This window comes from Deltaproteobacteria bacterium HGW-Deltaproteobacteria-18, from assembly GCA_002841885.1.
Classification (GTDB): Bacteria; Desulfobacterota; Desulfovibrionia; order Desulfovibrionales; family Desulfomicrobiaceae; genus Desulfomicrobium.
Map to the genome: position 1 here is coordinate 1 of PHBE01000006.1, position 164,895 is coordinate 164,895.

General features: G+C 60.1%; 137 protein-coding genes, 6 tRNA genes and 1 pseudogene. 67 read left to right on the forward strand and 77 right to left on the reverse strand.

The features are described 5' to 3' along the window. Positions 1-108 precede the first annotated feature (108 nt). Complete coding sequence (locus CVU60_06265; GenBank protein ID PKN42299.1) at positions 109-774, reverse strand: threonylcarbamoyl-AMP synthase; 666 nt, start codon at positions 772-774, stop codon at positions 109-111. On the opposite strand from CVU60_06265, the gene CVU60_06270 reads away from it, so the two are divergent. Next, complete coding sequence (locus CVU60_06270) at positions 773-1,375, forward strand: hypothetical protein (protein PKN42300.1); 603 nt, start codon at positions 773-775, stop codon at positions 1,373-1,375. The two genes, CVU60_06265 and CVU60_06270, sit on opposite strands and share 2 nt — an antisense overlap. A gap of 66 nt (positions 1,376-1,441) precedes the next feature. Here CVU60_06270 and CVU60_06275 read toward each other — a convergent pair whose 3' ends face one another. Continuing rightward, positions 1,442-1,912 (reverse strand): damage-inducible protein CinA, encoded by a 471-nt coding sequence (locus CVU60_06275; GenBank protein PKN42421.1) that lies wholly within the window; start codon positions 1,910-1,912, stop codon positions 1,442-1,444. A 241-nt stretch (positions 1,913-2,153) separates the two neighbouring features. Between CVU60_06275 and CVU60_06280 the strand changes: the two genes are divergently transcribed. Then, complete coding sequence (locus tag CVU60_06280; protein ID PKN42301.1) at positions 2,154-2,396, forward strand: DUF1653 domain-containing protein; 243 nt, start codon at positions 2,154-2,156, stop codon at positions 2,394-2,396. Between the two features lie 359 nt (positions 2,397-2,755). Here CVU60_06280 and CVU60_06285 read toward each other — a convergent pair whose 3' ends face one another. The 4 genes from CVU60_06285 to CVU60_06300 all read right to left on the reverse strand — a co-directional run bounded on the left by CVU60_06285 (position 2,756) and on the right by CVU60_06300 (position 6,901). Next, positions 2,756-4,942, reverse strand: coding sequence for a DNA translocase FtsK (locus CVU60_06285; GenBank protein ID PKN42422.1), 2,187 nt, complete (start codon positions 4,940-4,942; stop codon positions 2,756-2,758). Between the two features lie 87 nt (positions 4,943-5,029). Continuing rightward, positions 5,030-5,587 carry an elongation factor P gene (gene efp / locus CVU60_06290; protein PKN42302.1) on the reverse strand — a complete coding sequence of 186 codons (558 nt, stop codon included), beginning with the start codon at positions 5,585-5,587 and terminating at the stop codon, positions 5,030-5,032. Between the two features lie 45 nt (positions 5,588-5,632). Continuing rightward, the gene (locus tag CVU60_06295; GenBank protein PKN42303.1) at positions 5,633-6,085 is read right to left on the reverse strand and encodes a 3-dehydroquinate dehydratase; all 453 of its coding nucleotides are present in this window, start codon (positions 6,083-6,085) and stop codon (positions 5,633-5,635) included. Positions 6,086-6,088: 3 nt separating this feature from the next. Continuing rightward, a complete protein-coding gene (locus tag CVU60_06300) occupies positions 6,089-6,901 on the reverse strand; it encodes a hypothetical protein (GenBank protein PKN42304.1) in 813 nt (270 codons plus the stop codon). Between the two features lie 104 nt (positions 6,902-7,005). On the opposite strand from CVU60_06300, the gene CVU60_06305 reads away from it, so the two are divergent. The 8 genes from CVU60_06305 (at position 7,006) to CVU60_06340 (ending at position 14,478) form a co-directional block, all read left to right on the forward strand. Further along, positions 7,006-7,602, forward strand: a complete 597-nt coding sequence (locus CVU60_06305; protein ID PKN42305.1) for a YihA family ribosome biogenesis GTP-binding protein — start codon at positions 7,006-7,008, stop codon at positions 7,600-7,602. 366 nt (positions 7,603-7,968) lie between these two features. Then, positions 7,969-10,764: a monovalent cation/H+ antiporter subunit A gene (locus CVU60_06310; GenBank protein PKN42306.1), complete on the forward strand. Its 2,796-nt coding sequence runs from the start codon at positions 7,969-7,971 to the stop codon at positions 10,762-10,764. After that, complete coding sequence (locus CVU60_06315; GenBank protein PKN42307.1) at positions 10,764-11,093, forward strand: Na+/H+ antiporter subunit C; 330 nt, start codon at positions 10,764-10,766, stop codon at positions 11,091-11,093. The genes CVU60_06310 and CVU60_06315 overlap by 1 nt, the downstream gene beginning before the upstream one ends. Beyond that, a complete protein-coding gene (locus tag CVU60_06320; protein ID PKN42308.1) occupies positions 11,090-12,586 on the forward strand; it encodes a monovalent cation/H+ antiporter subunit D in 1,497 nt (498 codons plus the stop codon). Before CVU60_06315 ends, CVU60_06320 begins: the two co-directional genes overlap by 4 nt. Next, positions 12,583-13,071 carry a Na+/H+ antiporter subunit E gene (locus tag CVU60_06325; GenBank protein ID PKN42309.1) on the forward strand — a complete coding sequence of 163 codons (489 nt, stop codon included), beginning with the start codon at positions 12,583-12,585 and terminating at the stop codon, positions 13,069-13,071. Before CVU60_06320 ends, CVU60_06325 begins: the two co-directional genes overlap by 4 nt. Beyond that, the gene (locus tag CVU60_06330; GenBank protein ID PKN42310.1) at positions 13,065-13,334 is read left to right on the forward strand and encodes a K+/H+ antiporter subunit F; all 270 of its coding nucleotides are present in this window, start codon (positions 13,065-13,067) and stop codon (positions 13,332-13,334) included. The genes CVU60_06325 and CVU60_06330 overlap by 7 nt, the downstream gene beginning before the upstream one ends. A 9-nt stretch (positions 13,335-13,343) precedes the next feature. Next, a complete protein-coding gene (locus tag CVU60_06335) occupies positions 13,344-13,655 on the forward strand; it encodes a Na+/H+ antiporter subunit G (protein ID PKN42311.1) in 312 nt (103 codons plus the stop codon). Positions 13,656-13,851: 196 nt separating this feature from the next. Next, positions 13,852-14,478 carry a uracil phosphoribosyltransferase gene (locus CVU60_06340; GenBank protein ID PKN42312.1) on the forward strand — a complete coding sequence of 209 codons (627 nt, stop codon included), beginning with the start codon at positions 13,852-13,854 and terminating at the stop codon, positions 14,476-14,478. A 92-nt stretch (positions 14,479-14,570) separates the two neighbouring features. On the opposite strand, the gene hisA is transcribed toward CVU60_06340, so the two are convergent. The 19 genes from hisA to CVU60_06435 all read right to left on the reverse strand — a co-directional run bounded on the left by hisA (position 14,571) and on the right by CVU60_06435 (position 31,298). After that, positions 14,571-15,302, reverse strand: coding sequence for a 1-(5-phosphoribosyl)-5-[(5-phosphoribosylamino)methylideneamino]imidazole-4-carboxamide isomerase (gene hisA, locus CVU60_06345; GenBank protein ID PKN42313.1), 732 nt, complete (start codon positions 15,300-15,302; stop codon positions 14,571-14,573). Further along, positions 15,299-15,922 (reverse strand): hypothetical protein, encoded by a 624-nt coding sequence (locus tag CVU60_06350; GenBank protein ID PKN42314.1) that lies wholly within the window; start codon positions 15,920-15,922, stop codon positions 15,299-15,301. The genes hisA and CVU60_06350 overlap by 4 nt, the downstream gene beginning before the upstream one ends. Then, positions 15,919-16,509 (reverse strand): imidazoleglycerol-phosphate dehydratase HisB, encoded by a 591-nt coding sequence (locus CVU60_06355; protein PKN42315.1) that lies wholly within the window; start codon positions 16,507-16,509, stop codon positions 15,919-15,921. The genes CVU60_06350 and CVU60_06355 overlap by 4 nt, the downstream gene beginning before the upstream one ends. A gap of 51 nt (positions 16,510-16,560) precedes the next feature. Next, positions 16,561-17,319, reverse strand: a complete 759-nt coding sequence (tatC, locus tag CVU60_06360) for a twin-arginine translocase subunit TatC (GenBank protein PKN42423.1) — start codon at positions 17,317-17,319, stop codon at positions 16,561-16,563. A gap of 362 nt (positions 17,320-17,681) precedes the next feature. Next, on the reverse strand, positions 17,682-18,026 hold the full coding sequence (tatB, locus tag CVU60_06365; GenBank protein PKN42316.1) for a twin-arginine translocase subunit TatB: 345 nt from the start codon (positions 18,024-18,026) through the stop codon (positions 17,682-17,684). A gap of 34 nt (positions 18,027-18,060) precedes the next feature. Then, a complete protein-coding gene (gene guaA / locus CVU60_06370) occupies positions 18,061-19,608 on the reverse strand; it encodes a GMP synthase (glutamine-hydrolyzing) (protein PKN42317.1) in 1,548 nt (515 codons plus the stop codon). A gap of 45 nt (positions 19,609-19,653) precedes the next feature. Then, positions 19,654-21,111 carry an IMP dehydrogenase gene (locus CVU60_06375; GenBank protein ID PKN42318.1) on the reverse strand — a complete coding sequence of 486 codons (1,458 nt, stop codon included), beginning with the start codon at positions 21,109-21,111 and terminating at the stop codon, positions 19,654-19,656. 49 nt (positions 21,112-21,160) lie between these two features. Next, positions 21,161-21,865: a branched-chain amino acid ABC transporter ATP-binding protein gene (gene livF / locus CVU60_06380; GenBank protein PKN42319.1), complete on the reverse strand. Its 705-nt coding sequence runs from the start codon at positions 21,863-21,865 to the stop codon at positions 21,161-21,163. Next, entirely contained in the window at positions 21,858-22,646 is a 789-nt protein-coding gene (locus CVU60_06385) for an ABC transporter ATP-binding protein (GenBank protein ID PKN42320.1), read from the reverse strand. Before CVU60_06385 ends, livF begins: the two co-directional genes overlap by 8 nt. Next, positions 22,647-23,870, reverse strand: a complete 1,224-nt coding sequence (locus CVU60_06390) for a branched-chain amino acid ABC transporter permease (GenBank protein PKN42321.1) — start codon at positions 23,868-23,870, stop codon at positions 22,647-22,649. A 37-nt stretch (positions 23,871-23,907) separates the two neighbouring features. Beyond that, positions 23,908-24,816 carry a branched-chain amino acid ABC transporter permease LivH gene (locus CVU60_06395; GenBank protein ID PKN42322.1) on the reverse strand — a complete coding sequence of 303 codons (909 nt, stop codon included), beginning with the start codon at positions 24,814-24,816 and terminating at the stop codon, positions 23,908-23,910. A gap of 110 nt (positions 24,817-24,926) precedes the next feature. Further along, complete coding sequence (locus CVU60_06400) at positions 24,927-26,039, reverse strand: branched chain amino acid ABC transporter substrate-binding protein (GenBank protein ID PKN42424.1); 1,113 nt, start codon at positions 26,037-26,039, stop codon at positions 24,927-24,929. A 125-nt stretch (positions 26,040-26,164) separates the two neighbouring features. Next, positions 26,165-26,752, reverse strand: coding sequence for a hypothetical protein (locus CVU60_06405; GenBank protein ID PKN42323.1), 588 nt, complete (start codon positions 26,750-26,752; stop codon positions 26,165-26,167). After that, positions 26,739-26,870, reverse strand: coding sequence for a CcmD family protein (locus CVU60_06410; GenBank protein PKN42324.1), 132 nt, complete (start codon positions 26,868-26,870; stop codon positions 26,739-26,741). Before CVU60_06410 ends, CVU60_06405 begins: the two co-directional genes overlap by 14 nt. 10 nt (positions 26,871-26,880) lie before the next feature. Next, entirely contained in the window at positions 26,881-27,576 is a 696-nt protein-coding gene (locus CVU60_06415) for a cytochrome C biogenesis protein CcmC (protein ID PKN42325.1), read from the reverse strand. 10 nt (positions 27,577-27,586) lie between these two features. After that, on the reverse strand, positions 27,587-28,261 hold the full coding sequence (locus CVU60_06420) for a heme ABC transporter permease CcmB (GenBank protein ID PKN42326.1): 675 nt from the start codon (positions 28,259-28,261) through the stop codon (positions 27,587-27,589). Next, the gene (locus tag CVU60_06425; protein ID PKN42327.1) at positions 28,258-28,914 is read right to left on the reverse strand and encodes an ABC transporter ATP-binding protein; all 657 of its coding nucleotides are present in this window, start codon (positions 28,912-28,914) and stop codon (positions 28,258-28,260) included. Before CVU60_06425 ends, CVU60_06420 begins: the two co-directional genes overlap by 4 nt. Beyond that, positions 28,911-30,797, reverse strand: coding sequence for a cytochrome C biogenesis protein CcmF (locus CVU60_06430; protein ID PKN42328.1), 1,887 nt, complete (start codon positions 30,795-30,797; stop codon positions 28,911-28,913). The genes CVU60_06425 and CVU60_06430 overlap by 4 nt, the downstream gene beginning before the upstream one ends. A gap of 57 nt (positions 30,798-30,854) precedes the next feature. Then, complete coding sequence (locus CVU60_06435; GenBank protein PKN42329.1) at positions 30,855-31,298, reverse strand: cytochrome c biogenesis protein CcmE; 444 nt, start codon at positions 31,296-31,298, stop codon at positions 30,855-30,857. A 237-nt stretch (positions 31,299-31,535) separates the two neighbouring features. Between CVU60_06435 and CVU60_06440 the strand changes: the two genes are divergently transcribed. The 10 genes from CVU60_06440 to cydB all read left to right on the forward strand — a co-directional run bounded on the left by CVU60_06440 (position 31,536) and on the right by cydB (position 39,835). Further along, entirely contained in the window at positions 31,536-32,150 is a 615-nt protein-coding gene (locus tag CVU60_06440; protein PKN42330.1) for an HAD family hydrolase, read from the forward strand. Beyond that, entirely contained in the window at positions 32,128-33,264 is a 1,137-nt protein-coding gene (locus CVU60_06445; protein PKN42331.1) for a glycosyltransferase family 1 protein, read from the forward strand. The genes CVU60_06440 and CVU60_06445 overlap by 23 nt, the downstream gene beginning before the upstream one ends. A 12-nt stretch (positions 33,265-33,276) precedes the next feature. Then, positions 33,277-34,284, forward strand: coding sequence for a glycosyltransferase family 9 protein (locus CVU60_06450; protein PKN42332.1), 1,008 nt, complete (start codon positions 33,277-33,279; stop codon positions 34,282-34,284). A 77-nt stretch (positions 34,285-34,361) separates the two neighbouring features. Continuing rightward, positions 34,362-34,775, forward strand: coding sequence for a transcriptional repressor (locus CVU60_06455; protein ID PKN42333.1), 414 nt, complete (start codon positions 34,362-34,364; stop codon positions 34,773-34,775). 103 nt (positions 34,776-34,878) lie between these two features. Beyond that, positions 34,879-35,259 (forward strand): desulfoferrodoxin, encoded by a 381-nt coding sequence (locus tag CVU60_06460; GenBank protein ID PKN42334.1) that lies wholly within the window; start codon positions 34,879-34,881, stop codon positions 35,257-35,259. A 15-nt stretch (positions 35,260-35,274) separates the two neighbouring features. Then, positions 35,275-35,436, forward strand: coding sequence for a rubredoxin (locus CVU60_06465; protein ID PKN42335.1), 162 nt, complete (start codon positions 35,275-35,277; stop codon positions 35,434-35,436). Between the two features lie 100 nt (positions 35,437-35,536). Beyond that, positions 35,537-36,745: an MBL fold metallo-hydrolase gene (locus CVU60_06470; GenBank protein ID PKN42336.1), complete on the forward strand. Its 1,209-nt coding sequence runs from the start codon at positions 35,537-35,539 to the stop codon at positions 36,743-36,745. Between the two features lie 10 nt (positions 36,746-36,755). Continuing rightward, entirely contained in the window at positions 36,756-37,463 is a 708-nt protein-coding gene (locus CVU60_06475; protein ID PKN42337.1) for a hypothetical protein, read from the forward strand. Positions 37,464-37,475: 12 nt separating this feature from the next. After that, positions 37,476-38,780, forward strand: a complete 1,305-nt coding sequence (locus CVU60_06480; GenBank protein ID PKN42338.1) for a cytochrome ubiquinol oxidase subunit I — start codon at positions 37,476-37,478, stop codon at positions 38,778-38,780. A 29-nt stretch (positions 38,781-38,809) separates the two neighbouring features. After that, entirely contained in the window at positions 38,810-39,835 is a 1,026-nt protein-coding gene (gene cydB, locus CVU60_06485) for a cytochrome d ubiquinol oxidase subunit II (GenBank protein ID PKN42339.1), read from the forward strand. Between the two features lie 171 nt (positions 39,836-40,006). Here cydB and CVU60_06490 read toward each other — a convergent pair whose 3' ends face one another. Then, the gene (locus tag CVU60_06490) at positions 40,007-41,179 is read right to left on the reverse strand and encodes a TraB family protein (protein PKN42340.1); all 1,173 of its coding nucleotides are present in this window, start codon (positions 41,177-41,179) and stop codon (positions 40,007-40,009) included. A gap of 169 nt (positions 41,180-41,348) precedes the next feature. Between CVU60_06490 and CVU60_06495 the strand changes: the two genes are divergently transcribed. From CVU60_06495 to CVU60_06505, 3 genes are all read left to right on the forward strand, one after another. Beyond that, positions 41,349-42,734 (forward strand): MATE family efflux transporter, encoded by a 1,386-nt coding sequence (locus tag CVU60_06495; GenBank protein ID PKN42341.1) that lies wholly within the window; start codon positions 41,349-41,351, stop codon positions 42,732-42,734. Next, positions 42,731-43,027, forward strand: coding sequence for a hypothetical protein (locus tag CVU60_06500; GenBank protein PKN42342.1), 297 nt, complete (start codon positions 42,731-42,733; stop codon positions 43,025-43,027). The genes CVU60_06495 and CVU60_06500 overlap by 4 nt, the downstream gene beginning before the upstream one ends. 235 nt (positions 43,028-43,262) lie before the next feature. Further along, positions 43,263-43,350: transfer RNA gene (locus CVU60_06505), tRNA-Leu, on the forward strand. A gap of 156 nt (positions 43,351-43,506) precedes the next feature. On the opposite strand, the gene CVU60_06510 is transcribed toward CVU60_06505, so the two are convergent. The 3 genes from CVU60_06510 to pal all read right to left on the reverse strand — a co-directional run bounded on the left by CVU60_06510 (position 43,507) and on the right by pal (position 46,494). Further along, complete coding sequence (locus CVU60_06510; GenBank protein ID PKN42343.1) at positions 43,507-44,052, reverse strand: twin-arginine translocation pathway signal protein; 546 nt, start codon at positions 44,050-44,052, stop codon at positions 43,507-43,509. Positions 44,053-44,062: 10 nt separating this feature from the next. Then, positions 44,063-45,697, reverse strand: a complete 1,635-nt coding sequence (locus CVU60_06515; protein PKN42425.1) for a murein L,D-transpeptidase — start codon at positions 45,695-45,697, stop codon at positions 44,063-44,065. 266 nt (positions 45,698-45,963) lie between these two features. Beyond that, a complete protein-coding gene (gene pal, locus CVU60_06520; protein ID PKN42344.1) occupies positions 45,964-46,494 on the reverse strand; it encodes a peptidoglycan-associated lipoprotein in 531 nt (176 codons plus the stop codon). 435 nt (positions 46,495-46,929) lie between these two features. Here pal and CVU60_06525 point away from each other — a divergent pair, with 435 nt between their 5' ends. The 4 genes from CVU60_06525 (at position 46,930) to CVU60_06540 (ending at position 49,940) form a co-directional block, all read left to right on the forward strand. Next, on the forward strand, positions 46,930-47,370 hold the full coding sequence (locus CVU60_06525; GenBank protein ID PKN42345.1) for a universal stress protein: 441 nt from the start codon (positions 46,930-46,932) through the stop codon (positions 47,368-47,370). Positions 47,371-47,410: 40 nt separating this feature from the next. Then, positions 47,411-48,226 carry a polar amino acid ABC transporter permease gene (locus tag CVU60_06530; GenBank protein ID PKN42346.1) on the forward strand — a complete coding sequence of 272 codons (816 nt, stop codon included), beginning with the start codon at positions 47,411-47,413 and terminating at the stop codon, positions 48,224-48,226. Further along, complete coding sequence (locus tag CVU60_06535) at positions 48,214-49,026, forward strand: amino acid ABC transporter substrate-binding protein (protein ID PKN42347.1); 813 nt, start codon at positions 48,214-48,216, stop codon at positions 49,024-49,026. Before CVU60_06530 ends, CVU60_06535 begins: the two co-directional genes overlap by 13 nt. A 164-nt stretch (positions 49,027-49,190) precedes the next feature. Continuing rightward, positions 49,191-49,940, forward strand: a complete 750-nt coding sequence (locus tag CVU60_06540) for an amino acid ABC transporter permease (protein ID PKN42426.1) — start codon at positions 49,191-49,193, stop codon at positions 49,938-49,940. Here CVU60_06540 and CVU60_06545 read toward each other — a convergent pair whose 3' ends face one another. Next, the gene (locus CVU60_06545) at positions 49,941-52,538 is read right to left on the reverse strand and encodes a hypothetical protein (GenBank protein ID PKN42348.1); all 2,598 of its coding nucleotides are present in this window, start codon (positions 52,536-52,538) and stop codon (positions 49,941-49,943) included. It abuts the gene before it with no gap. A gap of 79 nt (positions 52,539-52,617) precedes the next feature. Here CVU60_06545 and CVU60_06550 point away from each other — a divergent pair, with 79 nt between their 5' ends. Beyond that, positions 52,618-55,554 (forward strand): hypothetical protein, encoded by a 2,937-nt coding sequence (locus CVU60_06550; GenBank protein ID PKN42349.1) that lies wholly within the window; start codon positions 52,618-52,620, stop codon positions 55,552-55,554. On the opposite strand, the gene CVU60_06555 is transcribed toward CVU60_06550, so the two are convergent. The 15 genes from CVU60_06555 to mraZ all read right to left on the reverse strand — a co-directional run bounded on the left by CVU60_06555 (position 55,534) and on the right by mraZ (position 73,058). Next, positions 55,534-57,156: a radical SAM protein gene (locus tag CVU60_06555; GenBank protein PKN42427.1), complete on the reverse strand. Its 1,623-nt coding sequence runs from the start codon at positions 57,154-57,156 to the stop codon at positions 55,534-55,536. The genes CVU60_06550 and CVU60_06555 overlap by 21 nt on opposite strands. A gap of 81 nt (positions 57,157-57,237) precedes the next feature. Then, a complete protein-coding gene (locus CVU60_06560) occupies positions 57,238-58,488 on the reverse strand; it encodes a cell division protein FtsZ (protein ID PKN42350.1) in 1,251 nt (416 codons plus the stop codon). 58 nt (positions 58,489-58,546) lie between these two features. Next, positions 58,547-59,776, reverse strand: a complete 1,230-nt coding sequence (gene ftsA, locus CVU60_06565; protein ID PKN42351.1) for a cell division protein FtsA — start codon at positions 59,774-59,776, stop codon at positions 58,547-58,549. A 39-nt stretch (positions 59,777-59,815) separates the two neighbouring features. Beyond that, on the reverse strand, positions 59,816-60,706 hold the full coding sequence (locus tag CVU60_06570) for a hypothetical protein (GenBank protein PKN42352.1): 891 nt from the start codon (positions 60,704-60,706) through the stop codon (positions 59,816-59,818). Continuing rightward, positions 60,658-62,034 carry a UDP-N-acetylmuramate--L-alanine ligase gene (locus tag CVU60_06575; GenBank protein ID PKN42428.1) on the reverse strand — a complete coding sequence of 459 codons (1,377 nt, stop codon included), beginning with the start codon at positions 62,032-62,034 and terminating at the stop codon, positions 60,658-60,660. The genes CVU60_06570 and CVU60_06575 overlap by 49 nt, the downstream gene beginning before the upstream one ends. Before the next feature lie 2 nt (positions 62,035-62,036). Continuing rightward, positions 62,037-63,128, reverse strand: a complete 1,092-nt coding sequence (gene murG, locus CVU60_06580; GenBank protein PKN42353.1) for an undecaprenyldiphospho-muramoylpentapeptide beta-N-acetylglucosaminyltransferase — start codon at positions 63,126-63,128, stop codon at positions 62,037-62,039. Continuing rightward, a complete protein-coding gene (gene ftsW, locus CVU60_06585) occupies positions 63,125-64,246 on the reverse strand; it encodes a putative lipid II flippase FtsW (GenBank protein ID PKN42429.1) in 1,122 nt (373 codons plus the stop codon). The genes murG and ftsW overlap by 4 nt, the downstream gene beginning before the upstream one ends. Then, on the reverse strand, positions 64,243-65,535 hold the full coding sequence (locus CVU60_06590; protein ID PKN42354.1) for a UDP-N-acetylmuramoylalanine--D-glutamate ligase: 1,293 nt from the start codon (positions 65,533-65,535) through the stop codon (positions 64,243-64,245). The genes ftsW and CVU60_06590 overlap by 4 nt, the downstream gene beginning before the upstream one ends. 6 nt (positions 65,536-65,541) lie before the next feature. Next, positions 65,542-66,618 carry a phospho-N-acetylmuramoyl-pentapeptide-transferase gene (locus tag CVU60_06595; protein ID PKN42355.1) on the reverse strand — a complete coding sequence of 359 codons (1,077 nt, stop codon included), beginning with the start codon at positions 66,616-66,618 and terminating at the stop codon, positions 65,542-65,544. Beyond that, entirely contained in the window at positions 66,615-67,973 is a 1,359-nt protein-coding gene (locus CVU60_06600) for a hypothetical protein (GenBank protein ID PKN42356.1), read from the reverse strand. The genes CVU60_06595 and CVU60_06600 overlap by 4 nt, the downstream gene beginning before the upstream one ends. Beyond that, positions 67,970-69,400 (reverse strand): UDP-N-acetylmuramoyl-L-alanyl-D-glutamate--2,6-diaminopimelate ligase, encoded by a 1,431-nt coding sequence (locus tag CVU60_06605; protein PKN42357.1) that lies wholly within the window; start codon positions 69,398-69,400, stop codon positions 67,970-67,972. The genes CVU60_06600 and CVU60_06605 overlap by 4 nt, the downstream gene beginning before the upstream one ends. Positions 69,401-69,402: 2 nt before the next feature. Then, positions 69,403-71,337: a hypothetical protein gene (locus CVU60_06610; protein PKN42358.1), complete on the reverse strand. Its 1,935-nt coding sequence runs from the start codon at positions 71,335-71,337 to the stop codon at positions 69,403-69,405. A gap of 19 nt (positions 71,338-71,356) precedes the next feature. Further along, positions 71,357-71,602: a hypothetical protein gene (locus CVU60_06615; GenBank protein ID PKN42430.1), complete on the reverse strand. Its 246-nt coding sequence runs from the start codon at positions 71,600-71,602 to the stop codon at positions 71,357-71,359. 26 nt (positions 71,603-71,628) lie between these two features. Further along, complete coding sequence (locus tag CVU60_06620; GenBank protein PKN42359.1) at positions 71,629-72,591, reverse strand: 16S rRNA (cytosine(1402)-N(4))-methyltransferase; 963 nt, start codon at positions 72,589-72,591, stop codon at positions 71,629-71,631. A gap of 11 nt (positions 72,592-72,602) precedes the next feature. Beyond that, a complete protein-coding gene (gene mraZ / locus CVU60_06625; protein ID PKN42360.1) occupies positions 72,603-73,058 on the reverse strand; it encodes a division/cell wall cluster transcriptional repressor MraZ in 456 nt (151 codons plus the stop codon). A 772-nt stretch (positions 73,059-73,830) separates the two neighbouring features. On the opposite strand from mraZ, the gene CVU60_06630 reads away from it, so the two are divergent. Genes CVU60_06630 through CVU60_06665 form a run of 8 tightly spaced genes read left to right on the forward strand, consistent with a single transcriptional unit; the run spans position 73,831 to position 83,511 of the window. After that, complete coding sequence (locus CVU60_06630) at positions 73,831-75,564, forward strand: NADH-quinone oxidoreductase subunit H (GenBank protein ID PKN42431.1); 1,734 nt, start codon at positions 73,831-73,833, stop codon at positions 75,562-75,564. Positions 75,565-75,579: 15 nt separating this feature from the next. Further along, complete coding sequence (locus CVU60_06635; protein PKN42361.1) at positions 75,580-76,314, forward strand: PTS sugar transporter subunit IIA; 735 nt, start codon at positions 75,580-75,582, stop codon at positions 76,312-76,314. Next, on the forward strand, positions 76,311-78,251 hold the full coding sequence (locus CVU60_06640; GenBank protein PKN42362.1) for an NADH-quinone oxidoreductase subunit H: 1,941 nt from the start codon (positions 76,311-76,313) through the stop codon (positions 78,249-78,251). The genes CVU60_06635 and CVU60_06640 overlap by 4 nt, the downstream gene beginning before the upstream one ends. Further along, entirely contained in the window at positions 78,251-79,156 is a 906-nt protein-coding gene (locus CVU60_06645; protein ID PKN42363.1) for a formate hydrogenlyase subunit 4, read from the forward strand. Before CVU60_06640 ends, CVU60_06645 begins: the two co-directional genes overlap by 1 nt. After that, on the forward strand, positions 79,153-79,797 hold the full coding sequence (locus tag CVU60_06650; protein ID PKN42364.1) for a hydrogenase: 645 nt from the start codon (positions 79,153-79,155) through the stop codon (positions 79,795-79,797). The genes CVU60_06645 and CVU60_06650 overlap by 4 nt, the downstream gene beginning before the upstream one ends. Beyond that, positions 79,794-81,230: a Fe-S-binding domain-containing protein gene (locus CVU60_06655; GenBank protein PKN42365.1), complete on the forward strand. Its 1,437-nt coding sequence runs from the start codon at positions 79,794-79,796 to the stop codon at positions 81,228-81,230. Before CVU60_06650 ends, CVU60_06655 begins: the two co-directional genes overlap by 4 nt. Continuing rightward, positions 81,227-82,708 (forward strand): hydrogenase, encoded by a 1,482-nt coding sequence (locus CVU60_06660; protein PKN42366.1) that lies wholly within the window; start codon positions 81,227-81,229, stop codon positions 82,706-82,708. Before CVU60_06655 ends, CVU60_06660 begins: the two co-directional genes overlap by 4 nt. A gap of 11 nt (positions 82,709-82,719) precedes the next feature. Continuing rightward, the gene (locus CVU60_06665; GenBank protein ID PKN42367.1) at positions 82,720-83,511 is read left to right on the forward strand and encodes a hydrogenase; all 792 of its coding nucleotides are present in this window, start codon (positions 82,720-82,722) and stop codon (positions 83,509-83,511) included. A gap of 88 nt (positions 83,512-83,599) precedes the next feature. Here CVU60_06665 and groL read toward each other — a convergent pair whose 3' ends face one another. Together groL and CVU60_06675 are read right to left on the reverse strand one after the other, a co-directional pair. Next, positions 83,600-85,237 (reverse strand): chaperonin GroEL, encoded by a 1,638-nt coding sequence (gene groL / locus CVU60_06670; GenBank protein ID PKN42368.1) that lies wholly within the window; start codon positions 85,235-85,237, stop codon positions 83,600-83,602. Between the two features lie 28 nt (positions 85,238-85,265). After that, a complete protein-coding gene (locus CVU60_06675; GenBank protein PKN42369.1) occupies positions 85,266-85,556 on the reverse strand; it encodes a co-chaperone GroES in 291 nt (96 codons plus the stop codon). Between the two features lie 290 nt (positions 85,557-85,846). On the opposite strand from CVU60_06675, the gene CVU60_06680 reads away from it, so the two are divergent. From CVU60_06680 to CVU60_06705, 6 genes are all read left to right on the forward strand, one after another. Then, positions 85,847-87,130: a serine--tRNA ligase gene (locus tag CVU60_06680; GenBank protein ID PKN42370.1), complete on the forward strand. Its 1,284-nt coding sequence runs from the start codon at positions 85,847-85,849 to the stop codon at positions 87,128-87,130. A gap of 52 nt (positions 87,131-87,182) precedes the next feature. Next, a tRNA-Lys gene (locus CVU60_06685) sits at positions 87,183-87,258 on the forward strand. Between the two features lie 6 nt (positions 87,259-87,264). Next, positions 87,265-87,340, forward strand: a tRNA-Glu gene (locus tag CVU60_06690). 26 nt (positions 87,341-87,366) lie between these two features. Next, positions 87,367-87,444, forward strand: a tRNA-Glu gene (locus CVU60_06695). A gap of 34 nt (positions 87,445-87,478) precedes the next feature. Next, positions 87,479-87,552 (forward strand) — tRNA-Gln (locus CVU60_06700). A gap of 3 nt (positions 87,553-87,555) precedes the next feature. After that, a tRNA-Glu gene (locus tag CVU60_06705) sits at positions 87,556-87,633 on the forward strand. Between the two features lie 127 nt (positions 87,634-87,760). Here CVU60_06705 and CVU60_06710 read toward each other — a convergent pair. Continuing rightward, on the reverse strand, positions 87,761-90,994 hold the full coding sequence (locus CVU60_06710) for a histidine kinase (protein PKN42371.1): 3,234 nt from the start codon (positions 90,992-90,994) through the stop codon (positions 87,761-87,763). Positions 90,995-91,127: 133 nt separating this feature from the next. Here CVU60_06710 and CVU60_06715 point away from each other — a divergent pair, with 133 nt between their 5' ends. From CVU60_06715 to CVU60_06750, 8 genes are all read left to right on the forward strand, one after another. Next, positions 91,128-94,379, forward strand: a complete 3,252-nt coding sequence (locus CVU60_06715; GenBank protein ID PKN42372.1) for a hypothetical protein — start codon at positions 91,128-91,130, stop codon at positions 94,377-94,379. A 15-nt stretch (positions 94,380-94,394) separates the two neighbouring features. Beyond that, entirely contained in the window at positions 94,395-97,487 is a 3,093-nt protein-coding gene (locus CVU60_06720) for a bifunctional diguanylate cyclase/phosphodiesterase (protein PKN42373.1), read from the forward strand. A 146-nt stretch (positions 97,488-97,633) separates the two neighbouring features. Next, positions 97,634-98,701: a hypothetical protein gene (locus CVU60_06725; GenBank protein PKN42374.1), complete on the forward strand. Its 1,068-nt coding sequence runs from the start codon at positions 97,634-97,636 to the stop codon at positions 98,699-98,701. Next, on the forward strand, positions 98,698-101,343 hold the full coding sequence (locus CVU60_06730) for a cytochrome C (protein ID PKN42375.1): 2,646 nt from the start codon (positions 98,698-98,700) through the stop codon (positions 101,341-101,343). The genes CVU60_06725 and CVU60_06730 overlap by 4 nt, the downstream gene beginning before the upstream one ends. A gap of 256 nt (positions 101,344-101,599) precedes the next feature. Then, positions 101,600-101,851 carry a hypothetical protein gene (locus CVU60_06735; protein ID PKN42376.1) on the forward strand — a complete coding sequence of 84 codons (252 nt, stop codon included), beginning with the start codon at positions 101,600-101,602 and terminating at the stop codon, positions 101,849-101,851. Between the two features lie 102 nt (positions 101,852-101,953). Next, positions 101,954-103,573: a hypothetical protein gene (locus CVU60_06740; protein ID PKN42377.1), complete on the forward strand. Its 1,620-nt coding sequence runs from the start codon at positions 101,954-101,956 to the stop codon at positions 103,571-103,573. A 102-nt stretch (positions 103,574-103,675) separates the two neighbouring features. Further along, on the forward strand, positions 103,676-105,556 hold the full coding sequence (locus tag CVU60_06745; GenBank protein PKN42378.1) for a secretion system protein E: 1,881 nt from the start codon (positions 103,676-103,678) through the stop codon (positions 105,554-105,556). Positions 105,557-105,558: 2 nt separating this feature from the next. Continuing rightward, positions 105,559-106,410, forward strand: coding sequence for a metal-dependent phosphohydrolase (locus CVU60_06750; protein ID PKN42379.1), 852 nt, complete (start codon positions 105,559-105,561; stop codon positions 106,408-106,410). Between the two features lie 92 nt (positions 106,411-106,502). Here the strand turns inward: CVU60_06750 and CVU60_06755 are convergent, their stop codons facing one another. Then, positions 106,503-108,383 (reverse strand): DUF2207 domain-containing protein, encoded by a 1,881-nt coding sequence (locus CVU60_06755; protein PKN42380.1) that lies wholly within the window; start codon positions 108,381-108,383, stop codon positions 106,503-106,505. 1 nt (position 108,384) lies between these two features. Next, positions 108,385-108,939, reverse strand: a complete 555-nt coding sequence (locus CVU60_06760; protein PKN42381.1) for a hypothetical protein — start codon at positions 108,937-108,939, stop codon at positions 108,385-108,387. A 136-nt stretch (positions 108,940-109,075) separates the two neighbouring features. Here CVU60_06760 and CVU60_06765 point away from each other — a divergent pair, with 136 nt between their 5' ends. Genes CVU60_06765 through CVU60_06775 form a run of 3 tightly spaced genes read left to right on the forward strand, consistent with a single transcriptional unit; the run spans position 109,076 to position 118,436 of the window. Beyond that, positions 109,076-114,433, forward strand: a complete 5,358-nt coding sequence (locus CVU60_06765) for an alpha-2-macroglobulin (GenBank protein ID PKN42382.1) — start codon at positions 109,076-109,078, stop codon at positions 114,431-114,433. Beyond that, the gene (gene pbpC, locus CVU60_06770; protein ID PKN42383.1) at positions 114,430-116,811 is read left to right on the forward strand and encodes a penicillin-binding protein 1C; all 2,382 of its coding nucleotides are present in this window, start codon (positions 114,430-114,432) and stop codon (positions 116,809-116,811) included. The genes CVU60_06765 and pbpC overlap by 4 nt, the downstream gene beginning before the upstream one ends. 26 nt (positions 116,812-116,837) lie before the next feature. After that, complete coding sequence (locus CVU60_06775; GenBank protein PKN42384.1) at positions 116,838-118,436, forward strand: Fis family transcriptional regulator; 1,599 nt, start codon at positions 116,838-116,840, stop codon at positions 118,434-118,436. Positions 118,437-118,677: 241 nt separating this feature from the next. On the opposite strand, the gene CVU60_06780 is transcribed toward CVU60_06775, so the two are convergent. From CVU60_06780 to CVU60_06835, 12 genes are all read right to left on the reverse strand, one after another. Then, a complete protein-coding gene (locus tag CVU60_06780) occupies positions 118,678-120,120 on the reverse strand; it encodes a sigma-54-dependent Fis family transcriptional regulator (protein ID PKN42385.1) in 1,443 nt (480 codons plus the stop codon). 25 nt (positions 120,121-120,145) lie between these two features. Beyond that, complete coding sequence (locus tag CVU60_06785; GenBank protein PKN42386.1) at positions 120,146-122,563, reverse strand: histidine kinase; 2,418 nt, start codon at positions 122,561-122,563, stop codon at positions 120,146-120,148. 186 nt (positions 122,564-122,749) lie between these two features. Continuing rightward, on the reverse strand, positions 122,750-122,983 hold the full coding sequence (locus CVU60_06790; protein ID PKN42387.1) for a hypothetical protein: 234 nt from the start codon (positions 122,981-122,983) through the stop codon (positions 122,750-122,752). Between the two features lie 51 nt (positions 122,984-123,034). Continuing rightward, the gene (locus CVU60_06795) at positions 123,035-124,777 is read right to left on the reverse strand and encodes a putative sulfate exporter family transporter (protein ID PKN42388.1); all 1,743 of its coding nucleotides are present in this window, start codon (positions 124,775-124,777) and stop codon (positions 123,035-123,037) included. 423 nt (positions 124,778-125,200) lie between these two features. Continuing rightward, positions 125,201-125,434, reverse strand: coding sequence for a hypothetical protein (locus CVU60_06800; GenBank protein ID PKN42389.1), 234 nt, complete (start codon positions 125,432-125,434; stop codon positions 125,201-125,203). 51 nt (positions 125,435-125,485) lie between these two features. Next, a complete protein-coding gene (locus CVU60_06805; protein PKN42390.1) occupies positions 125,486-127,225 on the reverse strand; it encodes a putative sulfate exporter family transporter in 1,740 nt (579 codons plus the stop codon). 259 nt (positions 127,226-127,484) lie between these two features. After that, the gene (locus CVU60_06810) at positions 127,485-128,240 is read right to left on the reverse strand and encodes an ABC transporter (GenBank protein PKN42391.1); all 756 of its coding nucleotides are present in this window, start codon (positions 128,238-128,240) and stop codon (positions 127,485-127,487) included. A gap of 8 nt (positions 128,241-128,248) precedes the next feature. Next, positions 128,249-129,544: an alpha/beta hydrolase gene (locus CVU60_06815; GenBank protein ID PKN42392.1), complete on the reverse strand. Its 1,296-nt coding sequence runs from the start codon at positions 129,542-129,544 to the stop codon at positions 128,249-128,251. A 128-nt stretch (positions 129,545-129,672) separates the two neighbouring features. Continuing rightward, entirely contained in the window at positions 129,673-130,341 is a 669-nt protein-coding gene (gene phoU, locus CVU60_06820; GenBank protein ID PKN42393.1) for a phosphate transport system regulatory protein PhoU, read from the reverse strand. A 50-nt stretch (positions 130,342-130,391) separates the two neighbouring features. Continuing rightward, positions 130,392-131,153 (reverse strand): phosphate ABC transporter ATP-binding protein, encoded by a 762-nt coding sequence (locus CVU60_06825; protein ID PKN42394.1) that lies wholly within the window; start codon positions 131,151-131,153, stop codon positions 130,392-130,394. A gap of 2 nt (positions 131,154-131,155) precedes the next feature. Then, the gene (locus CVU60_06830; protein ID PKN42395.1) at positions 131,156-132,964 is read right to left on the reverse strand and encodes a hypothetical protein; all 1,809 of its coding nucleotides are present in this window, start codon (positions 132,962-132,964) and stop codon (positions 131,156-131,158) included. Between the two features lie 8 nt (positions 132,965-132,972). After that, complete coding sequence (locus CVU60_06835) at positions 132,973-133,668, reverse strand: DNA-binding response regulator (GenBank protein ID PKN42432.1); 696 nt, start codon at positions 133,666-133,668, stop codon at positions 132,973-132,975. Positions 133,669-133,927: 259 nt separating this feature from the next. Between CVU60_06835 and CVU60_06840 the strand changes: the two genes are divergently transcribed. Further along, the gene (locus tag CVU60_06840) at positions 133,928-136,189 is read left to right on the forward strand and encodes a GGDEF domain-containing protein (GenBank protein ID PKN42433.1); all 2,262 of its coding nucleotides are present in this window, start codon (positions 133,928-133,930) and stop codon (positions 136,187-136,189) included. Between the two features lie 19 nt (positions 136,190-136,208). Here the strand turns inward: CVU60_06840 and CVU60_06845 are convergent, their stop codons facing one another. The 5 genes and pseudogenes from CVU60_06845 to CVU60_06865 all read right to left on the reverse strand — a co-directional run bounded on the left by CVU60_06845 (position 136,209) and on the right by CVU60_06865 (position 143,794). Next, on the reverse strand, positions 136,209-137,591 hold the full coding sequence (locus CVU60_06845) for an MATE family efflux transporter (protein ID PKN42396.1): 1,383 nt from the start codon (positions 137,589-137,591) through the stop codon (positions 136,209-136,211). Between the two features lie 578 nt (positions 137,592-138,169). Next, a pseudogene (locus CVU60_06850) lies at positions 138,170-138,907 on the reverse strand (hypothetical protein). Positions 138,908-138,921: 14 nt separating this feature from the next. Further along, positions 138,922-140,301, reverse strand: a complete 1,380-nt coding sequence (locus CVU60_06855; protein PKN42434.1) for a Fis family transcriptional regulator — start codon at positions 140,299-140,301, stop codon at positions 138,922-138,924. 11 nt (positions 140,302-140,312) lie between these two features. Next, positions 140,313-141,779 carry a histidine kinase gene (locus tag CVU60_06860; GenBank protein ID PKN42397.1) on the reverse strand — a complete coding sequence of 489 codons (1,467 nt, stop codon included), beginning with the start codon at positions 141,777-141,779 and terminating at the stop codon, positions 140,313-140,315. Further along, positions 141,767-143,794, reverse strand: coding sequence for an ATP-dependent protease (locus tag CVU60_06865; GenBank protein ID PKN42398.1), 2,028 nt, complete (start codon positions 143,792-143,794; stop codon positions 141,767-141,769). The genes CVU60_06860 and CVU60_06865 overlap by 13 nt, the downstream gene beginning before the upstream one ends. A 495-nt stretch (positions 143,795-144,289) precedes the next feature. Here CVU60_06865 and CVU60_06870 point away from each other — a divergent pair, with 495 nt between their 5' ends. The 7 genes from CVU60_06870 to CVU60_06900 all read left to right on the forward strand — a co-directional run bounded on the left by CVU60_06870 (position 144,290) and on the right by CVU60_06900 (position 151,010). After that, entirely contained in the window at positions 144,290-144,790 is a 501-nt protein-coding gene (locus tag CVU60_06870; protein ID PKN42399.1) for a hypothetical protein, read from the forward strand. A gap of 80 nt (positions 144,791-144,870) precedes the next feature. Further along, the gene (locus tag CVU60_06875) at positions 144,871-145,167 is read left to right on the forward strand and encodes a hypothetical protein (protein ID PKN42400.1); all 297 of its coding nucleotides are present in this window, start codon (positions 144,871-144,873) and stop codon (positions 145,165-145,167) included. Between the two features lie 26 nt (positions 145,168-145,193). Next, the gene (locus tag CVU60_06880; protein ID PKN42401.1) at positions 145,194-146,243 is read left to right on the forward strand and encodes a sulfite exporter TauE/SafE family protein; all 1,050 of its coding nucleotides are present in this window, start codon (positions 145,194-145,196) and stop codon (positions 146,241-146,243) included. Positions 146,244-146,529: 286 nt separating this feature from the next. Further along, positions 146,530-147,546: a phosphate-binding protein gene (locus tag CVU60_06885; GenBank protein PKN42402.1), complete on the forward strand. Its 1,017-nt coding sequence runs from the start codon at positions 146,530-146,532 to the stop codon at positions 147,544-147,546. 82 nt (positions 147,547-147,628) lie between these two features. Continuing rightward, positions 147,629-148,858 (forward strand): phosphate ABC transporter permease subunit PstC, encoded by a 1,230-nt coding sequence (gene pstC, locus CVU60_06890; protein ID PKN42403.1) that lies wholly within the window; start codon positions 147,629-147,631, stop codon positions 148,856-148,858. 8 nt (positions 148,859-148,866) lie between these two features. Further along, positions 148,867-150,027: a phosphate ABC transporter, permease protein PstA gene (gene pstA / locus CVU60_06895; protein ID PKN42404.1), complete on the forward strand. Its 1,161-nt coding sequence runs from the start codon at positions 148,867-148,869 to the stop codon at positions 150,025-150,027. Positions 150,028-150,188: 161 nt separating this feature from the next. Continuing rightward, entirely contained in the window at positions 150,189-151,010 is an 822-nt protein-coding gene (locus CVU60_06900) for a hypothetical protein (GenBank protein PKN42405.1), read from the forward strand. A 60-nt stretch (positions 151,011-151,070) separates the two neighbouring features. On the opposite strand, the gene CVU60_06905 is transcribed toward CVU60_06900, so the two are convergent. The 5 genes from CVU60_06905 to CVU60_06925 all read right to left on the reverse strand — a co-directional run bounded on the left by CVU60_06905 (position 151,071) and on the right by CVU60_06925 (position 156,009). Further along, positions 151,071-151,508: a heat-shock protein gene (locus CVU60_06905; GenBank protein PKN42406.1), complete on the reverse strand. Its 438-nt coding sequence runs from the start codon at positions 151,506-151,508 to the stop codon at positions 151,071-151,073. 200 nt (positions 151,509-151,708) lie between these two features. Beyond that, positions 151,709-152,623 carry a phosphate butyryltransferase gene (locus CVU60_06910; protein ID PKN42407.1) on the reverse strand — a complete coding sequence of 305 codons (915 nt, stop codon included), beginning with the start codon at positions 152,621-152,623 and terminating at the stop codon, positions 151,709-151,711. Then, positions 152,623-153,102, reverse strand: a complete 480-nt coding sequence (locus CVU60_06915; GenBank protein PKN42408.1) for an acetolactate synthase small subunit — start codon at positions 153,100-153,102, stop codon at positions 152,623-152,625. The genes CVU60_06910 and CVU60_06915 overlap by 1 nt, the downstream gene beginning before the upstream one ends. A 413-nt stretch (positions 153,103-153,515) precedes the next feature. Next, complete coding sequence (locus CVU60_06920; protein PKN42435.1) at positions 153,516-154,544, reverse strand: L-threonine 3-dehydrogenase; 1,029 nt, start codon at positions 154,542-154,544, stop codon at positions 153,516-153,518. Between the two features lie 280 nt (positions 154,545-154,824). Further along, positions 154,825-156,009 carry a glycine C-acetyltransferase gene (locus CVU60_06925; protein ID PKN42409.1) on the reverse strand — a complete coding sequence of 395 codons (1,185 nt, stop codon included), beginning with the start codon at positions 156,007-156,009 and terminating at the stop codon, positions 154,825-154,827. A gap of 177 nt (positions 156,010-156,186) precedes the next feature. Between CVU60_06925 and CVU60_06930 the strand changes: the two genes are divergently transcribed. Both CVU60_06930 and CVU60_06935 read left to right on the forward strand, forming a co-directional pair. Beyond that, positions 156,187-156,660: an Lrp/AsnC family transcriptional regulator gene (locus CVU60_06930; protein ID PKN42410.1), complete on the forward strand. Its 474-nt coding sequence runs from the start codon at positions 156,187-156,189 to the stop codon at positions 156,658-156,660. Continuing rightward, a complete protein-coding gene (locus CVU60_06935; GenBank protein ID PKN42411.1) occupies positions 156,657-156,854 on the forward strand; it encodes a hypothetical protein in 198 nt (65 codons plus the stop codon). Before CVU60_06930 ends, CVU60_06935 begins: the two co-directional genes overlap by 4 nt. Positions 156,855-157,118: 264 nt before the next feature. Here the strand turns inward: CVU60_06935 and CVU60_06940 are convergent, their stop codons facing one another. The 3 genes from CVU60_06940 to CVU60_06950 all read right to left on the reverse strand — a co-directional run bounded on the left by CVU60_06940 (position 157,119) and on the right by CVU60_06950 (position 159,260). Continuing rightward, on the reverse strand, positions 157,119-158,306 hold the full coding sequence (locus CVU60_06940; protein PKN42412.1) for a phosphate starvation-inducible protein PhoH: 1,188 nt from the start codon (positions 158,304-158,306) through the stop codon (positions 157,119-157,121). 64 nt (positions 158,307-158,370) lie between these two features. Next, positions 158,371-158,784, reverse strand: a complete 414-nt coding sequence (locus CVU60_06945; GenBank protein PKN42413.1) for an RNA polymerase-binding protein DksA — start codon at positions 158,782-158,784, stop codon at positions 158,371-158,373. A gap of 116 nt (positions 158,785-158,900) precedes the next feature. Then, positions 158,901-159,260, reverse strand: coding sequence for a hypothetical protein (locus CVU60_06950; GenBank protein PKN42414.1), 360 nt, complete (start codon positions 159,258-159,260; stop codon positions 158,901-158,903). Between the two features lie 92 nt (positions 159,261-159,352). On the opposite strand from CVU60_06950, the gene CVU60_06955 reads away from it, so the two are divergent. The 4 genes from CVU60_06955 (at position 159,353) to CVU60_06970 (ending at position 163,406) form a co-directional block, all read left to right on the forward strand. Continuing rightward, positions 159,353-159,670 (forward strand): hypothetical protein, encoded by a 318-nt coding sequence (locus CVU60_06955; GenBank protein PKN42415.1) that lies wholly within the window; start codon positions 159,353-159,355, stop codon positions 159,668-159,670. A 126-nt stretch (positions 159,671-159,796) separates the two neighbouring features. Next, on the forward strand, positions 159,797-160,270 hold the full coding sequence (locus CVU60_06960; GenBank protein PKN42416.1) for a hypothetical protein: 474 nt from the start codon (positions 159,797-159,799) through the stop codon (positions 160,268-160,270). Positions 160,271-160,350: 80 nt separating this feature from the next. Further along, entirely contained in the window at positions 160,351-162,045 is a 1,695-nt protein-coding gene (locus CVU60_06965; protein PKN42417.1) for a hypothetical protein, read from the forward strand. After that, positions 162,042-163,406: a sigma-54-dependent Fis family transcriptional regulator gene (locus tag CVU60_06970; GenBank protein ID PKN42418.1), complete on the forward strand. Its 1,365-nt coding sequence runs from the start codon at positions 162,042-162,044 to the stop codon at positions 163,404-163,406. Before CVU60_06965 ends, CVU60_06970 begins: the two co-directional genes overlap by 4 nt. Before the next feature lie 57 nt (positions 163,407-163,463). Here the strand turns inward: CVU60_06970 and CVU60_06975 are convergent, their stop codons facing one another. Both CVU60_06975 and CVU60_06980 read right to left on the reverse strand, forming a co-directional pair. Beyond that, positions 163,464-163,928 (reverse strand): universal stress protein, encoded by a 465-nt coding sequence (locus CVU60_06975; protein ID PKN42419.1) that lies wholly within the window; start codon positions 163,926-163,928, stop codon positions 163,464-163,466. A gap of 42 nt (positions 163,929-163,970) precedes the next feature. Next, positions 163,971-164,895 (reverse strand): sodium:proton antiporter (locus CVU60_06980; protein ID PKN42420.1); only part of this gene is annotated, 925 nt, incomplete at its 5' end.

The following is a 164,895-nucleotide window of genomic DNA, read 5'->3' on the forward strand; positions in this document are numbered from 1 at the left end:
ATCTTTATTTCAATGCCACATCTCCCAAATCCGCTCAAAAAATTCAATTTTTTCAACCCTGATTTCTTCAAAGCCCGGTACAGCCCAACAGCTGAAAAAAAATTTGTACTAGGAGAGCACCTCGAAACCTGCGGCGGTTATCTCTTCGGCCGATATCGCTCCCGCACGCAGGATGCGCACGGAGTTTGCTCCCACTATGTCCACAAGGGTGGAGGGCAAGCCCCCGCCTGGCCACGGATTCGACGCAATGACCAGCGCCCCCGATTCCAGGACAAGTTCGGAGTCGAGTTCGTCGGGCCTGCACACGGGCGGCAGCCCGCTGCGATTGGCGCTGGAAGACACCAGCGGCGCACCTGCCTCCCGGGAGAGCCGTGCGGCGATGACGTGCGGAGACATGCGCACGGCCGAGCGGCCGGTGCGATCCCGTGCCAGCGGACTCACTTGCGGGTCGACATCGGTCACGATGGAAAGCGGCCCCGGCCAAAATTTCCGGGCCAGCTCTTCCTCGATGCCTGTCAGACGCAAAAAACGCTCCGACATCTCCCAGTCGGAGACAATGAGCGGCAGCGGCTTGTCCAAAGGCCGTCCCTTGACCGAAAAAATCCTCTCCACGGCCGGATGTATGGTGGCCAGGCAACCCAGTGCGTAAAACGTCTCCGTCGGGTAGATGATCAGTCCGCCGCGTACAAGTTCAGCCACTTCAGCTTCATGTTCCCAACTCATGCGTCCCACCCTCCGCAGCGCATTGACCGGGGTCCGGCGAGACTGGTACATGCATGGATCGGGCGCGAACAATGGCGCCCGGCAAACCTTTCCGGCCCTTGCAAATAAAAATCATGAATTTTCATATGTTGAAATCAAAGCCCGTCTTGGCAGGGACTTTGCTTGGTCTGATGAAAAAAGGAAGGAGATGGCCATGAAAATCACCCCGGATCAATTGGCTGCCCTGCAGCTCCAGCAAAAAAACACGGCCCGGAACACTCCAGGCGAAGGATTCGCAAAGGCCCTGGCCCAGGAACTGGAATCGGAATCCACCGCCCAGACCAGCAATGCCGCGCCTGCGACCGGTCCCATGGTTCGACTTGATCAGGCCTTGCAGGCCGCCATGCTGCAAAAACCAACAGAGCAGACGGTCATGGACAAGATGAATGCACTGCTTTCCAAGTGGGAAGATTATTCCCAAATCATCGGCTCGGAAAACGGCAATCTGCGAGAAGGCTACAATCTGCTCGCGGACATTCGCCAAAACATCCAGGAGGTCAAGGGCGATATGACCCAAACCTCCGGTCAGGGGCTCGCGGCCATGGTCGAAGAGCTGGATATCCTGACCACCACGGAAGAGTTCAAGTTCAACCGCGGCGACTATCTGAACTGACGCCCGGTTCCGGAGCCATTTCTCCCGTTTTTTTCGGCGCTTCACCTGAAGCGCCGTTTTTTATGATCAGAGCAGCCCTAGAACAGCCTCGCGCACGCTGGCCTGTTTGATCTCCCGGCGCGAACCCTGAAACCTGAATTCACGGCTCCAGATCCGCTGATTGATCCGCCACGCCATCCAGACCAATCCCACCGGTTTCTCCGGCGTCCCCCCGCCCGGCCCCGCGATGCCCGAGATAGCCAGGGCCACGGGAACCTTCATCAGTTCGCAAACGCCCTTGACCATGCTCTCAACACAGGCCTGACTGACTGCGCCATGGCGGATCAATATCTCTTCCGGCACGCCAAGCAGACGCATCTTGACGCAGTTGTCGTAGGCCACGACCCCGCCCTCGAACCACCGCGAGCTTCCCGCCACATCCGTCAGGGTGCTTGCGAGCAGGCCTCCGGTGCAGGACTCGGCCGTGGCCATATGGGCGCCCTGAAGAAGCAGGGATTCTCCCAGTCGGCCAACCATGACTTCCACATCAAGCTCCATCAAACCTCCAACGCAGAGGGGGGAATAATTTTCCATGCCGCAAACCCGCAGGCCGGTTTTCAACACCCATGGCCCGCGATAACGCCCGTTATTGCCCAGCATCATCCTGAAATTCAAGACATCTTCTAATCATGCACCTAGACCCAAGACAAGCCTTGAATTAGCCCGTCCGTGATGACAGTAAGTGTTTTCAATGAATGTCTGCATGAACTTTTCAACCCCGACACAAGAGAAAAAAACAATGTCCGTTTTAGAAGAAAAAAAGGAAATACCGCTGCCGCCCGGTCGTTACCGGCATTTCAAGGGCGGGGAATACGAGGTGCTTGGCGTGGCCCGGCACAGCGAAGGCCTTGAAGACATGGTGGTGTACCGCCCTCTTTACAACGAAACGGGCCTGTGGGTCCGTCCGCTGTCGATGTTTACGGAGCACGTCGAGCGGAACGGGAAAACACAGCCGCGCTTCACCTTCTTGGACGTAGCCTGACGGGCACAATACCTTTGTGCCGCATTTGAGAGACGCGTGTCAGTCCGGCTCGGGCAAGGCCTGCCGGAACTCCTTCGCCGGCCTCGTAATGCTTCCCAGCCTTGAGAGTTCCAGTCTTTCTTGCCCTGTGCGTGAGACGGCCGGGAAGCAAACGATGCCTGGCGCAGTCAGACAGCCGACAGTCCTTGCCCGAGCCGGACCGACACGCTTGAGCCGATGCGGGATGGCCGTCAAGAATCCGTGGCTGACTATTTTCAAACGGGAATAAGGGCGCTAACGGTATCGATTTTCCCTTACACCCATGAATGGGTTGCAGGGGACGCGTCCCCTGCCCGCCGGAGGCATCTTCTCTCTTCCCCCTAATCCTTCTTACCACGCACCAACCGGGGCTTGCTGCCGTCCTGGGGGCCGATGATGCCGTCCATTTCCATCTGCTCGATGAATCGGGCCGCGCGGTTAAAGCCGATGCGCAGTCGCCGCTGAATCATGGAGATGGAGGCGCGGCCCTGATCGGAAACGAAATCGATGGCCTCGGCATACTTGGGATCGTCGAGAACGTCGCTTGATCCGCCGTTGCCCTCGCCGCCGCTCTCGCCGGCAGTGTTCCAGTCGGCAAAATCCAGCTCGAAACGCTGGGGACGCTGTTTCTCCCAATACTTGACCACGCGCGCGATTTCGTCGTCGCCCACGAAAGCGCCGTGCACGCGCTGTATGTTGCCCCCGCTGAGCTTGAAGAGCATGTCGCCATGGCCGAGGAGGTATTCAGCGCCGATGCCGTCGAGGATAGTGCGCGAGTCGTGTTTGGAGCTGACCTGAAAGGCGATACGCGAGGGAAAGTTGGCCTTGATTATGCCGGTCACCACGTCCACGGAAGGCCGCTGGGTGGCCAGGATGAGATGAATGCCCGAGGCCCGCGCCAGCTGAGCCAGGCGCACGATGCTGCCTTCCACCTCCTTGGCCGCCGTCATCATCATGTCGGCCAGTTCGTCGACCACGATGACGAGATAGGGGAAGGGTTTGAGGTCACGCATGTCCTCGGGTCGGTCGTCACCCATCTCGGCGAGCTTCTGGTTGTAGGTGGTGATGTGCCGCACGCCGGTTCTGGCCATGGCCTCGTAACGCTGCTCCATTTCGTAGACCGCCCATTCCAGGGCGTTCTTGGCCAGATGCATGTCCGTGACCACGGGGTGGACTAGGTGCGGGAGAGTTCCGTAGACGGCCAGCTCGATACGCTTGGGATCGACCAGCAGCAGTTTCACGTGCTCGGGATCATGCTTGTAGACGATGCTCAGGAGCAGACAGTTGAGGCACACGGACTTGCCAGCACCCGTGGCGCCGGCCACCAGCATGTGCGGCATCTTGGCCAGATCGGCGATCTTGGGGACGCCCTGGATGTCCATGCCCAGGGCCAGGGGGAGCTGGGCCTTGGTGTCGGCAAAGGCCGGATCATCGAGGATTTCGCGCAAATAGACGATCTGGCGTTGTTCATTGGGAATTTCGATGCCAACAGTGTCGCGCCCGGGCAGCGGGGCCACGATTCGCACGGCCCGGGCTTTCAGGGCCAGGGCCAGGTCGTCGCTCATGTTGGCGATGCGGCTGACCTTGACTCCCGGCGCAGGCTTGAACTCGAACATGGTGATGACCGGACCGGGCTGCACGCCCTGCACCTCGCCCTGGATGCCGAAATCGGCGAAGCAGGAGGTCAGGGCCTGGGACTGCCGGTCCAGAACGGCTTTGGGGATCGCAATGCGCGAGGCAGGCACCTGGGCCAAGAGATCGATGGGCGGCAGGCTGCTGCCGGAAGTTGGCGGCTTGACGGGAGCCGCGGGCGTCACAGGTCGGGCCGGGGGCTTGGTGATGATCCGGGGTTCTTCCCTGCGGGCTTCCTCTGCGGGCTTGCGCGGTTTGGCGGGCGGCCTTTGAGTCTGAGGGGACGCGGGGGGGTGGGCAGTCGTGAAGCGCGCTTCACGCCAGTCCCGAAATTTTTGCAGCAGGCGGCGCACCGGAGCCACCCAGGCCGCGCATTTTTCCATCAGGGCATGGTACGACATGCCGAAAAGCAACCGCCCTGCGATGAGGGTCAGGCAGACGGCAACGAGCACGAAGCCATAATTGCCGAACACTCGCTGGAGCAAGGCATACAGGGTTCGACCGACAAAACCTCCGTTGACCATGCCTGATCCGGGCAAACCCAGGTGCAGGACCGCGAAATGCGTCCAGACCGGCAGCAGGATCGCCAGCATGATGCCGCCGATCCAGCGCAGCCAGTGTGGCCGAAAACCGGGAAAAAAAAGCATCGCCGCGGCCAGGGCAAAAATAACGGGCCACAGCCACGCCGCCACGCCGCACAGATCGACCAGCCCGCCGGCCACGTACGCGCCGAGCGTGCCGACAAGGTTCTGCGTCTTGTGGCCGGCCACGGCCTGGTGATTGAATCCGGGGTCGGCGGGAGAAAAGGAATAGAGAGCCAGGGTCACAAGTGCCAGTGAACAGGCGAAGACCAGCGCACAAATTTCCCGTACGAGCTTGTTGCCGTCTTTAGTCATGCGTTTTTTTCCATGCTGGGACAGTTGCAAAAACAAAAGGCCACAGAGCGCTCTCCATGGCCTTTTGGATGCTGTCGATCAACCAATCTATTCGCGGCCGAGATATTCGCCCGTTTCCGTATTGACCTTGATCTTGGTTCCGATCTCGACGAAAAGCGGGACGTTGACCACGATCCCGGTCTCCAGGGTCGCGGGTTTGGAGGCGCCGGTTACCGTGTCGCCCTTCATGCCGGGATCGGTCATGGTCACTTCCAGGACAACGGAGCCGGACATTTCCAGATCCAGGGGACGACCTTGGTACAGCATGACCTTGTAGGCCTGTGCCTCCTTGAGGTAACCGCCCTTTTCGCCGATGAGGTCGTGAGGGACGGAAATCTGCTCAAAGGTTGTCATATCCATGAAGGCATAGCTTTCGCCTTCATTGTAGAGGTACTGCATTTCCCGGACTTCCAGGTCCGGCTTGGGAAACTTGATCCCGGAACGGAAATTCTGCTCGACCACCGATCCGGTGAGCAGGTTGCGGTACTTGGTGCGCATGAACGCACCGCCCTTGCCCGGCTTGTAATGACTGCACTCCAGAATCTCGCACGGTGCGCCGTCAATCTCTATCTTCTTGCCTTTCTTGAAATCACTCGTAGCTAACATGCTTGCCTTGCTTCCTCCATAGATTTGTCCCTGCCGGCGACAGCCTCAGGGCTGGACGGCCAGACGCTGCCAAAGCGCCTGGACTGCGAGCGCATAGCTCATAATGCCGAAACCGGCAATAGCCCCTATGCAGTGCCGTGCGATGAGGCTGGTGTGCCGCATGGCGGACTGGCGGGCATGCACGTTGCTCAGATGGACCTCGACGCAAGGGAGTCCGGTCCAGGCCAGGCAATCGGCCAAGGCAAGGCTGGTGTGGGTGAAGGCTCCGGCGTTGAGGACGATGCCGTCGCTTTTGATCTTCCAGGCCTCTTCCAGACGGTCGATGAGAGCGCCCTCGGAATTGGACTGGAACAGCGTCAGGCGAATGCGGGCGGCGTCTTCTCCGAGCAGTCTTTCAACCAGCCCTGGAAGCGCATCCATGCCTTCGGATCCATATATTTCCGGCTGCCGCTGCCCCAGAAAGCCAAGGTTGGGACCGTTTATGACCACGAATTCCATGGACTATTTCTGCTCCGAAGGCTCGCTGACCGTATCGGAATGCGGCGGCAGAACCACAACCGTGTCGGGCTCGTCCTGGGCGATGACGGCGCCTGGATCCAGGGCTGCGACGTCGACGTTCATGAGAAAAATGCGATCTCCGGCCTCGACCTCACGGTCACTGACGATGATCTCCAGGTTGCACAGCACGCCAGTCGCACCGCCCTGCTCCTTGGGCAACGCAACGGTGTCCTGCATGAGCTGCTTGATTTCGGCCATGCCGATGACGCGGAAAAAACTGGTCCCAAGCTCTTTTACGGGCTCGGCGATGGCCACGAAAGACGGCAGGGATTCCGGCACCGCCTGATAGAGCATGGCATAGAGAACGTCATGCATGCCTGCGATAAAGCGATCCTCTTCCAGCGAGATGATCTGCCCCCCAAGCCCCAAGTCGCCGACAAAACTGGTCGAGACCATGAAATTCTGGACCAGGTCCCCGGTCTCCGGATCGCCCTGGGTATTGAGCAGACCGCTCTGGGTGAACGCGCCATCCATCCGTCCCAGCGGGGTCATCCCGGCCACGGGGACGATGACGATGTTCTTGTTCAGGATCTTGTTGAAGACCTTGATCAGACCTGCGTTCCTGGCTTCGGTCCATACCCCTGTGTCGGCATCCACGTATTTGGCCAGATCCATTTCACTCAGACGCAATTCGACAGTGGCTTGTTCCTCAACCCGGATGGGCTCCTGGGCAGTGTTGGCCGAAACCAACTTCACTTCCTTGGAACACCCCCCAAAGATAAAGACGGCGCTCAAGAGCACGAGCAACGCACGCATAGTATGCCTCCAATTAATTATTGATAACCAAGACAATTCTTTCTATCACTGCCTGATCAAAACGCATTTCGTCAAGAACCCTAGCCCCAGGAAATGGTAGTTTCATGCCCAGCACCGTAATTTTGGAAAAGACAATCTACACCATCGACCAACTGGGAGAAATGCCGCTTCCTCAACTGGCTCTCGCCGGACGATCCAATGTCGGAAAATCGTCCCTGCTGAACAAACTCACCGGCAGAAAAAATCTTGCGAAAATCAGTTCCACTCCCGGCAAAACCCGCAGCCTGAACTTTTACAGGGTCAGTCCGGAAGAATTCTATCTCGTTGATCTTCCGGGGTACGGATATGCCCGTTGCTCCAAGACGGAACGTGAAAAATGGGCCACTCTCATCAACAGATACTTGAAAAACAACCCACGCCTCTTTGGAGTGGTCGCCCTGCTTGACTCACGCCTTCCGCCCCAGGCCCTCGACATAGAACTGATCACCTACATCAGGGCTCAAGGGATGGATGTATTCCCCGTGATGACCAAGGCCGACAAATGCAAGCAACCTGTTCGAAGCGCTAATCAGGCCGCATGGCAACGGCTTCTGGGGACTGAAAAACCACCGCTGCTCATCTCCAGCCATTCCGGCATGAATATCGACAAACTTTGGCAATTCTTCCTTGAAAAATTTTCCGCAGTGCAGCCGCACAAATAAGATTTTGTGCATGATTCAATACGAAATTATTTCGTGATTGAACAGTTTTTTATCCCATCCGAGACAAAAAAACATTTCAGAGCGTCCTGCGCCCCATTTGGAAAAAACAATGACGCAAGCTGACATGTTTATTAAGACCTATCCGGTTGACGCAATCCGTTTTGAACATCTAAGCTCAAACATGGTTGAGTTTCGCCACCACCGCCCAAAAATGGATATTTTCCGCCAACCAGCGTCCCTTCGGGACAATGCGGCCCATCCCTGGGCGGGGTGCGACACCAACACGACATATTCGGACGCCAAAACGCACGACGGTCCGCAGCGACGTCGGCCCCGGCCCTTCCGGCTAGCCACTGCGAGCACGACATGAACGTTCTCATTATCGTCCTGCTCCCACTTCTGGGAGCCATGCTCCCACCCCTGACCATCCGCTTCGGGCGCAACGTCTGTACCTGGGCGGCCATGGCCGTGACTGCATGCACCTTCGTGTTGGCCTCAGCCCTGCTCATCCGGATTTTTGAAGGCGGTCCCGTTTCCATGCATCAGCCCTGGCTGCACGGTATCGGACTCGACCTGTCCCTGCGCATGGACGGCCTGGCCGCCCTGTTTGCACTCCTGGTGCCGGGCATCGGACTGCTGGTCATCATCTATGCCCGCTACTACCTTTCGGAAAAAGACCCCATGGGCCGCCTTTATGGGCTGCTGCTCGTTTTCATGAGTTCCATGCTCGGCGTGGCGCTGTCCGACAACCTGATCCTGCTGCTCGTCTTCTGGGAACTTACCTCCCTGTCCTCCTTCCTGCTCATCGGCTACTGGCAGCACCGCGCGGATGCCCGGCAGGGAGCGCGCATGGCCCTTGTCGTCACCGGCATGGGAGGCCTGGCCCTGCTGGCCGGATTCCTGCTGCTGGGACAGATGGCCGGAACATACCGCATCTCCGACATTCTGCCGCAGGGCGACCTTATCCGCGCCCATTCGCTCTACGTCCCGGCACTGCTGCTCATCCTGATCGGCGCTTTCACCAAATCGGCGCAGTTTCCCTTCCATTTCTGGCTGCCACGCGCCATGGCCGCGCCCACGCCCATAAGTGCCTACCTGCACTCGGCCACCATGGTCAAAGCGGGCGTCTTCCTGCTGGCCAGGCTTTACCCGATCCTGTCAGGCACGGATCTGTGGTTTTTCACCGTGAGCGGCTTCGGACTGACCACGCTGCTCATGGGTGCCTATGCCGCCATCTTCCAGCATGATCTGAAGGGCCTGCTGGCCTACTCGACCATCAGCCACCTTGGCCTCATCGTACTCCTCTTCGGGCTGGACACGCCTCTGGCTGCCGTGGCCGGAGTCTTTCACATCATCAACCACGCCACCTTCAAGGCCTCGCTGTTCATGGCCGCAGGAATCATCGACCACGAAACCGGAACCCGGGACATGCGCCGCCTGAACGGGCTGTGGAGGTACATGCCACACACCGCGGCCCTGGCCATGATCGCATCGGCGGCCATGGCCGGAGTGCCGCTTTTGAACGGCTTTCTGTCCAAGGAGATGTTTTTCGCCGAAACCCTGCACGTCGACCTGCTCGGCTCCGCGTGGTGGGTTCTCCCGGCGGCCGCGACCATGGCCGGAATTTTTGCCGTGGCCTATTCGGCCCGTTTCATCCACGATGTCTTCTTTAACGGCCAGCCGCTGAACCTGCCCAAATACCCGCCCCACGAACCGCCGCGCTTCATGAAGATGCCGGTGGAGATCCTGGCCGGGCTGTGCCTGCTGGTAGGCATCTTGCCGGGCCTGACTGTGGGGCCGCTCCTGAACCTGGCCGCCACCAGCGTGACCGGCGAAGCCTTGCCGAACTACAATCTGTCCATCTGGCACGGCTTCAACACGCCGCTCTTTATGAGCCTGGTTGCCCTTGGAGGCGGATTCGCCGTCTACGGGATGAGGCACAAGCTCTTTGCCCTGCACGAGCGCCTGCAATTCTCCCTCGATGCAGCCGCGCTCTTCCATACCGCGGAAGACGCCCTGATCCGTACCGCGCGCGCCCTCCTGCAAGGCATGGACAACGGTTCCCTGCAACGCTCGACGGCCCTGCTCCTGGGGGCTTCGGCCATGGCCATGATTCTGGCGCTCGCGGACCCCGGCATCACCGGCCCGATCCCCGTCACCCCCATCGACGGCCCGTCTCTCATGGGCGCGCTGCTGCTCATGGCCGCCGGTCTGCTGACCGTGCTCTGGCATGGACAGCGCCTGTCCGCGATCATTGCGCTGAGCGTGGTCGGTCTGCTCGTAGCCTTGGTCTTCGTGCGTTTTTCCGCGCCGGATCTAGCCCTGACCCAGCTCAGCGTCGAAGTGGTGACCATAATGCTTCTGCTGCTCGCTCTCTTTTTCATGCCCCAGCGCCACAAGCCGCAATCCCTGCCTTGCAGACGCTTCAGGGATGTTCTTCTGGCCGTCGGCACAGGGACCGGATGCGGCCTGCTGGCCTGGGGCATGCTGACTCGCCCCCTTGACTCCATCTCCTCCTTTTTCATGGAGCAGAGCATCCCCGGCGGTGGCGGGGCCAATGTCGTCAACGTCATCCTGGTGGATTTTCGCGGCTTCGACACCTTGGGAGAGGTCACGGTCCTGGCCGTGGCCGCCGTCGGCATCTTCGCCCTGCTCGACAACCTGCGCCTGCCGGTCCCGACGAACGACCTGGATGGCCGCCCCTGGGCCAGCGAACGTCACCCGCTGATCCTGTCGCAGATGACGCGCTTTCTGCTGCCCCTGGCCCTTCTGGTCTCGATGTTCCTGTTCCTGCGCGGACACAATGCGCCCGGAGGAGGGTTCATCGCAGGCTTGGTCACTGCAGTGGCGCTCATTCTGCAATACATGGCTAACGGCACCGCCTGGACCCAGCGGCAGTGGCGGCTGCCCTTCCATTCGCTCATCGCCGCCGGGGTGCTCGTGGCGACCGCCACCGGGACGGCCAGCCTGCTGGCGAACCATCCTTTCCTGACCTCCACCTTCGGCCATGTCCGCCTGCCCGTCGTTGGAGAATTTGAACTGGCCAGCGCCATGCTTTTCGACCTTGGCGTATTCCTGACCGTCGTCGGGGTGATCATGCTCATCCTGGCCAATCTGGGCAAACTGACGCGGCGCAAAGTGCGCCCCGGGAGGATACGCTGATGGAAGCCCTCGCCGCCCTGGTCATCGCCGTTCTCGTCGGCTGCGGGACATACCTGACGCTGCGCGCCCGGACCTTCTCCGTGGTCCTTGGGCTCTCGCTCCTGTCTTACGCGGCCAACATTTTCCTCTTCTTCAGCGGCCGCCTGATGACCGGAGCGCCGCCCCTGGCCACTAGCTCCGGAGCCACGGCCGACCCACTGCCCCAGGCGCTGGTCCTGACCGCCATCGTCATCGGTTTCGGCATGACCGCCTTCGTGGTCATCCTGGCCCTGCGCTCCCTCGGGGAACTTGGCACCGACCAGGTCGACGGCAAGGACGAAAAATCATGAACCATCTGATGATATTCCCCCTGCTCCTGCCGCTGGTCGCCGGGATGACAAACCTGCTGCTGGTCCGCAAAGGCGTCGGTGCGCAGCGCCTCGTTTCCATCCTGACGGCATGCGCCCTGCTCGCGGTGACCCTGCTATTACTGCACAGGGCCCAAGCCGGACACATCGACACGTACGAACTCGGCAACTGGCCGGCGCCCTTTGGCATCGTCCTGGTGCTGGACAGGCTGAGCGCCCTCATGCTCATGCTGACCGCATTGCTGACTTTGCCGGTCCTGCTCCATGCCTGTTGCGGCGACGACCAGCGCGGACGTGATTTTCACGTCATCTTCCCCCTGCAGATCTTGGGCATAAACGGTGCATTCCTGACCGGCGACATCTTCAATCTTTTCGTATTCTTCGAAATCCTGCTCATCGCGTCCTATTCTCTGGCGCTGCACGGCCTGGGCCCCGAACGCACGCGAAGCGCCCTGCGCTACGTGGTCCTGAACCTCATCGGCTCAAGCCTTTTCCTCATCGCCCTTGGCACTCTTTATGGCGTCTGCGGCACCCTCAACATGGCCGATCTGGCGCTCAAGGTGGCCGGCAGCACTCCTGGCCAGGCCCCGCTGCTCCGCGCGGCGGCCCTGCTACTCTTGACCGTGTTCGGACTTAAAGCAGCCGTTCTGCCCCTTTTTCTGTGGCTGCCAGGTCTCTACGCCGCAGTGCTGCCCACCGTGGCCGCCCTTTTTGCCATCATGACCAAGGTTGGCGTCTATGCCATCCTGCGCACCCAGACGCTCATCTTCACGAATCGCGGCCCCGTTCCCGAAGCGGCAGATTTGCTCTTTCCTCTGGCGCTTGCGACCCTGGGCGCAGGATCGCTGTGCGCCCTCGGCAGCAGACGCCTGCGGCTGCTCCTGGCTTGGCTGGTCATCGTCTCCGTCGGCACGCTGCTGGCGGGTATCGGTCTTTGGAACGAGGCCGCCATAAGCGCGAGCCTCTACTACCTGCCGCACTCGACCCTGGTCTCCGCCGGGCTTTTTTTGCTGGCCGACCACCTGGCGCGCCAGCGCGGACAGACGGCAGACGCGCTTGAGCCAGGCCCGCCCATGGCCCGCCCGACCCTGCTGGGAGGGCTTTTTCTCCTTGGAGCCATGGGCGTCGCCGGACTGCCTCCGCTGTCAGGATTCATAGGCAAACTTCTGCTTCTGCAAGCCGCGCCGGCATCACTTGTCGCCTGGGTCTGGCCATTTGTCCTGGGCGGCAGCCTCCTTGGCATCATCGCTCTTGGCCGATGCGGGAGCATGCTCTTCTGGAAAAACCAGGATGCTCCTCTCGCGGCTCCCACGGAGTCATGGCTGCGGCTTGCACCGGCCACTGCGCTGATCCTGGCCGCCGTGATCCTGTCCGTCATGGCCGGACCCGTCATCGCCTACACCGACGCCACGGCCAGGCAGCTCCTTGCTCCGGACAACTACATCAAGGCCGTTCTCAAAGGGGAAGCCCCATGAAACGATGGCTGCCGCAACCCATGTTCAGCCTTTTCCTGCTGCTGATCTGGCTTCTGCTCGTAAATTCAGCGGCCCCCGGACAGATTGTGCTCGGGGCGCTCTTCGCCGTGACCATACCCCTCTTCACGATAAGGTTCTGGCCGGATCAGCCGTGCATGCGCAGACCGCTGACCCTGATCGTCTATCTGGCCGTCTTCTTCTGGGACATCGTCGTCGCCAACCTGACCGTGGCCCGGCTCATCCTCGGACCGACAAGACTCCTGCGCCCGGCGTTCATCCGCCTGCCCCTGGACCTCAAAAACGATTTCGCCATCACTCTTCTGGCCCACACCATCTCCCTCACCCCCGGTACCGTTTCGGCGCAAGTGGCGGAAGATCGGCAAAGCCTGCTCATTCACGCCCTGGACCTGGACGACGAGGCCCTGCTCGTGGAGCGCATCAAACAGCGCTACGAAGCGCCCCTCAAGGAGATTTTCCCATGTTGACCACAGCCATCATGGTGGCCTTTTTCTGCATCGCCGTCGCTCTGGCACTCAATTTCTGGAGACTTTTCGCCGGGCCGACCCTTCCGGACCGCATCCTGGCCCTGGACACCATGGCCATCAACACCATCGCCCTTCTGATCCTGCTGGGCATCCATCAGAATCTGACCGAATTCTTCGAGGCAGCCCTGCTCATCGCCATGATGAGCTTCATCGGAACCGTGGCCCTGTGCAAGTACCTGTTGCGCGGAGATATCATCGAATAGGAGAGCCCCATGCTCAGTGAAATGCTCATATCCCTCTTTCTACTGATAGGCGGCGCCTTCGCGCTCATCGGGTCCATCGGCTTGGCCCGCCTGCCCGACCTGTTCACCCGCCTGCACGGACCGACCAAGGCCACGACCCTGGGTGTCGGCGGCATCCTCATCGCTTCGGTGCTGCACTTCAGCGGACAAGAGCATGCCCTGAGCCTGCACGAACTGCTCATCACCCTGTTTCTTTTCGCCACGGCCCCGGTCAGCGCCTATCTCATCGCCCGTTCGGCGTTGCACCTGCGCGGTCCTGGCGGCCCCAAAGACGAGCCCTGATATGGGACAGCAAGGCAAAATAGTCGCAAATTTCGCCCCATCGAGCAAAAGGAGACGTCGATTGGCGTATCAGACTGTTGAGTTGATGCCTTCAAACGGCGTCTTGACCGGGGCGGAGGGGAGGAATAGGTTGGGGCACATTTTTTAAGGCGGCCCAGCGCAGCAATCTTTTCGACCATGGCAAGGAGAGACTCACATGGCAGTATTCGTGGCGGACCATCCACTCATCAAGCACAAGCTCGGACTCATGCGCAAGCATGACATCAGCACCAAGAATTTCAGGGAACTCGCTTCCGAAGTCGCCAGACTACTGACCTACGAGGCCACCAAGGATCTGGAGACGGAAAAGAAGACCGTGCAGGGATGGGCCGGACCCGTCGATGTGGACGTCATCAAGGGCAAGAAGATCACTGTCGTTCCGATCCTGCGGGCCGGCCTCGGCATGCAGGACGGTGTGCTTGATCTGGTTCCCGGCGCCAAGGTCAGCGTCGTCGGCTTCTACCGCAACGAGGAGACCCTCCAGCCCGTGGAATATTACGTCAAGCTGGCCAAGAACATCGGCAAACGCATGGCCATTATCCTTGACCCCATGCTCGCAACGGGCGGCACCCTCGATGCCACCATCCGCTGCCTGAAAAATGCGGGCTGCACCAGCATCCGCGGCCTCTTCCTGGTTGCGGCACCCGAAGGGTTGAAGCGGATCAGCGAAGCGCACCCGGATGTGGACATCTATGTTGCGGCTGTTGACGAGCGCCTCAATGAAAACGGGTACATCCTGCCGGGCCTGGGTGACGCCGGAGACAAGATTTTCGGGACGAAATGATCCGTCCTCGTATTTTCCCGGTTTTGAAACGCAGAACGCCCGGTCAAAAAGACCGGGCGTTCTGCGTTTCAAAGACACTGAAAAAAAACAGTCTATTCCCTTGCTGCAAGCCAATCGAGTGCGGCTTTGAGATCAAGGCTTCCGGCATAGATCGCCTTGCCGGTGATGACCCCGGCCAGACCTTGCTCGCGCAGGGGGTGCACGGCCTGCACATCCTCAAGGGTGGAGATCCCACCTGCGATGAGCACGGGCAGGTCCGTCATGGCCAGCAGTGACTCAAGGGCCGGAATGTTGACCCCGGACTGCATGCCGTCGCGGCTGATGTCGGTATAGATGAAGAACGCCGCTCCGGCGGCTTCGAGTTCCGGCACCACGTCGGCTACGGTCTTGCCAGCGTCTTCGACCCAGCCCTTGGTCTTGAGCTGTCCGTCGCGGGCGTCCAGGGACACGCCGATGCGGCCCGGATAGGCCTGGCAGAGTTCGCGGAAAAGGGCCGGGTCTTCGAGAGCCACAGTGCCGATGATAAGGCGCGTCACTCCGGCTTCGAGATATTTGCCCGCGATCTCGACGCTACGAATCCCGCCGCCCAACTGCACCGGGATGGAGACCGCCGAACACAGCTCCCGAATGAGCTCCATATTGCGCGGAGTACCGCTGAACGCTCCATCAAGATCAATGACATGCAGCCACCTGGTGCCCGCATCGACCCACTGCCGGGCCATGGCCACCGGGTCGTCGGAGAAAACCGTGACCTGATCCTCGACGCCCTGACGCAAGCGCACGCACTTGCCATCCTTTATGTCAACTGCCGGAAATATATTCATAAACCAAGAACCCTCGTCCCTTCTTCCAAAGCTTCGGCCGCAATTTCAAGCGGCGTGATCCAGCGTCCCTTGCGTTTGAAGAAACGCCCTCCCTTGAGCAGGTTTTCAGCCAGTCCCTGCTGTTCCTCTTCAAAATGATAGCGACGCACTTCACTGGTGGCCATGTTGATCAGATAAAGATCCAGAGTCACGCTGGCCGGGCGGGTCACGCCCCATTCACCACCATCGCGTTCCTGCCAACGGGAAACAAAGGGCACAAGCAGAAAATCAGCCTTGATGCAGGTCCCCACGTTCTTCCAGTAGTCCAGAGGCTCAAAGCGCGGTCTCTCCTTCCCGGCCTGCACGATCTCCTCGCACTGCCTGACCGTGGCCGCGTGAATCACCGTGCGTGCCTCGCTTTTATCCAGAGTGGCGGCCAACTGATCGTCCAGAGCATCCAGCACTTCTTCGGAAATGACCGAAACCTCATCCGGCAGCACGCCTGCCATGAGTTCCCAATCATGCTGCGCGTGAACAAAATGCGCCACGGCAAGGGTGGCCTTCGGCTCGACGGCGGGCCAGTGCGCAGTAGTCGCGCAGGCCGAACAGATTAGCAATAAAACCGGAATGATGTATCTCATGCGTCGAGACCTCCTTTGGTGCTGAGCACGTCTTCTCGTTCCACGCGCACGGCCTGCCGCAGAGCCAGGCCGAGTCCCTTGAATACCGATTCCAGCAGATGGTGTCCGTTTTGTCCGTAAAGCATGCGCACATGAAGGTTCATGCCCGCCTTGGACGCCAGCGATTTCAGAAATTCACGCCACAGGTCCTTCTCTTCTCCGGCGATCACCGCTGGCAATACGTTTTCCTCGTACACCAGATATGACCGTCCGGAAAGATCGAGGCAGACCTCGGTCAGGGCCTCGTCCATGGGCACCTTCGCACACCCGACTCGAGCGATGCCACGACGCTCCCCAAGAGCCATGCTCAAGGCATTGCCAAGACACAGGCCGATATCCTCCAGGGAATGATGCGCATCTATATGCAGATCGCCTTTGCAGGAAATCTCAAGATCGAAACCGGCCCAATGTCCGAGAAGATCGAGCATGTGGTCGGCAAAGCCGAACCCCGTTTGCACCGAGCAGGCGCCTGTTCCATCGAGATTCACTGCCACCGAAATCCGGGTTTCCCGGGTCTCCCGTTCAATTCGGCCTGTACGAGGCTGCATAACGTCTCCTTGCGGTAAAAAAAGGCCGGGCTACAAAACCCGACCCTTTGGTTATCCCTTGGCTTCCGCTGCCGCGTCATCTTCCGCCGGGGGCTCTTTGGGCTTCTTATTCTTTTCGACAAGATAGGCCACCCAAATGCCAACCTCATACAGCAAACAAAGCGGCCCGGCCATCAGCGTTTGCGATACAACGTCCGGCGGGGTGAGCACGGCCGCCACGACAAAACTCCCCAAAATGGCGTATTTGCGGTACTTGCGCAGGGTATTGTGCTTCACGAGCCCAAGAGCCGAGAGGAAAAACATGAACAGCGGCAACTCGAAAATGAAACCAAACGCAAAAAGCATGCTGGTCGAAAAGCTGAAATACTCTTTGACCGAGGGCATGGGCTTTATGACATCCGTAGCATAGCCCAGAAAAAACTGAAAACCAAACGGGAAGACAACATAATATCCAAAAAGAGCCCCTGTCACAAAAAAAATGGCCGAACACAGGGCGATGGGGATCATGTATTTTCGCTCCCCTTCGTAAAGACCGGGAGCGATGAACATCCAGAGCTGATAGAAAATGTAGGGGCTGGCCACGAACAGACCCGCGATGGCCGCGACTTTGAGGTGGGTAAAGAAGGCTTCGGGCAGACCTGTGTAGATGAGCGAACCGCCGGAAGGTTCGAGCAACGTGACAAGCGGTTGCATGAGCATTGTGAAGAGCTGCTCGGCAAACGCATAACAAACCATAAGACCCACGAAAGCCGCGATGATGCAACGTACCAGACGCACCCGCAACTCATTGAGGTGCTCGGTGAACGTCATCTCATGCACGGGCTCCTCTTCTTTGGCCTTGGCTTCGGCCTCCGCAACGCCACCGTCGCCCTTGGCCTCGATGTCAGAGGAACTTTCGGGCGCATTGTCTGCGTCCGGCGTCACAGGCAAGACGGCCTCCGAACCGGCGGAATCCGCCGATGGCGAATCCTCCGTCGGTTCGGAATCGCCGCCATCCGCTTCGTCCGAAGACAGAGCGTCCTCCCGATCCGTACCGGGGGCTTCCGCTTCCATTGGAGAATCGGAAAGAACGGGGTCTTCGGCCTTGTCTTCGGTCTGGCTCAGAGAAGAAGTCTCTTCAGATTCAGCCCCGGCTTCGCCTTCGATCCTGTCCCGATCCGTGCGATCCTCGCTCATGCCTTGTCCTTTTCCTTCTCCGCGGACTGCACGGAGGGCTGCTCGGGCGCAGCAGCCTCTGTGGCCTCAGGCTCGGCAGGAACCGCTGTGGCTTCCGGCTCGGCAGGGGCTTTGGCAACGGTTTCAGGGTAGAGTTCCTTCTTGGCCTGTTCCGTCTTCACTTTCTGCTCGGATTGCTCGGCTTCCATTTCGATGGTCCGCTTCACATCGGTGCTGACACGCCGGAATTCGCCCAGGGCCTTGCCCAGGGATTTGGCCATTTCCGGCAGCTTGGCAGGGCCAATGACGATCAGGGCGACAATGAGAATAACTATAAGTTCCGTGGACCCAATTCCAAACATAGGTTCATCTCCGTGCGAGGTGTGTTTTGGACGGCTATTCCCACTCAATGGTGCTCGGCGGCTTGGACGAAATATCGTACACCACCCGATTCACCCCTTTGACCTCATTGATGATCCTGCTCGACATCCGACCGAGGATTTCAGTCGGAATTCTGGACCAGTCGGCAGTCATGGCGTCGATGGAATCGACAATGCGCAGGGCGATAACGTGCTCGTAAGTTCTTTCATCGCCCATGACGCCGACCGTCTTCAGCGGCAGCAAAACCGCAAAACCCTGCCAGACCTTGTAGTACCAGTTTGAGGCCATCAGCTCATGCTGGACGATCTTGTCGGCCTGGCGGAGGATTTCAAGACGCTCATCGGTGATCTCGCCAATGACTCGGATGGCAAGGCCGGGACCCGGGAAAGGATGACGCCAGACGATGAAGTCGGGCAGCCCGAGTTCCTGAGCGACTTTACGCACCTCGTCCTTGAAAAGTTCGCGCAGGGGTTCGACCAGGGCAAAATCCATCTTTTCAGGCAGTCCGCCGACGTTGTGATGGCTCTTGATCACCGCGGAAGGCCCCTTGAAGCTGATGGACTCGATGACGTCGGGATACAGCGTGCCCTGGGCCAGATATTTGACCCCCGGAATCTTCTTGGCCTCTTCCTCGAAAACCTCGATGAAAGTGTAGCCGATGATCTTGCGCTTCTGTTCGGGATCATCCAGCCCTTCAAGCCGCGACAGGAATTTGTCCTGCGCCTTGATGTAATGCAGGTTCAGGTCGAAATGCTGGCGCAGGTAGCCGATGACCTCGTCGCCCTCCCCCGCACGCAGGAGACCGTTGTCGACAAAGATGCAATGCAGGTTCTTGCCGATGGCCTTGTTGAGGAGCACGGCCACGACGGTTGAGTCGATGCCGCCCGAGAGGCCGCAAACCACCTTGTCGTCGCCGATCTGCTCCGGCAGGGCCTGCAGCATGGAATCCACAAACGAGGACATGGTCCAGACCGACTTGAGATCTGCCACTTGAAAAAGGAAATTGCGCAGAATCTCATCACCCTGCTCGGTGTGCGCGACCTCGGGGTGGAACTGCAGCGCATACATCTTGCGGCTGACATCGGCCATGGCCGCGATCTCGATGTTCTGGGTCTTGGCCATGACCGAAAAACCCGGAGGAACAGCCAGGACATGATCGCCATGCGACATCCAGACCGTCAGTTTTTCAGCCTCGGAAACCGTATTCCACAGGGGGCAATGCCCTTCAAAATGCAGGTCGCTGCGGCCATATTCACGATCCAGGGAGGGCGCGACCTTGCCACCAAGCATGTGCGCCATCAACTGCATGCCATAGCAGATGCCAAGGATTGGAAGCCCCCACTCGAAAATGCACGGATCGATGCCGGGAGAATCGGGACTGGAAACCGAGGCCGGACCACCGGAAAGAATGATGGCGCTGGGCTGCAGGGCTTTGAGCTCATTTATGCTGATCGTGCACGGATGAATCTCGGAATAGACGCCGGATTCACGTGTGCGCCGGGCAATGAGCTGGGTGTATTGGGATCCGAAATCCAGAATGATGACTTTTTCTTGTATATCCATTTTTACCTCCATCCGAGTTCACGGATGGTTATATTCTCGAAAGTTTCAGTACGCGTCCACCCTGTAATTGGGCGCTTCCTTGGTGATGATCACGTCGTGGACATGGCTCTCGCGAAGACCGGCCGCGGAGATTTCCACAAACTGGGCTTTCTGCTGCATTGTTTCGATGTCCTTGGCGCCCAGATAGCCCATCCCGGAACGTACGCCGCCGACAAGCTGGTCGATGGTCTCGAGCACCGAACCCTTGTAGGGAACGCGTCCGACAATGCCCTCGGGAACGAGCTTCTTGGATCCTTCCTGGAAGTAACGGTCGCTGCTGCCGTCCTTCATGGCATCGATGGAACCCATGCCGCGGTAGATCTTGTAGGTGCGGCCCTGATACAGAATTTTCTCGCCCGGGCTCTCCTCGGTTCCGGCAAACATGGAGCCCATCATGACCGTATCGGCCCCGGCGACCAGAGCCTTGACCACATCCCCGGAAAACTTGACCCCGCCATCGGCGATGCAGCAACGTCCCTCTTCGCGGCAGGCGCGTACGCAATCCATGATGGCCGTGATCTGCGGCACGCCGACACCGGCGACGATGCGCGTGGTACAGATGGAACCGGGCCCGATGCCGACCTTGACCGCATCGGCGCCCGCAGCGATGAGTGCCTTGGCTCCCTCGTAGGTGGCCACGTTGCCGGCGATGATCTCCACATCAGGCCACTCGGTCTTGGTCGCGCGGACAGCGTCCAGGATATTGCGGGAATGGCCATGGGCGGAATCCAGAACGATCACGTCCGCACCAGCCTTGACCAGAGCCTCGACGCGTTCGGCGCGCCCGGCGCCAACGCCGACGGCAGCACCGACACGCAGACGGCCCATGTCGTCCTTGCAGGCGTTGGGATACTTGCGAACCTTGTCGATGTCCTTGATGGTCAAAAGTCCTTTGAGCTTGTTGCTCTCGTCCACGACCAGAAGCTTCTCGATACGGTTGTCATGCAGATGCCGCTTGGCGTCTTCAAGAGAAATACCCACCGGCACGGTGATAAGCTTCTTGCTGGTCATGACTTCGCTGACCTTGGCGGACATGTCGGTCACGAACCGCACGTCGCGGTTGGTCACGATGCCCACAAGCCGGTCTCCAAGAACCACCGGCAGTCCCGAGATGCGGTAGTCACGCATCAACTCGAGCGCATGGCCGACGGTATCATCCGGGTCTACGGTTATCGGATCGACAATCATGCCCGACTCAGACTTCTTGACCTTGATGACCTCAAGAGCCTGCTGTTCGACGGTCATGTTCTTGTGCACGATGCCTATTCCCCCGGCCCGAGCCAGGGAGATGGCCATGCGCGACTCCGTGACCGTGTCCATGGCCGCGCTCAAGAAGGGAATATTGAGTTCGATGGCCGGAGTCAGCCTGGTGTTCAAAATGACCTGGTCCGGCGTCACTTCGGAGTATGCCGGAGCAAGCAGGACATCGTCGAAGGTCAATGCCTTGCCTAAAAATTTTTCCATATTTGTCTCTCCCGATGCTGGGGATTTGGTTACAATTCAAGATTCGGGGTTAGATCCCCAGATAAGCCTTTTTGACATCCTCGTTGGAAAGCAGGGCCGTGCCCGAGTCTTCAAGGGTTATGCGGCCATTTTCCATGACATAGGCCCGGTGAGCGATCTTGAGCGCCTGGTTGGCGTTCTGCTCGACCAGAAAGACCGTGGTCCCGGATTCGTTGACCTTGCGGATGATGTCGAAAATTTGAGCGATAATGATCGGCGCGAGGCCAAGAGATGGTTCATCCAGCAGCAGAAGCCTGGGCCGGGCCATGAGTGCACGTGAAATGGCCAGCATCTGCTGCTCTCCGCCGGAGAGGGTGCCGCCCAATTGCTTGCGGCGTTCCGCCAGAATGGGAAAAAGCGTGAAGACATATTCCAGATCCTGGGCGATGCCGACCTTGTCGTTGCGCAAAAAAGCCCCCAGATCCAGATTCTCCATGACCGTCATCTCAGGAAAAATGAGACGCCCTTCGGGAACCTGCGAAATGCCCATGCGCACGATCCGGTCCGCCTTGACCTGATGAATGGGCTGCCCCTCGAACAGGATCTCGCCGCTTCGGGGCGGAACGCCACCGCAGATGGACATGAGCGTGGTGCTCTTGCCCGCGCCGTTGGCGCCGATCAGGGAAACGATCTCCCCTTTGTCGATGTGCAGGGAAATCTCGTGCAGGGCCTGGATGTTGCCGTAGAATGTGGAGACGTTCTTGAGCTCAAGCATGCGCTTCCTCCCCGAGGTAGGCTTTTATGACCCGAGGATCGCTGCTGATCTCGGTCGGAGTTCCGCTGGCGATGAGGCAGCCGTACTCCATGACGTAAATCCGCTCCGAAATGCTCATGACCATGCTCATGTCGTGCTCGATGAGGAGGATGGCCATGTCCATCTCGTCCCGGATCTTGAACACCATATGCTTGAGGGCTTCGGTTTCCTGCGGGTTCATGCCTGCGGCTGGCTCGTCGAGCAGAAGCAGGGTCGGCTCTGTGGCCAGGGCGCGGGCTATTTCAAGTCTGCGCTGGGCTCCATACGGCAGATTGCAGGCCAGTTCCTTGTAGAATTTATGCAATCCCATGTATTTGAGCAGTTCGTAACTCCGGTCCACGATCTCCTTCTCCTCGCGCAGAACCCCGGGAGAACGCAGGAGCGCGCCCCAGATGCCAGCCTTGGTCCTGCAATGGCGGGCGATCATGACGTTTTCAAGCACACTCATGTTCTTGAAAAGACGGATGTTCTGGAATGTCCGGGCCATGCCAAGTTCGGTGACCAGATTCGGCTTGAGACCGTTGACCTTGGTCCGCGTCCCGTTTCTGGGCGTAAACCATACCTCGCCTTCTGTGGGCTCGTAGATGCTGGTGATGCAATTGAAGAACGTGGTCTTGCCCGCCCCGTTAGGGCCGATAAGAGCTACTATCTCACCCGACTGGACCTCCAGTCGAACTTCATTAAGAGCGCGCAGGCCGCCGAAATTCATGGACACAGCCGTGACGTCGAGTACCGGTTTCATCTAGATACGTCCTCCATTGGCCGTGTTCAGTTCAGGATCGTCCACGGTGTAGGTCCTCCCCTTGGCCGGGATGAGGCCCTGAGGCCGAAAAACCATCATCAGCACCATCGCTGTAGCGAAAAGGATCATGCGGTACTCGGAAAAGGCACGCAGATATTCCGGCAGGAGCACCAGAAAGGCGGAGCCAAGGATGACCCCGAGATTTGACCCCATCCCGCCCAGAACGACAATGGACAAAATAATGGCCGATTCGAAAAAGGTGAAGCTCGCCGGATTGATGAAGGTGGTCTTGGCCGCGAAAATGACTCCGGCGAACCCGGCCCAGGCAGTTCCAAGGCCAAAAGCCATGACCTTGACGCCGACACGGTCGATGCCCATCGCCTCGCAAGCGATCTCATCTTCGCGCAGGGCCTGCAGGGCGCGGCCGATGCGCGAATCCTTGAGGCGGGTCACGGCAACGATGGTAATGATGGCCAGCACCAGAACAATGTAATAGATATAGATATTTGCATCCGCGACCGAGAGTTTCGCATCAAAGAGACCCGGGCGCGGGATGTTTGAGATACCCGAAGGGCCTCCGGTCAGGTCGCTCCAATTCTCGAGCACCAGACGGACTATCTCTCCGAAACCGAGGGTGACGATGGCCAGATAGTCCCCGCGCAACCGTAGCACGGGAAAGGCCAGGGCAATGCCGGCCAGGGCCGCGATCACGCCGCCCAGAGGAAGCGCAATCCAGAAGCCAAGACCGAAATACTGGTTCAGGAGTGCGTAGGAATAGGCACCGATGGCGTAAAAGGCCGCATGGCCGAGAAAAAGCAGGCCGGCGACGCCGACGATGATGTTGAGCCCGAGCCCGAGCACGACGTAAAGCAAAAAGGAAATCAGGATATTGGTCTGATAGGTGGTCACCAGCCAGGGCGTGACCAGAAACACGACCAGGAAAAAGGCCCGGAAAGTATTGGTCAGTGCCGGATTGTTGGCCAGTTCCGACAATTTTCCGACCTTCTTCTCTCCGGATGCCGCTACCGCTTCACCGGCTTCCTTGCGACGTATGGCCCAGCGCCACAGAAAGGACAGAACAAAGCTGCCGATTCCGATCAAGGCCATGTTTTCCCAGCGCCAGATCACCGTCTTTTCGATGGTGTTTACGCGAATGACCATGATGGGAAAGGTCAGAAACATGAACCACAGGCTGACCATGATGGATTTTTTCAATTCGTTCATTATCGTGTCCGCCCTTCGATACGTTTGCGTCCGCTGATCATACTTTCTCCACCTTGGCCTTGCCCATGATTCCCGACGGGCGGAAGATCAGAAAGACCACCAGCAGGGTGAAGGCGAAGACGTCTTCATAGTCGCTTGAGATATATCCGGTGGCAAAACTTTCGGACAAGCCCAAAAAGAGTCCGCCCAGCATGGCTCCGGGGATGGATCCAATGCCGCCCAAGACAGCGGCCGTGAAGGCCTTGATGCCCGCGAGAAAACCAATGGCGAAATTGACCATGCCGACATGCGAGGCGATGAGCACGCCGCCAAGGGCCGCCAGGGACGAACCGAGTATGAAAGTGATGGAGATGACCCTGTCCGAATTGACCCCGAGCAGCATGGCCATCTTGCGGTTCTGGGCAGTGGCGCGCATGGCCTTGCCCATCTTGGTGTACTTGATGAACAGGGTCAGACCCGCCATGGAGAACGCACTCGTGACCACTATGACGAAATCCGAGGAACCGAAGACGTGGGCGATGGGTTCGATGAAATCAAAATCCGGGATCAGGCGCGGAAATGGAAGAAAGTCGGAAGTCTGGGCCAGGATGATGTAGTTCTGCAGAAACAGGGACATGCCGATGGCGGAAATGAGCGGAGAGAGACGGCCGGCCCCGCGCAGGGGCTTGTAGGCGACCTTCTCCATGGTATAGCCGTACCCCGCGCAGTAGATGATCGCCACCACTGCGGCGATGACCAGGATAGCCGGTGCGGGAAACCCCATGATGCCAAGCACGCTGGCTATGATCAGGCCCACGAAGGCACCGAGCATGTAAACTTCACCGTGTGCGAAGTTGATGAGCTCGATGATGCCGTAAACCATGGTGTAGCCGATGGCGATGAGAGCGTAGATGCTCCCCCTGGTCAATCCGCCCAAAAAAAGTTCCGTAAAATATTGCCAGTCCATAATTCCCCGTCTGCTCCGGTCCTGGACCAATCCTTGCCGGGCTGTTGAAAGAACCGAGGGACAGGCTTTATCGCCCGTCCCTCGGTTAAAGCTGCATTATTGGAGGGAGCCTACTTCAATTCCACGTAAGCGCCGCCCTGTACCTGGTACATGGAGAAACCTACGCCTTCGGCATCGCCGCGGGCGTCAAACTTGATCGTACCGACGGTGGTGTCCACGTTTTCGGTGCGAAGCATTTCCATGATCTTGTCGGCGTCAGTGGAGTCGGCCTTGTCGATGGCGTTGACCAGGGCCTGCATGGCCGCATAAGCGGCATCAAAGAACGCGCCGGGCTCGGAACCGAATTCCGCAACGTGGGCAGCCTTGGCGGCCTTGTTCATTTCCAGGCCACTGACGTCCTGGGGACCGGAAGCGTAAACGTCTTCAGCATCGGCACCTGCGACCTTGATGAAGGTGTCGTCCTTGACGCCGTCGTCGGAGATGAACTTCACGTCGACACGCTTCTTCTTGAGCTGGGAAACAATCTTGGAGGCTTCAGGATGATAGCCGCCGAACATGACGGTATCTGCGCCAGCCTGACGGACCTTCTGCACCACTGCGGAGTAATCCACCGCACCGGGAGTCACGCCTTCGAACAGGACGACTTCGGCCTTGCCGTTTTCCGTGATGAACTTCTGTGCGTACTCGGCATAACCCTTGCCGTAATCGCCCTTGTCATGCAGCACCGCGATCTTTTTGGCACCCAGCTTGTCGATAGCGAAGTTGACGCCAAGCAGCGCCTGGGCGTCATCGGAAGCGATGGTGCGGAAGAAGGTGGGATACTGGCCGCTCTGGGTCAGTTCCGGGTTGGTGGCCGAAGGGGACATGGTCACGATCTTGGCTTCGGTGTAAATTGGGAGAGCAGCCTTGGTGGCGCCGGAGCAGATGTGGCCGACAACCACGACTGCGCCGTCAGAAACGAGCTTGGTGGCCGCGTTGGTCGCCTTTTCAGGCTTGCACTCTTCGTCCTGGATCAGGAGTTCAATCTGCTTGCCGTCGATGCCGCCTTTGGCATTGACGTCCTTCGCCACGAGCTTGGCGGCATTGACCGTCGGCAGGCCGTAGGAGGCCAGATCGCCGGTGTGTGCTCCCGCCACGCCGATCTTAACGGTATCGGCACCAAATGCCGTACTGGTCAGCAAAGTCAGGCACGCCGCGATCACGAGACCAGAAAAACGTTTCATCAGTTCCTCCACAATGTTCAAGTTTGGGATATGATTCATGACCCGCCATGGCGGGCCACTAAAGCTTGCGGAATCGTGGGCTATTACCATTAGCCCCTTGGAGGTGTCAAACAGGAGCGAGGCAATTACTTTCCGCCAAGCTCCCTCCTTGCGTTTTCGATCAACCCGGGATCATCGGGCGCGGCGTCGATGACGGCCTGAAAATGTGCTGCAGCCTTGTCCGGTTGCGACAGATAATGTTTGTAAATGACCCCCAGATTGTAATGGGCATGAAAATTCTTCTGCTCAATGGTCAGCATGCGCTCGAAAAGTTCTGCGGCCTCGGCGTATTTCTCCATCTCGAACAGGCAGAAGCCCTTTTGGTTGAGGGCCATGACGTCGTTTGCATCCCGCTCAAGGAGCATGTCCCAGAAGGACATCGCCTTGTCCCAGGCCTGCATGTCCATGAACGACATGCCAAGGGAGCGCATGGCTTGAACATCTTCCGGGTTTTCCTGCAATTTTTTCATCATGGCCGACACTGCGGCCATGTCTCCGCCCATCTGCTCCATGCCGCCTCCACCGGGCATCTCCCGGGGCTGCTCATGCTGCACGATGGACGGGTTCTCAACCCTGAAACTCACCGCCGCAAAGAGCATGAGGCCGAGGCAGGCCAGCAGAAAATACATCGCCCAACGCCGGGCGCTCTGGGGAAAAGCGTTATTCGTCTCCATCAATGATCTCCAGTTGCCGTACGCGGCGCTCCAAAACACTGTGCTGGCGGGCCAGAAACAGGACGTAACCGCCCACTCCCAGCCAGACGCACACATTGGCGATAAAAAGGTAATTCATGCCTATCCCCTTATTGCAAGGTCTTTTCCTGGATTCCGATCAGAGCCGCCTCGACGCGACGCTTCAGACCGGCTCCGTGGTAGCGGGCCAGGACAAGAGTCCCAAACATCGCGCCCCAGGCCAGGACATTGATCCACACCGCCGTCCACATCTCCGGTTCAAGCCCTCCGCCCCTGGACGCCAGTACGGCCGGATGGATGGAACGCCAGAGCCTGGCGGACAGAAAAACCAGCGGAACATCCAAAAAGGCCACTATCCCCAGCACCGCCCGCACCTTCGCGCCCTTGGTACCACCCACATCGGCGGAACGCAGGACCAGATAGCCGGCATAGACGAACCACATCACAAGTGTCGTCGACAGGCGCGGATCCCAGGTCCACCAGGTATTCCAGGCTGCGCGTCCCCAGATAGAGCCGGTAATCAGGGCCAGACCGCTGAAAAGCACTCCGATTTCGGCCAGCACTCCGGCCAAAACGTCCCACCGCTCATGTCCGGTCCAAAGCACCATGACGCTTGCGGCGCACACCCCGAAAAAGGCCATAAAGGACCACCACGCAAGGGGCAGATGAAAATAGAAAACCTTCTGCACCAGCCCCATGGTCATTTCCTCGGGGGCGTGAAACCAGATGGCGTATTGGCCCACCGCCATCAGCGCGATGGTGGCGCAAGCAAGAATTGTGAGTACTTTTGGATAGATGCGAAACATGTTCGTCCTTTTATTCCCCTCTGAAGACATGCGGGAACAGAAAAAGTGCCGCACCCGCAAAAACTGCGTCGAACGCCAAGACAAGTCCGAACCAATCCGCGACCCCGGCCATCGACGCACCCTGCATCAGTCCGACCCCGATGCGAATTCCGCCGAGAAGAAGCGGTATCTGCAACGGAAACACGATGATGGTCAAAAGAGCGTCCTTGGCCCCCTGGCCCTGCCCCATGGCTCCGATGAGGCCGCCGAGCACGCACAGGCCGACATCCACCCCAAGCACCATGAGCATGAGCCCGGACAGGTTGCCGCCGGGGTCGAGGCCGAGAAAGACCAGGGCCGCCGGAAAAAAGAAAACCTGACACAGCAGAAGCAGCAAAAAGCCCGCCAGGGTCTTGCCCAGCCACAATCCCTGCACCGGCAGAGGGGAAAGGAGCAGGGCCGTGGCGGTGTCGTTCTCTTCCTCGAAACGAAAAAGCAGGGAAAAAATCAGGACCACCCCAAAAGAGCTGCACAGCCAGAAGATGGCCATGGCCTGCTGGGCGGAAAATCGCTCGCCCGGAGCGGCCGACAGACTGAAAATGAATACCAGCAGAAGCCCGAGCAACACGGCCTGAACCGGGCCCTGCCCACCCGCGAAGGCCAGACGCAGATCCTTGCGGGCGATGGCCAGTGAGGACGTGATCACAGTGCCTCCGGGGCAAACCCATGCGCCGGGCCGAAATAGTTCATGCCGCGTCCGCCAAGTCCCAGGACCATGTCGGCGCGGCCGAGGTCGCGGTCCAGGTCGTGGGAGATCCAGACGATTCCCGCGCCCCGGGTTCTGGCCTTCTCCAATTCGCCATGCAGCAAGGCCTGTGAAGCCGCATCAAGGCCGGTGGATGGCTCATCCAGAAAGAGGAGCTCAGGTTCGACCAGGAGGACCCTCGCCAGGGACAGCCGCTGGGCCATGCCACGGGAAAACGTGCCCGCCGCCTCCAGGGCAAATCCCTTGAGCCCGACCCGGTCCAGCAGTCCGAGCAGGGCTGCGTCGTCGAGGCCACGCCCGTAGACGCTGTTCCAGAACTCAAGGTTCCCCAGGGCCGAGAGCGCCGGATAGACAAAGGTCTGATGCCCCATGAAGGCCATGGCCCGATCCCGGACCCTGCGCTCCACCGTACCTGCCCGGGGCGGGGTCAGGCCGGCCATGATTTTCAGGAGCGTAGTCTTGCCCGCGCCGTTTGGCCCGGCCACGAGCAAGATGCTGCCCGGGCCCAGTTCGCAGGACACGCCCTTGAAAATCAGGCGGGAGCCAAAAAAATGGCTGACTCCGCGCAGGGTTAACAGGGAACCTGAACTCATCCTCGGCGCTCGATCTTTCTCCAGCACAAGAACGCGATCAGACATGACAGGGTGCCGCCGATCCAGATCCAGTTGACCAGAGGGTTGACGCTCACCTTCAGGCTGACCGTGCCCTGCTCGTCGAAGCCGAGCAGCGTGGCATATATTTCCTCGCCCAGGGACGGGATGACCGAAACCTCGGCAAAGGTCGACTGCTCGAAGTTGCGGTACAACCGCTTCTCCGGCGCCAGGCTGCCCACGGACTTGCCGCCCTGGGTCACTGTCAGCAGGGCTGCGTGGGTGTCCATGGCCGGATTGCCGTGATCGTGGGTCAGTTCGTTGAACATGATCTCATATGAGCCCACGGTCATGGACTGTCCTTTGCTCAGTACGGCCTCCGTCTCCATCTTGTAGGGCCCGGAAAAAGCCACGCCGACAACCATCAGCGCCACGCCCATGTGCACGCCGTAAGCGCCCCATGAAGGCAGGAAGGCCCGGGCGCCCTTGTTGCGCACGAAGAAAAGGGCAATGGAAACCATCATCATGAAGCCCGAGACCGCCGAGAAAAGAGCCAGCGGCTGCGAGTAACCCAGCACGAACATGATCACCGCCGCTCCTGCGCCAACGCCCAGAACCAGCCCCAGAGCCGCCTTGTCGTTGATTCCGCTTTTTTGCGAAAACCAGGGACAGATGGACATGATAAAGGCCAGCACGGCAAAAAGCGGCAGACAGACCCTGTTGTAGAAGCCGGCGTCAAGACCAACGGGATTGGCGCTCCACATGCTGCTCAGGACCGGCCAGAGCACGCCCAGGAAGACAATGCCGCCAAGGCACAGGAAGAGCCAGGAAGCCAGGAAGAGCATGCCCGGACGGCTGGCGAAGTCATCGATGTGCACGGAGTCGTCCTTGCGCTGGACCAGGCAAACGTAAACGGTCAGCAGCAACGTGGCGATCATGAAGACCAGGAGCGGGATACCCATGCGGCTGCCGCCGAAGGCGTGCAGGGAATCGATCATGCCGCTGCGGACCACGAAGGTGGCGAAAAAGCAGAGCAGGAAGGTCAGGGCGACCATGAACACGTTGGTGCGCAGCAGCGACTTGCGCGTGCGGCCGACGATGGCGGTATGGATGAAGGCGGTACCGGCCAGCCAGGGGATGAGCGAGGCGTTCTCGACCGGGTCCCAGGCCCAGTAACCGCCCCAGCCAAGTTCCATGTAGGACCACCAGGCCCCGAGGATGATGCCCGAGGTCAGGAATATCCAGGCCACGATGTTCCAGTTGCGGCACAGTTCAAGCCACTCGCGGCTGTTGCCCGAAAGGCGGGAAGCCAGGGCCAGGCAAAAGGGAATGGTGTATCCGGCGTAGCCCAGGAAAAGAAGCGGAGGATGAAATATCATGCCCGGATTCTGCAGCAGGGGGTTGAGTCCCCGGCCTTCCGCCGGTACGGGATCGAGCTTCATGAAGGGGTTGCTCGGACCGGTCAGGGCGTAAAGGAAAAAGATCTCGACCAGGAAAAAGAGAATCCAGAAAAAAACCTTGGTCCTGCCGTCCAGCCGGGAATATCCGGGGGTGTAGATCATGCAGCAGCCCATGAGGGCCACGCACAGATACCAGAACAGAAAGGAGCCGTTCTGCCCGGCCCAGAATGCCGTGACGGCATAAAACAGGGGCAGAAAGGTATCCGTGTAATCTCGGACATAGACGTAGGAGAAGTCACGGACCACCAGGGCCTGCACCAGAATGGCGGAGACCGCCAGGACCACGACGGTCAGCAGGATCTGGCCCTTTTCAAGCAGGGTGACGGTGTCGAAATCGTCTTTGAGGGCCTTCATCCCGGCCGTCGCGGTCAAGCCCACGGCGGCCAGCATGCTCAAGAGTAGTGCGGTGAAACTGATGGCGTGCATGAAACGGGGTATCCTCGTGGAGGTTCTGGTTGCAAAAAATAAGTGAAAGAACCGGGACTAGCTGGTGAATCCGGGGGGACGCATCTGGCCCTTTTCATTCTTTTCGTATTTGGAAGGGCACTTGGTCAGCAGCGTGGTGGCCTCGAACACCCGGGTGTCGGCCTTGAACGAGCCCTCAAGGATAACCTCGACGCCGGCCTTGAACGTGTCGGGCACGGCCCCCCGGTAGTGAACGCGGATGACCTGACTCGGATCGTCCTTGTCCAAGGCGAAAAAGGACACCCCCATGGCCGTGGGGTCGTGCTCCACACCCTTTTCTGCCACCATGCCGAAAAGCCTGGCCTGGGAAAGCTTTTCCGCCGGCATGGCCAGGGCTTCGGATACATTGAGAAAATACACGGAATTCTGGGACAGGCCACTGAAGAGAAGGTATCCTACGCCGGCGCCGACGAGCAGGACGGCGGCGAGGTACACCCATTTCTGATTTTTTGCAGTACTCATAAAGTCTCCGGTTTCATTGTGGCCCGGCTCCTAGCATGAACCGGCGCCACCTGTCACGACGCCTTGCGTGCCGTTTCGCACGCGCATATCCACAACCAGACCAGTTTCGTCAACATTTTCGTATGACAAATTTCAGACTTTTGACTCTCTCGGGCAGGATGGCCGGACCAGTCCATTTCCTTTCTTGACCTTGCTGCGCTTACCGATCAAAAAAGCCCATCTTCAGCAAGGACAAATATGACAGGCATAGACACCATACTGCTCGACCGCGACGGCACCCTGATTGAAGAGCGCCACTACCTGAGCGAGCCCGCTCTGGTCGCGCTCATTCCCGGCGTGGCCGTTCCCATGCGCAGGCTGGCCGGACTTGGCTGCAGCTTCTATCTGGCCAGCAATCAGAGCGGCATCGGGCGCGGCCTCTTCAGCGAAGACGACTACCGCAGGGTGCACGCGCGCCTGGTGGAGCTGCTCCTGGCCGAAGGCATCGTCCTCGGCGGCGCCGCCCATTGCCCCCACTCCCCTGAAGACAAATGCGAGTGCCGCAAGCCTCGCGTCGGGATCTGGCAAAAACTGGCGGCTACCTACGGCCTGTCACCGGAGAAAACGGTCATGATCGGAGACAAGGTCGCCGACATACGCTTCGGTCAGGCCATCGGCTGCGCCGAAACGGTGCTGGTCCTGACCGGACATGGCTCCGATGCCGCCCGGGGCCTTGGCCTCGAGACATCCGGGCTCACGATGCAGCGCTGCTCCCCCGGACCGGACCGCCCGACCTGGCTGGCACGCGACCTTGGCTGCTACCTGGAGCATCTTGTGCAAAAAAAGGAACATGTGCATGCACATCGGATTTGACGCCAAACGCTTTTTCAACAACCCGACAGGGCTGGGCAACTACGCCCGCAGCACCGTCTTCGGACTGGCGGAGCATTTTCCGGAGCACCGCTACACGTTATATGCTCAACGACTGTCCGGGCCATTTTGCACATTGCCCGCCTGCCACGGCCTGCATGTGCACGAAGCATGCCCGATTGGACGCATGTTTCCCGCCCTGTGGCGCAGCCTGGGCATTCCCCGCGAGGCGCGCACCCATGACCTGGACATTTATCATGGCCTCTCCCACGAACTCCCGCTGACCTCTTTCGGGCCGCGCACGCGCACCGTGGTCAGCATGCACGATCTGCTTTTCCTGACCCACCCTCATCTCTATCCCTGGATCGACAGGCAGCTCTACGCCTTCAAATACCGAAAAAGCTGCCTGCACGCGGACATGATTGTGGCCATCAGCCGCAAGACCGCCGACGACGTGCACGAAATTTTCAAGATCCCCAGGGAGCGCATCCGTGTCGCCTATCAGAGCTGTTCCCCGGCCTTCTCCGTTGTCAGGGGGCAAGATGAACTGGACAGGCTGCGCAGGGCCCACGACCTGCCCCAACGCTACGTACTGTTCGTCGGCTCCCTCATCCCCCGCAAGGGCGCCCAGACGCTCATCTCGGCCCTGGCGCTGCTGCCTTCGGCCGAGCGTCCGGATCTGGTCATCGTAGGCAAGGGCCCCCTTGAGTCGGCCCTGCGCGATCAGGCGCGGGCCGCAGGCCTTCTAGGCCGGGTCCATTTTCTCGGACAGGTCGCGGACGCGGACCTGCCCGGCCTGTACCAGCTGGCCGAGGCTTTTGCCTATCCTTCGGTGGGCGAAGGCTTCGGCATCCCGATCCTTGAGGCTCTGAGCAGCGGAATCCCGGTCATCACCTCCACCGGCTCCTGCTTTGCAGAACCCGGCGGCGACGCAGCCCTGTATACCACGCCGGGCGATGTGCCGGAACTGGCCCAGGCCCTGGCCAAGGTCCTGGGAGACAGCACCCTGCGTCAGGAAATGATCGCCCGGGGCGTGCTCCATGCCCAAAACTTTCACATCTCACGCACTTCGGCAGCCCTCATGCAGGTCTACGCCGATCTTTGCGCGCAAAGATAGGAGCCCTTGCCCATGTCCCTGCCTTTCAGCAACCAGGAATGCATGACCGTACGGCTGAGCGCCCTTGGCGACGCCATCCTGACCACAGGGGTGCTCGCATACTGGCATGAACAGGCCGGGTTAACCTTTCGGGTGCTGACCAGACCGGCCCTGGCTCCCGTCTTCGACAACCACCCGGCCGTGACCGGGATCATCGGAGTCCGCGATGAAGACCTGCGCGGCGCTAGCTGGATCAGGTTCTGCCGTGGGCTGGCCCGGGAATTTGGGCACCTGCCGCTGCTCGACCTGCACGTCAACCTGCGCACCATGCTGCTGCGCACGCTCTGGCCCGGGGCCACGCGCACCTACCGCAAATTCTCGCTGAGCAGACGGCTGTTTCTGGCCACCAGGCACCCGCTCTTCGCCGCCAGACTCCGCCGCCTCAACGTCCCCCAGCGCTACTGCATGGCTCTGGGTCCGGAACCGGTGGACGCCCTTGCCCTGAAGCCCCGCATCTTTCTTTCCGAAAAAGAAAAAGCCGCTGCCCGTGAAACACTTTCACGTCTGGGATTCATGCGCCCCGTCGCCATCCATCCCTACGCCACCCACCCGGCCAAAACCCCGCGCCCCGAAGTCTGGCGAAATCTGATCCTGAATCTCGAAGCCAATGGACAGCAGGTGCTCATCCTTGGCCGTCATGACCAGCCGCTCTATCCGCAGGCTCCGCACGACCTGACCAACGCCACCGACCTGCGCGCCACCTCCGCCCTGCTGTCCCTGTGCCGGGTCCTGGTCACCGGGGACTCCGGCCCCATGCACCTGGCCACGGCCGTGGACACGCCGGTTGTCGCCCTGTTCGGGCCGACGACAAGAGAATGGGGTTTTTACCCCTCGGGCCCGCATGACGTGGTCCACCAGAGCATCTGCCCCAAGGCTCCCTGCTCCCTGCACGGTCAGGACGCATGCGCTCTTGGCAACGCCTGCATGAAAGACATCTCGGAAAAACAGATCCTGGATCTGCTTTCATCCATCCCAGACTGACCCAACTCCGTCTTTTTGTTGACGCCGGTCCTTGTTTTTAATAGGAACAATTATCAAAGTTTGACAGAGGTACCGACATGAAAGAACTATTGGGCAAAGACATGCGACTGACCAATCAACGCAGGATCATCCTGGAAGAGCTCAAATCAGTGACCACCCACCCCACTGCCGACGAGATCTACGGAATGGTGCGACAGAAGATGCCCCGCATCAGCCTTGGCACCGTGTACCGCAATCTGGAGGTGCTCAGTTCGCTCGGCCTGGTTCGCAAACTCGAAAATGCGGCCGGCCAGAAGCGTTTTGACGGCGACGTGTCCCCCCATCATCATATCCGCTGCGAAGCATGCGGAAAGGTGGGAGACATCTTCGACGCTCCGGACATCTCGGGCATTGAGCAGGGGCTTGACACGGACTTCCTGATCACCGGCGTAAGCCTTGAATTCTCGGGGCTCTGCCCCCAGTGTCAGGCTGGAAAAAAGTTGACGCAGTAGTCCCATAGCGGCCAACATGTCCCAATTATCAAAATCACTGGAACACTCAGCCGTTCCATGGTAAGTGCTCGGGTAAATTCATACCACGAACATGGAGGAATAAATGGCTCAAAGACTCGAAGTGTACAAATGCGAACTATGTGGAAATATCGTTGAAGTGATGCATGGCGGCGCCGGAGCTCTGGTCTGTTGTGGTGAGGACATGAAGCTTCAGGTTGAAGGGACAGTGGACGCGGCCCGGGAAAAACATGTCCCCGTCATCCACAAGACCGCCAATGGCTACAAGGTCGTGGTCGGCGAAGTCGCCCATCCCATGCTCGACGCCCATTATGTTGAATGGATCGAGCTTGTGGCTGACGGCAAGGTCTATCGCCAGTATCTCAACCCCGGCCAGGCCCCTGAAGCCGAATTCTGTATCACTGCGGAAAAAGTCACGGCCCGCGAATACTGCAACCTGCACGGACACTGGAAAATCGAAAACTAAAAGGAGTTACTCAGCATGGATAAATACGTTTGCACCCTCTGCGGCTATGTTTACGACCCGGCCGTCGGCGACCCGGACAGCGGCGTCGCTCCCGGAACCAAGTTCGAGGACATTCCCGACGACTGGACCTGTCCCGTCTGCGGAGCCGGCAAGGAAGATTTCGCCAAGGAAAATTGATCGACCAAGGCCAGCCCGCACGATCCGGGCTGGCCTTGTTTTTTTCTACGCTCACCTCCCCGCCCAGGGCGGGGTCATCACGTTGTAAGGACAATTCCCAATGCCTGTTACCGAAATCAAGAAAGACATCTACTGGGTCGGCGTCGTGGACTGGAACATCCACGATTTCCACGGATACTCCAAATCTCCCCAGGGAACGACATATAACGCGTATCTGGTCATCGACGACAAGATCACCCTTTTCGACTCCGTTCCGGCCAAATTTCAGATGGACCTGTATCACCAGATCAGATCCATCATTCCGCTGGAAAAGATCGACTACATCGTCTGCAACCACATTGAACCCGACCACTCCGGGGCCATGCCCTTCCTGATGGAAAAGATTCAGCCCGAAAAGGTTTTCTGCTCCAAGATAGGGCATCGCATGCTTCTCGACCATTACCACCAGCCCGACTGGCCCTACCATCCGGTGCAGACCGGCGACTCCATCAGCCTCGGCAAACGCACGGTGCAGTTCATCGAGACACGCATGCTGCACTGGCCTGACTCCATGTTCTCCTTCATTCCCGAAGACAAGCTGCTCATCTCCAATGACGCTTTCGGGCAGAATATAGCCTCCAGCGAACGCTTCGACGACGAAATAGATCTGGCCATGCTCATGGCGGAGGCCTCCCACTACTATTTCAACATCGTCCTGCCTTTTTCCCCCCGGGTCATTGCGGTGCTCGACGATGTAGGCAAGCTGGGTCTTGACATCGACATGATCGCACCGGACCACGGCATCATCTGGCGCTCCAATGTGCCGCTGATCCTTCAGGCCTACCGCGACTACGCCGAGCAGAAGCCAAACAAGAAGGCCCTCATTGTCTATGACACCATGTGGCATTCCACGGAAAAGATGGCCAAGGCCATTGCCGAGGGACTCATGGAAGAAGGGGTCGCGGCCAGAATCATGCACCTCAAGCAGTACCACCATTCCGACGTCATGGGCGCACTGGCCGACGCCACCGGAATCATCTGCGGCTCCCCGACCCACAACAACGGCATCATGCCGCTGATGGCGGACTTTCTGACCTACATGAAGGGCCTCAAGCCCCAGGGACGCGTCGGCGCAGCCTTCGCATCCTTTGGCTGGAGCGGCGAATCCCTGGGCGTCCTGACCGAGTGGCTCAAGTCGGCCAAGGTCGAGGTCGTCGAACCCGGAGTGAAGTGCAAGAACGTGCCGGACCACGCCAAGCTGGCCGAGTGCAAGGAACTGGGTCGTCAGGTTGGCAAGGCCATCGTCGCCAAAGTGGAAGCCGAGGCTTAAGATACGCACCATGGCGCGCAGCAGGGAAATAAAACGTCAAGTCCTGGACCTCCTGGCCAGTGATGGCTGGGAGGCCGGACTTGGCAACCTCGCGGAGCTCGGGCAGCAGGCCGTGGCTCCGCTCTTCTCGGCGCTGTGCAACCCGGTGCCGCTGGTCCGCTGGCGTGCCGTCACGGCGTTTGGGATCGTCGTCGCGGCCCTGGCCGAAAAGTCTCCGGAAAAGGCGCGCGTGGTCATGCGTCGCTTCATCTGGAGTCTCAACGACGAATCCGGAGGCATCGGCTGGGGCGCACCGGAAGCCATGGCCGAGATCATGGCCGCAAGCCCCCTTGTCGCCGCCGAATACCACAACCACCTCCTGGCCTACATCCATGAGGACCATTGCCGTCCGGACTGCTATCTGGAGCACGCGCCCCTGCGCCGTGGGGCCGTATGGGGCGTGGGCCGACTGGCGCAGGTCCGGCCCGAGCTCGCGGCAAAGGCCGAAGCCGATCTGCTCTGCGCCCTTGAAGACTGCGACACGGTCATCCGGGGTCTGACGGCATGGGCCTGCGGCCTGCTGGGCCTGACTTCGGCGCTGCCGAAACTTGAAGCCATGAGCCTGGACCAATCTGTCCTGGAACTTTACCGCGACCGTGAACTTCAGGAAGTGACCCTGGCCATCCTGGCCGCGGAGGCCGTCTGCCGGATCACGGGCCACGCACCCGCACAAAACTAAAGGAGACTCACTATGGATGTGCTCATGTTATCCAGGCTTCAATTCGCCATGGCTACCATGTTTCATTTCATCTTCGTCCCGCTGACCCTCGGCTTGTCCATTCTGGTGGCCATCATGGAAACCAAATACGTACGTACCGGCGACGAGACGTACAAACGGATGACCAAATTCTGGGGAAAGCTCTTTGTCATCAATTTCGTGCTCGGCGTGGTCACGGGAATCACGCTTGAATTTCAGTTCGGCACCAACTGGTCCCGCTATTCCGAATACGTCGGAGACATCTTCGGGTCTCTTTTGGCCATCGAGGCCACCACATCCTTTTTCCTGGAATCAACCTTTCTCGGCGCCTGGATCTTTGGCTGGAACATCCTGTCCCCCAAGATGCACGCGGCCTGTATCTGGCTGGTGGCCATCGCCTCCAACCTCTCGGCGGCATGGATTCTCCTGGCCAACGCCTTCATGCAGAACCCGGTGGGCTATGTGCTCAGAAACGGCCGCGCAGAACTGGACAACTTCTTCCACGTGCTCCTGAACCCCTTTGGCTGGCAGCAGTACGTCCACACTCTGAGCGGCGCCTTCACCCTGGCCGGTTTTTTCATCATGGGCGTCTCCGCCTACCATCTGCTCAAGAAGCAGAACATCGACTTCTTTACCCGTTCCTTCAAGATGGGCATGGTCTTCGCCCTTGTCTTTTCGGTGCTGGTCGCGGTCCAGGGCCATCATCACGCCCAGGAAGTCGGCAGAATACAGCCCGCCAAGCTCGCGGCCATGGAATCCCTGTGGGAAACCCAGGAGAGCGCGCCCATGTATCTGCTGGTCGTGCCGGATGAGAAAAACGAGAAAAACGCCGTTGAACTCTTCGGCATCCCCGGCGCCCTGTCCTTCCTGGCCCACGGTTCCTTCAACACTCCTGTCCAGGGTCTGAAGGACTGGCCGAAAGACGAGCGACCGCCCGTCATGCTGACCTTTCTCTCCTTCAGGGCCATGGTCGGAATCGGCACGCTCCTGCCCATCCTGTGCATCTGGGCGTTCCTGCGCCGCAACAGGCTGACCGAAACGCCGCGCCTGCTCAAAGCCATGCTCTTCGCCATCCCGCTCCCCTACCTCGCCATCGAGGCCGGCTGGGTCGTGGCCGAGGTGGGACGTCAACCCTGGATCGTCTATGGGCTCATGAAAACCGCCGACGCGGTCTCGCCTATCGTGACGTCCCAGGTGGCCTTCTCCCTGGTGGCGCTGACCCTGCTGTACGCACTGCTGGGCGCAGTTGACATCTACCTGCTCTTCAAGTTCGCCAAGAAAGGCCCTGCCGAGGCGTAAACCGTTCAGATCACAAGGAGGATTGATACATGCTTGAAACCATATGGTTCCTACTCTGGGGTGTGCTCTGGGCCGTTTATTTCGTGCTGGACGGATACGATCTGGGCATCGGGACGCTCATCCCGTTCCTGGGCAAGTCCGACACGGACCGCAGGGTCATGCTCAACGCCATGGGTCCCTTCTGGGACGGCAACGAAGTCTGGCTGATCACCGCCGGCGGCGTGACTTTCGCCGCGTTTCCCAAGGCTTACGCGGTCATGTTCAGCGGCCTCTACACGCCGCTCATGCTGCTGCTCTTCGCGTTGATCGTCCGCGGCGTCTCCCTGGAGTTCCGTCACCAGGTCGACAGCCCGGCCTGGCGCAGGGTCTGGGACTGGGGCGCCACCATCGGCAGCTTTGTGCCCGCGCTGCTTCTGGGCGTGGCTTTCGCCAACATCTTCATGGGTCTGCCCCTGGATGAAAACGGTGTCTTCCAGGGCAACCTGCTGACTCTCCTGAATCCCTACGGCCTGGCCGGAGGAGTGCTCTTCGTGCTGCTCTTCGTCATGCACGGAGCCCTGTGGTTGACGGTCAAAAGCGACGGGGACCTGCAACAGCGCGCAGCCAATCTGACCCGCAAGCTCTGGCCCGTGCTGGTGGCGCTCATCGGTGCCTTCGTGGTCCTGACCGCCATTTACACCAACCTTCTGGCCAACTACCTGACCAACCCGCTGATGCTCGTCCTGCTGGTGATTCCGGTTCTGGCCCTCGTTCTGCTGCGCCAGCAGATCGGCAAGGAGCAGTGGTGGTTCGCATGGGGGCTGTCCGCCGCCATAATCGCCGGGCTGACGCTCTTCGGCGTGGTCGGATTGTACCCGGCACTGCTGCCCTCGAGCATCTCTCCGGACTATTCCATCACCATCTCCAACGCGGCTTCCAGCACCCTGACCCTGTCCATCATGCTGGGCGTGACACTGGTCTTCATCCCCATCGTGGCGGCCTACCAGTTCTGGCTCTACCGGACCTTCGCCCACAAGGTCACTGAAAAGGAACTGGCCCAGGACGGAGCGTACTAGCCGCTGAAGCTGTTCAAAAAGAAAACAAAAAGGGTGGCCGTGATGGCCACCCTTTTTTGTTTTGCAAAACAAGTTGTTCGATATGAAATCATGCAGGATGGATTCCCGCCTTCGCGGTGATAAGGCCGCATGTATATTTCGACACGGGGCCCCGGTCTGAGCCCTGCCGCCCTAGAACACCATGCTCGCGATCCAGCTTCCGGAGACGAACACGCCGATGGTCGCACCCAGGTTGGCGAAAATGACCACCAGCAGAATGCGGCTGACCGGATTGATCCAGAAGCCCTTTACCGTCATGACGCTCATGGGCAGCTCTTCGAGGTCCGAAACCGTGGGCTTCTTGACCCAGGCCTGGACAAGTCCGGCCACCCAGCCCGCCGCGATCAACGGATGCAGCGTGGTGATGGGCGCGGCCAGAAAACTCGAAAGCACGGTCAGCGGATGGCCAAAGGCTGCAAGAGAACCAAGGGCCGCTCCGATGCCGGTCACCAGCACCCAAACCGAGATTGCGTCCATGGAGGCGTCAGCGCCGCCACGGAAAAAACCGATGACCAGCAATGCGACGAAAAAACCGGGCAACCCCCACTTCCAGAAAACGCCCCATCTGGAGGGGGGAGGGAGCTCTTCAAGCGGAGTCAGATCGATCTCCCGGCCAAAATATTGCTGCATGCCCGGCACGTGACCTGCTCCGACCACGGCCACGATGTTCGTGCCCGGCGCCTTGCGGATCTTCTGCGCCAGATAGATGTCGCGCTCGTCGATGAGACGCTCCTTGATCTGTGGAAAATTTTCCGCAAATGAGCCCATGATGGCGGCCAGCTGGTCCTTTTTCTTCAGGTCCTCGATGAGGGCCTTGTCCACCTCGTCGTCGACGAAAATGCTGGCCAGAAGCTGGCTCAGGAGCTGAAATTTCTTCCAGAAGCCAAGATAGCCCCAGACGCGCTTCAAGGTGACCTGCACATCGCGATCGGCCAGGACCAGAGTGGCTCCGGTCTCTTGTGCCAGGCGTACCCCTTCCATCATCTCCGCGCCGGGTTGTACGCCCAGCTTGTCGCCGATCTTGCGGTAAAAGGCCTGCAGCACGAGCTGCACCATCAAAAAGACGGCCTTGCCCTCCTTGATGACCTTGTAGATGTCCATCCGTTTCCAGTCGTCACGCCGGGTCATGGCCTGGTGGCGCGCCGGGCAGAGTTCGACGCAGATGGAATCGGGATTCACGATCTCCACGGTCCGTCGCACATCCTCGACACTTTCCAGGGAAACGTGAGCGGTGCCGACGAGAAAAAATTTTTTCTCGCCCTCTTCGATCACGGTCACGCTTTCGGGCAAATTTTCAAAATCCACGCTATACCTCACGGGCCCAGGCCCTTTATGTTGACAAGATCCGTTTCGTTATCCGCAGCCTCCCGGGAAAGCAAGCCCAGGCGGTCCATGGCATCCGGCAGACACATTTTCGCTTGTCAAATCAAAGTCACTGAAGCATTCCGACCCTGACAACTCACCCGGAGCAGACATGTCTCAAAGCGATTTCAACCAGCAACTGCAACGCGCCCCTTACGCGACCATCTGGAACCTGGCCTGGCCTCAGGTGGTGATGATGTTCTTCCACTTCCTGATCGGCTTTGTCGACGTCTGGGTGGCCGGGCGGATCGGGCGAGAGACCCAGGCCTGCGTGGGCGTCATGAGCCAGGCCATGTTCTTTTTCATGGTCGTGGCCATTGCGCTGGCCAACGGCGGCGTGGCGGCCATAAGCCAGAGCTCTGGAGCGGGGCTTCCGCGCCGCGTCAAACGTTTTGTGGGGCTGGGAGTGGGGCTGGGGCTTGTCACAGGACTGATCATCCTGGCCTTCGGGCTGTGGTTCGACGAGCGCTTCCTGCTCCTTCTGCAGATCCCGGCCGAGGTCATGCCCATCGCCGAGTATCTGCTGCAGGTCAGCCTCTACATTCTGCCGGCCTACTACCTGTTCACCATCAGCAACGCCTTTTTCCGGGCCCAGAAAATCGTGACCCTGCCCCTTTATTCCATGATCCTGGTCACGGGAGTAAACACGCTGCTTGACCTGGGCCTTGGGCTCGGCATGTGGGGGCTGCCCGACCTCGGATACAAGGGCATCGCCTGGGCGACATTCGCCTCCATCCTCTGCGGGACCATCTACAACTTCGTCATGATGTTCCGCTGCGGGCTACTTTCCCGGCAAAGCCTGGCCCCGTGGTGCTGGGTCCGGTTGGCCCTGCCCTATCTGGTCAAGGTGGCCTGGCCGGCCGGGCTCATGCAACTGGTCTGGCACTCGGCCTACATGGTGCTCTATGCCATCACGGCCAGTCTCCCCTTTGACAACGTCATCGCCATGGCGGGGATGAGCGCCGGCATCCGCATCGAGGCCCTGCTCTTTCTGCCTGGCATTGCCTTCAATTTCACCGCCTCCATTCTGGTCGGCCACTACCTTGGCCAGGGTCAAAAAGAGGAAGCCAAACGCATCGGCTACAAGATCATGCTCGTGGGCGTGATCGCCATGAGCTTCATCACCGGCCTTCTGTGGCTGGTCATCGAACCGGTCATCGCCTTTGTCGCCCCGGACCTGCAAGTGCAGGAAGAAGCCATACGCTACCTGGCCTGGAACATGGCCGCCACGCCGCCACTGCTGGCCGCCATGATCCTTGGCGGAGCCTTCACCGGAGCAGGGGCGACCATATACCAGGCCATCATATTCGGCACTGCGGCGTGGCTGGTACGCCTGCCCCTGGCCTACCTGCTGGGACATGTGGTGTTTCAGTCCGCCAACGGCGTATGGATGGCCATGTTCGCATCCGTCCTGGTCCAGTGCTCCACCGCCCTTTATTTCTATCAGTACAAGGATTGGTACAAATTCACTCTGCGTAAAGACAGGAGAACCGCTTGAAATCCCTGCCCGGCCACTATCTCGGATCCGTCGCCAACTACGCGGCAGACACTCCCTGGGACCTGGAGTACTCTCTGGTGCTCGATGCCCTGGGGCACTACCAGTTCTTTTCACGCGACGGCGAAGGCCTGATCCGCCAGCGCCACGCCGGCACCTCGGGCCGGGCATTCGCCCAGTTCGCGGTGCAAAACGGTTTTGACGTGGAGGAACTATTGCGCGACCTGAGCTACATCGACAGCGGATTTGCCGCCGACTTCAAGAACTTCATCGCAAGCCGCAACGCAACAGACTGAAGGCCATGAACGAAAACGTAAACATCGCCCGCCCAGTGGAAACACTGGACAAGCCTGGCAATACCGTCTCGCCATCGGTCGCTCGCAAACCGTCCGAAACAAGGCAAACCACTCCGCCATCACCGTCAGAGCACCCACACAAGGGACGACTCCTGAGCGTCATCGCCTAGCCCCTGGCAGAGGCCAAGAAAGAATTGACGGTCATCACCGCCCTGTATATTTGAAAAACCTCCCTGCCCGGGTGGTGGAAGTGGTAGACGCCAGGGATTTAAAATCCCTTGACCTTTAAGGTCGTGCGGGTTCAAGTCCCGCCCTGGGCACCATAAAAAACATGGACTTGCAGCCAGATAGCCGCAAGTCCTTTTCTTTTGCCATTTTCAAAAAATCATTGGTATAAAAACAAGCAGATAAATGAGCATGGAATCCTGAGGGATTCTAACTGTGTAAAAACTGATGCGCGGGGAGTGGGAACGGCTTGTCTACCAGCTGCGAACCACGCCGGTATCGACATGCACAAACCCGTCCTTCGGGTAGAATCCAACGCCGCCCTTGCGGGAATCCTTTGCGGCATCGCGCAGGTCGGCGAGGGAGACGTCTGCCAGGCGCAGGTCGAGGGCCTTGCCTTCCATGTGCAGGCTGCGTTTGGCGACACCGCCGCCACCTTTTCTGCGCAATTTCGTATTGGTGGCCGGACAGCGGTAGCCGGAGACGATCTCGAAAGGCTCATTGCTCCCCAGTGTCAGCTTGAGCTTGTACAGAAGATCAAAGAGTTTCGGATCCATCCGCCCGATCTGTCCCGTGTAATGGTCACGCAGAAAACGATTGAGTGTTTTCAAGGCACCGGGAACATACTGGTTTCCGTTTGCATAGACGATGTGCAGTTTCTCGCCGGTGTGCGTATTCGCGAAGGTCAAACTGCGAGACCCGGGTTTGGCCGCGAAGGCCGAAGGGGCAAGGGACAGGGCGACACCGGCCACGGCCAGATTGGCCATGCTGCAGAGAAAGTGACGACGTGAATGTTTCATGTGTAGTTGATCATTGGCTGGTTTGAACGGACCTGCGCAAGGCCTGGTCGAGAAGTTTGTCCTGGCCGTATATGTCCTGAAAAAAATGGACACGGCCATCGTTTTTGATCTGCACCGTATTGTAGGCCAGCACGACCTGCAGCGGCTCACGCAAACTCAGCGTGGTGGAAACGCCTGCGCTCATCGCTTCGCGGATGCGCTCTTCGTTCCAGACCTTATCGTGTCGCAGGACAAATTTCGCCAGCCCTACCGGGTCTTCAACCCGAATGCAACCATGGCTCAAATCACGCCGCTGCTTCTCAAAAAGATGCGTGGTCGGCGTATGATGCAAGAAAATGCTGTCTTTGTTGGGAAATATGAATTTTATGTCGCCCAATGCATTCTTGGGGCCTGGCCGCTGGCGAATCCTCATCTTTCCTGTGCGCACCGCCTCCAGATCATCCAGGGACAGTGTCGTGATGATACGCCCGTCGGCGGACACGATTTCAAATCCCTGCCGTGTGAAATAACTCGGATCGCGCAAAATCTTGGGCACGACCTCGGACCTGGCGATGGACAGGGGAACATTCCAGTAGGGGCTGAACTCGATGGACCGCATCCGGCCGTCAAAGAGCGGCGTGCGCGTGTCCAGGGCGCTGCCGATGATGACCCGCATCGATGTCTGAATATCGACCGTGCCGTTTTCCACCTCATAAGCCTCAAGCATGTGCTCCGGAATATTCACGGCGATCATGCGCGGCGCATGCAGAAGCGGAGTCCAGCGCAGCCTCTCCATGGACAGCTCGATTTGCCGCACCCGGGCGGAAGGGGCCACGCCAAGCTGCGCAAATGTCTTGCGCCCGATGACCCCATCCGGCTCCATCCCGTGACGGACCTGAAAATCCATGATTCCCTTCACGATGTGGCCTTCATAGAATTCGGTCATGCCCGTCTCGCGAGGAAGGTCGCCAAGAGCGATGAGGCGCAGCGTGACCAGCGGCATCCCGGCATAGGATTCCCCGATTTCCAGCTTGCCGTTCGGCAGAGGGGGGAGCGGCGACTGCCACAATTTGCTGAAAACCGGATCATCCGCCAGCTCACTGTAACGGGCCCGGGCCTGGCGCAGACGGCCATAAAGCGGCACCTGCGGAGCGGCCTCGGCCACGGCCTCACGCATGCGACCGGTCTGCAACGCTCGCTGAAGGTGTGCGGCCGGATCAAATCTGTCAGGGGCATTGGGCGTGAAATTCTCCTGAATCTGACGCGGATCGATCTGTCCGAAATGCAGATCCCTGAAATAGCGGAGCATCGCATCAGCCAAATCCTGCTCAAGGCGCATGATGACGCCTGGCGCCATCACTTCGGCACCTTGCGTCGCCTCCAGCGCCTGACCGAGGGCGGCCGCGCCGTATTTTCGCGGCGAGAGGCCCTCCTCGGCAGCATCGGACAGAATGGCGACAGCTTCAAGCGCCTCGCCGACTGGCCGACCGTCCTTGAACCAGAGCTGGCTGCCGTCGGCAAAAGCCGCTGCTCCCTGAAAATTCACCCATGAAAAAAATCCCATCAACAGGATAAACATCGCACGTCGGCTCATTTTTGCTCCGGCCTGGAGTCGCGTGGGACAAGAACGGTTGCAACAGCTCAAATCGAATTGCTCCATGCACAGTTGTAAAAAATTCAATCCCGGAAAAGAGAATCCTTCCGGGCCACGATCAGAAATTCATCGCGAATTTCGCAGGAACACGAAACAATCCAAAAAAGACGAATTTGAACGCTTGAAAACGTTATCGTGAGTCAAAACATTGCCCCAAAAACACATTCCGTCCGCGAGTGAGCAATCAAAAACGCCGCTCTCGTCCCGTTTTGCACGGGAACATGAGCGGCGTTATAGTGTCCAGCGTTCAGTAGTTCAAGATTAAAGAAGCCCGTACCCTAGTTTACCGAAGCCTTGAACTCGTCGCGCCTGTTCTTGGCCCAGGCTTCTTCACTTGAACCTGGTACTGCCGGATATTCTTCGCCGTAACTTATGATAGTCAACCGCCCGGCCTCGATCCCCATGAGGACCAGATATTCATAGGCGGCCCTGGCCCGACGTTCGCCAAGAGCCATGTTGTACTCATTGGTGCCGCGCTCGTCGCAATGCCCTTCGATCAGTAGATTCAAGGATGGATGCGTCTTCATGAGTTCGGCCTTTTCCGCCAGAATCTGACGGGACAGGTCCGTAAGCTCGCTTCTGTCGAAGGCAAAATAGATCCGGTCGGCACCGATCTTGTCGATAGCCTGCCGCCTCAGTTCGGCCAGGCGCTGCGCTTCAAGCTGCTCGGCGCTCAAGCCGCCTGTATCCGCGCTCGAACCGGCGGCCGAGGTTCCGACGGGAGTGGAGCTCACTTTCTTGGAACAGCCACCGGCCATGGCAAGGCTGAAAGCCAGAACGATCAGCACGATCACGCTTGATTTTCTCATGAAACCCTCCTGTGGTGAAGACGTTGAAGAATATCCGCATCCGTTTTTTCACGGATTGTTAACGCATTTTAAAAACAAAGTGTAGCGCAATTCTTACAACTGACGTGATGACTTTAAAAAAACACAGACAATCCCATGCACGGGCACGAATAATCCGCCCCACGGAACGCGAAATCGCAAAAAATCCATCAATTTGGCAACAACCCGTTGACCTTTGCCTCTCGAAGGTTAAAAAGAATATCCAAATGTTTCGACAAGATCGCTTGAAAAAACACCTTTTGCACAACTTTCCTGCCCCTCCCGGGATGCCTCCGCGAAGAGGCTGAATTCCGAGTCTCAATGACTCGCGGCCTTGCAATGTTTCCCAGCTGTGCTAAATTTAGACCATGAAATCGATCTGATAGGTTAAGCAACCATCTGCCAGGAGGTAGAGAAATGAGCATGTTTTCCAAAATCCTCTGTCCCGTGGATTTTTCCGAATCCAGCACGGCCATTGCCAAGACGGCGCGGGAATTCGCCCTCAAATTCGATGCCGACATCCTTGTGGTGTATGTCGCGCCGTCGATGATTCAGTATGAGATCTTCGATCTGCCTGCCGCATCCCTGCCGCAGCTTGTCGGAGACATCGTCACGGGAGCGGAAAAAACCATGACCGAATTCGTGGACAAGCACTTTTCCGATGTTCGGGCAACGGGCAAGGTGGTCAGCGGCGATGCGGCCGAAGCCATCGTAAATCTGGCCCAGGCGGAAAAAGCGGACATCATCATCATGTCCACGCATGGCCGTCAGGGCCTGAACCGTCTTCTTTTCGGCTCCGTGGCCGAAAAAGTCGTCAAGACATCGGCCGTGCCCGTCATGACCATCCGCCCTCAATAAAATACCTTTCCGCAGCCCGTTCCGGGCTGCGGGATCCGCCATGATAGCCCGATTCAATTCCTTGAGGTGCCGTTGCGGAACGGCGTGTTCCATCGTTGCCTACGCCCTGACCATGCTCTGCGTGGCCTGGGTCGTGTTGCGCGGCGCGGAGAGCATGGGCTACAACTGGCAGTGGTACAGGGTTCCGCGCTTCATCCTGCTTCCGGACGGCAGTCCCGGTCCCCTGCTGCAGGGCGCGGGCATAACCCTGCTTGTTTCCGGGCTTGGCCTTGCCGGCGCGGCCGTCCTCGCGTTGGGCACCGCCCTGCTCCGGCTGTCAGGCTCCGTGGTCGGCCAGGCCATGGCCAGAGGATATCTGGAACTTATCCGCAACACGCCGCTTCTGGTCCAGATATTCTTCATCTATTTCGTCCTGGCCCCGGCCGTGGACCTTGGCAGACTGTCCTCGGCAGTGCTGGCCCTGTCCCTGTTCGAGGGGGCCTATGCCTCGGAAATCATCAGGGCGGGCATCCTGGCCATCCCGCGCGGTCAATGGGAAGGGGCGCTCAGCCTGGGCATGAAGAAGCCGAGCATCTACATGCAGGTCATCCTGCCCCAGGCCCTGCGCAATGTCCTTCCACCGCTGACCAGCCAGGGTGTCTCTCTCATCAAGGACTCGGCCCTGGTCTCGACTATCGCCATCTACGACCTGACCATGTACGGCCAGGCCATCATCGCGGAGACCTTCCTGAGCTTTGAAATCTGGTCTGTCGTGGCGCTCATTTACCTTGTCTTCACGGTCACCCTGTCGTCACTGGCCAGATTGCTGGAAAAACATTCATCTTCACCACATCTGGAGGATTCATGTACAGAATAACCGCAATTTTAATCCTGTGTCTCAGCCTCTGCGCAGGCCTCATGCCTGTGGAAAGCTCGGCGGCCGAAAAAAGCGTGCTTGATCAGGTCATGGAGAGAGGCGTGCTGCGTGTGGGCTTCGACACGTTCGTGCCCTGGGCCATGAAGGACAAGAACGGCGAATACATCGGCTTCGAGATCGACGTGGCCCGGCGCGTGGCCGCGGACATGGGCGTGGAGATCGAGTTCGTACCCACCAAATGGTCGGGCATCATACCGGCCCTCTTGACCGGCAAATTCGACGTCATCATCGGCGGCATGGGCATCCAGCCCGCCCGCAATCTCAAGGTCAACTTCAGCAACCCCTACGAATTCTCCGGCATGTCCCTGGTCGCGAGCATTGCGGCGGCACCGAACCTGTCCTCCCTGGACGACTTCAACAAGCCCGAGATCATCCTGTCCGCGAAAACCGGCGCAACTTCCGTAGCTGCGGCAAAAAAACACATGCCCAAGGCCACGGTGCGAATGTTCGACGACGAAGCCCAGGCGCTGCAGGAGGTCCTGAACGGCAGAGCGCACGCCATGGTCGCCTCGGCCCCTTTTCCGGAGCAGCAGGCCATCCGCAACAAGGACAAGCTCTACCTGCCGCTGCAGGGCGAAACCTTTACCCAGGAACCCATCGGCTTTGCAGTGCGCAAGGGTGACCACGACTTCCTGAACTTCCTGAACAACTGGGTGCTGGTGGCCGGAGCCGAAGGCTGGCTGGCCGAGAGATATGCCTACTGGTTCAAGACCATGGACTGGGAGGCTCAGATCAAGTGAGCCCCGCAACGCGCCAGACCCCGGGGGGCATCCCCCGGGCGAGGCGAGGCCCAAGACCGCCCCTCACGAAACTCGACGCAGTCCTGCTCATTTTCCTTGCAGGCTGCGTCTGGCATGTTGTCTGGCGCATAAACGCCCAGAACGGAAACCCCTGGGAATGGAACGTGCTCGGCCAATACCTGCTGCGCGAGGACGGGCGTCCCGGCCTGCTGCTGCAGGGCCTCTTCACTACCATCCGCCTGACCTGCTGGTCCGCGCTCATCGCCCTTTTCCTGGGCGTGTGGGCAGGGCTGGCCCGAACAAGCCCCAGCCTGTACCTGCGGCTCATGGGCAGCACCTATGTCGAACTGTGCCGCAACCTGCCGCCCCTGGTTCTCATTTTTCTGTGTTATTTTTTCCTGGCCGACCAGATCGCCCCGGCCCTCGGGCTTCAGGACGCACTGCGCACGGCCCCGGACGGAGTCAAGGCCGTGGCCGGAGTGTTGATCGGACGCCTGGACCAGGTTGACGCCTTTGTCACGGCGGCCTTCACTCTTGGGCTCTACGAAGGGGCATATGTCGCTGAAATCGTCCGCGGGGGAATTCGGTCGGTGGATGCCGGGCAGTGGGAAGCGGGACGCGCGCAGGGGTTCCCGCGCTTTGGGCTCATGGTCTTCATCATCATGCCCCAGGCCGTGCGCAACATGATCCCTCCGCTGGCCGGGCAGATCATCTCCACGATCAAGGATTCAGCCATCGTGTCGGTCATCTCAATCCAGGAACTGACCTTCCAGGGCATGCAACTCATGGCCACGACCTATCTGACCATGGAGGTCTGGACCTGCGTGGCGCTCCTGTACTTCTTATTGACCTTCTCCTGCTCCATGGGCGCTGCCCGCCTGGAATTTCGCCTGCGCCGCAGGTACACGGTCTGATCAGAATTCGCAGCGAACTCCCGCGTAGTAGCCGCGCCCATATTCACTACGCGGAAGTTTCACGTCTCCGCCCCCGAGTTCGGATACCCCGGTGTGCCCATCGGAGGCGAATACGTTGAAAACGTCCAACAGCAGGCTGATGGAAAGCAACTCCTCCTTCACCACATCAAGCTCCAACGAAACGTCTGTAACCAGGCCTCCCGAGATTATCCCCTCCTTGTAGGCATCGTGATACCGCCCGTCCTCATCAAGCCACTTAGAGCTTGAAGTCGTGGGTTTCTTCTCCACTGTGCCAAAAGGTGTTTCAGCGGCGATGCGCTGGTCATTCATGAGCCCGCTGGTTGAATCCCGCCAGCGGGAAACACAATTGATCCTGAATCTGTCGTCGTAAAAACTGCCCAGCCATGACAGCGTGACAACCGCAGGGGAATTGTAGTCGTTTGCAGGCATCTGGCTGCGATCAATGAGTCCACCTTCGAAATAGACACGATCGTAGTCGTATGCGTAGTCGTTAATATCCTTGTACTCGTCGACGTCGCTGTCAAAGGCGCCGTTGAAGGTTTTGGACCAGGACTGCGTCACGCCAAATGAAAGTGCATGGGTTCCGAACCGGACGGTTTCATAGGAACGCATCAAGGAAAGAGAAATGCCGTCGTAAGAACTTTTACCGTCATTGGTCAGCTCATAAACTCCCTTTTCCCTGGCTTTGCTGATGATCTGATCCCGGTGATCCCGGTGTACGAACTCCAGACCATACTCGAATCCAGCGACATTCCCGATGATGCCCCCCATGAGTTCGTCGGAATACGGCGTGTCCAGCCCCTTGGCCTGATAACTCTTGTCATCACTCACCTTGAGCGGTGGCAAAATGTCAGGATTGGTATTATATCGGATCAGCCTTGTCCATGACGGCCGATACCGATCGAACACGTAGGCTCGGAGTTGGCCGCCGTAATATCTGTTGGCTCCTGCCACCAGACGCAATACGCCGTCCCCCATGGTGTCCAGTTCCATCTTGAAACGTGTGGCAACGTCGGTATTCAAAGAGAAATCGTCGTGATCGATGCGCAAGCCGGGCGTAAGCGTGAATCGCTCCCACTGGATCTCGGCTTGGCCATACCAGCCCAGCGAATTCAGAGTCCTACTCTGATCGCTCTCGGGATAGGTCGTGAAGACGCGAGTCCACTTTCCGCTGGAAGGCATCGTCATGATCTCCATACGGGCCTCCTCATTCCACATGTCCGTAGTCACGTTGCTCAGAGTCACACCGGAAGAAAGCCCCCAAACGACATTTCCGGTCTCGAACTCAGCAAGGTCAACATCAATCCCGGCTTCGATGCCGCGGTTAGTGACCTCGGCGTCCCCAATTCCGCCCCGATAATATGTCTCCGACTCGGGCACCCCGGATCCGGAGTAAGTCTCGCGAAAATTGTTCTTGGAATCCCTGCTGTAGCCGTTTTGCGAGTAGGCCACCTTGCCCGTCAACTCGCCCCATAATCCGCTGAGCATCCCCGAACCGGCCAGCCTGTACGCCTTGTTTTGCGTTGTCCAGTCGCTGTCGTCATACAAAGGCTTCCATCGCTCTTCCGCATATGGCGCGTATGTCGCATCCAGAGTCAACTTCAAGTCCGCCCCGGGAATGATCAACAGCTTTGCGAAAAAATTCTCGCTGCTTCGCTTTTGGTCATCATCATAAGTGGATTCATCGGGATTTTCCCTCTTCAAGGGGATGACCGAGCGTCGTTGCGACGCCGCGACCAAGAGGGCGGTATTCTCCGAAAGAGGACCGTCCGCGCTGGCGCGCAGCGCGTAGGATCGAAAACGGGGCTGGTTGGCGGACGTCGTCGATTCTTCATCCACCCCCCTCAGGTCAAACCACTCACTGCGGGAATGCCCACCTGAAAAAACGGCGTGCCAACGGTCCATACGCGGATCAACCAAGTCAGCATCCACGACGCCCCCCAGAAATTGCCCGTACTTGGCCGGCACGTTGTTGGAATAAACAGTCACCGTGTCCACGAGGCTGCTATCGTAGAAAATTGTCTGGTCCGCGCCGTTAACTTCCAAATCATAGGCCGCAACGGCGTCCCCATCCGCATCCAGTCCGCTAGGATTGAGCGTATTGCTGACGCTCATACCGTCGATGAGAAAATTGTTTTCATAGGGCTTGGCTCCTGCAATGGAAACTCGCGGCGGACGGATTTCCCCGCCCGTGAGGCTGGAGATCTCTGCATTGGAAAACTGAACGTTGGAGAAGCCCTTGATCGCCTCGGTGATGGCTCCCGTGCGGGAAGGAAAAGATTGCAACTCCTTGCCCGCGATCGTCGCCTTGCCGGGCTGATGCTTTTCTCCAAGCACCCTCACCGGCTCAAACCGATAAATCAGGTCGTCCTGCCCTCCCGGGACATCGTCCCATTGGACGGACGAACCGCCGGAGTTCGAGCCGTGGGCCACCGACTGGTAGATCTCGTCCGTGGAATTCTCTGCCCAGGCAATCCCATGAATCAGCAGGAACAAAAGAAAAAAAAGAGAGAATTTGCCTCTCCTTTTTTTTCCCTGCTTTTTTTGCAGCACTATGGTTGCTCTTTTTCCCGACAAATGACACGCACCTGTTGATCAGTAAGTACCCGACGCCAGATACTACTTGAATTATGTATTACAAAATATCAAGAACTCCATGCGAACTCTGATTTTTATACTCGCGTTGCTACTCCTTCCGCAACCAGCCCCTGCCATCCAGGATATCCCCCTTGATGTCAGCAAGTTGGACATTTCCATGGAGCGCAACAGCCGCAACAGTGTCATCGCCACCGCCCAGGATTCCAAAGGCTATATCTGGATGGCTTCCATCCGGGGACTGCACGTGTATGACGGCCGATCGGTCCGGCCCGTACTCGATGACGTGTTGCAGGGACACAATATTCGAGACATGCGGATCGACGACAATGACGTCCTGTGGCTGGGCACCAATTCAGGCGTGCTGTCCTATCCCTTGGCGACACAAGCCCCGCGCTGGTACACGACAAGCCATACTCCCGCCGGGCTCTCAACCTCGACCGTCAACATCATCCACAAGGATCAAAAGGGCTCCCTCTGGGCTGGAACAGGAAACGGAGGACTGCATCGTTACGAACCGTCCTTCGACAGATTCGAAATGGTCGACATCATTCCGCCAGACCCGGGAAAACCTTGGACGGTCTTCGATATCACCGAGAATGCCCAGCGGGACATGTGGCTGGCCACGGGGCAGGGAGTGCTCCGCCTGACCGGCAACCGGGGGCCGGCCAAGGTCATCCCCCTGCCAACAGGCGAGCCCTACTCCGCCAAGAAACTCACCTTTGACGGCGCGGGCAACCTTTGGGTCAGTCTGCTGCACAACGGCCTCTGGATCCTGCCGGCGCACGCTGCGCGGCAAGAGCTTGTACCCGTAAACGACATCACGGAAGACTATATTCTCGATCTCTACACCGACAGCAACGGCGATGTCTGGATTTCAACCTCCAGTGGCCTCTTCCGCTACGCATTCCGTCAGGACACCATCTTTCGCCACCCCTTCCGCATACCCGATTCGCGCAGCAAAACATCGTTCCATATCGCGTCCATCACGGAAACAAAGGGCAGGATGCTGTGGATCGGAACTTACAATCACGGGGTGCTGCACAGGCCGGTCTATCCCGGCGCAAAACTGCTCGAACTCAAGATCAGGGGCCAAAGCGAACCGTTGATCAATGCAAACATCGTCTGTACGTTGAACCCTGTGGACTCCCGCATCTATGTCGCCCTCAAGGACGGTGGGCTGTATCGCTCCGCACCCCTGAATCCGGACCAGCTATCCTTGTCGACCAGCCTTGAAATCGAACCTTTTCTCGACACGCAAAGAGTCCGCGCCCTGGTCTGGACCTCTGACAATGCCCTTCTCTGCGGCGCCCAAAACGCCCTTATGCGCTTCACTTCCGACGGCAGAACGGATCATTTACAGCTCGTCTTTGACGACACCGATCCATCACTTCTGAACGAGTATATCCGACACATCGTTCCCATGAATGACGGACGGATATGGGTCTCCAACACTGCCGAACTCTATTCCTGGCATCCCGGCGACCAACGCATGCGCAAAGAGACGACCTTCCCCAAGCAGGGGGGAGGTGCGCCTCTCATGCAGTCCGGCGCTGAACTCTGGGTCGGTCATGGAGACACGATCCAAAAGATCGATACCCGATCCGGGCTCAAGACCCTTTTTTCACTCCCCGCCCCGACAAAGGAGGGAGAACTTCAGTTCATCAAATGCATGCTCAAAACCGGGCCGGAGGAATTGCTGGTAGGGACGACGAACCAGTTGCTGCGTTACAATCTGACATCAGGGCTTGCCACACCCGTACACACGGTTGAAAATGAAGCGTTACCAAGCGTGCTTTCACTCTGGGACGACAAGGGCAAAGGCATCTGGCTGCATACCCAGTCAAAAATCTTTCACCTCCCGGCCGGATCAAACCAGGCGCAGGAGATGGCCATCGGCGCGCCACATCCCGCTTCCAGCATCACTGCGGCGCCTTTCGCCCTTGGCCAGATGCTCGTTTACGGACATTCCGACGGCTTGCTGCTCGTCGATCCGCAAAAACTCCTCTCAAGGCCACCCACGCTGCCCAAAATTTCCGATATCCGCGTTTTCGACCGCAAGGTGCCCGCCACTCCCTTGGGACGGATGCCCGAAGCCCTTGAACTTGATCATCTCCAGAATTTTCTGACCTTCACCTTCGCCATTCCGGAAGTCAGCGCCCTCAGCCCGCCAAGGTTTGTCTACAAGCTGGAGGGCGTGGATGCCGGATGGACAGATTCCGACGGGCAAACCTCGGCCAGCTACGCGCACTTGCAACCGGGCCGTTACGTGTTCCATCTCAAGGACGGCATCAACGGCCCCGTCACCGAGTCCATGAGCATCACCATCCTTCCGCCCTGGTGGCTGACCCTTTGGGCCAAGACAGGCTACGCGCTGGTGCTCGTGTGCACCTTTCTGCTCTCTTCGCTTCTCTTTGCGCGACTGCAGACCACGCGCATCCGCAAGGACATGCTCGAAAACCTGGTCATGCAGGATCCGCTGACGGGAATACCCAACAGGCGTAAATTCCAGGAAGTGCTCGTGGCCGAGAAAAGCCGCTGCAAGCGCAGCAACCACCAGATATCGGTGCTCATGATCGACATTGATTTTTTCAAGGGATTCAATGACCGCTTCGGCCATCAGGCCGGCGACATGGCCCTGCGCAGCGTCGCTCAAACCTTGAACGCGACGCTCAAAAGGCCGGAGGATTTCGTGGCCAGATACGGCGGGGAAGAATTTGTGGTGGTGCTGCCAAGCACCAGTCGCGGCGGGGCGGAGCGTGTGGCACAGAAAATTCAGCAGGCCCTTTTCCTGGCCAACATCCCCTATCCAGGCTCACCCCTTTCGGACAGGATCACGGTAAGTCTCGGCATTTCGACATTCAGCCCGCAAACCGACCTGCACATCGATTCGGGGCTTTTTTCGGCGGACCAGGCCCTCTACCAGGCCAAACGCAACGGACGGAACTGCTTCTTCTACAAGGACCACTGCCTGGCCCTAACTCCCGTGCGGCAATGACAGGAAGCGATCCATCCCGCAGGCTCTGCACTCGGGGCAGGACTCGGGGCAGGGGGGACTGACCATCCCGTGTTTGTACTTGGTCCACTCCGAATACAAAAATTTTCTTGAAACTCCGATATCCAGACGTTCCCAGGGAAACACGCTGTCCCGGTCGAGGGGTCGGGCAAACACCTGTCGCACCATTTCGTCGAATTCCTTGACGGCTTCGGCTAGGCCTATTTCGGCCGCCCGTTCCAGACAGGGAAAAATTTCCTCTCCTCCCCGGGCCAGAAACATCTGCACCCGCGCCTGACCGGGGTTCTCTCCCGCGAAACGCATGCCCTTGAAGCGCCCGACAGCGCCCTTGAAACGCTTCATGGCCTTCTTGAACCAGTCCTCGTCCGGTATGGTCGCCCACTGCAGGGGAGTCCAGGCCTTGGGCACAAGGCAGCTTACCGACAGGGAGACAAGCTCGACTCCCTTCTTGCGGTTGCCCTGCCCCAGCCTCCTGGCCTCTTCAATGCGACCCAGGAAGGATTCGAATTCAGCCCAGTCATCCTCATTCTCATCCGGCCAGCCCGTGATCATGTAAAGTTTCAGGGTGTTGAACTGCAAACGACTGATGCGCGTCACGGCTTCCAGAAAAGCCTCTTCCGAGAAATGCTTGTTCATGGCCTGACGCAGGCGGCGACTCGCCCCCTCCAGGGCCAGAGTCACGGAACGGGTGCCGGTATGGCGAAGAAATCCGAGCAACTCATCGGTCAAGCCGTCGGCACGCAGCGAAGACAGCGAAAATTTGATCTTGCGATCCTGCAACCAGCGCAAGAAGGGCAACAGGTCCTGCCAGTCGGTCAGGGCCGTTCCCACCAGCCCCACTTTTTGCGGAGCGCAACGCGTCACGATTTCCTGCAGGGTCTCCAGTTCGGCATGACGGGGAGGCTTGTAGATGCTGCCTGCCGCGCAGAAACGGCAACCGTAGGGACAGCCCCGGTTGACTTCCAAGAGCAACATGTCCCGAAACTGGGCCTCGGAACTGACAAAACAGGAATAAGCCGGATCATGCAGCTTCCTGGACCCGGACGTATCGACAAGCCTGCGCACGGGTTCAAGGCTTTTGCCGGGAACCAGCATTCCGGGCAGTCTGGCGATATCCTCCAGCGCCGCAGTCTTCTCCCCGCCGGCGTTCCAGGCTTTTGCAAGTGCATCCATGACGGCCGAAAGCCCGGCTTCTGCCTCGCCGACAAAAATCCCGTCCAGCGCCGGCATGAGCGGAAACGGGTTGAGAAATGCCACTGGTCCACCTGCAAGGATCATGGGCCAGGAATTACGTTCTTCGGCTCTGACGGGAATGTCGGCATCCTGCAGGAGGCGTATTGCGGTGGGAAAATCGCCTTCGAAGTTGAGGCTGAAAAGAACAAGGGGGAAGAGGCCCAGGTCGCGTCCGGAGTCAACGGACCTGGGCCTCGGAGAAGTGGGATCCCAGAAGAAACGTTCAACGGCCAACTCCTCGCGACTTGCGAGCAGTCGATAGACAACCTGCCAGCCCAGAGTGGAGAGTCCGTGCCGAGCGGCTTCCGGAAAAACCAGAGCCACGGGCAGGCGTCCTCCCCATTCCTTCAGCTTTGGGACTGCTCGGCCTAGATAGAGCTCGGACACAGTTCCCTCCTCGGGCGGGGTGACACGTCGGGGAGACAGATAATTCTAGTCTGCCTGCATTCTGATGAATGACGGAATTTCAAATTCCTCCTCTTCGAACAGGAACTCGGCGTCGTCGCCTCCGTTCACTATTTTGCGAACCTCATGCCGCTTTTCTTCCGCACCGGGTTGGGTCTTGGCCCGGATATAGGCGGGAACGCTGAGATCGGCGCTCTCGTTGACCGTAATTTTACGGGTGCGCGGCCTGATGAAGGAGCCTTCGTTTTCAGCTCCGAGTCGGTTCGCAGCCGGGTTCGCGGCGAAAGGCGTGACCTTGGTTCCCTTTTCAAGGGGCGCGTTTCCGTCCTGGATGCCGGTGGCGATGACGGTGATGCGCATTTCATCCACGCAATTCATGTCGAAGACCGTACCAAAGTAGATCTTGGCATCCTCGTGAGCGGCTTCATGCACAATGCTGGCGGCTTCGCTGACTTCTTCGATGGTCAGATCCGGACCGCAGGTGATGTTCATGAGCACGCCGCGAGCGCCGTCGATGGTCACGTCTTCGAGCAGCGGGCTGGTGATGGCCTTGAGCGCCGCTTCGCGGGCTCTGCCGTCGCCGGAAGCGATGCCGGTGCCCATCATGGCCAGACCCATCTCTTCCATGACCGCCTTCACGTCGGCGAAGTCGAGGTTGATGAGGCCGGGGACCATGATCAGGTCGGAAATGCCCTTCACGGCGTGAAAAAGGACTTCGTCGGCCTTGCCCAGCATGTCCACGAATGAGGCCTTCTTGGACGCCAGGGTCAGCAGGCGGTCGTTGGGGATGGTAATGATGCTGTCGACGATCTCGCGAAGCTCCTTGATCCCGCGTTCGGCCTGCTGTTGCCGGCGCTTGCCTTCAAAAAAGAAAGGCTTGGTGACAACGGCCACGGTCAGCGCGCCCATGTCCTTGGCCACCTGAGCGATGACCGGAGCCGCGCCCGTGCCCGTGCCGCCGCCCATTCCGGCGGTGACGAAGACCATGTCGCAGTCGCCCAGGATGTCCCTGATCTGCGCCTGGCTCTCAAGAGCTGCGTCCCGGCCCATGTCCGGATTCGCACCGGCGCCGAGACCCTTGGTCAGCTTGTCGCCGAGCTGGATCTTGTATTCGGCCTGGGAATGCTTCAGGGCCTGCATGTCTGTGTTGGCCGCGATGAAGGTCACGCCCTGCATGGCGGCCTTGATCATGTTGTTCACCGCGTTGCCGCCTCCGCCACCCACTCCGATGACTTTGATCAAAGCATTGTCTTCGCGTTCAATTTCCAGGAAATCCATACTTCCCCCCACGTTGTTCGTTGTTCCGTTCTCCGTTTTCCCGTTCCCTGCAAACCCGTCAGCTGATGTCCACGAACCACTTTTTCATCCGCGCCAGGATGGAATGAAAGATGTTCTTGTCGCGGATGCGGATCTTGCTGTCCCGCCCGTGCTTTTCCGCGCCATAGAGAAGCAGCCCCACCGCCGTGGCATACGTCGGGCTGTCCACCACATCCTTGAGTCCGCCCACTCCGGCAGGCGAACCCGTCCTGGTCGGCAGGTTGAAGACCTGCTCCGCCAATTCCTGAATCCCTTCGATGCGGGAAGCGCCGCCGGTCAGCACCACTCCCGCGCCAATAAGTTTTTTGTACCCGGAGCGGATCAGCTCCTGGTCAACCAGTGCAAGCAATTCCTCCATGCGCGGTTCGCAGATCTCCGCCAGGACCTGTCTGGTCAGCTTGCGCGGCTCACGGCCCCCGACGCTCGGCACCTCGATGATCTCGTCCTTCTTGACCAATTCGGCGAGCGCGCAGCCGTACTTGATCTTGATCTTCTCGGCGGCCTGGGTCGGCGTGCGCAGACCAAAGGCTATGTCGTTGGTCAGGTTGGTCCCGCCAAGGGCGATGACCCCGGTGTGCTTGATGGAATTGCCGTGAAAAATTGCGATGTCCGAGGTGCCGCCACCTATGTCCACCAGCGCGACGCCGATCTCCCGTTCCTCGTCGGTCAGCACGGCCTTGGACGAGGCGAATGCCTCAAGCACGATGTCTTCGACGTCGAGCCCCGACTTGTGGCAGCTCTTGACGATGTTCTGTGCGCTGGTCACCGCTCCGGTGACTATGTGCACCTTCACCTCAAGCCTCACCCCGGCCATGCCCAGAGGGTCGGCGATGCCTGTCTGGTCGTCGACGATGTACTCCTGGGGCAGGATGTGGATGACCTCGCGGTCGAGCGGAATGGCCACGGCCTTGGCCGCGTCGATGACCCGCTCGATGTCACGCGCCGTGACCTCACCGCCCTTGACCGCGATGACGCCATGGCTGTTGAAGCCCTTGATGTGGCTGCCCGCGATCCCGGCGTACACGGCGCGGATCTCGCAGCCGGCCATGAGCTCGGCTTCTTCGAGGGCTTTCTTGATGGACTGCACGGTCTGTTCGATGTTGACGACCACGCCCTTCCTGAGGCCCGTGGAGGGGCTGGTGCCGATGCCGATGATATCCACCAGCGAGTCCGTCCCCACCTCACCCACAACGGTACATATCTTTGTCGTTCCGATGTCCAGACCGACGATCAATTCAGACTTGGCCATACTTCCCCTCATCTCCCGGCTCTGGCCGGCATGCGTTCCCTAGAGTGTTTGATCGGCATCTAGCCTGATCCATGCCCGACCGGGCATGACAAACATGAATTCGGTGCGATCCAGTTCGCCCCGGTGCCCCAAATCCGCCCAAACCTTGGTCAGGCTTTTCAGCGCGGCATCCAGATCCGCGCCATCCAACTGCACGAGCACCCGTGGTTTCTCCAAAAATATGCTGAACTGATCCGCGCTGTCCTGCCGCAGCCAGGCAATCTGGCTCATGCCGAAAGGCAGAGAGTTCCGGGCAACCTCGTCCAAAAGCGTCCTGATCCCGTTTCCGACCTGCACGCCCTCTTCCGTTTCCAGTATAGGGAGCGAAATGAACTTTTCCACGCTCACGGGCGCTATGGTTTGCCCATTGACGTCCGCATAGAAGAGCAGCTCGTCGTGACGCATCAGGAAGGCGGGTTCACGCTCCTTCACCTCGATGACCAGTCCGTCGGGCAGAACCCTGGTCACGGCCACGCTCTCCACCCATTCACTTGCGGCGATGCGGCGCTGCACCTCCGCGATATTGATGCTCAAGACATTCGATCCCGTGCTGACCCCGCCCATCTCGGCGATCTCTTCGGGGCCGAGCCGCTGGGAACCTTCAATCCGCAGGTTGGTGAGCGCAAAAAATTCATGGGCCGTGACCCATCTGTAGGCAAAGAGAATCCCGAAGCTGACCACACCCACGGCTGCAATACCCAATGTCCAGCGCGTCAGGACGAAAACCGTACGTCCCAGGCCAAGAAAGAAGCCGCCAAGCACCGCGCCCTTGTCAACGGGCTGCCTGCGCTCCTTGCGCCGGGGTACGTTCCGGCGAATCTTCTTGCCCAGAACCGCCGTGCTCACGAATCCCCCGCTCCTTCGTCCAGATAGCCCTGGCCTACTGTCCAGATGCTGCCCGCACCCAGTGTCAAAAACAGGTCGCCTTCGTGCAGGATCTCGCCAAGGGCGGCCTGCATGGCGCCAAAATCCTCGAAAAATCGCACCGGCGTGCTGGTCACCTGCCGTATGGCCTGAGCCAGACTCTGCCCGCTGACTCCCGGGATGGGGGATTCGCTGGCCGGATAGATCTCCGTCAGCAGCAACTGGTCAACCCCTGCGAACACCTTGGAAAAATCGCCGAACAATGCTTGCGTCCTGCTGAACCTGTGCGGCTGGAAGGCCACCACGAGGCGTTTTTGCGGATAGCATAGCCTTGCGGTTTCAATGGTCGCGGCGATTTCCGTGGGATGATGGCCGTAGTCGTCAACCACGAGCACTCCGTTCCGCTCACCCTTGTGCTCGAAGCGGCGTCCGACCCCGGCAAAGGCCCCAAGGCCCTGGATGATGTCCGCCTTCGGCACCTCGGCCTCCATGGCCACGCCGATGGCGGCCAGGGCATTGAGCACATTGTGCCGGCCGGGATGAGTCAGGGACACCTCGCCCCAGAATTCGCCCCGGCGATAGACATTGAATCGCGATCCCGCTTCGCAGGTGATGATCTCGGCGCGCAGATCGTTTTCCTCACCGAATCCGTAGGTCATGACCGGACGGCGGACCCTGGACAGAATCGATTGCACGCCCTTGTCATCACCGCAGACCACGTTCAGTCCGTAAAAAGGCACGCTGTTCATGAATTCGACAAAGCTGTCCCGGATTTCGTCCAGATCCTTGTAGTAATCCAGATGATCCGCATCCACGTTGGTGACGATGGATATTCTCGGCAAAAGGCACAGAAACGACCCGTCGGACTCATCCGCTTCGGCGATGAGATAACGCCCCTGTCCGAGCATGGCGTTGGAACCGTAGGCGTTCAGGCGACCGCCGATGATGACCGTGGGGTCCAGGCGGGCCTCCATGAAAATCGTGGCCAGAAGCGACGTGGTCGTGGTTTTCCCGTGAGTCCCGGCCACGGCCACGCCAACCTTCAGGCGCATCAGCTCGGCCAGCATTTCAGCGCGCGGGATGATGGGCACACCATGAGCCCTGGCTTCCTCCAGCTCCGGATTGTCGTCGCGCACGGCAGTGGAGCGGACCACGACCTGCGCGTCGCGGACGTTCTTCCTCTCGTGACCGGCGTGAATCGTGGCCCCCAGAGACTCAAGGCGCAATGCCACCGGCCCCTTGACCAGATCCGAACCCGACACTTCGTAGCCAAGGGTCAGCAGCACTTCGGCAATGCCGCTCATGCCTGCGCCGCCGATGCCGACCATGTGTATTCTTCTGATTTTCGATTTCATGTTCACCGTCTGTCACGCCGCGCTTTGCTCGACGCCAAATCCTGCAATTGTGCCACCACCCGGTCTCCGGCATCGGGAATACCCGCTTCGCGGGCCGCCCGGGCCATTCTGGCCAGATTTTCCGGCATTTGAAAAAGATCACCCACCACCGAGGACAAATTCAGTTCATCCAGCTGACGCTGCTGAATGACCAGCGCCGCCCCGACCTTTTCCAGAGAACGAGCGTTCTTGAGCTGGTGGTCGTGGGTTGCATAGGGAAAGGGCACCAGAATGCTCGGCTTTCCCGCCACAGTGAGTTCGGCGATGGTCGTGGCCCCGGCCCGGCAGATCACCAGATCGGCGAAGCTATATGCCTCGTGCATGTCGCTGATGAACGGCTCCACCCGCGCGGCTGGGTATTTTTGGTCGTAAATTTCACGGATGGCCTCGAATTCGTCCTTTCCCGTCTGATGCCAGATACCCAGTCCCAAGGCCTTGAGCCTGTCCAGTTCCTGCACCACGAAGCTATTCAGGGCTGAAGCGCCCTGGCTGCCGCCAACGATCAGGATGTTGCGTCCCTGCATGCGCCGCCCATCCCGCAGGGCGCGAATCTCGGCACGGACGGGATTACCGGTGACAACTGCCTTCTTGCCACCAAAGATCGGACCTTCCATGTCCGCGAAGCTGACCAGGATGCGATCCACGCGCCGCGCCAGAATGCGGTTGGTCACCCCGGGCATGCTGTTCTGCTCGTGAATGGCCGAAGGGATGCCCATCAGGCTTGCCGCCAGCGGGCAGGAAAATCCCGCGTATCCGCCCAGCCCCAGCACCACGTCGGGCCTGAACTCGCGCAAAAGCTTCCAGGCCTTGAACAGGCTGCGCCCCAGCCACAAGGCCGTAGCCGCGCTCTTGATGCCTCGTCCCAGAACTCCCTGAGCCGGCAGGGCCACAAAAGGCAATCCGGCCTTGCGCGCCCACTCTCCTTCAGGTCCGCGCTCCGAGCCCACGAACAGGATCTCGCAATCGGGCACAGCGGCGCGAACGGACTCCGCCACGGCCAGAGCCGGGAAAATATGGCCTCCGGTGCCGCCTGTGGTTAGAATCAAACGCTTCATGCCTTGACCTTGCGTGACAGGTTGAGCAGCACCCCTGTGCAGAAAAATCCGGTAAGCAGGTGGCTGCCGCCATAACTCAAAAACGGCATGGGCACTCCCTTGGGAGGAATGGCGCCCAGGACCACGCCCATGTTCAGGATCCCGCCAACGATCACGATCGCTCCCATGCCGAAAGCGGTGATGCGGTCGTGCATGGATGCCTGGCGGATGCTGATCGCAAGAGTCCGCCACAGGACCACCCCGAGCAGGATGATGATCAGGGAAACGCCCACGAATCCCAGTTCTTCCCCAAGCACGGACATGATGAAGTCATTGTGTGCTTCGGGCAGGAAGAAAAGCTTCTGCTTCCCCTCGCCAAGCCCCTGTCCAAGCCAACCGCCCGACCCCAGTCCGTAAAGGGATTGCACGAGCTGGTATCCAGTATTCTGGGCATCCTGGAACGGGTCCAGAAAGGAAAAGACCCGGCGAAAGCGGTACGGGGAATTGACCACCAACAGCGTCGCCGAGACCAGGGCCAGAACGATGGCCGAGCCCAGAAAAATGATTCGCGTCCCGCCGACCAGGCACATCAGGAAAAGCAGGCCCGCCAGAAACACCGCGCCTCCGAAATCAGGTTGCAGGAGCAGCAGGAAACACAGACTCCCCGTGACCATGATCGGAGGCAGAAAACCCACGCTGAAAGTTTTGATCAGGTCCTGCTTGTTGGCGAAAAAGTAGGACAGATAGAAAACCAGCGCGATCTTGGCGGCTTCCAGCGGCTGAACCGAAAACGGGCCAACCCGGAGCCAGCGGCTTGCTCCGCCTGCAGTGGTACCGAGAGGCGAAAACACGGTCAGCAGAAGAAGTCCCGCCGCCATGAGGATCCAGAGATACGTGTGGCGGTAAAAAAATTCCATGTTCGTGCGGGCCGCAACGGTCAGCACGACGCCTCCGGCGACCATGAACAGCACCTGCTTCCAGAACAGGGCGTATTTGTCGCCGTAAACCTTCTCGGCCATGATTCCGCTTGCGCTGAGGACCATGATGAGCCCAAGCGAGGCCAGGCAGATGACCGCACCCAGAAGGATGACGTCAAAACTCATGAGCTGGCGGGCCGCTTCACGCTGGGTGATCTTCATGACGCCCCCTCCACCCATTCACGCACTGCGCGCTGAAACGTCTTGCCCCGCTCCTTGTAGTTGGCAAAGAGGTCAAAACTGGCCGTGGCCGGAGACAGAAGCACGCATTCTCCGCTGCGGGCGTCGGCGGCGGCCCTGAACAGGGCTTCTTCCAGCGTTGCGTCCCAGCTGATTTCCTTGCCGCAATCACTCCAGGCCTCTTCGAAAATTTCCCGCGACTGCCCGAACAGGTACACCCCACGGACCTTGTCACGCAGCACCGGCAACACCGCTCCAAGATCACCGCCTTTGAACACGCCTCCAGCCAAAAGGCGTACTGGGCGGTCCTGGCTTTCGAGCGCCGCTATCATGGAATCGACGGTCGTGGATTTGGAGTCGTCGATAAAAACGACGCCCTTGTGCTCCGCCACTGCCTCGATACGGTGCGGCAGGGTGGTGAAGCCATCGATTCCGCGCTGCACATCCTCCTGGGAAAGCCCGAAATAGCGGCATGCCAGATAGGCCGCCTCCATGTTTTCCCGGTTGTGCTCGCCGGGCAGGCCCGGACATTCAAAACGGGGACTGGCCACGAAATAGACCCTGCGGCCCTGCGTGAAATTCCGTCTCTCCAGCTCGTCCTTCATGGGCAGCGGCGCCACGGCCAGATCAGACGCAGTCATGCGTGCAAACATGGAGAGCTTCGCACTCAGGTATTCTTCCATGGTCTCATGGTAGTCGAGGTGGTTGGGCGAAAAATTGAGCAACACGCCCACCCGGGGATGAAAGGATGGCGAATTCTGCAACTGAAAACTCGACACCTCGAGCACCAGGATCTCGGCCTGCGCCCCGCTCAGCAGATATTCGGACAGAGGCGTGCCGATATTCCCGCCGGTGAATACCTTTTTCCCGTTGGCTTCGAGAATTCGGCTGATGAGGGTCGTGGTCGTGGTTTTGCCGTTGGTGCCGGTCACCGCGATGATGGGCTCGGACACAAACCAGCTTGCCAGTTCCAGCTCGGAAACCACCTGCACGCCTTCCGGCAGAAGCTTCGCGATTTTGGTGCGGGCTATGCCCGGACTGAGCACGATCAGGTCAGCGCCCGCAAAATGCCTGGGTTCGTGCGCGCCTGCGCAGACCGTGATTCCCATGTCGGCCGGAATCTTGGCTGCGCTTGCCTCGTTCTTCTCAAGCACGCGCACGGACGCACCCATTTTCACCAGAAGACGCGCCGCCGCGATGCCGGAAGCTCCCGCTCCCAGCACTACCGCGGTGTAACCGCGAAGCTGATCTTCATGGATGAATTCGCGCATGCCCTTCTACCTCAACTTGAGTGTTCCCAGAGCCATGACCGCCAGGAGAAGCGACAGAATCCAGAAACGGATGATGATTTTCGACTCGTGCAGGCCTTTCTTCTCGAAATGATGGTGCAAGGGCGCCATGCGAAAGATCCGCTTCCCGCCGCTGACCTTGAAATAACCCACCTGCAGGATCACCGACAGGGTCTCGACCACGAAGAGGCCGCCCACGATGACCAGAAGCAGTTCCTGCTTGCACAGGATGGCGATGAATCCCAGCGTGCCCCCGATGCTCAGGCTGCCCACGTCACCCATGAAGACCTGGGCCGGAAAGGCGTTGAACCACAAAAATCCAAGGCCCGCCCCGACCATGGCCCCGCATATCACGGTGACCTCGCCGACCCCGGCTATGTAGGAGACCTGCAGATAGTTCGAAAGGTTCACATGGCCGGCCACATAGACGAAAAGAGCGAAGCACCCGGCCGAGACCACGGCCGGGCCAATGGCCAGACCGTCCAGGCCGTCTGTCAGGTTGACCCCGTTGGAGGCCCCGATCATGACGAAAAGTCCGAACGGAACGTAAAACCAGGTCAAATCCGGGTTGAAATTCTTGAAGAACGGCACCATGAGCTTGGTCGAATATTCCGGAAACGACACCAGCAGGGAGACCGCTCCGACACTGACGATCAGCTGCCCCAGAAGCTTGATCCTGGGGGAGAGGCCGTCGTTGTGCCTGCGCACGACCTTTATATAGTCGTCGACAAACCCGACCGCTCCGAAACCAAGAAAGACCATCACCGTCAGCCATATGTATTTGTTACTCAGGTCGCTCCACAAAAAAACGCTGAAGAGCATGCAAAACCCGAACAGCAGGCCGCCCATGGTCGGAGTTCCGCTCTTGGCCTGATGATCCGGGCCGCACTCTTTTATGTATTGACCAAACTTCAGCTTGCGCAACCATCTTATGAAGATTGGTCCGATAATTATCGACAGAATAAGCGCTGTCAGCATGGCATAAATGGACCGAAACGTGATGTAACGAAACACGTTGAGCATGCTGACTTGGTCGCTAAGGGGGTACAGCAGATGGTAAATCATGCCCAGCTCCTCTCCAGCGCAGAATAATACTGCTCTATTTTACATCCCCGCGACCCTTTGAAGAGCATGACACCCTGCTCGCAGCGCACTGCGCTCAACGCTTGCAGAACCTCTTCAGCCCCGGACACTTTCCTGAAAACACCCGTGAATCCGCCAAGTCCGGCCTCCACGTCCTGTGCGTGACTCCCCTGAAAAAAACAGTGCGATGCACCCGTACTTGCGATCAATTCGCCAAGTTCGCGATGAGCGCTGGAGCTGATCGGTCCCAGTTCGAGCATGTCGCCAAGTACCAGCACCAGTCGCTTACCCTCGCCAAGACGACCGGCCTCGCGGATGGAGCGGGCCATGGACACCGGATTCGCGTTGTAGGTATCGTCGATGAAGAGCCAGGATCCGACGCGGCTCTGCACGAATCGCTGGGCCACCGGGCTGTAGATCGCCAGTGCGGACTCGATGGCCGCCATGGTCATGCCAAGCTCCATGGCCATGGCTACAACCGCAACCAGGTTTTCCCCGATATGAACGTTGGGCGACACCGTACATCGCAACTCTTCGCCCCTGACGCTCAAGGTATAGGAAATGCCGTCCCTGGTGTTCTCCTGCCGCAGGCATGAATAGTCGGCACTGGCGCCGGATCCGGAAAAGGTCACCAGCTTTTCAATGCGCTTCGCGCTCTGCTGCAATAACTCCGGATAGTCGGCATTGACGCAGGCGAATCCGCCCTTACGGACATGGTCGATCAGGACCGACTTCTGCTCCGCCACTCCGGCCAGGCTGCCGAGCCCTTCAAGATGGCAGGATCCGATGTTGACCAGAAGCGCCGCGTCGGGAGCCAGAATATACCCCAGTTCGTCCATGTCGCCGGAGCGACTGATGCCTAGCTCCAGAACCCAGAAGTCCTCGTCTCCGTACATTTCCAGAATGGACAGGGGCAGACCGATCTGATTGTTCAAATTGCGAAAATTCTTGGTGGTCCGCCCTGCCGCCGACAGCACCTGTGCCAGCATCTCCTTGACCGTGGTCTTGCCGGCCGAACCGCTGACGCCGATGACCCTGGCGCGGGTTCGTTCCCGCCAGACCCTGGCCAACCGGCCCAGCGCCGAGGTCGTGTCACGCACCAGCAGCACCGGCACATCCACATCCAGCGGAGTGCTGGCCACGACGGCACAGGCACCGTTTGCCACCGCCTGTCGTGCGAATTCGTGTCCATCGAGCTTCTGTCCGACGATGCAGAAAAAGAGGTCTCCCTTGCGTACGGCCCGACTGTCGATGCTGACCCGGTTCACGATTGCGTCGTGGCCCTGTTCGATGCTCGCGGCCATGGCGGAGGCGATTTGCTGCAAGGTCATATTCATGACAGGCACTCCCGCACGACCTCGAAGTCCGAAAAATGACGTTTCTCCGTACCGATGATCTGATAGTCCTCATGGCCCTTGCCGGCGATGAGCAGGGCGTCGCCGGGCTGCATGCTCGCAACGGCCAGTGCGATGGCCTTGCGCCGGTCGACCTCGCGCAGGACCTGACGTGCGCTTGCCAGCCCAGGCACGATCTGATCGATGATGGAATCCGGATCTTCGGTGCGAGGATTGTCGGAGGTGACCACGGCCACGTCGGCATGCCGGGCCACAGCCTCACCCATGAGCGGCCGTTTGCCCGCATCGCGATCTCCGCCGCAACCGAACACCGTGACCAGGCGCTTGAAACCCATGGATTTCAGCGCTACCGAAACTTTTTCAAGCGCGTCGGGGGTGTGCGCGTAGTCGATGAAAATACTCAGGTCACGCTCATTGGGCACCCGCTCCAGTCGTCCGGGAGCGCCCGGCGCCTTACTCAGGCAATCGCACTGCGCCGGAGCCAGCCCGAGCAGCAGCCCAGCGCCCACGGCCGAGAGCAGGTTGTAGGCGTTGTGGCGGCCCACCAGCCCTGTGCGCAGTTCCCATTCATCCCCGCCATGGCTCAGCCCGAGAATCATGCCCTGGGGACCGGCGGCAGCGATGCGACACCGCAATTCGGCATCATTTGAATCAAGTCCAAATCCGAGCAGATCGGGGCGCATCTCTTTCAGACGGCGTCCATACTCGTCATCGACATTGACGAGGCCTCTGGCGCAACGTGCCGGGCCATCCAGAAACAGGCGAGCCTTGGCTTCAAAATAGCGCTGCATGTCCCCGTGATAGTCAAGGTGGTCCTGGGTCAGGTTGGTGAACACGCCCACTTCCATGGGCAGTCCGGCGGTGCGCTCCTGGTCCAGGGCGTGGGAGGAAACTTCCATGACCAGATTCTCGACACCGTCGCTGACCATGCGCCCGATGATCCCGTGCAGACTCAGGCAGTCCGGCGTGGTCATGGTCGCCGGGACCTGCGCGCCGGGCCAGGAACAATGCACCGTGCCAATGAGGCCTGTCGTCATGCCATTGTGACTCAGCAGAAAATGGATCAGGTGCGCGGTCGTCGTCTTGCCGTTGGTTCCTGTCACGCCGATGATCCTCGGCAGGCGCGACTGTGTCCCGAACGCCGTGCGGGCCAGCACTCCGAGAGTCTGAGCGGGACTCTGTACCGCTAGACAGGCAACGCCCTCAAGATTGCCTGCATCGACGCCGATGGCATGCACCACCACGCGTGCGCCGCGAGCCACGGCATCATCGATGAACCGTGCACCATCGACCCGAGTGCCTGAGAGTGCCACGAAAACGTCGCCAGGCGTCACCGCACCCGAATGGGTGCGCAGTCCGGCTCCGCCACGAAGCATTTCAAGCACGGTCTCAAGGTTCATCTGGTTCATTCCTAACCCGGTTGCCCTGTCAGCCAGAGCTGACATTTCTTGTCCGCCGGCCATTTCTCGCCGGGGAGCGGTTTCTGCTTTTCGATAATCACGCCATGCCCCTTGACCGAAGGCACGATCCCGCGCGCCACAAGGACCTCCAGAGCCTCGCGCACTGTCGCGCCCTGCAGGTCCGGCATGAACTCCTGGTCCACGCTGATGTTTTCCGTTCGCTTCACCGGGGCCGAAAATCGTTCCGGAGAAACCTTCGCCATCTGCATCGTCTCCACCGGCTCGGCCAGCATGCCCGAGGAATTGAGCAGCTGGACCCCGATATTGCGCACTTCGGGGGCCACCAGCACTCCGCCGTAATGCCCGGCCTGGGGTTCATCGACCATCATGCAAACCAGATATCGAGGCTTGTCAGCCGGAAAAATGGCCACGAACGATGCCACATAGTCCCCACCATAGCCACCGGTCGGACTCGCCTTCTGGGCCGTCCCGGTCTTGCCCGCGACCCGCACCCCTTCGATTCGCGCCTGGGTGCCGGTGCCGTCCTCCTGGACCACTTCTTCGAGCATGGCCATGACCATCCCGGCCACATTCGAATCGAAAACGCGTGTTCCCGTCACAGGCCTGTCAGCCTCGTGCATCAGGCGCAGTGGCAGACGGACTCCTCCGTTAGCGATGCACAGATATGCATCGGCGAGCTGCAGCATGGTCACGCCCAGCCCCTGTCCAAAAGAAATGTTGGCCAGCTCGACATCTTTCCACTGCTTGACCGGATTGAGCAGACCCGCCGATTCCCCGGGCAGGGGGAGCCCGATCCGCCGACCGAATCCGAGCGCCTGCAGATACCGGTCGAGCTTGGCCGCGCCGAGTTCAAGACCTATCTTGGCTGCGCCGATATTGCTCGAATACCGGATGATCTTGCTCACGGTCAGGTTCTCGTACTTATGCGTGTCCTTGACGCGACGGCCCTTGACGCTCCACTTCCCGTTTTCGCAATAGTACTCCGTGGTCGGGGTACAGATCTTCTCCTGCAGTGCCGCCGCGACCATGAGGGGCTTCATGGTCGAGCCGGGCTCGAAAATATCCACGGCCATGCGGTTCTTCCACTCCCCCCGGATCTTCTTGACCGCGTTGGGATTGAAGAACGGATAGTGCCCCCAGGCCAGAATATCTCCGGTGGGCACCTCGACCACCAGCGCCATCCCGGATTTGCCCTTGGCCCGGAGCACACTGCGCGCCAGGGCTTCCTCGGTGGCCAGCTGCACCTGGCTGTCGAGCGTCAGACGCAGATCCTGGCCGTTGAATGAACTTCTGTCGCCGCTTTCCAGCGATGACAGTCTTTTTCCTGCCGCATCCTTCTGCACGGTATACTTGGAGGATGAGGGCATGAGCAGATCGTTGAAACTCTTCTCCAAGCCCTCGATGCCTTTCCCGTCCATGTTCACGAAACCGAGCAACTGACCGGCCATGTGCCCCTGCGGATACTGGCGGGAATTCTCGGTTTCCAGATAAACTCCGGGGAGCATCTCGGCCTTGATCGCCTCCGCCTGAGCATCGCTGATCTTGCGGGCCACCCACACGAAGCGCTTCTTGGGCCCCATGGTGGAAGCGATGCTCTTGGGGCTCATGCCCAGAATCGAACCCAGCCGGTGAGACACGGCCCAGGCGTCCTTGATCTCATTGGGACGCACATAAACGGACGGAGTCGCGATGGATTTGGCCAGCAGAAGCCCGTTGCGATCAAAAATTTCTCCGCGCTTTCCGGAAACGGTCTCCGAGGCCCAGTACTGGCGATTCGCCATCTTCGCGTACTCAGGGCCCTTGACCACCTGCACGAAATAGGCGCGCGCCCAGAGCCCCATCAGCGCCAAAGCGAAAAGAACCCCGGCAAATATTATCTTCCCGCGGCTTCTGTCCTTTGGTGGCTTGCTTCCGGTTTTTGTCACTTTTTGAGCCCTGTCCTGCCTATTGCTGCATGCTGCGTATCTGGTCCCGTCTGGGCGGCTGCAGCCCCGCCTTTTCCGCCCGGTCGCGCAGGGTCGCCGGGGCGAGCAGATAATGCAGTTCCACCTGCAGTTTCGAATTCTGATCCTGCTTTTCCTGCAGTTCACGTTCGAGCACTTTCAATTCATAAGCCAGGTCGACCCGTTCGATATTGACCCACACCAGCCCCAGGCCGAGAATAATGGTCACCAGGAACATGACCCCCATGCCCAGATATCCCTTGCCGCCCTCGCTCACCGCGTCTCTCCGTCAATCCGCTCCGCCACGCGCAACTTGGCACTGCGGCTGCGGCTGTTGGACCGCATCTCTTCCTCGGAGGGAATGAGCGGCTTGCGGAAGGGGAGCCTGAGTTTCTGCGTATGCCCGCATTGACACACGGGGTACTCCCGGGGGCACAGGCAAGCGGAACTTTCCTTGCGAAAAGCCCTCTTCACGATGCGGTCTTCCAAAGAATGAAAAGAGATTACTGCGATGCGCGCGCCAGGCCGCAAATAATCAACGACGCGCTCCAGAAAAAATTCAATTTCCCGCAACTCCTGATTCACTTCCAGCCGCAGGGCCTGAAAGGTCTTGGTCGCGGGATGATTGCGCGACAATGCGCGCCGTTTGGCCGGATAGGCCGCAGACACGATGCGGGCCAACTCAAGAGTCGATTCGATCCGGGCAGTCTCCCGGACCTTGACGATGGCCCGCGCGATGCGCCCGGCCATGGGCTCTTCGCCGTAATCCCACAAAAGCTGGCGCAGCCGCTCGAAAGAAGCGCCATTGACGATGGCCGATGCGGGCTCACCGCCTGAACCAGGATCCATGCGCATGTCAAGAGGCCCGTCCTGCAAGAATGAAAAGCCCCGCTCAGGGCTGTCCAACTGCAGGGAAGACACGCCCAGATCGGCGATCACTCCATCAAGCTTGTCCCAGCCGACTTCCCGCATGGCCCGGGGAAAATGCTGAAACGACGTATGGGCCAGCTGCACGTTTTCTCCGTACTGCGCCAGCCTCTCCCCGGCCTTGGCCAAAGCCTGCTCGTCCCGGTCCAGTCCCAGAAGCCGGGCCTGTCCTTCGGTAATCTCCATCAACCGGGCAGCATGTCCGGCAAGTCCAAGGGTCGCGTCCATGTAGAACCCGCCGGCCTTCGGCGCGATCCAATGCATGACCTCTTCGAGCATGACCGGAATGTGATCGGAATATGCGTCCATGGCTCCTCCGATCAGAACCGCAGTTCAAATCCTTTTTCGGCCAGATCATCCATAACCTGGTCGACATTCTCCTGCAGGGCGTTGCGACCTGCCTCAAAACGCTCCTGATCCCAAATTTCGAATTTGCGTCCGACTCCGGCCAGAATTATGTCCTTCTGCAATCCCGCGTAACTGCGCAGATGCGGCGGAACAAGAATCCGCCCTTGTTTGTCGAGGGTCACCTCGGCTGCACCGGAGATGAAAAAGCGGTGAAAATCCCGAACCTTGCGGTCAGCCATATTCAATTTGGAAAAACTCTGTTCAATGATTTCCCATTCTGGCAGTGGGTAGGCGGCGACACAGTCGTCGAAATTGGTCAGCACCAACTTGCCGTCCGGGGAATTGGCGAACACCTCGTCACGAAATTCCGGGGGCAGCATGAGCCGTCCCTTGGGATCTTGCGTACGTTGTGAATGCCCTCTGAACATGTTGTCTCCTCAGACCTTTCCACTTTTTACCACTTTTTACCACCCTTACCCATGCATCTCTTGGGGAGTCAAGCCATTCCTCCACTTTTTACGGATTTACCCCCTAAAAAAAACTTTGCGCGCACGTCATTTCCGCAACTCCGAAAACCATCTTTTTGCCCCGAACAACGCTGCCCAGGGGGTGTTTTTGCCCTCTGCCGCGACATCCAAAAGACAACTCCCTGAAACAACATGTTTTTGCCCTCACCCATATATCCCGCGCCTGAAAAAAGGCCTTTTGCGAACAAAGACAGCCACGCGCCCACAAACTTCATTTTCGCGTCCCCATTTCCTTGACTCTCTATTTTGAGAGGCATATCCCCGGGAGTGGATACGATAACATACAGGCTCCCAAATTAATTCCATGTAATTTTCAATGTTACTTTGGAAATCATATCTATCCAAAAATCAAAAAATATCGCATCGTGCAGTTATTTCCGCATGAAGCGGCAAGCATGATCTTTCTCAACGCATCATTAAAATAATATGAACATAGAGAATCAAAAGTGATTTTTCTCACTTTCCCAAAAAAATGGAACTAGATTTCTTACTAGCATGCGCATTGGGAGCAACAATTATTGGCTTGAGCACGAGCCATGTATCTCCCCGCTGGTGGATCACGTCTACCCTATTGGCTTCGGCATGCGCACTGTGGGCTGCAACCATGGCGCTGTCAGGCGGACCTGTCTGGGAATGGCACAGCGTCTGGACGCTTGGCGGCGAACACATTTTCATGCGCCTGGACGGAATCAGCGCCTTTTTTCTGCTCCTTTTAGCCATTGTTGGAGCCTCTGGAGCTCTGTACAGCCAGACGTACTGGGCACAAAAGGCCCACCCCCGCTCAGCTGCGCAAAGCCGTCTGTGGTGGAGCGCCATGCTGGCCGCCATGGGCCTGGTGCTGACCCAATCCAACGGGCTGCACTTTCTTTTTGCCTGGGAAGCCTTTGCCCTTGGCGCCTATTTCCTGGTCACTCTCGACCGCAAAAACATCCAGGCCCGAACCGCAGGCCGGCTCTATCTGGTTGCCTCACACGCCGGGACACTGGCCCTTTTCGGATTTTTCGCGACCCTGGCCGCAAAAACGGGCAGTTGGGAACTTGGCCCCATGACCTCGCAAACCTCTCTGGCCCCGCTCTTCTGGGTCGCCCTGCTGGGATTCGGCATCAAGGCGGGCGTCTTTCCGCTACACATCTGGCTGCCCTCGGCGCACGCCAATGCTCCGAGCCACGTTTCGGCCATCATGTCCGGCGTGGCCATTAAAATGGGAATATACGGGCTGGTCCGATTCAGTTCCTGGCTGCCCCTGCCCGAAGGCGCGGGCTGGGTCGTGGCGGGACTTGGCTCGGCCAGCGCGGTGCTTGGAGTCGCCTTCGCCCTCGGCCAGCATGATCTGAAGCGGCTACTGGCCTATCACAGCGTGGAGAACATCGGCATCATCCTCATCGGACTGGGTTTCGCCATGATCGCCCTGGACCATGGCCGCCCGGACTGGGGCGTGCTGGCTTTGACCGGCGGGATGCTCCACGTCTGGAATCACGGAATCTTCAAGGCGCTGCTCTTCCTTGGCGCTGGGGCCGTGCTGCACGCAACGGGCACCCGGGAAATGAGCCGCCTTGGAGGACTCTGGAAGACCATGCCCTGGACGGCCTCGCTCTTCACCCTCGGAGCCATGGCCATCAGCGGCCTGCCTCCGCTGAACGGATTCGTCAGCGAATGGCTGGTCTACCGGGGGCTGTTCGACGCCAGCCGGCTCAAGACAGTAGCGGCCCTCGGCGCCCTGCCCGCGGCCATACTCCTGGGCGTGACCGGCGCCCTGGCCCTGGCCTGCTTCGTCAAGGTCTGCGGCGTGGTCTTCCTGGGCGCGCCGCGCTCGGAAGATGCGGCAAGGGCTCACGAATGCAGCATGAGCATGCGCATGGCCATGGCGGCTCTGGCCGTTTGCTGCCTCGCCATCGGCCTTGCCCCTGCGCTTTTCTGGCCGACGCTGCTGCGGGTTGCGGGCGTCTGGGCTCAAACGGGGCCGGACCTGATCGCGCCCAATCATCTCGCCCCGCTGGGAACAGCGCACCTGCTCCTGGCGCTGGCGGTCCTGGTCGTGGCCGCCATCGCCGTCCTGCTGTCGCGCGGTCGCCAAAAACGCGCGCTTACCTGGGATTGCGGCTACCTCGCGCCTGATCCGCGCATGCAGTACACCGCCGGGTCCTTTGCCGGTATCATCACCGCCTGGTTCGGCTGGATCCTAAGGCCATCCGTGCATTCCAGCCTCCCGGCCGACATCTTTTCGGCCAAGGCCAGCCTGAAAAGCCGCACTCCCGAGACGGTCCTTGAGCATGTGGCGACACCGGCCGCCAATTTTATCCTGCGCCTTGCGGACTTCGTGCGCACGTTCCAGCACGGACGCGTCCAGTCCTATCTGATGTATCTGTGCGCGGCCATCCTCCTGCTATCCATCACCGTGAGCCTTTGAGCCGGATCAACAGCCATGTCCTTAAAAATACAAAAATCATCCCCCCCCATGTACATGAATCTCATCCAAATAGCCGAATCCTTCGGGGTTTCCGAGCACGTCATCACGGAATGGGTGCGCAAGGAAGGCATGCCTCACGTCCATGACCGCGACCGCATCCTTTTTGAGCGCTCCCAGGTCATGGACTGGGCGGCGAGTCACGGACTCGGCGTTCAAGGGGGATTTCTCTCGGAACCCGCGCCTTCGCTGGCCACTTCCCGGGAACTGGTCACCTTGCTGCGTCGGGGAGGAATCTGGCGCGATGTGAATACGGCCGACCTCGACCATGTGTTCGAACGCATCGTGCGCAGCCTGCCCGGCCTGTCCCCGGCCATATCGAACCTGCTCGCGCAGCGCCTCCAGGCGCCCGGCGGCATAACCGTGGCCCCCGTGGGGGACGGCTTCGCCCTTCCCCATCCGGCCATGCGTGTTGCGCTGGGCGAGGCCTGCGCACTGGTGGCGCTGATCCAGCTGAACACGCCATGGGATGCGGTCCACCCTCCTGACGGCAAGCCGGTCACCAGGCTGCTCTTTTTCATTTCGCCGACGCCCCGCCTGCATGTGAACATGCTGGGCCTTTTGGCGCGCGGCATCGCTTCCGGCATGCTGAGCCAGGCGCTGGACAATGGCGCGGACGACGAGACGCTGCTGCGGATCCTGGCCGAATGTGCTGACAAAAACACCCCCCAACCCTCCGGAGCGAGCCGATGATCGCCACGCTTCTTGGCGTCTGCGGCCTGTCCCTGCTCCTGGCCATGTGCCTGGGCCGCACGCATCCGCGCATCTGGCTGGGACTGAACGCCATCGCCTCCCTCGGCGGACTGCATGCGGCCCTGCTCACGCTTCTGACGGAAAAAACCTGGCTCTGGCGAGGCGGCTTCACCTTGGGCGGAGAAACCCCTTTCCTGCGTCTTGACGGGATCAGCGCCCTTTTTCTGGTCCTGGTCTGCCTGGTCGGCGGCCTGGGCGCGCTGTATGCCCATGAGTACTGGTCCCAGCACCATCATCCGCGCTCCGCGCCCAAGGGACGCTGCTGGTGGAGCGCCCTGACCCTGAGCATGGGACTGGTCCTGACCTGCGCCAACGGCCTGCACTTTCTTTTTGCCTGGGAAGCCTTTGCCCTTGGCGCCTATTTCCTCATCACCCTGGATCATGACCGCAAGGAAGTGCGCAAGGCGGGTTGGCTCTATCTGGCGGCTTCCCACGCCGGAACCACCGCCCTCTTCACCTTCTTCTCGGCCTTGGCCGCACGCACCGGGACCTGGGAACTCGGGCCCATGCATGCCCAGACCGGCCTGGCGCCGCTGTTCTGGCTGGCCCTGTTCGGATTCGGGGTCAAGGCTGGCATGTTCCCCCTGCACATATGGTTGCCATCGGCCCACGCGGGAGCCCCCAGCCACGTCTCGGCCATCATGTCCGCCGTGGCCATCAAGATGGGCGTCTACGGCATCGTACGCTTCAGCGGCTGGCTGCCCATGCCAGCCAGCGCAGGCTGGGTCCTGCTCGGCATTGGCTGCCTGAGCGCACTGCTGGGCATCGCCTTCGCCCTGGCCCAGAACGACATCAAGCGCCTGCTGGCGTACTGTTCGGTGGAAAACGTCGGCATCATCCTCATCGGCCTCGGCCTCTCCGTGCTGGCAATTCAGCACGGTCAGCCCGTATGGGGCAAGGCTGCCCTGGCCGGAACCTTCCTGCATGTCATCAACCACGGCCTCTTCAAATCCCTGCTCTTTTTCGGCGCAGGATCCGTGCTTCATGCCACGGGCACCCGCGACATGACCCGCCTTGGAGGACTCTGGAAAGTCATGCCCTGGACCGCGACCCTTTTCGCACTGGGAGCCATGGCCGTGTCCGGACTGCCGCCCCTGAACGGATTTGTCGGAGAATGGGCGATCTACCAGGGCCTCCTGCGTGCCGTGGCCCAGAAGGGGGCCGCCGCCGGAGTCCTGCCTGCGGTCATCGTGCTTGCCGGAGCCGGGGCCCTGGCGCTGGCCGCCTTCGCCAAGGCGGTGGGCATCGTCTTTCTCGGAGCCGCGCGCAACAAGCCCGCCGCAAGCGCCGTCGAATGCGGCTGGATCATGCGCGCGCCCATGCTCCTGCTGGCCACGATCATGATTGTCATCGGCCTGCTACCGGGTCTTTTCTTCCGCCCGACCATGGGAGTTGTCGCCGTCTGGGCCCCACACTGGGTCCTGGCGGATCCGCTCCTTGGAATCCGGGCCCTGGGGGGCACGCACACCATCCTGCTCTGCGCGCTGCTTGCGGGTGGCTTTCTGATGCTGCGCAAGATCCGGGGCGGCGAGGCAAGACAGGGGCTGACCTGGGACTGCGGCTACGCGGCCCCGACCGCGCACATGCAGTACACCAGCGGCTCCTTTGCCGGCATCGCAAGAGGCTGGTTCTTCTGGCTGCTCAGACCCGAAATCATGATTCGCCGGGTGCGCGGCCATTTTCCCGGCAAGGCCATGGTCCTTTTGCGGGTACCGGAAACGGTTCTCGAAAAATTCGTCATGCCGGGCGCTGCGGCCGTGTCGTTCGCGGCCGACGGTGCCAGAAAGATGCAACATGGCCGTCTGCACCTGTACATTCTGTATGTTTTTCTCGGAGTCACGGCTCTTGGAGTCGTGGTTCTCCTGGGAGGGAAGTGATGCCCCTGTATGTCGATATTCCCCTGCGACTCCTGGTCTGGCTGCTTCTGGCTCCACTGCTTCCGGGCGTCATCAACAAGGTCAAGGCCTGGGTGGCCGGACGGCAGGGCCCGCCCGTGCTGCAACTCTATTACGATCTGGCCAGGCTCTGGCGTAAAAGCGTGGTGCTCAGCACCCTGGCCTCGCCCGGCTTCATCATCGCCCCGGCCGTGGCCTGGACCGCCGTGGTCACGGCGGCCCTGCTGCTGCCCCTGGCCGGTGCGGGCACGGCCTTCTCCTTTGACGGAGACGTTCTGCTGCTGGTCTACCTGCTGGCCCTGGCCCGCTTCTGCACGGCCTGGGGGGCCATGGAGACGGGTTCCGCCTTCGAAGGCATGGGCGCAGCCCGCGAGGTCAGCTTCGCCGTCCTGTCCGAGATCGGCATCATCACCGCGATCCTGACCCTGGTCGTACAATCGGGCAGCCTCGCCCTCTCGTCCATGTTCGAACCGCTCTTTGGGCCGGGCGCGGCGCTCCTGGCCGTAGGGCTTTTCATCATCCTGCTGGCCGAAAACTGCCGGGTCCCCTTTGACGACCCCAATACCCACCTCGAACTTACCATGATCCACGAGGTCATGGTCCTGGACCACAGCGGCCCGCCGCTGGCCATGATCCTGCACGGCGCCTCGGTCAAACTGCTGCTTTTTGCCGTCTTTCTGGCGCAGGCCGTGCTGCCGCTCTCGGAACTGCCTCTTCTGGCCTCCGTCGGAGTTCTGGCCGCAAGCGTGCTGCTGATCACCGTGGCCGTAGGGCTGATCGAGTCTTTAACCGCGCGCCTGGCCTTCCGCCGGGTCCCGCTGCTGCTGACCATCGGCTTTCTGTTCTGCCTTTTCCCCCTGCTTCTGACCTGGATGGGTGATTTATGAACGACACGCTGAACCTTCTGATCGGCCTGGCCATGGGCTTCAACCTCCTGGCGCTGGGCACCAGCCGCCTGCCTGTCCTGATCCGGGCGGTGGCCATACAGGGCGTACTCCTGGGTCTTTTGCCCCTGGTGCTCGAAGCGCACGCCCTGGACTGGCGGCTTGTCCTCATCACTCTGGCCACCGTGGCCGGCAAGGGCGTGCTCATCCCCTTCATGCTCATCCGCGCCATGCGTACCGCCAACATCGCCCGGGAGCTCGAACCATTCATCGGCTATATCCCGTCCCTGCTCCTCGGCGCGGCCGGGACCATCGCCGCAGTGGCCCTGACCCGCTATCTGCCGCTGCTGCCCGAACACGCCGGAAACCTGCATGTCCCGGGGGCCATGGCCCTCATCCTGACCGGCTTCATCCTGCTCATCGGGCGCACCAAGGCCATCTCCCAGGTCTGCGGCTACCTGATCCTTGAAAACGGCATCTATCTGGCGGGCCTGCTGCTGGTCAGATCCACCCCGATTCTGGTGGAATTCGGCATCCTGCTCGACGTCACCGTCGGCATCTTCGTCATCGGCATCATCGTTGACCGCATCCAAAGGGCCTTCGATTCTCTCGACACCCGCAAACTCACGGCGCTCCACGAATGAACGCATACCTGCTCATCATCATCCCGCTGATCGGGGCAGTGCTGGCCGCGCTCTGGCCAAGCAGAAAGAGCCGCCCCCTGTTCCTGCCTGCGGTCGGACTGGTCCACACGACCCTGTGTTTTCTGTTCCTGGCAAAACCTGCGGCAGTGGATCCTACGGCCTGGCTGGCCTTTGATCCTCTGGCGCGCGCCATCCTGCCCGGCGTGTCCCTGCTCTTTCTGATCTGCGCCTGCTATACGGTGGGCTATCTGCGGCTCAAGGAACAGGACAATCGCGTCTTTGTGCCGGCCCTCCTGCTGGTCCTGGGGCTCCTGAGCGCCGGGCATCAGGCCAGGCACCTGGGCATCCTGTGGATCGCGACCGAGGGCGTGACCCTGGCCTGCGTGCCGCTGATCCACTTCAACGGCACCCCGAAATCCTTCGAGGCAACCTGGAAATACCTGCTTGTCGGCGGCACGGGCATCGCGCTGTCGCTTTTGGGCTCCATCTGCCTCGGATACGCATCACTGCACGGCGGCGGAAGCGGGGACATCACCTTCACGACGCTGCTGGCACAGGGACCAAGCCTCTCCCGCGTATGGGTCCTGACCGCCTGGGTACTGCTGCTGGTCGGCTACGGCACCAAGATGGGCCTGGCGCCCATGCACACCTGGAAGCCCGACGCCTACGGGGAAAGCCCGGGCATCGTCGGCGCGCTGCTGGCCGGCGGGGTCACGTCCGTGGCCTTCATGGCCCTTTTGCGCATCAAGTCCGTGGTCGATGCCGCCGGAGAAGGTGCTGTCGCCAGTCGCACCCTGCTTGCCATCGGCCTCTTCTCGACACTGGTGGCGGCGCTGTTCCTGCTTCGGACCCGTGACTTCAAGCGCATGCTCGCCTATTCGAGCATCGAGCACATGGGCATTCTGTGCATCGCCACCTCCTTCGGCGGAGCCGGTGTCTGGGCGGCACTCTTCCACGTCTGGAGCAACGGTCTGACCAAGGGCGCGCTTTTCCTGAGCGCCGGCAACCTGCAACGGGTCGCGAACTCGTCCTCCATAGACGAGGTGCGTGGCATGTCCAAGATTCTGCCGCACACTTCCGTTCTTTTCGTCGTCGGCATGTTCGCCATCACCGCTTGCCCGCCCTTCGGCCCGTTCTTCAGCGAACTGCTCATCATCCGCACCGGCCTTGGCGCCGGACAGGCCTGGCCCATCGGACTCTTCCTGGTCTGCCTGCTGCTGGCCTTTTTCGGAATCTCGCGCATCGTTTTCGCCGTTGTAGACGGCCGCCCGAGGCTCAAAAAACCAGATCCCGCGCACCTCAAGGAATCCTTAGGGCTCATCCTGCCCCCGCTCTTCCTGCTGGCGGCTTCCCTCTGGCTTGGCCTTTTCACCCCGGGCATCCTCAAGGATGCCTGGTCCGCCGCAGTCCTTCAACTCTTCCTAACGCCATGAACACACTCGCCCCATTTTTTCAGTTCACCAACGCGTCCAGAATCTCGTGGGCCTCGGTTCCGATCTTCTCGGTGACCAAGCTCGTCCGACTGACCGGCGAAATGCTTGAATCGGGAGCGCGTCTTTGCTCGTGGTTCGGCGTCCCGGACCATGAAGGCACGATCCTCGTCGCCGTGCTGGCCATGGATGCCGAAAGCACCCTGGCCGTGGCCCGCAGCGAACCCGTAGGTGGCTCATACCCGTCACTCACCCCAAGACATCCCCAGGCCCATCTCTTCGAACGCGAGGTCTGGGAACAGCACGGACTGGTTCCCATCGGGCACCCGTGGCTCAAACCCGTACGACACTCCTACGGCAACGCCCCGGCCAATGCCCCCTTCTTCCGGGTTGATGGCGGGGAGGTGCACGAGGTGGCCGTGGGCCCGGTGCACGCGGGAGTCATCGAGCCGGGACATTTTCGCTTTCAATGCGCGGGGGAGGAGGTCCTGCATCTGGAGATCGCGCTGGGCTACCAGCATCGAGGCGTGGAGGAAGCCCTGGCAAACGGCCCGCACAGGGCGACCTTGAGCCAGATGGAAGCCATCTCCGGGGACACGACCATCGCCCATGCCACGGCCCATGCGTCGGTCCTGGAGGCGCTCGGCGGAGTGGAGGCCCCCCTGCGCGCGCAGTGGCTGCGGGCCATCGCGCTGGAGCTTGAGCGCCTGGCCACCCACACCGGCGACCTGGGCGCACTGGCTCAGGACGTGGCCTTTCTGCCGACCTCGGCCGCGTGCGGAAAAATCCGGGGAGATTTTCTGAACCTGACGGCGCTGATGTGCGGCAACCGATTCGGCCGAGGGCTGATCAGGCCCGGCGGATGTCGTCATGATCTTGAAGAGGACCGATTGCAGACCCTGGTGCAAAGGCTCAAAGTTCACATGGACGATGTCGAGCAGGCCATGGCCTGGTTCTGGGACGCGGCCTCGGTACGGGTACGTTTCCGCAATGTCGGCGTCGTACATCAGTCCCAGGCTGCGGACATCGGCCTGGTCGGTCCGGCGGCGCGGGCCTGCGGACTTGTCCGCGACGTGCGCTTCGACCATCCGGCGGGCTGGCACCGTTTTTCGCACTCGCCCGTGGCGGTCTGGCCCAGTGGAGACATTTTCGCCCGCGCCCGGGTACGCTCCCTGGAAGTGCAGCGCTCCGGGCACTACCTCTTCGAACAGCTGGCCGCACCAGTGGACGGGGATATCAAAGCCACCCTGCCCGCCCCACAGCCGGAGTCCATGGCCGTGGCCCTGGTCGAAGGCTGGCGCGGCGAAGTTTGCCACGTGGCCCTGACCGACCATTTCGGCCGGTTCCGCCGCTACAAGATCACCGACCCGTCCTTCCACAACTGGGCCGGCCTGGCCCTGTCCCTGCGCGGCACGGCGATCTCGGACTTTCCCATCTGCAACAAGAGCTTCAACCTGTCCTACTGCGGCTTTGACCTCTAAGGGGAACGCGCATGTACATATTCGACACCATCATGAACCGGATGCGGCGCGGTTGCCAGACCATGCCCTACCCCAAGGGGCCGGCCCCTGCCCTGCCGGACCGCCACGGCGGCGCCCTGCGCCTTGACGCCTCGGCCTGTCCGGCTGGCTGCGCGGAATGCATTCCGGTTTGCCCCACCGAGGCCATCACCCGCGAACCGGACCAGGCTGCACGCCTCGATCTTGGCCGCTGCCTGTTCTGCGGAGACTGTCTGGAGGCCTGCCCCAGCGGGGCCATCACCAGGACGGACGACCATCGCCTGGCCGTGCGCCACCGCGAGGATCTGATCCTGGGCGAACGCGGCAAGGAGGAACTGCGGCTGGCGGCGGCCCTGGACAGGAAGATGAAAAGCCTGCTGGGCCGCTCCCTGCGCCTGCGGCAGGTCAGTGCGGGCGGATGTAGCGCCTGCGAGGCGGACATCAACGTGCTCGGCACCATCGGCTGGGATCTGGGACGTTTTGGCATCCAGTACGTGGCCTCGCCCCGCCATGCCGACGGTGTTCTCATAACCGGGCCCGTGACCAAAGGCATGGAACTGGCACTGCAAAAAACCTGGGAGGCTGTGCCCGAGCCGCGCATCGCCATCGCCCTGGGCGCCTGCGCCATCAGCGGCGGCCCTTTCGTCGGCCATCCCCAGCACAACGGCGGAGCGGACCCCGTCATCCCCATCGACCTCTACATCCCCGGCTGCCCACCGCACCCGCTGACCATCCTGGACGGCTTCCTGCGACTGCTGGACCGGCTGCCCAGGCACAACCGTTGAGCAAGGCCGCAGAAAAACCTCCGCCACAAGACGCAAAAAAGGGCCGGAATCGCTTCCGGCCCTTTTATTATTCTGGGGTATGAACGGCTTAGTACATGCCGCCCATGCCGCCCATGCCGCCACCGGGCATGGCCGGGGCAGCCTCTTCCTTGGGCTTCTCTGCGATGGCGCACTCGGTGGTGAGCAGCAGGGAGGCTACAGAAGCGGCGTTCTGCAGGGCAATGCGGGTCACCTTCTTGGGATCGATGACGCCGGACTTGAGCAGGTCTTCGTATTCGCCGGTGGCGGCGTTGTAACCGAAGTCTTCCTTGCCGTTGCGGACCTTGTCGATGACCACGGCGCCTTCAACACCTGCGTTGCCGCAGATCTGACGGATGGGCTCCTCGATGGCGCGACGGATGACCTGTACGCCTGCGGCTTCGTCGTCATCGGCGGGCTTGACGGAATCCAGGGCGGACTGGCAGCGCACCAGGGCGACGCCGCCGCCAGGCACGATGCCTTCTTCAACGGCAGCGCGGGTGGCGTTCAGGGCGTCTTCCACGCGGGCCTTCTTTTCCTTCATTTCGGTCTCGGTGGCTGCGCCAACGTTGATCACGGCAACGCCGCCAACGATCTTGGCCAGACGCTCCTGCAGCTTTTCGCGATCGTAATCGGAGGAGGTCTCCTCGATTTCGTTGCGGATCTGCTTCACGCGGGCCTTGATGGCCTCGGCTTCGCCGGAACCGTCAACGATGGTGGTGTTTTCCTTATCGATGACAACGCGCTTGGCGGAACCGAGCTGGTTCAGGGCGATGCTCTCGAGCTTGACGCCCAGATCATCGGAAACGACTTCGCCACCGGTCAGGATGGCGATGTCCTGCAGCATGGCCTTGCGGCGCTCGCCAAAGCCGGGAGCCTTGACGGCCACGACCTGCAGGGTGCCACGCAGCTTGTTGACAACCAGGGTAGCCAGGGCTTCGCCTTCGATGTCTTCGGCGATGATGACCAGGGGCTTGCCCATCTTGGCGGCCTGCTCCAGAACGGGGAGCAGTTCCTTCATGTTGGAGATCTTCTTTTCGTTGATCAGGATCAGCGGGGAATCCATCTCGCAGACCATCTTGTCAGGGTTGGTCACGAAGTAGGGGGACAGGTAGCCGCGGTCGAACTGCATGCCTTCGACGACGTCCAGGTTGGTCTCAAGGCCCTTGGCTTCTTCAACGGTGATGACGCCTTCCTTGCCGACCTTGCCCATGGCTTCGGCAATGATGTTGCCGATGGTGGCGTCGTTGTTGGCGGAAATGGTGCCGACCTGGGCGATTTCCTTCTGGTCGCGGGTGGGCTTGGCCAGCTTGTCCAGGCTCGCGATGACGGCTTCAACAGCCTTGTCGATGCCGCGCTTGATGGACATGGGGTTGCGACCGGCGGCAACCAGCTTGATGCCTTCGGTGAAGATGGCCTGGGCCAGGATGGTGGCGGTGGTGGTTCCGTCGCCGGCGATGTCGGAAGTCTTGGAGGCGACTTCCTTGACCATCTGGGCGCCCATGTTCTCGAACTTGTCTTCCAGTTCGATTTCCTTGGCGACGGTTACGCCGTCCTTGGTGATGATGGGGGAGCCGAAGGACTTTTCGATGACAACGTTGCGGCCCTTGGGTCCGAGGGTGACCTTGACGGCATTGGCCAGGGTGTCCACGCCGATTTTCAGTTTTTCACGGGCCTTGGCATCAAACTTGATAATTTTAGCAGCCATGTGTGCGTCTCCTTGGGATTCTTAAAAATTAGGCTTCAATAACAGCGAGGATGTCGTCTTCACGCATGATGAGCAGTTCCTCACCATCGATCTTGATCTCGGTGCCGGCGTACTTGTTGAAAATCACCTTGTCGCCAGTCTTGACGCCCATGGGGATCTGCTTTCCGTCATCAGCAACCTTGCCCGGACCAGCGGCAACCACTTCACCCTTGATGGGCTTTTCCTTTGCGGAATCGGGGATGATGATGCCGCCTTTGGTTACCTGCTCCTCTTCGAGACGCTTGACCAGAATACGGTCGTGCAGTGGTCTGAGTTTCATGTTTTTCCTCCAAGATGTTTAAGAATTTCTTCCGTGTAGATATATTTTTTGGCACTCGGCAAGCCAGAGCGCCAAAACGCGAAACTGTAAACGCAAGGCAAGTTCCGCGCGAGACAGAGGCCCAAATAATCCCTGCCGCAGTGAAGTCAAGGGACGAAGTCAAAAAAAAATCAATCCCCGCCAAACCGGGCGGCTTGTGATTCGGACCAAGGCAGGCTATGCATTTCGCCTCACAACCGCCACCACCGCCCGTTTAAGGGCTGACCGCAAGACCGCCACAAGGACATCCCATGCTCGACATCAAATTTATCAGATCAAACCCGGACGAGGTCAAAGACGGACTGCGCAAACGCCGCAGCAAGCTGGACCTTGAACCGTTCCTGGCCATCGACCAAAAAAGGCGCGACCTGCTCCTTGAGGCCGAAGAGTTGAAAGCCCGGCGCAACCAGGCCTCCGGCGAGATGGCCCGGATGAAAAAGGCCGGCGAGAACGCAGAAGCGCTCCTGGCTGAGCTTGGCATCATGTCGACGCGCATCAAGGCGCTGGACGAAGAGCTCAAAGACATCGAACAGCAGACCGCCGACTGGGTCATGTCCATCCCCAACGTCCCTCACTCCTCCATCCCCGAAGGCGTGGACGAAGCGGACAACCTGGAAGTGCGCAGTTGGGGCGAAAAACCCGCCCTGCCCTTCACCCCCAGGGAGCATTGGGAACTCGGAACGGCCCTTGGCGGACTCGATTTCGAGACTGCGGCCAAGATCACGGGCAGCCGTTTCGTGATCCTCAAGGGATGGGCCGCAAAGCTGGAGCGCGCGTTGATCAGCTTCATGCTCGACGTGCAGACCCTTGAGAACGGCTACGACGAGGTCATGCCCCCGGTCATCGTCAACCGTGAGAGCCTCATGGGCACGGGGCAGCTGCCAAAATTCGAGGAGGATCTCTTCCATCTCGAAAACACGAGTTACTATCTCATCCCCACGGCCGAGGTCCCGGTGACCAACATCTACCGCGACACGACCCTAGCCGAATCCGCGCTGCCCATCGCCCACTGCGCGTACACCGCGTGCTTCAGGTCCGAAGCCGGCTCCTATGGCAAGGACACCAAGGGCATGATCCGCCAGCACCAGTTCGACAAGGTCGAGCTGGTCCGTTTCGTCCATCCCGATTCATCATATAATGAGCTGGAAAAACTCCTTGGTCACGCCGAGAGCATCCTGCAGAAGCTTGGCCTGCATTACCGAGTGGTCACCCTGTGCGCCGGGGACCTGGGCTTCTCCTCGGCCAAGACCTACGACATCGAGGTCTGGCTGCCCGGCCAGGACAAATACCGCGAGATCTCGTCCTGCTCCAATTTCGAGGACTTTCAGGCCCGCCGGGCGGGAATCCGCTTCAAACCCGCGGACGCCAAGAAGAGCAGACTGGTTCATACCCTGAACGGATCGGGCCTGGCCGTGGGTCGAACCATGGTCGCCATCCTTGAAAACTACCAGCAGGCCGACGGTTCGGTAATCGTGCCTGAAGTCCTGCGCCCTTACATGAACGGACTGGAAAAAATTGAATTGAAAAAAGCCTGACTTTCCGGCTTGACAAGCTGGGTACCCCCCTATAGAAGCGTCTTCTCTTTACGGGCCGTTAACTCAGACGGTAGAGTATCTGCCTTTTAAGCAGAGAGTCGAAGGTTCGATCCCTTCACGGCCCACCAAAATGCGTCCCCATCGTCTAGTGGCCTAGGACGGCGGCCTCTCACGCCGCTAACAGGGGTTCAAACCCCCTTGGGGACGCCACTTTTTTTCTTCGACGCAAAACTTGCGTCCCCATCGTCTAGCTCGGTCCAGGACACCGGCCTTTCACGCCGATAACAGGGGTTCAAATCCCCTTGGGGACGCCACTTTTTTTTAGTTTCAGTTTTTTTGTTTTTTTGCTGGGTGATCGTTCAACGGTAGGACAGCGGACTCTGACTCCGTCAATCTTAGTTCGAATCTAAGTCACCCAGCCACCTGTCCCCATCGTCTAGCTCGGTCCAGGACACCGGCCTTTCACGCCGATAACAGGGGTTCAAATCCCCTTGGGGACGCCAAAGGAAGCAAGGCCTTACATCGCAAGATGTAAGGCCTTTTTCTTTTTCTACAAGCCAAGCACATTCTTGGATTCTTCGACGCTTGATTCGGGAAACTGCCCCGAACCGGCTTGCACATCCCGCGCCCCTAACGCCGCTTCCCTGCCAGCGCTTCGGATATTTTCTGCAGGAGTTCCTCAATCTTGACGGGCTTGGCTACATATCCGTCCATGCCGGCAGCCAGGAATTTTTCCTTGTCTCCGTCCATGGCGTAGGCGGTCAGGGCGATGATGGGGATGGCCGTTTTGGGGCCGAGGGTGTCTGAGCCTCGGATGATGCGCGTCGCCTCGATGCCGTCCATGACGGCCATCTGGATGTCCATGAGGACGCAGTCGAAGTCTTTTGCAGAGAGCAGCTCAATAGCCTGCCTGCCATTTTCGGCCAGGGCGACCTCGTGCCCGACCTTTTCCAGCAACTTCTGGGTGGGAATGCGGTTGGACGGATCGTCCTCGACCAGGAGCACTCGCAATCTGTCGCCTGTTCCGGGGAAAGACGTTTCGACAGTGCTCGAGGGCGTGTTTCCGGGAATCTTGAAGGGCAGGGCTACATGCACGCTCGTGCCTTCGCCGGGTGCGCTTTCTATGGTGATGGTCCCGCCCATGAGGTCGACCAGTCGTTGCACTATGGACAGGCCCAAGCCTGCTCCCTGGTAATTGCGGGCGAAAGAGTTTTCGACCTGACGGAAGGGTTCAAAGATATCACCAATCCTGTCTTCTGCGATGCCGATGCCCGTATCCTTGACGCAAAAATGCACGCCATAAACGCCGTCATCCTTTGCGGATATGGCCTCGATGTCCACAACGACCCTGCCGCGCTCCGTGAATTTGAGGGCGTTGCCCACCAGATTGAAAAGCACCTGGCGCACCCGCGTTTCATCTCCGACCAGGACTTCGGGCATGCCCGGGGCAAGGTTGCATTCCAGGGCCACACCCTTGTTTCTAGCCGTGACGGCGAAAAGTCCGGACACGGAATCGAGGATCTCCCGAACCTGAAAGGGTGCTTGGCGAATCTCCATCTTGCCCGCCTCCACCCTGGAGAGATCAAGGATGTCCGAGAGCAGCCTGGTCAGCCTGTTGGCGGCTTCCGTGGCCATCCGGATGTAGATGGATTGCTCGGAATCAAGCGGAGTGGTTTCGAGGAGTTGCAGCATGCCCATGACCCCGTTGATGGGGGTACGAATCTCATGGCTCATGTTGGCAAGAAATTCACTTTTCGCCTGACTGGCGGACTCTGCCTGCTCCTTTGCCTGGAGCAGAGCTTTTTCAGCCCGTTTTTGTTCAGTGATGTCCCGAAACTCCGTAACCCGTACATTCGTCTGTTTATACGGGATGTTCCGCGCTTCGAGACGAACGGGATATTCTTCCCCGTTTTTGCGAATGCCTTTCACCTCATAGGGGCTTTCGAATCCTGACAGGATATTGCTCATAACCAGATCACGGAATTTTTCGGATATGAGCATAAGGCCGTTCATCCCGGTCAGTTCATCAGTGGAGTAGCCGGTTATGTCGGAGAGCCCCTGATTGCAGTCCAGAATGACACCCTTGTCGTGAATGGCGATGCCGCCGAAAGAGGCATTGTGAAGGACTCTGAAACGTTCCTCGCTTTGCTGCAGCTCCCGTGTCCTCGTTTTCACCTGCCTACGCAGTGTCCAAGTCCAAAGGAAAAACCCGAACAGAAGAAGAAGGAGCGGCACCAGAATCATGGCGATTTTACGCAGGATGGAAACAAGTGCCTGGCTTGGCTGTTCGTACACACCCATCCATTTTTCGTAGAGACGGCGGTATTCGCCGGAATCCTTGACAACCCGCAAACCCTCGCTGAACTGCGCCAGAAGCGCTGCGTGACCATTCGGCACTGCGTAGCTGTAATCCATTGAAAAGAAAGAATTCTGACCCAACTGCAAATTTGTCCATCCGCGTGCCTTGATGATGTTCAGGGCAATGATGCGGGAGGTCAGCGCGCAGTCGTATTTCCCCTCGGCCAACTCCCTAAGCATGTCCTCCTGGGTCTCCACCGTGAAAATCTGAGACTCCAGGCCTCGCTGCAACAGATAGTCGTGGACCACGTCTCCTTTCTGGACGACGATGCTCCTGCCTTTAAGATCGCTGAGTGAAAGCGGATCAAAGTTTTCTCCGCGTCGCACCACCGCTACGTAATTGTTGACCGAGTGGGCTTGGGTGAAGTCAAATTTACGGTCTCTTTCCACAGAATAAAACATTCCTTGTACTGCATCAATTTTGCCTCGTTCCAGATCGAGCAGGACCTCAGTCCAAGGCCCAAGCCGGATGTCAACGTCAAACCCCATTTCCCTGGCAATCATCCGGGTCAGTTCGACATTGAAACCGGCCGGGTTTCCCTTTTCGTCCAGATACTCGAACGGAGGATAGCGATGATCCCCTCCCACAACGATGCGACGATCTTTCGGCAACTCAAGGGCGGCGAACCAGCGTGAGTGAAGGCGACGATAGGTCCCGTCGGCAATGACGATGGCGAGCCCTTCGTTCAGCAAGGCCAGCATGCGGCTATCGCCTTTTTTGACGGCAAAGCAGAAATCCTGACGAAAATCCTCAACGGGCTTGTCGACAACCTGTAGATTTGCAAGTCCGGTTTGTGGGATGAGGCGCAAGGCCACAAGGCGTTGCACGACAACGGCGTCATAATGTCCCTGTGAAAGTTCGTGCAGGGCTTGTTCGAAGGTGGGTGCGGTTTGGAGGTGTATGCCACGCTCTTCTCGCCGTAAAAATTCCTCGGCATTGTCGCCGCGCATGACGCCCACACGCCGTCCTCTGAGATCGGCCAAGTCCCGGATATCTTCCGTCCCGAAGCGCACCACGATGGCCCCATGCAGGGTCATGTAGGGCACTGTGAAATCAAAGAGTTCTTCGCGCTCGGGCGTGCGGCCAACCAGCGGCAGGACCTGCACGTCCCCTTTTTCCAGCCAGCCTTTGACTTCGTTCCAGGGCCCCGTGCGAAAGGTGACGTCACGGCCCATGGCGGCAAGGGCGGCTCGCAGAAGTTCCACGGAAAAACCACCTGCACTGCCTCCTTCGTCAACAATGGAAAAAGGCGGATAGTCGATTTCGGCGGCCGAGATGACGGGTGGCGATGGCTTGGATGCCTCGGCAATTCGCGGTACTTGCAGGATGAAGACAAGCAGCAGGAACGCGAGCAGTGCAGCGATGTGCCGATCCGGTCTGGTTGCATGAGTGCCCGAATGGTTCGAGTCGCTGTCCACAAAGAAAATTTGCTCTCTCATTATTTTTTCCGGAATACCTTGGGATAATGGGCATGGTCGTCTGACACCCTTGTGGACTACATCCATGGAAATCTCAAGGCATGCGAATAAACTGGTTCGAATTTGCCTGTATCAATACAGAAATCCGCGGCTGATCCTGAATTTTTCAATCTTGCGCGGCTGAAAATGCATTCTCATATCCACCGGCAAACAGTCCTTGATGGATCACTTTCAAATTTCCCCTTTCGCGAGCGGCAAAGGTAGGTTACACAATAATGCATCCAGCAAAGTCGCCAGGACCGGCCCGGATCCGGACAAAGCCTTTGATTCTGGAGGCGCTCATTTTCACGCGCAGCACGTCAATAAACCGCGACACACTTCGCCGTGCGTATTCGGAGGCTCCATGTTCGCTCGCCTGTTGCATGGCTCGATCAAAAAAAAGCTCGCCATCCTTTTTCTCGTGGCGGCACTCCCCGCAATCATCATCATCGTTTATGCCGGGCTGGAAAACCATCGCCGGGAAGTGTCCAGCGCCGAGCAACAGTTGCAGGCTTTTTCCGGTCATCTTGCAGAAACACAGGCCCAGGCCACGCTCGCCACCAAAGCGCTCCTTGAGGGTCTGGCCATGCTGCCTGAAGTGCGCCGGGGCGACGCCGAGGCGTGCAACCGCCTCCTTGCCAACCTGCTCAAAGTAAACCCGGCTTACGCGGCCCTCCATCTGGTTGATTCAAATGGAGATCTTGTCGCCTCCGACAGCGCGCGCAAACCCACGAACTTCGCCCACACGAGGCACTTCAGGGAAGCCCTGGCCACAAAGAGCTTCGCCACGGGCGAATATCTCCTCGGCGTAACCCTGCACGTTCCCGTCTTCACCTTCGGTTATCCGGTTCTCGGCGATCAGGGAAACGTCACAGGCGTCCTGCTGACCAGTATCCGTCTCGACAGGTATGGGGAACTGTTCAGGCAAATCCATTTTCCGGCCAACTCTTTCATCGGCGTCTGTGACAGAAACGGGCGGCGCCTCTTTCGTTACCCCGAAAACCCTGCCGCGATTATCGGAGAGTCGATCAAACAGACAGTCTTCGAACATGCCGTGGCCGGACCCTCCGAGGGCCTGCTCCTGGAAGAAAGCGCGGACGGGGTCGAGCGCATCACCGCCTTCCAGAAGCTGAGCCTGACCCCGGACAGCCCCCCGTACATGTACTTCTTTGTCGGGGCGCCCAGCGCCACGTTCTACGCCGACGCAAAGAGCGGTATGCTGCGCGATTTCAGCGTTCTCTTCCTGACCATCGGGCTGACCATGCTGAGCGGCTGGTTCCTGGGCGGCAGGACGGTTGGCATGCGGCTTGAAGAATTGGCAGGCGCAGCAAAGCGGATCGGCGAGGGCAATCTTTCCATCAGGGTGGCCCCCGCGCCCGAAATCACAGAAATCGACGTCCTGGCCAAGGCGTTCAACAGCATGGCCGAATCCCTTGAACAGGACACGATCAATAGGGCCAAGGCGGAAGAGGCGCGACGCAAGAGCGAGCACCGCTACGAAATCATCTTCCAGAATTCTCCACTGGGCATAATCTTGTTTGACCATGAGGGCTACATCATCGACTGCAACGAACCGTTCATCCAGACCATGGGCTCATCCCGGGACAAACTGATCGGATTCAACACGGCTCGCCAGAGTTCCCCCAAAATGCGCGAAACGATCAAAAAAGCCCTGGCCGGAGAAGTGGCGGTCTTTGAGGACGAGTACACCTCCATCACCGGCGGAGTCACGAAAAGCCTGCGGGTCGTGTTCAACCCCATTACGCCGGAACGGACGCCAACGAGCGTCATCGCCACTCTTGAAGACATTTCCGACCGCAAACGGACAGAGATGGCACTGCTGGAAAGCGAGGCCCGTTTCCGCAAACTCTTTGAACAGGTTCCCTCCATCGCTGTTCAAGGTTATGACTTGGAGGGTCGGACGCGCTACTGGAACCAGGCCTCGCAAAATCTATACGGATACAGTCTGGACGAAGCGATCGGCGCCAAACTGACCGACCTGATCATCCCTCCGGAAATGCGCGAGGACGTCGAAGCCGCCATGCGCTCCATGGCGGAGACAAAAATTCCCATCCCCGCCAGCGAACTGACCCTCATGCGCAAGGACGGCTCCCGCGTGCTGGTCTTTTCAAGCCACGCCATCGTCATGAATGCCGCAGGAGAGGCCGAACTCTTTTGTGTGGACATCGATCTGACCAGCAGAAAAGAGGCTGAAGAGACCCTGCGGGGGCTCAAAGAGGCCGCAGAGGCCGCCAACCAGGCCAAAAGCGAATTTCTGGCCAACATGAGTCATGAAATCCGCACCCCGATAAACGGGGTCATGGGCATGCTGCAGCTCCTGGAAACCACCCCGCTTGATGCCGAGCAATCCAGCTACATCCGGATGGCCACGGAGGCCGCCAACAGGCTGACCAGGCTGCTTTCGGACATCCTTGATCTCTCCAGGGTGGAGGCTGGCAAGATGGAGATTCGAAAAGCTCCTTTCCATATCCGGGACATTGCCGACTCCGTGTCCGGCCTTTTCACGGTCACGGCCAGAAACAAGGGCGTAGCACTGGAATGCAGTCTTGACCCGGCCATGCCCGCCACCCTGATCGGGGATGAAACGCGGGTGCGCCAGGTGCTCTTCAATCTGGTGGGCAACGCCCTCAAGTTCACCGATAACGGCAAGGTCCGCATGGAAGTCACGGCCCTGCCGCCAGACATGGATGGCGACATCCGTGTTCATTTCCTCGTCACGGATACAGGCATCGGCATTCCCGAGGACAGACTCCCCCTCATTTTCGAACCGTTCCGGCAGGTCGAAAACTCCTTCACCCGCAATTACCAGGGAGCAGGCCTGGGTCTGTCCATCGTGCACAGGCTGGTCGGACTCATGGGCGGAGAGATCTCCATCGAGAGCACGCCCGGCAGAGGCACGGCCGTGCATGTCATTCTGCCCTTCAAGACGGATTCAGGCACATCAATAACCGTCGAGGACGCAGTTCCGAAAAAAGGCGATACGGTCCGCGTGCTCCTGGTCGAGGACGACCCCTCCAACCGGATTCCCACCCAGAAGCTGCTGGAAAAAGCCGGACACGAAGTCACCTTGGCCGAAAACGGCAGACAGGCCCTTGAAGTGCTGGCCAAAAACGACTTCGACTGCGTTCTCATGGACATCCAGATGCCCGTCATGAACGGCATCGAGGCGACGCGCATCATCCGAGAATCAGACACCCTCGGCCCCAAAAAGGCCATCCCCATCATTGCCCTGACCGCCTACGCCATGGACAAGGACAGGGACACTTTTCTGGCCGCCGGCATGAACGGATATGTCGCCAAGCCGGCAACCCTCGAAGAAATCACACGGGCCATGCGGGAAGCCATGGGACTGGATAAATCCGGTGACGCCGCTGCGGCAAGGCATCAAGACTCCACTTTTGATTTGCCCTGACCGGGCATCCAACTTATGAAGCGGACCATGCCAAAAAAACTCCTCACCACCCTGCGCTCACGGGCGATTGTCGCGCTCACCGCGATCTTCCTGGTCATGGGAATTGGTTGCGTGCTCATGGTGGGAATTATCATCACAGAACGCCTGGACACCTTCGAGCGCGACCTGGCCGCGGCCAATGTCCGCCGCGCACGAAACGCCCTGCAGCAGGACATGCAACGCATCGACAACCTGCTCAAGGACTGGGCGTGGTGGGATGACACCTACGACTTCATGCTCACGACCTCGGGTGACTATGCACAAAGCAACATCACCCCGGACGTGTTCCTCAACCAAGGCCTGAGCGCCATAATTTTCGTGACCGACAAGGGAGAAATCCTCAATGCCTCGCGGATTTCCCGCGATGACGGGACGCTCGGCGTCCCAAGCGAAGAGCTGCTCAACTATGTCAGAAGAACCGGCCTGACCTATCCCCCTGAAGACCTCTTCAGTGGCAGTCCGAAGCTGGTTAACGTCGGGGGGTCATTGTGGATCGCGGCAAGCCGCGCTGTGCTGACCTCCCAGCAGACCGGACCGGCGCGAGGACGGCTGTGGATGATCCAGGAGATCGATAACGCCTACGTCGAAAAACTCACCCTGCGCACGGAACTGGCGCTGCAAATCAACGTCGCCGAAAAGGAAAAACTGCCGCAGGCCATGCTTGCACTGCACACCGCCCCCCCTGCGCCCGGGGAAACCCTCGTAGTCTCCGAAAACGGCCTCGTCTGGAGCGCCCTGCTCCTTTCCGACGCGGCAGGCGGCCCGCCCATAGCCATCATCGCCAATGCTCCGCGAGAGCTCACGATTCTGGCCCGCGCGACAATGAGAACCAGCCTCGCAGTGGTCATCGTGTTCGGAATTGTCGGCTTCTTCAGCGGCTTCGCCTTTCTCGAGAAGAGCATCCTGTCCAGGCTGTCGCTGCTGAGTTTGCGCGTCAGAAGGGATGCGCCGGATGCACAGCTGTGCAGGCTGGATCAAAACTGCGACGAAATCGACCAACTCTCGAACCTGGTGGACACGGCCTTCGAGTCCATCCATGAAAACGAGCGTTTTCTCAAACAAATCCTGGGCGCGATCAAGGTCGGCGTCATGCTCATCCGCAAGAAAGACCGGGTCATCGTCAGCGCGAATCCATATGCGATCGCCCTGGCCGGACGGCCTGAAAAGGACATTGTCGGCAGGGTCTGCCACCAGTTCTCCTGCGGCGCTGAATTCGGAAAATGCCCGGTCTGCGATCTCGGGCAAACCCTCGACAATCACAAATGCGAGTTTCTCGGCAATGACGGCAAACGGATTGACATCCTTAAATCGGTGACCATAATCACCCGAAATGACGAGGAATATCTGCTTGAAACATTCTGGGACATCCGCGAGATCGAACGCACGCGGCGCCTCCTGGAGGAATCCGAGGAGAGGTACCGAGCGATTTTCCTGAACACTGGCACACCGGGAGTCCTCATCAACGAGGATACGTCCATCGCCGTCGCCAACACGGAATTCCTCCATCTGGCCGGAATCACACAGGACGACGTACTCCATAATCCGCCCTGGACACGCTTTTTCCATCCGGATGATGTGCAGAGAATGCTCCGCTACCACACTCTGAGACGTCAGAACGAAACCGTTGCGCCAAGAACCTATGAAGCGCGACTGGTTGACTCTTCGGGAGAGCATCATCACGTCAAGCTCACCGTGGCCATGATCCCGCGGTCACAGCAGTCCATCGCCTTCCTGCTCGACATCTCCGACATCAAGAGAGCCGAAGGGAAGCTGCATGAACTCGCCTACGCGGACGCTCTGACCGGGTTGCCCAATCGCCTCTGCGCCCTGGAGAGACTGGACCGGAGCCTGACGCGCCTCGACCCTGAGAGATCAAGCCTGGCCGTCCTCCTGCTCGATCTCGATGATTTCAAGATCATAAACGACTCCTGGGGCCACGCTGCCGGAGACATCGTGCTGATGGAGGTGGGACAGCGCCTGCTCTCTGCCCTTGATTCATCTGCAATGCTGGCCCGCCTCGGTGGCGACGAATTCATCGTCGTGTCCGGCGCCAGCGACAATGAAAACGAATATCCCAATCTGGCGCAAAAACTTATCGACACGTTCAGCAGACCCTTTAAGCTCGAAGGTTCCGAGACCTTTCTCGGGGTCAGCGTGGGTGTCGCCGTCTTCCCCAAAGACGGCAACACGGCGGGACAGTTGGTGCGATGCGCGGATCTGGCCATGTATCAGGCGAAATCCTTCGGCAAGAACATGTTCCATTTTCACTCCCCGGAATTGACCCTGAAAGCTCAGCGCCGCGTGGAGATTGAGCGGGAGCTGCGCCTGGCCCTCGACGCAGGAGAAATTGTTGCTTTCTTCCAGCCGGTCATAGACCTTGAAACCAAAAAAATCGTTGGGGCCGAAGCCCTGGCCCGTTGGCGCAAACAGGACGGAACCCTTGTCTCTCCGGCGGATTTCATACCCGTGGCGGAACAGACAAACCTCATCACTGACATCGACTTCAGCATCCTCTCGCAGGCCTGCCACCAGGCCCGAAGTTGGGACAAGAACGGATGGGGACAATTGCGCATCTCCTGCAACATCTCCGCGCGGCATTTTCAACGCGGCAACCTGCCAAGAGAAGTGCAACAGGTCCTTGAAGCCAGCCAATTGCCCCCGGGGCAGCTGACCCTTGAGGTCACCGAGACGGTGTACATGGAAAACATCGACCAGGTTCGCGGCATCCTCGAATCCATTAACGAAATGGGCGTCCGGAGCGCCCTCGACGACTTCGGGACCGGCTATTCATCCCTGTCGTACGTACGTTCCCTTTCCTTCGACGTCCTCAAGATAGACAAGTCCTTCGTAAAGAACCTGCCCGAAGCGTCCGCGCTCGCCCTCATTCGCGCCATGCTCGGCATCGCCATCAGCCTGGAGATAACCCCGCTGGCCGAAGGCATAGAGACCGGGGAGCAACTCCAGCAGCTCAAATCACTGGGGTGCAAACTTGGGCAGGGATATCTGTTTTCGCCCCCGGTTCCCGCCGCACAGTTTGAAGAATTGCTCAAAAAACAGGACACCGCGTGATCGCGGCAACGCAGAAACTCGGATTTTCAAGCACAGACCCGAAATAATGCGAGCAACTTTTGACGCCTATGACTAAATTGGATAGATGAAACCTTCGCGGAAAAGTTTTTTCTGGCAAGCAGCACACCAACAACACGGAGAAGTTCATGGATCCCACCAATCTCATCCCCCAGGCCCTGCCCATTCCGGTGGAATGGGGCTGGTTCTACCTCTTTCAGGTTTCCACGTTCATCCTGCACATCCTGGTCATGAACGTCATGCTCGGCGCGTCCATCATCGCACTGGTCCATCATCTGCGAGGCAAGACTGAAACCGAGTCTCTGACCAAATCCATTTCCGTCAAGCTGCCCTTCACCATCGCTTTTGCCGTCAATTTCGGAGTGGCGCCCCTGCTCTTCATACAGGTGCTCTACGGGCAGTTCATCTACACCAGCAGCGTGCTCATGGCTGTTTACTGGCTGTCGGTCGTGGGGCTGATCATCATCGCCTACGCCAGCGCCTACATCTATGATTTCAGCTACGTCTCGCTTGGCGGCCTGCGCACTGTCTTCATCGGCCTGGCCACAGTATGCCTGCTGGCCACGGCCTTGATATTCACCCTCAACATGACCCTCATGCTCAACCCCGCCAGCTGGGACGCATATTTTGACAATCCATGGGGCACGCTGCTCAACACATCCGATCCGACCGTACTGCCGCGCTACCTGCACTTCGTCGCGTCATCGGTGGCGGTGGCGGGTCTGGCGCTGGCTCTCTTCTACAGATTCAAGGTCAAAAACGATCCCGGGGCCCAGCGCTGGGTCCGACACGGCATGAACTGGTACGCCTACACGACCATGGTGCAGATGGCGCTGGGCCTGTGGTTTCTCACTGCCCTGCCCGACCGCGTCACGGCTCTCCTGCTGGGCGGCTCCCTGCCGCACACCCTTGTTTTTGTCACGGGCGCGACCATCGGAATTTTCAGCATCAGCAACGCCCTTCGCTACAACGCGGGCGCGACGGCGACCCTGTCCCTCGCCACCATAATCCTCATGCTCTTTCTGCGGGACCTGGTCCGGGACGCCTACCTGACCCCATATTTTGAGGTGAGCGACCGCGTCGTCACCGGCGAATATCTCCCGCTTGTCCTTTTCATCCTGACCCTGGCGGCCGGGCTGTGCATCATTGCCTGGATGCTCCGTACCGCCGCCACGGACTCGGAGGTGCGCTCATGAACTTTCCAATCTGGGAACTCCACTGGGCCGGCGGCGGGCTGATGATCGCGCTGATTGCCGTCTTTCATGTCTATATCGCCCACTTTGCCGTGGGCGGAGGGCTCTTTCTCGTTCTGACCGAACAACTCGGCTACCGCCGGGACTCCCAGCCCATCATCGACTACACGAAACGGCATACCAAATTCTTTTTGCTGGTGACCATGGTCCTGGGCGGAATCACCGGAGTGGGCATCTGGTTCATCATCTCACTGGTCGCGCCCGCGGCCACGACCCAGCTCATCCACACCTTCGTCTTTGCCTGGGCCATCGAATGGGTCTTTTTCCTGTGCGAAATCGTGTCTTTGTTCATCTATTTCTACACCTTTGGAAAAATGGGGAGACGCAACCATCTCACCATCGGCTGGCTCTATTTCTTCTTCGGGTGGATGTCGCTCTTCATGATCAACGGGATCATCGGTTTCATGCTGACTCCCGGGGACTGGCTGGAGACAAGAGACTTCTGGGACGGACTCTTCAACCCCTCCTTCTGGCCGGCACTGGCCTTCAGAACCTTTATTGCCATCATCCTGGCCGGACTTTACGGCTTCGTGACCGCCACTTGGGAAAAGGATCCCCAGACCCGTGAAACCCTGGTCCGCTACTGCGCGACCTGGCTGCTGGCCCCCTTCGCCTTTCTGCTTCTGTCGGGGTGGTGGTACGTGAGCGTGCTGCCCGAAGGCCCGCAGGCCATGGTCCTCGGTGCGAACCCGGAAATCGGCCCGTACATGCAGGGATTCCTGTGGATATCGGCGATCCTTTTTGCCGCAGGCCTGGCCATGGCCGTACGCATGCCGGCCGCAATCAAGCGCCCCATGGCCCTGGTCCTGCTCGTCATAGGCCTGCTGTACATGGGCTGCTTTGAAACCATGCGTGAAGCCGGACGCAGACCCTACCTGATCCATGGCTACATGTACTCCAACGCCATCCTGGCCGGCACCGAAGACGCCATCTCCGCCGAGGGCTTTCTGCAAACCTCGAGCTGGCACCAAAACCGGGAGATCACCCCTGAAAACGCCAGGGCCGCGGGTCGCGAGATTTTTCGAGGCCAGTGCGCAGCCTGCCACTCCATCGGCGGCCCCCTGCACAACATCAAACGCCTGGCCGCGCAATTCGGAACCGTGGGCCTCGAAGCCCAGATCGCGGGCATGGGCAAGATATATTCCTACATGCCGCGTTTTGCGGGCACGCCGCAGGAGCGCAAGGCCCTGGCCTCCTACATCGTGCATGACCTGATCGGCGCCCCCGAGGTCACGAAACAAACCCGACCCCGCCCCGAACTCGAACTTGAAATCCCGGCCTTCGATGCCCAGGACGACGAGTACGTACTTTTGGCCTGGTGCACCCTGGGCGAAAAATGCATCTCCGACAGTGACAGCCGCTTCTCCCTGTTGCCTCCGGGCAGCACCCTGATGGCGCAGCTCATCCGACGCGGCCCGGTGCCCGAGCTCGTGACCGAGGGCGTGGAAATTACCTTCACGGCCCCGGCGGGCTTCGAAAATCCGAGCAACCATGTGGAATTCTGGAATTACGCACCTTCGCTGGTGGGCAAGGAGCTGGCACCGAACGTCAGCGCCAAGGGCCTGGGCATGTCGGGCGTGATGAAGCCAAACGACCAGAGCCTGACCTTTCTGGCCGACGGCATCCCCGTCCTGCCCTACACGGACGACGGCACCATCAACCCCTATCCCGTCTTCAATCTTGAAGCCAGGGATGCCAAGACCGGCAAGGTCCTGGCCGGCACCAAGGTCGTGGCCCCGGTCTCTACCGAGATCGGCTGCAAGAACTGTCACGGCGGAACGTGGCGACACGACGGTGCCATGGGCATCTCCGTGCTGACGGCCTCGGATGTCCTGGCCAGACATGACCGGCGTCACAAGACCGGTCTGCTGCCCCAGGCGGAAGCAGGCAAGCCGGTGCTTTGCCAGAGCTGCCATCCCGATCCGCTGCTCAAGGCAGAAGGCAAACCGGAGCTCTTGAACCTCCCGGCCGCCATCCACGGATTCCACGCCAACTACCTGTCCGAAGCTCCCGGCGCCGAACCCTGCCATTCCTGCCATCCCACCGGCCCGGACAGCTACACCTATTGCGCCCGTGGCGCGCATGCGAGCAAGGGAGTGACCTGTGTCAGCTGCCACGGCACCCTGGAAGACCACGCCCTGACCCTGCTCAAGGCCGAAAAAGAGGCAGGCAAGCCCAAGGCCGACCTGCTCATGCGTCATATCAAGCCCAGACTGGTCGCCTCCGTTGAAGAAATCGAGCCTCGCACGCCATGGAACGACCAACCGGACTGCCTGAGCTGTCACGTGGACTTTGAACCGCCGCAAGATGCGCAGCCTTCAGCCTTCAACCAATGGGTACGCGGACCGCAAGGGCTTTATCGCATGCGCACCGACGACGCGGGGCTCATGTGCGAATCCTGCCACGGCTCGACCCACGCCGAATATCCGGCCGCCAACGCGTTTCACCCGGATCTCGATGCGATCCAGCCGTTGCAGTACCAGGGCCACCCAGGCCCCATCGGGAGCAAGGGCAACTGCGCGGCTTGCCACACCGAGGACATGTTCGACGAATTCCATCATCCCAACATTCTCAGACAGCTCTGATTCCAGTCACCCGGACCGGGGCCAAAATGCCCCGGTCCTTCCATTTCGCAGCCACCTGCGTCAGTTTCCCGGCCACACAACCTGCCGGCACGATCATCCCGAAGCCCCGCGCAAACGTTTTGTGCAACCAAATCATGACGGATGCTCCCAATTCCCAGAATTCACTTTACCATCACATGCCCTTGAGCTAGCCTCCACTTAGGGCTTGCATGGCAGGCCCATGTTCCGACACAGCCCCCAACACACGGAGAATCGCATGTCGTATCTGCCCTGTGTTGGATGTGGGTGGTGCTGTCTGCATGACCAGTGCACCGATTCCTCGCGCCGCCACGGCTATCTGCCTCGCTGTCCCGAACTTTTCTGGAGCCATGAAGCAGGGCGCTACCTGTGCCTGACCATGCTCGAAGGCGAGTCCGGGGACGGAATCCGCCACAATCAACACGCCGGCGGAGGATGCTGCGCACCCCTCAACTCCTGGCGACAGGACATTCGAAACCGGGACAAATGACCCGCATCTTTCGGACGGACCATGATCCAATCCTCTCCAGTCAAAGACAACTCAGCCCGGACAAACAAAAGCATCACGTCTCCCCGTCTCATGAGCGGTCAATTGACCGTCCTGTCCATTCTGGTTGCCGTAGTGCCGCTCCTGTGCATCGCGACCCTGGGCTATGTTTTTTACGATGCTGCATACCGGGAAAAAACCCAGGTGCTCCTGGCTGAAAAGGCAATGAATTCGGTCCAGAACCTGGACGGTTTTCTCGAAGAAAAGATCGCCAATCTCCGCCAGGAAACCGACTCGGCGTCCATAGCGGAGCTGTCGGACCCCGGCCATCTGCGCGCCCGTCTACACTCCCTGCAAAACGCCTATCAGGGCGTCTTCCTGGGCCTTGATCTTGTCGACGCAAGCGGCACGATCATCGCCGGCACCGGGAACGAAAGTTCGCAGCCGGTCCCGGCCAAAGAGTCGTGGTTCGCGCAGGCCATAAGCCGCCCCCAGTTTGTCAGCAATCTGGCGCTATGCGAGACATACTGCTTCCTTGCCGTGCGCATCACCTCCGAGCAGACGGCCTGGCTGCTGCGGGCCCACCTCGATCCGGACCTGATCCAGGCAAAGATCCGCCTCTTCCATCCCGGAGGAACCGGAGGCGCATTTTTCCTGGACCGCCAGGGCGCATACAGCGCTGCCAGCGGCGCCGAACCGGACAGCCGGGAAACAACGCTATTGCTTGCCCAGCAAATTTTCCCCGAAGGCAGGCCCGTGGTCCTGGAAGCCAAGGACGCCAGCGGCCAGACCAATCTCTACGGCTGCGCGCCGCTGCGAACCACTGGCAACATCCTGGCCATCCGCCAGCCCAAGGATCAGCTGCTGCAACCGCTGCACAAAGCCCGCCTGCTGGCCCTGGCCATCATCATCGCCGGGTGCATCGGCGTCATCATTACCGCGCTGGCCTTGGCCAAGCGAACGGAGCAGCGCCTGCTAAAAGCCGAACGGGAACTGCAGCAGATGCAAAAGCAGGTCATGGATGCGGGCAAACTGGCCGCCATCGGGGAGCTTGCGGCCGGTGTCGCGCACGAGATCAACAATCCCCTGGCCATCATGATGGAGAACGCGGGCTGGATCCAGGACCTGCTCAAATCGGACGACCCGCACAGCCAGGAGAACACCGAGGAAATCTTTTCGTCCCTGCTGACCATCACCACCCAGGGACATCGCTGCCGGGAGATCACGCACAAGCTGCTCAGCTTCGCGCGCAAGGCCGACACCACGACAAAGGTGGTGCATATCAACTCGCTGCTGGAGGACATTGCCGGATTCGCGCGGCAAAAGGCCAAATACCGGGACGTGGAAATCAGGCTGGCCCTTGATCCCAAGGTGGGGGAAGTCGAGAGTTCACCCACCGAAATTCAGCAGATCATACTGAACCTCGTCAACAATGCCATCGACGCCATCGAGAAGGACAACGGGCTGGTGCAATTGCGTTCCTCCCACGAAGACAGCTTCGTGCGCATCGATGTCGAGGACAATGGACAGGGCATCCCCGAAGATATCCTGCCGAACATTTTCGAACCGTTTTTCACCACCAAGGCTGCCGGCAAGGGCACCGGCCTTGGACTGTCCATTTGCCGGGACCTGCTCTCGAAAATGGGCGGCTCCATCAGCGTGGAGTCCACTTCGGGCCAGGGTTGCGTTTTTCATGTCCGCCTGCCTGCGAGTTCCCCAAAATGAATTCCACGTCTGACAAAAGAGAGTTGCCTGCTCAATTTGACTCCATAATTTTCTCTCTGTAAGACCTTGTCGCTACTGATCAACTCTCACCGTGGAGCCCCGATGCCGAAGGATAATCCCAAGACCAGCGAACCAACTACCCACGGCGAACTCATTGGCATACTCATCAAGGAAGGACTCCTCACGGACGCGCAGGCGCTCCACGCCTCACGGCTGCGCAAAAAACTCGTCCGTCCCAAGCCCCTGCTCGAAATCGTCAAGGAACTCGGGTATGTAACCGGGGACCAGGTTACCGCAGCCATCCGCAAGAACAAGCTGTCCATGCGCATCGGCAGCCTGCTCCTTGAGCTCGGGCTGATCAGCGAGGCGGATCTTGAAGCCGCCTTTCAGATACAGCGTACCAGCAAGACCCCGCAGAAGCTGGGCGAAGTCCTGGTCAACAATAATTTCATCAAGGAATTCAAGCTCCTTGAAGCACTTTCCTTGCAGCTTGGCTACCCATTCGTGGATCCCAGATTCACAAACCTCGACATCTCCCTTCTGCACCAGATTCCGGTCACGTACCGGAACAAGGCGAGCTATGTGCCCATTGAAAGGCAGGAGCACCAGGTCGTCGTGGCTTTTGCCAATGTCCTGGACCTGGACGACCAGGAAGAGGCGCGCACCATCTTTCCAGAAGGCATCCTGCCGGCCATCGCCACGCGCGAATCCATCGTCGAGACCTACCAGCGCTTCGAGCGCGGCTCTCAGAACAAGGAATCCGTTGATGACGATTCGGCCTCGGGCATCGTGGAGCGCATCATCCTTGACGCCATCGACCTCGATGTCAGCGACATCCACATGGAGCCCCTCCCGGACCGTCTGCGCATCCGCTTCCGGCGCGACGGGGTGCTCGAACCCTACAAGGACTTCCCGCGCGAGATAATCCCCAACATCTCGAGCCGCATCAAGATCATGTGCAAGGCGGACATCGCCGAAAAGCGCCGGCACCAGGGCGGGCGCATCCTGTTCGAATACCCCGGCGGCGAACTGGACATGCGGGCCTCCTTCTATGTGACCATCCACGGCGAGGCCATCGTGCTGCGGCTTTTGAACCGCCAGGGCAACCTCATCGACATCACTGGCATCGGGATGTACCCGAAGATACTCAAGCGCTTTCTCGACGGGGCGCTGTCCCGGCCGAGCGGCGTAGTGATCATCACCGGCCCCACGGGCTCGGGCAAGACGACCACGGTCTACAGCTGCATTCACCACCTGAATACCCCGCTCCTGTCCATCATCACCGCCGAAGAGCCGGTGGAATACGTCATCCCGGGCATCTCCCAGTGCTCCATCGACCCCAAGATCAACCTGACCTTCGAGGAGACCCTGCGCCACATCGTGCGCCAGGACCCGGATGTCATCCTCATCGGCGAGATCCGCGACAACTATTCGGCCGAGGTGGCCGTGCAGGCAGCCCTGACCGGGCACAAGGTCCTGACCACCTTCCACACCGAAGACTCCATCGGCGGCCTGATCCGGCTCATGAACATGGACATCGAGGCTTTCCTCATCTCCTCCACCGTGGTCAGCGTGGTCGCCCAGCGACTCCTGCGGCGCATCTGTCCGGAGTGCTCCCAGCCGTACAAGCCGAGCCCGGGCGAGCTGCAGCTTTTCGGCTACACGCAGACCTCGATCCAGGGCTCCAATTTTCGCAAGGGCGCGGGCTGTTCCCACTGCCGTTACACGGGCTACCGGGGCCGCATCGCGGTGTTCGAACTGCTCATTCTCGATGAAATGGTCCGCGCCGCCATCCTTGAACGGCGGACCAGCTTCGACATCCGCAAGATCGCCCTGGAGAGCGCGGGGCTTGTGACACTTTTCGAAGAAGGTCTGGTCAAGGCCGCCGAAGGCCTCACCACCCTGGAAGAGGTCATGCGCTGCCTGCCTCTTGTTCTCAAACCACGCCCTCTGGAAGAAACCCGCCGCCTGCTCGGAGTTTAGCAATGAACGAGGCCAAGTCTTTTATCGAAATCCTCATGGAGCATGTGAACTCGGACAAGGCGCAGCTCCCGCCGTTCAATCGCACAGGCCTTGCCATCCAGCAGGAGATGGCAAAGCCGGATCCGGACATGCAGATCATCGAAAAACAGATCCTGCGCGATCCGGCCATAGCCGGTCAGCTCCTCAAGGTGGCGAACTCGTCCTTTTACCGGGGCATGATCGAAGTGACCACGGTCAGAAACGCCATGGTCCGCCTCGGCCTGGCGGAGGTCTCCAACCTGGTCACCCTGCTGACCCAGAAACAGTCCTTCAGCACCCAGGATTCCTTTATCCGCGAATACATGGATCAACTCTGGATCCACTCCGTGGCCTGCGCCCTTGGCGCAAAATGGATCGCCAAGGAATGCCGGCTGCCGAGCAAGATGAACGAGGCTTTTTTCGCAGGTCTCCTGCACGACATCGGCAAGGCCTTCCTGCTCATGGCCATCGCCGACCTGAAAAAAAGCGGGCAGCTGGGCGAGACAGTTCCGCAGTCCTTCATCCAGGAAGTCCTCGAAACCCAGCACCAAAGCATCGGCGCGCAACTGCTCAAGACCTGGAATCTGCCTGAAATCTACTGCGCCGTGGCCGAAAACCATCATGACGAGAACATGGACGGCCGGGACATCGTGTTGCTCATAGTCAGCCTGGCCAACAAGGTCCTGGCCAAGGCCGGAATCGGGCTCATGCACACCCCGGACATCGACCTGGCGACCAGCCCCGAAGCGATCCAGTTGGACCTTTCCGAGATCAAGGTCGCCGAACTGGAACTTACCATGGAAGATTACGTGGAGTTTGTAGGGGAAGTGGCCTGAACCATCCGGCGATGTTGCGCTGTCCGAACGCCTGAAACGTACGAGGGCCGGTTCGCCTGAACCGGCCCTCGTGCGTTTCTCATGTCATGAAATCACCATCCGCCCCCGCCGCCTCCACCGCCGCCTCCGCCGGACGAGCCGCCTCCGCCCATGCCCGAGGAACTGCCCGGCGCTGACGAGGCCGAGGATATGGCGGACTCCATGCCCCGCCCAAGGCCCGAAGCGAACAGGCCCGGATGCATGCTGTTCCAGCGTCGGCCTTCATACCAGCCCGGATCGTATCCGGCCCGCTCCAGCAGACCCGCAAAACGCTCTCCCCACTGATTTTCAACCCCAAGCGCCATGGCGTAGGGCAGGAACTTCTCAAACAGCTCGGGAGTCTCATCGGGAGGATGAATGAAGTTCAATCGGTCCTCTTCGGCCACGGAGAGGTAAAGCCTGAAGCCCTCAATCTCGTCCAGGGTCAGACGGCCGATACGAGTCGGCGCTTTCAGAAGCTCATAGAAAAGCGCATTCATGAAAATCATGCCCCCAAACCCCAGCACCGCCGCAACCCCCAACTGGCTGGACAGAAGCCACAATCCAACCGCCTCACCGCCCAGAAAAGGCAATGTAAAGACGGACAGAAACAGGGCCGAGGCCTTGCCCCGGACACCTCCTCCCTGCCACGCGACAACTACCTGGCGCACCAGCATGAAGCAGCCGAAAGTCCAGAACGTCAGCCACACGCAGATGAAGAGTGCTCCTGGCGGAACGGAGGCGCTCAAGACCATGCCCGCCACCGAGGCCAGGGTGATGCCTACCCCCGGCGCAAGCCAGCCCGTGTTGGTCAGGAAATAATTGGAGGACAGTTCCTTGCCGAGCTTGTTCTTCATGGCCCGCCGGGCCCCGCTGACCACCTTGTGGTTCACGTTTTCAAGCTCGATGACTGTTCCGGCCCTGCGCAATTCGTCCCAGGCCGCCCGCTCCCCCTCAGAGAGGCCTGCCGGAGGATGGTCGGCCAGCGTCAGGCGCATCTTCGAATTGTCCCCGATCCTCAGCGCCCCCTTGACCGCCATGTTGACCACGCCTGCGCTGAAAGCCGTGTTGTCGAACTTCATGCGCGTCAGCATGCGCACCATGGCCGGGGAAAAACCGCGCGGCGGAGCAAAGCGTGGAATGATCACGCCCTTGGCCGGGTCGCGCCCGACCTTCATCCAGGCCAGCACGTAATAGATGCCGAGCAAAAAGGTCCCGAGGCCCGCAAAAAGCAATCCCCCGCTCTCGTTCAGAACCTGCGTCGCCTGCTCCGTGGCAGAGGGAGGAGTCACAATACCCTTGGGCCAGGATACGGCTATGGTCAGCCCCTCACCGGGAGCGAATGGCCGCGAGGACGCGAAGGTAACCACCTGCCGGCCGCTGACCGGAAACGTCCAGCTGTCCGTGCTGCCCATGGGCCCTTCGTAGGCCACGGCCTCAAGGGCCCGGGCCTCGCCCGGCAGGCGCACCTCGCAACTGACCCGGTCCAGGGGCAGCCGCCAGCCGTTGCCGTTGACGTTCCAGTAGAGCTCGTCATGCTCCTCGAAAAAACCCAATTGCCGGGTGGTGCGGTAGATGAGGGTATAGGAATATCGCCCCGGCTGCAGAAAGACATCCTTGCTGCCTACATAAATGGCCACCCCGTTGGACTTGTTCTCGGTGTGGTAGGGCTCTGTCACGCCGTCACGCTTCACGTCCAGAAGCGTGAATCCGACACGCACCGTGTTTCCATCCCGCCCGGTATAACGCGTGGGAAACTCGCGCACGATCCCGCGTTTGATCTGCTCCCCGGCAGCCTGGACGGTAATGGTCTCCGTAACCACCATGGAGCCGTCCGGATCGATGAGCACCAATGATGAAAAATCAAGAATCCGCTCGGTCTGGGCGGACAGGGGCGCGCATGAAAGCAGCGTGAGCAGCGCGGCCAGGAGTACCCGTGTTCGCAGGCCCGCCACCCTAAAACTCCACCTTGGGCACGGCCCGTTCCGAGGGGCTTTCCAGCTCGAAGAATTCGGCCTTTTCAAAACCAAAACGCCCGGCGATCAGATTGGAGGGAAAGGACTCCACTGCGATGTTCAGATTCCGCACTGCGCCGTTGTAATAGCGTCGGGCGAGCTGCACCTGCTCTTCTATCTCGCTGAGGGAAGCCTGCAACTGGGCGAAATTGGCGTTGGCCTTGAGGTCGGGATAGTTCTCGGCCAGGGCGAAAAGCTTGCCCAGCGCAGCCCCCAGAAGCCCCTGTGCCTGGGCCGTCTCGCCCACGCCCTGCGCGTTCTGAGCCACCCCGCGCAATCGGATGACCTCTTCCAGAGTGCCTTTCTCGTGCTCGGCGTACCCCTTTACCGTGGACACGAGGTTGGGAATCAGATCCGTGCGCCGCTTGAGCTGCACGTCGATCCCGCTCCAGGCTTCCTGCACCATGTTGCGCATGCGCACCAGGCTGTTGTAGAGGAGGATGACCCACAGTAGAATGGCGACAGCCAAGGCGAGCAGGACAAGAAAAACGATCATGATTCCTCCATGGTAGTATGTGTATGCACGTCATTTAGAGCAAAGTACGTCTGTTGAAAAGCGATGCCTTGCTTTTTGATCCGATCCTTGCCTATGCAGGGAATCCAACATTCATCTTCACGCGCGCGAGGTTCTCATGTCCACTCCCAAAAACTGGATCATTGCCCTGCTCCTTCTGGTCATTGCAGGCCAGGCCTGGCTGCTCTGGAACAGGGAATCTGGCGATGGGCCCAAGCCCCTTTCCGTGGTCGGCGTCAGCCTCGACAGCGCCATGCGCACCACCCTGGCCGTGGAATTCGATCAGCCCGTCCCGGACACCATTCGCGCGCAGGCCGCGCCCGCAGGCATAGAACCCAGTGCCGAGGGGCAATGGGTGTGGACCAATCCCTACACCCTGAAGTTTTTAGCCCAGACGCCCCTGCCGCTGGACATGCAGTACTCGCTGACCTTGAGCCCCGCTGTCTTTCCGGACGAACTCCTGCGCGCGGAACGCACGCGACTCATCCGCACCGGAAGCTTTGCCGTGCAGGAGATGACCGTCAACGAACTGGCCTCGGAGGCCGGGCCGGAAATGGTCGAACTGGAGGGCCGGGTCGTCTTCAACGCACCCGTGGACCCGGCCAGCCTGCTGGCCGCCATGAGCCTGAGCGAAGCAGGCGGCGACCCAGTCGAACTTTCACTCCTGACCCAGTGGCGCACCACCAGCTTCGGCTTCCGCAGCGCGCCCGTGCGCAAGGATACGGCCGGGCGCATCCTGACCCTGCGCCTGGCTCCGGAACTGACCGTGGCCGAAAAGAGCCTGTCCCTGGGGCAGGAATTCAGGCGGGACATCGAACTGCGTCTGGATCCGGTGCTGCGCATCGTCGACGTCAGCCCCCAGGCCGACAAGGACCAGTCACGCATCGACCTTGAATTTTCAGCACCCGTCAGCGCCGCCGCCATCCGCGAACTGCTGCGCATCGAACCCGAGACCCGGACCTCGATCTCCGCACACGGCAAGACCGCCTCCCTCGGCGGCAAGTTCGAGCCCGGTAGCACCTGCACGATCCGTATCGCCAAGGGCCTCAAAGCCGAGGATGGAGCCTTGCTGGAGGCACCCTTCGAGCAGACCCTGCGCATGCCGGACCTGCCGCCGAGCGTGGATTTTTCGTCCGCCGGCATGTTCCTGCCGCGTCAGGGACAGGGGCTTCTTGAGGTCGAATACGTCAACGCCGACTCGGTGGAACTGACCGTGAGCCGGATCTTCCCCAACAACCTGAGCACCCTCTTTCAGGACTACGGCTATTCCATCTTCGACAGCACCTCCGCGCGGGACTCCGTGCCGTATCACCTGGGCAGCGAAGTCCACCGCGAAACCTTCAGCGTAACCTCCGCGCCGAACAAGGTGCAGGAGCGGACCCTGTCCATGTCGGAACTCATCCCCGACCAGCGTCCGGGCCTTTACAAGCTTGGCCTGAGCCTGCCCGCGGATTATCGCGGCGCCACGCGCTGGGTTCTGCGCACGGACATCGGCCTGGTGGCCAAGGAGGACGGCGCGGGCTTTCTGATCTGGGCCAATTCCGTCCAGGATCTTCGCGCCCTGGGCGGCGTGGAACTGACGCTTTTGAGCTTCAGGAACCAGATCCTCGGCACCACCCGCACCAACGCCGAAGGCCTGGCCCGCATCCCCTACGCCGGACATGACGACGAGCTCGGCTCGCCGGCCATGATCCTGGCACGGCATGGCGAGGACTTCAGCTTCATCTTTCTGGACCGCTTCCGCATCGACACCACGGGACTCGACGTCAGCGGTACATCCCTCAGTCAGGCCGGATTGCAGGCCTACATCTACGGCAAGCGCGACATTTATCGTCCCGGCGAAACCCTGGACGCAGCGCTGCTGGTCCGGGACGGGCGCATCGGCACTCCGCCCGACCTGCCCGTGACCCTGGAACAGCGCGATCCCGAAGGACGCCTGCTGCGCACGCTCAACCTGGTCCTGGACCGGGGCATGGCCGGGCTGAGCCTTGACATCCCGGACTGGGCCCTGACCGGGCACTATCTTCTGCAGGCCCTGAGCGGCGGGCAGGTCATCGGTTCCTATGCCTATCAGGTGGAAGAATTCATCCCCGACCGTCTGAGCGTCGAAATCGCCTCTGCGGATTCCACGGGCAAACCCGGGGTCAGCCTGCCCTTTGAGGTCGTGTCGCGCTATCTTTTCGGCCCGCCGGCCTCAAACCTCGCCGTGACGGTCAAGGCGCGGCTGCTGGCCGCCGATTTCTCGCCCAAAGGTTTTGAGGACTACAGCTTCGGCGACCCTGGCAGGAGCTTCGAACCCCTGCCGCTGCTGGCCACCGATGGCCGCCTGGATGCCGACGGGCGGGCCTCCTTTGACGTGAGCATCCCGCAGGATCTGACCCCGCCGCTCGCGCTCTGGGCCGAATTCACGGGCCGTGTGCGCGAACAGGGCGGACGCGGCGTGACCGCCAGAAAGCGCATACCCGTGCACGCCTACGCCCTCTATCCCGGCATCAAACGGCCAGGGTCCATGGAGCTTGCCCCGCGCAAACAGGCCGTGTTCGAATTCGTGACGGTGAGCCCCGAAGGCGAGAGGACTGCACACCCGGAGCTGGTTGCGACCCTGTTCCAGGACCAGTGGCAGACGGTCATGCGCCGGACGCAGTCCGGTTTCAGCTACGAATCCGTCCGCAATCCCGTTGAGATCTCGACCCAGCGAGTGACGCCGGGCGACGGCGCAGGCTCCTTCTCCGTCACGCCTCCGGACTACGGGTCTTACCGCGTGCGCCTGAGCGACCCTGCAAGCGGGGCGGCCTCGGAGCTGGAATTCTACTGCGGCGGCTGGGGCTACTCGCCTTGGGCGGTCAAGAATCCGGCCCGGCTGGAGCTGATCCCGGACAAGGACGGGTATGTGGCCGGGGAGACGGCCTCCATCCAGATCCGCTCGCCGTTTGCGGGCAAGGTGCTGGTCACTGTCGAAGGCCGGGACGTGGAATATCTTGAAATCGTGGAATTGAACGGAAACACGGGCCAGCTGCGCATCCCCGTACGCGAGGAATGGCAGCCCAACGTGCATCTCACGGCCACCCTGGTCCGCCGGGCCACGGACATCGCTCCCGGAAGCGCTGGTCGGGCCTTCGGGGCCATACCCATTTTCGTGGACAGCCTCTCCAATCGCATGGGCCTGCGCGTCGACGTCCCGGACGAGGTCCGGCCACTGACGGATCTTGAAATCCGGGTCCAGGCCAAGCCCCGCTCGCGGGTAACCGTGGCCGTGGTCGACGAAGGCATCATGCAGCTGGCCGGGGGCAGAAACCCGGATCCCTTCGCCCATTTCTACGCCCAGCGCGCCCTGGACGTGATCAGCTACGACAACTTCGCCTTCATGTTCCCGCATGTGGGCGCATCGCGCCCCTTGGCTGGCGGCGGCGACGATCTGGGCGGGGCCTCCTCGTTCATGCGCACCGAAGGCATCCGCCGGGTCAAGCCCGTGACCTTCTGGTCCGGAGTGCTCGACGCCGGCCACACCGGAATCGTCAGGCACCGCGTCCGCCTGCCTGATTTCCAGGGCGCGCTGCGCATCGTCGCCGTCGCCAACCAGGGCAAGAGCTTCGGCACGGGCACCGCCATGACCCGCGTGCGCACGCCGTTGGTCCTGACCCCGACCCTGCCCCGCTTCCTGTCCCTTGGGGACGAGATCGAGATCCCCCTGACCCTGCGCAACGACACGCCCTCCGGCGGTTCCTTCCAGATCAGCGCGAACCTGACCGGACCGGCCTCTCTTGGAGACCTGCCCGCCCCCCTGACCCTTGAACCCGGGCAGGAAGACACCGTCTATCTGCCCCTGCGCTGCGGCACGGAGGAAGGTAAGGTCACCCTGACCTTTACTGCCACGGGAGGCGGCGAGACCGCCACGGCCGGAGAAGAGCTCGATCAGCGCTCCCCGTTGCCCGTAACCCGGACCATGGAGACCACGGCCCTTGAGACGGCTACGGGAGAAATCAGTGCGCCGGTGCCGGAGAACTTCCTGCCGGGTTCGGCCAGGCGCACGGTGCTCCTCTCCACCCGTCCGCTCATGCGCTATTCCGGACATCTGGAGAACCTGCTCGGCTATCCGTACGGCTGCGCCGAGCAGACCGTGTCCAAGGCCTTCCCGCTGCTGCACTTCGGGGCCCTGGCCCGGGAACTGGCGCCGGGACGCTTCAACGCCAACGGTCCAACAGGGCTGGTGCAGGTGGCCATCCGCCGCCTGCAGACCATGCAGACCCCGTCCGGCGGCTACGCATTCTGGCCGGGAGACAGCGATCCCGACCCGTGGGTTTCGGCCTATGTGTGCCATTTCCTGCTGGAAGCCCGCCTGGCCGGGCACACGATCCCCGAACGCATGCTCGAAGACGCGTTCTATTACCTTGAATCACTGGCAAATCCCGAAACCGGGAGCACGCAGCAAAAGACCGAGCAGGCCGCCTACGCGCTCTATGTCCTGGCTCTGGGCAAGAAGCCCAACCTCGGCAGCCAGGACTATCTGCGCGCGACCTTTGGAAAATCCCTGAGCGGCATGGCCAGGACCCTTCTGGCCGGGGCCTATCTGCAGACGAACAACCACGACGCGGGCTTTGCGCTCCTGCACGCGGCTCCGGCCGTCGACGACGCGCGCCGGGAGAGCGGGGGCAACCTTGGCTCGGGCCTGCGGGACAGGGCTCTCATCGCGCTCATCCTCCTTGAAAGCGTGCCCGACGATCCCCGTCTGCCGGAGCTCGCGACCCGCCTCGCAGGGGAACTTGGAAGCAACCAATGGCATTCGACCCAGGAGACGAGCCTGGCTTTCATGGCCATGGGCAAATACCTGACCACCCTGGATGACGGCCGTCCCTTTGCGGGCACCCTGACCTGGCCCGACGGAGCGCATGCATTCGAGGACACGAAGCTCTTCATGCGCGAGGGCATCGAGACCGCAGGCGCGCTGACCCTGGACAAGACGCCTGCCGACCGGACCGTCTTCGCCACCGTGCTGACTTCGGCCACGCCCAGGGCCGAGTCCCATGCCCCCTTCAGCCGGGGAATTGAAGTGGAACAGACGCTGCTGCGCGAAGACGGGCAGGCCCTCATGGACGACAGCGTAAGCCAGGGCGACCTGATCGTCATGCGCACCCGGGTGCGCAGTACCTCCGGACTCATCGACAACGTGGTCGTGCAGAGCCTGCTGCCTGCGGGTCTGGAAGTGGAGAATCCCCGCCTGGCAACCACGGAACGCCTGGACTGGATGGTGGATGAGCCCCTCATGGAAGGCCATCAGGATCTGCGTGACGACCGCATTCTCGTCTTCACCAGCCTGGACGGAAAGGGCTGGAAAACGCGCTACAGCGTGCTCAGGGCGATCACCCCGGGACGGTTCGCGCTGCCTCCGGTACAGGCCGAGGCCATGTATCATCCCGGCCTGCGCGCCGCAGGAACGCTTCAGGCCATCACCGTCCAGAGGGAAGCGCCCACCCCATGAGCAGATTCCTGCGGATCGCGGCGGCTCCATGGCGCAGGGCCACCGCGATCCTCATTTTGGCGCTGGGGCTCGCGGCATGCCTGGGGCTGCTCCTGGACCGCCTCTTCCCCTTTCCCATGGAACGCCTGAACGCACCCGCCGCCACCCGCGTCCTGGACCGGGACGGCAAGCCGCTGCGCTTCTTTCTGGCCGACGACGGGATGTGGCGGTTCCCCTTGAGCCTGAGCGAAGTCTCCCCGGAGCTGACCGCGGCCCTCATTGATTCCGAGGACCGCCATTTCTACCTGCATCCGGGCATCAATCCGCTGTCCGTAATGCGCGCACTGTGGATCAATGTCCGGCACGGACGGATCATCAGCGGAGCCTCGACCATCCCCATGCAGGTCGCCCGTCTGGCCGACCCGCGTCCGCGCACGCTGGGGGCCAAGATCGTGGAGGCGCTGCGCGCCCTGCAGCTGTGCTGGCATCATCCCAAGGAAAAAATCCTGCTGTGGTACGTCAATCTGGCACCCTTCGGCTCCAATGTGGTCGGAGTCGGAGCAGCGGCCTGGCATTATTTCGGCAAGGCCCCGGACACCCTCTCCCTGGGGGAGATCGCCCTGCTCTCCGTCCTGCCGCGCTCACCGACCCGCTACAACCCGATCAGGAATCCCGGACTCGCGCGCGAGGTTCGCGACCGGGTCCTGGACCGTTTCGCGGCGCATGGCGTCTTCGATCCGGCCCGCATCGCCGAGAGCAAGACCCGCCCGCTGCCGGGCCGCCGCGCCTCCGTGCCGCAGGACGCGCCGCACTTCAGCCGCTGGGTGCGCACGCGCCTGCCCGAAACGGCGGTGATCCGCAGCAGTCTGGACAGACGCGCCCAGGACATCACCGAGGCTCTGGTCAGGGGACGCATGGAAGGCCTGCGCCGTCAGGCCATCGGCAACGCGGCAGCGGTGGTGCTCGACATCAGAAGCCGCGAAATCCTGGCTTACGCCGGATCGGCTGACTTCTGGGATGACACCCGGCAAGGACAGGTCGACAATGCGCTGTCCAGGCGCTCCCCCGGATCGACCTTGAAACCCTTTCTCTACGCCCTGGCCTTTGACCAGGGGCATCTGGTGCCGGACTCCATGCTTCTTGACGTGCCCACGGATTTTGCGGGTTATGTCCCGGAAAACTACGGCCAGAACTTTCAGGGGCTGGTCAGCGCGCGCACGGCCCTGGCCACCTCCCTCAATGTCCCGGCGGCACGCCTGCTGAACCGCTGCGGGCTGGTTCCCTTTCACGGACTGCTTGCCCAGGGAGGTCTCTCCACCCTGGACAAACCGGCGAGCCATTACGGACTGTCAATGGCCCTGGGCGGCTGCGAGGTGCGGCTGCTGGAGCTGACCAACCTTTACGCCACCCTGGCCTCCGCCGGAGTGCACAGACCCGTTTCGCCCCTTGCCGGAGGAACGGACAACCTCGAAAAGGGCGCCCGGCTTTTCTCCGCCGAAGCCTCGGCCATGATCCTCGGCATCCTGGCCGGGACCAGAAGACCCGACCTGCCCGACGCCTGGGAATTTACCCTCATGGCCCCCAAGGTGGCCTGGAAGACCGGGACATCGTTCGGACACCGCGACGCCTGGGCCGTGGGCGTAAGCCGCGATCTGGCCATCGGGGTCTGGGTCGGCAATCCCGACGGTTCGCAATGCATGAACATCTCCGGAGCGCGCCACGCCGGCCCCCTGCTCTTCGACCTCTTCCGGTCCCTCTCCCCCGGGACGACGGGCCTGCCAGCGTTCCCCACGCCCGCGCTGCAACGTGTCCAGGTCTGCGCCGTCAGCAGGGAACGCCCCGGCCCCGGCTGCCCTGTCACCACGGCCAGCGTCATAGCCGGAGTGACCATGCTGCCGGTCTGCGGCATGCACAGACAAATTTTCGTGAGCCCCGAGACGGGCCTGCGCCTGCACGGAGACTGCCTGCTCCTGAAGGAATCACGACCACAGACCGCGCTGATCTGGCCGCCCGAGCTGGTGGCTTTTCGCCACGCGCAGGGTTTGAGCCTGCCGGGGCTGCCGGGCATAGATCCCGACTGTCCGGACGTGCCGGAGGAAGGCGGCCCGATCATCCAGTCCCCGTCCGCCGTCACGCCCTACCAGATCCGCCCCGACGCGCCCCCGGAGTTTCAGCGGCTGTCCCTGTCCGCGGCCGGAGCAACGGGCGCGGCCGTGCATTACTGGTATGTGGATGGCCGTCATGTGGGCCGGACCGACCTCGATACACCCTGCTTCATTCCCCTGCAGAGCGGCACGCACGAGGTCGTGGTCACCGACGATCACGGACGCAGCGCCCGCTCGACCTTCACGGTACGCCCGGCAACCAAGGCCGACCTTGGCAGCCGGGAACAGCCCTGATAGGCACCTGTCATTCCGGAGGGTCCATGGCCATCAAGCTGCATCTCGTCTTTCAGGATCGCGTCGGCATCGTCGCCGACCTGTCCCGCCGCATCGCCGACCGCAAGTTCAACATCGTGGCCATGGAAGTGGACCGCGTGGACGACTTGGCCCATGTCTATGTGGAAGCGGAAGACCGGCAGCCCGAGGCCCTGCCCACGGACTTGCCCGACGCCATCGGCGACATCCCGGGCCTGCTCACCTCGCGCACCATCGACACCCTGCCACAGGAAGAACAGGCCAGACGGTTGCGTGTGGTTCTGGACAACATCGCCGACGGCGTCGTGGCCGTCGATGCGTCCGGACGGGTCACGACCATCAACGCCTCTGCCTGCCAGATCCTGAATCTGGATCAGGACAGTGTGCCCGGAATGGACGTGCGCGAACTCGAACTCGGGGACACGGCCATTCTGGACAGCCTCGCCGGAAAGGAAAGCGGGGATGTGAAACGCACCTTGGTCACGCCTTCGGGACGCTTTCAGTATTTCGCCACCTGCCGCCCCATCCGCGACGCCGAAGGACATATCATCGGAGCCGTCGAGATCGCCAAGGACATGCAGGAGATCCGCATGCTGGCCCGCAGCATCTCCGAGCCCGCACAGATCAGCTTTTCGGACATCGTCGGCCAGAACCAGAATATCAACAACCTCATCGGATACGCGCAGCTCATCGCGGCCACGGATTCCATCGTCTGCATCCGCGGCGCGTCCGGCACGGGCAAGGAACTCTTTGCCCGGGCCATGCACACGGCAAGCGGGCGCTCCGGCCCGTTCGTGCCTATCAACTGCGCGGCGCTGCCCGAGCAGCTTCTGGAAAGTGAACTCTTCGGTTATGTGGGAGGAGCCTTCACGGGTGGTCTGAGGGACGGCAAGCCCGGCCTGTTCGAGGTTGCAGGGGAAGGCACGGTCTTTCTGGACGAAATAGGCGACATGCCGCAGCCCTCGCAGGCCAAAATCCTGCGGGTCATGCAGGATCACTGCGTACGGCGCATCGGGGGCTCGCGAGAAATACCCATTCGGGCACGGATCATCACCGCCACCAACGGCAATCTGGAGAAAATGGTCGAGGAGGGAACCTTCCGGCAAGACCTGTACTACCGCATCAACGTACTGCCCATCCATATCCCGCCATTGCAGGAGCGCCTGGACGACATAGGCCTGCTGGCCGAGCATTTCCTCTTCACTCTGGCCTCCCGCATGGGACGACCGGTCAAGACCCTCAATGCGGAAGGCCTGGCCAAGCTGTGCGCCCACCACTGGCCCGGCAACGTGCGCGAACTCAAGAACGTGGTCGACCGCGCCGCCATCCTCTGTCCGGGGGAAAGCATAGACGAACGCTTTCTGGTCCTGGCCCACGAGCTTGGTGACCGCATTCCCGGGCAAACTCGGCACGCGCAGGCCGCCGAACCTGGAAAACCCATCAAGGAACAGCTGGACCGCCTGGAAAAAGACATCCTCGAAAACGCCCTGACCCGCGCCAAAAGCGTCCGCCAGGCCGCCCGAACCCTGGGCCTGTCCCACACCGCCATCCTGAACAAAATCAAAAAACACGGCCTGCGCGTGTCCAGAAACGTCCGCGTCGAATAGATTCAAAAGGAATTTTAGGCACGCCTCAAGGCCCGTTGTCGCCATGGATTTGAGACGCGTCGGCTATCTGACCGAACCAGGCATCGTTTGCCGAATCGTTGCCCACGCGCGGCAGAAATTTTTCGCCCTGCACGCAACGATTCAACTCTACGAGGCCGGAGAGGGAGTTCCGGCGGGTCTCAAACCCATGGCGACAACGGGCCGCGTACCACAAATTGTAAGGAAAGGATTCGAATCGATTTCAATCCCGAAATCGCGCAGCGCTTTCGCCCATACGCGAGAGAATTTTCTGCAGGGCCACGCGGGAGATGCCCGAGACGCGGGCGGCTTCGGACACGTTGCCCCTTGTCTGGGCCAGAAGTTCGTGAATGTAGGCCTGGGTGAAGGTCTTGACGGCTTCGGCTTTGGCGTTTTTGTAAGCGGCCAGGGGAGCTCGGGGTGCGGCGGAACAGGATGCGTCCGCTCCCCCCTTCCCCGCGCCCTGACAAACCAGGCGGACAAGATTCATATCCACCCGCTCCATGGCTGCGAAAACGGTCAAGCGCCGCACGAAATTCTGCAGCTCACGGACGTTCCCTGGCCATGGCTGGGTGGCCAGCCAATGCATGACCTCCGGATCGACCTCCTTTTCGGCCAGCCCCATTTCCCGGCAGGCCACCCGGAAAAAATGCCCGGCCAGCAGGGGAATGTCCTCCGTTCTTTCGCGCAGGGTCGGCATGGTGATGGAAAGGACGTTGAGACGGTAGTAGAGATCCTCGCGGAACGTCTTGGCGCGGATAGCCGCCTCGAGATCCTGGTTGGTGGAGGCGATAAGGCGCACGTCGACCTGAAAGGACTTGCTGGAACCCACGGGGCGAACCTCCCCGTCCTGCAGCACGCGCAGCAGCTTGGTCTGGACTGCGGACGAGATGTCGCCGATCTCGTCGAGGTGCATGGACCCCTTGTTGGCGGCGACGAAGAGCCCCTTGTGGTCGCGGTCGGCGCCAGTGAACGAGCCCTTCATGTAGCCGAAAAGCTCGCTTTCCAGGAGGTTTTCGGGAATGGACGGGCAGTTGACCGACAAAAAAGGCTTGGCTGCCCGGCTTCCGAGACGGTGAATCAGGCGAGCCACCAGTTCCTTGCCCGTGCCCGACTCGCCGCGGACGAGTACGGTGTACGCCGACTGGGCCACGGCCGCCACGGTCCGCTTGAGCTGCCGCATGGCCGAACTCTCGCCGACAAGCTCACCGCCAGCCTCCTGTCTGGCCAGGGTTTCGCGCAGCTGGCTGTTCTCCTCCAGCAGGCGGCTGCGCTCGAGCCCTTTGCCCACCACCCGAAAAAGCTGCTCGGGCTCGATGGGCTTTGTCAGAAAATCATAGGCTCCGATCCGCAAGGCTTCCACCGCGTTCTCGATGGTTCCGTAGGCGGTCAGGACGACCATGCTCAGACCGGGCTGCACACCAAGGGCTTTCTTGAGTAGCTGCATGCCAGTCATTTCGGGCATGCGCAGATCTGTTATCATGAGGTGCACGGCCTTTTCGGACAGGACCCGCAATGCTTCCTTGCCGGTCTGGACGGGAATGACGTCCAGACCGGGAAAGTGCCTGTCGATGAGACGCGCCAGTCCTCTGGCAAAATCCCCTTCGTCGTCAACGACTACGACCCGATTTTCCGTCATCCGGATCGAAGATTTCACATCATTCATACGTTCCTGACCTTAGAGGTTCAAGTTACGACAGGGACTCCGGGGGCGCGGCCGGCAGAGTCACGACAAACTTCGCGCCGCCCACGGCCGATCGCTCCACCTCGACCTCCCCGCCAACGTCCCGCACCATGCCGTAGACCACAGCCAGCCCCAGTCCCGTGCCCGAGCCGATAGCCTTGGTCGAATAAAAGGGATCAAAGATATGCGGCGCGTCCTGGGCCGACACCCCCGGACCGTTGTCCTCAACGACGATCTTCACGTTGCCGTCTCCGGGTGTGACGCGGACCACGATCTCGCCCTCCTCCTCGCTCACCGCATCCAGGGCGTTGATGACGAGATTGCTGACGACTTGCTCCAGTTCCCCGATACCCAGACGAACGCATAACGGTCCGGAGGGGCTTTCAAGCCCAAGCCGCACGTGCTTCTTGGCCGCCTGGACCGAAAAGACGTCACACACGGACGCGGCCACGGCGCAGGCATCCGAGGTCCCCGATCCGGCGGTCTTGGGCCGCGCGAAGTTGAGAAGTTCCTGCAGGACCCGCTGGGCCTGACGCGTGTGCCGCTCGATGATGTCCAGGTCCGCCGCCTGCTGCTGGTCGGTGAGAGACTGGCGCAGGAGGCCCGCGTAGCAGAGGATCACGCCCAGGGGGTTGTTGATCTCGTGGGCCAGCCCGGCCGTGAGCTTGCCCACCGTGGCCATCTTCTCGGAATGCCAGACTTGGGTGCGCATGCGCTTTTCCATGGTGGTCTCGCGCACGTAGACCACGACGCGGTCGGTCCGGGGCTCCTGGCTGCGGACCGGATACATGGACAGGGAGAAGGACCTGCCGCAGGGAAGCTCCACTTCGCGCTGATCCGGCCCCCCCCGGCGGATGGCCTCGAGCATCGGGCAATTGCCGTCGACCGGGTCGAAAAAGATGGCCAACATGTTCCCGTCGGTGCGCGTCCCGCCCGTCAGTTCCGAGGTCAACTGGCGGGCGGCCTGATTTACGGTCAGCACGGCGCAGCTCGCATCCATGAGCGCAAGCGGATCGGTGATGCCCTCCACAATGGTTTCGAGCACATTCATCTGCCTGAGCAGGCTGTCGATGGCCGTAAGGTTCTCCGCGGCCGTGCCGAGTTGCCGTCCCAAGGCCAGAAGCACGCCCCGATCGTGGATGGAGGCTTCGGCCTCTGTGTCCCAGTACAGGCACAAAATGCCCTCGGCGTTACCGGAACTCGACTCGACAGGCACGAAAATCCGGGATCCAAGCTGGATGCAGGCGCTTCCGGTCAGCACATCCACGTAATCGTCCGGGAGTTCTGGAGCCCCCTGGGACTCTGGCCAGACGTAAAAATTCTGGGAGGCCATGGTGCAAACGTAGGCGATCCCGCGCGCCTTGAAACGCTTGCAGATTTGCGGCAGGGCGAAACTCCACAGTTCCGCGCGGGAGGCGCTCTGCCTCATGTCCTCGAGCAGCTTCACGAAGAGATGCACATCGGCCTGCCGGGCCTCGACCTCGCGCGACAGGGCATCGGTGCGCTCATCAACCATGACGCGGAGATTCTCCGCGTAATCCTGCAGCTGTCTGCGAGCCTCGAAGAGATGTTCACTCATCTGTTCCATGCCGCCGACCAGCTCTTCGATCTCGTCGTTCTTCTCGAACTTGTGCAGCAGCGCAGTTCCTTCGAAATCGGCCATGTTCACCCGAAAGATATTGCTCAACCTCTTGAGATTGTTAACGACAAGTATGCGAAACAGCACGTTCGTCGCGGAAAAAAACAGCAGGGCCCCCAAGGCGAAGAAAGCAAAATACGTCAAAATGGTCTGCTGCACCCGCCCCACGCTGCTGTGCACGGAGATGCCCACAAAATCGACGCCTGCAATGGCCCCGAGCTGCTTGCCGAAGCCCCGATGACCATACAGGTCGATAAGCTCCCGGGGTGCGTTCTCGGGTTCGCCGTGGCAGTACATGCACTCTCCGTCGAAGCGTACGGGCCGGGCCTTGACGTAGAACTTCTCGCCTTTGATGAGCTTGTACCCCTGCCACATGACCTGCTCGGAATTGATCCTGAAATAGCGGATCAGATCGCGCTCGTGCTCGTTGGCCTCGTAGGCGGGGTTGCGGGCGTCAATAGCCACGCGGCGGTAGATGGTGCCGTCCCGGTTGTCGTTGACCGGGGCCATGATGGTCCTGGAAATGAAAGACGAGGACATGGCCTCGATGACAAACGAGGAGGGAAGGCGTTCGTACATGGTCGGTCGTAGCACGTCGCGCACGTAGTGCTGGATGGAGTCCACGTGGGTGAAGATCAGCAGCGCCTTGTCCCGCACCTCCTCCTCGAGCACGTTCTTCATGTGCAGGTAGAAACCCGTCGAGAAGGCAATACCCAGGATGATGGACGCCAGGAGCAGGCCGGAGATAAATTTTGTCTGGATCTTCGAAGGCTTGGGGATATGCATGCTCTGTCCTGGGGTGAAGCGGCCTCCGGGCCTGACGGAAGGTCCTCGTGGACGCGGAAGGTCGGCCCGGCCGCCGGACGTCCCGGCCTTGGGATGCGTCCGTCCCTCCTTTAGGATGGAAGAGCCCGCTCTATCAAGCTCCCTCTGGCCGCCGCCCTGTCCCGAACCGTCGCCCCGCCGTCCTGCCTATTCCTTCTCGAGGGCGAAACGCAGGTATTCCTCGCTTTCCTTCACCTGTTCGACATCGGTGTAATAGTACCGCGTGGGGTCGATGCCGTTGTTTTCCAGATACACGGACATGCGGTGCAAAATTCCACAGGAACTGGTCAGCAGAGGCAGGAACAAATAGACGAAGGCCAGGGCCGTACCAAGAGCCAAGGCGAAATTCCTCAGTCTTTCAGGCAGGCTTTTCTCGTTCATTGAGAATCCTTGAACAGGCCGGGGGAGCCCCCCCGGCCTGGTTGACGTTATCTAGATCTTGGCCGTGATTTCGGGGAAGACCACATAGAACATGACGTAGGCCATGGCCAGGGTCAAGGCCAGATTGAAGCTCTGCCCGCAAACGTACAGGATGAGCGGCTTGCCGCCCTTAAAATACTTGGACAGCTCGCGGAAGTTCGTGGACAGGCCGATGGCCGCAAAAGACAAGGCGAAGAACCAGTCGCGCAGGACCTTGGTGCCACCACGCACAATGCCGTTCTCCATGACCGCGTTGGCCAGATCCTTGTCCATGCCCTGATCCAGGATCGAAAAGAGGATGGACGCGCCGATGAAGCCGAGCACGAACTTGGGGAAACGGTGCCAGATTTCTCCAGCGCCGACGCTGTGGCCGGCTTCGGAGGACTCGACCTTGGTCACCCAGTACACGGCCACGCAGAAGGCCGTGACGCCGATCATGACGTTCTGGATCATCTTGATGGTCGCGGCCACGTACATGGCCTTCTGGCCCAGGAACGCGCCGGCAGCGGCCACGGCGCCCGTGGAATCGATGGTGCCGCCCATCCAGGCGCCGCCCAGAATCTCCGGAATGCCCACGGCCTTGATGAAGGCCGGCATGGCGATCATCATGATGGCGGTGAAGACCAGAGACAGGCCGATGGACAGGGTCAGCTCTTCCTTCTTCGCACGACAGGCGGCGGCAGTGGCGATGGCGGCGGAGGTGCCGCACACCGACATGTCAGCGGAGATGACGATGTTGAGAGTCTTGGAGGGCATCTTCAGCACGGTCTGGCCGAAGATGTAGGTGCAGACGATGACGACGGGGGTCACGACCCAGGCCACGAAGATGCCGGGAATGCCGATGGCCACGATCTTGTTGAAAAGCACCTCGGCGCCCAGCAGAACGAGGCCGGTCTTGATGAAGAACTCCACCTCGCAGGCCGGGAGCACCCACTTGGGCGTGCCTAGGGTGTTGGCTATGAGCATGCCCAAGACCACGCCCCAGGCCTCGGCGCCGAATCCATACTGCTTGGAAATGGCCTGGCCGCCCAGCATGTAGGCGAGCGTGGCTACCAAAAAGACGACTGCGAAGCCCTGCATGAAGGAAGGCATGCTCTTGCCCATGAGGGCGATGCCCAGGCCAAAGATGGCGGCCATGAATATGCCCAGGCCAATGAGCGTCGGAATGATGTTGAAAGGCTTGTTCTCGGTCTTCTTCTTGGCATCTCCGGCGGCCTTGTGGGCATCGCGCCACTCGCCGATCTTGGCTTTGGCGGCATCGTTGAGCGCGCCATCCTGGAAGGAGGCTGCGGCCGCGGCGTCCTCGGCGGCCACGGCGGCGACCAGGGCGGCCTCGGAAGCGGCTTTGGCCGCTTCGTACTTAGGCAGGGCCTTGTCGTTCAAGGCCGTGGCCTGCTCCTCGGTCATGATGAAGGCGTCAAGGGGATTGCTCTTCCAGGATCCTGGATGCTTGCTCCAATGGGTGACGAACTTGCCAAAGGGGGTGCCGGTGCCTTTGAGCTTGCCCTTGTCGTCCTGGGTTTTGTGCCAGGCGATGGTCTTGAACGGGGCCTTGGCCAGCTCCGCGTCCTGAACCTGGTTCGCCGCAGCGATCTTTTCGGCGAATTCGGCCTTGGGGCCGAAGGTCGTGTAGGCCAGTATGCTCACGACGATGATGATGAACCCCAGCCAGATGGCCAGGTAATCCTCTTTTTTCCACAGATCCGACAACTGGCTCTTGCCGTGGTCAATTACGACGTTGCTGTCTTGGGCCATTGATGCTTCTCCATCTTTTGTTGGTGTTGCTTCACAAACCCCGCTCAGGGGCTCCTTGTTCATTTTGAAGCGCTCTTAACAAAAGACATGCCAGAAGCTCTGCCATTTTATATCTCAAAATTACAATACGTTGAAAAAAAAGGGACTCTCGATCCTGCAAACATCCATTTACAGATGCATACTTGAGAGGGCAGCAAATCGCATTTTCAGGATGCCGCCAGGCGACCGGATTCTTGAGACTCGCCTCCCGGCATCGTGACGCTCGCGAACCAGGTCGGGCCGCGCAGATTCTCCGCCGGTCATTGCCTTCCCGCCAAGGCGGCCGACCCAAAGCTAAAAGACGCAAGCCCGGGAGATGCAACGCGTCGGGGACTGCACCGCAGCCAGACAGAGCGTCGCGCAAGGTTTTGCAAGAGGCTGCGCCTAGTTCTTCCCGAGGGCCATTCGCAGGTATTCCTCCCCTTCCTTCACCTGCTCGACATCGGTGTAATAGTACCGCGTGGGGTCGATGCCGTTGTTGTCCAGATACACGGACATGCGGTGCAGAGTTCCACAGGAACTGGTCAGCAGAGGCAGGAACAAATAGACGAAGGCCAGGGCCGTACCAAGAGCCAGGGCGAAATTCCTCAGTCTTTCAGGCAGGCTTTTCTCGCTCATTGAAAATCCTTGAACAGGCCGGGGGAGAACCCCCGGCCTGGTTGACGTTGTCTAGATCTTGGCCGTGATTTCGGGGAAGACCACGTAGAACATGAGGTAGGCCATGGCCAGAGTCAGTACAAGATTGAGGCTTTGACCGCAGACATACAAGATGAGCGGCTTGCCGCCCTTGAAGTACTTGGCCAGCTCGCGGAAGTTGGTGGACAGGCCGATGGCCGCAAAAGACAGCGCGAAGAACCAGCCGCGCAGCAGTCTGGTGCCGCCGCGAACAATGCCCTGATCGACGACTGCGCCGCCAAGGTCCTTGCCCATGCTCTGATCCAGGATGGAGAAGATGATGGATGCGGCGATAAAACCGAGCACGAACTTGGGAAAACGGTGCCAGATTTCGCCAGCACCAACAGTCTTCCCGGCCACGCAGTCAACCTTTGTGCACCAGTAGACGGCTATGCAGAACGCGGTCACGCCGATCATGACGTTCTGGATCATCTTGATGGTCGCGGCCACGTACATGGCCTTCTGGCCCAGGAACGCGCCGGCAGCGGCCACGGCGCCGGTGGAGTCGATGGTGCCGCCCATCCAGGCGCCGCCCAGAATCTCCGGGATGCCCACGGCCTTGATGAAGGCCGGCATGGCGATCATCATGATGGCGGTAAAGACCAGGGACAGGCCGATGGACAGGGTCAGCTCTTCCTTCTTGGCCCGGCAGGCCGCCGCGGCTGCGATGGCGGCGGAGGTGCCGCACACGGACATGTCGGCGGAGATGACGACATTGAGCGTCTTGGAGGGCATCTTCAGCACCTTCTGGCCGAAGATGTAGGTGCAGACGAGAACCACGGGGGTCACAACCCAGGCCACGAAGATGCCGGGCGTGCCGATGGCCACGATCTTGTTGAAGAGCACCTCGGCACCCAGAAGAACAAGACCGGTCTTGATGAAGAACTCCACCTCGCAGGCCGGAAGCACCCACTTGGGCGTGCCTACGGTGTTGGCGATGACCATGCCCAGGAGCACGCCCCAGGCTTCAGCGCCAAAGCCGTACTGCTTGGAGATGGCCTGTCCGCCGAGAATGTACGCCAGAACGGCGACCAGAAAAACCATCACAAAGCCCTGCAGGAATGCAGGCGCGCTCTTGCCCATCATGGCAATGCCGGCCCCGAAAATGAGCGCGATGAATATGCACAGGCCGATAAGAGTCGGGATGTGGTTGTAGGGCTTGTTTTCGACCTTCTTCTTGGCATCCCCGGCGGCCTTGTGTGCGTCGCGCCACTCGGCAATCTTGGCCGCTGCCTCGTCATTGAGGGCCTGGTTCTGGAAGGATGCGCCGGCCGCAGCCTCTTCCGCGACCACGGCAGCGGCAAGAGCCGCCTCAAGCTTGCCCTTGGCCTCTTCGTACTTGGGCATGCCCTTTTCGTTCAGGGCCTTGGCCTGGGATTCGGAACGGATCAGGGAGTCCATGGGATTGGTCTTCCAGGAACCGGGCTTCTTGGTCCAGTGGGATGCAAATTTGCCGAAGGCGGAACTGGAGCCTTTGAGCTTGCTCTTGGAGTCCTGGGCATTGTGCCAGGCGATGGTCTTGAACGGAGCCTTGGCCAGTTCCGCTTCCTGGATCTGGTTGGCGGCCGCGATCTTTTCGGCGAACTCGGCCTTGGGCCCGTAAGTCGTGTACGCCAGGATGCACACGGCAATGATGATAAATCCGAGCCAGATGGCCAGGAAATCCTCTTTTTTCCATAGATCCGACCACTGACTCTTGCCATGGTCGATGACGACGTTGCTGTCTTGCGCCATGAGTGTCTGTTCCTCCTAGAAAGTTGTTTCTCGCCAGTCCCCGAGTGGGACGCCATACATAATTCAAGGTGATTAAACAAAAGACATGCCAAGACTGGCAGTTGGCAAAGACACAACATCCCGATCGGTTACGGATGCAGGCACGTACAAAAATGCAAACCGTAGTTATCACATGATAACTACGGTTTGCTAAAATCAGTTCCTCTTGCAACAAACGTATGCAGGAGGTGCCAAGGAAAGAAAGGAACCCGCCGAGGGGCTATTTCTCGATGTCGAGCTCGCGTTTCTTGGTATAGATGAAACGCACCAGCTGATATTCAAATGGGCTTCCCGTCTCGTAATAACGAAACTTGACCTGGTGCCGCGCATCGACGGCTTTGACCCCATATACGCCGGTGGACGCCGACTCACGTGCAATCCAGCCCATGTCCTGGAAGAGGCCGTAGGAAGGGTTTATGGTCATGGCCGCATCCACGAACACGCCTCCCGTGTCGCGCACCCCGGAGGGTCCGAACACCGGGAGCACCAGATACGGACCGGCCGACACGCCCCAGAAACCCAGGGTCTGTCCGAAATCCTCGTCTTCCTGCGGGATGCCTCCATTGCCGAGCACGTCGAAGATGCCGCCCAGGCCGATGGTCGTGTTGAAGACAAAGCGGCCCAGCGAGACCGAAGCCTTTTTGGCCTTGCCTTGCAGGACAGAGTTCACAAAAATCGGTATTTCTTTCAAGTTATTGAAAACATTCGAAACGCCCTGCTGAACGCTGTCGGGCAGGATTGCTTCGTAGGTTCTGACCACCGGCAGATAGACATAGCGGTCGAGCTGGGCGTTGAAATGGTACATGTTGCGGTTGAATCCCTCCCAGGGATCATGGACCTGAAAATGCCGCTCCAGGGTCGGGTCTTCCGGGAGGCCGCGGTGAACGGGGGCCTGAAAGGGACCGGGCTGGTGCTGTCCGTTGGTAGCGCATCCGGCCAGTGCGAAGAGGATAAGGCAGAGTAGAAATATGCGCATGGTATGTCTCACTTGCGAAAAAAATCGAGCATGGCCGCGACGTTGTCCCGATAACGGATATTGCCGCAGTGCCCCCCTGCCGGATAGAGCGTCAGGCGGCCATTGAATGTGCGTTCCAGGAACCTGAAGTTGTCGGGGGTCAGGATGGGGTCGTCGGCATTGGTCATGACCGCGATGTTTGCGGACTCGCGCAGAAAGGGTGCTATGGATTCGAGGCTGCTGGCCGCCACGGCCCGTTCCCGGGTCATGGCCGGATCCTTGAAGGCCAGAAAAGGCAAGAGATACTCGTCCACATAATCCTCGAAACTCACGCCCACGGCCGCATCAAGATAGGGGGACAGGGATTCGTTCTTCTCGATGCGGTGCCCCCTGGGCGAGATGTAACCGGCCCCCGTACAGACATCGCTGGTAAAGACCATGGACGCAAGGGAGACGCGAAAAGCCACGCCGATGAGAATCTTGAGATCCTTTTCGGAAATGGAGCGGCTGTCGTGCAATGCAAAAAGAAATTCGTCGCCGAAATTGACCTCGTCGCTGTCGCGATAGGCCGCCGAAAGATCGGAGACCAGATCGGCCACGACCCTTGCAGCCTCGGTCCGGTCGGCCACGTTGTCGGAGAGCAGATGATCGAGGATGGTGGCCGAAGTCAGCAGGCTGACCGCAGGATTGAGAAGCATCACCCTGTCGAACCCGAAACGCTTCTCGCGCGTATCCAGCTCCGCCAGAAAAGCGGACTGTGTTCCGCCGAGGCTGTAACCGGTCAGGTTGTAGGAGGATATCCTGTCGCGGCCAATTTCGTTCACGATGGCGTCCATGCTCTGGTACAGGTCAGCCACGTCCTGGGGAATGAACCCCGGGACCTGAGTCGTGGACGCGCTGACCACAAAGTTCGGATACGTCGGCGAGGACAGGCTGACCACGTGGTAACCGGCCCGATGGAAGACCGCCTGCAGGAAGCGGCAGTTGGCCGAGTCGTAGGAAGAGCCCGTCCCGGCAATGATGAACAGCAGCGGCGCGACGTTGCGTTGCAGGGCCACTGAGTACTGCAGGGTGTCGTCATACCAGAGGATTTCGGGCACAGGACGCTCATGTAGCAGGAACTCGCTTCCGCGCACCACTCCCAGATCGCTCAACGGGTTGAGGTCGCGCAACGTGGCGGGCCGGAGGGAGTCCAGCGGAAATTCGTCCCGCGGCAGAGTGCCGAGCACGGTGGCCTCGTAAGGGTTCTTGAACGGATATTCGTAGGCACTGGCCGGCGCGAAGGCGGCCAGAACGAAAAGGCATAATAACAGGGCGCGATGCATGCGCAATCCTCCACGGTGGTGTATCGGGAATCACTAGCCAGTTGGAGATATGAGCGCAAGCTTTTACGCCGCGAATGAAAAGAGCGCCCGAAAGGCGCCCTCTTGCTGAATCAGTTGCTGACTTTGGATCAGCGCTCGTCGAAATAAAGCTTGTGTTTTATGTTCACCCCTTGGGCGATGAACACCACGGATTCTGCAATGTTGGTGGCCAGGTCGCCGATGCGCTCAAGGCGGCGGACGAGAATGATGGTGTGCACGGAGCGCTCGATGGCCGGAGTCTCATGGATCATGTATTCAATGACCTGACGCATGTTCTTGTGGTTCAGCACGTCGACCTCGTTGTCCAACTGGCAGACCTGCAGGGCCGCATCCACGTTGTTGAAGGAAAACGCCTGAGCCGCATGACGCAGCATGGCCAGGGCCTTGGTGCCCATCTCCAGCACGTCCTGATGAAACGGCAGCGGCGGCCGCGAGCTGAGCATGATGGACCGCTCGGCGATATTCACGGCCTCGTCGGCAATGCGTTCAAGGTCGACGCTGATGCGCATGCATCCGAGGATGAAACGCAGGTCCCCGGCCACGGGCTGCTCCAGGGCCAGCAGCTTGAGCGCCAGCTCGTCGATTTCGACCTCCAGGCGATTGACCTCCACGTCCCCGTCCTGAACCTCCTCGGCCAGGTACAAATCCTTGTCCACGTAGGCCTGGATGGCTTTCTGAACCGCGTCCTCGGTCAGGGAGACCATCTTCAGCACTTTGAGCTTCAACGTTTCGATTTCTTCATGCAAATGCGTATACATCTTTCACTTCCTTTAAAAATTTGACGGACCGTTCACGTGGGCTGGGAGCATCAACCGAAACGGCCGGTGATGTAGTCTTCGGTCTGCTTGTTCTCCGGACGGGTGAACAGCTTGTCCGTGGGGCCGACCTCGATGAGCTTGCCCATGTAGAAGAAGGCGGTCCTATCGGAGACACGGGCGGCCTGCTGCATGGAGTGCGTGACAATGACGATGGTGAATCTGTTCTTGAGTTCGTGGATGAGCTCCTCGATCTTCTGGGTGGCTATGGGGTCCAGCGCCGAAGCGGGCTCGTCCATGAGCAGCACCTCGGGTTCCACGGCCATGGCCCGTGCGATGCACAGGCGCTGCTGCTGGCCGCCGGAAAGGCTGAGGCCCGACTGGTCCAAGCGATCCTTGACCTCGTCCCACAGGGCGGCGAGCTTGAGGCTCTCTTCCACCCGCGCGTCGATGAACTCCCGGTCCTTGACGCCGTTGACCCGCAATCCATAGGCCACGTTCTCGTAGATGCTCTTGGGGAAGGGATTGGGCTTCTGGAAGACCATGCCCACCCGGCGCCGGAGAACGACCACGTCATGGGAGGAATCGTTCAGGTCCTTACCGTCCATGGTCAAGGCACCTTCGATGCGGGTTCCGGCGATGAGATCGTTCATGCGATTGATGCAACGCAGAAAAGTGGACTTGCCGCAACCCGAAGGCCCGATCAGGGCCGTGGCCTGGTGCTGCAGCATATCGAAACTGATATCCTGAAGCGCGTGAAAGTCCGAATAATAGAAGTTGAGATTTCGCGATGAAATCTTGACCGTTTCTGTCATGTCTATTCCTCTGGGATCTGCCCGGCCAGGGGCAAGGTGATGATAAAGCGGGAACCGATTCCGGTTTCGGGCACAGGGCTCTGCACCGTGATCCGTCCTCCGTGGTTGGCCATGATGTGCCTGCATATGGCAAGGCCGAGGCCCGTGCCGCCGATGGAGCTGTTGCGGTCCTTTTCCACACGGTAGAACCGTTCAAAAATCCGGGCCTGGTCCTCGACCGGGATGCCCGGCCCGTTGTCCTCGACAAAGACAACCAGCTCCCGCCCGCTCGGATGTCCGTGGACGCGGATGACGGCAGTTTCATCGGGCACATACTTGATGGCATTTTCAAGGACATTGCGGAAAACCTGGACCAGCTGTTCGAAATTGGCCCGCACCGGGGGCGTGGACGCACCCAGCTCGTTCACGAACTCGATGTCCTTGCTCAAGGGATGACAGCTCTTCCAGGCCGAATACAGCGCCGAGGCAGGTTCCACCGTGACCAGGTCGGGCCGCTGCTTGCCATGTTCCAGGCGCGAGAGCTGGAGCAGCTCGTCGAGCATGGTGTTCATGTGGTTGGCGTTACGCAGGATGACCTCCAGAAAGGATCGCGTCTGCTCGGGATCGTATTTCTCGATGCCCACCAGGGTTTCGGCGTAGCCCTTGATCGATGTCAGCGGCGTACGCAACTCGTGCGACACGTTGGCCACGAAATCACGACGGATCTGCTCAACCCGCTTGATCTCGGTGATGTCGTGAAAAACCATGATCACACCAAGCTCGGCATCGCCCTTGATGGGCACGATGGAGACATCGAAGCTTCTGCCGCTCCCCAGGGAGACCACCACGCCGACCTGGGAAAAATCCCCTTCCCGGCGCTTTTCGAGCGCCGCGTCGCAGGCGTCCTGCAAATCCTGAAGCAGGGACAGTTCCATGGGCTTGCGGCCCGCGAAGGACGAAAGGCCGGGAAAAATCTCCTGGGCGGCGTAGTTGCCGCGCAGAATCCGCCCGTGTCCGTCAAGGACGATCAGCCCAGCCTTCATGCCGTTGAGCACGGCTTCGGATTCCATCTTCTGCTTGACGATGGTCTGCATGTTGGACTCGATGCGTTCGACCATGTTGTTGAAGGCCTGCACCAGGGGAGTGAGCTCGGTGCTGGGAGAAAAACGGATGCGCTTGCCCGGCTCGCCCTGCCCGATGTCGGAGGCAGCCTGAGCCACCTTCGCGATGGCGCGGCCGATCTGACGGGAGGTCAGGGAGACAAGGCCAAAGGCCAATATGACGCTGAATCCGTAAACCCAGCCTGTCCGTCCGTAGAGCCGATCCAGGGTGTTGCGTATCTGGCTCTGGGGGCGCGCGATGCGCACGACCCCATCCGGCATGATCCCGCCGGCCGGAGTCCGCATGGCGGCATAGAGCAGGTACTGACCCAGGGTGTCGCTATAGCGAAGGCTGAGACCAATATCACCGTCAATGGCCTGCCTCACTTCCGGCCGACCCAAATGATTCTCCAGTATTTCGACCCGTTCCGTCGTTACACCGGAATCAGTCAGCACCCGACCGTCGATATCGATGAACGTGACGCGTATATCCATGCGCGCCGCCAAGTCACGCAGGGCCACGTTGACTTCTGCAATGGAGCTGAAAGAGCCGTGTGAGAGCATCCACTCCACGGCGCGCAGGTCTCGCCTCACGCTGTCGCGGGCCTCGCGCTCGCTGGTCTGCCCAAGGTTCTGGTGCAGATAGTAGGCCGGCACGCCCAGCGCCAAAAACAGAATGACCCCGAAGGCCAGAAACAGCCGCAGCCGAAAGGAAATCGTCGTGGTGGTCATGGAATGCCCTAATCGACCTGATTTTCACGTTTCATGCGATAGCCGATGCCCCGGACAGTCTCCAGCCAGTCGGCATAGGGGCCAAGCTTCTTGCGCAGCCGCCGCACATGGGTATCCACGGTGCGCGAATAGCCTTCAAACTCGTAACCCCAGGCGTTGCTCAGGAGCTGCTCCCGGGAGAGCACCTTGCCTTCGTTGCGCACGAATTCGCCGAAAAGGTTGAACTCCGTCGGCGTCAGGTGTGCGTCAATCCCGTCCACAAGCAGCGTATACGCCTCGAAATCGGCCACCAGCCCCTCGCGCTGCCAGTGCGCGACCTTGGGCAGGATGTTCACGTTGCGTCGCAGGACTGTCTTGATGCGCAGCATCAGTTCCCGGGGACTGAACGGCTTTATGACATAATCGTCCGCGCCGAGCTCGAAACCGAGGATGCGGTCTACTTCATCACCCCGAGCGGTGAGCATTATGATTGGTATGTGAGCGCAATCCGGACTGCCCTTGACGGCTTTGCACACGTCCGTGCCGCTCATGCCGGGCAGCATCAGATCCAGCAGCACCAGGTCCGGCCGTTCGGACTGGACCAACTGCAGACCTTTTTTCCCGTCCCGGGCCACGAAACAGTCGTATCCGCCCGACTTGAGGTGAAAGGCCAAAAGGTTGGCGATATCCGGTTCGTCTTCAATGACGACAATCTTGTGAGCCATGTTTCCCCCATTTTCACGAAAAGCGCCCATCGCTTTCGACGCGCCGTCCCCTCGTTCCCAAGATGGGGTACAGGCAGCGTGTGACAGCATTGTGACACCCGTATGAATTTCCTGTAACATTCGCCCCGCAGGGGTTCAAACCAAATCGCCACGCATCTGTCGCAGACCTGTCGCCAAAATGTCGCACCCGCCGGACAAAGAGCATCTGACCTTGACCCTTCCTGAAAAATGACCTGTGTCCCATCCATTCGAGGAAAAGATGTCCAATTCTCAAGCCGAAGCCATACAAACCGAAACAAAGCCCATTTTCGAACTCAAAAGGTTCCTGCACGCCCATCACAGGCTGAGCGCCTTCATATTTCGCCTCAAGGACTTCGGGCTCTGCCGGGAGCTCTACGGAGACCATGTCGCAGAGGAGCTGGAGAACCTGCTCCTGAACGCCTTGAACCGGCATGATCCCGACAGCCCGACTCTCAACGCCAGGCACGCCTTGCGCATCTCTTCCGGCGAAGCCCTGCTCGTTCGCTGTCTGGGCCAGGCCAATGATTCCCAGCTCATGGATCAGGCCTTCAGCCTCAAAGTCAAGCTGCAAGCCATTTTAAGAAAACATACCATTTCATCTCTCGGCAGGGAATTCGAGATCGAGGTGGGCTTTGCCACTCTGCCGGAATCCGCCCTGTTCGAACGTGAACGGGTTTTCCACGAGGCCATCCACGATGCCCGGCGCATGGCCCAGGGGGGTATCGATCTTGAAGCGGTCAAGCTCTCGTCGACCTTCCGCGCCATCATTCGCAACGACCAGATCCGCATGCTCTTCCAGCCGATTTACGATTTCAAGACCGGGATGATCATGGCCTGGGAAGCCCTGGCGCGAGGCCCACGCGGCTCGGATTTCGAATCGCCGTCGATCCTCTTTGATTTCGCCGAACAGTTCGGGCAGCTCTTTGCCCTGGAGCAGGCCTGTCGCGCCAAGGCCATGGAAACGGTTGGAACCCTGACCACGGGCCAGCGGCTGTTCCTGAACATCCACCCGCGCACCGTGGTCGACCCGACCTTTGCGCCCGGAAAGACCCTTGAGATGCTTGACGCGCACGGCCTCAAACCCGAAGACATCGTCTTTGAGATCACCGAACGCCATTCCATAAAAGACTTCACCTCGTTCCACAAAACCCTGGACCATTATCGCAGCCAGGGATTCAAGATCGCCGTGGACGATGCCGGAACCGGCTATTCGGGCCTGTCCACCGTCGCGGCCCTGAAGCCCGACTTCATCAAGGTCGACATGTCGCTGGTGCGCGATGTGGACAAGGACCCCGTGCGCAGGGCGCTGATGGAAACCATGGTCACCCTGGCCGGTCGCATCGGTTCGGAGATCATCGCCGAAGGGATCGAGACCAAGGGCGAGGCCCGCGCACTGACTGAAATCGGGGTGCACTATGGCCAGGGATACTACCTGAGCCGCCCCCACTACCCCAAACCCGAGACCCACCTGGACATGAAGGAGCTGACCCCGCTGCGCGCGGACAACTTCGGGCGACTGTCCTGCTCCATCCCCATAGGCCAGCTGATCCAGAAAACACTTACGGTCAGTCCCCGTACGCCGGTTCAGTCCGTTCAGCGGATCTTCGCCACAAATCCGGCGCTCTCAAACGTGGTCGTCGTTGACGAGGACGTGCCCCTGGGCCTGGTCATGGGCTACAGCCTGGACCGGCATCTGGCTACCCTTTACGGGCGGGCGCTCTATGCGGAAAAACCGGTGTCCGTGCTCATGGACACCACGCCCATGATCGTCGACGAACGCGAACCCGTGGAATACGTGGCCAAAAACGCCAACACCCGCGAAATGCTGAAAGCCTACGACGAGGTCATCGTCACCAGCGGCGGACAATTCATGGGCGTGGTCACGGTCCAGAAGATGCTGACCACCCTGGCGCAGGTTCAGGTCGAGATGGCCAAGGGCACCAATCCCCTGACAGGCATCCCGGGCAACGTGGCGCTCGAAAAGGAAATCGAGACAAGGCTCAGGCGAAGCAAGCCCTTCTGCATGCTCTATGCGGACCTCGACAACTTCAAGGTCTATAATGATGTCTACGGCTTCAAGGACGGCGACCTGGTCATTCTGCTGCTGGGCCGCATCATGACCTGGGCCATCACAAGGCATGGGCAAAGCGGAGACTTTCTGGCGCACATCGGAGGCGACGATTTCGTGGCCATGGTCAACCCGGAGAAAGCCGAACGCATCTGCCAGGCCGCCACCCGCTGCTTCAAGAGACTGATCCTGAACTGCTACCATGCCCAGGACCGCGCCAGGGGCTGGATCATGGGCAAGGGCCGGGACGGCAGGGAGCAGCAGTTCCCGCTTGTCTCCGTCTCCATCGGCATCGTGGACTGCATGGCTCCATGCAGCCTGCAGGCACTGGGGGAGAAAGCGGCCCAGATCAAGGGCTACGCCAAGACCCTGCCCGGCAATGTCTATGTCCGTGACCGGCGCGGTTCCTCCGGATGCGGGCAGGCGACCTGACCCGACAATCCACCCGGCTTCATGCGGACGGCCTTTTTTCCACTACCAGCATGTTCCGCCATTTTCCCTGCCTGAAGCGCCACCACCCCACAAGCGACAGCATGACCAGAAACGTGCAGCTCACGGCCCAGAAATAATAGAGCCCAAGACCCAGCCAGACTCCGGCCAGAAGCGGTGCGATCATGACCATGAAGACCAGCACCAAACGCGAGGTCATGACAAAGACCGTATCTCCCGCCCCTTTGAGGGCTCCGTAGACGATAAAGCTGACCCCGTCGAAGAACAGGTAGGCGACCACAATCATGAGCAGAATCCGGCCCATGTCGACCACCGAGGCAAAGGCGGCCGGATCCATGTCGCGGGGCTGGAACAGGTGCAGGACAGCTTCCGGGACGAACAAAAAAATCGCCGACATGACCGCCAGATAGACAAAGGTCAGCACAAGACTGGCACGCACCACCATGGGCACTTCGTCGGGTTTGCCCGCACCCATGGCCTGACCGACCAGGGTACTGGTGCCCATGGCAAAGCCGACCAAGGGCATGAACGCCAGGGCGTTGATGTTGAGCGCGATGTTGGTCGCGGCCAGTTCCATGGTCCCGAGCCTGCCGACCACGAAGATGAAGACCGTAAAAGCGAAGATATCGAGAAAAAACTCCATCCCGCTCGGCAGGCCGTAGCGCATGAGCCTAAGCCACAGGTCAGGCCGCAGCCGTCGATCCGTGGTCAGGCGGAAACGGGCATTCTCACGGCGGCACATGGCCAGCCAGAGAATGGCCGTAATCAGGCCCCAGCTTATCACGGTGGCCAGGCCCGCACCAAGGATGCCCAGTTCCGGAAACGGGCCGATGCCGTTTATCAGGCAATAATCGAGAGGGATGTTGAGGAGCATCCCTGCCAGGTTGGCGAGCATGACCACGCGCGTGCGGCCCAGGCCGGTAAAGAACCCGGCAAAAGCGCCGCCGGCAAGATGGATTCCCGCCCCCAGGCACAAAGTTCTAAAATAAATGGATTCAAGTATCTGAATCTCTGTGGAATGACCTCCGAGCGCAAAAATGCCCTCCGCCAGGAAGGCCAGCCCTCCAAGCACGGCCGCCCCGAAAAGCGCCACATAGATGCCCTGCCAGACCGCCCTGCCGACCATTTCAGGACGCCCCTGACCCGTATACTGGGCCACGAACACGGACACGTAACTCGTGGTGCCCAGAAAAATCGTCATGGCCAGAAGGGCCATGATCCCGGCGGGCAAGGCAGCTGCAATGGCGTCGAGGGAATAGCGGGCCAGAAAGAGTCGGTCCGTGAACTCCATGATCGTGGTCGCGCCGAGGCTTATGACCAGCGGCATGGAAACCTTGAAAATGCGGCGATATATGATGGCTGTGGCCGGTGAGATGTGGATCATGGGAAATCAGTGCCGCAAGTGCGGCGGACAAGCAAGATCGCTGAGGGGCAATGATGTGACTGTAACGTGAATTCAGGTCGGATTGGGATCGATTTTTCCACGCGGCCTGTGCAAGGGCCCCGAGTTCTCTGCTCTGGGCGTCACCTCGAGAAAATCGTCATCCCCTTGAAGAAGGGGATCCATGCTCTTTTTTAGGTTCATCCGGTTTAAGCGTCCATCGTCTTATGATTCACAACCGATTCACTCCGGGTGGGACCGCCCAGCTCTACGAAAACTCGTTCGAAGTCCGTCATTGCGAGGAGTCTTCGACGAAGCAATCCAGTTTTTATAATAAGCGAAGGCGGGCAAAAAAGCATGGATCGCCACGGCGAAGACGCCTCGCGATGACGATGCCTTGGCACGTTTGGCGGTTTTCTTGGCCCAAAGTTCAGGGGTGCAAAGTAAACTTTCAATGAGTACGCTTAAACCGGATGAACCTTTTATTATCGACCTGAAAGCTAGAGTATTCTCCTACCCATACCGGGCACACGTTCGCGGGACTGACGCTGAGAGTCGTCCGCTATCTTTTGCAGTGGCCCGCCTTGCAACCCGCAAAGCAAAAAACCCAGAATCGGCCGGCATTTTTCCTCGCAGGGCGCGAAAAACTGCCCGTGCCTGCGGGTGGAGGAACGGTTTTCGCGGCCGACATAGAATTCCGCCAGCCCCAGCGGGGTCAGCCCGTGTACGGCGGCATGGTGCAGCAGCTTGGGCGCGCAGCATTCCCCCGTGCCCGTGGGCATGGATGTGCCCATGAACACTTCGCCCAGGGCCCTTGTCTGTCCGCGGAAATTGGTCAGCCGGTAGAGGCTGAAGATGCGGGCCATGAGATTTCGGGACAGTTCACGCCTCTCAGCCAGCATTGCGAGGCGGGCCGGGTCTTCCAGGCCCAGGCCCTGCATGCGCAGCGTCAAGTCCTTGATGCGCGGCTCGTCATGTTCGATGGTGCGCGCAAACTCCGCCGGATCAAGAATGGGCGAGACCCAGCCCGGCACCTCCCAGAGCCCGTTGTACTGGCCGGAAAAAGCCTTGAGCACGCCCTGGCCCCCGGTCCGGTCCGCATACAGGAGCACCCCGAACATCTGCCCCCGGGCAGGTCCGTAAAGATACTCAAGGGACAGCCGCGGATCATCTTCGGCAGGCCCCTGGCCGATACTCCCACGGCGTTCAAGCCGCGCCATCAGCTCCCGGGCATGAGGCAGGGCCGCATCGGCGGAAAGGACGTGTCCGCATCCGCAATCCCGGCAAAAGCCGGCGCAATCAAGAGCCATGAATTCCATGCCCGGCCTCTGCCCTACAACCCGTGACGCTTGATCTTGCGCCACAGGGAGGCCCGGTCGATGCCCAGCATCCGGGCGGCCAAGGTGCGGTTGTCCCCCGCGTGCGCAAGGGTCCACCGGATCTGTTCCCGTTCGCACTCTTCAAGGGTCATGGGCAGCCTGTCTCCCGCCCGGCTCACATGCAACGAGACTTCACGCAGCTCCGGCGAGAGGTGCGCAGGACGAATCTCATCTCCGTTGCAGAAGACCACGGCCCGCTGGATGACGTTCTGCAGCTCCCGGACATTGCCCGGAAAGGCGTAACGGCTGAGGATCTCCATGACCTCGTCGGAGATGCCGGGCGCGGGGCGATCCGCCTCCCGGCTGGCCTTCTCCGCAAAAAAGCGAGCCAGCAGGGGCAAATCCTCACGCCGCTGCACCAGTGGCGGCATGTTCAGCACCAGCACGTTGAGGCGAAAATAAAGGTCCTGACGAAAGCGACCCGTCTCGACCTCGGTCTTTAAATCCTTGTTGGTCGCCGCCACGAGACGCACGTCCACGGGGATGTCCGCGGTACCGCCCACCCGGCGGATGCTCCGCTCCTGGACGGCGCGCAGAAGCTTGACCTGCATGGCCAGGGACATCTCCCCCACTTCATCGAGAAAAAGCGTGCCGCCCTCGGCCGCCTCAAAGAGCCCCTTCTTCTGCCGGGCGGCTCCGGAAAAAGCGCCCTGCTCATGTCCGAAAAGCTCGCTTTCGAGCAACTCCTCGTTGAATGCGCCGCAGTTGATGGCCAGAAAACGGGCTTCGGAGCGGCGGCTGAAGAGGTGAATCATGCGCGCTGCCACCTCTTTGCCCGTCCCGGTTTCGCCCAGGATCAGCACCGTCACGTCCGAAGGCGCTACCTGCGCAATGGTCCGCTTGAGTTCCACCATGCACGGAGCCGCGCCAAGCATGGGCACGGGCAGGGTCTGTTCGCGCAACTGCTCGCGCAGACGCGCGACCTCAAGCCGGAGCCCGCGTTTTTCAAGCGCCTTGTGCACCAGCAACCTGGCTTCGTCGATGCGGTACGGCTTGGCCAGATAGTCGTACGCCCCGGCCCGCATGGCCTCCACGGCCGTATCCACAGTGGGGTAGCCGGTGATGACCACGACCTCGATATCGGGATGACGGGACTTGACCTCCCGCAGGAGGGCCAACCCGTCCATCCCCTCCATCATCAGGTCGGTCAGGACCATGTCGAAGTCCGATTCCTGCAAAAGACCCAGCGCCTCGGCGCCGCCGGACGCGGTCACGGTGTCATGCCCGTGCCGCGCCAGCGCCAGGGCCAGGTTGTCGCGTGAGATGGCCTCGTCATCGACCACCAGAATCCTGGCCGGCGGGGGCGTTGACGGATCGGGAACGCGGCCATGCACTTCCTGGTCGCTCACGATGCCCCCGAAAAGGCGCCGCCGAGTGGCAGGTGCAGGGTGAACGTGGTGCCTTCACCCACCCGACTCTCGACGCCGATGGTCCCGCCGTGCTTCTTGATGATGCCGAACACCACCGACAGGCCAAGGCCCGTACCCGTGTCCTTGAGCGTGAAGAAGGGATCAAAGATGCGGCCCAGATGCTCCGGCGGGATGCCCGCTCCGGTATCGGTCACCTGCAGCACCGCCTCTCCTGAACCGGGGTCGGACCTTGCAGAGAGGGAGATCACTCCAGGCGGGGTTATGGAGTGGATGGCGTTTATCATCAGGTTCAAAAGCACCTCCTGAAAGCGCTGGCTGTCGAGGGGAAGTTCGATATGGTCCGGAATCTCGGTCAGGATGCGCACCCCCGACGGCACTTCACTGGAAACCAGTGTCACCGCCCGTTGCACGACCGCATGCAGCGGCACGGGCTTGAGACAGAACTCCGTTTCCCGGGCGAACTCAAGGAGCCCCTTGACGATATCGCGCGAGCGGCTGACTTCCTGATAGATGTTGTCGAGCATCTGCCGGGTCAGCGCCGGATCGACGGGCAGGGCCGCCTCCAGGTCTTCCTGCAGAATCTGGCAGGATGTGGAGATATTGTTGAGGGGGTTGTTGAGCTGATGGGCGATGCCCGAGGTCAGGACGCCCAGCGAGGCCAGCTTCTTTTCCTGCAGGAGCTGGTTCTGCCTGCGCTCGAGTTCCTCGATCATGTGGTTGAAGGCCTCAACCACGCCCCGCGTTTCGTCGCTGGTGTCTGGCAGGGGCAGAGGCTCGAAATTGCCCTGTACGATCTGACGTGCGGAGTGCTCGATAATGGCCAGGGCACCGAAAATCCTTCTCCCGACCAGCCAGGAAAAAAATATGGCCACGCCCGTGAAAGCTCCAATGGCCAAGGCCAGCTGATGTTTCAGGGTCCCGACAATGTCCAGGATGCGTTCTCGCTGGTAGAGCACGAACTGCCGAACCACATCGACCAGATCCTTGCCCTGATCGCGCAGTTCGACGCCCAGGGGGTCGTTCTCGTCATTATTGCTTCCCGGCTGTGCGCCGATGCTTGAAAACAAATCCTTGTAACGGCGCAGGTCATCCCGAAGTTGAACCAGGGTCATCCGCCCCTTCAGATCGGCTCCGATCAAGCCTCCTTCCCGGGGCTCGATGCGTTCGATGATGGACAGTGCCTTGTCGCAATAGCGCAGGGTCTCAAGGTAATCCTCTTCCAGCGCGTAAAGGAGATAGTTCTTCTCGTAACGACGGATTTCCAGAATCTCGCTGCTCAGATCGTCCACGACCTCGGCCAGGGCCAGGGCGTCTTCGATCTGCAGCAGGTAACGGTAGGAGATGCCACCGAGCACCGAAAATCCCAGCACGGACAGGATCATGCCGAAGAGGACGATGCGCCGGATCTTGCCGCTGGCAAATCGCGAAATCATTCCGTACATGGCGCACCCTCCTGACCGCACAGGGCCACCGCCAGGGCTTCCTCGACCCGTGCCACCAGCACCACCGGCGGCAGGTCCGCGACACTTGCGCGCAGGGCCTCGACGTCGGCCGCATTGGCCTCGGGGAGCACGACCATGGCCGCCCGCCCGCGCAAGGCGGCCAGAATCTTCTCGCGCACCCCGCTGACGGGCAAAACCCGGCCGACCAGGGACAGTTCCCCGGAAAGGGCGACGTCCGAACGTGCCGGACGGCCCGTCAAAAGGGAAACCAGGGCCACGGCAATGGTCAGTCCGGCGGAAGGACCATCCTTGGCGATGCCCCCGGCCGGAATGTGGATGTGGATATCATGTCCCTCGAAAAAATCAGGTTCGACGCCCAGCGTCTGCGCGTTGCTGCGGATGAAGCTGAGCGCGATCTGGGCCGACTCCTTGAGTACCCCGCCAAGAGATCCGGTCAGAATGAGCTGGCCCGGGCCCCTCATGCGCGTAGCCTCGACGAAAATGATCTCTCCACCCGTCTCCGACCAGACCAGGCCAGTGGCTGTGCCGACCAGCCCCCCGGCGTTCGCGTCGTCATGGCGAAAACGCGCCGGCCCGAGCAGCACCGCCGCTCCCTCGGCGCTCACAGGTGCGGCCACAGCCTCGGCCCCTCCGTCCAGGCGCAGGCGGGCCAGCTTGCGGCACAGCCGCGCGATCTCGCGCTCAAGACCCCGCACCCCGGACTCGTTGGTGTATTCGCGGATGATGCGCGCCAGCGCCTCCGGGAGAATCGTGGGATACGGGCTGGTCAGTCCGTGCCCGCGCAACTGGCGCGGCACCAGAAAGCGGATCGCGATATCGAGTTTTTCGGCCTCGGAATAACCAGAGAACTGCACCACCTCCAGCCGGTCCAGAAGCGGCCCGGCCAGACGCTCGACCCCGTTGGCCGTGGCGATGAAGAGCACCTCGGACAGATCGAAGGGCATCTCCAGGTAACGGTCCACGTATCGCGCATTCTGTTCCGGATCCAGAATTTCAAGCATGGCCATGGCCGGATCGCCTTTCACGTCCTGGCCGATCTTGTCCATCTCGTCGAGCATGAACACCGGATTGCGCACTCCCACGCTTTTGAGCGCCTGAATGATGCGCCCGGGCATCGCTCCGACATAGGTCCTGCGATGCCCGCGCAGTTCAGCCTCGTCTCGCAGATCGGCCAGCGACATGCGGTAGAAGCGACGCCCCAGTGCTTCGGCGATGGCCTTGCCGACCGAAGTCTTGCCCACGCCCGGAGGTCCGACAAAACAGAGAATCGGCGAGCGATTGGAGTAGCGATGCGTACGCGAAAGCAGCGCCGAACGCACCGCCTCGCGCAATTCATTGAGATCTATGGGTTTTGAAAGATAGTGAACCGCCCCGGTCTTCAGGGCCTGCACTGCGGTATCCACCGTGGCGTAGCCCGTGACCAGAATGAATTTCGTTTCCGGAGCCACGCCCCTGGCCGCTTCTAGGAGCTGCATGCCGTCCATGCGGTCCATTTTCAAGTCAGTGACGATGCAATCGAACTCCTGCCTAGCGAGCAAGGCCATGGCTTCTTCGCCGTTGGCCGCGACCTCTACCGCATAGCCTTCCCGCGCCAGCACGTGACGCAGATTGGAACGGGCGATGGGCTCGTCGTCGACAATAAGCAGCGAGGCCTGTCGTTTGGAATGCAACACTCGCGACGCCAGGTGCTCGAGCACCCGCTCCCGGACCTGGCCAAGACCCGCATGGCTGCCGTCGAAGACTTCGGCGGCCTGCTCCAGGTCGAGATTGTCCCGCGTCACGGCGTTCCACGGCAGCGCCAGCAGCGTTTCGACGTAATTGAGCGCGATGGAGTATTCCGCCACCGCCGCATCCGTCTTCTCCATGCGGCTGATTTCGGATTCAATGGCGCCGTGCACCGCTTCGGACAGTTCCGCCTGTCTGCACTTTTCCCGCAACCCCGTGGGGTCCGCCGGCTGCACCGGCGACTCGAGTTCCTGTTTGCGAAAAAACATCGATCGTCCCCTGTGTCCAATCTGTTCCGTATTCGGCCTCTTGTTGCGTTTTGCAACAGCGCTGCAATCTGCACCAACCCCGGCAAACTGGACTTTGTTATGGTTTTCACGATCAGGCGCTGCAATCTGCAACATTGCCCGAAATCCCGCCCTTTCTCCAGTCTCGATAAAAAACAATAATTTCAAATAATTAAGTTTTTTTCAAATATGGCACGAGCCTTGTTTAGGGCATCGCATCACATTTAACGCGAGGTTAGCAAAATGAGCACCATCCGTGAAACGATCGAAACGAATTATGCGGCCACTGCCTTTGCGGAACGAAATCTAAGCGAAGAAGCCACGCTGCTGCTCAAGTCAGAGCATCAGCAGTCCAAAACCCAGGCCAAAGCGGCCAAACAGGTGGAAAAGCGCCCTCGCCCAACTCTGCAGGCACGCTAGACCAACCAACAACACGAGCAGGAGCAGAACATGCCGCGCAATTGGTTACGAAATTCGATGCACACGCCCACCCCGTCACTGCGCCGCGCCAAATCTGTCCAGGACAGGCTGGCGGATTACAGCGAAGCGGTCGCCCTGGCCGAGGCCGGTGAGCAGATGCTCGCCGCCGACCTGGTCGCTCCGACGGCCACGGGCCGAAGACGCATCCTGGTCATCGGGCATGGCTGCTCCTTTTCACCTCGCCTGCGTGAATACGCCCTGAGCGTGGCCGAAAGAATGGGCAGCGACCTCTTGCTCCTGAGCATCGGCATGAAGACGGGTGATCCCACGTGGCGGGAATCCTTCACGCAACTCTCCGCCCAGGCGGCTTCCGCGTGGCATGAAAGTGCCGCGCGAATGAGCCTGCACGTCGCCCACGAAGTCAGATTCGGCGGCATCGAAGAGGCTGTCGGCGAACTCGTGCGCGCATGCGGAAGGATCGAATTCATCTTGAGCGAGCCCGAAGAAGGCGAACAGGTCGTCGGCCAGACCGGGCTCGCCCTGTTCACGGTCAAATGACGTGAACGAGCCGGATGCACGGCATAAAAATTTCGAATTAAACAAACCGCGAAAAGCGAAAACACCACATGGAGAACTCAATGGCCACTACTCAATCGAACAGTAAACCCATCGGACGGACCATTCTCTTCGGAACCCTGACCGCCGCGTTTTACACGGGCTTCTTTGCCTACGGGGACAACATTGCAGCGCACTTCGCTCAGGGATCTTTCTGGGCTGCGGGCCCCATCGCCACGGTCTTCGCCGTATCATACCTGCACGGCGAGTTCGCGAGCAACCTGTGGTCCGTTCTCGGCATTGCCGCAATACGAAAAGATGCAAGCAAGACCGTCGAAGCCACCAAACGCCCGGCCCACCGCCCCGTTCTCAACGCCTGAACCAACGCATTGCAGGAGACACCACAATGGATATCTTGAATCTTGATCCAACTAAATTCATCGATCTCAGTACGATGGCAATCATTTTCCTGTTCCTGGTCGGATTCATCGGCGGCCTGGTCAGCGGCTTCATCGGCTCCGGCGGAGCCTTCGTGCTCACTCCCGGCATGATGAGCCTGGGCGTGCCCGGCACTGTGGCAGTAGCCAGCAACATGTGCCACAAATTCCCCAAAGCGCTGGTCGGAGCGATCAAGCGTTTCCGTTACGGGCAGGTCGACGTGAAAATGGGCCTGATCATGGCCGCCTCGGCCGGCATCGGCGTGCAGATCGGCATCCACATCCAGCGCATCATACTTGAAATGTGGGGACAGGCTGGTTCCGACCTTTATGTCAGCCTTTCGTTTGTCTTTGTTCTCGTTTTCGTCGGCGGCTACGTCATGAAAGACGCCATTAAATGTGCACGCTGCGGCGGCGTGGAAGAAACGACGGCCCTGGCCACACGTCTGCAGAAGATCGAACTGTGGCCCATGATCAACTTCCCCCGCTCGGGCCTGCGCATCTCGCTGTGGTTCACCCTCCCCGTGGGTTTCGCCACCGGCATGCTCGCCGCGACCATCGCCGTCGGCGGATTCGTCGGCGTGCCCGGCATGATCTACGTCATCGGCGTGCCCGGCCTCATGGCCTCCGCCACGGAACTGGTCATCGCCTTCGCCATGGGCCTGGGCGGCTCCATCAACTGGGCCATGCACGGCATGGTCGACATCCGCCTCGTGCTCATCATCCTCGGCGGCTCCCTGCTGGGCGTCCAGCTCGGTGCCATCGGAACCACCTATGTCCGCCCGCACATGATCAAGATGGTCATGGCCACCATCATGCTCATCGTGGCCGTCAGCCGCGGCCTGGCCCTGCCGACCTACCTGGTCAAACTCAACGTGATGGAACTGTCCGACTCCACGCTCACACTGCTCAAGACCGTCAGCTTCTCTTCGATGTGTCTGGCCCTGCTGGTTGGTTCGGTCATCATTCTCGGCAGCATGTGGAACGGTCGCAAGGCGCAGATCGCAGCGGCAAGCTGAACCGTCCCATTCCTCCGCCGGACTTTGTCATCCTCGCGAAACCCCGCCTTCAGAGCGGGGTTTCGCCTTTTCTGAGCCGCTGATTTCAAACCAAGGGCCTGTCGCGAAGAGATTCAATGCCTGCGCTTTCATGCGAACACATTCCCTGCCTTCGCTCGGCCTTTTTCGGGCCCACTGTCACACGCCCGTCACATTCGCCTCAACATCCTGTAACAAACCCCTTCTAAATAGACCTCCAGCGCACAACGCAAACCCAAATTTGAAACTTCGCCAAGGAGGCATCCTCATGAACCGTTTTCTGAACAAAGCTGTTTTCGCCCTGGCCCTGCTGCTGACCTGCACCGGCATGGCCCACGCCCGCGATCAGGTCAAAATTTCCGGATCGTCCACGGTATTCCCCTTCTCCAGTTACGTGGCTGAAGAACTGGGCGCGACCACCAAGTTCCCCGCACCTGTCGTCGAGTCCACCGGTTCCGGCGGAGGTCACAAGCTTTTCGGCGCCGGCATGGGCGCGAACACCCCCGACATCGCCAACTCCTCGCGCCGCATGAAGGACAGCGAGTTCGAGAATGCCGCCAAGAATGGCGTGACCGACATCACCGAAGCCAAGATCGGCTTTGACGGCATCGCCGTCGCCCAGAACAAGGACAACGCTCCCATGAGCATCTCCATTGAAGAGCTGGCCACCGCCGTTGCCGCCGACATCATGGTCGACGGCAAGCTTGTCCCGAACCCCTACAAGATGTGGAACGAAATCAACCCCGAGTTTCCAGCCCGCAAGATCGTCTTCTACGGCCCGCCCACCTCTTCCGGCACCCGTGACGCCTTCGAGGAAATGGTTGTCGAAAAGGTCTTCGGCAAGAAGGAAGGCTACGAGAAGGGCTATCACGCGATCCGCCAGGACAACGCCTACGTCCCCGCCGGTGAGAACGACAACCTGATCGTGCAGAAACTGGCCAAGGACAAGGACGCATTCGGCATCTTCGGCTACAGCTTCCTGGAAGAAAACGCCGACTCCATTCAGGGCGCCGCCATCAACGGCGTAACCCCGAATCCCGAGTCCGTCGCTTCCGGCCAGTACCCCATCTCCCGCTCCCTGTACTTCTACGTCAAGAACGCCCACTACGACGCCATCCCCGGCCTGAAGGAATACGTGGAACTGTTCATGAACGAGAAGATGATCGGCAAGGACGGCCTGCTCAAATCCATCGGGCTCATTCCGCTGCCCGAGGCTGAGCGCGCCCAGATTCGCGAGAACGTGCTGAACAAGAAAAAGTTGACCCTCGACGACCTGAAGAAATAGTCAAGAAAGAAAACTGCCAAGGGCCGAGCCGTAAGCACACGGTTCGGCCCTTGGCCGCGCCCGACAACATGCGAGGAACCTCGTGACCACAACCTACCTGGCCCAATATCTTTTTGCCGGCCTTCTGCCCCTGGCGCTGTTCGGCTATCTCCTTGGCCGCAGAAAAATCCGCGCGCAGCAGGACCCCAATGCCAGATACAAGGCATCGGAAAATCTGTTCGGATGGTATGCAGTCAGCAAGATGCTCATGCCTGCCGTGCTGATCAGCGTGATCGGGTCCATTCTCGATCTCTTCGATCTGGTCGAAGTGCCCTGGACCATGCTCGCGGCCGCGATCCTGGTCCTCGGCGCAGTAAGCGTCTGGATTGCGCTCAAGGCCATCCGGCCGAGTCTGCGGGTACGAACGGCGCTGGAAAAGACCATCACCCGCATTCTGCTGGTGGCGTCGCTCATTTCCATCCTGACGACCATCGGCATCGTCATGTCCATCGTCTTCGAGGCGGTTCATTTTTTCCGCATCGTCAACTTCTGGGACTTCCTGACCGGAACGACCTGGAACCCCGACGCGGCGAGCATTGACGAAGCCGGCAACATCCAGCCCCTTTTCGGATCGGTGCCGCTTTTCGCAGGCACGTTCATGATCACGGCCATCGCCATGTGCGTGGCCATCCCTGTTGGCCTGATGTCGGCGATCTGCATGTCCGAGTACGCGTCGCTCGCGGTCAGGCGGGTGGCCAAGCCCGCTCTTGAGATTCTGGCCGGCATCCCCACCGTGGTTTACGGCTTTTTCGCGGCCATAACTGTCAGCCCCCTGATCGTTAATCTGGCCGACAAGGTGGGCATAAGCGCCGACTACACCAACGCGCTCAGCCCCGGGCTGGTCATGGGCATCATGATCATCCCCCTTGTGTCGTCCCTGTCCGACGACGTGATCAGCTCCGTTCCGCAGAGTTTGCGCGAAGGCTCCCTGGCGCTCGGGGCCTACCCGGCCGAGACCATCAAACGGGTGGTCCTGCCGGCCGCGCTGCCGGGCATCGTCTCGGCCTGCCTGCTGGCCGTGTCCCGCGCCGTGGGCGAAACCATGATCGTGGTCATGGCCGCCGGCCTGCAGCCGAACCTGTCCTGGAATCCGCTGGAAGGCATGACCACGGTCAACGTGCGCATCGTCGATGCCCTGACCGGCGATCAGTCCTTTGACAGCCCCGAAACTTTGGCTGCGTTCGGCCTCGGCCTGGTCCTTTTGGTCCTGACCCTGTGCCTGAACATCGTCTCCCTGACAGTCATTAGAAAGTTCCGCCAAAGATACGAATAGGAGCCGCCATGAGCATGCCCATCGATCCGCGCAGCCTGCGCAAACGCAAAAACTCGGAGAGCCAGTTCAAGGCCCTCTCCTTCATGGCCATTTCCGTTGCCGGAATCTTTCTGGTCGTCTTCTTCGCGGACATCATCCGTCAGGGATACACTGCCTTCATGCAGACGGAGATCCGGGCCAATGTCGCCTTTTCAGAGTCGATCTTCGACGACCCTAGATCCGCCCTGGACAAGAGACTCATCCCCCTGGTCAGTCGCGGCGTAACCCGCATTCTGCCCATGCAGCTGCGTGAAAACCCGCAACTGCTGGGCACGACCTCCGAAGTCTGGGTGCTGGCCAACGCCGAGGTGGACCAGTACGTCAAGGGCAAGCCGAACCGTCTGAAGCCGAAGGAAATCGCCCTGGTGGACGAACTGGTGGCCGAAGGATCGATCAAGAAGGTCTTCAACGTCGGCTTCTTCACCAACGGCGACTCCAAGCTGGCGGAAATGGCGGGTATCCTGTCCGCGGCCGTGGGCACCATCTATCTGCTCGGCATCACCTTCATCTTCAGCTTCCCGGCCGGCGTCATGGCCGCGATTTATCTTGAGGAGTTCGCCCCGGACAACCGGCTGATGCATATCGTCGAGGTCAACATCAACAATCTGGCGGCCATCCCGTCAATCCTCTTCGGCCTGCTGGGACTTGCGATCTTCATCAATTTCATGGGGCTGCCCCGCTCATCGGCGCTGGTGGGCGGCCTGACGCTGGCGCTCATGACCCTGCCGGTCATCATCATCTCCACCCGCGCGGCCATCCGGGCCATCCCGGATTCCATCCGCGAGGGAGCCCTGGCCCTTGGCGCGACCCACTGGCAGGTGGTCTGGGACCACATCCTGCCGCTGTCCCTGCCGGGCATCCTGACCGGGACCATCATCGGTCTGGCCCGGGCCATCGGCGAGACCGCGCCGCTGCTGATCATCGGCATGGTCGCCTACATCCAGGACATGCCGCGCGGCCTGACCAGCGCCGCCACCGTGCTTCCGGCCCAGATCTACGTGTGGTCCTCGGAATCGATACGCGCCTTCACCGAGCGCACCTCCGCCGGCATCATCGTCCTGTTGGCCATCCTCTTGTCCATGAACGCCCTGGCCATCCTGCTGCGCAACAAATACGAGCGCAAATGGTAAGTTCCCGCCGCTTTGAAATCGCAGGGAAGGACTTCGGTTCTTCCCTTTTTTTTGCCTTGAATACAACAGTCACAAAATGCTTCAAGCCATGAAGGTCAAGCCAGTGGCGTTGCCACGCTCAGTCCTTTGGGATAGCCCCTCTGGGGCCATGGAGGTCAAAAATGTCAAATCTTCCCGAAGATGAACAGGTCCGGGGCCGGGTCTATCTCTGCCAGACCGGAACCTGCGTGTCCTGCGGCAGCTGCTGCGGACTCTACAACATGGCGGACCTGTCGCGGGAGTGTCTGCACGCCATCCTGTCCGCGCGTACGGACTCCTTCGCCACGGTGCCGCGCAACATCGACAGTATCCTTGCCTTCGAAAAGCAGCGCCTGCGCATCGAGGGTGATCAAGCGCCCACCCGGGATTTCCATCACTGCGTCTTTGTCGGGCTGATCCGCGATGAAGGCGAACGCGTGGGCTGTCTTCTGCATCCGCTCGCCGAGGGAAACAGGGGCATAGATTGGCGCGGCCTGAGCTTTTACGGCGGTGCGGCCTGCAAATACTTCTTCTGCCCGAGCTACGACGAACTTGACGCCGAAATCAAGCGCCTGGCGCGTGAGGTCCTTGATGACTGGTACGAATACGGACTGATCATTCCGGAGCATCGTTTTCTGACCGCAATGCTGGACGCCGTCGAGAGTCGTCTGGGATTTTTTCCGGATGCGGACGGTCTCACGAAGGCAGGGAAAAAAGCGCTGGCAGAGCTGATGCGCCTCAAGTTGAACTGGCCTTTCCGTGATGAAAATACGCCCTTGGCCTGGAACTTCTTCAGCACGAAAGACACGAAAAGGCCGGTCCTGCTCACAGGCGGGCACGCTCATGATCCGCAGATCCTCAACATCCTGCACGAACTGGACACTCTTTCGGAGCACGCCGCCCGCGCTGAAAAATCGCTGCGCGAACACCTGGAAGAGGCTGTAAAGACACTGTGCTCCAAATGAGAGGACCGGCGCGAAGCCGGTCCTTGGGGTGAGCATGAGCGGGCAGTCCGCCAAGGTCTTTTAATCGACGTGGATGTCGATGGCCTTGGGCTTCGCCTTTTCACTCTTGGGCAGGTGCAGGTGCAGCATGCCGTCCTTGAACACCGCCTTGATGCCTTCCGGATCAACATTCTCCGGGACGGTGAATCGGCGCATGAAGGTTCCGGTGAAGCGTTCCACACGGTGGAACTTCTTGTCCTTTTCTTCCTTCTCGGTCTTGCGCTCACCCTGAATGGTCAACACTCCGTTCTCCAGCGACACCTTTACATGGTCCTTCTCCACGCCAGGAATATCGGCCTTGATCAAAAACTCCGTTTCGGTCTCGGCAATATCCACCCGCGGGGTCCAGTCGCTGGGCGCAAGGGCCTCCTGCCCTCCGCGCGGCCAGCCTACGGCCTTGGTGTACCGATCAAACATGTCCTCGATTTCCCGCCAGGGATCCCATTTCATCAGTGTCATGGCCAACCTCCTTCCGTGACCAGCTTCAATGGATTTCACGGCCCGGGACGATTCCGGGACACTGAAAAAATAAAGCGCGGTCACGGTCAGTCAAGAGCGAAATCGCCTGATGACGGGCAGAGGGGGCTTTGTTTTCATGGGAACGACTCCAGCCGGGCTGTCGCAATCATCTTGCCGGCGCCTGGGAGCCTGAACCCAGGTCATACCCCGGCCAGATAGGCTGCCAGGGCCAGGGCGTAGAACTTGGAGCGGTCGGAATCCCCGCGCGAGGGTACGACCAGAGGATAGCTGGCCCCGACGACGATCCCGGCCATGGGCAGCTCCATGAGGCTGGTCACGGCCTTGTAGAGCACGTTACCGGTGACGATGTTGGGAGCGCAGAGTATGTCCGCCCGGCCTGCTGCCGGGTGGTCCACGCCCTTGGCCAGGGCCTTTTCCCGTGACACCGCGATATCGAGGGCAAACGGCCCGCCGACGACGGCGTCGCCGAAGATGCCCATGCGGCAGAGCTTGGCCAGGATGTCCGCATCCTTGCTGGAGACCATGTCGTTGTAGGACACCTTTTCCGTGGCCGAGAGCACGGCCACCCTGGGCGGATCCATGCCCAGCTTCTTGGCCACGACAACGGCATTGTTGATGATGTCGATCTTGCGCGTGAGCGAAGGCGCGATGTTGACGCCCGCATCAGTCACGACAAGCAGACGCTCCTCTCGTGGGTGCGGGAACACGCCGATATGGCTCAAGAGCCCGTCGCTTCCGCGCTTGCGACCGAGCACGGCGCGGAGCAGCACATCGGTCTTGACCCCGCCCTTCATCAAGAACTGGGCACGGCCCTCGTGCAGAAGGTCGAGGCTCCTGGCAAGAGCTTCCCTGTCATCTGGTTCGTGCAGGCAATCATAAGCGTCAAGATTCTCGCCCGCCAGCTCCGGCAGACTGCGCATGCGCTCCACGTCCCCCACAAAGACCGGCTCGGCCAGACCTTGCCGCGCGGCCTCAAGCCCGGCCAGCACCGCATTGGGTTCGGCGCAGGCCGCGATGACCACGCGAGCGGGCGTACGCCGGGAACGGACCAGCTCCACCATCTGATCCAGGGAACGCACAGGCCCGGCGCCCATCAGCCGTCTCCCCGGGACAGGGCGATGAGCCCGGTGCGGCTCAGGGACTGGATGCCGTGCGGGGCCAGGGTGCGGATGAGCCCGGCCACCTTGCCCTGGGGAGCGGATAGCTCGGCGGAGATGGTCTCGTTGCCCATGTCGACGACATTGGCCCGGAAGACCTCGAAAATCTGCAGAATCTGGCTGACCGTGTCCTTGGTGATGCGGACCTTGATCATGACCAGTTCGCGGTCCATGAGCTCCTGGCCCGACAGGTCTTCCAGACGCAAAACGAAATCCAGGGAGGCGATCTCGTCGGTCACGGCCTTGCTCTTGCCTCCGTCAGCCTCCACGCAGATGATCATGCGCGACACGTCCTCGCGCTCGGTCTCGCCGCAGGAAATGGAGCGGATGTTGATGTCGTGGCGCTGGAAAACCTGGGCCATGGAGGCCAGGACCCCAGGCTTGTTCTGGACCAGGGCGGAAATGGTGTGGCGCATGAGGGCTCCTTGATTGGGGATGGTGCGTGCTGGAAGAGTATGTCAGGGGCCGAGTTCCGAAGCAAGGTGATACCGACATCCCTGTTTTGAAATCGAGACGGAAAGACGGGATGACGGAAAGCCAGGAAGACGAGAACAGAGAAGACGTAAAGGCATGGATTGCCACGCCCTAAGGGGCTCGCAATGACGCATTACCAACCCGTCATTGCGAGGAGTCTTCGCGCTTAGCCCGACTTTCGACGTGGCAATCCATCTTCTCACCGGCATTGCGAGGAGCCTTCGACGAGGCAAGTCAGGCTCCGCGTGAAATCCATCTTCGCACTGGCATTACGAGGAGCCTTCGAAGTGGCAATCCATCTTCTACCTGTCATTACGAGGAACCTTCGGCCTGGCAAGTCAGGCCCACCCGAAAATCAGGCGTTCCAGTCGAGAATGACCTTGCCGGATTTCCCCGAGCGCATGACATCGAAACCCTTCTGGAAATCCTCGGCCGCGAAGTTGTGGGTGATGACCGGGGTCATGTCCAGGCCGCTCTGCAGCATGGCCGTCATCTTGTACCAGGTCTCGAACATTTCGCGTCCATATATCCCTTTGAGCTTCAGGCCCTTGAAGACCACCTGCCCCCAGTCGATGGCCGTGTCGTCGGGCATGATGCCAAGCAGAGCGATGTGGCCGCCGTGGTTCATCTGGGCCAGCATTTCCCTGAAGGCGTGCGGGTTGCCGGACATCTCAAGGCCCACGTCGAAGCCTTCGGACATGTGCAGGTCGGCCATAGTTTCGGCCAGGGATTCGCTGCCGACGTTGACGGCGCGGCTGACGCCCATCTTGCGGGCCAGGTCCAGGCGATAGTCGTTGACATCGGTGATGACCACGTGGCGGGCTCCGCAGAAACGGGCGATGCCTGCGGCCATGATGCCGATGGGCCCGGCCCCGGTGATGAGCACGTCCTCGCCGACCAGGTCAAAGGACAGGGCGGTGTGCGTGGCGTTGCCGAACGGATCGAGCATCGCGGCCACGTCGCCGGAGATGGTGTCGGGAATCTTGAAGGCGTTGACGGCCGGAACGCAGACATATTCCGCGAAGCATCCCGGACGGTTGACGCCCACGCCGATGGCGTTGCGGCAGAGATGACGCTTGCCCGCCTTGCAGTTGCGGCAGTGGCCGCAGGTGATATGCCCTTCTGCGGAGACCCGGTCCCCGACCTTGAGCCCGCGCACCTCGGAACCCACCTCCACGATGCGCCCCACAAATTCGTGGCCGACGGCCATGGGCACGGGAATGGTCTTTGCGGCCCAGGCGTCCCAATTGTAGATGTGGATGTCGGTGCCGCAGATGGCGGTCTTGCCGACTTTTATCAGAATATCGTTATGACCGACCTCAGGCACGGGAATCTCTTCCATCCAGATCCCGACTTCGGGTTTGGCCTTTACCAGTGCTTTCATTTTTTCCATTTCGTTGTCCTCTCTTCGTTCACCAAATGAAATACAAAATTTTGCGTTCCCCACGGAGTGTCGGGGTGCCGGGATTGCGGCTCGTCAACTGTCTGACTGAGTCAGGCATCGTTGGGCCAGCCATTGCCCCTCGCCCAACGTGCAAACCCGGAATCGACAGGAGCAATGGCTGGTCTTACGAGGCCGACGAAGGAGTTTTGACGGGCCGCAATCCCGGCACCCCGACACTCCCCCCGCCAACCCGCAAAGCCCCTTCCGCCCAGCGCCACCGTTAAATGACTCCCAGCTCCTTCCCAACCTTCACAAACGCCGCCACTGCCTGTTCAAGCTGCGGCCGCGTGTGCGCCGCGCTCATCTGGGTACGGATTCTGGCCTTGCCCTTGGGCACCACCGGAAAGCTGAATCCCACCACATAGATGCCCTCTTCGAGCATCCGTGCCGCCATTCGCTGGGCCAGTACGGCATCGCCGAGCATGACGGGGATGATGGGATGCTCGCCGGGAGCCAGGGTGAATCCGGCCTCGGTCATGGCCTCCCGGAAGAACCGGCTGTTCTCCTGCAGCTTGACGCGCAATTCAGGCTCGTCGCGGATCAGGTCCAGCACGGCCAGTGACGTGGCGGCGATGACGGGGGCCAGGGTATTGGAAAAGAGATATGGCCGGGAACGCTGCCGCAGCCACTCGACAATCTCCTTGCGGCCCGAGGTGTAGCCGCCGGAGGCCCCGCCCAGAGCCTTGCCCAGGGTGCCGGTGATGATGTCCACCCGGCCCATGACCCCGCAGTGCTCATGCGTGCCCCGCCCGTTCTCGCCCATGAAGCCGACGGCGTGGGAGTCATCGACCATGACCAGGGCATCGTACTTGTCGGCCAGATCGCAGATGGCCTTCAAATCGGCAATGTGCCCGTCCATGGAGAAGACACCGTCGGTGACGATGAGCCGATAACGGCAATCCGCCGCTTCTTTGAGCTGCGATTCCAGATCAGCCATATCGCCGCTTGCGTACCGAAAGCGTTTCGCCTTGCAGAGCCGCACCCCGTCAATGATGGAGGCATGATTGAGGGCGTCGCTGATGACCGCGTCCTCGGCTCCGAGCAGTGTCTCGAAGAGGCCGCCGTTGGCGTCAAAGCAGGAGCTGTAGAGAATGGTGTCCTCGGTGCCCAGAAATTCGGACAAACGCCCTTCGAGCTCCGTATGCACGTCCTGGGTGCCGCAGATGAAGCGCACGGATGACAGGCCGTAACCGTAGCGGTCCAGGGCGGCGTGCGCGGCCGCGACCAGTCGTTTGTCACCGGCAAGGCCAAGATAGTTGTTGGCGCAGAAATTGAGCACCTCACGGCCACCCGCCACGGTTATGCTCGCGCCCTGGGGCGAAGTGATGACCCGCTCGGCCTTGAAAAGCCCGCCTTCCCGCAATTCCTCCGTCTGCCGCCTCAGATCTTCCAGTATCCGCTTCATGCCGCCTCCCCGTAAAATTTCGATTTGCGCAATTTTATCGCCATAAAACTTCTTGTCAATGAATGAAAGCGCAATATATTAACGAACAACTTAATTGGCAACCTTATTCCGAACCCTCCCGCGCAGGCTTTGTCTTTGCGCCGGGACTTAGGTATGCGCTCACGCGGGAGCACGAACGTGAACGAAAGAGAAATTACCCTGGACCACACGGACCGCCGGATCATCGCGGCCCTGCAGGACAATGGCCGCGAATCCTACAAGAACATCGCCCAGCGGCTGGGCGTGTCCGACGGCACGGTCCGGCTGCGCACGGAGCGGTTGCTGAAAAGTGGCTATCTGCGCATCTCGGCCTCGGTGAACCCCATGCTTTTCGAGGACGGCCTGACCGCCACCGTGGGAGTCAGCCTTGAGGGGCGGGCCAACGCCCAAATCATGCGCGCCATCGCAAGCCTCGACGGCGTGCAGTCCGTATCCAACGTCTCGGGCCGCTTCGACCTGCTGGTAGAGATCCACGTTGCGTCGCGCAACGACTTGCGCCGTTTTCTGGTCGATGACCTCTCGGCCCTGGGCGGCATCCAGAACACCGAGACCTTCCTCTATCTGGAAACCATCAACAAATGGGTGCAGCAGCGCCAGGAAGACACCGCATGAGCAACATCCTGCATGGATTCACCGATCCGAAGTATCTGGAAGTTTTGATCGCCAAGGCCGAGACCCAGCTCCGCGAAGCGGAAGGCGAGGAAGACCGGCAGCGTTTCGCCGCCTATCTGGAAGTCCTGAAGGGATGGAAGGAAAAGATCGGAGCGGGCGGAGACAGCTGCGCGCCCCCTGAAAACGAATTCTGAATGAGCCTACCTTGGCCGGGCCGAGGCCTCAACCCGAGCCCGCATCAAAAGCCCGATCAGTTTAACGCGGCCAAGCCTCTGCACGTAGTCGTTCTTCAGGATTTTGAGCGCGGCGCAGATCCGCATCGGATTTTGCCGCAACCGTCACGAAAAGGTCTCCAGGTCTTCGGGTGCGGGCAGATCGGGGCATGCAGGACCGCTGCTTCGATTCCGCTTTTCTGGGCACCCCGGAACTTTACATCTGACCTCCAGCTCCCCCTCAAATCAGAGACCGGTCTTTATGACCATGTCCGTGATCGGCCCGCGCGAGCGTTCGCCCTTGAGGACGATGTGGCCGTATGCGGGCAGCCCCTTGAGCATTTTGACGGTCCAGTTCAGCCCGTTGTTGGACTCGTTCAGGTAGGGGTTGTCGACCTGGCGCGTGTCCCCAAGGCAGATGCATTTCACGTTTTCGCCCATGCGGGTCAAAAGCGCCCTTGTCTCCGTGCGTGAGAGGTTCTGCATCTCGTCGACGATGACCACCGCATTTTCGAGGTTCATGCCCCGGATGAAGGCGATGGGCAGAATTTCGAACCGCTTGGGATTGTACCTGAAATTGCCGCCCTCGCTGTCGGCGAAGATTCGGTTGGCCGGACGCAGGTCGTGCAGCTTCATGAGCAGATCGCCGATATAGCGCACGTAAGGAGCCATCTTCTCCTCAAGATCGCCGGGCAGATAGCCGAGCTTGGCGCCTATCTCAATGACGGGCTTGACGAGATAGATCTTGCGGTACGGATTGTCCTTCTTCTCAAGAGCCATGTACAGGGCCGCGGCCAGGGCCAGGAAGGTCTTGCCGTATCCGGCTTCGGACTGGATGGTGACCAGATTCACGGCATCGTCGAGCAGAAGCTCCAGCGCCAGGTTCTGATAGACGTTGCGCGGCCGCACGTTCCAGACGTTGTGCTGAAAGTCGACGAAGCGGGGCCCGGAAGTGGCGTGCATGTATGGCTGGCCGCCAATCCAGGCGAAGCTGTTGGGAAAAGAGGGCTCGCCCTCACGCACAAAACCGGTGTAGGACTGTGATTCGGAACGGAACGGATTGGAATCGCGATAGCCTTCGCTGGCGATGGAGTGAATGCGGGCCTTGAGCTGAAGGATACGGTCGTTGGTGACCAGAATGGGCGCATCCACGCCGCTGTCTTTGAGCTCGTCGAGGATCAGGTCATCGCCGCTCTTGCTCTCCGCGTCCGTGAACACACGGGGCGGAAGGAACAAGACATCCGGGTCGTCCTGCAGGGCGGCAATGGCCTGGGCCACGATATGGGCCACACGCGGCTCGCGCTTGAGCTTGTCCAGCTCTCGCAGCACGGTGTACGGCAGGATGACCCGGTTCTCCTGGCCGTTGCGCAGAGCGCGGATGCATTGGGGGTTGTCAATGAGCACATTGGTATCAAGTACGTAATTCTTCTGCATGGACGGCTCAATCCTTAGGGACCTGTGGTCCCGGTCCGGACCATTGACGGGAGAAGGCGGCCGATCAGACTGCTGCCAGAACCCCGTCCCCAAGTCCGGTACGCCCGAATTCGCCGGGATGCCTGTCGATCATCTCCTGGCACTCTATGCAGAAGAGCGCGCTCGGTATGGCCAGGAGCCTGCGGTCGGCAATATGCTCACCGCACATTTCGCAGATCCCGTAGGAATCGTTGTCGATGGCCTTGAGGGCGATGGTGATGTCCTTGAGCAGCTTAACATTGCGATTGTAGCGTATCATGTTCCAGTCCTGGGAGGAAGCGGAACTGGCCTGATCGGCCAGGTCTGGCTCAAGCGCCCTGTTCTGGCTCATGGCTTCTCGCAACACCTCGTTTTCCTTTTCGATCTTCCTGAATTTTTCCCGCAGCTGAAGCTCGATTCCCTGATGGATATGACAGACACGCGACATGGAGACCTCCATTGTGTGTGGCAAGCCGGTCCATCCGGAACACCCGAACCCAGCCTCTTGCCGTTGAAGCACACTAGGGCCGGCGTGTTGCGTGTCGGAGACGAAGGCGAGAAGGTTTCATGACAGAATCAGCGGCCCGCATCCGCCGCAAGACGGTCAGCGATGAGGCGCTCCAGGGCGGGATCATCCTGCAGGGTGGGCTGGATCACAAATTCGACCCCGGAAAATTCACCCCGCAAGGCGGCTATCATTTCCGGAATGTCCTGTTCGATATGCACGCCGTTGTAGAGAAAATACTGCATGACCACGATCCTGTCGCAGCCCTGCGCCACAAGTTCCCGCACCTGATCGGCCAGGGTCGGCTCGCCCAGGGAGAAAAAGGCCGGAAGAACCGGCACGCCCCGGATTCGGCTCGCAACCCGCTCCACCATGGCCGTGAACTGCAAGGAAACCTCCTTGCGCCTGCTGCCGTGCCCGAGCACGATCATTCCCGTTTTATGCACGCACCCTCCCCAAAAGATGAAAAAAGGCCCCCCACTCGTGGCAGGCGGCCCTGGAACCGACGATCCCTTCTATCCTAATGCTTGTGATCCTCATGAGCCACTGGGGCATGCTCATCGTGGGTATGGTCGTGATCATGGTCATGGGGATGACTGTGGGTCAGATCCCCGTGGGTATGATCATGGTCATGCTTGACCACTGTCGTGCTGGTCTTTCCTCTCAAACATCCGCAACCCTTGCACATATGGACCTCCTTGAACCTTGGAACAGGCTGTTTTCAATTGATCAGGCTTCAAAAGTAATCCTTTCCCCGTCAATGGCAATACCGAGCAAAATGCAACATTTTGCACACATACACGTCTTGTGCAAAAAGAGGTGCGCAATTCGTCTTCGCTGAACACGTACCGAAATCATAACATTCTGAAATAAAAGAATCTAATCTTTTGGCACGGCGACTGCTAATCGAAAATCAACCAAAGACATTCCGCTACCTCCAGAATGTTGTTGAAAAGGGAGACTTAAAATGTACTTGAAACACCTCATACTCGCCCTCACGCTGGTCCTGGCCCTCGCAGCCGGGGCCCAGGCCTACAAGAGCGGCTGTCCGGGACAGGGACACTACCAGGACTTCATGTCCGGCCTGACTCCCGAACAGCAACAGAAAGTTCAGGAGCTTACAGATGTGCATCACAAGGAACTCTTTGCCCTCCACAAGGAAATCCTTGCCAAGCACAAAGCCATGGAAGCCCTGTTCGCGGCAACCCCTGCCGACAAAACCGCCATTGACAAGGCCGTGGCCGAAGTGAGCGAACTGCAGGCGAAAAAAGAGAGGCTCAACGCGGACTACCGCGTGGAACTGACCGAAATCGCCGGCAAGCCCGGTCCGCTCGAATCAGGCAGAGGCTGCGGCGGCAATTCCGGGTGCGGAGCACACTCCAGCGGCGCAAGTCCAGACGCCGGCTCTTCCCCCGGATGCCCAGCCGCACAAACCATGTAAATCCTCTCTCTTCCCTCCCTTGAAAAGGGCAAAGGCCGTACCCCCTGCGGCCTTTGCCTTTTCCTTGAGAAAGGCAGGCCATGGAACTCGTCCTCCCCTCACGCAGCGATCGCACCATCATGATGGCCACCATGGCCGTGTTCGTCCTGGGCCTGGCGCTGAGCTTTTCCACGTGGCGGAACCTGCGCCAGCAGCAGGAATCCTTTCACGAACATGCCCTGGTCACGGCCCGGGCCATTGCCGCCGGCATAGAAATCAATCTCCGCCGGGAATTGCAGCTGCCCGCGACCCCCGAACACACCAACACCCTCCTGCATCTTCATCGCACCCTGGCCAAGGAATTGCTCCAGGACTACATCAAGCGCACCGATGCCCGCTTCATCGGCCTTTACAACCCACTCGGGCACATCCTGCTCTCCTCGCACAATGATCCAAAGGCGATCCAGGGCCAACTGCCGACCATCGCCTGGGCGAGCATCGGCATCGCCGGGGAGTGGAGCGGCGAAATGAACTTCGAAGGCCAGCCCATCATGGTCCTGGGCCGCATCTCGCACCTGACCACGGCTCCCTCCTGTCCCGACGGCCAGTGTCCGCCGGACAAGCAGCCGCCGCTCCTGCTCATCGGCGTCGACATGACCCACCATCTGGCGGCTTTCGGCAAGTACAAGCGCACGGCCATCCTGCAAACCGGATATATCCTGGCAGTGACCATCGTCTTCTGGATTCTGCTCCTGGGCTTCCTGCAACGCAACGAACAACACCGGCGCCTGCAACGCCTGGAATCCTTCAACGCCCGCCTGCTGGACAACATGCCCGACGGCCTGCTGACACTCTCCGCGGAGGGCAAGGTCGTGGCGGCCAATCCGGCGGCCATAAGTCTCATGGGCGGCATGAGCCCCGTCGATCAGCCGCTCTCCAATCTTTTCTCGAATCTTGGCCTGGCACCGGACAAGCAGCCGGGCCAGGAATGGAAAACCATCAAGGCTGCCGACCGGCATCTGGAAATTCTGCAACTGCCCCTGAAGGATGGATCGGAGCAGAGCCTTGTGCTGATTCGCGACCGCACCGAACTGGCCGGTCTTGAGCGGGAGCTGCACCGCAATGAAAAGCTGGCCGCCATCGGCCGCATGGCGGCGGGCGTGGCCCACGAAATACGCAACCCGCTCTCGGCCCTGCGCGGATTTGCCCAGTTCTTCGCCAAGAAGCTGGCCGGCCGCGACCCCGAAGAACTGTATGCTCGGACCATGGTCCAGGAAGCGGACCGCCTGAACCGCGTCATCACCGATCTGCTCTTCCTGGCCCGGCCCAGGCAGCTGAGCTTCGCCGAGGTGCCTCTTGCAGAGATTTTCGGGGAAGTGCATACTCTTCTGTCGATGGACGCAGGCGCCAGGAACGGCCGTCTGGAGCAATGGACAGACGCCAAGACCGTGCAGGCCGACCGGGACGCCCTGAAGCAGGCCGTGATCAACCTGATCATGAACAGCGTGGAGGCCCTGCCCGAGAATGGCGGCCTGATCGAACTCTGGGCCGAGGCCGGCGACAACGGGACCTGGGTCCGCGTCCGGGACAACGGCGCAGGCATGAGCCCGGAAGAGCGCGAACACGCCCTGGAGCCGTTCTTCACCACCCGGGACAAGGGTACGGGCCTTGGGCTGGCCATTGTCCATACCATCATGCAGGAGCATGGCGGCAGCATCCAGATTGAAACACCGACGGCCGGAGGCACCATCGTCTCCCTCTTCTTCCCCGCCAACCAAACCGGGAGCAGCACATGACCACACAGTCCACTGTCCTCGTCATCGATGACGAACCGGCGCACAGGCTCATGGTCCGCGTCGTCCTCGGCGACGCAGGCTTCAAGGTGCTGGAGGCGGACAACGGCTCGTCCGGCTTGGCCACATTGCGCGCCAAGCCCGTGGACGTGGTTTTGCTGGACATGCGCATGCCGGGCATGAGCGGCCTCGATGTGCTGCAGAAAATGCACGAGGAAGGGATGACGACCCCGGTGATCATGCTGACCGCGTTCGGCAACGTGAGCAGCGCCGTGGAGTCCATGAAAATTGGCGCATGGGATTATCTGACCAAGCCGACAGACAACGACGAATTGCTGGCCGTGGTCAAAAAAGCGGCGGAACATGTACGCCTGACCCGCGAAAACCGCGACCTCAAAAAACAGATCGGGCGGCTGCAGGAAACCAGAATCATCGGCAACAGCGAGGAGATCCGCAAGGTCGTTGACCTCATCGAACAGGTGGGGCCAAGCGAAGCCAACGTGCTCATTCTCGGAGAATCGGGCACGGGCAAGGAACTTGTTGCCCAATTGCTGCACGAGCAGAGTGCGCGGGCCAAGGGTCCGCTGGTCAAGGTCAACTGCGCGGCCCTGCCCGAAAACCTGCTCGAGAGCGAACTCTTCGGCTATGTGCGCGGCGCCTTCACCGGCGCGGCCCAGGACAAGCCCGGCCGCTTCCAGCTGGCCGGTGGCGGGACCCTCTTTCTCGATGAAATCGGGGAGCTGCCGCCGACCCTGCAGGCCAAGATCCTGCGCGCCTTGCAGGAACGCATCGTCGAACCCCTCGGCGGCGTGACTCCGGTCAGCATCGACGTACGTTTCATCGCGGCCACAAACCGCGACCTCCCGGCCATGATCGCCGAGGGCAAATTCCGCGAAGACCTTTATTATCGCCTCAACGTGCTCGAAATACGCATTCCGCCCCTGCGTGAACGCATCGAAGACATCCCGCTGCTCGTGGACTATCTGCTGGAGAAGCTCGGCCGCAAAAACAACCGCCCGGTTCGCACCGTCAGCCGTGAATTTCTGGACGCGCTGGGACGGCACGAATGGCGAGGCAACGTGCGCGAGCTTGAAAACGTCCTGGAGCGCGCACTCATCCTCTGCCGCACGGACATTCTGGATCTGCGGGACCTCCCGGATCATCTGCTGGCTCCCGCCCCGCCGTCCCGCCCCACGCAAGTCGTTCAGTCCGGGGAAAGTCCGCTTGAGACAGCCGAACGGCATGCCCTGGAAGAGACCCTCCGCAAATACGCCGGACACCGCGAACGCACCGCCCAGGCCTTGGGCATCAGCCGCCGCACGCTGCAATACCGCCTCAAGAAATACGGACTGACCACCAGATAAAAAAGGCCGATTCCCCGCAAAGGGAGCCGGCCTCTTCATTTTTCATGCATGCTGGAATCAGATGCCGCAGGCATCCTTGAGATACTTCCCGCGCAGGTTGCGCGTGACCAGCACCGGACACGACGCCCCTTCAAGCACACGCGTGACCACGCTGCCCATGATCACATTCTCGAGCACCGACAGCCCGCGCGAACCGATGACGATCAGATCGCAATCCAGCTCGTCCTGCGCGTTCAGGATGACATAGTCGGGACGGCCGCTGCGCGAAATCAGCTCCACTTCCATACCGCAAGGCTCAAGCATCTTCTTGAACTCTTCCAGGATTGCCATGGACCTGGCCTCGGCGTTGGCGCGCAACTTCTCGGCCATTTCGCCGCCGATGGTCATGTTGACGGGCTCCCAGACATTGAGAAGATATACCTTGGGATGTCTGGAATTGACCAGCTGCGTTCCATACTTGGCCGCGTTTCTGGATGAATCCGAGCCATCCACCGGGATCAATACACGTTCAACCTTTATCATAGCAGTACCTCCGCGGCGGCAGGGCCGCCTCTTAGCTTGCGATTAACGGAAGAAAAGAAAGGTCATGAGCACGAAACAGGGGACCAGTATGCCCACGGACCAAGCCATGTAGCCAAAGAAGCTGGGCATCTTGATTCCGCTTGATTCGGCGATGGACCGGACCATGAAGTTGGGGGCGTTGCCGATATAGGTGTTGGCACCCATGAACACCGCGCCCGCCGAAATTGCCATGAGGGTGTGCACGTGTTCCATCAGGAATTGCGCATCGCCACCGGCGGTATTGAAAAAGACCAGATAGGTCGGAGCGTTGTCCAGGAAGCTCGACAGGGCGCCGGTCAGCCAGAAATACATGGCGTTGTTGGCCACTCCGTCGACGGAAACCAGGGAAATGAGGCTCGACAGGGCGCCGTCCATGCCGGCGCGCAGGATGGCGATAGCCGGAATCATGGTGATGAAGATGCCCGCAAAGAGCTTGGCCACCTCGACAATGGGCTCCCAGTTGAACTCGTTGCGGCGGCGGATTTCGGCGGCCGTGGTCTTGAGGCTGACAAAGGCCAGGACCAGCAGCAGGATGTCGCGGGCGATATTCTGCAGTTCCATGTGAACATGATAAACGGTCACCCCGCCCTCGGGCTTCCACATGCCGCTCATGAGTACGCCGCCCACCACACCGGCCAGCAGCAGCAGATTGAAGGTGCCTTCCAGGCGCAGCTTGCCGTCCTGCCCCGCGTCGGGAGACTCGGGGCGGCCTTCCTTGTTGAAAAGCACCGTGTCGATGACGAAATACAGGCCAAGCAAAATGATCGACATGACCACAAAAGGAACGAAAAGATGCTGGGTGGTCCAGAAGAAGGACACGCCCTTCAAAAAGCCCAGGAACAGCGGCGGATCGCCCAAAGGCGTGAGACTGCCGCCGATGTTGGCCACCAGGAAGATGAAAAAGACGATGGTGTGCACCTTGTATTTG

What these genes read in the sequence shown, in the direction of transcription:
- CVU60_06270 (PKN42300.1), top strand. Translation starts at nt 773, where the DNA reads ATGCATGGATCGGGCGCGAACAATGGCGCCCGGCAAACCTTTCCGGCC.
- CVU60_06265 (PKN42299.1), bottom strand. Translation starts at nt 774, where the DNA reads ATGTACCAGTCTCGCCGGACCCCGGTCAATGCGCTGCGGAGGGTGGGA.
- CVU60_06275 (PKN42421.1), bottom strand. Translation starts at nt 1,912, where the DNA reads ATGGAGCTTGATGTGGAAGTCATGGTTGGCCGACTGGGAGAATCCCTG.
- CVU60_06280 (PKN42301.1), top strand. Translation starts at nt 2,154, where the DNA reads ATGTCCGTTTTAGAAGAAAAAAAGGAAATACCGCTGCCGCCCGGTCGT.
- CVU60_06285 (PKN42422.1), bottom strand. Translation starts at nt 4,942, where the DNA reads ATGACTAAAGACGGCAACAAGCTCGTACGGGAAATTTGTGCGCTGGTC.
- efp (PKN42302.1), bottom strand. Translation starts at nt 5,587, where the DNA reads ATGTTAGCTACGAGTGATTTCAAGAAAGGCAAGAAGATAGAGATTGAC.
- CVU60_06295 (PKN42303.1), bottom strand. Translation starts at nt 6,085, where the DNA reads ATGGAATTCGTGGTCATAAACGGTCCCAACCTTGGCTTTCTGGGGCAG.
- CVU60_06300 (PKN42304.1), bottom strand. Translation starts at nt 6,901, where the DNA reads ATGCGTGCGTTGCTCGTGCTCTTGAGCGCCGTCTTTATCTTTGGGGGG.
- CVU60_06305 (PKN42305.1), top strand. Translation starts at nt 7,006, where the DNA reads ATGCCCAGCACCGTAATTTTGGAAAAGACAATCTACACCATCGACCAA.
- CVU60_06310 (PKN42306.1), top strand. Translation starts at nt 7,969, where the DNA reads ATGAACGTTCTCATTATCGTCCTGCTCCCACTTCTGGGAGCCATGCTC.
- CVU60_06315 (PKN42307.1), top strand. Translation starts at nt 10,764, where the DNA reads ATGGAAGCCCTCGCCGCCCTGGTCATCGCCGTTCTCGTCGGCTGCGGG.
- CVU60_06320 (PKN42308.1), top strand. Translation starts at nt 11,090, where the DNA reads ATGAACCATCTGATGATATTCCCCCTGCTCCTGCCGCTGGTCGCCGGG.
- CVU60_06325 (PKN42309.1), top strand. Translation starts at nt 12,583, where the DNA reads ATGAAACGATGGCTGCCGCAACCCATGTTCAGCCTTTTCCTGCTGCTG.
- CVU60_06330 (PKN42310.1), top strand. Translation starts at nt 13,065, where the DNA reads ATGTTGACCACAGCCATCATGGTGGCCTTTTTCTGCATCGCCGTCGCT.
- CVU60_06335 (PKN42311.1), top strand. Translation starts at nt 13,344, where the DNA reads ATGCTCAGTGAAATGCTCATATCCCTCTTTCTACTGATAGGCGGCGCC.
- CVU60_06340 (PKN42312.1), top strand. Translation starts at nt 13,852, where the DNA reads ATGGCAGTATTCGTGGCGGACCATCCACTCATCAAGCACAAGCTCGGA.
- hisA (PKN42313.1), bottom strand. Translation starts at nt 15,302, where the DNA reads ATGAATATATTTCCGGCAGTTGACATAAAGGATGGCAAGTGCGTGCGC.
- CVU60_06350 (PKN42314.1), bottom strand. Translation starts at nt 15,922, where the DNA reads ATGAGATACATCATTCCGGTTTTATTGCTAATCTGTTCGGCCTGCGCG.
- CVU60_06355 (PKN42315.1), bottom strand. Translation starts at nt 16,509, where the DNA reads ATGCAGCCTCGTACAGGCCGAATTGAACGGGAGACCCGGGAAACCCGG.
- tatC (PKN42423.1), bottom strand. Translation starts at nt 17,319, where the DNA reads ATGACGTTCACCGAGCACCTCAATGAGTTGCGGGTGCGTCTGGTACGT.
- tatB (PKN42316.1), bottom strand. Translation starts at nt 18,026, where the DNA reads ATGTTTGGAATTGGGTCCACGGAACTTATAGTTATTCTCATTGTCGCC.
- guaA (PKN42317.1), bottom strand. Translation starts at nt 19,608, where the DNA reads ATGGATATACAAGAAAAAGTCATCATTCTGGATTTCGGATCCCAATAC.
- CVU60_06375 (PKN42318.1), bottom strand. Translation starts at nt 21,111, where the DNA reads ATGGAAAAATTTTTAGGCAAGGCATTGACCTTCGACGATGTCCTGCTT.
- livF (PKN42319.1), bottom strand. Translation starts at nt 21,865, where the DNA reads ATGCTTGAGCTCAAGAACGTCTCCACATTCTACGGCAACATCCAGGCC.
- CVU60_06385 (PKN42320.1), bottom strand. Translation starts at nt 22,646, where the DNA reads ATGAAACCGGTACTCGACGTCACGGCTGTGTCCATGAATTTCGGCGGC.
- CVU60_06390 (PKN42321.1), bottom strand. Translation starts at nt 23,870, where the DNA reads ATGAACGAATTGAAAAAATCCATCATGGTCAGCCTGTGGTTCATGTTT.
- CVU60_06395 (PKN42322.1), bottom strand. Translation starts at nt 24,816, where the DNA reads ATGGACTGGCAATATTTTACGGAACTTTTTTTGGGCGGATTGACCAGG.
- CVU60_06400 (PKN42424.1), bottom strand. Translation starts at nt 26,039, where the DNA reads ATGAAACGTTTTTCTGGTCTCGTGATCGCGGCGTGCCTGACTTTGCTG.
- CVU60_06405 (PKN42323.1), bottom strand. Translation starts at nt 26,752, where the DNA reads ATGGAGACGAATAACGCTTTTCCCCAGAGCGCCCGGCGTTGGGCGATG.
- CVU60_06410 (PKN42324.1), bottom strand. Translation starts at nt 26,870, where the DNA reads ATGAATTACCTTTTTATCGCCAATGTGTGCGTCTGGCTGGGAGTGGGC.
- CVU60_06415 (PKN42325.1), bottom strand. Translation starts at nt 27,576, where the DNA reads ATGTTTCGCATCTATCCAAAAGTACTCACAATTCTTGCTTGCGCCACC.
- CVU60_06425 (PKN42327.1), bottom strand. Translation starts at nt 28,914, where the DNA reads ATGAGTTCAGGTTCCCTGTTAACCCTGCGCGGAGTCAGCCATTTTTTT.
- CVU60_06430 (PKN42328.1), bottom strand. Translation starts at nt 30,797, where the DNA reads ATGCACGCCATCAGTTTCACCGCACTACTCTTGAGCATGCTGGCCGCC.
- CVU60_06435 (PKN42329.1), bottom strand. Translation starts at nt 31,298, where the DNA reads ATGAGTACTGCAAAAAATCAGAAATGGGTGTACCTCGCCGCCGTCCTG.
- CVU60_06440 (PKN42330.1), top strand. Translation starts at nt 31,536, where the DNA reads ATGACAGGCATAGACACCATACTGCTCGACCGCGACGGCACCCTGATT.
- CVU60_06445 (PKN42331.1), top strand. Translation starts at nt 32,128, where the DNA reads ATGTGCATGCACATCGGATTTGACGCCAAACGCTTTTTCAACAACCCG.
- CVU60_06450 (PKN42332.1), top strand. Translation starts at nt 33,277, where the DNA reads ATGTCCCTGCCTTTCAGCAACCAGGAATGCATGACCGTACGGCTGAGC.
- CVU60_06455 (PKN42333.1), top strand. Translation starts at nt 34,362, where the DNA reads ATGAAAGAACTATTGGGCAAAGACATGCGACTGACCAATCAACGCAGG.
- CVU60_06460 (PKN42334.1), top strand. Translation starts at nt 34,879, where the DNA reads ATGGCTCAAAGACTCGAAGTGTACAAATGCGAACTATGTGGAAATATC.
- CVU60_06465 (PKN42335.1), top strand. Translation starts at nt 35,275, where the DNA reads ATGGATAAATACGTTTGCACCCTCTGCGGCTATGTTTACGACCCGGCC.
- CVU60_06470 (PKN42336.1), top strand. Translation starts at nt 35,537, where the DNA reads ATGCCTGTTACCGAAATCAAGAAAGACATCTACTGGGTCGGCGTCGTG.
- CVU60_06475 (PKN42337.1), top strand. Translation starts at nt 36,756, where the DNA reads ATGGCGCGCAGCAGGGAAATAAAACGTCAAGTCCTGGACCTCCTGGCC.
- CVU60_06480 (PKN42338.1), top strand. Translation starts at nt 37,476, where the DNA reads ATGGATGTGCTCATGTTATCCAGGCTTCAATTCGCCATGGCTACCATG.
- cydB (PKN42339.1), top strand. Translation starts at nt 38,810, where the DNA reads ATGCTTGAAACCATATGGTTCCTACTCTGGGGTGTGCTCTGGGCCGTT.
- CVU60_06495 (PKN42341.1), top strand. Translation starts at nt 41,349, where the DNA reads ATGTCTCAAAGCGATTTCAACCAGCAACTGCAACGCGCCCCTTACGCG.
- CVU60_06510 (PKN42343.1), bottom strand. Translation starts at nt 44,052, where the DNA reads ATGAAACATTCACGTCGTCACTTTCTCTGCAGCATGGCCAATCTGGCC.
- pal (PKN42344.1), bottom strand. Translation starts at nt 46,494, where the DNA reads ATGAGAAAATCAAGCGTGATCGTGCTGATCGTTCTGGCTTTCAGCCTT.
- CVU60_06525 (PKN42345.1), top strand. Translation starts at nt 46,930, where the DNA reads ATGAGCATGTTTTCCAAAATCCTCTGTCCCGTGGATTTTTCCGAATCC.
- CVU60_06530 (PKN42346.1), top strand. Translation starts at nt 47,411, where the DNA reads ATGATAGCCCGATTCAATTCCTTGAGGTGCCGTTGCGGAACGGCGTGT.
- CVU60_06535 (PKN42347.1), top strand. Translation starts at nt 48,214, where the DNA reads ATGTACAGAATAACCGCAATTTTAATCCTGTGTCTCAGCCTCTGCGCA.
- CVU60_06550 (PKN42349.1), top strand. Translation starts at nt 52,618, where the DNA reads ATGCGAACTCTGATTTTTATACTCGCGTTGCTACTCCTTCCGCAACCA.
- CVU60_06560 (PKN42350.1), bottom strand. Translation starts at nt 58,488, where the DNA reads ATGGATTTCCTGGAAATTGAACGCGAAGACAATGCTTTGATCAAAGTC.
- ftsA (PKN42351.1), bottom strand. Translation starts at nt 59,776, where the DNA reads ATGGCCAAGTCTGAATTGATCGTCGGTCTGGACATCGGAACGACAAAG.
- CVU60_06575 (PKN42428.1), bottom strand. Translation starts at nt 62,034, where the DNA reads ATGAAATCGAAAATCAGAAGAATACACATGGTCGGCATCGGCGGCGCA.
- murG (PKN42353.1), bottom strand. Translation starts at nt 63,128, where the DNA reads ATGAAGCGTTTGATTCTAACCACAGGCGGCACCGGAGGCCATATTTTC.
- ftsW (PKN42429.1), bottom strand. Translation starts at nt 64,246, where the DNA reads ATGAAGATCACCCAGCGTGAAGCGGCCCGCCAGCTCATGAGTTTTGAC.
- CVU60_06590 (PKN42354.1), bottom strand. Translation starts at nt 65,535, where the DNA reads ATGCGCGAATTCATCCATGAAGATCAGCTTCGCGGTTACACCGCGGTA.
- CVU60_06595 (PKN42355.1), bottom strand. Translation starts at nt 66,618, where the DNA reads ATGATTTACCATCTGCTGTACCCCCTTAGCGACCAAGTCAGCATGCTC.
- CVU60_06600 (PKN42356.1), bottom strand. Translation starts at nt 67,973, where the DNA reads ATGAATATGACCTTGCAGCAAATCGCCTCCGCCATGGCCGCGAGCATC.
- CVU60_06605 (PKN42357.1), bottom strand. Translation starts at nt 69,400, where the DNA reads ATGAACCAGATGAACCTTGAGACCGTGCTTGAAATGCTTCGTGGCGGA.
- CVU60_06615 (PKN42430.1), bottom strand. Translation starts at nt 71,602, where the DNA reads ATGGGGGTCATGTTCCTGGTGACCATTATTCTCGGCCTGGGGCTGGTG.
- CVU60_06620 (PKN42359.1), bottom strand. Translation starts at nt 72,591, where the DNA reads ATGGACGCATATTCCGATCACATTCCGGTCATGCTCGAAGAGGTCATG.
- mraZ (PKN42360.1), bottom strand. Translation starts at nt 73,058, where the DNA reads ATGTTCAGAGGGCATTCACAACGTACGCAAGATCCCAAGGGACGGCTC.
- CVU60_06630 (PKN42431.1), top strand. Translation starts at nt 73,831, where the DNA reads ATGCGCCTGGACGGAATCAGCGCCTTTTTTCTGCTCCTTTTAGCCATT.
- CVU60_06635 (PKN42361.1), top strand. Translation starts at nt 75,580, where the DNA reads ATGTCCTTAAAAATACAAAAATCATCCCCCCCCATGTACATGAATCTC.
- CVU60_06640 (PKN42362.1), top strand. Translation starts at nt 76,311, where the DNA reads ATGATCGCCACGCTTCTTGGCGTCTGCGGCCTGTCCCTGCTCCTGGCC.
- CVU60_06645 (PKN42363.1), top strand. Translation starts at nt 78,251, where the DNA reads ATGCCCCTGTATGTCGATATTCCCCTGCGACTCCTGGTCTGGCTGCTT.
- CVU60_06650 (PKN42364.1), top strand. Translation starts at nt 79,153, where the DNA reads ATGAACGACACGCTGAACCTTCTGATCGGCCTGGCCATGGGCTTCAAC.
- CVU60_06655 (PKN42365.1), top strand. Translation starts at nt 79,794, where the DNA reads ATGAACGCATACCTGCTCATCATCATCCCGCTGATCGGGGCAGTGCTG.
- CVU60_06660 (PKN42366.1), top strand. Translation starts at nt 81,227, where the DNA reads ATGAACACACTCGCCCCATTTTTTCAGTTCACCAACGCGTCCAGAATC.
- CVU60_06665 (PKN42367.1), top strand. Translation starts at nt 82,720, where the DNA reads ATGTACATATTCGACACCATCATGAACCGGATGCGGCGCGGTTGCCAG.
- groL (PKN42368.1), bottom strand. Translation starts at nt 85,237, where the DNA reads ATGGCTGCTAAAATTATCAAGTTTGATGCCAAGGCCCGTGAAAAACTG.
- CVU60_06675 (PKN42369.1), bottom strand. Translation starts at nt 85,556, where the DNA reads ATGAAACTCAGACCACTGCACGACCGTATTCTGGTCAAGCGTCTCGAA.
- CVU60_06680 (PKN42370.1), top strand. Translation starts at nt 85,847, where the DNA reads ATGCTCGACATCAAATTTATCAGATCAAACCCGGACGAGGTCAAAGAC.
- CVU60_06710 (PKN42371.1), bottom strand. Translation starts at nt 90,994, where the DNA reads ATGGATGTAGTCCACAAGGGTGTCAGACGACCATGCCCATTATCCCAA.
- CVU60_06715 (PKN42372.1), top strand. Translation starts at nt 91,128, where the DNA reads ATGGATCACTTTCAAATTTCCCCTTTCGCGAGCGGCAAAGGTAGGTTA.
- CVU60_06720 (PKN42373.1), top strand. Translation starts at nt 94,395, where the DNA reads ATGAAGCGGACCATGCCAAAAAAACTCCTCACCACCCTGCGCTCACGG.
- CVU60_06725 (PKN42374.1), top strand. Translation starts at nt 97,634, where the DNA reads ATGGATCCCACCAATCTCATCCCCCAGGCCCTGCCCATTCCGGTGGAA.
- CVU60_06730 (PKN42375.1), top strand. Translation starts at nt 98,698, where the DNA reads ATGAACTTTCCAATCTGGGAACTCCACTGGGCCGGCGGCGGGCTGATG.
- CVU60_06735 (PKN42376.1), top strand. Translation starts at nt 101,600, where the DNA reads ATGTCGTATCTGCCCTGTGTTGGATGTGGGTGGTGCTGTCTGCATGAC.
- CVU60_06745 (PKN42378.1), top strand. Translation starts at nt 103,676, where the DNA reads ATGCCGAAGGATAATCCCAAGACCAGCGAACCAACTACCCACGGCGAA.
- CVU60_06750 (PKN42379.1), top strand. Translation starts at nt 105,559, where the DNA reads ATGAACGAGGCCAAGTCTTTTATCGAAATCCTCATGGAGCATGTGAAC.
- CVU60_06760 (PKN42381.1), bottom strand. Translation starts at nt 108,939, where the DNA reads ATGATCGTTTTTCTTGTCCTGCTCGCCTTGGCTGTCGCCATTCTACTG.
- CVU60_06765 (PKN42382.1), top strand. Translation starts at nt 109,076, where the DNA reads ATGTCCACTCCCAAAAACTGGATCATTGCCCTGCTCCTTCTGGTCATT.
- pbpC (PKN42383.1), top strand. Translation starts at nt 114,430, where the DNA reads ATGAGCAGATTCCTGCGGATCGCGGCGGCTCCATGGCGCAGGGCCACC.
- CVU60_06775 (PKN42384.1), top strand. Translation starts at nt 116,838, where the DNA reads ATGGCCATCAAGCTGCATCTCGTCTTTCAGGATCGCGTCGGCATCGTC.
- CVU60_06780 (PKN42385.1), bottom strand. Translation starts at nt 120,120, where the DNA reads ATGAATGATGTGAAATCTTCGATCCGGATGACGGAAAATCGGGTCGTA.
- CVU60_06785 (PKN42386.1), bottom strand. Translation starts at nt 122,563, where the DNA reads ATGCATATCCCCAAGCCTTCGAAGATCCAGACAAAATTTATCTCCGGC.
- CVU60_06790 (PKN42387.1), bottom strand. Translation starts at nt 122,983, where the DNA reads ATGAACGAGAAAAGCCTGCCTGAAAGACTGAGGAATTTCGCCTTGGCT.
- CVU60_06795 (PKN42388.1), bottom strand. Translation starts at nt 124,777, where the DNA reads ATGGCCCAAGACAGCAACGTCGTAATTGACCACGGCAAGAGCCAGTTG.
- CVU60_06800 (PKN42389.1), bottom strand. Translation starts at nt 125,434, where the DNA reads ATGAGCGAGAAAAGCCTGCCTGAAAGACTGAGGAATTTCGCCCTGGCT.
- CVU60_06805 (PKN42390.1), bottom strand. Translation starts at nt 127,225, where the DNA reads ATGGCGCAAGACAGCAACGTCGTCATCGACCATGGCAAGAGTCAGTGG.
- CVU60_06810 (PKN42391.1), bottom strand. Translation starts at nt 128,240, where the DNA reads ATGCGCATATTTCTACTCTGCCTTATCCTCTTCGCACTGGCCGGATGC.
- CVU60_06815 (PKN42392.1), bottom strand. Translation starts at nt 129,544, where the DNA reads ATGCATCGCGCCCTGTTATTATGCCTTTTCGTTCTGGCCGCCTTCGCG.
- phoU (PKN42393.1), bottom strand. Translation starts at nt 130,341, where the DNA reads ATGTATACGCATTTGCATGAAGAAATCGAAACGTTGAAGCTCAAAGTG.
- CVU60_06825 (PKN42394.1), bottom strand. Translation starts at nt 131,153, where the DNA reads ATGACAGAAACGGTCAAGATTTCATCGCGAAATCTCAACTTCTATTAT.
- CVU60_06830 (PKN42395.1), bottom strand. Translation starts at nt 132,964, where the DNA reads ATGACCACCACGACGATTTCCTTTCGGCTGCGGCTGTTTCTGGCCTTC.
- CVU60_06835 (PKN42432.1), bottom strand. Translation starts at nt 133,668, where the DNA reads ATGGCTCACAAGATTGTCGTCATTGAAGACGAACCGGATATCGCCAAC.
- CVU60_06840 (PKN42433.1), top strand. Translation starts at nt 133,928, where the DNA reads ATGTCCAATTCTCAAGCCGAAGCCATACAAACCGAAACAAAGCCCATT.
- CVU60_06845 (PKN42396.1), bottom strand. Translation starts at nt 137,591, where the DNA reads ATGATCCACATCTCACCGGCCACAGCCATCATATATCGCCGCATTTTC.
- CVU60_06860 (PKN42397.1), bottom strand. Translation starts at nt 141,779, where the DNA reads ATGTACGGAATGATTTCGCGATTTGCCAGCGGCAAGATCCGGCGCATC.
- CVU60_06865 (PKN42398.1), bottom strand. Translation starts at nt 143,794, where the DNA reads ATGTTTTTTCGCAAACAGGAACTCGAGTCGCCGGTGCAGCCGGCGGAC.
- CVU60_06870 (PKN42399.1), top strand. Translation starts at nt 144,290, where the DNA reads ATGCACACGCCCACCCCGTCACTGCGCCGCGCCAAATCTGTCCAGGAC.
- CVU60_06875 (PKN42400.1), top strand. Translation starts at nt 144,871, where the DNA reads ATGGCCACTACTCAATCGAACAGTAAACCCATCGGACGGACCATTCTC.
- CVU60_06880 (PKN42401.1), top strand. Translation starts at nt 145,194, where the DNA reads ATGGATATCTTGAATCTTGATCCAACTAAATTCATCGATCTCAGTACG.
- CVU60_06885 (PKN42402.1), top strand. Translation starts at nt 146,530, where the DNA reads ATGAACCGTTTTCTGAACAAAGCTGTTTTCGCCCTGGCCCTGCTGCTG.
- pstA (PKN42404.1), top strand. Translation starts at nt 148,867, where the DNA reads ATGAGCATGCCCATCGATCCGCGCAGCCTGCGCAAACGCAAAAACTCG.
- CVU60_06900 (PKN42405.1), top strand. Translation starts at nt 150,189, where the DNA reads ATGTCAAATCTTCCCGAAGATGAACAGGTCCGGGGCCGGGTCTATCTC.
- CVU60_06905 (PKN42406.1), bottom strand. Translation starts at nt 151,508, where the DNA reads ATGACACTGATGAAATGGGATCCCTGGCGGGAAATCGAGGACATGTTT.
- CVU60_06910 (PKN42407.1), bottom strand. Translation starts at nt 152,623, where the DNA reads ATGGGCGCCGGGCCTGTGCGTTCCCTGGATCAGATGGTGGAGCTGGTC.
- CVU60_06915 (PKN42408.1), bottom strand. Translation starts at nt 153,102, where the DNA reads ATGCGCCACACCATTTCCGCCCTGGTCCAGAACAAGCCTGGGGTCCTG.
- CVU60_06920 (PKN42435.1), bottom strand. Translation starts at nt 154,544, where the DNA reads ATGAAAGCACTGGTAAAGGCCAAACCCGAAGTCGGGATCTGGATGGAA.
- CVU60_06925 (PKN42409.1), bottom strand. Translation starts at nt 156,009, where the DNA reads ATGAAGCGGATACTGGAAGATCTGAGGCGGCAGACGGAGGAATTGCGG.
- CVU60_06935 (PKN42411.1), top strand. Translation starts at nt 156,657, where the DNA reads ATGAGCAACATCCTGCATGGATTCACCGATCCGAAGTATCTGGAAGTT.
- CVU60_06940 (PKN42412.1), bottom strand. Translation starts at nt 158,306, where the DNA reads ATGCAGAAGAATTACGTACTTGATACCAATGTGCTCATTGACAACCCC.
- CVU60_06945 (PKN42413.1), bottom strand. Translation starts at nt 158,784, where the DNA reads ATGGAGGTCTCCATGTCGCGTGTCTGTCATATCCATCAGGGAATCGAG.
- CVU60_06950 (PKN42414.1), bottom strand. Translation starts at nt 159,260, where the DNA reads ATGATCGTGCTCGGGCACGGCAGCAGGCGCAAGGAGGTTTCCTTGCAG.
- CVU60_06955 (PKN42415.1), top strand. Translation starts at nt 159,353, where the DNA reads ATGCTTGTGATCCTCATGAGCCACTGGGGCATGCTCATCGTGGGTATG.
- CVU60_06960 (PKN42416.1), top strand. Translation starts at nt 159,797, where the DNA reads ATGTACTTGAAACACCTCATACTCGCCCTCACGCTGGTCCTGGCCCTC.
- CVU60_06965 (PKN42417.1), top strand. Translation starts at nt 160,351, where the DNA reads ATGGAACTCGTCCTCCCCTCACGCAGCGATCGCACCATCATGATGGCC.
- CVU60_06970 (PKN42418.1), top strand. Translation starts at nt 162,042, where the DNA reads ATGACCACACAGTCCACTGTCCTCGTCATCGATGACGAACCGGCGCAC.
- CVU60_06975 (PKN42419.1), bottom strand. Translation starts at nt 163,928, where the DNA reads ATGATAAAGGTTGAACGTGTATTGATCCCGGTGGATGGCTCGGATTCA.